This window comes from Vibrio sp. T11.5, from assembly GCF_027587155.1.
Classification (GTDB): domain Bacteria; phylum Pseudomonadota; class Gammaproteobacteria; order Enterobacterales; family Vibrionaceae; genus Vibrio; species Vibrio neptunius.
On the sequence record NZ_JAPPTP010000001.1, the window covers coordinates 346,029 to 576,714 of the forward strand.

Consider the following 230,686-nt stretch of genomic DNA (forward strand, 5'->3'; position numbering starts at 1 on the left):
CAGCACAGATGCACCACTTTCTCCTGCTTTATCAAATGGATAACTAAACGTCGACAAACTTGGAGAAACAACAAAACCAAGCTCATCATTACCTACTCCCAGTATTTTAACTTGCTCACCAACCACTATGTTTTCTTCCTGCAGTGCTTTAATTGCACCTATGGCAATTCGGTCAGTGGCACAAAAAACACCATCAATCTGAGGATATTCTTTGATAAGACGCCGCATATTGGCATAGCCAGATTCAATGCTGAACTCTCCGTGACAATGGAACAATAACTCTTGTTCACTATGCATCGTAAGCGCTTGCCTCAATCCATCAGAGCGCAATTTATCTACGGCGAGGTCTGAGTCCGCTACCCCAATAAATCCGATATTTTCGCATCCAGCATTGAGCAAGCGCTTTCCTGCTTCGTACCCTACACGCAAATCATCATGGACAATACTCGGGATATTAAACAGTGAACCATCCTGTCCAATCAGAACAATAGGAGCTCTTGACTGAGCAATGGCCTCAACCAACTGAGTGTCAATGTGTGTCGCATACAGAACAATACCCTCCACTCGCTTTTGATTGAATAAGCGAATGAACTCGATCTCTTTCGAATCGGATTGCTGAGTGCTGGCCAGCAAAACATGCTTTCCTGCCTTTTCGAATATGCGGCTTAGGCCATCAACACCTTGAGACGTGGCATTAGATGAGACTCGCGGCACAATAACACCCACCAAATTGGTTTTCTGTGATTTGAGATCTTTCGCCACTTGATTGACCACATAGCCCACTTCGTCGACAGCTTTCATGACTTTCAACTTGGTCGCTTCTTTTACACCATACTCGTTGTTGATCACACGAGAGACTGTAGATTTAGATACTCCGGCCAGTCTGGCGACATCGTGCAGGCTTGCCATGTCTATGCCTTCATTAAGTTATTGGGAATGTTTGCAAAAGTTACCAGAATCTGACGGAATTGCCACTTCGCCTAATCGGTTTAGCAAAAAAGTTTAGCCGATCTAACTCACATTACCTTTGATTACCCTTTGACTGACACTAACAGATCGAGAAAAATTTATTTTTGCAAACGTTCCCAATAAATTTACTGCCTTTTTGAACTATAAATTATTAGCAAAATAATAATCGGGGTTTGGAATGAATTATCCAAAAATTGCTAAACAGCTGCTGGAGTTGCTTGGGGGTAAAAGTAACCTTCAAGCGCTCGCCCACTGCGCGACGCGACTGCGCCTTGCACTGAAAGACGATTCAATCATTAATGAAGAAGCGATCAGCAACTTAGATGGCGTCAAAGGCCAATTCAAAGTTGCTGGACAATATCAAATCATTTTTGGTTCAGGCATCGTTAATCAAGTACACGCTGAAATGGCGAAGCTGACGGGCATGGCAGACATGTCGACCAACGATGTGGCCAGTGCAGGTGCACAGAAACAGAATATCATTCAGCGTGCAGTGAAAGGTTTATCCGACATTTTTGTACCTATCATCCCTGCAATTGTCGCTGGTGGTCTGTTGATGGGTCTGTTCAACGTGCTGACAGCGAAAGGCCTCTTCATTGACGGTCAATCTCTGATTGATGCCAATCCGGGGCTTGCTGATCTCGCTAGCATGATCAACACATTCGCTAACGCACCTTTTGTTTACCTTCCTGTTTTATTAGCGTTTTCTGCCAGTAAAAAATTTGGTGGAAACCCGTTCCTCGGGGCTGCTTTGGGTATGCTGATGGTGCACCCGGATCTGCTCAACGGCTGGGGATTCGGTGGAGCAAGCGTAGCTGGGACAATTCCGACCTGGAACATCTTTGGTTTCGAAATCCAAAAAGTCGGTTATCAAGGTTCAGTTCTACCTGTATTGGTTTCTGCCTTTATCCTTGCCAAGGTCGAAAATGGCCTACGCAAGGTGATTCCTTCTGTGCTGGATAACCTCCTAACGCCGATGCTAGCGATTTTTATCACGGGTTTCCTGACCTTTACATTGGTTGGCCCAATCACACGTGATATTGGTTTCCTGCTTGGCGATGGTCTCAACTGGCTATACGATTCTGCTGGTTTCATTGGCGGCGCACTGTTCGGCTTCATCTACGCACCGTTTGTGATTACCGGCATGCACCATAGCTTTATCGCAATTGAAACTCAGTTGCTCGCAGATATTGCAGTTACTGGTGGCACCTTTATTTTCCCAATTGCTGCCATGTCTAACATCGCACAAGGTGCTGCAGCATTAGCGGTTGGCTTTACCACTAAGGACAATAAACTGAAAGGAATTGCAATGCCTTCGGGTGTCACTGCCCTACTGGGTATTACCGAGCCAGCCATGTTTGGTGTCAATCTTAAATTGCGTTATCCGTTTATTGCGGCGATTATCGGAGCGGCATCGGCCAGTGCATTTATTACTCTGTTTAACGTCAAAGCTCAGGCATTAGGTGCTGCGGGTCTACCTGGCGTGATTTCCATTGTGCCTGATAAGCTAGGCTACTATGTCACAGGCATGGCTATTTCATTCGTTATAGCGTTTGCTCTAACACTAGTTCTTGGTGCTCGCTCCGGCCAACAGTCAGGCAATGCTGCAACAACATAGCTGAAAGCAGTCCCCCGTAGCTAAAACATGTTTTTAGCTCACTCCACCCCGCCTCAGGCGGGGTATTCTATCTTTCTGGAACCCTCTAGCCCCTCGGTAAAGTCTTAGATCACTCTGGTATCGCTATTGACACTGCCTTGATGATTATAGGCATCTTCTCTACTGCCATTACGTACACTTCAAGGCTTTATCGACTCGATTTTCAAGCTATTAACTGTTTCGCAGGCGTCTCCTGACTACACCTGTATAAGTAAACTCGCGAAGATGGTTCAGGTCAGATATCGCAATAAATTCAGAGGGACTAGACACCATATCGCCATCGATTCGACTGGACTCAAAGTATTTGGTAAAGAAGTGGTTGTCATCGGAGATAGCGAATACAAGAGTCCCAATATCATTGGGCAATGGTGGAATATCAGCGCCTAACACATACCTGTGGATTGGTGGAATTATGAGGAGATCCGCTAGCGCCCAACTCCCATCGAAAATACGAGTATTGTTGACTCGCATTTCTCAATGTTCAGTTACTTGATATTTCAATGCGAGAATGAAAAAAGCCCACCAAAAGGCGGGCTATGATTCCAAAAGTGGAGAATATAATTGGCAATAATACAACTATGTCCCGATTAACAGGTGACGACTTTAACCAGATCAATTAACTTATAATTAACTCTGGATTAATAGCCTAAAAACATTTAGATTCTCGGGGATCATATAAAAATTACACATTAGAATAGAATAAATCAAAGAAATTTATTTTAATGAATTACAAGCATGAATTAAATCACGTTTGGTTGGCAATTAAATGATAGATAAAATAATTAGGCTTATCACAGAGAGTAAGCATGACACCGGTGGTGTGAAGTTCCTCGCTCAAGAAATGGGCATTAAGTACAGCACGCTGTACAGTCTATATTCTGGCAAGAATAGTAACCCTACTATAGATACGGTTGGGAAGATCTGTGATTATTACAACATCACTTTCTCCGATCTTTCTGATGAAGCAGAAACACCTCATCATTTTGACTCGTTGCAACCTGAAATTATTAGGCTAGCTCAACATGAAGGTGTCGAAATATTCATTAAAAACAACCAACTTATTGATACTTTACCCAAAAGTAGCCAATTGATTTTTGAGAAGTTCACACCACCTTTGAAGAATAAAAATCACTACATTTGTCTCACAGAAACTGGTGAAATAGTCTTGAGAAAAGCCATTGAAGAAGATGATAATTTTTTATTTATCTCTTCCAATAGAATAATTCACAATAATGATTATCCAATAATGCAACTTAAGAATGTCAAAATATAACTTCTTCAAAATAAGAAAAAAACGATCTCAGCTCTATTCCATCGATGGACTGGTGGGTTTTATAGATAAAGAGATGTTTCGCCACGCTTATATTGATAAACACGACGTCGATCTTCACAACGGAAAGTATTCGATTTCCGACAAACGGATCCGTGCGATCAATGTAAAAGAAAAAACCATCGAAATGGAAATATCTGATATTCCAGTAACTGTGACGATGAAAAGCCTGCTTACCCCTTCAATCAGACAAGAGCTCAATATTAGTAATGAAAACTTTGTCGCTATCTATCGCCAAATGGAGCAATAATCAATGAACGTACTCGAAAGATCGACCATGCTTGCTACGCTCGGTCTGTTCTGTTTCCTAACCGCTTCAAACATGGCTGCAGCAAAAGCTGTTGAATTCTTCGGTATCCACCTAACTGCGGGATTCTTCACCTATCCGTTTGTTTACCTCTTCTCTTCCATCATCATGGCGACACGCTCTCCAGATGTGTACTTCAAGTCTATTACCTTTGCCTATTTCGGTTATCTGTCGTTTATCAGCCTGATGTACATTGCAGCGATTCTGCCCGGCGTCAACGCCGAGTCGACTTACAACAAGAGTTTTGACCTAATCTACAGTCTCAGTAACTACCGTATTTATTTATCCTCACTGTGCGCCTACTTTGTTTCGATGTTTCTGTTTGGTGTACTGTTTAATTCACTGAAAATTGAGAGTATCGCAATAAGAATTGCGTTAGCGACACTGATCGTCGCCCTCGCCGACGTAAACCTATTCCTAATCCTTGCATTCTGGGGAGTAAAAGAAAGCAGTTTACTAATGGACATAATGTTCTGGGCGAGTATTAAAAAACTCGTCGCTCAGCTGGTTCTATTGGGTCCCACTCTCTTAATTATCAATCTTATCAGGAACAAGCATGAATACTGTGTTTCAAATTAGCGATTGCCATTTGAGCGATGAGTCGAGCTTCAAAAACCTTGGGAAGGCGCTGGATGTAGCAAACTCTGATAGCAACTGCGGCACAATTCTACTCACAGGTGACATCTGTTGTGGCCCTAAATCAGGCGATTATACACAGCTACTAAGCTTTGTTTCTAAACACATTAGTAGCAAACATGTTTATGCCATTGCAGGTAACCACGACGATATAGTCTTAATGAAGAATGAGCTTAAAGGCTCACTGATCCAGGTGGTGGATCAATGTGAGATTGCAGGGCGTAATTTCATCTTCCTTGATTCAAGCCAGAAGCCAATTGATGCTCGCCACCCTCTCGGCTCAGGTAGAATAGACAATCGTGGTATAGCTCGCCTGAGAAAACAAATTCGCAGAAAAAAAGACCCTATTGTTGTCGTACATCACCCAATCATACGTGTGGGTTCAGAGTGGATGAAGGCCATCTGCCTTGAGAACGACAAACAGATATTCAATATCCTTAAGCAATCTGGCGTCAGAGAGGTTATTTGTGGTCATGGCCATGATCATATTACCTGCACCAAAGAAGGTGTTACGCAGTACATGGCGCCAGCAACCGCTTATGGATTTGATCACTCCATTGCCGAATACAATCGAAGTGAACGTATCGGAATGAACAAATTTACTATTTCAAAACAAACAATAACTGTAAATGAGGTTGTGCTATGAGATTAAGCTTGGTTCTCGATATTTCGAAAGCCGTTGTCGCTATGTATGTGGGGATCTTCTGTGTGCTGGTCAGCTATAACAATGTGATTGACTACAATACAAACTTCCAATTTGTACAACACGTATTAGCTATGGACCAAATGAAGGCATTTTTTACAGGCGACAACCTGTATGGGCGTGCGATCACTTCTCCAACTCTTCATACTGTGTTTTACAATCTGATCATCGCACTTGAATTCCTTGCAGGCGCTTTATGCGTTGTCGGCGCTATAATTATGTTCTTCAAACGTGAAGCGGTCGGATTCTCCAAAGGTCAGGCGTTCTATGTAGCTGGTGTTACCGTTGCTTTAGGTGTGTGGTATTTCGGTTTCGGCGTGGTTGGCGCTGAATGGTTTTCGATGTGGGCAAACTCATGGAATGGACAAATGAAGGCATACACCTTCGCTATGTTTATCATTCTGACGTTGATTTATATCCTGATGCCAAGACCAAATAACGATTAGTTCGTTGCTACACCAATAGCAATAAAAAAACCCTGCTAACTAAGCAGGGTTTTTACTATCTAATCAGAAGTGATTAGTCACGCAGTGACGCACCAAACTTCTCAGATACGTGAGCAACGATAGCGTCAACCGCACCAGCGATGTCTGCATCTTCAAGCGTGCGCTCGACAGATTGTAGTGTTAGCGCGATTGCTAGGCTCTTCTTACCTTCTTCAACGCCTTTACCAACGTAAACGTCGAACAGTTTCGCACCTTTTAGGAACTCACCACCTTGCTCTAGACATGCTGCAACGATGTCGCCAGAAGCGACTGCTTCATCAACAACTACCGCGATGTCACGGCGGTTTGATGGGAACTTAGAAAGCTGTACTGCTTCTGGAATCACTTTCGTGTTGATTGCAGACCATTCCACTTCGAATACGATAGTACGGCCGTTTAGACCAAACTTACGCTCTAGCTCTGGGTGAACGGTACCAATCACACCAACTTGCTTGCCATCAACGATGATTGCTGCAGATTGACCTGGGTGAAGCGCTGGGTTCGCTGCTTTGTCTTCAGCAGAAAGCGCTGCGAAAGAGTAAGCTACTTCGTTAGCTGTTAGCTCAAGAACCGCTTCTAGGTCACCTTTAAGGTCAAAGAAATCAACCGTGTTGGTTTCGATGTCCCAGTGCTCTTCGCTGCGAGTACCTGCGATAACACCTGCAAGCATAGGCTCTTGGCGCATACCGTTTTCAGCAGATTCACTTGGGATGAAACGTAGGCCGTATTCGAATAGACGAACGCGCGGCTGTTGACGTTTCTGGTTGTGAACCACAGTGTTTAGTAGACCTTGGATTAGGCCTAGGCGCATTGCTGACATATCCGCAGAGATTGGGAATGGCAGGATTAGCGGCTCAACACCTGGAACAACAAGTTTTTGCTGCTCTGGCTCAACGAAGCTGTAAGTGATTGCTTCTTGGTAACCACGGTCAACAAGTAGGTTACGAACGCGTTTTAGCGGAATGTTCGCTTCAACGTGGTCGTGCATCTTAAGTGCTGCCGCTGGGTTTTGGTTAGGAATGTTATCGTAACCGTAGATACGACCTACTTCTTCAATTAGGTCTTGCTCGATTGCGATATCAAAACGCCATGTCGGTGCTGTCGCTGTCCAACCTGCGTCTGTTGTCTCTACAGTTAGGCCAAGACGCTCTAGGATTTCAACCACATCGCTATCAGCAATGTGGTGACCTAGTAGGCTGTCTAGCTTAGTGCGACGTAGTGATACTGTGTTTGCTTTTGGTAGGTCAGCTTCTGACTCTACTGCAACAACAGGTGCTACTTCACCACCACAGATCTCAACAAGAAGTTCTGTTGCACGCTCCATTGCGCTTGTTTGTAGTGCGAAATCGACACCACGCTCAAAACGCATTGAAGAATCTGTATGTAGACCGTAGCTACGTGCGCGACCACGGATGTGGTCTGGTGCGAAGAACGCACACTCAAGTAGTACGTCTTTAGTTTCAGTGGTTACACCAGACTCTTCACCACCAAAGATACCTGCGATAGCAAGTGCTTTGTTGTGGTCTGCTACTACTAGAGTATCAGCGTTTAGCTCAGCTTCATTGCCGTCTAGAAGAGTTAGCTTCTCGCCCTGCTCTGCCATACGTACTACGATGCCACCTTCGATCTTAGCAAGATCAAATGCGTGCATTGGCTGGCCTTGCTCTAGAAGAATAAAGTTAGTGATGTCTACTACTGGATCGATAGAACGGATACCACAACGGCGCAGTTTTTCTTGCATCCAAAGTGGTGTTTCAGCTTTAACGTTTACGTTCTTAACCACACGGCCAAGGTAACGTGGACATGCAGCTGTCGCTTTCACTTCGATAGAAACCGTGTCATCAATCGCTGGAGCTACTGCGTTTACTGCAGGCTCAGTTACGTCAGCACGGTTTAGAACGCCAACTTCACGCGCCATACCACGGATGCTGAAACAGTCCGCGCGGTTAGCCGTTAGGTCTACATCTACTGTTACGTCGTCAAGACCTAGGAATTCGCGGAAATCAGTACCGATTGCTGCGTCTTCTGCTAGTTCCATGATGCCATCAGATTCAACGTCGATACCTAGTTCAGAGAATGAACACAGCATGCCGTGTGATGGTTGACCACGTAGTTTTGCTTTTTTGATTTTGAAATCGCCTGGCAGTACTGCACCAACAGTCGCCACAGCAACTTTGATACCTAGGCGACAGTTAGATGCGCCACAAACGATGTCTAGAAGTTCTTCAGCGCCAACATCTACTTTAGTTACACGTAGTTTGTCAGCGTCTGGGTGTTGACCACACTCAACCACTTTACCTACTTTAACGCCAGTGAAAGAACCAGCAACAGGTAGTACGTCGTCTACTTCTAGACCCGCCATTGTGATTTGGTGTGTAAGTTCGTCAGTCGATACCGCAGGGTTTACCCACTCACGAAGCCAAGATTCGCTAAATTTCATAGTGATGGTTCCCCTGGATTACTTGAACTGTTTTAGGAAACGAAGGTCGTTCTCGAAGAACGCACGAAGATCGTTTACGCCGTAACGAAGCATAGTTAGACGCTCAACGCCCATACCAAATGCAAAGCCAGAGTATTTCTCAGGGTCGATGCCTACACTGCGCAGTACGTTAGGGTGAACCATGCCACAACCTAGAACTTCAAGCCATTTGCCGTTCTTACCTTTCACGTCTACTTCTGCAGAAGGCTCAGTGAATGGGAAGTAAGAAGGACGGAAACGAACTTCCACTTCTTCTTCAAAGAAGTTACATAGGAAATCGTGCAGGATGCCTTTTAGCTGTGCGAAGTTTACGTTCTCGTCTACTAGCATGCCTTCCACTTGGTGGAACATTGGCGTGTGTGTTTGGTCGTAGTCGTTACGGTAAACACGGCCCGGTGCGATGAAGCGGAATGGTGGTTTACCATTTTCCATCGTACGGATCTGAACGCCAGACGTGTGAGTACGTAGCATCAGATCTGGGTTAAAGAAGAACGTATCGTGGTCAGTACGCGCTGGGTGGTCTTCTGCGATGTTTAGTGCATCAAAGTTATGGAATGCATCTTCAATCTCAGGACCAGACTCAGTGTTAAAGCCTAGCTCACCAAAGAACTGTTCAATACGCTCAACAGTACGAGTCACAGGGTGTAGACCACCGTTCTCGATACGACGACCCGGTAGAGTCACGTCGATAGTTTCTGCTGCAAGCTTCGCTTCTAGCTCTGCACGTTGCAGTGCATCTTTACGAGCTGCGATCGCTTGTTGAACAACGCCTTTCGCTTTGTTGATCTCTTGACCAGCTTCACGGCGCTCTTCTGGTGGTAGTTTACCTAGGCTTTGAAGTTGAGCCGTTAGCTCACCTTTTTTACCTAGATACTGAACACGCACTTCATCAAGTGCAACTAACGAATCTGCTGCTTCAATAGCGGCGTTCGCGTTAGCAATGATCTCTTCTAGATGTTGCATCGTTTCCTCATCTACCTTTAGGTAGTTTCCATAAGGGTTCCCGCGAGGGATTTTTGGTATTTTAAGATAGCTGTACATAGTAACGAAAGCGAGGTTTAAATCCAATCTGAAATCGGGATTCGACCTCTCTTTGGGTAAAAAAGCAGCTTAATGATTGTTCACTTTCATCACGCTCAGCCATTTAAGCCTAAAAATGAGTGTTTTAGGGACAAACGTGATACCTCACAGTACAGAGGAATACCGCAATGCTAAAGACTTAAATACAACAAAGGGAGCGAAGTCGCCCCCTAAGAATGGCCACAAAGACCCATTGAAAAATGTACTACTGAGTTGTCACTTAAAAATAATACTCTAGCGACACTTCAATGAAGTCATCCTTGCGCGCGAAGTACAATAAGTCGTCAGGTGTTTCATTCTCAAACCACCAGCCATCGACTCGCCATTTCAGGTGATTGGTCAATCGACTTGACGCTTCCAACTTAGCAATGAACACATCACTGTTATCCAGATCCTGAGTGAATCCGAGTAATATTTCGGTCCCATCCTCATCGTTCAACTCGAAACGTGAACCTATGAACACATCGTTTTGACCTGTACTTTGAGCATTGTTGCCTCGACTGTCATAGAGATACTCTGTGATAAGCCCGACATCCCAAACACTTTGCAATGCACCAACAATGGTGTATTCAAACCCTGAAACCAGCCCAATGTGGTGATCAAAACTGTCACGATAGATGCTCTCGAGCTTCCATAGCCAGTCGCCGACAATGCCTTGAACATCCACGCCGACTTGCTTCGCCTGCGCGTAGTAAGGCTTCAAGTCAGTTCCTTGAAGGCGGAAATACGGATCACGATTGGTCCCTTGAAAGTAGCTTAACCCTAGATCCCAATCTCCAAACATCTGGGTGTATCTCAGTGCATAATCAACGTGCTGCTCCTCACGCGAAGATTCATACACCGCATTCTCTGACACTGGCAATGTCGTCCTCAAACGCCCGTCTTGGCCTGCAAAGGTACGTTCACGGAAGTAAGGAAGAAGCATAGCGTCAAGAATTCCCCAATCTTTGACTGAAGTCAGGTGCAACATAGGTTGCCCTAGCTTGTCTTCGCCATCCACCGCTTCAATCGAATCGGTTTGATTCACTACATCGACCAGATGTGCCGACTCAGTAACGCCCCAGAAAACCTTTCCGATCCCGGCACGCAGCTCGTAGTCGTCCCAGTAGGTTAAATAAAGCGCTTCTCGAATGTCGCCGTGACTTCGCTCATCATCTTCGCTGTCTAAACGATAAAAAGGTGTGAAGGTAAAATCTGAATTGTCATCAACCTCCCAATAAAATTCAGGCCGCAAAACGATTGAACTTTGACCTTTACTTTGTCCCTGAAGTCCGTCGGAAAAGAACTGTCGATGCTCAAGATTGACCTGACCTGAAAGTTCGAATCCATGGCAATGTAAGGCAGCTAGCGTCAGTGATACACAGGCCGCAAGGCGACCTGTTTTATTCCATATTTTACTCATAGCGATCCTTATTTCACCCGTTTGAGGATATTCTTCTCAAAATCTCTTGCTCTCAAACCAGTCTGAAACTGGAGATCACTAGTAGTAAGCAACGTGCTCTTGCCTGTTTGATGATTCGTCATCGCCATAGTGTGGGCACGCCAGTATTTATCTAGATAAAGCTGATAATCATCGAATTTGAGCGTTTTAAGCAGTGCACCTTTTCGGTCATAGAATTCAACCTGCATTGGTCGGTAATGTTCTTTATCCAGCCAAACTTGCTGTTTGGTGTAACCCGAACTTTTGTCTGTTGGTATCTGCTCGACAACGAAAGTGTTACTTCCTCCGAACTCTTCATCACGGAGGTAAGTAAAGGTGTATTTCTCCAACTCAAACGAGCTCAAGTCTTCGTAAGCAAATTCACTGCCCATAAACGGGCCAGATTTGTTACGTGATGAAATCCGTTTAACTCGTTTGAGCGCTGGTAGATATAGCCATTGGTCATCAGCATCGACTGTGTGCGAGTGATTGAGAAATGCCGTTCCTTTGACGTCTCTTGGCTGGTCAAAAATCGTCAAACCTTTATCGCCATCATTAGCCACTTCAAATGACTTCATGCGCATTTCGCGAGTACTACTCTCTCCTTGTGCATTTTTCAGTACCATTTGCATGGTTGCGATTGAGTCACCCCAGCCTTCATCTCGTGCTTTGCGTTCAGTTGCAATTTCCAATCCTTTTTCAGCGTCAGCAAACGCCGTAGATTGAGCGCCGATTGTCAACAAAGCAGACAGCGCGACCGATGTGATCAATGAATAATTTGAATGTTTCATAGAGTATTCCTTTAACTTTGTGTCTGAGGAGCCGTTGTTGGCTGAATCGAATTGGTAGTTGATATCAGTGATTCGTTTTCCTGCGCGTAGTTTGCGGTATCAAAGCGCATCAACAGCGCTGGTAGGAAAACAAAATCAACAACAAGAGCAATAAAGATCACCATGGCGCTTAACTGGCCCATATCTGCATTAAGTCTGAACGTGGACATCGCCAGCACAGTGAACCCTGCAACCAATACAATGGTGGTAATCCAAAGAGCTCGGCCTACAGTGTGAAAGGCGTAGCGAACGGCTTGCTCCGCGTTTTGCCCTTGCTTACGTGCACGTTGATATTTCGAGAGAAAGTGGACCGCATCATCAACAACAATACCCAGTGTCAGAGTGACAACGACAGACAGGCCTAGGTTTATCTCACCAGAGAGCAAGGCCCATAAACCAAAGCCAATAATTGCCGGAGCCATGTTAGGTACAATGCTGATCACACCAAGTCGCATTGATCTCAGTGCAAAAATCATCAAAGCTGAAATCAAGATCAGAGTGATAGGTAGTGTCGACAGCATGCTAGCCATGTTGGTCTCACCAATGTGTGCAAACATCAGAGATGGGCTCGAAGCCAACACGTCGTACTGCGAACCGTTCGCCTTAAACCAGTCGTAAATTCGATTCTCTAAATCAACCAGTTCAACACTGCCCAAGTTGTCGATGGTCACCACCAGTTTGATCGACGATTTATCAACATTAATCTGGTTATTAAGATCAAGGCCATATGGCAGTGACATTTCATACAACAACAAATATTGGGCAGCGAGTTCTCTTTGCAGAGGCAGCTTGTAGTAACTGTCATCATCGCCATGCATGTTCTTGTTCAGGCGTTTATAGACATCGGAAAGCGTGGCGACGTGATCCGTTTCTGGCTGCATACGAAGCCAGTCAGTAAAATTACTAATCGTCTGGAGAAAAATAGGATCAGCAATCCCTTGGGACTCATGGGTTTTCACCGCAATACTGATGGTTGTCATGCCACTGATACGCTCTTCCATGAAATCCGCAGCGCGGCGAAACTCATTGCGCGAATCAAAATACTTCACCGATTCATCGTTCACCTTATTCAGCGGAATCATTGCTGCTGATACCGCAATCACAACGACAGAAATAGGCAGCAAGGCTTTGCGGTTATTCACTACCCAATCGCCAAGCTTATCCATCGAGTCGCTGGTTTTCCCATTATCGGTCTTTTTTCGCTTCACTTTAATTGGCAGCAATTTGAGTAGCGCTGGCAACAAGCTGACTGATAGAAAACACGCCAACATCACACCGAGCGCTGCCAAGTTTCCGAAATCTCTCAATACTGGCGAATCCGACATATTCATCATTAAAAAACCAATCGCTGTAGTCACTGAGGTGATGACGATCGGCATGAAGTTAATCGAAACGCTGTGGTCGATCGCATACTGCTTAGAATGGCCTTTTTGCATGCTCTGACGCATCGTTGCGATAACATGAACGCAGTCCGCGACAGCCAACGTCATCACTAAGGTGGGAATATTGACCGTAGCTGTACTTAGGAACATACCAGCCCAACCCGATAACCCCATAGTTGCGGCGACTGAGCCGATGATCACCACAAGCGTGGCTATCACACTCAGGAAGGAACGCAGCATAATGGTCAAAAACACCAGTATTACCAGCAACATGGCTGGCACTAATGTTGAGCTGTCATCCTGAGCGGCGACCATGAAAGCATGGTTCATTGCAATGATCCCCGCTTTATGGAATTCGACATGAGGGTACAACTCACCATACTTGCTTAACAGTTGATCGACTCCAGCAACCACCTCAAGTGCTTCCGTCGTTTCATCAATTTCAGGTAGCTGAACGGTGACATTCACTACTGTTACATCACCTTTTTCAGAGATCAGGGCATGCTTGACCACAGGTTCAGACAAAGCAATCGCCTTAACCTTCTCGATGCGTTCTGGCGTCAGAGGATACTCTTCCAATAGAAGATCCTCGACAATCAGGTCATCTTCAATAGCTTCGGTATGTTGATAATTGGCTATGGAGTCGACTCGGCTTGAATAAGGTACTAGCCAGGCATCTTGGGTAAGCTGTTGAATCAGTTCTAGAGTTTTTAGCTCAAAAACGTTACCGCTTTGGGGAGAAATGATGATTGCGATGTTGTCGGATTTGGCAAAAGTGGTTTGTATTTCCTCATAGGCGAGCAGTTGTTGGTTTTTTCCGTCAAAAAAGATGTTGTAGTCACCACGGAAATAGAGATTCTTTCCTCCAAAAGTGGCAGCGGTGACCAGTGCTAATGTCAGTAGGAGTACCCAACCGCTAAATCGGGTGGGTAAGGTTAACCACAGATGTGGTTGATTTGGACTAGAGTTGGCTGATTTCATCACACTCTCCGTTTGTGACGTTTCGTCAAAAGTTGTTATTTAAAAACCAGCTAACGCTGGCACTTAAGTAACAAAGCTCGTGTTTGAATGATTCAAACCTTATCGAGTGTCTTTTTTGACGATTCGTCATTTAGAGAGTCAAATAAAACCCATAACGGGCTTTATTTTAGGCTGAAGCAGATTAGCGTCCGACGGAGTTGAGATATTCGATCTCTTGACTAAATAGCTCCTGCTCTACTCGGCGCCAGGTTTTCTTGTAATCCCACTCACTAGAGAGAGGTTTCCAGTTCAAACCATCCAACAGCATATTCGCATTATGGAGCACAGAGAACGGGTCCTGTAGGCGATTGATACAATGGCTATTGGACGCATTTTGCGTAAGGGCATTTGACCCAAAAGCAATCGACCAATTGGCAAACACTATCGCATCTGAGCTGATACCTGGTGAGAACTTGAGGTCACCACTTTCAACGGCATGGTTCACCAGTTGATCGGCACCTTCTATCACTTGCTCTTCCAGCTCATTTAGCGCTTTAACACGTTCTGGCGACGCCTTCTCAAGTACAAAAGGATTTTTCGCCATTAGTGCACACATGGACAAAATCGGCTCCATGCGCGTGTAGATACGATAGCCTACATGCATCGCTATGATTTTTTCCCGTGTACAGCCTTCAAATTCTGCAGCGCGGGCGAATAACACAGCTTCGCTTTTCAGAGAATGAATACAAAGCGCAACAATCGCGTCTTCTTTACTACTAAAGTGATTATAAATCGTACCTTTCGAGTAAGGGCTTGCTGCCGTTAGCTTGTCCATGGTCAGGTTACTCCACCCTTCCTTTTGAACCAGCGCTTTCGCCAGTAGAATCAGCTCTATTTCTCTATCGGCAATGGCCTGTTGTTTTTTGGTTAACCCAAAACCACAACGGACGCCGTCTTTTTTATCACTCTTTTTACAGCTAAAGCCAAACATGATTATTTCGATCCGTACCCGTCTGTTACTCCTTAACTTTCTAATTGTAACACGAATCATAATATTGCGATAAACCACAATTATGACGATTCGTCATTTTTGACACTTCGTCATAATAGATCATATATTACTCAAATAAAAGATTTATTCGTAGATAGATACATAAAAACTATGAATTGTTATCGTGCTACACTTTATGCACTTATCTGAACTAGAGGGACATTGCCACGTGTTCAAATACTTAGCTTTGCCGCTTGTTACTTTTACATGCTGGACAAGTCCGGCATTGTCAGCGGACTACTCAACAGAAAAAATTGCTTCAGGTTTACAGGTTCCTTGGGGAATGACGTTCGCCGACGACAACACGTTACTGGTAACCGAACGCAAAGGCCATATTCTCTCGGTCGATATCGCTACAGGCAAAAGTACTCAGCTTATGGAAGACCCCGCAGGCCTTTATGCCAACGGTCAGGGAGGGTTGCTCGATATCGCGATGTCCCCTTTCGAACCGAACAAAGCGTATGTGACCTATAGTAAACGCACCGCTAGCGGTTCAGATACCACTCTTGCTACCTTCACATTTTCAGACGGTAAGGTCTCTGACTGGAGAAACATCCTTACGACAACATCCAATTCCTCGACCAATCGCCACTATGGTAGTCGGGTGACCTTCGATGATCAGTACCTCTACATGAGTGTTGGCGATCGCGGAGAACGAGATAATGGACAGGACTTAAGTACCCATGCGGGATCGATTCTGAGGTTGAACCCTGATGGTTCAGCAGCCGCAGACAACCCTTTCGCCGAGCAAAAAGGCGCGAAAAAGGAAATCTGGAGCTTTGGTCATCGTAATCCACAAGGCTTGTTTTACGATTCAGAAGCTAGCGCTTTGTGGTCGATAGAACATGGTCCTAGAGGCGGCGATGAAATCAATTTTATTCAGGCAGGCTCAAACTATGGCTGGCCAATCACTTCTCACGGTAAAGAATACTGGGGGCCGATTAATGTCGGGGAATCTAAAGAAAAAGAGGGGATCGAGTCACCAGTAAAGGTTTATGTTCCTTCCATCGCTCCCTCAAGTTTGCTTTTGTATCGAGGTAAAAACTACCCTGAATTGAACGGTAAGCTTCTCGCACCCGCTCTAAAACTGACCCATATTAATGTCGTCACGCTAGACAAAAACAATCAAGCGGTAGATGAAACTCGAATATTATCAGCACTTAACGAACGCATTCGCCATGTCATCGTCAGCCCTAAGGATGAACTCATCTTTAGTACTGATCAAGGTAATATATACCGCCTTGTTCCAACTCGCAGTTAAGAAAAAGGCCCGCAATAAAGGGCCTTGTTCTTATGCGGTGATATGCTCCAGCAGTTCATCCTTGAGCTCACCTAATACCCCAGGCTTTGGCTGAGTGTGAGATAAAGTTCGCATACCATAGATGCCCATCACCAAAAATTGAGCTAACTGAGCCGGCGATTTTTTTTGAGATGCATTTCCCTCTCGCTGAGCCAGAGCAAGCTTCTCTTCAATAGACTGATGCCAATCTTGAAGCATCATGCTGATAAGATGTTCCACCTCATCATCCTGCTGTGCCATCTCACTGAGTGATTTCTGCAGCAAACAGTCTTTGATTTCTTCCGTTTCACACTCTTCGACAACCCAACTTAGATATTTTTCAAAGCCATCCATCACTGTTGGTTGGGAGTCAAACAAAGCCTGAAACTCTTGCGATTTATCATCACGATACTGTTCCAACGCCGCAATCAATAAGCCGCGCTTGTTTTCAAAGGCACAATAGATTGAACCGGGGTGCAGTCCAGTTACCTTTTTTAGGTCTTGCATACTGGTCTTAGCGTACCCTTTAGCTACAAAAGCATCCATTGCAGAACGTAATACCTCTTCCCGGTCAAATTCAGCGCTGCGCATTGGTTCTCTTATCTCAATTATCAATATTGATTGATTCTACTTTATTTTGAACAAGCATTCAAAAAAGTAGTTGAATGCTTGTTCAAATTAGACTAACTTGAATGGGCATTCAAGAAAAACCACGAAGGGAACGTCATGAATAACCTATTTGAACCATTAGCGCTGAACGACACTATTACGTTGAACAATAGAATTGTTATGGCACCACTGACTCGTTGTATGGCTGATGACAGCCTAGTTCCAACTCAAGCGATGGTGGATTACTACGCTCGTCGAGCAGATACTGGTTTGATTATTAGTGAAGCGACCATCATTCGCCCAGATGGTCAGGGATATCCAAATACCCCCGGAATATTCAGTCAGGAGCAAATTGCAGGCTGGCGTAGGGTGACAGACGCGGTTCATGAGAAAGGCGGTAAGATTTTTGTGCAGTTGTGGCACACTGGCCGTGTTGCGCACCCTCACTTCTTCAATGGAGAATATGTACTGGCGCCTTCCGCAGTCAGCGTTGAAGGCAGCGTACCCCGCATGCGAGAACTGACCTACACCACGCCTAAGCCAGCGACCCGAGAAGAGATTGAAGAACTTGTTGACGATTATCGTCAGGCCGCTATTAACGCTCTAGAGGCAGGCTTTGACGGTGTTGAAATCCACGGGGCAAATGGCTATCTGATCGACCAATTCCTGCATTATTCAAGCAATACTCGAAACGATGAATTTGGTGGCTCAGCAGAAAATATGACGCGCTTCCCGTTGCAAGTCGTCGATGCAATCGTTGATGCCATCGGTAAAGATAGAACAGCACTACGACTCTCTCCTGGTGCTTACTTCAACATGGAACCAGACAATCGTGATCGTCAGGTTTCAGATTACTTGCTCAAAGCACTCGAAAGCCGTGATCTAAGCTACCTTCACGTGGGAATTTTTGACGATAGCATGTCATTTGGTTACCTAGATGGCACCGTTTCAGAGTATATGCGTTCAAACTACAGTAAGACGCTAATGGGTGTTGGTGGTTTTACGCCAGAAACCGGGAATGCGGCGTTGGAGTCCGGTAAATTTGATTTGCTGGCAATTGGTCGTCCATTAATCGCCAACCCTGACTATGTCGAAAAAGTAAAATCAGGATCAGTGTTGACCGAATATTCGGATGAAATGCTTGCCGAGCTTGTATAACCCATTCACGTTCGGTGAGTTAAAAATCAGCGGCTTTTGGCCGCTGATTTATTATGTAATGAAGATACAAAAAGCCCTGACCAAATGGACAGGGCTTCGTAATTTGGAGCGACACACGAGGTTCGAACTCGTGACCTCAACCTTGGCAAGGTTGCGCTCTACCAACTGAGCTAGTGTCGCATAATGCGTTGGTTAGATGGTGCCCCGGGCCGGACTTGAACCGGCACAGCGCGAACGCCGAGGGATTTTAAATCCCTTGTGTCTACCAATTCCACCACCAGGGCACACAAATCTAAATTTGTGATGGAGACACCATCTTTGACATCGACCCATCAGGAATCGGCATCATAAAATTTGGAGCGACACACGAGGTTCGAACTCGTGACCTCAACCTTGGCAAGGTTGCGCTCTACCAACTGAGCTAGTGTCGCAAATGGAGGCGCGTCCCGGAGTCGAACCGAGGTCCACGGATTTGCAATCCGCTGCATAGCCACTCTGCCAACACGCCTTCGTAACACCAATCGTCTCGCTTATTTCGCTGCGTTCCTCTTGGGTACGGGATGCATTCTACGGATTCGAACTAATGAGTCAACACTATTTTTAATTTTTTGAATCGTTTGTCTAATTAACAGTCAAAAGCGTCTAATTTGATTAATTTACTCTCAAAATTCTTTTGATTTTGACCAAGTTAACTTAAACAAAGTAGATGAGAGGCATAAAAAAACGGGCTATTGCCCGTTTTCTTTAATGATGCTCTTCACTGAGAAGGTCGTCTTTGGCTGCCATTAAATACTGTGCCATAGACCAATAGGTCAATACGGTCGCAACATAAAGCGCGGCGTAACCTAACCAAACCATCCAGTCGTCATAACGCCAGATAAGCACCCATAAAGCAAACATTTGGCTAAGCGTTTTTACTTTACCTACCCATGAAACTGCCACACTGGCACGTTTACCGATTTCTGCCATCCATTCACGCAATGCAGAAATAATGATTTCTCGAGCAATCATAGTCACAGCAGGAATTGTTACCCAAATGGAATGGTAGTGTTCAGTGACAAGAATCAGAGCGGTCGCGACAAGGACTTTATCAGCAACAGGATCGATAAAAGCACCAAAACGGGAGGTTTGCCCCAACTTTCGCGCTAACATTCCATCTAGCCAGTCCGTGAACCCTGCAACCCAGAACACCATTGCCGCTGCAAAAGGTGCCCAACTGTAAGGAAGATAAAAAACCACGACAAATACTGGAATAAGGAAAAGTCGTAACAAAGATAGAATGTTAGGGATATTTAAACGCATATTTATTGAGGCTCTTATCGTTTGCGTATTGCTCTGTTCACTGCTTAAAAACAGGGCTCTTATGGTGCGGGATTTTTCCTATTGTTTCAATGCTTGATAAATGTTTTCTGCCAAAGAAACACTAATCCCAGGAACTTTGGCGATTTCTTCAACGCTAGCACGTTGAAGTTCCTGTAATCCCCCCATGTATTTGAGCAATGCCTGACGACGTTTCGGCCCCACCCCTTCAATGCCTTCCAAGGCACTGGTTCTTCTTGTTTTTCCACGCTTAGCTCTATGCCCCGCAATGGCATGGTTATGGCTTTCATCACGGATATGTTGCATTAAATGTAGAGCTGGTGCATCACTAGGCAAGTTGAACTCTTCACCGTCTGTGGTAATCAAAGTTTCCAATCCTGGTTTACGCGTCACTCCTTTCGCAATACCAATCAAACGTGGCCGTTTAGGCCAATCTCCCCAATACTGTGAAATGATTTCAAATGCTCGGTTAAGCTGCCCTTTCCCCCCATCAATAAACACAATATCCGGGATTTTTTCTACATCTAGCTGCTTGGAGTAACGCCGCTCAAGCGCTTGTCCCATCGCGGCGTAATCATCACCACCGGTAATTCCAGTAATATTGTAGCGACGGTATTCCTGCTTAACTGGCCCTTCTTGATTAAACACAACACAGGAAGCAATCGTACTTTCTCCCATTGTATGCGATATATCGAAACATTCCATACGAGTGATGATATCCATACCTAAGACTTCCCGTAACTCTTTAAAGCGTTGGGATATTGTCATCTTGTGGTTGATTTTAGTAGTAATTGCAGTCAGTGCGTTGGTATTCGACAGCTTAAGGTAACGTCCACGAGTCCCCGTCGGGTTAACATGAAAATGGACTTTACGTCCGGCAATCTCGCCTAGAGCCTCTTGTAATGGCAGCGATTCTTCCATCAGGCCGGAGTTAAGGATGATTCGTGTCGGGATCGTTCGTGCTTCGTTGTGGCTCAGATAATACTGGCTCAAAAAGCTATAAAACACTTCTTCCTGAGTCGTATCATTGGGAATCTTAGGGAAATGGCTACGACTGCCTAAAATCTTACCTTGGCGAATCATCAGAATATGGATACAGGCAATGCCATTTTCTTGAGCAAAACCTAAGACGTCCATATCATCTTGAGAGTCTTCAGAAACAAATTGCTGCTCCTGAACACGGCGTATCGCTTGAATTTGGTCTCTAAACTTTGCCGCGTCTTCAAACTTAAGACTTTTACTGGCTAGCTCCATTTTTTCAACCAATGTTGTTAAAACCTGCTGATCTTTTCCTTGCAGGAACAAACGAACAAAACCCACCAGCTCGGTATAATCTTCATCGGAGATAATACTGCTCACACATGGCCCCGCACACCGGCCAATTTGGTACATCAGACAAGGTCGAGTTCGATTACTGTATACCGTATCTTCACATTGTCGAACTGGGAAAATTTTTTGAATTAAATGCAGAGTTTCCCGAACCGCTCCCGAGTCGGGGTAAGGTCCAAAGTATTCACCTTTGCGCTTTTTTGCACCGCGGTGCATCGATAGTCGCGGGTGCTTGTGGCTACTGACAAAAATGTAAGGGTATGACTTGTCATCACGCAGTAATACATTGTATTTAGGCAAATATTGCTTAATGTAATTGTGTTCAAGTATCAGTGCTTCTGTTTCGGTATGCGTCACCGTGACATCAATCTTGTCAATATTACTGACTAAAGCTCGTGTTTTTTCACTGTCTACTTTGCTGCGGAAATAACTAGAAAGGCGTTTTTTGAGGTCTTTAGCTTTGCCCACATAAATGACAACAGCCTCGGCGTTATACATTCTGTATACGCCGGGCTGATTAGTAACGGTTTTTAGAAAGGAAGCCGAGTCGAATGTGGCGGTCACTACAATGTCTCGGTGTCTAACATTCCATGGCGAATGGCTAGATGAGTCAACTCTACATCACCGCTAATATCCAGTTTATTGAACAAGCGGTAGCGGTAACTGTTGACCGTTTTCGGGCTCAAATTCAGCTGTTCTGATATATCAGTCACTTTCTGCCCTTTGGTGATCATCATCATGATTTGTAATTCACGCTCAGAAAGATCAGCAAAAGGGTTTTCCGATGCTGGAGAGAATTGGCTAAGCGCCATCTGCTGAGCAATTTCAGGAGAAATATAACGCTGGCCGCTATTGACCACACGAATTGCGTTGACCATTTCATCTGGCCCCGCACCTTTAGTCAGGTAACCTGCGGCACCTGCTTGCATCACTTTAGTTGGAAACGGATTTTCCGTATGAACAGTTAAAACGATGATTTTCACATCAGGATTGAAACGCAAGATTTTCTTGGTTGCCTCTAAGCCCCCAATACCTGGCATATTCATATCCATCAAAATGACATCGGCATGATTGCTACGACACCATTTCGCTGCGTCTTCACCGCTTTCAGCTTCCCCTGCTACGTTCATTCCACGGACGTCTTCAATAATACGTCGTATCCCTGTGCGAACCAGCTCGTGATCATCTACAAGGAAAACACTTATCAAACTTGTATCTCCACACTTCTTGATTGGCTCTGCACCCACTCTTTAATAGCGGATAACAGCATGGCAGCCTATTTTAACTCAAATTACATTTTTTACTTACTCTGAATATGTGCTCTAACGCAAACTTTAGCAAGTACTTATTTTCATATCTGCTGCTTAATACACTAGTAACATATCTATCAACAACTTAAGTCATACATTGGGCTTGAGATTCAAAAAGCCGCATGGGGACACATAACACAAGTCTTAATATTGAAAATGAAGCTAACTTCACTTAATAATACACGGCGCAATACATATTGTTGCACAAATAAAAAATACACTTTGAATGTAATCTTATAAGGATATGTTATGAAAAAGCTTCTAGCAGTGGCAGCCCTAGCAACAACTCTTCCTATGTCTAATCTGGCACTTGCAGACAATGATATTGGTTGTGGTTTGGGTACTATGGTATTCGATGGTAATTCAGGTAAGGTATCTAAAATCCTAGCCGCTACAACTAACGGTACTTCTGGCAACCAAACTTTTGGTATCACTTTTGGTACTCTAGGCTGTGACGGCACAGGTACGATTTCATCATCTCAAAAGCTAGCGATGTTCATTGATGGAAACATGGACAACCTAGCACGTGACATCGCTAAAGGCGAAGGCGAAACTCTCGCGACGCTTTCTGAGGTATGGGGTATTAATGAAGCTGACAAAGCAACATTCAACACACTAGCTCAGGAAAACTTTGCACAGGTTTTCAAATCTGAAAATGTCACCTCTCAAGAGGTGTTTGTAAACCTGAACAACGTTGTTGCTGAGAACACACAACTAGCGGGTTACGCTATTTAATCCATACCTTTCTAAAAGGTGCCTTTCTGGGCACCTTTTTAGCATCACCCTAAACCTCCCTTCGCTTTGCTGTACCCTAGCACTGAAAGTTGAAGATAAACCGAACTGTAAGACTGTGTATTAGATGAAGTCCTATGTGCTAAAAATTTCATTGTTGTGTGGCGTTAGCTTGTTGCTACCTTTTACCTCGACCGCTAACGAATTCGATGTAGAACAGCTTTCCAAGCACTCTTACTGGCATAAGCTGGGACACTATTTGCCTACGTTTATTAATGGATACGAGAGTACCGTCGATAAAAGCGAGTTTTTTCTTTCAGAGCAAGGAAAGTACTCTCCTAGAGCAGAGCTCGAGGCAACCATCAATCAACTCTATTCTGAAGATAAGCAACTGGCATTAGAAGCTCAGTGCCAATACCCCGCGCGCTATCATTGGCTTGAGCAACAACAAGGTCGTGAGGCGATATTGAATTGCCCAGAGTTGGACACTTGGAGCCAAGCCATCGATCCGGCGGGTCTTACGCTGGTTTTCCCAACCGCATTTATGAATAACCCTTCTTCGATGTTTGGTCACACTCTATTGCGTGTAGATGCTAAGGATCAAACCAGACATAAAGAATTGGTAGCCTTTGCTATTAATTTTGCTGCTGAACCTGAAACAGATGACAACCCCGCTCTGTTTGCCATCAAGGGGTTGATCGGCAGCTATCCCGGTCGTTACACCGTGATGCCATATTATCGAAAAGTTCGTGAATACAACGACATCGAATCCAGAGACATTTGGGAGTACAAACTTAAACTCACGGAAGACGAAGTCAATCGAGTTCTATTACACTTATGGGAGATGCAAAGAGCAGAGTTTGATTACTATTTCTTAGACGAAAATTGTTCTTATCAATTGCTGTCTCTGTTAGATGTCGCTCGGGAAGATTTGCGCTTAACCAAAAACTTCTCTGTACAAGCTATTCCATCAGATACGGTTTATGCCTTAGCGGAAAGCGGACTATTGGAAGAGCCTCAATATCGCGAAGCGTTTGGCACTAGATTACTACATCAAGCCAATGAAGCCGATGAGAAAATATTCGAGGCTGCGAAAAAAGCGACTCAAGGCGAGTACCCGAGTGAAAACGAATTCTCAGATAAAGAACGAGCAGCGATTCTAGAGCTCGCCTATGAGTGGTTAAACTTTCAATTGTATGACTCCGGTTTAGAGCGGGACCCAACAGCCAAACGATTGACTAAGTTGCTCTATCTACGCAGCAGAATCAAAGTTGAATCCCCTTTTACCCCAGTACTGCAACCTGATGTCCCACCAGAAAAAGGGCATGCTTCCGCTCGTATCGGATTGAGCTACCAGTACTGGGATGACTACAATAATCAAGCCACTATTGAATGGAGAGCAGCGTATCATGATTTGCTTGATTCACAGGATGGCTTCATACCCGGCGCACAGATTAATTTTTTAGATACTCAAGTGAGCTTTGATCAGCAAGGCACTGCTCGGCTGGATCGATTTTACTTTATCGACACAATGGCGCTGGCGCCAAGTAATAGAGTGTTCGACAGTTGGGCTTGGAATATTCGTACTGGTTTTGACCGCCAGCCTATGTCTAATAAGATGGCAGGCAGATGGTTCGGACAGGGTGGCTTTGGCAAGGCCTGGGGCTCACCAGACAAAGTCCACGTATACACTCTCTTGTCAGGTGCAGTCAGTGGCGGCAATCTGACCGAATATGACGCAACCCCTGGAGTCGGCTTGGAAACGGGTATAATTTTCCAAGCTGGCCGTAATCATAGAATAGGATTACAAGCTCAAACTATGGCGCTGGTAAGTTCTCCGGAAGAGAGCCATGTCGACATTGATGCGAGCTGGAACTGGAGCTTTGATCGCAACTTTGCTGTACGAACACAATTGAGTTATCAAAGTTGGCAGTCTGAGAACATTGGCGCCAAACTTACTGGCTTTATCTATTATTAAGAGTGAGCCTGCTTATGCTAAGCTAGTGAAACCAAGCTTCATCCGTTGCTTGGTTTTCATTTAGAGCAGTACAAATGTCCGTCCAACAAGGCTTCCTACTTACCCGTCACGCTAGAGATGTTTCTGGTCAAACTCAGATCGATTTATGGTTATCTACTGATAATGGGCCTGTACAGCTTGTTATACCGGCAGAGAAACCCGTCTTCTTTATTCCTCAAGACGATATCAAGCAATGCCAAACTCTAATTAAAGAGTTATCAATTCAGGCTGAGATAAAACCTTTGGCGCTGCATAGCTTTGATGATGTAGAACTTGCGGCTTGTTACTGCTTAACCGTTAAAGACGGGCAACGGCTAAGTCAAAAATTCAAACATCACGAAATTCTTGTACTCGAAGACGATATACGCCTCGCAGATCGATACTTAATGGAGCGCTTTGTTCAAGGAAGTGTCGAATTTACCGGTCACCCCCAACCTAGAAAGGGCTACACTCGCTTTTCAAGCGTCAAATGTCGTCAGGGGGACTATATCCCTCAGCTGAAGGTCGTCTCGCTCGATATTGAATGTTCAGAGAAAGGCGTTCTTTACTCTATCGGACTCGATAGCCCGATGGACAGTCGAGTGGTCATGATAGGTGAACCGCAAGAGGCGTGCACGAGTATCGAATGGGTCAAAGATGAAAAACAACTCCTGCTCACTTTAATCTCATGGTTTGAACGATTTGATCCTGACGTCATCATCGGGTGGAATGTAATCGATTTCGACTTTCGACTCCTGCATAAGCGGGCTGAGTGGAACAAAGTTCGGCTGGCTATAGGCCGTGACAACCAAGCGAGTTTTTTTCGCACCTCAAGTAACACTCAACAAGCATTCATATCAATCCCAGGTCGCGTGGTTTTAGATGGTATCGATACGCTAAAAACCGCCACTTATCACTTTCGAAGCTGGTCGCTTGAATCGGTTTCTCAGGAGTTACTCGGCGAGGGTAAGCAAATCCACAATGTTCATGATCGAATGGACGAAATCAATTACATGTTCAAAAAGGATAAGCCCTCACTTGCAAAGTACAACCTGCAAGATTGTGTTCTGGTCAACAAGATTTTTGCCCACACCCACTTGCTTGAGTTCGCCATTGAACGCTCTAAACTGACTGGTGTTGAGCTGGACCGTGTCGGCGGTTCGGTCGCTGCATTTACCAACCTTTACCTGCCACAAATCCATCGTGCTGGGTACATTGCCCCTAACCTACAATCTGAAAACTGGTTGGCTAGCCCAGGGGGCTATGTCATGGACTCCATTCCGAACCTATATGATTCGGTGTTAGTTTTGGATTTTAAGAGCCTGTACCCTTCCATTATTCGCTCTTTCCTAATAGACCCTATGGGTTTGATCGAAGGGTTGAAATTGGACGTGGGTAAACAAGAGAACCAGGCTGTTGAAGGATTTCGTGGCGGTCAATTTCATCGTAGTAAACACTTTTTGCCCGAGATGATCGAAAACCTGTGGGCGGCGCGCGATATCGCCAAGAAAAACAATGAAAAGGCGTTCTCACAAGCAATTAAGATCATCATGAACTCTTTCTATGGGGTACTGGGATCTTCTGGCTGTCGCTTCTTTGATACTCGCTTGGCGTCAAGTATCACTATGCGTGGTCACGAAATCATGAAGCAGACAAAAGTACTTATCGAGAATAAAGGCTATCAAGTAATTTATGGGGATACAGATTCGACGTTTGTATCGTTAAACGGGCAATTTTCTCAACAACAAGCCGATAAGATTGGCCACCAGCTCGTAGACCATATCAACGAGTGGTGGACGAATCACTTACGTAGTGAGTACAACCTCAACTCAATTTTGGAGTTAGAGTATGAAACACACTACAAAAAGTTCTTAATGCCAACAATTCGCGGGCAGGAAACAGGGTCAAAAAAACGTTATGCTGGACTCATTGGTGAAGGAGAAAATGAGCGGCTGATTTTTAAAGGATTAGAAAGTGCACGGACAGACTGGACCCCACTAGCACAAGAGTTCCAAAAAACACTGTACTCAATGGTATTTCATGGTGAGAATCCGAGTGAATATATTCGCGGATTTGTCGAGCAAACAAAAGCGGGAGATCTCGATGATAAGCTGATTTATCAAAAACGACTGAGAAGAAAGCTTCATGAGTACCAGAAAAACATTCCCCCACAGGTACGCGCAGCCAGAATGGCAGATGCAATAAACGGCCAACTCGGTCGTCCATTACAGTATCAAAACAAAGGTAGAATTGAATACGTCATCACTATTTCAGGACCTGAACCCAAAGAATACCAAAAAAGCGCCATCGACTATCAGCACTACATTGATAAACAACTCAAACCGGTTGCCGAAGCCATCTTGCCATTTATTGGCCTTGATTTCTCGACACTTAGTGAGCCACAACTAGGTTTGTTCTGACAATGAACAAACTATTTCGCGTCTTTCATTATCTCCTCATAACGGCCAGACGCAATCAGTTTCTCAAGGCCTAGGTTAAACTGCTCTACAAAGTACCTTTGATGAGGGCTGTTATTTGAGATAAGTACACTCCATTTTTGCGAATCGATGGGCTTTCTAGCATGAGTAATTCTCTTGGCTTCTTCAACAGAAAGGCTGTTACGAATTAGGGCATAACCAACACTTTCGGTCGCAATAACTAAGTCTACTCGGTTGGCTAGCAGCTTTTTAAAATTTCCGACCTCTTTTGCTATACGTTGAACATTAATCACGCCTTGCTGTTCAGCCTCTTGGAATTGTTGTGAATATTCATAACCAATAGTTCCACCAATCTCATATTCACTCAGATCGCTCAACGTATTCCAGTCGACGGTTTTATCATCCAGATGAAACAAAACACGACGTTCTTCTAATATAGGAAGGGTGTAGAGGAAGGCAGCTTGACGCTTTTTGTTTTCAGACCAAATCACTGTTCCGTCATATTGGCCTTCTTCAGCTAGAACGTAAGACCGTTGCCACGGGTACCAACCCCAAATCACCTCTATACCTTGGAGTTTGTATGTCTCAACAATAACTTGCGATGATGGCCCACCATTTGGTAAAGATTTCGACAAATAAGGAGGCCATTCACCGTTAGTTAATTTAATGACATCCGGACCTGCAAAAACATATGCAGAGACTAAATAAAGAGTCGTAAACATCAACCGAACATTCAAAGTAACTCCGACAAGGTAAAGAGTCCATCACTCTGGCAAGTATAGTCGAACCAACCGCCCTTTGTGATTTCAGCCTCCGCTTGCACTCATCGATGTACGCTCTCTATTGCTCGCACAGCGAGTGATGCACCGCCATTCATGCGTTAACCGCCAACAGTGTGAGACACTCGTTCAAAATCAACAACTTGATCATTTGACCTGTATCTTTACTGGTGATTTTTAACCCATTTTTAACCCTATTTGTACTATTAACGACATGCAACCACCATTTGAACATTCGGTGCAGCTTAAATCTATATTTTGGCCAAACCTAGCGAATCACACAAATCTTGACTATTCCCGTTATCAAATTCATTGGTGTCCAGATTGCCAACGTTCAGGTTTGTGTCCTCAAATAACAAGAGAGATAGTATGAAAAGACAATTCAACCTGCTTCTAATAGCTTTATCAGGCGTTTTGAGTACCAACATTTGGGCATCAGAATTTGACGAGCCTGCTGGAGCAGCCATTAATATTCTCAGTGCCTTACAAGATTCAAGTGCGGTGAATTACATCAATGCTGAAAATCTCGTCAACGGAAACAGCACACCACCGACATTATCCCAAGTAAAAACTCAGGTTTTAACGGAGAACAAACGCTATTTGATCGACTTTAGCAACATAGAACAAGAATCTGACAAAAAAATAGCTCAAGATAAGCTCCGTAGAAGCTTAGGGTTATTGACTCTCGGAGATATGCTAATCATTAGTGAACACAAAGGTAAACTCCTGTTTAGTCAGTTGGAGGGTTCTGATGACACCAACCTTAAACGTCTTGAATACAAACCAAATCCACGCCGAGTAAAGAAAAGCATCTCCCCTCTTGCAGAGGTAGACAACAGCATACCTAGGGTCGCTTTTTATATCGAGGCGAAACGCGCCATCAGTGATGCAGCATGTAACCCTACATGGAATACTTACCAAGGCCCCGTAAAAAGTACAGGCATGTGTGACAATGCCCATATTTCTCTGATTTATCAGGTGACACTGCAGCGTTCATTGCCATTTGGAACTCAAGGAAGCGCAACACCTGATGCCAAAATAGTGAGAATTGCAATTGACGATTCAACGACCGGAGCAGGTATTCAACTGAACCGAAACTTCGGCAACATTCTACTTCATACACGTGGTATACCTTGGCCCGAGGGCGGTGACGAGCATGAGATGGTGACCACAGCACTCGCGCAAAGTTATGACTTCAATTTCAATGCTTCAAATGGAAAAGCTCGTATCCTGCGCACTGTGCCTAAAAGCAATTTAAATAAGAATTACACAAACCGTGAGATTTCGACCTTTTCATTTGGTGTGGTCGCGGGAGGTGACGCAAGTAGTGACGGTGCAAAAGGCAAACTCGAAGCTTCAGCGAACTGGACAGAATCGAAATGGTTATCCTTTGAAACCAATGACTATCGAGTCGATCGCTATTCAAATGGCCCTCAGCATGTGGGTTTCGAGTGGGCAAGGGAGCAGTACCCAACCGCGGAGTCAGTGATGGTAACCACGATTCATGGCTATACGGCGGGAATCACACTACCTGTAGATGAAAGTCGTATCAACAAAATGGGGCACGCAAGCTTCCTACCAAAAATGGAAGTCATTTACTCTGCAGACCCTGATGCGACGGGAAACACCAAATTTGATATTGACTCCACTGTCGACATCACTGGTTTTAGGTATATGACGAACGTGACGCCATTCTTTGGAGTACGAACTTACTACGCTAAAGACGACGATCACCAAGTCAATAGCGTCAACAAGAACATTAATTTTGTAGTTGATTGGGACCACCCTGTGTTCACTGGCGGCAGGCCTGTTAATCTACAACTGGGCGGCTTCAAGAACCAATGTCTGGCTATCGATACGCAACAGCAGATCTCGGCTAAAGAGTGTGATGAATACGATAACCAACAAGCTTTCATCTACAATCGAGATGGCCAGTATATTAGCGCATACAATACAGAATATTGCTTAGACAGCGCTGACCTAAACCAAGCTCAGCCGTGCAACTTAAGCCTCACACAAAAGTGGAGTTGGGAAGAAGAAGCTAAGCAAGATAGTTTAAAGAGTGCCCACCTCGACCATTATCTGACACACGATAAGCAGACTGGTGAACTCAGCATGACTGTCGGTGCAGAGTCAAAGTCTAGCCTCAGCACAAAGATGTACACACGATATGTCAATGTTTTTGATCCTTCTACGGTAGAAACCAACTCGTATAAGTAATCAGCCACATACCTAAAAGCGGCAATAAAAGACAGTGAGGCTTTTATTGCCGCGTCATCAATATCTCAGCCTATTTTAAATTCGGTTTTTTTGTACTGCTTAGCCAACCACTCACCGAAACCATCAAGGATACCAATGACAGAGCGCTTTGCGATCACCCGTCCGGTGAGCAAAATTCCTAACCGTTCAATTTCGACTTGTTTATCTGGGTAATAGCGTAAAAAATTCTGGCCACACTCGATAGGATCATCAAACCAATTCTTGTCTTTGTACATCACCAAGGAATAACTCGCACGCAAAAGCTTCTTAGCAATCACTATCTGCGCTTTTGACTGTTCCTCTGGCGTTGCGGAGCGAGCAATGCGATTACGGTAAACGGCTACCCAATCTTCCACATCCATATTCCAATGTTTGGCAATTTCCCAACTTGGCTCATAATCACCAAAGCATTCAGAGAGGTCTTCGCCATAAATGCACACCGAGCAGTGGCGTAACTGGAAGCCCCAAGAGAATATGCTCTCCAAACTGGCCACTTCTTTTACGAGCGTGTTCTTCAAGGAGACATCTTTAATAAAGGGATAAGATTTCTGAAAACGCCATTTTATCGAATTGAATAGGGTCGTTCTAACATCACTAAAGCTCTCATTGGTCACCACTAAAACATCGAGATTTGAACGATTAGGCATCGCTCGCTTGCGAGCAACACTACCATAAAGGTAAACACTGTGTAGATTATCGCCCAGTCCCCCTTTAAGAAAAGCGATAAGATCGTTGATGGCAGGCTGATACCTTGCTTGAAAAGGTTGATTCGGATCGATAATGGAAAGATGCATTTAGTTGATAACAATAATTTTTAGATCTTCGATTTCTTAATGTTCGCCCACTCGCCTGCATGAATCAAGATATTCCTTCCCTTAAACACTATGTATATAATACGACGATTCCATTCCATATTAAGGAAACATTTTTATGCCAAGGGCAAGTGAACTTAAAAAAGGTTTTGCTATCGAATCTAGCGGCAAAACACTCTTGATCAAAGATATCGAAGTCACCACTCCGGGCGGTCGCGGCGGCGCAAAAATCTATAAACTGCGTTGTACTGATCTTGCAACAGGTGGACGCGTTGATGAGCGCTTTAAATCCGACGACGTAGTTGAAACGGTGGATATGTTCAAACGTGCTGTCGCTTTCTCCTACGTTGATGGTGACGAATACATCTTCATGGATAACGAAGATTACACTCAGTACACCTTCAAAAAAGAAGAAATTGAAGATGAGCTCCAGTTTGTCACTGAAGAAATTCAAGGTTTGCACGTTATTGTCGTTGATGGCAATGCAGTAGGACTGGAACTTCCAGCCTCTGTTGAGCTTGTCATCGAAGAAACTGACCCATCAATTAAAGGCGCTTCAGCTTCAGCGCGCACGAAACCCGCACGTTTCGCGACAGGTCTGACCGTTCAAGTTCCTGAGTACATAGCAACGGGCGACCGTATTGTGATCAATACTACCGAACGTAAATACATGAGCCGAGCGTAATTATGTCCGAACTGATCTCCTATGATGACACCATTGAAACGGCTTATGACATCTTTCTAGAAATGGCTCCGGATAATCTGGAAGCAGCAGACGTTATTATTTTCACTGCGCAATTTGATGATCGTGGCGCTGCCGAACTCGTTGAAACTGGCGATGACTGGTCTGGTCATGTTGGCTTTGAAGTTGATAAAGAAACGTACGCGGAAGTCCGCATAGGCTTAGTCAATGAAGTGAATGACGTCTTAGATGAAGTCTTCGCTCGTTTACTGGTGAGCCGAGATCCGGACCATAAGTTCTGCCACGTGCTGTGGAAGCGGGACTAAATGCTATAAAATACCCAAACTTTCAACATGGGTATTTTTAGAAATAACTAGAAGACGAACTATCGACTAATTCGTCTTCTAGAATTCTATCGGTTTCAACTGACAAACGGTGTGCTTGTTAGTCTTCTACCTTGGCATTTTCTACACGGGCTTTTAGTTTTTGCCCCGGGCGGAAGGTGACAACGCGACGAGCGCTGATTGGAATGTCTTCACCCGTCTTTGGGTTTCGACCTGGACGTTCGTTTTTTTCTCGAAGATCAAAGTTACCAAATCCAGACAGTTTTACCTGTTCGCCACTCTCTAGTGCCTTACGAATTTCTTCGAAAAACGCCTCAACCGTTTCCTTGGCATCCCGTTTACTGTATCCGAGCTTCTCAAACAGGTTTTCAGCCAAATCGGCCTTTGTGAGCGCCATAAAACTTTCCTCAAAGCTGTGTTAAACAATGCTGCCGAATTGACAGCGCCAAAGCATTTTGCCCAGCCAATCAACAACATATCGGCTTTACTTGGGAAAGTGTATGCCAACCTTCTGATTTTCGCCAACTTTTTTGTTGATTGAACGCACTTTAATCTTAAAAAACAAACAGATAAATCAATCCTCTCATCCTTAAAACGACACAAGAGGGTTATTAAGCTTTTGTTTTTTATGAAAAATCACCACTAAAATCAAATTAGTCAGTATTAAGCACTGAAATAGTTGGCAAAAAAATTCATTTTGACGTGAAAGTCAATTTCTATCGTCGCCTAAGTCCAGATGATCTACTTTTAAATTCATCGCAATACCAAGTGTCGTACTAAAAACATGCAACCTGACTTAGCCACATTCGCTCAGAATCCGCTCCGTAAATCGTCTGTTTAGAAAACTTTAACATAAATAATGAGACAGAGCTCAGACACAAATAAAAAACAGGTTGCATAATTTTTTTTGTCATGTACACAAGACTTCCAAGCGTTGAACCACTACACATATCGTCCGAGGGTAGCTTAAACTTTGTCACCTTCTCATTGGTTAATTACTAGGCTCCCAATGAACATTGACGATAACTACAAATAAAATTCGGGCCAACGTTCGTAACGTCAAAACTGGTGAAAGCAGAACATCATGTTCAGTTATTTATTGAGTCAACTTATGTATACCAAGGCGGTGGTTTTAATTTTAACCGCCCTATTGGTGCTGATTTGGGCTGTGTACTTTTGTACAGTACTTGCCAAACGTCATGGAGCACTGAGTTTGTGGCAGTATAGCTACTATATTTGCTACTCAATTGGCGTCTCAATATGGATTCTTAGCAATAGCTATTTTCATACTGGCTTACTTGTGCATTTTAGTGATGAAGTGGCAATCAACATGGCTATTCTTGCCAACTTAGCGACCTCGCTTGCCTTTGCTTGCGCATGTTGCTTTATCGCCAAGCTACACAAACACTACACGGGCCGATCTGCTCCGATGTGGCAAGGGGTATTGGTTGCGTTTATTTCTATATTTGGTGTTGTGGTCAATCTGATCCCTGGGTGGACAGTTAGCGGTATAGAGATAGTAGGTCCGAGTGAGTTTCAATTAGAGTTTGGCCCATTCACCAAATACTTCTTTCTTGGTTTTACCACCATCATTTTGCTGACGCTTGTTAATTTGCTGTCCCTAAAAAATTGCACAAGTCAAATCAGACGGAACCGTATCAACTACATGATATTAGGCATCGCTATTTTCATGTGTTCCACAGCTATCATTCAAGTTGGTGTCACTTTTTTCTTCGATGATTTCTCATTGACTTGGTTACCACCAACGCTCTCAATCAGCGAAATGCTTTTGATGGGTTATGCACTGCTGACTTCGAGGTTTTATAGTCCCAAATATATATGTTTTGTTGCTCTTAGTATCGGAATAACTGCCGTCATCTATGCGTACGCAATATTGCTGCCCTTCTCCGGTGACAGTGTAGAACTCTTCGAGATCCTATTTGTTGTTTTGATTGTTGGTATGACATGGCAAACACTTTATAAATGGGTTAGGAAGGGCGTGAGTCAAGTCTTGTACGGGGATGTGATGTGCCCCGTCGACAAGATTTCTCAACTAGAAGTAGACTTTAGGAGTTCACCTTCTAAAGCCATGGAACAACTAGCGATTTATCTCGGAGTTCCCAAAGATCAACTTCGCTTGCTTGATGATTCTCATGGTGCAGATCTCTACCGTTCGTATTTTGCAAACAACAGTAGTTCTCTCGTTATCGAAGAGGTTGAAGAGGCTTTGCTTCTATCATGTGATCAAACACTTAGGGCTATCCATCATAGAATGAATGAAACTAACTCTGCCCTTGTCTTACCGCTGTATGAACGTCAAAACAAACTATCTCATGTCCTAGTTTCAAGCTCAAAAAGTGGCGGCGTCTATTTCTCCAACGAAGAACTATCTGCGCTAGAGCGAGTGTTCAAAAAAGTTCAGGTGTACATAAACCACGAGCGGAAGGTGAAACAATCACAAGCACTCGCCAGCTCCATTGCAAATGAGATGCAAAGCCCTTTCGCACAACTGCAATTTGAATTCGAACATTTAAATCACGGTATCGAACTTAGTCGACCGCCAGAGCAGCTTGCTCAGCACTTAAGTAAGGGGAGAGACGCCATAAATAGAGGGCGTCAACTGATCGACATAATAGTTCGAGAAGTCAGTAAACCATCATTGGCTGAAGAACCTGTTATGCCTTCATCGATAGCTTCGGCCATTAATATTGCCGTTAGTCAGTACAGCTTCCACGATAAATCGCTTCGCCAGCGCGTAAAAGTGTCTGTCGAGCAGGATTTTTTGGCCAATATTAATCAAACTTTATTCAATTTCGTCTTGTTCAACTTGCTACGCAATGCCGTCTATTACTTTGATTCATATCCTGATAGCCAAATAATCATCCAGACAGAAAAAGGACGGTTCCAAAATCATGTCATTTTCACGGACACAGGCCCTGGGATACCTCAAATCTACTTAGCACGTATATTCGAAGATTTTTTCAGTCACAATAAAACTGGAGGGAGTGGTTTAGGGTTAGGTTACTGCAAACGAGTCATGAAGGCCTTTGGTGGAACGATTCAATGCGACTCGAAAGTCGATGAATATACAAGGTTCTATTTGAGTTTTCCTGTTACTTCAAACACAGAGGAGGAATTCCACCCCAAAGAAGCGATTGTAAGCTCTGACGATGTCAGAACTTTGCCCACATCTATCGCCAATTCAACAACCACTTCAGAGAAACCGCTTATCCTCGTCGTAGACGACAAACAAGTTCAGCTTTCGCTCGCTAAGCTTTATCTTGAGCAATTGGGTTATAACGTTCTACTGGCAAACAATGGAAAAGTCGCCATTGAGGTAATCGAGAACAATCCAATTAGCCTCGTCTTTATGGACATTCAAATGCCGATAATGGATGGATTTGAAGCAGCAACTATAATCAAGCGTTCTCACCCGTCTCTTCCCATCATTGCGCTGTCAGGCGAATCGGGAGAAAAGGAACTGAAAAGAATTAGTGAAGTTATGGATGGGCGTTTATCCAAACCCACATCAAAGCAGGCATTGGGTCAGATGCTGGCATCAGCGTTGTCTGCTTGTGTGCACTAGCACCATTGCAATTTCAAAACGACTCGCAAAATGCATGGCGCTGAGAGATGATGATCAAAAGCAATCTTTCTTGTATCAAATATTATTTGGCGTTTGAAATTTGACACCGAAATTGAACTCTCTAAGTGATTAATACAGTGAATAAAAGTTCATTATGGTGTAGCCCTATTCGATTGTGGCACTCATTATGCTTCTACGTTATCAACGAGGATAAAGTGGCAATGATTTGTCTCCGTCACTTTATCAGCCTGAGACTGTTACCGGGCAGACACAGATAAGAGAGGCTGTTTATGGAAATTCATCGACATACGTATTATCGCCTTATCCATCACGGAATCAAAAGCTTGTTAGTTGATCGCATAGGTCATTTCACTGAGCACGAGTACCATGACTATCTCAATTACATGACTGGCAAATCCAGCTGTTTCTCCATGACTAATGAAGAACTGGAGGTCGCTGTCGCTAACCTTAAAAACGAAGGCTATCTAGAAGACATCAAACCCTTGATACGACACTTTGAAATGCACTCCTAATGATACAACACCAAGGCCAGCAAGATATCGCTGGCTTTGGTATATCATCGTAACAGGGGCTTAAACCATTGTGAATTGTACAGATTTGGTTAGACTGAGGGCAATTTGGCAATTCACAGACTCTACAATGAAACAACTGATCGATTTTATTCCGCTCATTATCTTTTTTGTCCTGTATAAAATACACGACATCTACGTAGCTACAGGCGCTCTCATCATAGCGACAGCAATTCAAATAATCGTTACCTACGCCTTATACAAAAAAGTTGAAAAGATGCAGCTTGTCACCTTCTTGATGGTGGCTTTTTTTGGTGGCCTGACCATATTCCTACACGATGACAATTTCATTAAGTGGAAAGTCACCATTGTATACATGGTCTTCGCAATCGGCCTTGCCGTCAGCCATATCATTGGCAAATCCGCCATAAAGGGCATGCTTGGCAAAGAAATTAGCCTGCCCGATCCAGTATGGGCGAAGGTTACTTGGGCGTGGGTTGTGTTCTTTTCACTCTGTGCGGGACTCAACGTGTATGTTGCGTTTGAGCTACCACTTGATGTGTGGGTCAATTTCAAAGTCTTTGGTCTACTTGCAGCAACATTTGGTTTTACCTTGCTGACCGGTATCTATATCTACAAACATCTGCCAAAAGACAAGCCCGAAGCCGACTCTGGTGACTAACCACACGTTTTTGATATAATCCACACTAATTTTTCCCCATTGGGGTACTTCAGCGGCTGTATTGGCCGCTGTTTAATTTTATGGATGTCAAAATGAGTAAAGAAATCTCTTCCCCTCGGGGACAAATGCTTTTACGCACCCTTGCCATGCCAGCAGACACCAATGCAAATGGCGATATATTTGGTGGTTGGATCATGTCACAGCTCGATTTAGCAGGCGGCATTCTAGCAAAGGAAATATCTGGTGGACGAATTGTCACTGTGTCGGTTTCAGGGATAACTTTCAAAAAGCCAGTTAAGGTTGGCGATGTTGTATGCTGCTACGGTGAATGTACCAAGATTGGCCGTACATCGATGAGCATTGATCTGGAAGTGTGGGTAAAACCAGTCAAAGAACACGGCGTGGAAGATCGCTTCATGGTGTGTGATGCTACGTTCAACTATGTGGCTATCGACACAGAAGGCAAACCTCGCCCTATCAAACAAAACTAATCTCACACTTTGCTGTCAGAAGGTCTTTAAAAAGCTGTTACATTCTGTAGAGTTAGGCTAATCACACAATAAGCGGCTTCTCAGTAGCTTATTTATTATAAGGACATCTATACATGTGGTATGTAATTTTCTCTCAAGACGTTGAAAACTCGTTGGAAAAACGTTTAAGTGCTCGCCCTGCTCATCTAGAGCGCCTGCAAAAGTTACAAGATGAGGGCAGACTACTGACCGCTGGCCCGCTGCCAGCCATTGATTCGGACAATCCCGGCGAAGCTGGTTTTACAGGCTCTACGGTGATTGCGGAGTTCGAATCCCTTGTACAGGCTCAGAACTGGGCCGATGCGGATCCTTATATTGAAGCAGGTGTCTACGAAAAAGTGATCGTCAAACCTTTCAAGAAAGTATTTTAAGATGAAATTAAAGATTGCCTTAGCTGCGCTCTCTGCTGTTCTTCTGGCAGGCTGTACATCACCAGAGGGAGACAAGCAGCGACAGCTGGAGCTACTCGCTAGCAACCGTGCCAGTTTATTGGCTTCAGAGTTGCCGATGGAAGCCGGTCCACTTTCTATCATGAGAGCCAGTGCAAAAGGCCCGTTCATAGAAATCATGATGGTATACAACCAAGATGCCAAAGGCGCCAAACCCATCCAGCAAGTGCTTCGCCAAAGCATCAACACATACTGTACCAATCCTGATACCAAAAGTAATCTGGATGTCGGTTTAGGCTATCGCTTGAAAATGCGCAACAGCCGCGGACAGTTAATGGTGGACGAAATCGTAACTAAGCAGACTTGCCAAGCCAGGCCTTAGCCTGCTTTTCGCCCAGTAATTACCCCTAAGACCTCGCAATGCGGGGTCTTATTTATTGAAGCATTTGCTCACTTCCTCTTGCCTCTCCATTTAATAAAAACTCAGTTGCATACGAAGCATACGGGAAAAATGAAGTTTTTATGACAGTTAAATTACACTATAAAACAGACAAAAACCCCTAAGTGCTTATTGATTATCAAAATAATCAACCCCAATGAGTATACTTAATCGCCATAAATAAGAGATATAATCTTTAATCTTGTATTCTCACATTGACGCTTACCTAATCGCCTTCTAACTTTTCATATTAGTGTTACTACCAAGGAGGATTCCCCAATGAAGCGCGCAAGCAATTCCTATCGCCTGCAACTAATAAAAGAAGTCGCTACCCGGCAAGAGCGACTCAACTGCGGGGATCCCATGGCTAACTATATTCAAGAATTATTAGACTCCAAGTCTGATTCTGAACTACATACAGAAAAGCATTATCGCTTTAGCGGCAATCACTTCGACGAGCATGTTGGCGGCTGGGTTAGTGACAAGTGGGGATTAAAATAACCAGTGACATGAGGGGGTATAAACAAGAGGGTATACCTCTCACCTTGGCGTTTGTTTAAAATGTCTAAAGCAATCAGAAAAGGTCTTGCTGAGGACTTTGAGGACCCGGGTCTACTTGCTGTTCAGCTTTGGCACCGAGTATTTTCCGACGATAGCGCTGGCGACATAGTTTAATAATGTGCAATTGCTCGGCAGGGGTAAAGGTAAGCCAATTAAAGCGCTCTTCACGCTTGCGCATACAACCCTTACAGTAGCCTTTTTCATCCACTGTACATACGCCTACACAGGGGCTCGGGACGACAAAAAATTCTAGCTGCTCCATATGTGCCTCTTCAATCGTTTTCTCAGCTACCCTTTACGCATCTATAACCACTTTATTGCATCAACAATTGAATAAAGTTCAATCACTTCCATTGTGTGTCCACAAACAAACTATGACCTTAACCTGACAAGAGCAGTGGTTTATAACCTATACTTTGTGCCATTAAAGTCGGCAAAGTGTCGATTGATGTTTCTATATTTCGGAGTTCATTACTATGAAGTTTAGCCCAAAAATATTACTTGCTGCCGTCACTGTACCGTTTGTTATGACGGCTTGCGCAAGCAATGGAGGCGATGTGAAGCAAATAACTGTTCAGGACCTTCAACATCACAACTGGGAGCTGGTGAGTATTGATGGAAAAGAAATCAAACTAGAAGGCCACCAAAAACGACCTCGATTAGAGTTGGGCGAAAAAATGATGGCCAACGGCAACGCTGGTTGTAACAACTTCTTCGGTCAGGCTGAACTCAAAGATAATCAGTTCCGCATCGAAAAAATGGGCATGACTATGAAAATGTGTATGGGTGACGCGATGGATTTAGAGCGGTCATTCTCGACAACGCTCGCTGAATGGAGCGACATGTCCCTGACCAACGAAGGTATGGTACTAAAAAATGACCTTCATACTCTGACTTTCAAGCTAAGTGATTGGAAAAACTAATCACCCACAAGGATAAACGAAAGCAGTCGATTGATGGCTGCTTTTTTGTTGCCCGTAGCAAAAGAGAACAAATCTCATACAAGCCGTCTACCATTCCTGCAAATACATAAAAAAATTAAATTTTTTCAGTCATAATGAATGAAAAGCATGGATAGCACGGTCTATCACAAAACTTATAGATTCATTCAAAGGGTAAGGACAACCATGAAAAGGCTGATCACTTTCATCTCTGCTGCACTTCTGTCTGTCGGAGTCACAGCGCAAGACAATTGGCAACAAGTAACAGAGCAAGCAAAAGGACAAACCGTGTACTTCCATGCTTGGGGTGGCAGTCAAGAAATCAACAACTATCTGCGCTGGGCAGATAAACAATTGCAATCACAATATGGTGTGACGCTAAAACATGTCAAAGTCACGGATATCGCCGAAACCACAACTCGCTTAATTGCAGAGAAAGCAGCCGGAAAGAACACTGGCGGCAGTGTCGATATGGTTTGGATAAATGGTGAAAACTTCAAATCAATGAAGAACAACCAACTGCTTTTCGGCTCTTTTGTTGAACGTTTACCGAGTTGGCAAAAAGTCGATAAGTCGTTGCCCGTTGATAGTGATTTCTCAGAGCCTACTGAAGGATTAGAAGCACCTTGGGGGGTAGGCCAGTTGGTATTCATCCACGATAAGATGACGCTCAACAACCCTCCAGCGTCGTATGCTGAAATGCTCAGCTATGCCAAAGCATTTCCGAACAAATTGAGCTACCCTCGCCCACCCGCATTCCATGGCACCAGTTTTCTTAAAGCCGTATTAATCGAACTGACCGCTAATGATCCGTCTCTAGCCAAACCCGTTGAACAAGTCGATTTCAATGCTGTCACTGCGCCTTTGTGGAAGTACCTAGATGAATTTCACAAAGTCGCATGGCGCCAAGGCAAACAATTCCCGGCCAGCTCTGCTGAGACAGTTCAACTGCTAGACGATGGGCAGTTGGATTTAGCCATCACGTTTAATCCAAACTCAGTTTATTCCGCACAGGCGAATGGTAATCTGGCCGAAAGTACCACTGTGTATGCCATGGATGGAGGCGCTTTGTCGAACATACATTTCCTAGCGATTCCATGGAATGCGAATGCGACAGAAGGTGCATTAGTCGCGATTAATTTTCTCTTAAGCCCTGAAGCGCAATCACGCAAAGGCGATGTGTCTATCTGGGGCGATCCATCTGTACTTGAAAATCAATACCTGACAGGAAGTGCAAAGAAAACGACCTTATTTAAATCCGTTGCCGAACCACACCCTAGCTGGCAGGCTGCTCTGGAAGCAGAATGGCAAAAACGCTACGGTAATTAAGAACAATCGTTAAGTTACGAGAGCCAGATGTTAAGAGCTGCGTACATAGTATTAATTTTGCTTTGCATTGCACCAACAATCCCCGGATTAGTTGGTGTAATGCTCTCATCATTTGGCTACGTTCCTCCTGTTGGCCTGTTCAATTTCTCACTCAGCAGCTATCAGCAGTTTTTCGAATGGCCTGGGATCAAGCACTCTATTGGGCTGACTTTATTCAGTTCTGTAGTGAGTACTTATCTTTCTTGCTTAATCTGCTTTGCCATTCTTCAAAGCCTTTGGTTAGACCGCCATTGGCGTAAAGTTGAAGCACTGCTGTCACCTTTGCTAGCAATGCCTCACGTTGCTTTCGCGATTGGATTTGCTTTTCTATTCGCCCCAACCGGTATGGTTGCACGCTTGTTAGCACAAACCTTAGGTATTGACGTCGACACACATGAAGTAACTTGGTTAGTCCATGACCCGTATGCACTGGGCTTAGCCATGGCACTTTCATTTAAAGAAGTACCATTTTTGCTACTCATGAGCATTCCCGTTTTGCAGCAGATTAAAATCGACAAACTGTATCAAGTCAGCTCCTCTCTGGGGTACTCACCTGCACAAATGTGGTGGAAGTCGGTCTTCCCTCTTTGGTTAGTAAGAATGCGCTTCGCTTTGTTTGCCGTGATGGCTTATGGTGTTTCCGTGGTCGATTTAAGTTTGATCTTGGGCCCAACCAATCCACCTACTTTGGCCGTATTAGTCTGGCAGTGGTTTAACGATCCGGATTTATCACTAATACCTCGTGCGGCATCAGGTGCGGTTATGCTGTTTGTTTTAGCCAGTTTACTTTTAGTCTTAATCGTGCTGGTCGAAAAACTACTCGTCGGTCATTTTGGTCAATGGCAATACTCAGGTCGAAGAGGGTTTAATCTCCCCGGGAAAACGCTGTTTACCTTCTCGGCCATTTTAGCCGGCGTCATGTTTCCACTAATGTTGATCTGGAGTTTCGCTCATCGATGGCGCTTTCCGGACCTTCTCCCTACCCGATATAGTGACCGCTTTTGGAACAATGAGTGGCTCAATATATTACCGACGATTAACCAAAGTTTGATCATTGCTGCCGTCACCGCTTGTTTTGCTGTGATATTAGGCGTTGTGGCTCAGGAAAGTCGTATCCGTTTTCGCTTGCATTTGCCAGGTTATGTCATTGCTTTACCTATGCTTATCCCGCAGCTTTCTATCTTGTTTGGTATCCAGATAACCACTCTCTACTTGTCCGGTGACGCCTATTACGTTTGGGTTATATGGTCACACGTGTTCTTCGCGTTTCCATTTGTGTACTTAGCACTGGATGGCCCATGGCGAAGCTATGACAACAACTATACTCGAGCAGCATTAAGCCTTGGGAAAACACCTCTTTTTGTTTTTTTTCACATTAAGGTTAAGTTGTTGCTGCCTGCCATCTTGTACGCGTGGGCTGTCGGAGCCAGTGTGAGCTTGGCGCAATATCTACCCACTTTGATGCTCGGTGGAGGCAGGATTGCAACCGTGACCACGGAAGCTGTCGCTCTTTCGAGTGGCTTCGATCGACGCGTTACTGCCATCTATGCGATTTGGCAAGCCATCTTGCCATTTGTATTCTTTGTCTCTGCCATCCTCATTGGTAGATTCGCATTGAGACAACCTGATTATCAACAACAAACGAACAAGGATGCCCTTACACATGACGCTGTCCCTAGAAAGCCTCGCCATCCATAAAACCAACGGTGAAGCCCTATTCTCTGATTTGAATATATCCGTTTCAGCACAGGAAGTCGTTTGTCTAATGGGCCCCAGTGGATGTGGGAAATCAACCTTGTTGAGCTTAATTGCAGGGCATATGAGTAGCGAGTTTGTCCATTCCGGGCACGTGCTACTGAATGGCATTAACTTGGCTGAACTTGAACCTCATCAGCGACAAGTTGGAATTCTGTTTCAGGATGATTTGCTATTTCCACATTTAAACGTGTGGCAAAATCTCGCTTTTGCCCTTCCTAACTCAATCAAAGGCGATGAAAGACGCCATCAAGCTATAACTGCATTGAACAAGGTTGAGCTATCAAAACTCTCGGACTCTTTTCCTGACCAGATCTCCGGCGGCCAACGTGCGCGTGTCAGCTTACTCAGAATGTTGCTGGCCAAGCCTAAACTGGCGCTGTTGGATGAACCATTTAGCAAACTGGATAAAGAACTTAGAACACAGTTTCGTGACTGGGTCATCGCTCAACTGGTAGAAGCAAACATCCCTACTCTGATGGTGACACATGATAAAGATGATGTTCCTGAGAGTGGACGGATATTGAGTTGGCCGTGGGAGACTACTCATCATGCTTGATAGATTTAGTATCAAAATCATTCGCTCTCCTTTAGCCATTGTTGCCGCTGGATTGGATAAACTCGGTGTGACCGCAAACCAAACGACGCTAAGTGGTTTTCTTCTTGGGTGTCTGGCGTTTCCCGCTTTGTGCTTTGAGCAATACGAGCTGGCACTTGTGTTGATCGTTATTAACCGAGTGTTTGATGGTTTGGATGGCGCATTAGCTCGGCGTCAAGGCATCACAGATGCAGGTGGGTTTCTCGATATCAGCCTCGACTTCTTGTTTTATTCTCTGATCCCATTTGGCTTTGTGGTCGCCAATCCAGAGCAAAACGCGGTAGCGGGCGCCTTTCTCATTTTCTCATTCATTGGTACTGGCTGCAGCTTCCTTGCTTTTGCTGTCATGGCAGGGAAACGGGGAATAGAGAATCCTGTTTATAAAAACAAATCCCTTTATTATATGAGTGGTCTGACTGAAGGCACTGAAACCATAGCGTGTTTCATCGCGTTTTGTCTTTTCCCGCAGCACTTTGCCATCATTGCTTACCTATTTGGCACAGCTTGCTGGTTCACGACCTTTACTCGCATCTATTCAGGTTTCCACACTCTGAAATAGACATAAAAAAGGTCGCTCAATGCGACCTTTTTTAAAAGACAAAATTGATTATCACTGCAACCAACAATCCAGAGAAGAAACTCGGAACATGAAACTGACGTTTCGGCATAGATTGATATTCTAGTACTGGCCCTTCTTGATATGTTTTCTTTGATAATTGCTTGATGTAGTCACTCTGCAACTGCGTTCTCCCAACTGAAGTGAATCTGAATTCAGCATAGAAGCTCAAGTTAAGTTGAGGTCAAGATGGAACGACAAAGATTTCAGTGCATTTAGCGAAACAGCATCACTTTAAGCGCCGCTTCACTATCGACATCAGCAAATTCTGGCGGATTATCTAACCGTTGAACAAAGCTCAGCACGGGTGCTTCTTCCTTCATGCTTTCAATCAAGAAATCACTACTAACCTGAGGAGAGTTCACACATGCAAGCACTTCGCCCTTTTCGGTGAGTAACTCAGGCAAACGACGCAGAATTCTTTTGTAGTCTTTGGTTAGCGCAAAGCTGCCTTTTTGAAATGAAGGTGGATCGATGATGACTAGATCATAAGGTCCGGATCTTTTTATTTTTCCCCATGACTTGAATATATCGTACGCGAGAAATTTCACTTGATTAAGGTTGTGCTCATTCAATCTATGGTTATCTCTCCCTTTCGACAATGATGACCTTGCCATGTCGACATTCACTACTTGATCAGCGCCACCATCAATAGCCGCAACAGAGAATCCACAGGTATAAGCAAATAAATTGAGAACATTTTTATGTTTAGCATGCTGCTGAACCCACTCTCGACCTAGGCGCATATCGAGAAACAAACCAAAATTTTGGTTACGACCAATATCGAGTTGGTACTTCAACCCTGATTCAACCACAACAGGTTTAGTGTTCAGTTCACCGAGGATCACCTCCGATGGCGCACCTTCGCTGTATCTATGCTGGATAACCGCACATTTAACACCTTTCTCCTGCCATAGCGCAGTTTGAGATAACTCATGCAATCCCTGTTTGAGCTGTTCAAGAAACTTATCGTCAACACTCTTGAATATATTGATCAGCAACTGGCAATCGACCCAATCACAAGTGATCTGCTCTAAACCTTGGTAAACACGGCCTCGACCATGAAATAAACGCCTGACTTCGTTAGAAGCACTCGATAACTGCTCCGAAATGTGAGCAAAGAATGTAGGAAGTTGTTCAACCTGCATACTGGTTCCTGTTATTTTTTGATTTTCGGCCATGAAAGATCCCAAGGTTTTAACCAAGCATTAATGCCTTGGCTGACATTTTCCTGCTGCCATTTTTCTCCAAGCAGAGCACTTTCTCTAGGATCACAGACAAACTGGAATGTTTTTCCATGAAACTCAAATTCAAGCGCAAATGCATGGAGGTAACCTCGGTCTGATTTACTGGCGGGGGTATAAATCGCATCACCGACGATAGGTGAACCGACCGACTTTAGTGCTACCCTGATTTGATGCGTTTTACCTGTATGGGGCTTGCACAAGAACAAACGCTCTCCCGGTTCCGCGCTAGCTGAAAGAAACTGCGTGATCGCAGGATTTGAATGAGAGTTGGTCAGTTTCCATGCCGAGCGACGCGAACGCTCCATATCACCACTGACAAGCCCTTGTTTCTTTTTAGGCTTCTTACTACCAATCGCCAAATAGAATTTCTCCACACGACGTTGAGCAAATTGTGCCGATAACTCACTTGCCGCCGTAGCGTTGCGCGCAAGCAAAAGAAGCCCAGAAGTCATCTTATCCAATCGGTGCACAAGGTAAAGTTGCTCATCTCCAGTAAATAATGCCACTTCATGTAGCAACATGGTTTCGCCATCATCTTTATGAACTGAAACATTGGGGTGTTTGTTAATGACGACAAAGTCTGAGTGAGAAAAAACGATATCAAACATAGAGGGCTCCACTTTGGACGCATGAGTATACCTGTTATGCGATTGAATTCCATGAGTAGATAAGCAAATAAAAACGGGAAGCCATACTGGCTTCCCGATTATGCTGTTGTCTGGATTCAGCGTTACAGTTTCTTAGAGAAGAGACCAGCAAGCGCAATGATACCAATACCCAGTAACATGATTTCACCTTTGCCACTATCGAAGCCAGATTTAATGCCCATGAAAGCAACGATTGCGATAGCAACAGGAATAACGAATTTCACTAGGTTGTACCATAGACCAAATAGAGGGAAAGGTACTTTACCGTCGTTAGTGATTTCTTTCTCAAGCTCGGCACGACTTAGACGCCAGCCCGCAAAAATACATACCAACATACCGCCAACAGCTAGGAAGATCTTGTCAGTCAGTAAGTCGAAAATGTCGAATGCACCTGTACCAAACAGAGTTGGACCTACACCATTCAGAGATAGAGAAGCAAACACACACAGCGCCGCCATGACCGAGCTGGCTGCGATTACCGCTGTTGGTCGTTTCATACCTTTCTCATCGATTAGGTAAGAAACCACTACTTCAAGCAATGAAACTGACGATGTTAATGCTGCAACAGTGAGACCGATAAAAAACAGCAGCGCGAAGATAAGGCCAATAACACCACCCATTTCAGCGAACAGCTGAGGAACAACAACAAACACTAAACCAGGACCGGCAGCGGGCTCCATACCAAATGCGAACATCGCTGGGAACATGGCCACACCAGCTAGAATAGCAACACCCGTATCCATTGCTGTAACCATACCGGTAGTCTGTACTAGATTCTCTTTCTTCTTCAGGTAAGAACCGTATGTCATCATACAACCCATACCGAGACTTAGTGAGAAAAACGCCTGGCCTAGTGCAGCCAATACGACATTGCTATCCACTTTAGAGAAATCTGGCATAAATAGAAACTCTAAACCGGCCATTGCACCTGGCAGCATTAAGCCTTTTACCGATACAACGATCAGGATGAGGAATAGCAGAGGCATCAGAATCTTGCCCGCCTTTTCGATACCGCCAGAAATACCTTTAATTACGATAGCGATGTTAAACATCAGGTAAATACCCATCCACATCAATGGCTGGAAAGGGTCAGAGATAAAACCACCAAAACTATCGCCGATCGCTTCTGGAGTATTGAGTAGTCCACCACCAACTTTAAAGATGTACGCCAGTGCCCAACCACCTACTACTGGGTAGAAACCCATGATAAGCAAGCCACTGAAAACACCGATGACGCCAGCAAATGTCCAACGACGATCGGTAGACTTAAACGCACCGACTGCAGATAGACCTGTCTTACGGCCAATAGCGAACTCTGTCAACATAACGCTAAAGCCTATAAAAATAACAAAAATCAGATAGATAGCTACGAACGCACCGCCGCCACTCTCACCTGCTGTGTAAGGAAACTTCCATATATTGCCCAAACCCACAGCAGAACCTGCTGCGGCCATTACGAAGCCTAATTTAGACCCCCATGTATCACGGGGCTTTGCACTTGTACTGGTAGCCACGGTTACTCCATTAATAAATTCATTAGTTGTGTTTGCTAGGTTAGGCGTCGAAAAGTTGAGTGTGCAATTTTGTTTACACCTTTTAGAATTCTGAGTGACCCTAACATTGTGGCAAGTAAAGCAGTTTGGGAGTAAAATTGAAACCCCAAAAAGTATAAATTCCCACCACGACACGGTGTAGCATGCTTAAACGCTGCTTTTTTAATCAAAACCCTCCTCTTTTATCTACAATTTACATTCTCATAACATAATAATTCTATTCCTGATATTTATCTAACCACTTATGTCACATTACTCATAACAACATTTAGCAACGAAATTTTGTTGTCGGCGCTGTGAACTGGATTTAATATCTAAGCTAGCCATCCACTACGCACAACCAATTGATTTATTCAGGAAATTGAATGGAAAAGTTCTATCACTTCCTCACATTAGCAGGCATTGTCTTTTACTGGATTCTAGTTGCAGGAGTGACTTTGCGCGTCGTTCTGAAACGGAGAGCCGTTAGCGTCTCTCTCGCATGGCTAATGATCATCTACATCATTCCCATTGTTGGGGTCGGATGCTACTTCCTATTTGGTGAATTGAATCTCGGGCGGAAAAGAGCAGAACGTGCAAAAGAGATGTTTGCTCCTTTCGCTAAATGGTTTTCCAGTCTTAATGAATGCCATGCACACGATACTAAGACCTTTGGACGCCACATCTATCGCATTGATGAGTTGTGCAACAATCGCTTGGGCCTGCCAGCCTTGAGTGGCAATACACTGTCTCTTCAGAGCTCGCCTACTGAAATACTCCACTCCATCATTAATGATATTGAGAGTGCGCAGACAAGCGTACGAATGGTTTTTTACATCTGGCACCCGGGTGGGCTTGCTGATTCAGTCGCCTCCGCACTAATAAGGGCTGCAAAGCGTGGAGTGGACGTCAAACTGCTTCTCGACTCAGCAGGCAGCCCACGCTTCTTCCGCAGTCCGTGGCTCAAGATGATGCAAACCGCTGGTGTGGAAGTAGTGCAAGCATTGGAAGTAAGTCCTTGGCGTATTTTTCTGCGTCGCCTCGATCTCCGTCAACACCGCAAGATCATCGTTATAGATGACAATATTGGCTATACAGGCTCAATGAACCTCGTTGATCCAGCTTTCTTCAAACAAGAGTCAGGCGTCGGGCAATGGATCGATATGATGGTCCGTGTCACTGGCCCAACCGTAAATGTCCTTTCTGCTATCCACTGCTGGGATTGGGAAGTGGAAACTGGTTCTCGTTCACTCCCTCAGCTACCTGAATGCCGGCTGGATCCAAATGAACCTCAACATCCAGTGCAAGTTGTTCCTTCTGGGCCAGGGATGCCTGAGCATCTGATTTCACAGGTGCTGACACTCGCGATTAATCAGGCTAATCAATCCGTGAGGATAACCACTCCCTATTTCGTCCCCAGTGCAGATCTACTCGAAACCCTCAAAATGACGGCGCAAAGAGGCATTTCCGTCGAACTGATTATCCCGCACAAAAACGATTCACTGATGGTCCAATGGGCTTCGAGGGCGTTTTATGCTGAGTTAATGGAAGCTGGTGTAGAAATTTACGAGTTTTATGGTGGCCTATTGCATACCAAATCGGTTGTTATTGACCAACAGTTCTGTTTAGTAGGAACCGTTAATATGGACATGCGCAGCCTTTGGCTTAATTTTGAGCTCACATTGGCTATCGATGACGAAGCATTCACTAAAGAGATGTATTGGCTTCAAGAGAATTATATGCAAACCTCCCATCAAGTGAAGTTAGAGGAATGGAAAAAGCGCTCTCTATATTCACGTTTCTTAGAGCGTACTTACTACCTATTTAACCCACTTCTGTGATCTGTTATTTCTTACTCTTGCCCCTCTTGCTATTCATGCGTTGCCATGTTTTAAATAGAGCAACGCATTTTCAGGTAAGGACTTCCAATGTCAGAAGGCAAGCAAACAAAACTCATCACCGCAGGTCGTGATGAAAAATGGACCAATGGTGTCGTTAATCCCCCCGTTCAACGAGCTTCTACTGTCGTGTTTAATACGGTTGCTGAAAAACACCATGCAACCGTTAACCGCGCAAACAAAACACTCTTTTATGGTCGTCGCGGCACCAACACTCATTTTGCTTTCCAAGATGCAATGGTTGAAGTTGAAGGCGGCGCAGGTTGTGCTTTATACCCTTGTGGTACAGCGGCGATTTCAAACGCGATTCTCTCTTTTGTCGAGTCGGGTGATCATATTCTTATGGTTGATACCTGCTATGAACCAACCCGCGACTTCTGTGACAAGATCATGAAGAAGATGGGAGTAGAAACCACCTATTACGACCCTGTGATTGGAGAAGGTATTCGCGATTTGGTTCAGCCTAATACCAAAGTACTTTTTCTAGAATCACCTGGCTCTATCACTATGGAAGTGCAAGACGTTCCAACCTTAGCCAAGATCGCTCACGAACATGACATCATTGTGATGCTCGACAACACTTGGGCTGCTGGTGTGAATTTCTCGCCTTTTCAGCACGGTGTTGATATTTCTATTCAAGCGGCGACTAAGTATATTGTTGGTCACTCAGATGTAATGTTAGGCACTGCCATCGCCAACGAAAAGCATTGGGATCAACTGCGTGAGCAAAGCTACCTGATGGGTCAATGTGTGTCGCCGGATGATGCTTATTTAGGGCTTAGAGGTATCCGCACACTAGATGTCCGACTTCGCCAACATGCTGAAAATAGCCTTAAGGTTGCCAAGTGGTTACAAAGTCGACCTGAAGTCGATCACGTGCGACACCCAGCTTTAGAAAGCTGTCCCGGTCATGAGTTTTACCAGCGAGATTTCAATGGCGGTAATGGCCTGTTTTCATTTGTACTCAAAACCAGCTACCCACGGGCTACTACAGCACTACTTGATGGAATGAAGCATTTCAGCATGGGCTATTCTTGGGGAGGTTTTGAAAGCTTAATTCTGGCAAACGAACCGAAAAGCTTCAACAGCTTGAGAACCATTGCCAATCCAAACTTTGATGGCACGTTGATCCGCCTGCATATCGGTTTGGAGAATGTTGAGGATCTGATCGCTGACCTTGAGCGAGGTTTTGAACGCTACAACTCACTCATTTTAGAGCAGTCCGCGACGGCTTAACGCTAGCCAATTCAATCAAGCCCCTGACTCAGGGGCTTTTTTTTTAAATCAATGATATTATTGAATATTTTATCAATTAAAAATGTTATTAATATGTTAATTGATTGTGTTGTTTTGTATCTCCAATTCACAATTCTATTGCTTACTATCCATTCAAATTTCGTATAGATCAGTTTCTGCTCTACTGTTTAGTTACTCATCAGAGGTCAAACCAGAAGGAGCTAATTTTGAAACACAAACTGATACTTGCTGTGCTCTGTATTTTCAGTTTAGGGCTATCAGCAACAACCAGCGCATCCGGTGCGAGTGGTTACACTCAAACTCAACATCCCATCGTGCTAGTTCACGGGTTATTCGGCTTTGATACTTTGGCAGGCGTTGACTATTTCTACGGTATTCCTCACGCATTGACCAAAGATGGTGCCAAGGTGTACGTCGCCCAAGTTTCCGCGACCAATAGCTCGGAAGTTAGAGGAGAGCAGTTGCTTGAACAAGTGGAAACTTTACTTTCAGCAACAGGCGCAGCAAAAGTGAACCTAGTCGGACATAGCCACGGTGGTCCTACTGCGCGTTACGTGGCATCTGTCAGACCTGATCTTGTCGCTTCTGTCACCAGTATCGGCGGTGTCAACAAAGGCTCTAAAGTCGCTGATCTCGTTCGTGGTACCGTACCGGAAGGATCGGGGTTGGAGGCCTTGGCAGTCAAACTAGCCGAAGGACTAACGACATTGATTAATCTGTTGTCTGGTGGTGGCGACCTCGACCAAGATCCTCTTGCTTCATTGGATGCATTGACGACTGAAGGTTCACTTGCGTTCAACCAACACTACCCTGAAGGCATTCCTACTACTGAATGTGGCAACGGTGAATTACTCGCTGATAATGGAGTCTATTACTACTCTTGGACAGGTTCTTCTACCTTTACCAATATCTTCGACCCAACAGATGCCGCAATGACCATTCTAGGCTTAGCATTCAATGAACCTAATGATGGACTGGTTGGGGCTTGTAGCACTCACTTAGGTCAGGTTATTCGTGACGACTACAAAATGAATCATTTGGACGAGATCAACGGCTTGCTAGGTATCCACCATTTATTCGAAACCGATCCTGTTACCCTTTATCGCCAGCATGCCAATCGCCTGAAACTTCAAGGTTTATAGGAACGACAAGATGAAAAAGACCGCTCTAATAACAACAGTGATGATCGCCTCGATGAGTCTTGGAGCGGTCTATTTTGTCAATCAAGAAGACGGCGAAACTGTGATAAACCAATCACAATCTCAACGAGATACCCAGATCGACACCTCCTCAAGTCGAGACTTGTTTGATTACGCGCTAAGCAGCTTAGGTGAACAAGAGTTAGACCAAATTAAAGCTCAGATACAAAGCTTTCCTAAACACCAACAAGGTCTAGTCGTCGATGAAGCACTCTTCGAGACCTATTTACAATACAAAACCGAACTTGCAACTTTAGAGTCTTTTACCTCACTTAAAATCACCCTAGCCGATCTAGAACAATTGCATCGGCAGATTATGGCGCTACAAAGCCAGTATTTTACTGACGAACAGATACAGACATTGTTTGGTGAAGAAAATAGATTACGCCAGCTCGCGATCGATAAACTCGCGATAGCCAATCAAAACTTGGATGCGGAGTCACAAGCGCAATGGTTAGAAGAGACCTTAGCCGACCAACCTGACTACATTCAGCAAGCAGAACGCAACAATCAGCTCATTATCGGGCTTAACCAATCGGCTCAAATGGATGAACAAAACAAACATTTGACGCGCGTAGAGTTAGTAGGGGAAGAAGCTGCAGAGAGGCTTGATAAACTAGACGCCAAACGTGAAAAGTTTAATACTCAGCTCGACAGCTACTTGCAGCAAAGAAGCGTAATCCTATCTGACAACACCTTATCGGACGATGACAAGCAATCTCAAATCGCATATCTGAGAGAGCAAAATTTCGACTCTGTGCAATGGCGAAGAATCGAGGCATTAGAACGCATCCATGATCAAAATTTGTAGGTCATAGGTTGCGTCTAAGCCGTCAATACTTGGGTTTCTTAGGGCAACTCACCAGATGGTCATCGACCATGCCAACCGCCTGCATAAACGCGTAGCAAATGGTCTCGCCCACAAATTTGAAGCCTTTCTTTTTCAGGAATTTGCTCATGGCTTTTGACTGCTCTGTCGAGGCTGGCACTTGGCTCATCTCTTGCCACTGATTGACCCTAGGCTTGCCATCCACAAACTGCCATAAGGCGTGTGATAAGCTACCGTATTCTTCAATTAATTCTTTCGCGGCTCGCGCGTTACTGAACACGGACTTAATTTTGCCTCTGTGCTTAACCACATCATAATTTTCAACAATATGCTCAGCGTGCCCATCCTCATACGCTGCCAATATATCCAGATCATAACCTTCAAAGGCTTGTCGGTAGCCTTCGCGTTTTTTTAGAATGGTGATCCAACTCAATCCTGCTTGGGCTCCCTCTAAAGTAATAAACTCAAACAATACCTTATCGTCATAAACGGGAACGCCCCACTCTTTATCGTGGTATTCACGCTCAAGCTCATGATTCATCGCCCATGCACAAGTGGTATCCATTGCTTTCTCCTTAAATAAAACGCCCCCGACAAAGTCAGGGGCGTTTTCGATGTTAGTTGAATCAGTTTGGCACTTTTACTTTGTGAAAGATACGATACAACACTGGTACGACAATAAGTGTCAGTATTGTCGCAAATCCCAAACCAAACATGATGGTAACAGCCATTGGCTTAAAGAATATATCCGGTAGCAGCGGAATCATACCTAGGATCGTGGTAATAGCGGCCATACACACGGGACGTACGCGGCTCAAAGAAGCGTCCACGACGGCCAGATAGGGTTCTTTACCTGACTTCATTTCAATTTCTATTTGGTCGAGCAGTACAATACCGTTTTTGAGTAACATACCGGATAAGCTGAGGAAACCGAGTAATGCCATAAAACCAAACGGAGTGTTCAATGCCAACAGGCCAGTTGTCACGCCAATAATAGCAAGTGGAACGGTCAGCCACACAATCAGTGGTTCCTTCACGGTATTGAACAGGAACACTGTCACCAGAAACATAAACAAATAACCCATAGGCATGGTTGTGAACAATGAAGCTTGTGCATCACCAGATGACTCATACTCCCCCCCCCACTCCAACTTATAACCTGATGGAAGTTCAATCGCTTCAATCTGAGGCTGCAAGCGTTTCTGCAATGTCGCTGCCGTCTCTTCGCCAAGCAAGTCTGGGTCTGCCATCACTGTCAGCATGCGTTTTCGGTTCTTGCGTACTATGATGGGATCTTCCCAACGCATGTCGTAACCTAGGGTTACTTGCTGCAATGGGATGTATTCGCTTAATGCCGGGCTCCAAATTTTCATCCCTTCAATATTTCGAATATCCACACGCTCTTCTTCTGGTAACCGAGCCACAATAGGCATAAGCGTTGTACCATCACGATACACACCGACTGATTTTCCTGAGAATGACATAGCAAGAAATTCGTCCACATCTGACTTAGTGATACCATAACGTCGAGCCTGACCCTCGTTAAACTGTGGTTCCAATACTTTAGTACGCTCGCGCCAATCATGACGGATGTTGGTCGCACCCGGGTCAGCATGCATAATGTCTTCAACTTGCTTGGCAATAGTTCTTAATATAGTCGGATCAGAACCGATAAGACGAGCTTCTATCTTAGCGCCACCACCTGGCCCCAATTCAATTTGCTTGAGCTTGTAATTGATTTCTGGAAACGTTTTTTCGACGTGGGCTCGGAAATCAGACATCAACTTAGCCAATTGTTCATAGTTCTCGACCCGAGTCGTGATCTCGCCATAAGCCGCATAACTCTTCTCTGGCGCGTAAGTGAGCATGAAACGTTGCAAACCTTTACCCGCTGTGGTCGTAATATGCTCAACACCATCCTGTTCAGACAGCCAAGACTCCAATGCCTTAAGCTTTGTATTGGTTGCTCTAATGTCTGTCCCTTCCGGAAGCCAGATATCTGCTTGAAATATTGGCGTTGTTGATGATGGGAAGAATGACTGTTTTACGAACGTGAAACCGTAGATACTGACCACTAAGCCCACAATCATTACAGCAACCGTCAACCAAGCGCGCTTCATACAGAACTCAAGGAAGCCCTTATACAATACGAATATCATGCCGTTATACGGATCGCTATCTTCACCTCCACCTTTCGTCTTCTGTCCTTTGAAAAAGAGGTCTGCAAAAAACGGCGTCAGGGAAATCGCAGTAAACCAGCTGAGCATGAGAGAAATGAGGAGTACAGTAAATAGAGTGCCACAGTACTCACCCGTTGCATCCTCTGATAATCCAATAGGAGCAAATGCGGTTACAGCAATAACAGTCGCCCCCAGTAACGGCCACTTTGTTTGAGTGACAATATCGGTGGCCGCTTGTAACCTTGTTCTACCTTTTTGCGTCCCTATGAGTATCCCTTCGACCACTACGATGGCGTTATCCACCAGCATACCAAGTGCGATGACCAGGGCGCCGAGTGAAATACGTTGAAGATCGATGGCAAAATACTTCATAAAGATAAAAGTGCCCAACACAGTCAGCAGCAGAATCAAACCAATAAGCAGACCTGAACGCAGCCCCATAAAGAACAGTAGAACGATAATGACGATCGCAACAGCCTGTCCGAGGCTCACAACAAAACCACTCACTGATTTATCTACTTCTTTTGGCTGACTATAGATTTCAGAAATATCAACACCAACAGGTTGCTGGTACTTGAGCTCTGCGAGGCGACGATCGAAACGTTTCCCTACTTCAACCACGTTAACACCTTGAGCAAACGAGACACCTAGGTTCAACGCCAATGAGCCGTTGAAGGTAATAATATTGTCCGGAACGTCAATATATCCCCGCTTAATTTCGGCAACATCACGAAGATAAATCAATCCCTGAGCACCGCTCTCCGTGATGATCAAATCACCCAGTTGATCGACATTCTCAAACTCACCCGTCGGTTGAATACGTATATACTCACTACCAACCCGAATGGCGCCCGCATCAGAAACCACGTTTTGAGTCGACAGCAGATTAAACACGGTGTCAGGAGCTAAACCTAAACTGCTCAAACGCTTCATTGAAATTTCGATGAAGACTTGCTCTTGTTGCTGACCAGAAACAGAGACCTTACTTACACCATCAATCAGCTCCAATTCACGCCTTAAATAGTCGACGTAATCGAGTAGCTCCTTGTAACTGTACCCTTCTCCCGTTACAGCAAGCAAAATACCGTAAACATCACCAAAATCGTCAATCACCTGAGGGGGATTCACACCCGGTGGAAACTGGCCTTCTAGGTCATTAACCTTGCGGCGCAACTCATCCCAGATTTGCGGTAAATCGTCTGGGCCGTAGTTGTTCTTCATTGTCACCGTGATTTGAGATAACCCACGACTAGAAATCGAGTTTACCTCATCAACATACGTAAGCTGCTGAATCGCTTTTTCGATCGGATAGGTCACCTCTTCTTCGACTTGTTGGGGCGTCGCCCCAGGGTAAGAAGTCACGACCATGGCGTCTTTAATAGTAAAGGCAGGATCTTCCAAACGACCTAAGCCGAAGAACGCTGCTACCCCACCAATCAAAAAGATCAGTGAAATCATCCAACTGATGACACGATTGCGAATAAAATACGCGGCGATACCTGTTATCTCTTCGTCTTTTAGAGACGGTTGATTATTTTGCTCAGTCATTGCCTGCCTCCTGATGTACGATTTCAACCTTCATCCCTTCCCTTAAACGAGAAATGCCCGCCACTATTACCTGCTGTTGACTTTCAAGGCCATCAAGAATTTGCAAATCATTTTTGGTCACTTTACCAACCGTTACTGCTTGTTTAGAAACAGTGTTGCCATCGTCTAAAACCCAGACATATTTGTTCGAACGGCCAATATCGTCGCCATCAGCATTGAACACAGCTTCAATAGGTACCAATACACCAGCGTTCAAGCTGAGGCCTACGTCATCACCTTCAGACGTCACTTCAACCGCCATACCGTCCAAAATAAACTCTTCATCAGGCATAGGGAGTGACAGGGTCACGGTAAATGTACCAGTGGCAGGGTCTGGCTCGGTGGTGAATTCTTTTATAGAAGCTGAATATTCATTTCCACTTGGTACTTTCACCAAAGCTTGAATACGTGACAAGGTTTCGGGATCCGGTTGATTGACATACAATCGATCCGGTAACTGAATCAGAACTTCAACATTTTCGAGGCTATGAATATTAACAACCTGCTGCCCAACCTGAACATTTTCAAACTGATCAACACTGACGCGGGAGATAATGCCATCCACGGGAGCAAGCAACTCGGTGAAAGAGAGCCTTAGCTGGGCTAGCCTCAACTCTGCAAAGGCAATCTGTCGATTTGCAGCAATTTCATCGAATTGAGATTTCGCTAACAAGCCTTTATCGACTAAAGGTTTCGACCGCTTGTACTGGCTATCAACCACGCTGTACTTTGCCGATGCATTGTCAACAGCCAGTTTATAATCCGTAGGGTCTAGCTTGGCTAACACATCACCCTTTTTAACTTGGTCACCTTCTTTAACATTGAGCTCACTGATTTCTCCTGCAACACGGAAACTGAGATGTGAGCGTTCTGCGGCATTGGCCACTGCAGGGAAATACAAATTGTCGCCTTGTGTTCCACTGCCTACTTCCATGACTTTTACTTTAGGTAAACCAAAATCCACATACTGATTTTCAGCACCACAGCCAGCAAGAATTGCAGCTGTGGAAAGCATACTCAGGCTAATCCAGTGCTTCATATTACAACCCTCGCTCCTTGACCCACTCTCTCACTTTGATACCAGGCTCAATTCCGCTGACACCAGAGATAATGATACGGTCACCATCATTTAAGCCACTTTTCACCTGACGTTTGTCGTTTAAAACAATCGCGGCTTTCTCAACCACGCCTGTCTGACCGACACGCCACACGCAGGTTTTGCCGTTTTCTTCGAAGATAGCGGCACTAGGGATTCGAGTCGCTCCGGTTGCATCTACTTTGACATGCACCTCACCCGCCATACCAGGAAGAATACCGATGTCGGTTGGACGTTCCATTACCATTGTGACTTTGTATGAACCTGTTTTAGGATCGGCTTCAGTATCGACTTCTTGGAAAGTGAGTTCGTAACTATTCTCTGGGAAAGCATCAAACTTCATCGTAGCGGTAAGGTTGATACCACTCGCGAAACGATTAAGTAAATGATCTGGAAGCTGGAATTGCACCTTCATCAGCTGATTGGTCTGGATGTTCATCACGCCTTCTTTAGCCGCAATATATTCATAGTTCTCAGCTGGAATGATCGAGATAGTGCCATCATATGGCGCAACTAATTTGGTATAACGCAGATTGGCGCGCGCTTGTTCTAAAGTCGCCTTTGCCGAATTGTGGTTGGCTTTAGCTTGATCAAAGTCTTGCTCAGAAACGACCTTATCAACGCGAAGCTTTTTATAACGTTCATATTGAACGTCGGCCAGACGATATTGCGCCTCAGCTTGTTTGGCCAACAACGAATATTCGTCTGGGTTTAAAGAAGCTAGTACTTCACCTTTAGTTACAGGTTGACCTGAAAGCACATCGATAGATTGAAGTTGACCCGGGACTCGGAAAGCTAAAACGGCTTTGTCACCAGCTTCAGATGTGGCGGGAAAATTTCTTTCAAACTGAGCATTGCCAACTGAAACAGTAAAGAGTTTTGCAGGTCTGGAGTCGGGTTCAGGGACAGGAGGGAGCTCCTTACCACAGCCGCTTAGGGCTGCAGCCATGGCGAGAAGCACGAGATTCTTGTGCATAGTCAAACATCCATTTGTCACTTGTAGATACAAAGATAGATGAATGATTACCCGACTGCCAGATACATACCAGTAAATTATTATGAAAATTAGTAATTTGCTGAAAAAAGATAGTCGCACTTCTCACTATGAGCTATAAACTTTTAAACTCTCGGTCGACTTTAAATGTGTCAGATGTTACATACGCTTCTAGATCACGAATGTTGCCTTCGAGCCTATCAAAATCTCTCTCAAGCGTCTCTAGCAAAGCGCCTGGAGTCTGACCTTGTTGCCATGGCTTACTTTTCAGCTTATGCTCCTGCTCACTCTTCAGAGACTCAACATAATTGGCAGGCTGTTTCTCAATCATAAACGTCATCGCTACATACGCCAGCAGTACCAAGAAGCTACCGCCTAGAAGCGCAGCAGATATGACCAATATTCGAATCAACCAAACTTCAGTACCAAAGTAGTTTGCTAAGCCTGCACAAACCCCAGAAAGCTTACCATTGGTAGTATCACGATACAGTTCTCGTTTATTCATATCTACGTCTCCAATTGGGGGTTTCTTCATCAAGAATGCGCTCTAGCGTGTTCACTCGCTTTTGCATCTGATCGGCTTTTTCTGACAAGGTTTGTAGCCTTTGAAAATCGTCTTCCGATAAACCACCTGCTGTTTTCTTCTTACTGCGATAATGCAGTAGCAGCCACAATGGAGCGACAAAAATCAAGAAGACAATCAATGGTCCAGCAATAAGAAATGACGACATAAGCGACTCCTAAATAGGCAACAGTTTTACTGTCAGCAAATCCTCTGCTTAGCGTAAACTGTTATAAAATCAATTAAATAAAACTAAGTACTTCAATACTTTTTAATGAAACGATCCTTTAGGCTAAGTCAGGTGGTGCACCTGACCTATGCGCTCGGATGAAGAAGGATATTACTTCTTTTCGCTCATCTGTTTTTTCAGGTTTTGGAGCTCTTTCTCAATCTCATCTTGAGCTTGAAGTTCAGCAAACTCTTGATCTAAAGATTTCGAATTTCCTGACTTAGCGTACACATCAGCTTCAGCTTCTAACTCATCAATCTTGCGAGAGTATTGCTCAAATTTCGCCATTGCTTCAGACGTACGCGCAGTGTGCAAATGCTTTTGCACATCACGTCTATTTGATGCTGCCTGAGAACGAATAGTGAGAGCCTGCTGCTTAGCTCGAGTTTCGGTGATTTTACTCTCAAGTTTACTAATTTCACCAGTGAGTTTTGCAATCGTTTCTTCTACTAACGTTTGTTCAGTATGCAGACCTTTTAGTACATCTTGCAGCTTTTGCTTTTCAATTAGCGCTGCCCTTGCTAAGTCTTCACGCTGCTTAGTCAGAGCCAAAGTTGCCTTCTCTTGCCATTCAGTGATTTGTTCTTCAAGGGCTTCAACTTTACGTGACAACTCTTTTTTATCCGCAATAGCTTTAGCGGAGTTTGTTCTTACCTCAACCAAGGTATCTTCCATTTCTTGAATGATAAGACGAATCATTTTTTCAGGATCTTCAGCTTTATCCAATAGGGCGCTGATGTTTGAATTTACGATGTCGGCGAAACGAGAAAAAATACCCATAACTTAGCTCCTTATGCTGTAATCAATCACTACTGTCGCAAATTGATTGCATCTAATGTTCATAGTAGGTTTCACTTACTCATGAACTAACCAAGATACGTGCCAACTTATAATTTCCATATAAAACAATACATTAAGAAAAATTTCATTGTAATTTTATCTAATCTATGATGAATTTAACTAACAATAGGTAAATTTCACCATCGGAGTGGTTTCATGCAACAGAATCTCATTGGCGAGTCACCGGCTTTTCTTTCGGTCCTAGATAAGGTATCCAAACTGGCCGCTATAGAAAGGCCCATTCTGATCATCGGTGAGCGAGGAACGGGTAAAGAATTAATTGCACAGCGCCTACATTATCTTTCGAAACGGTGGGACCAGTCACTTATCTCTCTCAACTGCTCGACTTTAAGTGAAGGCTTGATTGATTCAGAACTGTTCGGTCATGAACAAGGCGCATTTACTGGTTCTAAGGGTCGTCACAAAGGGCGCTTCGAGCGTGCTGAAAACGGTACGCTATTCCTCGATGAACTCGCCACCGCTCCGTTGTTGGTCCAAGAGAAACTACTGAGAGTCATTGAGTACGGACAGTACGAACGTGTCGGTGGACACCAACTGCTTAATGCCAACGTGCGTTTGATTTGCGCAACCAATGCAGACCTTCCCATGATGGCTGAAAAGGGAGAGTTCAGAGCAGACTTGCTCGATAGACTCGCATTCGACGTCATCCATTTACCACCGCTTCGCCAACGCCAAGAAGACATCTTGCTGTTAGCAGAGTACTACGCCATAAAAATGTGTCGAGAGTTAAGCTTTGAGTACTTCGTTGGCTTTTCTCCCAATGCTGAGCGGTCACTACTTGATTACCAGTGGCCGGGAAATGTCCGTGAACTGAAAAACGTCATAGAAAGAGCCGTCTATCAGCATGGGCAACAAGACGTACCCATTGATAACTTGATATTCGATCCTTTTGCATCCCAGTGGCAAACGAAACCCAAACGCACTGAGATAGGATCAGGCGCAACGACAGAGCAAGCTACTTATCACTTTCCGATCGACTACAAAGTTTGGCAGGAAAGCCAAGATATCGAACTGTTAAAAGCAGCACTTGAAGAGAGTAAGTATAACCAACGGAAAGCTGCCGATATGCTGGGTCTGAGCTATCATCAGCTAAGGGGGATGATTAGAAAGTATAACCTCTCCAATCTCTCCTAAACACATGGCGTATTATTTTGAAAACCACAAACTAATAATGGTAAATTACTGAGTTCTTGAGGCATAATGGAAAGTTATATTATGCTTTGTCTCCGGCAATTGTTCTTTCTATGAAAGCAATCATTCAACTGACATTGAGTATCTTCGGTATCACGCTACTTTCTGGCTGTGGTGAAGAGCTTGATCACAATAAAATTCGTCAAAGTGGTTTCGTCTACTGTGGTCAAGGTGGGCCAACTAGCTTCAATCCGCAGTTAGTGGACAGTGGTATTACGTCTGAAACACTAAGTCCTCAAATTTTCGACACCTTACTAACGCTAGATTCGAGTAATTTCAAACCCATCGCCAATCTTGCCACGAGTTGGTCAGTTAACAAAGCGGGGACGGAGTATACGTTTAACCTGCGTGAGGACGTCAGTTTTCAAACGACCGCATGGTTTACCCCCAGTAGAACCATGAATGCAGACGATGTGGTGTTCAGTTTCCGTCGCATCATCGACAGCGCTCATCCCTATCATTACGTTGGTAGCGGTCTATACCCTTGGTTCAGTGGTATTGACTTTCAAGACCTATTGATTAATGTTCAAGCTGTTTCAAAACATCAGGTTCGTTTTACCCTAAGTCGTCCGGATAATACCTTTTTGTCTAACATTGCCACAAGCCACGCTGTCGTCCATTCAGCGGAGTATGCAAGTCAGCTTGAGTTAAGAGACGATAAAGCCATGCTAGACAGTCACCCTGTTGGAACCGGACCATTCTATCTAGATGATTATCAGGTCAACGACCTAGTCAGACTTAAACGCCACAACGGTTACTGGAAAGGCAGACCCAAGATGGCTCAAGTGGTATTCGATATTTCCCACCGCGGGACAGGTACTTTAGCTAAACTGCTTCGCAATGAGTGTGATGTATTGAACTCACCTCTGTCCAGCCAGATCCCTATTATTGAAAAGCAGAGCGATATTGAGCTGACGGCTAAACCAGCAATGAACATCTCGTTTATAGCGGTAAACACAACCCATCCCGCGCTCAATGATCCTAGGGTAAGAAAAGCACTCAACTACGCGATTAACCGCCAAAATATTCTGGAGTCTGTCTATTATGGAACCGGTAGTCAGGCATACTCTGTTTTACCACCAAGCTCATGGGCTTACCTCAAAGACAGTGTGCAAATTCGCTATGATCGCAATTACGCCATAGCTCTGATTAAAGATGCGGGATTCGACAAAGGACTTGAGCTAACAATGTCAGTACCTCTTGAGCCAAGGGCATATAACCCGAGCCCTCGTAAAACAGCAGAGCTTATTCAAGCTAATTTGGCAGATATTGGCATTACACTCAACCTGCTTACAGATGACCGCTATGATCGCACTGACATAGCAAACAATACCAATATTGATCTATATCTTACCGGATGGATTGCCAACACAGGTGACCCAGATAACTTCCTTCGACCGTTGCTTTCGTGTGACTCAAAACGGGTCGGTTTGAATGTCTCCAGTTGGTGTAACTCCGACTTTGATTTCCTGCTCGACCTCGCGTTAGAAGTCGATAAGCCTCGTTACCGTCTCAACTTATACAAACAAGCGCAAAACATTCTCAACGAAGAGTTTCCTGTGATACCACTGAGTCATGGCATGCAGTTCCAAGCGCATGATGCTTCATTGAAGGGCTTCAAGGTAAGCCCATTTAACGCACAGCCTTTTGATGCAGTAGAGAGGGCTAAATAATGTTTCTTTATACCTTTCGACGCATCAACCTTTTTATTATTACTTTACTGATACTGACCATGGTGGGCTTTAGTCTTCTTCGCCTTGACCCTAACTCTCATTGGTCTCTTCAAAGTTTTTGGCCTGGTTGGTTAACTTACATTGGCGAGCTCATGCATCTTAACTTTGGGGTGACAAAAAATGGCGTTCCAATCGCCGATGAACTCGCTTTGGTCTTTCCTGCCACACTTGAGTTGTGCTTGATTGCATTTACGCTTTCTCTCCTCATTGGTATTCCAATAGGAACGCTGGCGGGGATGAAACAAGGAAAATGGATTGATACAGCGATTTCCTTTACTTCTATGTCCGGTTATTCTGCGCCTATATTCTGGGTGGCACTGCTAATGATCATGGCATTTTCACTTCATTTTGAGATGTTGCCAGTCGCCGGACGTTATGATCTGCTCTATGAAATCGATCACGTCACTGGCTTTGCCATCGTAGATGCCTTCTTTACGCGTGGTGAATATCGCGCCCATGCCCTACAAAGTGTTCTCGAACACTTAATATTACCCTGTCTGGTGTTAGCGCTAGCCCCCACAACTCAAGTCATTGGCTTAATGCGAGCTTCGGTCGCTGAGGTCATGGGGCAAAACTACATTCGAGCCGCTCGCATTAAAGGTCTTTCAACACATGAGATTGTTACTCAACACGTATTGAGGAACGCGATACCACCTATTATTCCCAAGATAGGTGTTCAGCTTTCAAGTATGCTGACGCTGGCCATTATCACTGAATCGATCTTTAATTGGCCTGGTATTGGGCGCTGGCTTCTAGATGCGTTGTCCAATCAAGATTACGTTTCGATCCAGGCAGGCGTTATTGTGGTCGCGACTTTGGTTTTGACCGCTAATATTCTTTCAGATTTGATCGGTGCAATGGTCAATCCGTTAGTAAGGAAAGAGTGGTATGTTAACCGATAACGTATATCAGGAAGAACAGATCCCGACTCAGTTTGAGCGTTTTTGGCGCAGTTATCGTGCCAATGGACTGGCCATGTTCGGATTGTGGTGCCTTGTCTTAATAACACTGGTCACTATAACTTCTCCTTGGTTGACACCGCATGACCCTCATGCACAAGCCGGTGAGTTATTAGTCCCGCCTTCTTGGGATCCAGCAGGCACAGTCGAGTACTTCCTCGGTACCGATGATTTAGGTCGAGATATTCTCTCCCGTCTCATTGAAGGCTCACAATTAACCTTCGGTGCTGCGGTTATCATCACACTCATTGCAACATTTGTAGGTTGTCTAATGGGTATTTTAGCGGGAATGACAAAAGGGCTAGTATCGAGTACGCTTAACCATCTACTCGACACGGTTATGTCTATCCCCTCTTTACTACTGGCCATTATTTTTGTCGCATTTTTAGGCTTTGGTGAGTTTAACATCCTACTTGCGATATGCCTTGCATTGATCCCAAGGTTTGTCCGCTCGATTTACATAGCGGTCCACACTGAAGTGGAAAAAGACTACATCATGGCGGCACGTCTCGATGGCGCAAATGACTTTTATCTACTCTGGAATTCCATCTTACCGAATATTTTAGTGGTGGTTGCGTCCGAGGTAACTCTCGCTCTTTCCATTGCTATTTTGGACATTACTGCGCTGGGTTTCCTCGGTTTAGGCGCGCAAGCTCCAAGTACCGAATGGGGAGCCATTCTCGGTGATTCGGTAGAACTGATCTATTTAGCACCTTGGACGGTGACACTTCCCGGTCTTGCCATTATGTTTATTGTGATCGTCATAAACTTGGTGGGTGAAGGGGTTCGTCAAGCTCTCAATGCGGGGATTGAATAATGCCATTACTAGATATTCGCCACCTGACGATTGAAATTGAGACACCTCAAGGGCTGATGAAGGCGGTAGATCGAATGAGCCTGACCATGAATGAGGGTGAAATTCGTGGTTTAGTAGGCGAGTCCGGGTCAGGTAAAAGCTTAGTTGCCAAAGCCATTGTTGGTGTCTGTAAAGAAAACTGGAAAGTGACCGCCGACCGGATGCGTCTTGGCAATGTTGACTTACTCCAGTTAACACCGAAAGAGCGACGCAGGGTCATAGCGCGCGATATCGCAATGATTTTTCAAGAACCTTCCACTTGTCTCGACCCTTCGGATGAGGTCGGAAAACAGCTGATTGAGTCGATTCCAGCTCATTCTTTTAGCGGAAAATGGTGGAAACGTTTTCAGTGGCGAAAAAAACAAGCGGTTGCCCTGCTCCATAAGGTTGGAATCAAAAATCACGAACAAATCATGTCGAGTTACCCATATGAGTTAACAGATGGTGAATGTCAAAAGATAATGATTGCCATGGCTATTGCGGCCAAACCTAAGCTCCTGATCGCTGATGAACCGACCAATGACCTCGACCCAATCACACAATCTCAGATCCTGAGGCTGCTTAGTCGCATGAATCAGATCAACAACACTTCGATAATGTTAATCGGTCATGATCTTACCACCATCACTCAGTGGGCAACTAGAATTACCGTTATGTATTGTGGACAGTCGGTCGAGTCAGCAGATACGAAAAAGATTCTAGAGAAATCTAAGCACCCTTATACAGTGGCTTTACTCAAGGCGATGCCTGACTTTGGTGAGTGGATCCCCCACAAAGAAAAACTTCAGTCTCTACCCGGAAGTATTCCACCATTACAACATTTGCCTATCGGTTGCCGCCTCGGGCCACGTTGCCCGTATGCACAAAGGCAATGTGTTGAAATGCCAATGACAAAACAGGTTAAAAATCACAAGTTCGCCTGTCACTTCCCGCTCAATATGGAGAAGAAGAAAGTATGAGTGCGCTGCTAGAAGTCAATGGTCTGGGCAAAGAGTTCGTTACTCGATCCGGTTTGTTTCGAAAAAAAGTCCATCAAGCAGTTAAGCCTGTCAGCTTTACACTTGAAGCAGGCCAAACCCTTGGTTTCATTGGTCAAAATGGTTCTGGAAAATCGACACTAGCACGGATGTTAGCAGGTGTAGTAGAACCCACAGCCGGTGAAATTCGTGTCAATGGGGAGCGTTTAGAGCACAAAGATTATTCAACTCGCTGCAAGTTGATCCGGATGATATTTCAGGACCCCAATACCTCTCTCAATCCACGCATTCAAATTGGGCGAATTCTTGAAGGTCCTTTAAAACGTAACACCAATATGACGCCTGATGCACGTATGAAACGGGTCAAAGATGTCTTGCTTCGGGTTGGACTACTTCCAGAACATGCGTATTTTTACCCTCAAATGCTAGCCGCAGGCCAAAAACAGCGTATATGTCTCGCACGCGCTTTGATTCTTCAACCTTCGATTATTGTTGCAGATGAAGCACTCAATGGTCTTGATATGGCCATGCGTTCCCAGATTATTAATCTATTCTTAGAACTACAGGAAGAGATGGGCGTATCGTTTATCTACGTATCGCAGCATCTCGGGGTCGTTAAACACATCACGGATAAAGTGATGGTTATGCATAATGGTGAGGTGGTCGAGGCTGGAGAAACTCAGCAGATTTTGAGCTGCCCAGACCACATCATCACTCAACGTATGGTGGAAAGCCACTTCAACAAAGCGACCTGCTTTAAGTAATCGGTTTTAAGATTGACAGGAGTCCCACATGCTACGGATAGCGATTGGATTCATATTTGGTTTACTGCTACTCAGCCCTGCACTTGCGTACACCACAACCAAAACGTGGTTAGATCCCAGCTTTATCAACCAGGCATTTTTGGACGTCGCCCTAAAGAACGAATATTCAGCAGGCAATAAACCTTTGGTCAAGTGGAAGCAACCGATCAAAGTTTGGGTTGAGCACAAGGTAGCTGACCAAGATCTTCATGATGAACTCACCAATGCTCAACTGAGAGACCTCTCATCGATAACTCGCCACCCAATAGAACGAGTCGCCAGTAGAGAACAGGCCAATATTGTCTGGATCTATACCCGTGAGTCAGAATGGCGAAAAGACATCGAAAGAGAAATCGGTCCAAGTGCGCTGAAAAACATTCGTGGCGCACTTTGCAAGGCGGGGTATCGAATAAACCAAACCACGAGTGAGATTGATTCTGCGGCCGTCATTATCCCCGTCGACCAAGCAAGAGAACATGGAAAGCTATTGGCTTGTATCGTAGAAGAAATCACCCAGGTGATGGGCTTGCCCAATGATGCCGACTCAGCCTACCCCTCAATTTTCAATGATGAAACGCCCGAGGATCTTCTTTCTCCTTTGGACATCATTCTATTGAAAATGCTGTACGATCCAACGTTAATACCAGGAATGGAGAGAGCTCAAGTGAAAAAGCTCGCTAAGAAGATTTTAGACCAGTATCAACGTCAAGGGTTACTCAGCGAAGCCGTCGCTATCTCGAAGTCTGGAGAGTTGTTCCAGCTCGCTGGATATTAATCTGGGGAAATTAACGCTTATTTTCCTGCTTTTTTAGTTCAAACTCGAACTCATCCGGGTAGAGCACCAAACCTTCTTCATTTTGGTTTGGAAATACCACGATGGATAGTTCATCGTCTTCAAGACCGTAAGTCCAGCGGCTAAACCATTTTGCAGTTGAAATCGACTCTGCTTTACAGTGTTCCCAATCGCCTGTTGCCCATTGATTGGCAAACTCTTCGTGAGGCCAAACAGGCACACAATCTTCATCTTCAGTGTTGAGCATGACACAGCCGTGTTCATCAGTAAGAATCCATACTTTTCTATGCTTCGCGATTTCTTTGACTGTGTACTTCAGGCGCTCATCTTCACGCATTTTAAGCACTGATTCAATCTGCTGCGGTGAAAGTGGTTCTGACATTTCCTTACTCCTCAAATAAAACGCCCACGGAAGTCCGTGGGCGTCGAATTTTGTTATTGCACTGACGATTTAAGCCAGTTCAGTCTGAAGCCAAGGCCAACCTTGCTTCTTACGGCTTAGCGTGTTTTCCATCATCAGCATGCCATCTTTTTCATGCTGAGTCAGTTTCTCAGCCCACTCACCTTTGTATAGTAGACGAGTTTGAGCTGTAGTGATGTCAGTGAGCATGACTGCAGCAAAGGCTAGGCTTTCTTCAGCACAGCGGCGTTCTAGATCAGACTCCAGCGCGTCAATCATGCCGTCGACTTGCTCTAAAGTCGCAAGTTCAACCTGACCGACAACTACATCACGACCGTTAAATGGGTAACCTTTCAGATCTTTTTCTACAAGCTCAGCCGCAGAAAGACCTTCGATGTTTGTTTTTGCGATAAGAAGATCTTTGATGAAAGCGTCAACGTCACATACATCGGCAATTCTCGCTAGCTCTTCAACAGCATCTTTATCTTTCTGTGTACAAGTTGGAGAAGCAAAGCCGACGGTGTCAGACAGGATAGCCGACATCATTAGCTTAGCGATTTGTGGCGAGATCTCATGACCTTCGATTTTAAACATGTTGAAAAGTACTGTGTTCGTACAACCAACAGGCCAAATCCACGCTTCCATTGGGTTGACAGTCATAACATCACCTAGGCGGTGATGGTCAACAATACCTAAGATTTCTGCTTCAGCCACATCATCCGGTGCTTGTGCTAGATCTGAGTAGTCAACCAACCAAATTTTCTCACCAGCAACAGAGGTACGAAGTTCAGGAACTTCAGCACCTGCGACTTCAAGAATGTGCTGTGTTTCACGGTTGATTTCGCCTTGGCGAATCGGCATTGCTTCAACGCCACGGGCTTTTAGCAGTTCAGTGGCTACCAATGCACTACAGATACTATCACTATCAGGGTTCTTGTGACCTACAACTAGAATCATCTTATTTCCTACTACGACTTAAATAGGCCCGTATTGGGCAATTACTCACAAAGGCCGATACTTTACCTGAATTTTGAAATTTGTCATGAGTTAGCAAAAAGAAAAGTGCAAATCACAACTTTTAGTTGCAAATAATCATGATTACAATATATTGAGAATTATTCGTATTTGCATTTAAAGCCCAATGGACTCGATAAGACTTTCTCACTCATTGCCAGATTGGCTGTCTTTTTCCCAGTTTCGGCCTGCCTATAAGCGCCTTCTTCTGCCTGTAACTCTACTGGCACTGGTATTGAACGAAACCACACGTGAAGTGACTGTTTCCACTCTGTCTGATGCGTTCTGGGCAGTGTCTGCGTACGTCGCTTTTACTCTGGTCATCTATCACTACGTTTCCCTGTGGATGAACAAGGAGAGTAAGCTGATTAACCTATACCAGAGCTCACGTAGCTATCAGGTTTTTTTTGCTGCTTTGCTAGGTGCTCTGCCCGGATGTGGCGGCGCCATTATCGTCACCACTCAGTTTGTCAGCGGGCGAGTTGGGTTTGGCGCGATAGTGGCTGTATTGGCTTCGACTATGGGCGACGCCGCTTTCCTTCTGCTTGCCAGTAAACCGGACATCGGACTAGGTGTCGTCGGAATGGGTATTGTCGTAGGCAGCGTTTCTGGTTGGGTTGTTAACGCTGTCCATAAAGATGATTTCTTGCGTCCGACAGTAAAATCGGCGATCGCGGAAAAGTTCAACTGTCGTTGCAGTGACAATGAGCAGTCCCATTTCGAGAAGAAAGCTATCAACCTGCAAGGGGCCTTCTGGAAGTGGCTCATCATTCCTGCGACTGTGGTAGCGGTATTGGGTTCATTTCAAGTCGATATCAATCAACTGCTTTCTTTACCTGCTATGAGCATTGAGTGGCTTGGGGCTGGGCTGATCATTTTGAGTATGCTGCTTTGGTCGCTGACAAAAGAAATTAAGGACTACCAGTCAACCGTATCAGAAGATAAGAAAACCGTTTCTTCACATCCTTTACAGAAAGCAGCTCAGGATACCAACTTCGTTACAGCGTGGGTTATTTTAGCCTTTATGGCGTTCGAATTGATCGCTTTCTTTGGCCACATCGATTTAGCCACCACGTTTTCTGGTTGGGGAGTATGGATGCCAATGGTGGGCTTAGCGGTTGGGATGCTGCCTGGATGTGGACCGCAAATTCTGGTGACCAGTTTATATATATCTGGAGCAGTACCACTGTCTGCTCAATTAGCCAACGCGATTTCAAATGATGGTGATGCCCTATTCCCTGCCATTGCTCTGGCACCGAAAGCCGCTCTCGTCGCCAGCATTTATACTGCCGTACCAGCACTACTTGTAGGATACAGCTACTATTATCTTTTTGAAGTTTAATCAGTAGAAAGGCAAAGCTGACTTTGCCTTTCCGATTAACATTTTAGTTAATATAAAATCTTGGGTTGCTATTCCCCCAAATCGTATAAAGCTCAGGGAATATAAGCTCCGCATGATTTTCCATCTCACTAATTGAGATAGACTGCTTGTCTTGTGAGCCAAACAGTATGACTTCATCTCCGGGGAGAACCCCTTTAATATCGGACACATCAACCATCATGGTATTCATCGAGGTTACTCCGATCACCTTAGCCCGCTGACCATTGATCAGTACCTCTGACTTGTTGCCCATTTTTCGTGGATAGCCATCTGAGTAACCTACCGGAATATTCGCCAACACACTGTCTTTTTTTGTCACAAATGTGCTCTCGTAACCAACTGTACTGCCTTTCGGCAACGCATGCAGCGAAGCCACACGTGTCTTAAATGATACAATTGACGGATATTCAGGGTTTGTTGGCAGATCGCCATACAACACGCCCCCAGGGCGAACCATATCTAGCTGAGCTTCAGGTACATTCAGTGCCGTATATGAATTAGCCACATGGAGCAGAACATCTTTACGCTTCACATCACTGTTTTTTATCAGCCAAGATACGTGTTGCTCAAAAGTAACCAGCTTTGCGCGAATATCATCTGCATCATAACTCGGGAAGTGAGTCATGATACCTACGATTGATACCCCCTTTTGTTTAGTAATGCGTACAGCCGCTGTTTCACCACTTTTATTGCTCATGTCTAAGCCATTACGGCCCATACCACCATCATTGAGGGCAAGATGAACTTTGATATCACGGCCTTGCTTCAACGCCAACTCAGAGAGCGCTTTTGCTTGCTCTTCACTACCAATCATTTCTTCAATATCTAAATGCAAACCGCTCTCTACTTCAGACAGGCTGGCTGCACGAACTCGCATCAGTTGACCCGTAAATCCGCTATTTCGTACGGTTTCTGCTTCAATGTTACTGGCAATGGCAACACAGGGAATGTTTTGTGCCAGTATAGCTGGCATAAGGCCTTCAATGCCGTTGCCGTATGCGTCGGCTTTCATTACCGCACAAAACCGAGTTTTCTCGCTTAGGTGTGATTTGAATTGATCAATATTTTTATTGAACTGCGCGACGTTTACCTCCAACCATGCATTGGTTTTGGCCAACTGGCTTTCATTTGAGACAGGGTGAGTTAACGAACTGGGCGCAGCTAGCGTATTGACTGACGGGGTCAACACAGCCGTCGCCACAGCCATAGACAACAAAGATTTTTTTATTAGCATAGGTCCTCAAATGCACAAATTGAGACAATGATTGAATGAGCCCTGATAGTTCAGGGCTTTAGTGAATTGGCATTAATTCAGATTGAAACGAGTCATGACTTTTTGAAGGGAATGTGAAAGCTGTGTAAGCTCACGACATGCTTGAGAAGTTTGCTCTGCGCCTTGGGCAACCTCTTCTGATGACATGTGAATACTTTCAATATTTCGATTTAGCTCTTCAGCAACGGAATCTTGTTGATTACAGGCTGTCGCAATTTGAGTGCTCATATCAGAAATATCTGAGATGGTGGACTCTATTTCAGTCATGATCACTTCAGAATGAGTGCCTTGTTCGACGCATTTAGATATCGACGAAATCGAATCATTGGTGGTCGACTTGGCTTCTTTGGTTAGTGATTGTAATTGCTGAATGATCTCGGCGATTTCGCTGGTTGACTCTTGAGTTCTTCCTGCAAGTGTTCTCACCTCTGAGGCCACAACTGCAAAACCGCGTCCATGTTCACCCGCTCTCGCCGCCTCAATGGCCGCGTTGAGTGCAAGAAGATTGGTTTGTTCCGCAATATCACGAATTACATCAACGATCATAGTGATTTGATTCGATTGCTCTTCAAGCTCAGTCACTTTCTTGCCAGCTTCTTGCATAATGTCTGAAACGTTTTCAATCTCAGCCACCATGGTTTTGATGTTTTCAACACCCTGTCTAGAACGAAGATTAGCGGAATTAGCGCGCTCAGCAGAATCGTCAGTATTGCGTGCGACATCCGCAACTGCCGCTTTCATTTCTGTCATTGCAGTCGCAACTTGAGTCACTTGTAACTGCTGAGAAGTCATACCCGATGCAGATGTCTCCGAGACTTGTGTCATTTCTTCTGCCGCGCTGCCAAGTTGCGTTACCGCTGCAATCACACTGTGAATAACATCACGCAGATCGTCCTGCATTTTACTGGTTGCATCGGCAAGTGTACCCAGTTCATCATGACCAATGGCTTTGCGGTCGATAGAATGAGAAAGATCACCTTTCGCGATTGCGTTCGCTTGTTTCACGACTAAGTTCAATGGACCACAAATCAAACGAGTCAATACAATCGTCACTGCGATCATAATACAAAGGATCGTCAGGTTACTGATAATACTGGACACATTGAGGTCATTAACTGACTTAAGTATGTGAGTTTTATTGCTATCCATCGCTTGCTTTAAGATTTTAACAAGCTTGGAAAGTTCATTGTCTAAACTTATAAACTCTGGCAGAGAGTTGGCCAAGATTGGATGAGCGGCCGCTTTATCATTCGCTAACATAGCTTGGTTGTAGCGATCCATGATCTTCAGGTAATCACGCCACTCACGCATTAGCTTGTTAAAAGTCTGTTCTTCTTCACCAGGCCAAAGCGTTTTACTGTAAGCATCAAGCTTGCGCGCAATCTGTTCCCTTTCTTGAATATTACTGGCAATTTTCTCAGCCACTTTGCCACTATTCTCAAAGGTATAGGCAACAAACTGAGACCTGCGCCAACGAGATATATCATCACGAATGGCATCTACTCGCTCCATCGCTGGAAGAGTATCATCAGTGTAGTTAAGCAACTCTGACTTGATGTTTTTGAGCTCGACCGATAAGTAGATACCAAAGACGATGTTAATCAAAGCAATGATAGAAAAAGTGAACGATATCTTTTTCGGGATTGATAAATTCTTAATAAACATGGGTGATACACCTAAAATAATGCTGTTTTGGCAACCAAAATAACATCCATTAACCGTACAAAAATCACACTTTCCATTGCAAAATCCGGCAAAATGTATCACAAGCGAGAATCAATTAATATAAAAATCAATACATCGGATGAGTTGTCAATAGGCAGAAGAAATACAAATGAGCAAAATATCGTTGCATGTCTTTACGGCAGGGAACACAAAAAAGCCGTGACGACTTGTCACGGCTTCTTTGATTTGTAATAGGTAAAATGTCTGCTGCAGTAGAAAAGTAGTTAGCGATGACGCTCCTTGAGCTTATTGATCACGTCATTTATTGATAACCCTTGGTCTTGCAACAAGACCATTAAGTGATAAACCAAGTCGGCTGATTCACATACTAGCTCCGCCTTATCACCCGACGTCGCCGCAAGTGCGACTTCAACGCCTTCTTCGCCCACTTTCTGCGAAATACGCTTGGTGCCACGGGAATAAAGGTTGGCAGTATAAGAAGAATCAGGGTCGGCAATCTTGCGGGCAGCCAATAGTTGCTCAAGTTGATGAAGCCACACCATTTGCGACTCCTCTTGTGGGTCGACATCCCAGCAAGTGGAGTTGCCCAAGTGACACGTAGGACCAATGGGATTCACTTTCACTAGTAGCGTGTCGTTATCGCAATCTAGCTGCATGTTCACCAATTGCAATACGTTGCCTGAGGTTTCACCTTTAGTCCACAAACGCTGCTTAGTACGAGAGAAAAACGTCACTTGACCTGTTTCACCTGTTTTCGCTAGTGCGTCTTGATTCATGTAACCCATCATCAGCACTTGGCTCGACTGGAAATCTTGCACAATGGCAGGTACTAGGCCATCCACCTTGTCCCAGTTGATGCGCTCAGCTAAAGAACTTACTTCGGCGGTGTTTACACTCATAGTCGCACCTCAATACCTTGTTGTTTCAAATACTGCTTTAGTTCACCAATATTGATGACTTGTTTGTGAAACACCGATGCGGCAAGCGCCCCATCGACATTTGCTTTTTGGTAAGCTTCTGCAAAGTGCTCCATCGCCCCTGCTCCGCCAGATGCAATCAGCGGCACATTACACACTTCACGCACCATGTTCAGTTGTTCGATGTCGTAACCGTTACGCACGCCGTCTTGGTTCATCATGTTCAATACGATTTCACCTGCGCCACGTTTCTGAACTTCTTGTACCCAATCGCGCGTTTCCCATTGGGTCGCTTTGGTGCGTTCTTCATCGCCAGTAAACTGGTACACCTGATACTTGCCGGTCTCTTGGTCGTAGTATGAGTCGATGCCAACCACGATACATTGAACGCCAAATTTATCCGCAAGGTCAGTAATCAGCTGCGGGCGTGCCAATGCTGGTGAGTTGATAGACACCTTGTCTGCACCGAACTCAAGAATACGCGCTGCGTCTTCAGCTGACTTAATGCCACCAGCGACACAGAAAGGAATATCGATCACTTCTGCAACGCGAGCCACCCAGCTTTTATCAACCACACGGCCATCGCTTGAAGCGGTAATGTCGTAAAACACCAGCTCGTCTGCGCCTTCTTCAGCATAACGCTGAGCCAGAGGAACGATGTCGCCAATGATTTCGTGGTTGCGGAACTGAACGCCCTTCACCACTTGTCCATCACGTACATCTAGACATGGAATTATTCGCTTAGCCAACATGCAAATGCCTCCTCTGCTGTGAACTTGCCATCAAGTAGTGCGCGACCAACAATTACTCCAGCGACGCCAGAACCTTTCAGCGCTTCAATATCCGCTAATGAGCCAATGCCACCTGATGATTGGAATTGCACTTGTGGGTATTGTTTGCATAGGTCTATATATAGCTCAACGTTTGAGCCTTCTAGCGTACCGTCACGAGAAATATCAGTACAAAGCACATGCTGTAAGCCAACGGTTAGGTAATCATTAATCAGAGCTTCGATAGTCACGCCTGAGTCTTCTTGCCAACCAGAGATCGCTACCTTACGAGTACCGTCTTGAGCGATGTTGATATCTAGCGCGAGAACAATTTTTTCCGCGCCGTATTTTTCCATCCAACCTTTTACTAGTTCAGGTCGCTTTACCGCTGTCGAGCCAACAACAACGCGCTGAGCACCTGCTTCGAGTAGATCGACAACGTCTTGTTCTGTACGTACACCACCACCGATTTGGATATTCGCTGGAGTGCTCGCAAGTAGCTTGGCAATCAAATCAAGTTGGCGCGCTGTCGTGTCTTTCGCGCCCGTTAGATCGACTAAATGCAACCAATTAGCACCGGCTTGGTGATACAAGTTGAACTGTTCTGCTGGGTCGACTTTGTACTCGGTTACTTGGCCGTAATCACCTTGATAAAGGCGAACCACCTGTCCTTCAATTAAATCAAGAGCTGGAATAATCACACTAAATCCCTTTTATAATTCTAAGAAGTTTTGAATAAGCTTTGCGCCCGCTTTTGAAGAACGCTCAGGGTGGAATTGCACACCGTAGTAGTTACCGCTTTGCACTGCAGCCGTGAATGGTTTTTCGTATTCACATTCTGCAATCGTGTACTCGCCAACAGGCATGGCAAAGCTATGTACGAAATAGAAGTACTCGCCTTCTTCAATCCCTTTGAATAGTGGGTTGCCCGTTTTAGCTGAGACAGTGTTCCACCCCATGTGGGGCAGTGGTAAGTCACCGGTTTGAAGCAGCTTCACTTCACCATCACAAAGTCCAAGGCACTCAACTAGCTCATCCGCTTTTTGCCCTTTTTCTTGAGATACTTTGCCTAACAGTTGCATTCCTAAACAGATACCTAACAGCGGCTTTTCCACCTGTTTTACCAAGCTAATTAGACCTCGCTCTTCGAGATTCTTCATCGCTTCACTTGCTGTCCCTACACCCGGTAGGAATAGCTTGTCAGCCGATAATACAACTTGTGGCTCTTTTGAAATTGTTACTTCATAGCCTAGGCGTTCAATGGCAAACTTCACCGAAGAAACGTTGGCACAACCAGTATCGATAATAACAACTTTCTGTTCTGTCACTGCTTTTCTCCTTACTAGCGCTAGCCTTAAAGCACGCCTTTACTACTTGGTAGCTCAGTACCTTCTACTTTGATTGCTTGACGCAGAGTACGACCAAACGCTTTAAATAGACTCTCAATGATGTGGTGATCATTGTCGCCAGCAGAAGACAAGTGCAGTGTGCACGCTAGGGTGTCAGTTAGAGAACGGAAGAAGTGAACCACCATCTCGGTTGAAAGGTCACCCACTTGCTCACGGCTGAACTTCGCGTCGAACTTAAGGTAAGGACGCCCTGACAGGTCTAGAGCACATTGTGCCAAACACTCATCCATTGGCAGGCTAAAGCCAAATCGGCCAATACCACGTTTATCACCTAGCGCTTCTTTAAGCGCTTGGCCCAACGCAAGTGCGGTGTCTTCCACAGAGTGATGATCATCAATGTGTAGGTCGCCCTCCACTTTACACACCATCTTAAATCCACCGTGTGTTGCGATTTGATCAAGCATATGGTCAAAGAAGCCTAGGCCCGTAGAAATATCATTACCGCCTTGGTCATCAAGATTTACCGCGACTTTAATGTCAGTTTCTTTCGTCGTACGGACCACTTCAGCGACGCGAGCTTTCACCGTCAGATCTTTCAGGATCTGTTTCCAACCCATGGTTTCTGGGTTGTACTGAATGCCGCGAATCGCCATGTTTTCTGCAAGTTGAAGATCAGTTTGACGATCGCCAATCACAACAGAGTTTTGGAAGTCCACTTTGCCACCTTGAAGGTACTCTTTCACCATGCCTAATTTAGGCTTGCGGCATGAGCAGTTATCTTCTTCAAAGTGAGGGCAAATCAGGACGTCATCGAACGTCACACCTTGAGATTCGAAGATTTCCATCATCATATCGTGCGGTGCATCAAAGTCTGCTTGTGGGTAGCTCTCGGTACCCAAACCATCTTGGTTAGTGACCATCACTAGGCGGTATCCTGCGTCCTGCAACGACAACAGGCTTGGGATAACAAATGGCTCTAGCTTTAGCTTATCTAGGCGGTCTACTTGAAAATCAACCGGCGGCTCAACAATTAAGGTGCCATCACGGTCAATAAAAAGGATTTTTTGTTGTTTGCTCACTCGAACTTCCTTATTGCTAATCTTTGGCGCCCCCACTTGTCAGCGAAGGCAATTAATTTTGTCTCTACTTATGAGTAGTAGTTTCTAACAAATCCGAGTGTTTTTTCGCACTCGTCACGGTTACCGACACTGATACGCACGCAGTTCTCAATTGGCGTGTTACGCAAGATAATGCCTGTCTCCCAAGCGGCTTTGAAAAGATCATCGCCATCTGGGAATTTCACCAATAGGTAGTTTCCCCACCCTTCAAACACTTCCAAACCCGGAATCATTGAAAGACCAACTTGCAAGTAAGCACGGTTTGCATTCAGATCGAGAACTTGGAACTTCGTTCGCGCTAGGCCTGCTTCAGAAAGCGCTTGGGTAGCAATTTCCGCCACTGGAACCGGTACTGGGTATGGTGCGATCACTTTCAGAAGTACATTAATCAGCTCTTCGTTCGCAAGCGTAAATCCACACCGCAGACCAGCAAGCGCAAAAGCTTTCGACAGAGTGCGCAGAATCGCAAGATTCGGGTACTGCGCCAGTAGGTCTACCGTTGACGCTTCCGGACAAAAATCGATGTACGCTTCATCCATCACCACGATTGCACGGTCTTTTGTCATCTCAAGCAGAGACACAATATCTTCACGCTTAACCAAGTTACCTGTTGGGTTGTTTGGCGAACATACAAAAACCAGTTTCACGTTATCTAGATTGGCTTCGATACCTGCAAGATCTAGTTGCCAATCTGACGTTAGCGGCACAGTTTTACGCTCTACACCGATGGTTTCTGCACTGATGGCGTACATGCCGTAAGTCGGTGGGCAGTAAAGAATCTCATCTTCACCCGGCTCACAGAAAGCACGGATCAGTAGTTCAATACCTTCATCCGCACCGCGAGATGTTAGTGCTTGCTCTGGTTTGACACCTGCATAGGCTGCGTAAGCAGAAATCAGTTCTTTAGGCTGGCATTCGCTGTAACGATTAAGACGAGCAAAGTCTGTTTTGTATTCATTATTAAATGGCGACTCGTTGGCATTTAGCCACACATCACCTGTACCACCGATACGACGAGCCGATAAATAAGGGGTCAGCTTTTGAACCTGTTTGCGCGCTAGCTTTTCCATCTCAATATCCTCTTACTTAGCTGCCAATTTTTCTACACGGATAGTCACTGCTCGTTTGTGTGCATCCAAGCCTTCCGCTTCTGCCATGGTGACCACGGTTGGTGCTAAACCTTTGAGACCGTCAGCAGACAGCTCTTGAACCGTCATACGTTTCGAAAAGTCCGCTAAGCCTAAGCTTGAATACGTACGTGTGTAACCGTAAGTAGGAAGAACGTGGTTGGTGCCCGATGCGTAATCACCTGCTGATTCAGGCGACCAATCACCTAAGAAAATCGATCCCGCGTTATCTAGCAGCGGTAGAAGCTCGCGTGGATTCTTTGTCTGAACAATTAAGTGCTCAGGACCGTAATAATTCGAGATGGAAACCGATTGAGTAAGAGACTCGGCAATGATGATCAAGCTTGAAGCCAATGCTTGCTCGGCGATGTCCGCGCGAGATAGATCCTTAAGCTGACGTTGAACCGCATCCGTCACTTGATCTGCAATAACAGGCGAAGGAGTCACAAGTACCACTTGAGAATCAGGACCGTGCTCCGCTTGGCTTAGCAAATCAGCAGCGATAAAGTCAGGATCCGCAGTGTCATCGGCCAACACCAGCACTTCAGATGGGCCTGCTGGCATATCAATCGCCGCACCGCGGAAATCATTGCTTACCTGACGTTTTGCTTCCGTCACATAAGCGTTACCTGGGCCAAAGATCTTATCAACTTTGGATACCGTCTCTGTACCATAAGCCATCGCAGCAACTGCTTGACCACCACCGACGTTGTACACTTCATCAATACCACACAGTTGCGCGACATAAAGGATCTCGTCTGCGATTGGCGGTGGAGAACACAACACCACTTTACGACAGCCCGCAATTTTGGCAGGAACGCCGAGCATCAAAACCGTCGAAGGCAATGGCGCACTCCCGCCCGGAATGTACAAACCCACTTTTTGAATCGGGCGCGTTACTTGCTCACAAAGCACACCCGGTTGAGTCTCTACTTTGATTCGCTGTGGCTTCTGTGCTTTATGAAACTTCGAGATGTTTGCATAAGCTTGCTCAAGCGCATCTTTCATCTTTTCAGAAAGGCGAGCAGACGCTTCATCAATTTCTTGTGCTGAGACACGAATGGATTCCGGCTTCACACCGTCAAACTTCTCAGTCAGTTCCAATAATGCAGCATCACCCTCTTTACGAACATTTGCGATTACTTCAGAAACCGCAGCCGTGATGTTTGCGCCCTCTGCGATTGCCGGACGCTCTAGAATCGATTCTTGCTGCGTTTCACTCAGCGATTGCCATACGACGGTTCTCATTGCAATTACTCCATCATTTTCTCAATGGGTAGGACAAGAATTGAGCTCGCACCCAGTTCTTTTAGCTGTTCCATGGTTTCCCAGAACAGGTTTTCAGTACTAACCAAATGAACCGCAACTTTTTGCTTGTCAGCAGATAGAGGTAATACCGTTGGGTCTTCTGCGCCAGGAAGCAATGCTTTGATTTGGTCTAGCTTCTCAGCTGGTGCGTGTAGCATGATGTACTTCGACTCTTTTGCTTGCTGTACGCCTTGCATGCGAGTCAACAGTTTTTCGATTAGTGCTACTTTATCTGCATCGAATTCACCGGTGCGTTGAATCAGCGTCGCTTTTGACTTGAAGATAATCTCAGCTTCTTTTAAGCCATTCGCTTCTAGCGTCGCACCTGTAGAAACCAAATCTGCGATGGCGTCGGCAAGACCCGCGCGAGGGGCAACTTCTACAGAACCGGTCAGCATACAGGTAGAAAATGGAACACCTTGTTGATCCATGTAAGCTTTAAGCAATTGTGGGTAGGTAGTAGCAATTCGTTTGCCTGCTAAATCCTGAGGACCGTTGTATTCTTCATCTTTGTCGATAGCGATAGATAAACGGCAACCACCGAAATCGAGACGACGAAGTGGAACAAATTCACATGGCTCGCCAAGCGCCTTACGATCAAGACGAACTTCTTCAAGTTCATTTTCACCAATAAAGCCAAGGTCAACAACACCATCCATAATTAGACCAGGAATGTCGTCATCACGGACTAACAGCAGATCAATAGGCATGTTCAGCGAGTGAACGACCAGACGTTCCCCCATGATGTTGAATTTTACGCCGCACTTTTTAAGCAGTTCTTGGCATTCTTTGCTTAGGCGACCTTTTTTTTGGATTGCGATTCTTAGGCGTTGTGTTTGCATTGCTGTTATCCCTGTGCAAATTAATTTTTAAATCGTTAAAACTAAAAAACCCTCGGAAGAATTGGTCTCCCGAGGGTTCTGAATCTTGTAGTTTGCGATTTCTGCCTCCGGGAGTTTCCTATCTCCCGGGTATGCGTACATCTCCCGAAAGACTAGACTGGGTGATGATGGTGATGAATGTTCATTACAAAATTACGCATACTTATAAGCTCTTCAGTTCGCTTGCTTGGTAACCACACTAACTAAGGCAAATCCATTTTTCAACTAAAAATTGAAGATTTTTTCAATTTGTATAAGACAAATAAAAAGGGAGCAAAAGCTCCCTTCAAAATTCTTTTATCGTTCAGCTCATTAAACGTTTTGACAGCTTGCCATCTTCGCTTTTGAAAGAATCGATAGCAAAACACAAACGCCAACAAAAGCAACCGCCGAAACAGCGAAAGAAATGCCTACTGATGCGGTCATACCCAATGTGATGAAACCAATACAAGAGACAGCCGCGACTGATAATGCATAAGGCAGCTGAGTCGCTACGTGATCAATATGGTTACAACGTGCCCCCGTTGAAGAGAGAATTGTCGTATCTGAAATTGGTGAACAGTGATCTCCAAATACTGAGCCTGCCAACACAGCACTTAGCATAGGCAGCATCAAAGCAAGATCTGTGGCACCTGCCATATCACCAGCAATTGGCAGCATAATACCAAACGTACCCCATGATGTACCGGTAGAGAAAGCCATAAGACCAGATAGCAAGAACAGGATAACAGGTAGCCAATCAGGATTGATATTGCCTTGTGCTAATGTCGATAGGTATTTACCCGTGTTCATATCGCCGATAACAGAACCAATAGTCCAAGCAAAAATAAGGATCAAAATGGCACTAAACATCGATTTGGCACCAATCCAAAGAGTACGCGTTATTTCGCTAAATGCGATGCCCTGCTTAAGCACCGTAAACAGAGCTACAGCCAACCCGACAAGACCACCATAGATCAACGAAGTGCCTACATCTGTGTTCTCAAATGCACCGAGAACATTAAAGGCTTTGTCATCTGCGGCTAATGCCTGTCCGCCTGTATATAGCATTGAAGCAATAGTTGCGACAATCAGGAATACAATCGGTAGAACTAAGTCGGAAACTTTACCGCCTTCACTTTCCTGAATATCCAATTCTTCATTGATATCATGCGCTTCCTGAGAGTCGTCAGCTTGTTCTTTATCAAAGCCGTGTCCCTGAGATGCTGCAATTTCATGGTTGCGCATCTTACCAATATCAAGACCAAACCAAGCCACTGCAAATACCATTAGCAAAGCGAAAACAGCGTAAAAGTTCATTGGGATAAGACGTACATAAGCACCAAGTGCTGAATACTCAGTAATACCATGGGATACCAAAATACCAGCGATAATCGTCATGATGTAAGCCCCCCAACTAGAGGCTGGCATGATCACGCACATAGGTGCTGCTGTTGAGTCTAAGATGTAGGCCAACTTAGCGCGGGATACATAAAAACGGTCTGTAACAGGTCGAGAAATCGCGCCAACGGCTAGGCTGTTAAAATAGTCATCAACAAAAATGAATACGCCTAGAAAAGCGGCCAGTAACTTGGAGCCACGCTTACTTTTCACTCGTGATTGGGCCCACTCAGCAAAAGCGCGAGTCCCCCCTGACAAGGTTAACAACGCTGTCATCATGCCCAGTAAGAGTAAGAAACCAACAATACTCATGTTCCAAGTATTAATACCGCCATCTTCGATAAAGACGCTTGATACCGTTGAACCGACGTAGCTGAGCGTACTCCCCATAGAATAATCATTGAGAAGGATAGCGCCCAGCGTGATACCTACGCCCAGAGACACCAGCACACGACGGGTAATAATTGCTAGACTCAGAGCCACCAGTGGTGGTAACAAAGAGATAGGAGATGATGCAAAATCAATTAAATTCATGATCTTCAAAAACCAGTAATAAATGGTTAGAGATCTACTGCAGACAGATTGGAGGAAAAGTTTCCATACAATCAAGTTGAACCAAGCGAAAGGGAAGCGAAAGCTTCACCCAGCCCTACAGTAGCGCTCCATAGTTTTACAAAATTATAGACTATGGCAGTGTTACCCCTTTCGAGTGTAACCCCAGCAAGCATCTTTGATTTGATTACTCACTTCGGCAAAATAACCTTTCACATTTGTTCATTGGCATCACCCCAACAAGTGCTACTGATCTATCTCGCGCCTCTACCGCGATTGTTGGTGTTTAAAACTGTCATTAACAAAATCTTACAACAATTTAACCAACCTATCGCATTAGGTGGCGCCCATTGTACTCATCTAAAGCCCTATTTCAATACATCATGCCAAAAATTCCAGCCTCTATATTGTCATCTCAACATGCTGAAGGTTTCTTAGCTATTGCATAAAGTTCAACTAATATCATAGCCAAACTGTCACAAGTGGCACTCATTATTCATAATTTAACTTGCGAATACTGATTTATACGTCTAAATCTAGGTATTAAGCTCTAAAAACGAAAACTCTAGAGAAAAACTCGTGAATTGATGAAGATTTGTTACTATCTTGATAATTAGCTGACAAAAGGATAATTCAAATTATTTTGATACTGTAAAACAAAATACCTGTTTACGTATGAAACTTATTCGCTATAAGTATTGTCAAAATCACAAATCTCCCGATATTTTATGCAACAAGAATTGGTTGATTAATTAGAAAGGTCTCATTATTCAAATGACCTAACGATTAATTAATAATTTTTTATAACAATTTAACCAGAAAATATTGTATTGCGAATAATACGGGTTTAATATTTATTTTATCGGCTCCTTAAATAAGTGGGAATTTACATGTCGGAACTAACTAAAACTCTATTAAACATTCGTAGTCTACGCGCATTCGCACGTGACTTAACTCTGGAACAACTAGAGGAAGCTCTAGACAAATTATCAACCGTTGTCGGTGAACGCAAAGAAGCAGCAGAACGCGAAGCTCAAGCGGCACAAGAAGCCAAGTTGGCAGATATTGCAGAACAAATTAAACAACTTGGTCTAGATAAGGACATGGTTATTTCTGCGCTTGCCGGTGAAGCAGCAGGTAAAGCAAAACCTAAGCGTGCACCTCGCCCAGCAAAATACAAATATCTGGACAATACTGGTGCTGAAAAGACTTGGACAGGTCAAGGTCGAACTCCTTCAGTAATCCAAGAACAGCTAGACGCTGGTAAGTCACTAGACGACTTCCTAATCTAATCCGGCTGAATTTATAAAACGCTAGCTGCTAGCGTTTTAACGCTCAATAAAAAGCCTCGCTATAGCGAGGCTTTTATATAATTAATACCCTAACTAACGTTCCCAGTATGCCTCTTCTAGGCTGTCTTCTCGCTCAGGTAAACCTCGAGACAAGCGCGGGGAGTGCTGAACTAACACTTCATAGCTGGCACGATTTGAATATTTGCATACTTGGGAGAAAGAAGAATATGTCAGGTACGCATGAGCATGCTTACTCGAGTTAGGCACATTTTCTTTATGGTATTTATTCGCAGCCATATCGTGTAACAGCGCTGATAATGCAGCGTCACCAGCACCATTGGTATTTTTAATCTTTTCTGGCCCACCCATATAAGGAGATATATGTGAGTATACTTTAATTGGATTATCACAGGCCCATCTTGCAGCTGGACGACTAAACTCATATCGGTTGAATTCAGCAATGCTTCCAGGAAGTAACGGCAGAGAAGTTTGACGCTTAGCGGCTTCTTCCGTGTAACCCGCCATAAACAAACCTACAGGGCCCGCAGTACATAGCACTAGGTCGACCCATTCTAGCGTTTTATCTGACGCCGCTAATGGATCAGATTCGCCCGTTAACGCCTCTGCCTCGTCTTCATTCATAGCCACAACACTCACGTGGTCACGTAAAAAGTTTTGCCAAAATACCGGATCATCCTGAATAACGAATTTGGTTCCAAGTGTGAGCACGACAGGAACATTATACTTCTTCGCATATTCAATCGCTTTCATCGTAGCTTCTGGCATTGGGTCACCTTCTTTACAGCGGACCAAATAAGCCGTAAGCACTAAAGCAGAAGCATTTTCAAAAATCTTCTCTGGAATGCTATTCGGATGCAGCTGATTCATCTGACCTTCGCTAATGGCAAAAGTGCGCTCACCATCATCAGAAATCAGAGCAAAACAGCGACCAATAGCACCATCAACACCCTGTAAATAGTTCAGGTCCATTCGACTGGAAGTGTTACACAAATAGCGGAAACCATAGCTACCAATCTTAATATCTTGACTCATGACACCCAAAAGTGTTGAGCGGTCATCAGCAAGAACAGAATAGTTGTGAAGAGTATTACCAATAGTACCACCCGCATATTCATTGGTAATCAGTCCATTTTCCTTCAGCTCGTTGTACAGCGCTTCCGCGGTCACATCGTCAATAACGAGTGAGTGACCTTTACTCAACTGATATTTCTCAATGAGTTCCGTGCTGACTTTCGCTTCAATATCAACCAAAGTCTGGTCAATACCGATAATATGCGTGCTGGACATTTTCTTGCTCTCTTGAGATTGACTCACTAAAGGGTCGCGCGCATGGACAGGAAAATAGTGCTTGGACTTTCGTTGGCCTGGAAACTTCATAACAAAATATTCTGAGATAAGGGGTCAAAAGATGCCGGATTCTACCGCGCACTATCTAACGCGGCAATAACCGGAATTATAGCAAACGTTTGCGGGGGAAATTAAAATTCTATCTCTTGATAGGTAATAAACAGGAAGCACTTAATGTACAAATAATTTTAAATAGGAAACCACTAAGGTTTGACGAGCCACGCCGCGATTTAACAAGCCAACTGATGACCAGTTGGCATGGGGTTACCGCTTATTCACCTTCCATAAAACTGATATCTGGCAAACGGTCAAGGTGTTCTGAATAACGTTTGAGATTAAACTCACCTTCGTTTTTCATTACATCGAAGATCTCAATAGAGACAGCACATGCCATCATCGCGACAGCCTCGTCTCGCGGCGTTCCCGTCATCATCAAACGCATCAAAGTTTCTTTTACTTTTAGCGGCTCACCATCTTCCAGCTGATTCTCAACAATTTCAATCAGCTCTGCTTCCGCCATGAATTGACTATCATCACTCACGTTTTGTACCTTAGTTCACTTGAATTTTGCCAACTATGCCACATATAGCCTGTCTGTAGTGAAAATTCGCAGATTAAGATCGTGAACGAGTAAAATTGCGGCAAAATTGAAGTGTGAGTTCGATCTCGGAACTGTCACCTCGAAACGCTTTCTGTTAAAATCTGCCTCCAGTTAAATTTTGTGGTGTTTAGTAATGTCTGAGAACTGTACTGACAACAGTAAAAAGAAAGTTATCGTCGGCATGTCCGGTGGTGTGGATTCATCCGTTTCCGCGTATCTCCTAAAGCAGCAGGGCTATCAGGTTGAAGGCCTGTTCATGAAGAATTGGGAAGAAGACGATAACGAAGAATACTGTACAGCTGCAGAAGACTTAGCTGATGCTCAAGCTGTTTGCGATAAATTGGGTATACACCTCCACACCATCAACTTTGCCGCCGAATACTGGGACAATGTATTTGAATATTTTTTGGCGGAATACAAAGCTGGTCGCACACCGAATCCTGACATCCTTTGTAACAAAGAAATCAAGTTCAAAGCTTTCCTTGAATTTGCAGATGAAGTTCTCGATGCAGATTACATTGCGATGGGTCATTATGTTCGACGTACTTTCCCTGAGAATAGTGACAAGCCGCAAATGTTGCGTGGCCTAGACGGCAACAAAGATCAAAGCTATTTCTTGTATACATTGAGCAGTGAACAGATCGCTCGCAGCTTATTCCCTGTTGGAGAGCTGGAAAAACCTGAAGTGCGCCGAATCGCCGAAGAGCAAGATCTAATTACCGCGAAGAAAAAAGATTCGACGGGCATATGCTTCATTGGTGAACGTAAGTTTACTGACTTCCTATCTCGTTACTTGCCAGCACAACCGGGCAAGATTGAGACACCTGAAGGCAAAGTGATCGGTGAGCATCAAGGTTTGATGTATCACACATTAGGGCAACGTAAAGGTTTACATATAGGCGGTCAGAAAGGCGGCGGTGGTAATGAAGAGCCATGGTACGTCGCAGAGAAGGATCTTAAACGTAACGTACTCATTGCAGTGCAAGGTGCTGAGCATCCACTGTTAAAATCTCAAGGATTGATTGCTTCTCAGCTGCACTGGGTCGATCGCGAAATTATCAAATCTCCACTTCAATGCAGTGTGAAGACACGGTATCGCCAAACGGATATCCCTTGTACCATTATCCCAATTGATGATGAAAATATTAAAGTCATTTTCGACGACCCACAGGTAGCCGTAACCCCAGGTCAATCAGCAGTATTTTATAAGGATGATGTTTGCCTTGGTGGCGGCATCATTGAAAAACGTATTTAATTCAATGTCTTTTCAGGAGTAATACGACGTGACTAACGCTCTTTACGACCGTACCATCGCATTTGCAGGAATATGCCAAGCTGTCGCTCTGGTTCAACAGGTCGCGAAAAACGGTCACTGTGACTCTGATGCATTTGAAACTTCGCTCAAAGCGATCTTAAACACAAACCCAAATAACACCGTCAGTGTTTATGGTCGAGAGTCGGATTTAAAACTTGGCCTAGAATGTTTGGTGAAGGGCATCGATAGCACACCTTCTGGCAGTGAAGTGACTCGCTATATCATCAGCTTGATGGCGCTTGAACGTAAACTGAGTGGACGCAACGATGCGATGTCTCAATTAGCCGACCGAATTAAAATGATAGAGCGACAACTTGATCATTTTGAACTCTTAGATGACCAAATGATAAGCAACCTTGCCAGCGTCTATTTGGATGTCATCAGCCCGATTGGTCCGAGAATTCAGGTTACTGGAACCCCTTCTGTACTGCAACAGACAGGTAACCAACATAAAGTTCGAGCCTTGTTACTATCCGGTATTCGAAGTGCCGTGTTATGGCGCCAAGTAGGCGGTAAGCGTCGTCATCTCATTTTCGGACGCAAAAAAATGGTTGAACAAGCTCAAATCCTTTTAGCCAGAATGTAATCATTTAAACTTTCCAGCTCGTGCCTATCGCGAGCTGATTTTTTCTACCAAAACAAACTCAACGCAAACGATTGCGCAATATGCGTGACAATCCACGCAGTTATTGGTATAAAGCACACAAAATTTAGAAACTCAATTCAGGAGAACATCATGGAACTGTCAGCACTGACTGCTGTTTCACCAGTAGACGGCCGTTACGGAAGTAAGACAATCGCACTTCGTAGTATTTTTAGCGAATTTGGCCTTCTAAAGTACCGTTCTATCGTTGAAATTCGTTGGCTGCAAAAGCTTGCCGCAACTGATTCAATCAAAGAAGTACCAGCGTTCAGTGCAGAAGCCAACCAGTTTCTTGATGATCTTGCCGTTAACTTCAGTGAAGAGGATGCAGCTCGAATTAAAGAAATTGAGCGTACGACAAATCATGACGTCAAAGCTGTTGAATACTTCCTGAAAGAAAAAGTGGCTGACATCCCAGAGCTTCATGCTGTCAATGAATTCCTTCACTTTGCTTGTACTTCAGAAGACATCAACAACACGTCTCACGCGCTAATGCTTAAAGAAGCTCGTGATGAAGTGATCCTGCCAGAAATTCGCCGCCTAATTAACGCCATCAAAGGCTTAGCAGAAGAATATCGTGACATTCCTTTGCTATCTCGTACACACGGCCAGCCTGCTTCTCCTTCTACTATGGGCAAAGAGATGGCGAACGTGGCATACCGTATGGAGCGTCAATACAAGCAGATCGCTAACGTTGAAATCCTAGGTAAGATTAATGGTGCTGTAGGTAACTACAACGCTCACCTTTCTGCTTACCCAGAAGTAGATTGGCACCAGTTCTCTGAAGAGTTCATTACAGAATCTCTAGGCGTAACATGGAACCCTTACACAACTCAGATTGAGCCACATGATTACATCGCAGAACTGTTCGATGCGGTTGCACGTTTCAACACCATCTTGATCGACTTTGATCGTGATGTTTGGGGCTACATTGCACTCGGTCACTTCAAGCAAAAAACAGTAGCTGGTGAGATCGGTTCATCAACTATGCCTCACAAAGTTAACCCAATCGACTTTGAAAACTCAGAAGGCAATCTAGGCCTTGCGAACGCGGTATTCGGCCATTTAGCGCAAAAACTACCAATCTCTCGCTGGCAACGTGACCTGACAGACTCAACCGTTCTACGTAACTTAGGTGTAGGGGTTGGCTACGCGGTGATCGCTTATACTTCTACTCTAAAAGGCATCAGCAAACTTGAAGTGAACCGCGAAGCGCTTCTTGCTGAACTAGATAAGAATTGGGAAGTGCTCGCTGAACCAGTTCAGACCGTAATGCGTCGTTATGGTATCGAGAAACCGTACGAGAAGTTAAAAGAATTAACGCGTGGAAAACGTGTTGACGGTGAGGCAATGCGTCGCTTCATAGATGGCCTTGAACTGCCAGAGCACGAAAAGGCGCGTCTAAAAGAAATGACACCTGCCAACTACATTGGCCAAGCAATCGAGCTCACCGACAAACTGTAATACAATCTATGTAAACGTAGGGTTGACGTCAATTCGTCAACCCTTTTTTACATCGATTAGACACCACTATCGAATCGACTAACCGTCTACTTTTTGAAAGAACAGCGTAATTTTGCCTACCTCAATGCCGAACTTTCGTATGCTCGTGATATTGAATACATGCTTCTCGTCTTGCCTGAACAACCAATCATCAAACGCAACCGTTATTGTAGAACCGTCGACGACAAGCTCAAAATCATAGACCCAGTGCAATGCATTACCCTCTTCTTTGCCTCGTGCGACACCTAAGATGTCTCCAGCTTCTCCCGCGTAGGTATTATCGCTGAGTCTCTTGATCTTCCAAATCCTTTGGTCGAGCTCGCCATCATCGAACTCAAAGTCTTCGACAAGAGTTAGGGTATCACCATCGATACTGCCGACAATATCAACTTTAAAACGACGTTGCTGCTTGTTGGTATAATCCTGAACCATTCCCCAAGCTGTCACTTCTCCTGCAAAATACTCAAACAGATTGAAGGCAGGTGTACTGCCTTTGTATTCCGATATATCCGTAGAGCACCCGGTTAATAGCGTTAATAAGCCAACAACAATCAGCGTTGTAATCTTTCGCATTTTATCTCGCTCCAATGAGGTCTTGTCTTAACTTGGGGTACTGTGTTTGTGGGGATAACCATATCGCTAGAAATGCGTCGTTCAGAAGTGGATCATTGATGGAACCTATCAACTGGTTTTGGTCATTTTGTGACGAAAAAAAGAATCGCCCAGTGTCACCATCAGAGACATAAGTCAGCTGTTGACCGTCTTTAACGTCGGGGAATATCCTCTCGATCTGAGTCACCCAAGGGCCCGTATCAGAGTACCCTAACTTGTCCCATTGCTCTCTCGTGGCATCAACCAACTGTTTCTGGCTGATATCTCGTTGATATTTAATAGATAAAGCAAGTGGGTGTGGTGAGATATCTTTGCCGAGTATATACTCACCAGACGGGGTGAAGAGCTGAGATTGGTAAACGTCGAAAAAGAGAAAAGTGAGCTGTGCGCTCCCGACTTTACGCCATTCCTGCCATTTATCGTCACTAGCCATGGTGGCTTTTGCGCCTGTGCTGAACAACAAGACGCTAACGATCACCCCTATCAGCGTAGTCCATTTGATCCGATGCATTTCCATAAACCTTTATAATGGCTGCCACAATGAGCAGCCACTCCACCATTAATACAATCAACGTGGTTGACGTTGGTAAAGGGAAATAGACCGCGCCAAGTTTTTCTCCCGCCAAGTAGCTCAACGCCCCACCAACGCCTCCTACTATAGATACGAGTATTGTGGGAAATCGGCTCACTATCGGAGCGAGAAAATAGGCGTACCAAACAAATATAAACCAAAGTGCCATCAGCCAAATTGGGAAATCACTATCGGTGAAACGAAATACACCCAGCGTCATGTTGGCATAATCGACCATGACACCCAATACCGCCACTAAAAACACTCGTTCAAGCTTTATTGGTGCAACCAACTGGCTGTATACATAGGTACCGACGACCAGACCGACAGCTACCCACTGCAACTTCTCTTGGCCTAGTACAGCAACTACCCAAACAACTTGGAACCAGAGGGAATAACAAATCAGCTTTTTTGTCGTCATCATCACGCCTTTTGAAAGGTCATATGAACAGTGCTTATGCTTTTGGCACGAAATCCACCTTCACAGTAACAGAAATAATATTTCCACATACGCATAAAGGTGTCATCAAAACCTAGCTTCCTGACATTGCTTTCTGATGACACAAATCGTGTGTGCCACTCTTTCAATGTCTGCGCATAGTCCAAACCAATATCATATAGGTTGCGCAAAACTAAATTGCTATGCGCTGTTGTTGCTTGGGTCAAAGCCGTAATCGAAGGTAGGAAACCACCTGGAAAAATATACTTTTGTATGAAATCGACATTGTTGCTGTAATAGTCGTATCTCTGATCGGCGATAGTAATTGCTTGTATGGCCATCAACCCTTTTGGCCTTAGAAGAGACTGACACTTTTTAATATACGAGCCTAAGTATTCTTTACCAACCGCTTCGATCATTTCAATGGACACCAACTTGTCATAGTGCCCTTTTAATTTTCTGTAATCCTGCTTTAGCAAGGTTATTTTGTGCTCAAGTCCCTTATCGATTATCTTCTGCTTAGCGTACTGATACTGCTGTTCTGAGATCGTCGTGGTGGTTACGTGGCACCCATACTTTTCCGCCATATATATAGCCATGCCACCCCAACCTGTCCCTATCTCAATCACTTGGTCGTCAGAGGACAATTCAAGCTGCTGGCACAATCTTTCCATTTTGTTGAGCTGAGCCTGCTCCAAACTGTCTGATTCCGTATTAAAGATTGCAGCGGAGTACAACATCTCTTTATCAAGAAAAGTTTCGTAGAGTTCATTGCTCAAGTCATAGTGGGCACTAATATTCTTAGCAGCATTCTTCTCAGTGTTGCGGTTGAACCAGTGCCCAATCTGGTATGATATTCGAGAGAGAATACTACTTTGGCCTTCAATAGAATCGAGGGTTGCTAAGTTCACGGCCATCAGTTCCATCAGCGCCGTCAGATCTGGGCTGTCCCACCAGCCATCCATGTAGGCTTCGCCTGCTGCAATACTCCCGCCTTTAAGCAGCCTAGCGTAAAAGTCTGGATTTTTGACCTCGATTGCCGCCTGTAAGCGTGATGCTCCTGCGTCACCAAACGTCACCCTATTTTCTGAAACGGAGAAAGATTCAATGACCGTTAGTGAACCTGATTTGATTTTCTTGAGGAGTGACATTGCTACGCTACGCGCTGTTTTTTGTGTCGTGCTTAGTGACGTTGAGTAATCTATCGTTTGGGAGTTAATCATTACTTATGCTCCTTGCCCTGCTCTCTCGATTTATAGTTTTTAGAAGGTATTTCTGGTTGTTTTTTATTATTAGGATGGGAGTAAAATGGAGCACCCTTACACCATAGCTTAAAAGCCTGCCAGTAAATGCCAATCAACATTTTTACTGCCAATAGCGGCGTTTTAATCAAGTGTTTGAGAAGCACTCTCGACGTCAAAGCCTGCTTACCCATGCTAAGCGTGGCATCAAATTCCTTTTGATCCCGATGGCACTCTAGGTGAATCGAAAGCTTTCTCCCTAATGGCTTCAATCGCCAAACATAGTCTTGATCTATAGGGTTAAACGGTGACACATGAAACGCTTTGCCGTGTCGCCACAATGTTTGGTCAAAAGCAGGAATCGCATAGTAGTGTCTTTGATTCCAAGGGGTATTACTCACTTCAGCCAACAAGTAACGCCATTCTCCTTCCTTGTTATAAACATAGTAGAAGTTTACAGGACTGAAATAGATACCAAGATAACGGAGATGAATGACGGCTTTGACGCTCCCCTCGACAGTCTCTCCCGTTAGCTCTTTGATCTTGTCAAATACCGCGTGTTTTAAATCTCCTTCCCCTAAATAATCAGAGCGTTTAAACCTCGCCCAATGCCACCACTTTCGTCCAAAGCCCCAAACAGATTTCTCCACAGCATGGATCTTATCCAAGTCGATACATGGCATAAAGATAGGGTAGCTTAACTGATGCTCTACTGGGCTAAAGCGCCGATGTCTTACATCACCCACAAATAAAGAGCCGCCATGCTCTGCGCTCATTATGCTGCTCCTCGTTGGCGATCAACGTTTTTGAGCAGTTTCAACTCACTGACGATATCTAGAGCGCTTCGAACTCCGTCTTCATGGAAACCGTTGTACCAGTAGGCACCGCAGAACCACACCTTGTCGTGCCCATTGATTTCCTTACGTCTCTGCTGGGCCTGCATAGATTGCTCGCTAAACACAGGATGGTGATACGTGAATGTTTTGAGCACTTTACTTGAATCAATAAGATGACCACTATTTAAAGAAACACAGAATGTCACAGGCGCTTGTATATGTTGTAGAATATTCATGTTGTAAGTCAGGGTTGGTGGGCGTTCACTTTCACCATGCTTGCCATCTAACCAATAATTCCAAGACGCCCAAGCCGAATTTCTTTTAGGCAGTAAACTCTCATCAGTATGCAGTGTCACTTCATTCGCTTGATATTCCAGCTGGCCTAGAATTTCACTCTCAAGATCACTGGCATCACTAAGCAGGGCAAGCGCTTGGTCGCTATGACAAGCAAAAATCACTTGGTCAAAGCGCTCAGTCCGATCGCCAAGATCAATTCGCACGCCCATTTGCTCCCTGCAAACCGATTTTACAGGTGTAGAAAGGTGAATGCGGTCAGCATACTCCTTAGTGAGTGGCTCGACATAGGCATTTGAACCGCCTTTTATCACGTACCACTGAGGCCTGTTCAACACATCGAGTAGTCCATGATTCAGAAAGAAACGTGCAAAGAATTGCAGCGGAAAAGCGCGCATATCGGCAAGTGTGGAAGACCAGATTGCAGCACCCATGGGTAAGATATAGTTGTTGCAAAAATAGTCGCTGAATTTCTCTTCCGATAAAAAGTCGCCGAGCGTTTTCTCACACTCACTGGATTGTTCGACTAAACCTTTAACCTGTTTATTGAAACGCAGTATCTCGAAAATAAAGGCATAAAACTTGGGATTGAACCAATTTCTTCTTTGTGCGAAAAGCGTCGACACTGTGTGTCCATTGTACTCCAATCCACACCCATCGTTTCTTACACTGAAACTCATCTGTGTAGGCAAGCCCTCCACACCCACCTCATCCATCATGGCAATAAAGTTGGGATACGTTCTGTCGTTGTACACAATAAAACCGGTGTCGACCGCATAATTCTCGCCTTCAACTTCAACATTGACCGTCGCAGTGTGCCCACCGATGTAATCATTGGCTTCGAATAGAGTGACATCATGTTGTTTATTCAGATGATAGGCACATGTCAACCCAGAGATACCTGTCCCGATTATGGCTATTTTCATTTTGGAATCCTCTTACTCTGAGATCAATTTCGCGGTTAAATACTTTTGCCAGCGGTAAGGCAAGGCGCCAATCAGGCGCAGTAGCGTTGTGAACCTTCGCGGGAAATATATATACGGTTTACGTTCAGCAAGCCCTTTACGTATCGCTTGTGACGCCTGTTGTGTCGTCACAAGCATTGGCATTGGAAACGTGTTTTTATCGGTCAAAGGCGTTTTGACGAAGCCAGGGTATATCACTGACACACAAATATCTTTTTTATCTAAATCAAGCTGGAGCGTTCTACCTAAATAGCTGACAGCGGCTTTAGATGCGCCATAAGCTTCAGCCCTTGGTAAGGCCAATTCGCTCGCAATAGAACCGACCAGAGCCACAATATGTCCGGGCTGAAAATGGTGCTGGCTTGCTTCTATCGCGCTAGCAAGCCCAACCACATTGATGTCAAATACACGCTTTATCAATTGTGCGTCAATGACACCATCATCTATATACTCACAATCGCCAGCATTGAAAATCCAAACATCAGGGGTAACGACCAACTTCTCTAACGCCTTTTTGGTGGCCGATAAATCAGTGAGATCAAATTGAAGCGAGGTGATCTTGGTAGAGATGGAGGCAAGCGCTTCTAACGCTTGTGGGTTCCTCCCGCAAGCAACGACTTCATGTCCAGCATTTGCATAATCTTCCGCTAGTTGCCTACCGATACCGGACGTGGCGCCGGTGATTAACACACAAGTCATTGCCCTAGCCTCTGTTTGATGGTCTTGATCACTGAACCTAACAGAGGAAGGTTTTCATAAAGCATTTCACCGAGGTCGAAGTAATCTCTGTGATAGATAACCCTACCATCTTTGAATTTGAGGTGGCTGACACCGTTGACGACCACGGTTTTACCTTTTTGCAGTTTCGGATGCTCCAGCGACATAGACCACGTTAGAAATCCACTGTCACCAGACTGCTGTTGCTCTTTTATGTCAAAGTCGCAGCGCCTGACGTTAGTGTAAAGACTGTCAAAATAGCTTTGTAACGCTTGCCAGCCTTGGAGACGATGCGCAGAATCTTCGAAGACAACATCTTGATGGTAAACACCGTTTAATAAGTGCAAATTGTCTTTGCTAAGTTGCTGATATATTTGACCAACTGACTCGACGTTCATATCCTCTCCAGATAATTATACAAAATAAAATAATGTACAATCCTAATGCAAGCTTAGGGTAATTTGTTGGCGTTGTACAAACATTAATTTTGTAAAAGTTTAGTTTGCAGCTTTGTACGGCGGTTAAATAATAAGGGATCAAAAAAGGCTTGATATAAAATCAAGCCTTTTATTTAAATCATAAACTTATGAGTTTCGCAGCGCTGCGATGCGCTTATCTAATGGAGGATGACTCATCAATAATTCTGTTACTGAACGCTTACCATTGATACCAAATGCCATCATTGAACCTTCTAGCTGAGATTCATGACTCACTTTTAAACGCTCCAAAGCAGCAATCATTTTGTGCTTACCGACCAACTGCGCAGCACCTGCATCAGCATGAAACTCACGATGTCGGCTATACCACATAGTAAGGAAGCTCGCTAGGAAGCCAAACACGAGTTCAAGAACAATGGATACACCAAAGTAAACCATCATGTTGCTGCCACCTTCTTCATCATCGTTAGATGAAACAATATTTGCAATAAAGCGTGATAGGAAAATCACAAAGGTATTCACCACACCTTGCATTAGCGTCATGGTGACCATGTCACCATTGGCAATATGACTCACTTCGTGAGCAAGTACAGCTTCAGCTTCATCACGAGTCATATTTTGTAAAAGACCAGTTGAAACTGCCACCAAAGAATCATTACGCTTAGCTCCTGTTGCAAACGCGTTGATATCAGCGGAATCATAGATGGCGACGGTTGGCATACCGATGCCCACTTGCTCAGACTGTCGGCGAACCGTTTCAAGTAACCAATGCTCTGTTTCATTACGCGGGCTTTCAATCACCATCCCCCCGACAGAGCGCAGCGCCATACCTTTTGACATCATCAATGAGATGAATGAACCACCAAAACCAAATACAGCGGCCATAATAAGTAGCCCAGACAAGCTACCAGGTTGCATACCTGTGACCGCATATACAATATTTAAAACAACACTCAGAACCAGAATAACGGCCAAGTTAGTGGCCAAAAATAACATCACTCGCTTCATTACTTTTCTCCGAAACAGGAAGCTTAATTATCTGCCGTTGCAATACGAATATCACACTGAGGCTTTATGTCTAACTTATAGATATAGTCTATTCCTTTTAAACACAAGGGATAGACGTAAATTGAAACATTTATTGTCTCAACGGAAAAAATTGTTAAAACACTCGACAAGTATTCACATAAAAAATGATTCAATTTCAATATATTAATCAATAGCAGCAGTATTAGACTTTAGTCTTATTGTACCTAGACGACAGCGTGCTAGATTGTACTCAGAATACAATACCCATGTGTGAAAAGGACAAAATCATGGTTGAAACTAACAACTATCAAATGGCTATTGACCTACTATGCTGCCACCTTGGTATTTCAGAGGAAGAAGCAAAGCAGCAACTTGGTATATCTTCAGAGCAACAAGCGCAACAACGCATCTCGGATACCCAGCAAGCACTGATGGGCTTGCACCAAGACAAGTAATCGTCAAAATTTAGATAAAGTAAAGGCTGCCATTGGCAGCCTTTCTATTTTGGTAAGGTCAACACTACTCTTCGCCAACAAGAGTAGAAACATCAATATATCTGGCTAAGTCTTTTTGTTTGACACTTGGCACGTAAGGGATTTCCCCCAATTTGGGCGCGCCAATCTTCTGTTCCAACATTTGTATAATGTCAGCATAGTGTTCAGTACCAGGGTTAATTCGATTCGCAACCCAGCCTACCAAGAATAAACCGTCTGCTTTAATCGCATCCACTGTTAGCATCGCATGGCTAAGACATCCTAACTTGATGCCTACCACTAGTATGACAGGCAAACTTTCTTGCTGCACCCAGCTTGAAAGACAATCAGATTCTGACACTGGTACGCGCCATCCTCCTGCTCCTTCAACCAAAACCACATCCGCTTTCTGTTTATGACCTGCTAATTTTTCACTCAACACTGAATATTGGATGTCAATGCCGTCATGCTGAGCAGCAATATGCGGTGAAGCGGGCAACGCCAAAGCGTATGGATTGACCTCATCATAAGCGACGTCAACGGTCGATGCTTTTTGCAAATACAAAGCATCCGAGTTGCGATAACCTTGTTGCGTTTTTTCGCAACCGGCCGCAACAGGCTTATAGCCAATCGTTTTTAAGTCCTTTTGCGCTAAAGCGTTAAGAATTGCCTTTGAAGCGACTGTTTTACCAACATCGGTATCCGTACCAGCAATAAAAAATGCATCAATCATAGATGTATAACCCCTAAACAAACCTGATAAGTGGCAGGCAGAAGACCTTGATGGTTTTTGAACTGTCGATACGCTCGCTCGACTTTAAGTAGCGCACTACGGTGGGTTAGACCATCAGAACGACCATTAACATGGTTAGCGCCAATCCCCTTTAAGTCACGCATTAAGGCGAACGCAGTATCATACCAAACTATCATGGTAGGTAAGTCTAGATGATTGCGGTGATTGCCAGATTGCGCTAACGCAATTTTTACCTGATTGCTGCTGATAAAATCGTTGACGTGTTGATAGGCATCCACTTCACCCCAAGCACTCTTTAGCTCTTTCAGCGATCCGTCCAATAGGGTGGAAAAGTACGCTTTGCCGTGAGGCTTTAATACCCTGCGTATTTCGCGTAAAGGGCGTGACAAATCATCACACCACTGCAATGCCAAGCTAGAAAACACATAATCGATTGAGCAGTCACCGAATGGTAAGAACTCAGCATCACCTTGGCGGTATGCCATTCTCTCAAAGCCACACCGTTGTTGCGCTTTGTCCAACATTGACGGTGACAAATCACAACAAATGACCATAGCTCCCCGTTCGCGGAGTTTCTCTGAAAAATACCCAGTGCCACAACCCAGATCGAGCACGGTTTTACCCCCCAGATCTTGGGGGAGTTTTGTTAATAAACGTTCTCCAACTTCTCTTTGAAAAGCAGCATGATTATCGTAGGTGCTTGCCGCCCTACCAAACGCTTCAGCGATGGCGGATTTGTCTTGCTGCCAACTATCATGCATCAAGGTCGCTTGTTCCATTAACATTCCTTTTCTATCGCACTCTCTAGGATGTTCGCCAATTTTCGCACGTGTTGCACAGAGTGATTTACAGAGAGCGTCACTCTTAGCCTTGCTGAGTTTTTGGCGACCGTTGGTGGCCTGATCGCAGTCAGCCAACACCCCGATTGCCTTACTGATTCGGCAACGTTGAGCGCAGACTGACTGTCACCGATTAGTAGGGGTTTTATTGGTGTGGGTGTCTCTACGTAACCTTTAAACGAAGAAAAACACCGCTGGTACTCTTGTTGCAGTTCTTGAAGCTTCTCTCGTCTCCAATCTTGCTTTCGTGTCATATCGATCGCGTGTATTAATGCAAACGCTTGGGAAGGAGGCATTGCCGTCGAATAAACATGGTGACGAGCAAACTGGGTTAAATAGTCCCCGATTTCTTTGCTGCACATAATCGCGGCCCCTGAAACTCCTAGCGCCTTACCAAAAGTCACAACAAGCAGATCTGAGCGGATTCCCGCCATTTCACAGCTGCCTCTGCCTTGATCGCCCAACACACCGATACCATGAGCGTCATCAACCACTAACCATGACAAGCCTCGTGTCACTTTGTGTATGTCCTTTAGAGGCGCCAGATCACCATCCATACTGAATACGCCTTCGGTAACGACTAAAGCACTTCGCTGCATAAGCTCTTGCAGATGCGCAGAATCGTTGTGACGAAAACGTTTCATTGTCGCACAAGAGAGCATACCGGCTTCCATCAGCGAGGCATGATTCAGCTTGTCTTGAATCAGAAGGTCATCTTTGTCTAGCAGGCTAAAGAGCAATGCCTGGTTCGCTGAGAACCCTGAACTGAACAATATTGCACGTTCATAACCTAACCAGTCACAGAGAGAAGCTTCTAATTCTAGATGGGCTTTTGAGTATCCTGTAACAAGTGGAGAAGCACCGCTTCCACTGCCATACAAATCCAAACCACGCTGCCAAGCTGCCACTAGACTTTTCTCGGCAGCTAAGCCCAAGTAGTCGTTATTGGAAAAGTTCACATAGGGTTTGCCTTCAAACAGTAACTCAGCACTATTACCTGATTCAACAATACGAAGGCGGCGTTCCAATCCCTGCTGCTTCCTGAGACTCAGGGATTGGCGAATACGGTCGTTAAACACTGGCATCGTAGAAAAGATCATCCTTCTCTGGACGAGCAGCGATACGCTCAACGACACGATCAAGCAGATCATTTTCTTCAATCTCATCTGGCCGCTGAGAGACTTCTTGGCTGTTGATACCCAGCTTGGTAAATAACTGCATATCTTTGTCTTCCGAAGGGTTGGGCGTTGTCAACAGTTTACATCCATAGAACACCGAGTTGGCTCCAGCCATAAAGCACAGAGCCTGCATCTGTTCATTCATATTTTCGCGCCCCGCTGACAAGCGCACTGCTGATTTTGGCATCAAAATACGCGCAACAGCGATAAGACGAATAAAATCAAATGGCTCAACATCTTCAACCTCTTCAAGTGGCGTTCCTTTAACTTTGACCAACATGTTGATAGGGACGCTTTCAGGGTGAGTAGGTAAGTTGGCTAACTCCACCAACAGTCCAGCACGATCGTTGGCACTTTCTCCCATACCTATGATCCCACCAGAGCAGATTTTCATACCGGCGTCACGCACGTGAGACAAGGTATCTAAACGATCTTGGTAGGTACGTGTCGTGATAATACTGCCGTAAAACTCAGGAGAGGTATCAAGATTATGGTTGTAATAATCCAAACCCGCATCTGCTAATTCCGTCGCTTGTTCCGGCGTGAGCATACCGAGAGTCATACAGGTCTCAAGACCCATACCTTTTACCCCCTGGATCATTTCGGTCAAATGCGGCATATCACGAGCCTTAGGGTTTTTCCAAGCCGCCCCCATACAAAAACGAGTCGAACCCGCATTTTTGGCTTTTTGTGCAGCATCTAGCACTCGCTCCACTTCCATCAAGCGCTCTTTTTCGATATCGGTTTGATAGCGGGCACTCTGCGGACAGTACTTACAATCTTCAGGACATGCACCTGTTTTAATGGAAAGTAACGTACTGACCTGTACGTAGTTGTGTTGTTGATGCTGGCGATGGACTAGCTGCGCTTCAAAAAGAAGATCCATAAACGGCTTTGCCATTAGCTCGCGTACTTCAGACACGGTCCAGTTATGACGTACTTCCACTTGTATTCCTTACTATTATTGTTAGTTTCTAGACTTGGCTAGTCTACCGACGCGAGGTAAACTGTCAACACAATTAAAATTCAAACGTTTACATGTGATTAATAATGAATCAACTCAATGTTAAACAAACATCGATGGATCTCGAGTTTGACCGTCGCCATATATGGCACCCCTATACTTCGACACTAACACCTCTGACCTGCTACCCCGTGACTTCAGCCAGTGGGGTCTATTTACAGCTCGAAGATGGTAGAGCACTCGTTGACGGTATGTCTTCTTGGTGGTCAGCCATTCACGGTTACAACCACCCTGCTCTCAACGAAGCGGCTCACCAACAAATAGGAAAAGTGTCACACGTGATGTTTGGCGGCATCACTCACGAGCCTGCGATTAACCTGTGCAAAAAACTCCTATCACTGACTCCCAATAATCTTGAACATGTATTTTTAGCAGACTCGGGATCCGTGGCCGTCGAAGTGAGCCTCAAAATGGCCCTTCAGTATTGGCATGCAAAAGGAAAAACACGTCCTAAGTTTTTGACCCTCAGAGACGGCTATCATGGTGATACCTTCGCCGCAATGTCAGTGACAGACCCAGATAACTCAATGCATTCGATTTATAAGGGCTTCCTTCCGGAGCATATCTTTGCTGACTCTCCGCGAACTGGGTTTCATCAGGAGTGGAATGAATCCGATCTGGATGATTTCACCGCTAAACTGAAAGCTCATCACAACGAAATCGCCGCCGTGATCCTTGAGCCCATTGTTCAAGGCGCCGGTGGGATGCGCATTTACCATCCCAACTTTCTAAAAGGCGTGCGCCAGTTATGCGACAAGTATGGTGTGCTATTAATACTTGATGAGATCGCTACAGGATTTGGGCGAACAGGTAAAATGTTCGCCTGTGAACATTCGCAAATCGAGCCCGATATTCTGTGTGTTGGCAAAGCGCTGACAGGAGGGTACATGACATTGTCAGCCACTCTCACCTCAAAACACGTCGCCGACACTGTGTGTGGCGGTGAAGCAGGCTGCTTTATGCATGGACCAACTTTTATGGGCAACCCACTTGCGTGTGCCGTGGCGACATCAAGCCTAGAATTACTTGAAATGGGTCATTGGCAGCATCAAATACGGCAAATCGAATCGGCCTTTAGTGAGTTGCTGCCGAGATTAAAACAATATGACTTGGTCGCTGATGTGAGATGGCTAGGCGCTATTGGCGTCGTTGAGGCAACACGGCCTGTTAATATGGAAAAAATCCAACAACAATTTGTTGATCAGGGGGTGTGGATCCGCCCCTTTGGTAAGCTTATCTATATTATGCCACCATTTATTAGCCAGCCTAAACACATCGAAAAACTCGTGAATGCGATTGAAAGTGCGTTACTAGAGCCTGACTGCTTTGATTGAATACTGAGTATTAAAAAGGCTTCCAAATGGAAGCCTTTTTAATTCAAATTAGTCTTGCTCGATCATCCAGCGCTTGAAATTCTTGCGATCTTCATCACTTGCGCGCAGATACCAGAGTTTTAGTTGTAAGGTATTTTCTGACTCAGTAACACCTGCAATCGTGGTAGTTTTTCTTTCGCCTGAAGCAAGAGGTTGGCTTTGCTCTAATTTGGCTAACTCTTCTTTTAGCTCAACGACTTTTCCAGAATCGAATACCAGTCCACGCTCTTTATTGTACGTATCCACTAAAGCCGGAATATTTGAGTATGGGAAGGTGCCTTGAGCAGGAGGCAACATTTCTTGGGTATCAGCGATGGTTTTACCATCAATTGTGAACTTAAAAATTGGTTGGCGCTTATTAACCTTTCTTTCAATGGCACTGTACTTATTTGACACCAACTCTACTTTCAACATGTTTGCATTCTCCAAGTCCAAAGTCACAATATATGGACGTGAAGAATAATACTCTCGTTTGTGGCCGTCTTTCAGTTTGCCATTAAATTCAAAGACAAACTGGTTGTCACCTTTGACCAATTCGTAGTTTTCGTCTTTGACTGTTTTGCCATTCAATACATCTGCTGAAATACCACTGCCTAAATCTAAATCAAGCGCCATGGAAGGTAGAGAAATAGCAGTCGCCAGTACAGCCAGAAACAGAGGTTTTATTTTTTTCACGTGGTATTTCCTTTTCAAATAACAAAAAGCCAACGCTTACGCGTTGGCTTTAACCTATTCTAAATGACTAGCAATTAGAATGTGTAGTATGTACCAAGTACAAACGTATCTGCGTCTAGACCTTTAGCACCGTTAGCACCGTCGAAGTCGTTAGAAGTTTCCGCAGTTTGGAATTCACCAAAGATAGCTACGTTGTCTTGAAGAGCGTATTCAACACCAATAACTAGGTTAGTAGTATCACCTTCAGCATTAGCACCAGATACAGTGTACTCGTCTAGGTCCATTACATCGTAAGTTGCGTATAGGCGAGTTTTGTCGATAGTGTACTGTGCTGCAACACCGTACGCGTTACCATTCATGTATGCGTAGTCGTTATCAACAGTAGACTTAGCACCAGTTGTTGCGTCTGTGAAAGTTGTAGTAGTCTTGTCACCAAATAGACCGAACGAGTTTACACCTTCAAACTGTGCAAATGTTGCAGCAAAGTAGAAACCGCCAACTGTTGCAGAACCAGAAAGGCCAACTACTTGGTAGTCAGTGTTTTGAGCTTGCTCACCGTTGATAGCAGAAGCACCAACAGAGAACATGTCGTTGATAGTCCAATCTAGAGACGCACCGTAAGTGTTGTCAACGTCTTTGCTAGACTCAGTGTTAGCATCAGCTACGAATACTAGGCCTTCAGTGATTTCAGCTTTGAATACGATGCCGTTGCCGTTTGACTCAGCACGGTGACCGCCAGCTGAACCGAAGAATTGACCTTCGTTAGTGATATCACCTTTTTCGATTGCGTCTAGAGACTCAGCTAGGTCACCAACTTCACCGATTGCAACACCCCAAGTGTCAGTCTTAACACCGATGTACATGTCGTCGAACTTAGCATTGTTATCTGACGCAGATGAATCGAAACCAGTGCTAGATTCAATCTCGAAAGAAGCGAAGCTAGTTAGAGTGTCGCTAACTTTGTGCTCAGCGTCTAGTTGAACTTTACCCCAAACTGTAACAAATGGGTCTGTCTCAGTGCGTTCTACACCTGAAGTACCTTGTTTTTCGATATCTGTAGTTGCAACGTATGCATCTACTTCACCCTTTAGAGATACTTTAGAAGCATCTGTAGAGTAAATTTCAGCTGCATTTACGTTTGCTGCTGCCGCTAGAACTGAAAGAGCTACTAGAGTCTTTTTCATAATAATCCACTGCCTTTTCTATAGAAATAGGGAAATCCTTATCCGGTTCCCTTTATGTTTTTTGATGACAACTCTGAACTCTTACTGGTCAGATGTTGTCGCCACTAAAATTCGGGGTCTAGATTGCAAAAGAATCTCTTCACTGTCAAATGGTATAAATAAAACAAATAAAAAAACATAAAAACCAACAATTACAATAACTTAACCATATGCAAAACAGATTTTAGAACAAGTTGTAATCAAACTAACTAAATTATCATTAAAAAGAAAAAAACACTTTAGCGATACAATAAGCTGAAAATAGTTAATCAAGCGTTAACAGGCAGAGTTTTTATCTATACAAAAAACACTTATGAAGAGATATATTTTTAGATCAAAAAATATGAGCTAAGTTTATGAAGGTTCAGTTTTTTTTTGTGAACGAGATCTAGATTTTATATGAAAAGCTATCATTTCGTGAACTACTTACCGTTTTAAAAAATGTGATAACATCGCTTTCCCCAACTGAAGGCATCCGTATGACAACCAGTAAAATCCAGCAAATCATCCGTACCAGTTATCAAAATTTACAATCTCAGCTGGATAATTTCGTACCTCGTCGAGCTCAGAACTATCTCGTTGCAGAAATTACTAAAACTTTATGTGGTGAATATCACAAATCTACGCGCATGATTGTCGCAGAAGCTGGAACAGGCATAGGAAAGTCACTCTCTTATCTTATGGCAGCGATCCCGGTAGCGTTACTCAACAATCGTAAGGTAGTCATTTCAACTGCCACGGTGGCGTTACAAGAACAATTGATCAACAAAGACCTCCCTCTATATAGAAGATTGGTTGAGCGAGAGTTTTCTTTCATACTGGCTAAAGGAAGGCAACGTTATTGTTGCGCGGAGAAGCTCGCCTCGGCTTGTGGCGCGGATGGCGGGCAAATGGCGATGTTCGACAGCAAACCAAAGCGCAAAGACATCGAGCAACTCGAGCTGATGTACAACAGGCTGGCACAGAATAAATGGGATGGTGATCGAGACTCTTGGCCTAAACCCATCCCAGATGACATTTGGCAGTCAATCGTCAGTGACAAACATAGCTGCAACAACAGTATGCCTGCTCATCGCGATTGTCCGTTCCAAAAAGCACGTTCAGAGTTAGACAAAACCGATGTCATTATTGCCAACCATAGCATAGTGATGGCTGACGCCGACCTCGGCGGCGGCGTTATTCTTCCAGAACCCGAAAATACGATTTACGTGTTTGATGAAGCCCATCACCTACCCCATGTGGCGCGAGATCACTCCTCGGCAGCCGCGAGTTTGAAAGGTGCCGCCAGTTGGCTTGAGCGTTTAAATCAATCTGTAACCAAGTTTGCCAACCTTGCAGATGAAAAGCGCGTCGGCCGCTTTCGCAACGATCTGCAAGATGCCGTTCAGCAGTTGATTCCCTCACTGACTCAACTTGCCAGCCGCTTTGATGCGGATCAGTTCGAAGATGGCTGTTATCGATTCGAAAATGGCGATTTGCCGACTTGGCTCGAGGAAGAGTCCAAACAACTGAAAATCGTCACACAAAAAAGCGCACAAGCCGTCGCCAAAATTGCCGACCTGATCGCAGAGCGAGTAAAAGAAGGCGAACTGGCCAATCGACTAGCGGAACCAGCTCTGGCAGAACTCGGCTTCTACATACAAAGAATGGATAACCTGGCTCAGGTCTGGAACCTCATGGCAGAACCAGCGCGAGAAAAAGGTGCCCCCCTCGCAAGATGGTTAGAAGTGGCTCCGGAGCGTGAAGGAGACTTCGTTGTCAATGTCTCCCCATTAGAAGTGGGTTGGCAATTGGATCAACAGCTATGGAGTCGATGCATTGGTGCTGTCCTTGTGTCAGCCACCATGAGAGCACTAAACTCCTTTAGTTTTTTCTGTCGACAAGCCGGTATCAGTGAAAAGCCCGAAGATGGTGTGAAATTCCTCGCACTGGCTTCCCCGTTTGACTACCAGAATCAAGCTGAGCTTCGTGTGCCTAAAATGAGTTACGAACCTCAAGCTCCTCAGTTCACGGAACACTTGGTCGATCGTTTACCAGAACTCATCGTTGAGAACAAAGCTAACCTAGTCTTATTTTCATCGTACTGGCAAATGAATCAGGTCACGGATGCCTTATCGTCATATTTTATAAAAAAAGGTTGGGAACTACAGGTACAAGGTAAGGAGTCTCGCTCCGAGATCCTAAAAAAACATAAAACCTTGGTTCAATGTCAGAAAACCAGCATTCTATTCGGCACGGGTAGCTTTTCCGAAGGGCTTGACCTCCCCGGAGAGTTGTTAGAAAACCTGATCATCACCAAAATACCTTTTGCGGTGCCGACGTCTCCAGTTGAGCAAGCCCATGCAGAATACATTGAAAGTAAAGGTGGCAATCCTTTTATGCAGATTACCGTACCTGAAGCGAGCAAAAAAATGATTCAATCCGTCGGGCGACTGCTGCGTAAAGAGCGCGATTCTGGTACAGTCATCATCCTTGACCGCCGTATTGTCACGAAGCGATATGGAAAGGCACTACTCGACTCATTACCGCCATTTAAACGTATCATCGAATAACTAGAATTAAGACACTGTATGGAATTTTTTGAACCGACAATGTTGGTGGTGTTAGCCTTGGTTGCCTTTGTTGCAGGCTTTATCGACGCTGTCGCCGGTGGAGGTGGTATGCTCACCGTGCCCGCTCTACTCTCATTGGGCTTACCCCCTCATATCGCCTTGGGGACCAACAAGCTCGCCGCCACTTTTGCTTCTTCAACAGCCGCGGTGACCTATTACAAAAAACGCCTATTCAAACCTCACTGTTGGGGACGGGCCTTTATCGCAACATTAGTCGGGGCCACGCTCGGTACACTGGTGGTTGATCTTATTAGTACCGAGTGGCTGGAAAAAATTCTGCCCATCATCATACTACTGGCGGCGATTTATACCATCTGGCATAAAACACCACACTCAAATAGCAACGAAATGCCACAACCTTGCCCTAAATTCAATAAGAAGCAATACATCCAAGGCTTCAGCATAGGTTTTTATGATGGGGTAGCAGGACCAGGGACAGGCGCATTTTGGACCGTCAGTTCGATGGCCTTATATCGACTCAATATCTTGTTAGCCTCTGGCTTATCGAAGGCGATGAACTTTACCAGTAATTTTACGTCGCTGGTCACCTTCGCCATCTTAGGTCACATTGATTGGGTGCTAGGGCTCACCATGGGTATATGCCTCATGGCTGGTGCCTTTGTTGGGGCCCATTCCGCCATTCGATTTGGCGCTAAATTTATTCGCCCTGTATTTGTTACGGTAGTCAGTATATTGGCCGTTAAACTTGCCTATGAAGCTTGGTTTGTCAACTTATGAATCCATTTAGCCAGCTATCGCCACTTTTAGAACAGTTAGAGCAAGACGCCGCGCAACTCGACGTCAATGGAGGTGAACACCATGACGATCGATTTGATAAAAAGCTATTTCGCTGCCAGTCCAAGCTATTGACCCCATGTGTGCATGAAGCACATGAGACGCTCGACAAGATCCTTTACGAACAGTCAACCGGAACATTAACGCCACAACAGGCCGAATTTCTCACTGATCGCCTGCTGTGCCAAGTCAGTGCTATTAAACGAGAGCTCGCGACTCAATCTCTGAGAGCAAGCGAACCGATCAGAAAATCGTTCAGCCAACAGAGCCTCAACGCTCTGTATCAAAGCCTTGCTCAACACCAGGAGTGGGAACAGCGTCTGCAAGCACTGGTTCAAGAGAAAGAATCGCAACACAAATGCGCCCACCCCAAAGACAAGTCCTTCGCAGCCCAGACATTGCAATCGGCTCGTCGGCGTTTACAGAGATGCCAGCAGGCTAAAATCAAAATCGAAAAACAGATCACCTATAAAGAACGGAATCAGTAATATGTCATCGAACTCAACCGGTCTGGAGAGTGCTCCAGATGAAATTAAACTCGCCGTTGATCTGATTTATCTGATCGAAAGTAACGAGATCGATCCTCACGTAGCTCTCGCAGCAATAAAAATAGTCGAGTCTGATTTGAAGCAAAAAGTGGAGTCTAACTCGTGAGCTACTCATTGCGTTTCGACATGGCTGAGTTTCTGGCTCAATACTGGCACAAAAAACCCACGGTCATTAAAGCTGGGTTTAGTGATTTTGTTGACCCAATTTCTCCAGACGAGTTAGCCGGGCTTGCGATGGAAGAAGAGGTCGATTCACGCTACATTGCTAACGCCGACGGTCAGTGGTCAGCGCAACACGGCCCTTTTGACGATTCTCTGTTTGAAAACCTGCCAGAATCCCACTGGCAATTGGTCGTTCAAGCCTGCAACCATTGGCACCTTGGCGCCGCACAACTCATAGAGCCTTTTAAACAACTACCGAATTGGCTATTTGATGATCTCATGGTGTGCTTTTCAGCACCTCAAGGCGGCGTCGGCCCCCACATCGACCAATATGATGTATTCATCATTCAAGGCAGCGGGCAACGTCGCTGGCGCGTTGGCGCTCTCGATAAAGGCCAATATAAAGAATCGATTCAGGCTGGTGCTTTACGTCAGATTGAAGGGTTTGATGCGATCATAGATCAAGTCCTAGAACCCGGCGACATTCTCTATATTCCACCAGGGTTCCCTCATGAAGGGGATACGCTAGAGCCAAGCATGAGTTACTCGATGGGCTTTCGTTCACCAAAAGAACAAGAGCTGCTGAGCAACTTCGCTGACTATATACTCGCCAACGAAAAAGGCGATGTGCACCTGCACAACCCAGAGATGAAACCTCAGCATCAGTACGGTGAGATCCTCAGCACAGACTTAGACAAACTAACGTCGATGCTAAGATCGGCTCTGCAATCAGAGTCCGACATCCGTGAATTCATGGGGAGCATGCTCAGCCAATCGCGCCACCAGCTCGATATCGTTGAACCTGAAGCACCGCTCAACACCCAGGAAATCTATAACCACCTCAAATCGCTAGGCAGTGTGCGTAAAGTCTCGGGCCTACGTGCTCTGTACCATCAAAATCAACCTGCTCACGTGTACATAAACGGCGAAGCCTATTCCGTTGAGTCACCGCATCTTGCCGATCTGTTATGCAATCAAGAGTCAATCGAGTTGCAGCACATCGACGGCCAGTTATCTGACCCACAACTGCAGCTTCTAACGACACTGGTTAATCTCGGATACTGGTATCTAGATTAGTCAGCAAAAGGGCCTCATTAAGAGGCCCTTTACGTTACACTTTAAATTGACTGACCAGTTGTTGCTGCCTTTGTGAAAGCGTACCGATTTGCGTGCTGACCGTTTCAGACTCTTCTGCTTGCGATAAGATTTGAGCACTCAGATCACGGATGTTACTGACACTCTGGTTGACTTCTCCTGAGACCGATTGCTGTTCTTCCGCGGCCTTCACTATTTGTGAATTCATATCATTAATAGAGGCAATCGCATCAAAGACCTGGTTCAGTTGTGAGACCGCTCTTTCCACTTGCTGCGCAGAATCGTTAGCTAGGTTATTACCATCCTGAATAGCATTCACCACATCTTGCGTGCCTTGCTGAACATTCTCAATCACCTGACGAATCTCACCAACCGAAGACTGAGTGCGACTGGCTAGACCGCGAACCTCATCGGCTACGACAGCGAAACCACGCCCTTGTTCACCCGCTCGCGCCGCTTCAATCGCTGCGTTTAACGCCAGTAGATTCGTTTGTTCTGAAATGCCTTCAATGACCGTCAGGATCTCAGTGATATTGGCGTTGTTTCTCGCCAATTCTTCCACCACAGGGACCGCCGCCGTCATTCTCTGAACCAAACGAACCATCTCGGTTTGAGATTGCTCAATCACCTTCTTACCTGAGTCTGCCGCATGGTTAGCTTTTTCCGCTTCACTTACAGCAATTTCTGCATTTTGAACCACAAGGCCTGCCGTTTGTGTCATCTCTTCAGAGGCCGTGGCAACCAAATCCACCTCTTTGAACTGAGAGTCACTGCTTGAACGGGTTTGCTGCGCGGCAACGTGGGATTGCTCAGTCGTGGTGCCAATTTGCAACGTCGTTTCGACGACATCACTAATAATGGATTGCAGCTTATCTAAAAACTGGTTGAACCCGATAGCAAGCTGACCAATCTCATCTTGAGATTTAACATCCAAACGCTGCGTTAAATCCCCCTCACCAGAAGCAATGTCATCCAATCTTGCCACCACTTCACGGATTGGCTTGACCAAACGAGATGCCAGCAAAGCAATTGTCGCTAGCCCTAGAATGACCAATACCACACCGGCAAACAATTCTGTTTTTACACTAGACTCCACTTGATGACTGATCGTCTGATCAAGCATTTCAGCATCGGCTAACACACTGCTTCTTGGCATATCAAACAGGACACCCCAAGTCTGATTGGCCACCATAATAGGCGCAAATACGCTCAACCACTGCCCATCACTGCTCCACTGGGTTTGAACCTCTTGGCCGAAAAGAAGATCCGTCAGCTGATCACCCGACAAGGTACTGCTACTGAACGACTGCCCAATGGCAGCAGAAGGCTCATCACTGGCGATCAACGAGCCATCTAAACTGATAATATTGACGTGGCCGTTGCCATTAAAGAGCTGATTGTCCGACTCGGCGACAATATTAGCCATCGCATCCAAGCGTAGATCAATACCAAAAAAACCAATCACAGTATCATCGATCATGACAGGAACCGATATCGACGTTGCGAGCACTTGCCCACCATCTTGATTGATCAAACGGGGTGTACTCACACAAGAGCCACCGCTCGAGAGTGGACAGAAAAAACGCTCGCTATTTTGAGTCGCGTCTAGGTCAGCTTGGCTCAATACATTAGACACCACGTTCTCGCCATTTTGAGCAGTAACCCAATAAGGGGCAAACTGCCCTCTTTCGTTTGAGCCAACATACTCCGCATCGACATAGTTGCTGTCTTCGCCATCTAACATGTTTGGTCTAAACACAAGATAAGCGCCATGAATCGAATCAAAACTCAGTACTGACCTGCGTACCATCTCATCTAAAGCGGTACGTAACTCCTCACTGTCACCAAAATTTTCTTCCGTATTGGTTTTCAGAAACAGCGCATTAGAGGCCAACATTTCTGCTCGATACAAGGCCTCATTGAGATACTCAGCGACCTCAGTAGCATTGAGCTGAGCTCGTGTTTCAAGCAGTTGCTCAGATTTATTGATCACAGACTCAGCACTTTGTGCCTTAATCTGTTGTTGGTTAGTCACTGCGTTGTAGACAGAAAATCCGATCAGGGATAAAGAAGTGATAAGCAGGCAACAACCTGCAAGAAGGGTTATTTTCCATTGAACGGAAAGGGTTCGCATAGTACATCCTTATGAGCAAACTCATTCATATCGCATCAAAAACGAAGGCTAAATTCTACATTTCGAGACCAATTACAACATATTGCAATCATTTATCAATCGAAAGTTTACAAATATGTTAATGCCAATACACCAAGTGTTAACTTTAGGTAGTGACTCAAGAAAGTGGTAATATCTGGGGAAATTTCAATTGGTTGAATTATTTCAATAACAAGGAATAAAAATGAAAGTGATCAGCTTTAACATCAATGGTCTTCGCGCACGCTTGCATCAATTGCAAGCGGTCATCGACAAACACCAACCTGATGTGATCGGCCTTCAAGAAATCAAAGTGCACGATGAAGCCTTCCCGGTCGAAGACGTTGAAGCCATGGGCTACAAAGTCTACTTCCATGGGCAAAAAGCACACTACGGTGTCGCCATGCTATGTAAGAAAGCACCGCTTTCTGTTCAGAAAGGCTTTCCAACCGACAACGAAGATCATCAAAAACGTATGATCATGGCGACGTTTGAAGACGACAACGGCGAGAAAGTCACCGTGCTTAACGGCTACTTTCCTCAGGGCGACAACATCAGCCACGAGACCAAGTACCCATACAAGCGCCAGTTCTACCAAGACTTGATGACTTACCTAAATGATCATCATAACAATGACGAGCAGCTGATCGTGATGGGCGATATCAACATCAGCCCAATAGATGCTGATATCGGTATCGGCGAACCCAACCGCAAACGCTGGTTAAAAACAGGCAAATGTTCTTTCCAACCAGAAGAGCGCCAATGGTTGAAAACATTAATCGACTGGGGATTTGTCGATACCTTCCGCCAGCTTCATCCACAGGTTGAGGATCGTTTCTCGTGGTTTGACTATCGCTCACGCGGTTTTGATGACAACCGTGGGCTACGTATCGACGTAGTACTGGCGACACCAAAGCTTGCTGAAAAATGTATCGAATCAGACATCGACTACGAACTGCGCGGTATCGAAAAGCCGTCGGACCACGCCCCGATTTGGGCGACGTTTAAATAACCAAAACACAACAAGCTCAAGGGGTGACGTCTTGTGTCGCCCCTTTGACTATGCCCAAACCTAACCTATTAGATAGATACACTTTCAGTGGTTTTTAGTCTTGCTCGGATTGCGTATCGACTAAATTCCAAAAGTCACTCCACGACGTGTCTTTAATGGCGCGGTGTTTGATTTGATTGGCTCCCAACGTATACATGACGCGTCCTGTATTTTGCCCTTCAAGCCTATTTTTATGGATTGAAAGTGGCGACCCACTATCATGTCTCTCAAACAATTGCTCAAGGATGCCAGTCAACCATGCCTGCGTTTGTTGAGTGAATTGAGGCTGGTGTTTCAGCTTTCGGCGTACCAATAATTCTGCCGCCTCAATATAGGCCCTTTTGGCTTCCTTATCTTCCACCTTGTCCCAGAACTTGGTCTCATCTACCCCAGCACTGACAAAGATTCGATTGAGTAACCTTTTTACCGCCTGATCATCGGATATCTCTATGTCATCGATATAATAATACTTGTTGCAAAACACAACGTAAGGCTCTGACTTATCCAACTTCTTCTTTGGGATATGAGGCACCTCTGACTCCCAAGCATAGCGCCCTAAAACGTCATCCCATACCGTTTCAAGAGAAATATGATTGTCTTTGTGCATATCCAATTTGAGCTGGATTGCCGCTAGCACACCGTCAGAAGTCAGAAATTCACAGTTACGCAAACTGTAAAAATTGCCAAAAGCGCTGTATGCCCCGCCCATGCCCAGTTCGTTTTGATACTCAGGATCCAGCTGAGATCGTGCTTCAACCCGACTAATACCAATTTGCCCAAGGTGGAGATACTCACTTAAGCTGAGCACATTAGTTCTGGGCAGGATGTTCGCGTCTTCATTAACGCCAGATTGATGACCAAAATAGAGGGTACTTTTGTAGTTATCCGCTAACGCAACATGTACGCACCTTTGCTGAGTGCGATTCAAACCATAAGGCGCATCCATCACATCGGTCAGATCAATCAAATTGGTTCCCATATTATTGCAATATTCCCGCCATTCAGTGACCTCATCTGGCGTTAATTTGCTGCCCACGAAACCAATATCATGCATAGGTAACTGCTTTTTTGCATTCATTGCATTGATGATTTCGATAATGTCTTTAAAGGCTTGCATGTAAGTGCTGTGCCTTTCATTTCTCGGATCCCAAACCTCGCTTTTGGCTCGCCGATTAATGTTAAATAGCACCAGGCACTTTTCTCTGTTTCTAACCGGCCCAATGTGTTTCGAGGCGAGATATTGTCCGACACTCGGATCATTGGCGATTTTGTCTTGATAGAATAGCAACGCTTGTCGGCGGATATCGCGGTCATAAGTGTTGTTGTCATACTCTTGGTAATGATGGACTTTATCAGCGTGCTTTTTTACTTCGTTGACATCCTTGGTGGTCAACCAAACATAGTCCCGCCCCTCTTTGAGTAAACCAAGATCTCTGATGTGCTGATTGATTGCCGGGATATTTCGATTGAATTCTTCCTGCTCAGACCCTTCTCGAGGAGAATCAAAATATTCAAATACCGTAATCGGTCGCGCCATTTCCTCTTTAAAGGCAACGTATTTATAGGCATTCATATCGCCTCTGGCACTGGGTGGATAATGTACAAAAGGCCTTTTCGAATTCAAAAGTCTTAAGACCAGATTGTTTTTGTACTGCGCTATATCTGGCTGTGAAACGATGTCAGTTAAGTATTTATTGCTCATTGATTTCTCACTTAGAAAATGAATATGATAAAAATCAAAACGCACCACCTAAAGATATCGACTTGATAAAGTAATATACGTCAAGCCATTAGCTCTACACCTGATGTAAATGATTCGCTAATCCTCAAAATTAGGTCGTCCTACCAACGTTATATACAGGCCATCTTAATGACTTGGAAGACTCGATAATTGGGCTGTTGGGTGAGAAATTAGGAGTAAGCGACGGGATTGCAGCCTATCTCTAACAGGGTACTGATAGTCGCCCCCTGAAACGCAGCCTGCTTATGCGTAAAATAGGCGCATTGAACTAAAGGAACAACAAATGAAAAACAGAGGGTTAGCTTTGGGGTGTATGCTGCCACTACTGGCAGCGTGCAATACCAATAGTTCCGTTATCCATGTAACCAGTGACACCGTTTCCCAGCAACAGTTGGATACAATCGTTAAGAACATTGAGCAACACTACCCCGATGCAACCAACGTGCAACGACAAAGAGCGGCGGACGTAGTGGTGCGCGCTATCGAAACACTGATATTTGTTGAGGGGGGCAGTTTTGACATGGGCGACTTTGGTGCCCCCTGCCTAGTACCCAGTGGTACTGTCAAGCGAATGGATTGGGCACCGGGTGTTGAGTGCTTAAGTTCCCCCTCCAGTACAGAAACAGGCGCTCATCAGCTGCATAAGGTGACATTGGATTCCTACTCAATCTCAAAATTTGAAACTCGCTTTATTGATATGGAATGGATGCGTTTGATCAATAGTTTGCCAGTCGCTCGTGATTGGTCTAATGATGGGCGTCATATCGAGAGAAACTCTGAGCGCTACCAGATACTCACGACGAAACGTAAAGATAACCCAGCCTCCACAAAAGAATGGCAGGAAGCGAAAGACTATTGCCAGTGGCTTGGCTCTATGAGTGGGTTGCCGTTCGATTTACCAACAGAAGCCCAGTGGGAATATGCCGCCAGAAGCCGCGGACAAAAAACTTATTTCGCCACCAATAATGGCTATCGACAAGTTTCTGAAGATGTCTATATCGACCCTACGACAAACTCCTACGTCGAGTATAACCAGTCTCAGGCGAATGCCTCGACAGGCATAGAAGATGTAGATACATTCCCACCTAACCCTCTCGGTGTCTATGGCATGTCTAATCAGGTCAGTGAGTGGGTCAATGATTGGTACTCGCCCGATTATTACATTAACTCACCCGAACATAATCCACAGGGTCCAGAGACTGGCACTGAAAAAGTTCTCCGAGATGGAAGAGGAATCACAATGACCTTTTCTCGACTTCATGATGCCCCTGAAAAAGAAGACTACTTCCCATCAGTCAGCTTTCGCTGCGCTTTACAAAGTACAACGCCGCTCCACTGAGGGTGGCCCAATAGGGCCAAGGTTTTAGCCATAAAGGTAAGCGTAAAGCTTGATTCCGAAATTCCTGCGTTATCACTGGGCTTATGGTGTTTTTGCAACTGTTTTCTCAGCATGTTTGTGCGTAAAATAGGCGCATTGAACTAAAGGAACAACAAATGAAAAACAGAGGGTTAGCTTTGGGGTGTATGCTGCCACTACTGGCAGCGTGCAATACCAATAGTTCCGTTATCCATGTAACCAGTGACACCGTTTCCCAGCAACAGTTGGATACAATCGTTAAGAACATTGAGCAACACTACCCCGATGCAACCAACGTGCAACGACAAAGAGCGGCGGACGTAGTGGTGCGCGCTATCGAAACACTGATATTTGTTGAGGGGGGCAGTTTTGACATGGGCGACTTTGGTGCCCCCTGCCTAGTACCCAGTGGTACTGTCCAGCGAATGGATTGGGCACCGGGTGTTGAGTGTTTAAGCTCCCCCTCCAGTACAGAAACAGGCGCTTATCAGCTGCATAAGGTAACATTGGATTCCTACTCAATCTCAAAATTTGAAACCAGCTTTATTGATATGGAATGGATGCGTCAACTTCATAGTATGCATGTTGCCAGCAGCTTTGGCCCAAAAAATCTTGATTACGTGGTACTTCGTGACAGCGAGTGGTACAGAACATTGACGACCAAGCTGAAAAATACTCCGGCTCCAACCAAAACATGGCAAGAGGCGAAAGACTATTGCCAGTGGCTTGGCTCTATGAGTGGGTTGCCGTTCGATTTACCAACAGAAGCCCAGTGGGAATATGCCGCCAGAAACCGCGGACAAAAAACTTATTTCGCTACCAATAATGGTTATCTACAAATTCGCGAAGATGTCTATATCGACCCTACGACAAACTCCTACGTCGAGTATAACCAGTCTCAGGCGAATGCCTCGACAGGCATAGAAGATGTAGATAGATTCCCACCTAACCCTCTCGGTGTCTATGGCATGTCTAATCAGGTCAGTGAGTGGGTCAATGATTGGTATTCGCCCGATTATTACATTAACTCACCCGAGCATAATCCACAGGGGCCAGAGACTGGCACAGAGAAAGTGTTAAGAGACGCTGCTGGCGTTACCATGACTTTTGACCGTATCCATCATATACCTGCTCAAAAAGAATACTATGTCTCGGTCAGCTTTCGCTGCGCTTTACAACAACCATCTCCAGCTCAATAGAAACGATGCAGTCAAAATAGGCCCTAGCGGGCCTATTTGTGATTATCGGTAAGGTAAATACTCATCACTACGAGCCATTATCTGGGCGCGTTTTCGTGACAATTGCTCACCAGAAACGGGAAGATAAGGGTCTGCGTTATCAGTCAGCCTGTTTTTGTGCGCCAATTGAGTCACCCAGCGGTTAAACATTCGTTGCTGGGCTTCATCCAAAATAGCATTAATGCGGTCAAGGTTATCAAACATCACTTTATCACCCGTCTGTTTTTGCCCAGCACTGTTCATTCGCTGCAAAATCTCTTCAAACTTATGCCAGCTATAGGTGCTCTCTTTAAGCAGTTTACAGATCGCCTGCTCCTGCAGCTCATTAAAGCTCAGCAAAAACTCCTCCACTAGAGTGTCTAACATTACCCCTATCGCCTCTGGCAAAATCGAGTCAAATGACATACCTGACATAGTACTGCTATCTAAAATATGTTTGGCCAGCGCATTGGCCTTTTTCTTTCGATCACTAATATTGTCAAGCTTCAGCTTCCATTTCATAACCTGTTTCTCACCCGCTTGGACAACACTTTCCAATGTTTGAGCAGGAGAATCAATCAACTCTCTGGTGAACGCCACCAGTGTACAGTCCAAAAGGTAGTCGTAGGCTAATTTATTTAGGTTAGCGAGTACTCGATAGTCAACATATTGAAGCCCTCGGAAAATAACTTTGGCCAACTCCCACAACTGCACCATGTCGATAAGGGCACCGAAACCGCCCCCGCCGCCAGCCCCCCAAACCAACTGACCTGAACATTTTAAATAAAATTTTCCACCCGCGAGTGAGAGCTGAAAATCTGCACCGAATCCAGCCCCGGCTGCGATATTGCCCGAGGCACTCAGCTTTAAGAGCACTTTAAAAGTGGTAGGTTTGTCTTCTTCAGGTGCTTTCCATTCCATCGACCCTGCCAACTGCCCGCTCGCTTGAAGGCCAGCAAAGCCTTGTGCACGTAGGCCAATTTCCCCCTTCGGTCCTTTGGAAAGATCGACATGTGGTGTAAACATTACCCCAACACTGCTGCCATTTTCCTCTTCTGCCTGACCCACTTGAGCGCTGGCACCGACGGCTACCCCAGCAAAACACCCCACAGAAACGGTTCCTTTGAATCGAAAGCTACCGAACGAGTAAGTGGCATCTTTGCCCTTGGCGTCGCGGTAAGTCAGCTTAATCGGATAACCCGCTTCACAAGGTAAGAACAGATGGGCTTCCGCTTTGGCTTCGGCTAATGACACGCTGGCGTCTGCCCCGACGCCCAAATCAATTTTACCTTTGCTCGGCTCGAACGTGGTAGCCACACTTGCTTGGGCTCCCCAGCGAAACAGCTGCGCCTCTGCGCTGACTGCGAACACCGTTTCCCCCTCATCATTGAGGTATGGCTGAGTCGCTTTCCATTCAACGAATTTTCCTCCCTCTGCTGTCCATCCAGCCAATTTATTCTGAATCTTGAGTGACTTGTTATCCTCAAGGATGTCTTTAGCGATGGCTTTGCCGAAACCTTTAAAATCTCTTTGCTCTAGAGCTTTCATCGCGGAGGTGTGATGATAATTACGCTGCCAGCGCCTTTCCTCCCGCTCGAAAAATTTTGAGCGCATGTAAACAAATTTACTGTGCTTAACCGAATAGGATTCCACCACATGCCTACTGATCCGACGTGTGGTCAATCGTTTTCCATCGCTGTTCAAGTTTTTTAACGGCACGCCCAGTTTAGTGGTGAGCACGGGAGGTTTGGCCTGTGCGGATTTGGTTTCCAATGCCGTGTAAGACTGAATATCACTTTCAATTTCCGCTAAGACTTGCTGTCGCAGCACCTCCATAGAACTTTCAGCAAACCAACGATTACGATAATTTTCTACAAACCGCTGCCGATCCCTCAGTAATTTGAGTTCACTGTTCACTCTGGCTTGATTTGAATTGGCCAACGGTTTAGCGGCGGCGACTTGTGCAACACGCTTGGTCGCACGGCTTTGAGTCGTGCCCGCAGTGGCAAACATACCGGCATACTGAGCATCTTTAAGCCATGCTTCCTTCTCGCGAGCATGTAACTCCAAGGCTTCAGGCGTCGCTGTGTCACCCTGAGGTACTTTAGCCAGAAGGGTTTTATAGTTGTTGAGCAGCAGGTCGGTCTGCTGGCTTTCTTTCTCTAGTTCTAACGCCGCTTTTTCATCAAGTAACCAGTATTCTAATGGGCCATCTCCGGTGAGGAAAATGACGTCATGTACATCAATCGGTTGACACAAAGGAGGTGAAATCAGCGGCTGGTTGTCCTGCAGTTCTCGAACTTCTGAGACAGGCTCTACGGGATAGCTAGGCTCAATCGGCTCGGCCTCTTTGTCTTTTGGTAACACCAGTGTATCGCCGATGTGAATGAGGTCTGGATTGGACTGATAACGAGGATTTAGATCCAGCAAGGTGGCAAAATCGACATTCTTTTCTACTGCGACTTTTAACAGTGTATCACCGGCTTGGACGGTATAGCTGAGGCTCATCAGACGGATACTCCCTGCCATTGGTTGGCAATCATAGTCATGGTTTGAACTTGGTTTTCTTCTACTACCCAGTTAGTGAGTGGGCTTTGAGCGTCTCCAGCTGGCCATTGCGCCGAAAGCCATTGCTTGTCATACCAATCGATTCGGTTTAGTCGAGGGAAAAACTGTTGACGTTGCTCAGTCGAGAGAGCGCCCAAGAACATTACCAACTTCCGAGGTTCGTAAAAACGCAACACCGTAGCCGCTTGATTGTAGGTGACGGTTACGCGGCTTCTTAATGATTCGGCGAGAGCGTGAAGGCCAACATGATCAGGAGTCATCATTAAACAACCAGCAGGCGCTGATTCAAAATGACGCTGTAGCGCTTCAACCTTTTTGAGCTCTTGACCCAAATGAACCAGTTGAGGACCATTAGTCACCGATGCAAAACGGGTTCTATCAAATAAGGCCTCCGACTCGTTATCCGCCAGCACTGATTGAAAATCGGGCCACAGCAAAGGCTCAATAAGGGCATATATCCGTTGTTCTGATACGGTCGACACTGGAGAGACACTATTGATATTCCACTCTGGCGCTAGCTGTGTAATTGACATGTTTTACCACTCCCACATTGACATAGTTCCATCATTAAATTGCCTTCTTCCACCAATCCTGCATAAGAGGCGGGAGACATTTCGGGCCGCGGCTTCTTGGCAAGAGACGGCTTTTTCGGTCTGCGCGTTGTCACACCGACTTGACTGCCTACGGCAGCACTGTCGTTAATATTGACCTTGCCCCCCATGGCCTTAACATCGCTCGCCCCATCAATGGTGATCGCCGTTCCGTTAAGGTGGATCGCTCCGCTGCTTTTGAGCACTAAGCTTGATGCGCCCACTTGTACTTTGATTTCATCCGCCGCAACGATGGCGGTGCTGCCCTCAGAGCGAACCGAGGTATTGCCGTTGACTTCAACACTGAGGTGGTTGCCAACCGTTAATGAGTCATCGCCACCAATGTCCTGAGCACGCGAATCCAAGATGACACTGGATTGGTCTTCCCCTACCTCTAGGGTGTCATTTTTGCCTATCTGAGTGCGGCGATTATCATCAACATACCAATCACGATTGTGCGCGAGTGAGACCGCTTCGTTGGCGTTGTAGGTCACCGTAACATCTTGTTCGACTCGCTCCATGAAGGTCTGCTTGGTCACCGAGGTTTTGTGACCATCAATCTCCTCTTTGCGATCACCGTGAACCACGTTTTCTTGCAGGTTGCCAACCACTAACTCTTCATCGTTACCAATATCTCGATAGCGATTGTTGAGTACCTTGGTTCTCATGTCCTTCTGAGCACGCAGATACACCCTTTCTTGGTTATTTTCGTCTTCGAAATAGAGCTCGTTATGGCCTTCTGCTTTGTGGCTTTGAGTGCGAAAAACGGTGCGCGTTTTGTGTTCTGGCAAGGAATAAGGCGGTAAGTGCAAGCCGTTGTAGACGGCGCCTGTCACCAGCGGCCTATCGGGGTCACCTTCTAAGAAGGTCACCACTACTTCGTGACCAATTCGCGGCAGGTATACTGCCCCCCAGCTTGGGGCAGCCATCGATTGACTGACGCGCAGCCAACATGAACTGCGTTCATCATTTTTTCCGTAACGGTCCCAGTGAAATTGGACTTTAATTCGCCCCAGTTCGTCGGTATAAATTTCTTCGCCCGCAGGGCCAACCACCACCGCGGTATGCGGCCCTTCAACCACCGGCGGAGCGATTTTCTTCACCCGATAAGTCACATCACGCGGCAAGCAGACGAATTGATTGCGGTATTGGGTAGGCGCGTCCGACCCTTCTTCTTCGTGGACGCGAGGGTTTTCTCCAAAGTGCATCACAGAGAGCATCAAATAATCACGATTGACCGCCGCACGAGGGTACTCACCTATCTCAAAGCCAGTCCCTGATGCTAAGCGCATAATATTGCTGGAGGCGTAAACTTGGTGGCTCTCTACGATGTATTGTGACATCCACTCGTTGCTGCGCAGAGCGCCAATCTCGGGCGCCGTGTAGCGTCCTGGGTAGTCGTAGAGTTGTAAGTCGCTGTTGGCAACGTCCCCCGACTCTTGGCCTTGAGGAACCTTTGGGGTCAGGTAGTTGTAGTCGTTGTAGCTCACATGCCCTGTCAAAGCACGGTGAACTTGCGCTAAATCGAAAATGTGTTCTCGGTCGGCAACACCGCCGCCTTGAGCGTGAAACATCAAAGGCCCAAGGTAAGAGCCGTTCTGATGCGTGCTCACCAGTTCTGGAATGGCATCATTGCTGTCTACAATCACCATGGTATGCGCGCTATCGCTGTGCTCAAAGTAGAACCACAAGCCATGTTCTGCCAGCAGGCGCTCGACAAACTTATGATCACTTTCACGGTATTGCAACACGTAGTCTTTTGCTTGGTACTGCCCCGTCAGTTCAAAGCGATAATCGCTCATTCCGGCGTCATCAAAGACATGGCGAATGATATCTGGCGCCGTTTGGTGTTGAAAAATTCGGCAGTCTTGGCGATAGGTCAAAAACCACAGCTGCGGGACTAGGGTTATCTGATAGCGAGAGTAACGCCGACCCGTGCCCAAATAGCTCAGCGCTGAAATGCAGCCGTTAAACTGCCGAGCTGTCGCGAGACCTTGACCAAACAAACTCAGCACGCCGTTTTTCCTGCTCAGCGTTTCAAAGGTAATGTCATTGCTCTCTGATAACACCGTGAGGCTGATTTCAAACGCGGTGGACAGGGCTTCCTTGACACAAAAACTTTCAACTTTGAACCTGGTTAACACACCAGAAACTTCAAAGGTAAACTCAACATCATTAGCCATACAGTTTCACTCTTGTGACCATAAGCGATTGCGGACAATAAACTTATATGCATATCAAACAGCAGAACGGTAACAAATAGTGAGTGAGGTATCACTGGGCGAAAGTAAGGTGTTAGCGCGAAGAAAAACCGACAAATTCACCAAATTATCAGTGTTTTGGTCTAAAAGGGTAACTAAGGAGAGCGTATTAGTAGTGAAAAGCACGGTTTGCCGTACGCAGATAACTGTGATTTTTCGAACGAGTTCACACTATCGGATTAGGCGGACCTTTGACAAGGGGATAGAGGCTGTATGCACCTTGCCGCTATTGCTACACAAACTTAACACCGAGTGCGTTTAAGTGAAGAAGAGCAATAATGGAGCACTTTTTTATGCTAAATAATTATATTATTTAGTACAAGTTCAAGACTAAAGAATGTTGACAAGGGTCATGCTTTTGCGAGTTTGGCGCAACCCATGATGACTACCCATAGCCACACATCGCGGCGCAAAAAAAATCCGGAGCCAAGGCTCCGGATTACGTGACTCACTGAGTGCCATCAATTAGATAGCAATAAAGTCTGCTTTGTAGTCTGGGTTAACGTCCGCGTCATAATCGACACCTTCAGCACCAAAACCAAACAGCTTCAAGAACTCTTCTTTGTACTCAACATAGTCTGTCAGTTCTTTCAGGTTCTCAGATGTAATTTGTGGCCATAGCTCACGACAGTACTGCTGGATATCATCACGCAGTTCCCAGTCGTCTAGGCGTAGGCGATTTTTGTCATCCACTTCAGGTGCAGTGCCATCTTCTTTATACAAGCGCTGGCTGAACATGCGGAAGATTTGTTCCATACACCCTTCGTGTACACCTTGTTCGCGCATTTTCTTAAATACCATCGCGATGTAAAGCGGCATAACAGGAATCGCTGAACTGGCTTGAGTCACAACAGACTTCAATACCGCAACGTTTGCTGTTCCGCCCGTTGCCGATAGCTTCTCGTTTAGCGCTGCTGCCGCACGGTCTAGGTCCATCTTAGCTTTACCTAGCGCACCATCCCAATAGATTGGCCATGTCAGCTCAGTACCGATGTAGCTGTAGGCCACTGTCTTACAGCCTTCAGCTAGAACGCCAGCTTCTGAAAGCGCGTTGATCCATAGTTCCCAATCTTCACCGCCCATTACCGTGACAGTGTCTTTGATCTCTTCTTCAGTAGCAGGCTCAACGCTAGCTTCGATAATCACATCTTTATTGGTGTCTACCGCTGTCGAAGTGTAAGTCTCACCAATTGGCTTAAGCGAAGAGCGAATCACTTCACCTGTTTCCGGCATTTTACGTACTGGAGAAGCCAGTGAGTAAACCACCATATCGATTTGACCCAAGTCTTGTTTAATTAGGTCGATGGTTTTTTGCTTCGCTTCGTTAGAGAAAGCATCGCCATTAAGGCTCTTTGCATAAAGGCCTTCTTCACGAGCAAGCTTTTCAAAGGCAACGGAGTTATAGAAACCTGCAGTGCCTGGCTTTTTCTCTGTGCCTTCTTTTTCGAAGAACACACCGATAGTTGAAGCGCCGCCACCAAATGCCGCAGCGATACGAGAAGATAGACCGTAGCCACTTGAAGCACCAACCACAAGAACACGCTTAGGCGCATTTTTAATTGGGCCTTGTGCTTTTGTGTAAGCAATTTGTTCTTTTACGTTAGCTTCACAACCCACAGGGTGCGTTGTCGTACAGATAAATCCACGAATTCTAGGTTTGATGATCATATTCAACTTCCTTTACAAAACCCCGCTAGGATAAAAGGTTCAAGGCCAGTTCGCATCTAATTTCTGTAAAAATGTCGGCAAAATGCAAGTGGTTGGAGCTGTTTCATACCAGTTTTAGATTTCGAGCAAAAAGAAAGGCACCGTGAAGGTGCCTTTACTAAATACAGATTATTCCAACTTAAGCCACGCTATCGAGCTTCGGCTTTGAGCGATCGGTACCAGTTCTTACTTCGCTGAAATCATGGCTAAAGTCATCAACTTGAATCGCTTTGTAACGCAGCGCGTCTGCAGCTAGGATTTGGTCGACTTCATCCTGCGTTAGTACATCCGCTTCCAGCGCTTGAGCCAGACGATCTTTGAGCAGGCCTTTACGAGCCACTTTACCGTCTTTCGCCGCTCGCATCAGTTTACGTTCTAAACTCTGTACGCCATACATCGCAAGGAAAGCATTTTCCATCAGGCCAACGCTGTCGTCTTCGGCTTTACCGATGTAGCAAAGGTGCGTTAAACGATCTCGATGAGCGCCCGGTGTCATTAGGCTTTCGGCCAACTTCACAGTGAGCGTGTCGCTTGGTTTAGCGAAATGATTCCCCAATGGGAAGATCAACACTTTCAGCAGGCCACCCACCGCTTTTTGCGGGTAGTTAGAAAACGCTTCTTGAAGCGCCTTGGCCGCGTTATGCAGACAGTGCTGAACCGAGTAGTGAACGAAATCAAGATCTTGCTGCTGACGTCCTTCGTCTTCGTATTTCTTCAGTGCCGCTGATCCCATGTAAAGGTAAGCCAACACATCACCTAGGCGCGCAGAGATCATTTCTTTTCGTTTCAGATCGCCACCGAGTGTTGCCATCGCGATATCTGCACTCACGGCTAACGCGCGGCTTAGACGAGTCAGATCTTTGTAGTAGTGCTGAGTTGGACCACTCATGTCTGCTTTGATAAAACGTGACCCTGTCAAAGCAGCACCGAACGCACCCAAGGTGTTTTTAGTCGCATGGCCAATATGCTTAAACAACAAGTCATCAAACTCTTTGGCACCTTGATTTTGATCTGGGTTAGCGGCGGCTTCCATCTCCTTAAGTACATAAGGGTGACAGCGAGTCGCACCTTGACCGAAGATCATCAGGTTACGGGTCAGAATGTTGGCCCCTTCCACTGTAATCGCAACAGGAATCCCTAAGTAAGGCGACGCCAAATAGTTCATTGGGCCATCTTGAATCGCACGACCCGAATGGATGTCCATTGAATCATTAAGGATAGTACGCGCCATTTCAGTCATATGATACTTGGCAATGGCTGTGACTATGCCCGGCTTCTCTTTCAGATCGAGTGATGTTGTCGTGAGCGTGCGGGTCGCTTCCAGTAAGTAAGTTAGACCACCGATCCGGCCCATGGCTTCTGCCACCCCTTCAAACTTACCAATCGACATGCCAAATTGTTTACGAACATAGGCATAAGCCCCCGTGGTGCGTGACGTTAGGTGGCCGATTGCCGTGCCTAATGCCGGTAGAGAAATACCCCGACCTGCAGACAGACATTCCACCAGCATACGCCAACCTTTACCAGCGTACTCTTGACCACCGATCAGCCATTCCATTGGGATGAACACATCTTTACCACGTGTTGGACCGTTCATAAACGCAAGACCTAGTGGGTCATGACGCTCACCAATCTCAACACCTTCATGATCAGCAGGGATAAGCGCACAAGTAATGCCTAACTCTTTCTTATCACCGATCAAACCCTCTGGGTCGTACATCTTAAAGGCAAGGCCAAGTACCGTAGCTACTGGCGCCAGCGTGATATAACGCTTGTTCCAGTTAAGGCGAATACCTAGTACTTCTTTGCCTTCGTGCTCGCCATAACAAACCACACCATCATCTGGAATGCCGCCTGCATCAGAACCCGCTTCAGGGCCCGTCAAGGCAAAACACGGAATGTCTGTACCGTTCGCCAAGCGCGGCAACCAATAATCTTTTTGCTCCTGAGTACCATAGTGAGACAGCAGTTCACCTGGGCCCAAAGAGTTAGGCACCATAACAGAAACCGCCGCACTGATACTGCGAGTCGCAATACGAGTCACAATGGTAGAGTTAGCTAGCGCCGAAAATTCTCGACCACCGTACTCTTTGGAAATGATCAATGAGAAGAAGCGCTCTTTACGCAAGTATTGCCAAACTTCAGCTGGCAAGTCGCGGTCTTGTTTGACGATTTTTTGGTCGTCTAACATGCTAAGTAGCGTCTCCAACTCGTTGTCTACGAAGGACTGCTCTTCCGCGCTCAACGTAGGGGTTGGATATTTGTGCAGCTTAGTGAAGTCTGGGCGACCTGAAAACAGCTCCCCATCCCACCAAACACTGCCAGCTTCCATTGCTTCCTTCTCAGTGCTGGAAAGTGGTGGCAGTACTTTTTTAAACATTTTGAAAGCTGGGTCACTGACCCATTTTCTGCGTAGAGAGCCCATAATCAGATCCTTTTGTTCACTGTTGGTGGTCCAATTTATATTTGTTTTATATTTCGTTTGTTCTATTACTCAGCCGCAACACCTGCGGCTAAATATGGGATAAGCTGATCGACAATAGACTTAGCGTCGACCGGCTGCCCGAATGAATTTTCTGCAATGTCCATCAGAGCTTGACTCGAGGCCATGGTGAATACACACGTACCTAACGTAAAATGAAGTCGCCAAAACAACTCTTCCTGAGTCAACTTAGGGTTGGCTTTGGTCACGGATTGGGTAAACAAAGTCAACGTCTCTTGATAACGAGTGGTAATAAACCAGCGCAAATGGCCTTGAACATCGGTGTATCCGCGGCCAATCAGCAACATAAAGCGACTGGTCCCATTTGGTCTGACATCATTCAGTGCGCGCAGCGGCCCTCTTAGCGATTCAAACACATCCGCCATTTTGTAACTTTCGTTGAGGTTGAGAGTGATCAAGGCATCTTGAACCGCTGGCATAAAGGCTTCGAGATAGCGGTTCAATACAGCACGTACCAGTGTTTTCTTATCACCAAAGTGATAGTTCACCGACGCGAGGTTAACGCCCGCTTTACTGGTAATCGTACGCAGTGAGGTGTCGTTGAAACCATGTTCTGCAAACAGAGCTTCCGCAACATCTAGGATTTTCTCTTTGGTCGTATTTCTCATCGACATTTCAATCGCTCGTATTAAACATCTGTTTGAAATATACATCCGAAACAAATAACCAACAAGTTTTTAACATCACATTTTTGAAGATTGGTCCGACCAGATTGCAAATTGTGCGAGATAAGCCTTTGAAGAAAAAATTAAAAAAATTTTGCCAACTATGGAACTGATTTGAATTCGGTGGGTCTCAATAAGTGTAGTTAGCAGAGCCTTCTTAAGTTTACAGGCCGTAACACTTGTTTTCTTGACTGACGCTACTAATTTACGCTGCTTTTTCTTCATTAACTCCTATGTTTTGTATCAGCCCAGAGCGCGATTGCTCTGGGCTTTTTTTATTCGTCACTGAGACTCTGTGCGTGGAAGAGATTGTTGACCAAACACCCAGCAATGACAGAACGCAAAGTTACTCACCATGCCAGCCAACACACCAAGGGCTAAAGCCAGCATCGCCAACATGCCGTCACTGCCACAATAATACTTCGTCAGTTTGAATACTCCGACATTAGGCACAGCGGACAACGTCGCGCATCCGACGAATTTAAGCCATTGCGAGAACTTCCTAGTGGTTTGTTGATGTGTAAAGGTAAAGACTCGGTTGCCAAACCAAGTGACTGTGGCCGCGAAGAAAAAAGACACCACACGCGCCCCCAGTATCGGCCACCCGATGCCATAGAAGAATAAAGCAAACAGAGAGGCGTCGACGGCAAAGCCAACACCTCCAACAACCGCAAAGCGCCACAATTTGCTCATCATCAATGTCGCGCACAGCGATACAAAGCTCGTTTGCTTTGTGCCACAAAATCTATCGAGCAACTGAGCTTATTTGCCTTGACCAGCGGCTCTACTTGGCTTTTCTCGCCGATCAACTGCACTTTGTTTAAACCATCCAACAGCGAACTGTCTGTGAGCTTTTTCGCCTTGCCCTGACTATAGAACTGGCCCGAAAATGGCCGATTGCCAACGTAATACGTGGTGATCTGAGGGTCGGCATTGCGAAAAATGACCTTGTCACTTTTGCGCTCCCCCACTCCCAACTGGATATAAATTACAGCGGCAATCAACAAACAGGGCAAAATACCCGCCGTTACTTTGAACCACTTCGTGTCCTCTCGCGCATCCGAGAGCACGATCGCCATTAGCATGCCGATCGCAGGTACACCCGGTAACACATACGCAGGGAGTATGTTGCCTGAAAAAGTAAACAACAACAGAGGTGACAGCATCCAGAACACAAGAAAACTGATGATGCCCTGTTTGAGTTCGATGTCTCGCCCCAGCGCTTTGCGTTTTAAGAACAGAGCAACAGGCAATACCAACGACCATGGCGCGGCCGAATAGAGCCAGAACAGCCAGATGGTACCTCTCGGTTCATCGTGTGCCGTGCCATAGAGATCTCCCTGCCAGCCGCTGACAAGAAAACGGTGAAAATGTTCACCAACAATAAAGTAATCGAGAAAACCTGGCGTGGCCGCTTCAGCCGCGACATACCATGGCAATGCGAGAGCCAACATTACAACCGTGCCGCCCAAGAGTGGAAAACGTTGCCAAAGCACAGCCAATGCCCCTCGTGCACCATGCTGCAATAACAACCATGGCACAACGGCCAAACCCATCAAAACAAGCACTAGCGGCCCTTTAGCCAGTAACCCGATCGCCAAGCCCACAAAACCGACATACCCCCACACTCTGGCCCCTTGCCAACAGAAGTAAAAGCCGATCATCGCCAGCGACAGCCCTAATGTCAGCGCCATATCCGTCATAACCGCGCCCGCCGCAACAGAAAAAATACCGCAGGTCGCTAACACCACCGCCGTGATCAAACCACTAAGCCCTTGCCGATTAGCAAAATACGCCATCAAGGCAATCACCATCACTCCAGCTAACCAGTGTGGCGCGCGCACCGCAAATTCATTGATACCAAACAATTCGATACCGCCAGCACTTAGCCAAGTAAATAGCGGCGGCTTGCCCCAAAAAGGCACCCCATAATCAAACTGTGGCGTGATCCAGTTATTGGTTTCAATCATCAGACGCGCCATTTCGCCGTAGCGCGCTTCTGTTGTATCCATCAACGGATACGCGCCTAAACTCAGCAAGCGAATCAGTAACGCAACGCCTAGCAGTGCCCATAAGTGGACTCGGTTGATACTCACGCGCGTTTCTCCAAGGCTGGCTGTTGAGTGGTAGCTGGCTTCTCATTGACGGATTGAACCAAATACAGTGGCCGCCCTTTGGATTCAATAAAAATGCGGCCGATGTATTCGCCGAGCACACCAAGACACAACAACTGGATCCCGCCTAGTGCAAGCTGAACCACCATCATTGACGGGTAGCCGGTGACCACTTCACCAAATACCAAGGTTTTAAACATAATAAAGGCCCCATAGCCGAACGCACTTGCCGCAATAAAAGCACCAAACAAGGTGGCCAAGCGCAATGGTTTGATCGAGAAAGAAGTGATGCCGTCCACTGCAAGACCAAGCAGTTTGAGGTAATTCCATTTGCTTTCACCGCAGCGGCGTGCTTCTCGTTGAAAAGGCAGTGTCGCTTGTTTAAAACCCGGCCAAACAAAGAGCCCCTTCATGTAGCGATTGCGCTCTGGCAGTTGATTAATGTGATCCACCACCTCTCTGCTCAACAGCCTAAAGTCACCGACATTTTCAGGAATGTCCGACTTGACCAATGTATTCAGCAAACGGTAAAACGCCGCGGCAGAAGTCCGCTTTAACCAGCTTTCCCCTCGCCTTTCGGTACGCTGCATGTTGACCACATCGTAGCCTTCTCGCCACTTAACCAGCATCTGAGGGATCAACTCCGGCGGATCTTGCAGATCGGCGTCAATCAGTATCATCGCCAGTCCTCGGCTATGCTCAAGACCTGCGCTCATAGCCGCCTCTTTGCCGAAGTTACGACTTAGCCCAATGCTGCGGATGGTGGTGCTTTGCGCACTAAACGATTCAACCAACGACAAACTGTGGTCGCTGCTACCATCGTCCACATAGATAATTTCACAGCTCTCAGACAGCGAGTTCAACACCTGAGTTAACCTTTGGTGTAGCTCAGGTAATACCTCCGCTTCGTTGTAGTAAGGAACAATAACCGATACTGTCACCGCTGTTAGTTTATTTGGTACCGAAGTGACTAGCCCCATAGAAAGACTCACTCTAGTTGCATACGTACCATGAGATGCTTCACTATACGTATTGTTTATTTAAACAAGGCTGAGACGATGATTTCACTCATCTTGACGCTCAGCCTTTGCGACGTTTTGCTAGGTTACCAATCGCAACGTGAAAACAATGTTGTTCACGTTTTTTCCACGTCGGTTTTGCTGTCATAGGGCGATAGAAATAGAGAGCCATTGCATGAACAAAATTTTATTGGTTGAAGACAACCGGGAAGTCGCCGGTATTCTGTTTGATTACTTCGAAAGTATCGGCATGGAGCTTGACTACGCAGACAATGGTGAGCTGGGTTTGCAACTGGCCCTCAGTGGCAATTTTGACCTAATTTTATTGGACTTGATGCTACCCAGAATGGATGGCCTGACCGTGTGCAACAGACTCCGTGAGGCGGGTAACAACACCCCAGTATTGATGCTCACCGCCCTAGACAATCGCGAGGACATGCTGAAAGGGTTTGAACACGGTGCCGATGATTACCTCACCAAACCGTTTGATTTGGACATTCTGGAAGCCCGCATGCACGCCCTAGTCAAGCGCTACCGTGGCCAAGTCGCCAACACAGTCCTGAGCTTTGGCAGCCTGAAGGTCGATCAAAAAACGCGTCAGGCCTTTCGTGAAGGCAAGTTACTCGCCCTCAACCCAACCACCTATACCATTCTTGAGGCACTGTGCCTCAAAGCACCTGAGATCCTCACTAGACAGGAGATCTCTGAAAAGCTCTGGCAAGAAAAAGAGCCGAACCATGACGTGTTGCGCAGCCACATCTATCAGCTACGTAATCAACTCGACAAACCATTCGCTCAGCCGATGTTGACCACCTTGCCCAAGATTGGCTTTCGTTTAGAGGACATCTAACTTGAACCGATTCCTCTCCAGTACCAAGACGCTAACCGGTCGATTGGCGCTGTTTTTCACCAGCCTCTCCTGCATTATTGGCGTGGTCATTTTTCTCATTTTTACCTTATCGCTCCAATGGTCGGAAGACAGAGTCGGTGAACGCAGGATCTTGATTGATAGAGACGAAGCCGTAGCGCGCTTTATTGCGGGTGAAGACGGCGAAATACAGATTGATGCCCTAACCCGAGCGTATAACGACTTATCGTTAGTCCCGGATTTTTATCGTCAGGTTACCGATGCGTATGACACTTACCTAGGCGAAGTTGGCTCCACCTTGTCCCCCAACGGCCATATGGTTTACAAGGGCTACTACACCGATCAGGGTGAAAAGAAAGTCGTGGTGCTATTGTCTCTCATTGATCAAGTTGAATTCGCCACCGATGAATTCATCTACTCCGGCGTGATCGTGATTTCTTTTGTCTCAGTTTTAATGTTCCTGTTCGGTACTTTGCTCTATCGGTTATCAACCCGGCTCATCGAGCCCGTCAACGAGATTGCCAAACAGTTGGAAAGCCACTCCGGGAGCGCCACACAAGCCTTCACCATACGTGAAGGGGCCGCCGACGAATTTCAGACCCTGACACAACAGCTCAATCAATACCGACAAGACCTCAACCTTGCTCTCAAACGCGAACAAGCCTTTGCCCGTTATGCCAGCCATGAACTGCGCACGCCACTCACGGTAGTCAAAGGGGCCAACAAACTGCTGACTCGTTCCGAACCGTGCGAATTTCAGCAAAGACAAATCAGCCGCATTGACGATGCGACGAATCAAATGACCACTATGGTCGATGCCCTGCTCTCCATCGTTCGCTACGAAAGAAATGTCGATGACGCGCCGCTAAGAGTAATCGAAAAAAATGAGCTTGAATCGATTGTCGAGGCCAATTCGGTTCAGGCGACCGAGAAAAATGTCACCATTCAGCTCATGACTTCTGGCTTGCCTAGTGTCAGGGCAACCCCTGCGGTCATGAACATGATTGTGGGTAACTTGATCCGCAATGCGATCGCTGCCACCACAGAAGGGACGATCACTATCGACGTCTCCGAGCAGGAGTTAGTAATTATTGACGATGGGCCGGGGTTGAGCGACACCCCCAATGCTGACGGACACGGACTTGGGCTGTTGATTGTCGATGATCTGAGCCAGCGCTATGGCTGGTCATTTGAACTGGAAAACCACCCTAGCCGAGGCTGCGTCGCTCGCATCCGGTTTTGATCCATATTCAGGCTTTTGCGGCGAAATCAGGTAAGATAGGCCCCCATTTTACTGGCCAACGATTCAGATGAAATTTTGCGACACACCAATCACCCAGCACCAATTTAACGGCACCACGTTTTACCTCAAACGGGACGACCAGCTCCATAGCCATTTCAGTGGCAATAAAGCTCGCAAGTTCATGACGCTGTTAGAGAGAAGCTACCCAGAGGTGACCACTTTGATTAGCTATGGCAGTGCGCAAGCCAACTCACTTTACTCATTGGCCGCTCTATGCGCCATCAAAGGCTGGACCCTTGAATATTACGTTGACCGTATTCCGCCGTGGTTAGTCGACAGACCGATTGGTAACTATCGAGGCGCGCTCGAACTGGGCGCGCGTGTCATCCCCGTAAATGAATCCAACCTTCACCCAGCACAATTCATTGATACTATTCGCCAGCCAGATGCACGCTGCCTCATCATTGAAGAAGGCGGCCGCTCCACCGACGCTAGATTGGGCATTGAGCAGCTTGGCCGTGAAATCCTATCTTGGAGTCGCTTCGAAACAGGCAAAGAATTTGTTGTGGCGCTGCCATCCGGCACGGGCACCACAGCACTGTATTTGCACCGTTTTCTCCATGTGCACGGTATCCAAGTCCTGACCTGCCCTTGCGTGGGCGGCAAAGACTACTTAATCGAGCAATTTAAGCAGCTCGGTGAACGCGATTTTCCGCACATACTCGAACTGGAAAGCAAACATCATTTTGGCAAACTTTATCGTCAAGATTATGAAATCTGGCGTAAACTTCTCGAACAAACCAATGTGGAGTTTGATCTGCTTTACGACCCTATGATGTGGCAGTGTTTACAATCTTGGTCTGAGCAACACCGAGACAAAACCATTATCTATGTGCATCAGGGAGGCGTGTTGGGCAACGAAAGTATGTTGCCTCGATATCAGCGCAAATATGGCGATTAAAGAGGCATCGCCACCCGCGAATGTTTTTCTCGCGAGTCATTTAATCTTCACTCACTATCGGTCGCCCATAATTAATGGGTTAATCTAAGGAGAGTTTATGCGCATCCATCTATTCACTTTGCTACTACTGGCATCGGCATCCACTTGTGCCAACGTGATCACCACACCCGGCAATGCCGTGATTGCCATCGATGGCAGCGAAGCCGCCAAGCGAGTCTGCTACTACCAAGATCAGGGCTACTCTCTCGGCGCCGTTATTCAGGTTGGTGACCACTATATGACGTGCACCCAAGCCAACGACTTTGAAACCAATGGTGCGTTAAAATGGGCGCCTCTCGACAGCCAAACTCAAGCTGAACCAAAAGAGAGCCAACCCAATGTCAAACGTTACTCCGTTAAGTAACTCACTGGCCGAGGGAGTGCAAAAACGCCGCCCCTCGCACGCCAGATGAATCACCATGGACACTTTTGACAATGCGCGTTTGGGCAGATTTATTAAAGGTGTAGAGGTTAAGTTTGGCGTTCACCAACGGGTAAATAGCGTCAACATTGGACATACCGCCGCCAAGGACGATCACTTCAGGATCGACAAAGTTAACGATTGACGCACACACACGTGCCAGCTGATCACAGTAGAGATCAAAGTGCTGCTGTGCGGCTGTATCGCCCTCGGCGCAAAGCGCCATGATTTGTTTGGCATCCGCAGGGCCGTGTTTTTCTGCAAACGAGCGGCTAAAACCCGTTCCTGATACAAAGGATTCTGTGCAGTTTAATGACCCGCAGTAACATTGTACTGGCGCGCCATCTTTGTCTTTATCGAAACCCGGTAAAGGGTTATGCCCCAGCTCTCCCCCCAGCTTGTTTAACCCCGTCACTAAGCCGTTGTTGATCACCACACCAGAGCCGCACCCAGTGCCAATAATGATAGCAACACACGAATGCTGGGCGTGTTTCGCCGCCCCATCTTTAAATTCAGACAGAGCGAGACAGTCTGCATCATTGGCTAAGGCAACTGGCACATCGATATAACGCGTTAAGTCACCAATAAAATCCTGACCGTTGAGAACCGTAACGTTCGCCCCTTGCATCAAACCATCATTGCCGACCGAACCACAGCACCCAATGCCAATAGACTCGATCTCACCGTGTTGCGCCACCTCTTTTATGACCGCTAATACCGAATCAAGAAACCCCTGATAGCTGTGTGTATTGGTCGGCTCACGATGTTTGACTAAGGTTGCATAGCTCTCCTTATCAAGACCAACACCTTCTATTTTTGTCCCACCAATATCTAGCCCAACAAGCATTGTTTTTCTCTCCATTCACCACTAAACGTTTCACCACATCATGACACAGTCACACTCTTATCTCTTTTATCTTGCTCATGGTATTGGCAAGTTTGTAAACTAGGTGTGTTTAGGCCTGTTTGGGCTTTTTGCTAGCTGTATTTTTTTAAGGTATAAGAATGTCTAACCCTGCTCCATTTTTCCTGCTGGAAAATGTTATTCAACCCTACCCTTGGGGTAGCCGAGATTCGATCAACACTTTGTTTGGCATTGCCAACCCTGAGCAACAGCCTCAAGCTGAAATCTGGATGGGTGCCCACCCTAACGGATGCTCAAAAATTCAAATCGCGAATGAGACGGTTTTGCTGTCTGATTTTATCAACCACAACCCAGAGCAAACCCTTGGTGCCGAGACCCAACAGCGCTTTGGTGAACTGCCCTTCCTTTTTAAAGTACTGGCCGCCGCTCAGGCGCTTTCCATTCAGGTTCACCCATCCAAAGCCCAAGCTGAAGAAGGGTTTGCCAGAGAAGACGCCGCTGGCATTGCGCGCAACGCGGCTAACCGCAACTACAAAGATCCAAACCACAAGCCCGAGCTGGTTTACGCGCTGACGCCTTACATGGCGATGAACGGTTTCCGTGACTTTGAAGAAACCATTGCCCTGTTTGATGCGTTGAATGCCCCCGCGCTAAAGCAAGATGTTGACGGTTTTCGTCATAACCTGACCTCACAAGGTTTACAGGCCTTCTTTAAAGCCATGTTAGAACTGGATGGCGATAAAAAGTCTCAGGCCCTAGACGCACTGCTTAGCTGGGCCAATAACAACCCAGATCCGTTGGCAGTGCTGGTGGTGGAGCTAAATAGCCAATACCCGAACGACGTTGGCCTGCTGGCCCCGCTGATGCTTAACGTACTTGAGCTTCAGCCCGGAGAAGCCATGTTCTTGGATGCGGGCACCCCGCACGCCTACATCAAGGGCACAGGCCTTGAGATCATGGCCAATTCGGATAACGTATTGCGCGCGGGTCTAACGCCAAAATACATGGACGTTGAAGAGTTGGTCAGCAGCTGTAAATTTGCCGCGCTGGATAAAGATAAAATCCTCACGCAACCAGTCGAAAGCGACGGTGAGTTCAACTTCCCAGTGCCTGTGGAAGATTTTAAGTTTTCTGTGCTGAAGCAGCCAAAAAACAAGCCGCTGACGCTGAACCGCGCTGAGATCTTATTTGCGGTGGATAGCGATGTTACACTGCAAGCTGGTGATGAGACACTTGTCTTGACCAAGGGGCAATCTGCTTTTGTACCACTATCGACTAAGACGCTCACCGTCAGCTCACAAGGCACAGTAGCAAGAGCGCATTAAGCCGCTGCTTGGCAGACAGACCCAACATTTGAAAGGAGCAAACCATTTGCTCCTTTTTTACACACCACATAGATACCGGAACCGACTATGATTCAGCCCATCGCCGTTCGACTCACCAAAGGCCAGGACTTAAAAAAGCAAATTCAGTCTCTGGTAACAGAGCATAAGATTCAAGCCGGCACTATCGCCTCGTGTGTCGGGTGTTTAGAGCAAGTTAGCCTTCGCCTTGCGGGCGCTGAGCAATCCATCACGCTGACGCAACCTTTTGAAATAGTGTCGGTGATGGGAACACTGACGCCAAACCACCAGCACATTCACATCTCTGTTGCTGACAGTAACGGCAAAGTCATTGGCGGCCACCTTCTCGACAACAGCCTTATCGATACCACTGCCGAACTGATCCTTCACACATACCCAAGCCTAAGCTTTTCTAGAGAGCAAGATGACACTACAGGGTATAGCGAGTTAGTGGTTGGGGAGTGTTGAGATAACGGTGATGGTTATGGCTCAATCAAGAGTCCCGTTCAGTAAAGGCCGAACGTTAGCTCATTCGGCCTTCTTGACCTGCAACCTATTCAAACTCCATTCCTTTACGGTAGTCACTCAGCTTAAAGAATTGAAAAGCTTAAATATTAAACGTGGCGAGTGCGTTAACTATATTTTGATTGAACAATAAAGCGCCGCCTGTTACAACCGCTAGCTATATCATTAGCCTATATGCTTCAGGGATTGCATCTCACACACTGTCGTCAAGTTGGTATTGTAAAACAGTGTTATAGATATTTGTCGCCCAATCTATATTCACTCAGTTGAAAAAACCTAAAAGCATCAGGGTCTATGTAGCGACGAATCTGCGTCACTAGATTTTCATGAAGGAGTAAACCACCGCCAGCGACTTTGCTTGGGCGTACAATCAGACGATTTTCCAATGGAATCGCATCTAACACGTCACTCTTTAATTGGTATCGGATGATTTCATGCCTACTGTCTTCTGGCGAATAATCAAGTATTTCACTGCGATCAAAGTCAATACAGTCGAGGTTGTCATAAGCATTAAAGAAGAAAAAATCTTCATGCCACTTCTCATCATCACCAATCAACACCGCTGGAAACAACTGAAAACCATTAATGGAGTAAGGCATTATTATTTCGGCAATTTTCTTAGAGACTACAGGGAAAAAACCATGGAGCAAAAAATCACTAACAATGAATGGCATCTCGCCTTTATCTGCATTGGTAAAGAATATGGGCCCATCGCCAACATCTAATTGAGTGAAGCTATAACGACGGCGCCCCGTATCCTGTGATGCCTTTAAATGCAGGTAAGTTTTCCGGCATGGGGCTTCAAACACTTTGTAGTATTGTTGTTCGTAGTTTTTCATATTGTTACCTCAGGAGCTCAATCACCTTGACGTTTGTCGTTTCACCCTGTGTCTATAACGCCCCCCGCCCAGAGGCTCCCGTTAACCCATGCGATATTCCATGCCCAGCCTGTATTCACTGAGTTTGAAAAACTGGAAAGCTTCAACGTCGAAGCGGGCTAATGCATCGACTATTTTTTGGTGGAAAATCAAGGCGCCACCTTGGACACGAGCCAGTTTGATCATCAGGCGGTTTTCTTCTGGTATACCATCCAGCACATCGCTCCGCAGTTTGTAACTTATCACCTCATTGTATCTAGCATTGGGCTTATATCCACGGACATCACTATTTTCAAAATCAACACAGTCTAAAGGAGAGTAAAAGTTAAAAAAGAAAAACCCCTTATGCCACTTGCCATCATCACCAATAATCACCGCTGGAAAGAGCTGGAAACCATCAATATTGTAATATCGAATAGCAGACACGACTTTCAAGGACACCACTGGGTAGATTCCATCAAATTGACCGTCTGTCAGATTGAAAGGGACTAAACCTTTAAAGCCATTTTCAAAAAAAACCGGACCGTCACCAAAATCAAGCTTTTTATAAGTATGATTGCGTACTCCTGTATTTTTTGTTGCTTGGAGTTCTAGAAAGTTTTCTTGAAAAGCAACCGTTTTAGAAATGTAGTAAATATCTTCGTAGTTATTCATATGCCTCTCTCAAGCGTCCAAGCATTGTCGAAATCAATAGGCCCATCTAGTTAGTATGTCTTGCTCAAGCAGGATTGATGGTTATATTGGCTCATTGTTTTACCTTGGATAATTTAACCTTTCAGAAAAAAGAATGCAGCACTGCTATTTTAGAACTCATCACCGACATGATACTCACTCGCTTTAAAGAACCGAATACCTTTAACGTCATATTTTTTAAAAATATCAACGACTTTTTGATGAACAAAGATTTCTCCGGTTGTTGTATTTCCCAATTGAAAAATTAAGCGTTCATCTTCTGGAATGGCATCGAATACATCTTCTCGAAATCGGTAATTACTCATATGAGGGCTAATTGCAAAGCCATCAATTTCTGTCGTCCCATCACCTGGCATATAAAATTGACTTCTTTTTAGATCAACACAGTCTAAGTCATCAAAAGTATTCAGAGCCCAGAGGCCTTCAACCGAATTATTGTTCTCATCTTGAATAATTGCTGGAAAAAACTGACTGCCGTAAAGGCCATCTTCAAGCAGTTCTTTAAGTTTGGTTGTGACGACAAAGTTCTTTACGTTAAACGCTAGAGCGTAATCTTGCTGCAAAAAGTCCAAATTTTCATTATCGGCAACAAAGGTAAGTGGCTTTATACCAAAGTTAAGCTTTTCAAACTTCCAATGAGTATTGGCGGTATATTGAGTCGGTGTGAGGTCATTATCATATTCTTCAAAATCATCATCGGGGAATATAATATAATAAGACTCATCGTAAATATTCAACGCACTCAAAGCTATTTTCCTCGTTCTAGGTTATAGGTTATAGGTTATAGGGTATCTCATTGAAAGAACTGAATTTATCATGTTTTCTTCCATTGCATGTACACTCTTTTGGGCTAACCTTTAACTTTAAAATTAGCTCTGGCACTGTTGTGGCGCCCAAACACCCCACCCCGCCACGCTTAAAGGCATTGGCAACATTGGTTAAGGGCAGTTCAAAGCTACGAATTTTACGTAATATCAGCAAACTGTGGTAATCCATATGGCGCTGAATACCAGGGTTATCCTGCTTTTCACAACGTTTACTTATGGTCTTATAAGCCTCTTTTACTAACTCGGTTACTTCTATGTGGTAACTCTTAGGGTGTTCCTTATCATTATCATTGGTATCAATAACAGCAAAAGTTCACGAAAATATTGGCCGAGGTAATGAGCAATCCTTTATAAGTAACCAAGCTTAGGCTTTTCAAGAGAGCAAGATGACACTACAGGGTATAGCGAGTTAGTGGTTGGGGAGTGTGGGTAGCGCTTGACTGTTCTGAGCACTACAACATTGATTGGTTTTGGCCAAGATAGAAAAATGGCGAGGTAGATACCTCGCCATATGTTAGAACTTGTAGGTGGCTGCAACGTACCAAGCACCAACAGACTGCTCATACGTTTTGGAGAAAAACACATCTCGAGTCTCAATCTCGTAGTGGTCGACTTCATAGGCAGAACGTAGTGATAAGCCTTGAAGCTGTGGCGGAGTATATTCTAGACCCAGGCCTAAACGGACTAAACCGCCATCATCAGAAAAACTGCCCTCCGTATAATCCATCGACCCAAGCCCGATAATCGCAAATGGTCAAACACCGCTATCAAACGTGTAGCCTAAGTTGGCTGCCACCGTATAGCTTTTATGTTCGATTTTGCCACTGATAGTATCGTATGGCGTGTGTACCTTAACGTTCGTATCCCCATAGCGGGTGAATTGGGTTTCTAAGCTAACAACACGGTTGAACTGGTAACCCGCGATGATTTTGTATGAATGTTCAGAATCCGTTGAAATAGGCAGAGTGGTGTCACTAAAGTATCCATCATCATCAAAGTCTGTAGTGCCGACACCAGCACCTAGGTAAAAACCGCTGTGGACGTTTGCAGACGCAACACTAGAGAAAAGAGCAGTAACTAAAAGGAGTTTTTTCATTGTTTAGAGTCTCGATATCAATGAGGTTGTTTTCGCTGCAGACTCTATAAAAATGAGATTTTTAGGCTAAACAAAATTCAAATAAAAAACTCACATTATAAAATTGTGCCATTTATATTTTTATATATTTTCTCAAGCCATTGTTTTAAATGGAATTTATTAAAAACAAAACCTTATTTACAATCTTGATTTATAAAAACAGCACAGTAGAATGTGCCGCTCAATAAATGATTTACCACTATGATATAGGTTTTAGCACACACGCTTTGACGGGTGGTTACGGCTAAATGGCAAGGTGTAGCGATTCAATGAAAACCATTCTGTTCTCTTCACTAAAACTAGAATGTGCAACTCGAACCTTGTCGAACGACAGCGGCGATAAGCTGGTACTCAGGCCATTACCGTTTGATGTTTTGGTGTATTTATTACTCAAAAACGCCCCGGCATCGAGAGAAGAATTATTCGAAAATTGCTGGGGAGGGACGATTGTCACAGACCAAGCGTTAACCAACGTGATCTCTGGACTACGTCGCCATTTTGTTGCACTAAAAGCCGAAGGCATCAACATTCAGACCATCAGTAAAGTGGGTTATTTTCTTGATGTGGAAGCCAAAGTAGTTGAGCAACCAGCGCCTGATCACACAACAAATGAGGCGGCGGATGCCCAACCACCTCCTACGACGCCGCCACAAAGGCAGGTTGTTGGTTTGCCAAAGCCTAGGTCAAACGGCAAAGCAAGCTACTTTTTGGCCGCGGCTTTGATGGTAATGATTGCCGCGATTTATATTTTTCAACCTTTTAAGCCTCGTTCACCGTTTACTGACCCCTCTCAATATGTGCAACTCAAACAGGGAGAGCCAGCGTTTTATCTAATGGATGCAACCAACGCTAGTATCGACACAGCATTATTGAGAGAGCAACTGAGCAAGACACCATTCACTGACTGCCCTGTTGACGCCTTTATACGGATTTTCCCTTCTATTTATGAGCCTGATGTGATTGCCATGACCGTTAGGCTGGCCTCTAAAGTCAGCTCTGATTCACATGTATTCCAGCATTTTAATGTCACGAATCTAACACTGGCAGAGTCGATTATGATGGCCTTTGATAATCCGGAGGTAACATGCGATTTACCCTAGCAGGATTGGTACTCATCCTTATCTCAAGCGTGATTTATCAGTGGAAGTTTGCGAGTTATGATTTTACAGGCACACGCTGGCTGTGCTCTGAATCCAAGTCTGGCTTCACCTCTGAGACCTACCGTCAGTTTAAAAAAGTGACTGAAATCACGAGTGTCTATTTCAATTCAAAAGAGAAAGTGACCTACTTTCAGACTGGCGTTTTGGTTCATCCAGATGGTATGGAAGATCCCTATGAATTGATTTTAACCGCGGACAACGAAACCAGTGGTAATCGGCTTAAGCAGACGTTTACCCGCATTGATTGGAATCTAAAGCCAACACACGCTCCGTTCTATATCCGAGATAAAGACAGCTTAGTCGGCTATAAATCCGATTTAAGGTATGAAGTGGATGGCAAGCGGCTGTACTTTTTCAACCAAGCTGGCAGTGAAGACGTCAACATCGCTTGTCATCAGTCATAAAGAAATGGGCACATCAGTGCCCTGTTAGCGTTAGATATTTCTAGAAGACGGCCGTATACATTGGTGAACTGGCCTTTCGTGAGGGTTCAAGGCCTGAGTTTTGTGAGAGCTGGGTGTTGGGCTTGGGCTTGGGCTTGGGCTTGGGGCAACGATTGAATGTAGAGAGAAAAATGACAAGCTCTTTCTTCACCCAAAACAAGTTAAGTATTTTTATGAATCACACAACTCAATTTAAGGCTTCAGTACTTGCCTGCTAGCCCTGGCCGAAATGTTGTCGGTTTGCATCAGAAAACGATCTCACTATCCTACGAAGATCACCACCTCGATGAAAATCTTCTATCACTTCGCACATAATATCCAACTGCATTTGAATAACACTATTGCTTCTATATCCATTGGATTCCATATGAGCACAACATTCTCTCATCCTTTTCATCGTTGATGCATTCTTTTTTAACAATGAGGCGAATGTAGGCTGATCTGCACATTGGAGATCTTGGTAAAAGCGTTCTATGTGTTCATTTAGGCTAGATTTAAACTGAGAAAGTAGCGTTCTAGTTGCTTGCTGATACGAGTCCACTTTTTTCTTTTGAGGATCTCGTTTGTGTAGTGTCTTTTTACATAGGGTAAAAGCAGCATCAAGCTCGATTTTGTATCTCTGTTCACATTCCCACCCCCTTGACAACTTGGGAAAATATTTTTTCCCAAAATCAAAGTAAGCATTGCTAACAGCTGTATTGAATGCCTGATCCAAATCATCGGCCTTATCACTAAATCCATACTCCCTTGCCTTACGTGCAATGCGATCTTTTTTTATTCTAAGCATCGATAAATCTTCTGGTATATCAGAAAAACCAACAATAAGTTTTTCGATAAATGCCTCTCTTTCGTTTATGTGATTATCGAGTGATTTTTGCCTACTAACCTGTTTAGCTCGGTCCAATTCTGAGCATTTTATCCTGAGGTCTTGTAACTGTTTTTCCAGCTTAGCAAGAGATCTATTGATGTACGAAATCAAGTTTGGAGATTGATATTGCTGCACGGCATCCGCTAAATTTGTTATTTGCTTGTATCGTTCTCGAAGAAGAGAGTCTGATTGAAGGCATTCTATATCAAGTAAATGCCTCCTGATTGCGCTGCGAATAAAACGAATCTCTTTAGCCGCTTGCCTGCGCGTTTTGCTTGCCATAAATTTCGCATAAACGTTGGCAAGATTTCTAATAGCCATTCGTTCATAGTCAACTAAGCGTTTGGTGCAACGTAAACTGCCTTTATAATCAGGCATACTACGAACTAGCTGCATATTAATGTGATAATCACCTTCACTAGTAAGAATCGGTTCTGCGAGGGCCCATTGTCTTATTTGTCTTATTTTTGCAGTAAGATCACGACGGTCACTAAACCGTTTTTGAGCTATTGCATCTTTAAAGCTCTTCGAAGTTTTGACAGCAAAAGGGAGCCGGTATTGAGGTTCTAGATTGAGCTCTTCCAGAACAGTCCACTGGCAACGCTTATCAATATCGATTTTTTGTGAGGCTGGATTATAAGTCGGAACTGGATATACAACCTCGAATGTCAGGTTACGATCTACCCTCATTTTACTTATTGCTTCATCAGACAGCACAAAAGCGTTACATTCAACCTTCGATAACACATCAACAGATGCTTCTTCTCTAGATGCAGCTGAGCCATAAAGAATCATATTTAATGTTACAGGATTGGCTTCTTCACAATTAGGACTGAATAACCAAATCAGGTTATACCCTTCCGTTCTGAAGAATTTTTCCCGTTCGTAAACAACTTCAGGACTCATCCACCAGCGTGTTAATTCAATAACAAACCGATTCCCATCTATATCCACAAAACTGATATCAGGTTTGCGTCGTTTATCTGTTTCAGGATCTTTAGAAAAAATAAACTTCTCGATACAAACGTCTTTGTACCCAATAGCTTTTAAGTGTTCAGCTAGAAAATGTTTTGTCTCGAAATGCCACTTCCCTTCACCCTTGTATATTTTTCCTTTACCAAAAAAGGCCTCGGAGTTTGAATAAAAAGAACATCGATGCATTTTTTCTATAGACGGAGCCCTGTTGGGAATGTGTCGGAAATAGGCACCTATGGCTGCATTAGGAGCAATAAAATGCACAGGGCATTTGCAATTGCTACACTTTACATAAACTCCACTTTCAGCAAGTCTTTTAGCAATAAAACTCTTCAAAATAGATTGAGAAATATCTGCATCGGATGTATCTGAACTCATAAATTCTATGAGCTCGCTCGCAAGTACTACTCGATCAAAGTTTTCTACTTCCAACTCCCAAAGGTCATGTTTTTCTCTGGTATCCATCTGAATTTACCCACTGACTAAAGCATATTAAGGCATTGAAATTTCTAATTTTCGCAAATATTCAACTACTATAATGCTTTCAAGTTGTCCACTCCAATCAAAATGACACTAAACGCACAACATATCGCTACAAATAAAAAAGGTTGGTCCGCCACATGCAAATACGTGCATTATCGATGGGTAACCGTAAACAAAACAATAGCTTAACTAGCCTCATAATTTCGAGATTCAAAATTGTTCTTTGAACTCAGAAAATTTTCCACTGCAAGATCCAGTCGACTTAATTACTAATCAAAGCAATACTAAAATGTATGATAGATCAAACCATGCGCTTTTCTTTGAGGTAGCTTAATACTTCAGCGTTAGGCTTTAAGTGCTGATGCTTGGGCTGCATACTATGGCATTCGACACATAATGCTCTAAGGTTCGCAGGATGATTATTAGATTTAACGCCATCAATATGATGAGTATGAAGCAACTCTTTTCGTTGTTTTAATTCTACGCCGCATTCCTCACAACTGTAATTCTTACTTAGCTTGTATACCTCGCTCACACTCTTCCAATCACTTGTGTAGGAAAAGTTGCTAAATTCGGCATGTCGAAGAGGTAAACTTTCCTCTGGGAAGTTGTGTTGTTTTTTCAGGAACTCACGCAAATTAAAGTCCAACTGAACACGCTTTTTATCATCATTATCCCCAGCGTCTAAATATGGGGGGTATTTCAGCTTACGAAGACATCGACCACATACAACGAGCTTTGCATCCTCGGTAATGCCTTTATCGTCACAGATAGGAATACCTCCTTCCGTATAACGGAGAGCCACTAAACGACCAAAACGTTTGTCTTTCTTTTCATCTTGAATAGTTTTACAGTCGGTCATATGATATCGCTTTGCTTCGTTATATGGGTCAGCTACAGCTTTAGATAAGTCAGAGTGCTCTTTGATATATACAATGACACCGTGACCATCATAACTAAGCAATTGCCCATTTATAGAGATATCTAAGTCAAAATCTGTAACCAAATGAGGGGCTTTACTCAGTTCATCCATTCTGTCAAAGTTGGGAGAGTCTAAACTAACTGAAAACTGACTCAGGCGCTCTGATACATTTTCATCAACTAATTTGTTAAATTCACTTAAATCAACGTTTAGCTTCATTGGGCCTCTAAAATATCTTTCATGATAATGTCTGAGTCTGTAATTACTCGAAATGAAATCCGGCGAGAACGTTCTTTATCTTCAACCTTATTTTCAGTAAAAATAAGCTTTGATGGACCATAACCGATCGCAGATAGTTTTCCTCTTAGCCAGTAAAGATGTACGTTAAGTGGTTCTTCATCTTCCATTAAATAATCAAAAAGTTTTTTCGACCGTTTTTGAGATAAGTCCATATTCCTTTTATAAGCGTAGAACAATGGATCATTCTGGTTCCACCCAGAAGACGTATGACCTTCAATTTGTATAGCTTTAATGTCTTTTCTGTAGGCCTCCAGTACATTCAGATACCGAGGAAAAAACTCATCTAATACAACAATTAGCTCAACCGGTAATTTAGATTTTCCTTTTTCGAACTTGTAACGTTCTGCATTAAAGTCGATACTCAATGGCCTTTGCTCATTGAAGTCAACCTCCCAGCGTTTAAAGTCCTCTCTAAATTCCTCAGCCAATGCCCTATGAATTTCTAATTGTTTTTCGCTTATTTTTATGGCAATACGCTCAATAGCCCTTTTTTCAATATCTGTTCTGTTCATCAACGCCACACTGATCAACAAAAAAACCACCATCAGGCCAGCCATCAAGTCGGTCACAGAAAGCCAATGCCCCTCACCTGAAGATGCAGTCCTTGATTGAAAAAGCCCGCTGTGCATGATCAGCTTACCTCTTCTAATACTTCAATAGACTCAATTCGGTGTAACTCTTTGCTCAATCGTTGTGCTGCTTTTGAGTACTCTGCCGTGATATCGAGTAAGCCTTTCCCCATATCACTCAATATACGTTGCAGCTCAAGTTGAATGTTTTGCTGAAATACATCTGAGCTTCTAATCAAATTGCTCTTGATCGTCTCTTGCACTTGAAGCGAGCCCATCATTTGCTGATTCATGGTCTCTTCAATTCGCTTGTCTATTGAGTCATGTGCTTTTGTTAACAGTTGTTCGTTTTTATCTAATTGCTCTCGATGCTTATCTATTAAACTGTCATTCACGTTTGACAGTGTTTTTGAAATATTGACAACATCGTCTCTAAGGCCGTTCACCAAACTGTTCAACCTACTGTCTAGCTGACCAATTGAATCGTCAAGTGTTTGTTTGATCTTATCGGAAGACGTAGCTAAGTGGCTGGTCATCGACTCTATTTGCCCAGAAGCATCACTTAAATCACCGCCTATTCCATCTGTCGCTTCAACCAGTTTTTCACTCAATGCCAACGCTTTGTCCTGAAGCTCTGACGAAGCTTTAAATACACCTTCTTCCAGATTTTGACACGTATTCAATATAGATTGATCAACTTGTTGACATAGTTCATCCAGTTGCCTCTGAATCTCTGGCATTGCTTGAACTGCTTTATCGCGCATAGTGCTGAAAGCGTCTAAACGCTGATCTAGATCTGTGATTTGTTTGTTCCATATATCAGTGGTATCCGATAGCTGGTACATTGCATCAGGAATTGCTTTAGTATGAGAGCTTATAACGCCCAAGCTTTGTTCAGTAGCCACAACACTTTCTACTGCATATTCAAATGCGTTGGTCAGCTGCTCTATCTGAACCTTGTATTGCTGCTGCCATTTCAACATTTTCAAAACGGACTCATCTAATCGTTGGAAATTGGCACCAAATTGCCCCATCAAACCTTGATTAAAGCCTTCAATAGAGCTTTGTAATGACTCGGCAATTTGCTGTGAAGCTTGTGAGGACACAGATGCAGCAAATTGATTTATTTCGTTAGTTAACTGATTGAAACTCTCTTGGCTTTGAGCGTGCTCTTGCGATGAATAAGCTCTCAACTGTTGCATTTCACTAACGAGTTCAGAGAGTAACTTTTGGCTACTCTGGTGATGTGCTTTGGATTCAGATAACTGAGAACAGAGGACATTCTGCATATCGTCAGCTGTTAGTTGCGATTGCCGACTGTAGTACTTAGGGAGATAACGTATCTTAAAAAGCATGGAAAAGCCCATACCTGCAATACTTGACCAGAAAGCGAGTGTTAAACCACTCAACAACGTAGATATACTGCTATTGAGATTATCTGGATCAAAATCGTACAGACCAAGGGCAATACCAAAGAACGTAAAAAATACACCTCCTGAAGTAAGTAAACCCGGCACTGTAACCACGACATTTGAAGAGGATTCTTTATTGACTAAAAAAACACCCCAAATAAACCCTATAAATAGAACTGCTAATGAAATGCATAGCATTACATAATTAAGATCATCTATCACAAAGCATCCTTGTTAAATAAATAGCTTAAAGTTACAAATCGTATTTTCGTTGCTTAAAATCACGTTGTTAGATTGGTCTATCCTGCATTCGCCCTAGCACTTCTTTCATAGACTCTTGGAAATCAGTCATCGACTTCATATCGGTAATTTGAGCCAAGTCTACCTGGCCTTCGTCTGCGAGCTCATTGAGTTTTTCACGAGTCGTGGGTTCAACAAAATATGCTTCCAATTAGCCTTTTGAAGAATGAGGGAAATTGTCATTATTCGAACAAACTTCAAATCGATCACTCAACTCGGTTTGCTACTTGCAACTGCAATTAATCATGATGCTTTAAGAACTCGAAATTACTTTTATCCACGCAAAGTTCCTTTCACCAGATCCAACAGGCTTTAAATGCAACTAGATTAGCATTCTACTATGTTTAAGACTGTAAGTTAATTCAGAGATTTAGCTAACCAACATCAACCTAGCTGACATCATAGATAACGCTATAGCCTAACTAATCTTGCTCTTGAGAGTACTTTTCTACATGCAGATTAAGGAAGTGCATACCTGCTGAGCTCAAAATGTAATGCTTATCACCACATTGATAGAGAAAGTTTCTGTCAGCAAGGTAGTTTAAGGCCTTGTCCCATGTCTCTATTCCGAGTGCTTGACGGATATCATCATAAATCGTTTGTTCAGCAATCTCTTCTAGTGCCGTGCGCCCTAACCCAATGACTGGCGTCATTAAATCATCGAGGTCAAAACCTTTGTCTACCCAATAGCGGGCGATAATCAACAACATTGCCTGGATTTTGGTGGCATTTGTGTCGGCGTCCTCTTCAGCTTCGCTACGGCTAATATAGAAAAACTCGCCCTCGACATTGAAGTTAAGCGTGTAGCCTATATGAAGGTAGAGACTGGTAAAGTGCTCTAAATTGTTGTAAAGCTCGGTATAGAGTGGGCTCTCTAGAAAACTCTGCTGATAAAGGTCATAAACCTGCTTGGTTATCACCTTACCATTTACGAAGGTGGCGTATATCTGCTGGCTTTTCGCCATGTTGATTTGAGAAAAGGGGCTCATTACTAAATTACTCGCTGTGTTCGGATTTTGCGGTATAAATAAATATTGTCGCCTTGGACGAGACGCTGACGAAAGTTGGTCATTTTTAGTGTATATCCATCAAGCGTTGCCTCACTTCGCAATATGAAGTTGAGACCCTCCAATAGATCAACAAAGTGATAGTCAGAGAAATAATCTTTAAGGCGACGATGAAGTGAGAGTGTGAGATCTTGATACTCTGCCATTTTCATATCCTTAACTAACTCAAAAATCTGCTCTGCGCGCGCGAGCCTCTGCTCAGTGGAGTCATCTTTTACGCTAACTAGATCCACATAACGGCTCTGCTCTAGCAGACTCCTATCCACAACTCGTGCTTCAATATCACTCACTACATTATTTAAGTAGGCTTCTGAACTACTGATACGCAGCACTTTGGGTCTAGCTTGCTGCATTAATCCCATGAAACTTCCGTTATCACGAGCAAATTGCCCTTCAATTTGGCTACGCTTGAGATTTTGTTTTGTGGCATCCAATGCATTCACTAACTCATTAAACGCACCTTCAATTGCATTAAACTGTTGCAGGCGTTTTTTGGAACGAGCCAAAAACTGGTCCACCGATTGAGAAACTTTGCTTATCTGTTTATGAAAGCTGTTAAAACTCACCTCATACCTTAGCATCGCATTAGCCCGCTGATGGTCTCGATGGTGATCGAACTGACTGCGTAAGCTTTGCAAACATTCAAATAAGTTCGGGCCATCTTTCAAACGGCTTTTTTCATCCAAAAACTGCCTAGTTGGCAATATGTGACGCGAAAGCAGTAAAGATATTTTTTCTATCGACTCTTGCTGAAGAGCAGAAAACACTCTTTGGTTATGAGACTTCGCAGCAAGTTCACTCGCATCGCTGAGCTCTTGGTTGATGGTCTGCATTTTAACCAAGTTCAAACGGATGCTGTTAAGCAGCTCACTCAATTGATGAAATAGCTCATCAATTAACTCCTTGAAATCTAGGTCACTATCGCTATATAGCATAGAACTCGATTGGAGCTTTTCTAGGAGTAACCGTATACCCCCGAGCTGGATCTTAAGTGCCACATCGGTAAGGTCTTGAAATAAGCTGCGGTCAAACAGACGGAATACCCCTATAACCGCACGATCAAAAATCAAGCGACTCTCGCCCCCGAACTCATCTTTATCCACCAAAATATGGGAAGCTAATAAGTTGTCGGTAGAAAAGGCAGTACGTAATTGTTTCTGCTTCTCTTTACTTTGCCCTTGTATGTAACGGTGCAATCTAGAGATAAAGGAGGCTTCTCTCACATAAGGCTCACCGCTTTCATCCATTGTGCGAATCACATCTCTCATGATGGTGTGATGCTCAAGCATTATGGAAAATGTAGGGATGGTTAGCAGTCGTTGATCACTCATATGCCTCTCCAAACATATCAAGCTGCTCTCTATCCAACATACTTCCTTTTGTCACAAAACTTTCTGGCATGCCAGTAAATGCAATGGTTCTTGCTTTACTATAAGGTGTTGCTGTACGCATGGCATCTAATCGAAAATGCTGCCCAAACTTGAAGATGATCTCACTGGATGCAGAGTTAGTCGATGCGCTTAATACTCTAAATCCTGCTTGTTTCATATTGGGCAACAGCCAGTCAAATTGAGAGCTATCAACCGAAGCACCTTCGTCAATAACCAATGGAAACTGAGTAGAACAAGCGCTGTTTCTCAATCTACCAAGTAAAATTTCTACCAGTTTGATATTGATAAGCATAATGGTCGAAGTAGATTGCGATTTACTCTCCCAACCTTCTTGTCCCTGTTTTTTCACTCGGTATGAAATTCCAGATACTATCTGCTCCATCGTTAACAATGCAGCTTTGCCCTCTGGGAAGAACTTTTTACTAAAGGCCTTGAGACGTTCAATAAATTGTTCGGAGGCTTTTTGATCAGAATGCGTATCAAAAAATTCTATTTCATTCACCAAGTCATCAAATCGAGCTTCCACTTTGATTTTGGCCGCTACCTCCGACAAGTCATTAATCACTAATCCCTCAAACGCGCGATTAATACTTTGCTCAAATTGGCGAACCATTTCTCGATTGTTTTTTAGCTCATTGATAATGGCGTGAACAGAGTGCTTATGTTCAATAAAGTGTTTACGCAGAATATCAAACTCCTCATCTAAGCCTTGATAACGCGTTTGAAGCTGTTGAAATGCATGTTCTAGAAGTTCATCATCTAGGTGAGACAGCATCAACTTATCGTCATTTTCCAGCACTTGCTCTCTAACGAAATCTTGAAGCTTCTCTGTAATATCAGTCTTTGCTTGACGCTTACTGTTTAGGCTCTCAATTCGCTTGTGCAATGTTTCTTCCGACAAGTCCACTGTTTGGTCGGGTAAAACTGAAAAATCACTTACTGGCAGATGATTCGCCTGAAGTTCCGCTTTGACCCTAACGCTGTATCTGGTTAATTTTTCTAGCTGTTCTTTTTTCTCGGTTAGTTTGTCAGTTTGCGCCTCTAATAATTGCTTCTCTTGTGTCCACAAAGCATTTTGTACATCCAACTGTTTTTCTAACAAGTCACCAGCTTGGTCAGCTACAGCGAGTTCTCTATTAGTCTCATGAAGCTGATGTACATTGTTTGTGTATGCTTGTAGTAAGTTGATTTCATTTTTAGTACGCTTAATTTCAGTTTTCAGCGCCGTAATTTCTTTGATTTGCTCAATGCGAGATTGACTACCCATCGCACTGAGCTCTGCGACTCGCTTGCGTTTTTGGTCTAAGGTCTCTTGTACTTTAGATAAACGGATTGGATCTGATTCTCGATTGTCAGTTTGAATTAGATCGAGTTTTACCCCCCAAAGCGTATAACACTGGTTGCTCGCTGCTAATAAATCAGTAAAAGATTCAATAACCTGTTGTTCACAGGATGTTAAAGGGCGCGCTGGATTAGACTCCGCTATATCAATATTAACAGCGGCTAATTTCATCCAAACAGCTTCGGGTAACTGATTAAGCAGCTTAAACTCCTGAGCCTCAATGGAAGCTTGATAACGCGTTGCCAGCTCTTCAAGTTCTTTAACGTCTTTCTTGAGATCATCCAGCTCTTCTTGTCGTTTCTCCGCATCTTGCTTTAATTCTAAAGCTTGCTCTTTTTCCTCAAGGTGTTTACGGTGGCCCGAGATAATTTCATCAATCGTCTCACTTTCATCGTATTGGTTGATGATAAGCTTCGTTTTTTGCACAGCTTCATCGAACTTTTTCTGTTGAGCTGACCAAGTGTTGATTTCACCTTGTAGCGTCTTTTGCTTATCAAGAGTGCCATCACGCGCTTTCTTGGCAGAGCTCACTTTTCCGTTCTGTAAAGCAAGCTGCGTCTCTTCTTGCTCAAAAATCTGGTTTTCTTGATTTATTCGGCTGCCTAGCATCATCGCGTACTGCATCAACGCATCTTCAGCATCTTTATTACTCACTAATTGTTGATGACTGAGAGCTAGCTTTTCGAATTCAGGTCTTAAGCTTTCTATCTTTTTGAGTATCAGCTCACGACGTGACAACATTTCGTTATGATTAATAAAGGCATCAATATCAAAATTAAGCTCGTCTTTTCGCTCCTTCTTTCTGGATTCAATGATGTTGGCGACCGCTAAACGAACCGTGTCCGAACCGGTCTTCATATCGAATAACAAACGAACGAGTGCGCGAAAGGCATCGACATCAGCATCTTTAGTTGAACTAAGAGGAAACAAGCAGAAACGCATCGCATCAATATCGAGTAGTTGATTAGCGTATATAACCTCTTTAATCGCAGATGAGCGCACCAATGACTTAAAATACTTGTCCTCACGCTTGAGAAAAGCCTGTACTTTGCTAAGCGTTAGATCATCTACTCGACCACCAATACCATCGTCTCCGGCGTTGTCATCCCAAAAAAGGTGGCGTATTTGCTCATACTTTAACGAGGTAAACATGCGGCGATAGTCGAGCTTTTCTGAACTTCCACGATAAAGTATCTGGCAGTGAGGTATAGGTCCGCCTAAATAGTTATCGCACTCTAAAATTAAAAAGCTGGTACTGCTCGGAAAGTAGTGTTCAAAACACTCATCATTAGAGTAAAAGTTGCCTTCTTTATCTGAAAAGCCGAACTTGTTTTTTGAATCTTTGAAGTTTTCTTCAGGCAATAAAAATAATCGGATCGCATTGAGGATCGACGTTTTACCAATATTCCCGCCACCAATTAAGATACCGCCCTCTCTGAGGTCGATCTCTGCGATGGCCACTCCCGCCGAATCAATAGCAATTAAACGCGAAATACTAATAAGTAAATTGTCTATGGCATTCTTTAGCATAAATTAATCCTGTTTAAGCACTGGAAGGAAGGCTTCCTGCTCCATGAAATGACGAGTTTGGTTCATTAGATCGGCCTCAGTATTAAGATCTAACTCTCTGGCAAGCTTAATAGCTTTAGCTAGATGGTTACTATTTTTAGGTTTTAACTTGAAGCTACTTCTGAAAGCTTCCCAATTAGCAGGTGCTAACCATTGACACTGTGGCAATGTGTTTTTTAGGGACTTGAATGTAGTAAGCCCGCCAAGCTCAACATCTTGAGCGCAATAAATATCTTCATAACTTGATAGAAACGAAATATTTAGGTGATGACATATTTGATTCCCAGAACCAAAAATAACATCACTATCTTCTACCAATCCGGAGTGACCAAGAGCCTCTAGAAACTCCTGATATCTGTAAAAATTTTCAATATTCTCAATCAGGACTGCTCGCTTGCCTACAAGCTCTCCTTTTGTTTTGTAACCATTGACATCAGATACAACCACAAAAGGAACTTGTGACTTGGTAGTTCCGTTTAAAACTAAAACATGCGCGAAATTGCTTGGAAAATCATGAGAGCAACCAGAGTGAGCCCCTGCAACTCTATCATTTGGCATTGGTTCAAAAAGCGCAAGATGTCGTTTTTCATCAAGTATCGTCAACTGATGTCCAGATTGAACACGAGTCGCACTATAGACTTTCCGCCACTCGTTCATATCCGAATATGGCAAGCACTCTATAAAGCGATCTAGGTTGATCGAGCTTCCCTGCGAAATCTTGCTGAGATATTGGTTAAGTTTCATTTTGAGTCAGTCCAAATTAATCAAGATAGATAACACTAAATGTTTCATAAAACCTTCAATTCAGTTACGGAAGAGCTACTTGTATCAGAGTATTTTTCACTCAAACCTTCATCCGTTGACTAGAGTGTTTCGTTAAAATAATATGACGCCATCAACGACAGGTAAATACTGATTACATACACACGTCGCATAAATAGACAGGAGTTACATGATGAGCAAGTGGCCAATACGCTGGGATCTGCTGTTCCGCTACAGAATGATAGAAATCATTGCTCTGTGGGAAGGGCGACTTACGACTAACCATTTAATTCAAAGTTTTGGTATTGGCAGACAGCAAGCATCAAAAGACATCAACACTTACCTCACCGATATCGCGCCAGGTAACCTTGTCTATGATAAGCAGTTAAAAGGCTACAAGCCCAGTGACAGCTTTATCCCACAAGTAACAAAGGGTCATGCGGATGAATATTTGCACATTCTTTCAAGAAGTGAAGATATGACCATCACATTTAATGAACTTGATATGGGGTTTGAGAATACGGCTATGGTTCGCCCTGTTGCTCGCAATATATTGCCACAAGTATTACGTCCTTTGGCTCAGGCTATTCGCGAAAAAAAACGTGTCGACATAAGCTACACATCAGTCAAAGATGGTGTTGAAGTTGAGCGAATTATTTCTCCCCACACTCTTGTTTGTACCCCACTTCGTTGGCACATTCGTGCCTATTGTGAGCATGGAAATGGCTATCGCGACTTTGTACTTAGCCGCATACACGGCGTGCCAATTCTTGAGGCGAAACAAGTCAAAGGGAAAAAGCATGATGAGTTATGGAATACTCCCCTAACCATTGATTTAATGCCTGATCCACGGCTGACAGAAGCTCAAGCTAAGGTCGTTGCTCATGATTATGGAATGGATAAAGGCATCCTCAAAATACCGACCAATGCGGCATTAGTTCGCTATGTGCTTGACGCTTATAACATCGACATTAATGTATTGGATTCGAATCCTAAAGGTCAGCAGATTATTGTGGGTAATTTTGAGGAGCTAAAACCGTACTTAAACTTTTAGGCAGAACAAGCACAATAGTTAAGGCGGGTTATGCCCGCCTCTACGTCGATCTTCCTCGCCCTCTAGAACGTAGCCTGTAGCTTTTCAACGGCCGGTATATCGGCCGCAGCCCAATCCACATCCCAAAGTTTCTCTTTAGACAGCCAGCGAGAATCGATGTGTTCAGTGAGAACCAAATCTCTTGTGGGCACCTCGACAACAAAGCAATGCATGGTGATATCAAAGTCTGGGTAGCAATGTTCAATCGTTAACAAAAGCTGAGGTTCGGTAACGGCAACTCTGATTTCTTCATCTAACTCTCTAATAATCGCGGCAACCAGCGTTTCACCTGCTTCTACCTTACCCCCTGGAAACTCCCATTTTTTGCTAACATAATCTAACTCCGATGGCCCTCTTTGTACGGCTAGGAATTCGCCCTTGTTTCTCAACACAGCAGCGACAACTTCAATGTGCTTCTTAATCATTGATTATGCTCTTCCAATAATTTTTGGCTGCGGATTTTTAGTGCCTCAACATCCTTTTTATCATCGACGATGTGCATTTTCTTGTGGCAGTTAGGACACAATGCGATGGTATTTTCACTCGTGTCATCGCCCTCTCTGGAGAGCCAAATAATATGATGTGTCTCCAGATACGGCTCACCTTTATTGTTTTTAAACGGCGCTGGCTGTAAACAGAGTTGGCATTGGCCTTTTGCTAGGCGTTTAGCCAATTCAGCTACCCATACGTTTCGTTCATAGCTGGTTGACTGTTGTAGATAACGAGTGGCTTTTTTGCCAGACTTGACCGCCAATGTCTTGAGCTGCCCAAGAGTTAACTTTTTCGCCTTGCGAGTACGGATGGTCTCTACATTATCTCGATCTTGCTTTTTAACCTGACGCACTCCCGAGACGAGTTTCAAAGGAAACACGTAAACCTTTCTTGGGTTGCCTTGTTGATCATCTTGCACTTCCGAATAAGGTTCGCCTTCAAGTTCGACCTGACCGATATAGGTATATTCTTTATCTTTAAACACCTCGAATAAGTGAACGGCGACACCGTTGGAACCCGACTCAGCCAAGGTTTTGTTTTGCTGAAACGTTAGGCTTTGGTCGCCCTTAGTTCCCATGCCGGTGTAATGCAGAACGCCACCAGACCAACGGTCATCATAGATTGATTCGACATGATTAGAGACAATAACCAAAGTATTGGTTTTGTGGGCGCGGCGCATACCGCCTTGTGGGCTACAGCCAAATGTTTCGCGTAAATCGTTATTATTAAGTTTTGTGCCTGGGGCAGGTAGTGAAAAATCAACCATTATATCTATCTGTTTTACTTCGTTGTTGGGGTACTGCGGGTATTACCATTCCGAAACCAGCAAGCGGGCCTTCAGGCCTTTCACTTGCAATCCCATCGCTTCAAACACTTGTTCAAAGTCATCGCATTGCGCTGTTACGTTAGGTAAAGAAAGAGCGGCTTGATTAAAAAAGCGTTGTTGCTGTAAGGGGTCGCTGCCCCACGCCATCTGCCACCACTGCAAGATGCGTTCACGGGATTCGGATAAACGCTGAGCCTTAGGCACACGATCACTTTTGCTTCGATTCTGTTTTGAGGTGGTCGGCAGGAGGTTCCACTTATCGTTATTAGGCCAATAGGTAAAAGGAAGGCAGTGGTCCACATCGTATTGGCTCGTTAGCTTGGTGTTACTCCAAACATTCGGCACCGCTTCGCCTTGGGCGCGTAACTCATCGACACGTTTACGGACTTCACGCGTATCACGTGATGAATCAAGCCACACTAAGCATTCATGGTAAGTTTGCAGAGTAATGTTGCGCGCTCGATTCAGCTCAAAACGCTGCATTTCTGTTATCCATTGGTTCACCACCAATGGCTCTATCCAAGCACAATACAGCCGCAAGCAATCCCACAGCTTTTCATCCAAAACAAACTGACCAAAACTGGCAAAAAACTCGCCGTCTAATACAATCGCTTGTGAACGTTTTCCGCGCCTTGATGCAGATTCTATTTGGAACAGCTTGTTATGCTTATCACCCTGATAGATATAGGTGACTGGGCCTTCCTTTATGGTCTTTAACGTCTGAGTAAACAGTGCCTGAATAGCCACCGCCTCTTCGCCGACAAAGAGTGAACCGATGGCAAGGTCATCAGCCGCAAGGTGCTTGAGCTTATTCCAGCCATCATCTTTGACAAACCCCAGCCCCTTACGTGTGTTGGAGTTTTGTTGAATACCAGTGCCTTCAATATCAATGTCGATAAGACGCTTGAATTGCCTCACCCAATACAAGGCCACAAGGCCAGCAGAAATACTGACTTTGCCATCCGTCCTATCTAAAACGGCGCCGGGATGGGCGTCCGCAATACGGATCAACGTTCTTAGCAATGCCAACTTATAGGTTGCCGACTTGTGGTCATGAACAATGATGCGTCGAACCTTATTTAGGCTGCCGGCTCCATCATCAGACAAACTAAACACCACCGTCTGCCAAGAGACATCCGTCCTATTTAGGTTATCCTCACTATCGGAAACCAGTATCGTGTTGAGCGCATAGTCTTTTGAAAACTGTTCCAGTTCTGCCACCGAAACCGGATGGCCTACTCGACCGTCGGTAAACGAGCCATGCCGTAAACTGATCACTAATTTTCCATTCGGAGACAATAAACCAGATAGTTTTCGAAAAGCTCTTTCACGCACTGAAGGCGCTAGATGCATCCAAACGGCGCTGATAAGAATAAGGTCAAAGCGCATTCCAAGGCTTTGGACGCTTTTTAAAGCGGGCAAGGAATCATTGAGCCAAGTCACTTGTGGTGCAGTGCCTGCTTGCCCTATTTGACGCAGTGCATCGCTGGGCTCAACGGCAATCACCTCACAACCCTGTTCGCTCATCCATTGGGCATCTCGCCCAGAGCCTGCACCGATATCTAAAACGGCATCGCCAGATTTAGGCCAATAAGCAGACCAAGACTGATGGACAGATTCAAAGTCTAGGGCGTTGTATTGCTTGGCAAGCTGAAGGGCGTTGTTATCGTAAAAAGAACTCGTTGCGGACATACATCAAACCACATATCACAATGCACACATGATATATCTCTCAGTGATATAAGGCGATAAAGTATTAGAAAAGAATGATTTATTGTGATGGTAGTCGTATCAGAGCCGAGACAGTTGGGAAGAGAAACATCGATCACAAATTGAGCATATACTCTACCCCTAATCACCCTACAATTAATAAGTGCGTGGTAGCATAAAAAGAAAAGCCATAGGTTCAATCATGATAGTCAAAGAAAAAGCCCTTTCTCCCACAAGTGACTACAAGCAAAAACTGGGTAATAAGGTAGAGAATAACGTCGCTTTCTATTTAAAAAGACAGTTTTCAGAACAGAGCAACGTCCTCATTTTTCACGACTTACGATTCGAACATAAAGGAGAAGCGGCCCAGATAGATCACTTAGTGGTGTACAAGAAAGGCTTTATTGTGATTGAGTCAAAGTCTATCAAAGGTACGGTCACAGTGAATGAGCAATTGGAATGGCAAAGAACGGTCCGAGGACAATGGATCGGTATGCCCTCACCCATTACTCAGGCATCTATTCAGGCAGAGCTACTCAAAAACTTGTTGAATGATCATGCCGATACCTTGTTGGTGAAAATACTCGGCCTACAAGGCTACTTTGGCGGGCGCTGCTGGGATACGCTTTGCGCGGCATCGAATGATGCCATCATTGACCGAGCTCATATCCCCTCTAAGCTCTCACAACAGATAGTCAAAGCAGAGGGTATTGCTTTGCGCGTCAAAGAGATCATTGCTCAACACAGCAATGTGTTAAAACCCAACCCCTCTTTTAATAGCAATGAATTAAATAACATTAAGTACTTTTTGCTTGCTGAGCATAAGCCACTCAACAATCTCGATAGCGAACCAGAACCGCTCGATAGCCCAGAACCGACGGCTGTTACTCCGCTCACCGAAGAAATAAGCACCGCTCATTCAACCCACTTTGGTGTGGTCTGCAAGCAGTGCTCTAGCAGTAACACTGTGCCTAAATACGGTAAGTTCGGCTACTACGTTAATTGCACTGAATGCAACACCAACACGTCGATGAAACTGCCTTGCCGAGAGTGTGGCAACAAGAAAACGCGGGTGTCTAAACGCAAACAGGTTTACACCTTAAGCTGCTCGTGTGGTCATGAAACCCAATTTGAATACCGCGGCTAACAGACAACCACAATCAACCATTCTGGATACTAATCCTCATCATCAGCCTCTGCCTAAAATCGGGCGGCGGCTGGTGGTGGTGATTTTTCTCGCAAACTAAGCTTCAACTCTAGAAGTGATTTAGGAACAGGCACCAATGCCTTACAGATAAACCACTGAGTACTCTATAACTTACTGCCAAAAGTGTTCAATCCTCGCAAATTTGGCTCGGCTAGTTGTCGTAAAATAGCTTTGTCGGCACAGTCAGCTTGAAACGGTTGCGAGGATTTAACATGAAGATCATTCACCATGGCGGCAAACAAACGATTACTGGCTCTTGCCATGAGCTCAGATCAGAGGCCCAAGCCATTCTTATCGACTGCGGGCTATTTCAAGGCGCTGATGCTCGGCCGTTGGATATTGAATTTGAAACCTCTCACTTGACCGCGATTGTCATTACCCACGCCCATATTGACCACATAGGTCGATTGCCGTGGTTACTCGCAACTGGCTATAACCAACCTATTTACTGCACTACCGCAACAGCCGAACTGATCCCGTTAATGCTCGAAGATAGCCTAAAGCTGCAACTCGGTTTAGACCGCAAACAAACCGAGCGAGTGTTAAGCAAGATACGTCGTCTGATTGAGCCATTGGACTACAATTGTTGGCATTGCCTAGACGAGATTCACTCAATAAGTTCGATGACGATACGTTTTCAACCCGCGGGGCATATACTTGGTTCCGCCTATGTGGAAGTGCGCTTGGCGAATCAAGAAGTGGTGGTCTTTTCTGGCGATCTCGGTCCAAGTAACACCCCACTCCTACCTGATCCTAAATCTCCACAGCGTGCCGATTACCTACTGATTGAAACAACCTATGGCGACAAGCAGCATGAAGACATTGCAACACGCGGTGAGCGGTTAAAAGCCATCATAGATCGCTCTCTTGAAGATGGAGGAGCGATCTTGATTCCTGCGTTTAGTGTTGGACGTACTCAAGAATTGTTGTTCGATATTGAGCAGCTCATCCACCACCATCAAATTGATGTTTCTATCCCTATTATTCTCGATTCACCCATGGCCCAACGTGTCACTCGCTCCTATCGCCATTTCAAACAGTTATGGGGCAAGGAAGCGAAACAGCGTCTAGAGAGGCATCGCCACCCACTCGCGTTTGAGCAATGTATTACGGTCGAAGATCATCGTACCCATCAGCGCTTGGTTAATCGCCTCCAATCAACCCAAGAACCTGCGATAGTCGTCGCGGCCTCTGGAATGTGCCAAGGTGGTCGTATCATGGACTATCTGAAAGCGCTACTGCCTTTGGAAACAACCGATGTTCTTCTAGCAGGTTATCAAGCACAAGGGACTTTGGGCCGAGATATTCAAACTGGCGCGATGGATGTAGAAATTGACGGTGAAAAGGTCGAAGTCAAAGCGCAGGTTCACACAATGTCAGGTTACTCTGCCCATGCAGATAAACACGATCTACTGCGCTTTATTAATGGCATTGCTGACAAACCGAAGCAAATTCACTTGATTCATGGCGAACCCGACACGCAAGCGCAGTTTGCATCTGAACTTAAAGCACTCGGGTTCGAAGTGAAAAACTACTCCGACTAACCAAAGCGAACAGCCTTAAGCTGTTCGCTATATACCCTTAATATTGGCTAAATGGCTGTTACCAGCTCGCCTCCTCAGCCTCTGCCTAAAATCGGGCGTTGTCTGGTGGCGGTGATTTGTCTCGCAAACTAAGCGAAAACTCTACTATGAGTTCTAACAACACAAGATTATGAAATTTAATTAATAATAAATATCGATCGATTAAATCAAACACATCACCCATTCATATCCAATAAATTACCTATTAATTACTCAAATCCACCCTGCGTTTCGTTTTGAATATTTAAATTAAACACAGGGAAAACTAAACAATGGACAAGCAATTTAACGTTAAGGATTTTTTGCTCCTCATGGTCTTGACCATAGTAGTGCTACTCCTTCTTGGCTGTGGAGGTTCAGACGAAGGGGATAGCCCCTCTTCATCAAACCCACCGTCTTCAGGTTCTACTAGACCAGCACCGGATCAAGGTGCGACCGCGCAATTGGAGCGGCTCACTCTTACCGCCTACCCAATTAAAACTAAGGGAACGAGTGAGCTCACACTGCTCACGGGCGGCGAGCAATCATTTCTCGCTGTGGGTGAATACTCGAATGGCCAATCTAAAGTGCTAACCGAGGAATTAACGGTTGAGGATTGGCTATCCAGTGACACAGAGTTAGGCGAATTTATTCAATCGGGAGTATTGAAAGGGAAGGCGTCGGGCGTAGTAACGGTATCTTTTAGCAAAGGTAACCTTACTAGTAACTCACTAGAGGTGACGGTTACCGACGCTACCATTACTGATATTACCATTACACCCTCAGCAGTGAGAGTAGCCAAAGGGTATCACCAGCCTCTCACCGCCACCGCGACATACAACAACGGCCTGTCGATGAATATCAGTGACTCGGTCACTTGGGTATCGGACGACCCCTCTAAAACCACCATCACACCACAAACCGATCACGGTTTACTCAACGGTGTTGGTGTCGGCTCTACCACCGTCACTGCAATAAAAGAAGGCATAACCAGCCAATCAGTAGGTGTCGAGGTTTCTGATGCCGTGATCACCGCCATCAACGTCACGCCCGCTGTTGTTAGTATCGCAAAAGGGCAACACCAAACGCTCACCGCCAACGCCGTTTACAGTGATAACACTTCATCAGATATCAGTGATTCCGTTACTTGGCGCCCCGTCGATAATAGTACCGCGATGGTCACCTCGAGCGGGGTTTTGTCTGGCAGCAAGGTCGGTAAGACGACCCTCACTGCAGTAAAAGACAATATCACTAGTAACACGATCGGCGTGGTGGTCAGTGATGCCGTGATCACCGGCATTAGCGTAACACCTTCTGCCGTCACCGTCGCCAGAGGGCAAACCCAATCGTTAACCGCCAACGCTATCTTCAGTGATAACACCTCATTGGATATCAGTGATTCCGTTAGTTGGCGCCCTGTCGATAACCACACCGCCACGGTCACTTCTGATGGTGTTCTGTCAGGCGGCAATGTCGGCATCACGACTCTTACCGCTGTCAAAGATGGGGTTGCCAGCAATACTGTTGACGTCGAGGTGAGTGACGCCGTGATCACCAGCATTAGCGTCACGCCACCTATAGTGACGCTCGCCAAAGGGCAAAACCAAGCGCTAAAGGCCACCGCCACATACAGTGATAACACTTCATCGGATATCAGTGATTCTGTTAGTTGGCGCCCAGTCGATAACAGTACTGCCACTGTCACTTCTAATGGTGTTCTGTCAGGAGGCAATGTCGGTACCACGACCCTTACCGCTCTCAAAGATGGGGTTGACAGCAACACCGTTGACGTCGAAGTCACCAACGCGGAAATCACAGGGATTAGTGTCACGCCCCCTCAAGTGAATATCGCCAAGGGGCAAAACCAAGCGTTGACCGCCACCGCCACTTATAGTGATAACACCTCATCGGATATCAGTGACTTCGTCACTTGGAGCCTCATCGATAACAGCACCGCTACGGTCACTTCTGATGGAGTTCTGTCGGGCGGCAAGGTCGGCACCACCACCCTCACCGCAGTGAAAGGTGGCGTCACCAGTAACCCGGTGGGTGTGGTGGTGACGGACGCGGTGATCACCGGCATTAGCGTGACGCCGCCAAATGTTACGGTCGCCAAAGGCAATAATCAGCCATTAACCGCCACCGCCATTTACAGTGACCTTACGTCTTCCGATGTCAGTCGTTTCGTCACGTGGACGCCCTTAGATACCTCCACGGCCATCGTGACACTCGGAGGTTTATTAACTGGCGCGAATGTCGGCACTACCAGCGTCACCGCGAGTAAAGACGGTGTCACCAGTAACACCGTGAGCGTAGATGTTTCTAACGCGGTGATCACCGGTCTTACCGTGACCCCTTCAATAATTAATGTCGCTAAAGGGCAACATCAACCTTTGACCGCCACCGCGACCTACAGTGATAACACCTCATCCGATGTCAGTGGCTCAGTCACGTGGACGTCTTCTAGGTCCAAAGTATCAGCCTCTCCATTATCAATAGGTTTTACTGCTCCGGCTTATTTTCTAGCCCATGTGACGCCTCAGGGTTTGTTGACTGGCTCAATTGTCGGTACCACCAGCGTCACTGCGTCTAAAGACGGCATTACCAGCAACACTGTAGACGTCAATGTCACCAATGCCGTTGTCACGGATATCAGTGTGACACCAACAATGGTTAGTGTCGCCAAAGGCCAGAAGGAGCCATTGAAGGCCAGAGCCACCTACAGTGATGGTACCTCGTCCGATGTGAGTGGTTTCGTCACCTGGATACCTGTCGATAGCAGCACGGCAGCCATCACCCCGAACGGTTTGTTGACCGGAGGCAAGGTCGGTACCACCACCCTCACCGCGGTGAAAGATGGCGTCACCAGCAACACCGTCGATGTTGACGTCACCAATGCCGTGATCACGAGTATCAACGTGACACCGGCAACGATCAGTGTTGCCAAGGGCTACACCCAACCGTTAACCGCCAAAGCTACTTACAGTGATAGCACCTCGTCTGATGTGAGTGATTCCGTAAGCTGGGTACCTGTCGATAACCACACTGCCACCGTTACCTCGCACGGATTGTTAAGCGGAGGCCAGGTCGGCACCACTACCCTCACCGCGGCTAAAGATGGGGTCACCAGTAATATCGTCGATGTTGACGTCACCAATGCGGTGATGACGGGGCTGACTGTAAGTCCCCCTGCAATTGGTGTGATCAAAGGTCAAACCCAGCCGTTAACCGCCACTGCACACTACAGTGATGGCACTTCCACCGATGTTAGCAACTCTGTTATGTGGTTGATACCTGTGGATACAGACAAGATCTCTATGACTTCTGATGGCATAGTCTCAGGGCTCAATTCAGGCAGTACGACCATAACAGCATCTCATAATGCTTTTACCGCTGATGTTGATGTCAATGTGTGCAATGGGGATAGTAGCGGTTTGACGGGAAAATGCATTGACCTATTTAATACGGGCAATGGGAAGTTATTTACCAATCCACCCTCCGTTGCTTATCTTAACAGTCTTGGCCTAGGAGGAAGCACTCATACGGAGGGCACTGATAACGGAGGTATGTTTTACAAATTCACTTGGACAAAAGCGAATGCGCTGTGCCCTAAATACAATACAATCAAACTGGCAGGACGCTCAAATTGGCGTTTACCGACAGTTGACGAGTTAAGTGATGAGCTCTATGCCTATTGCGGGGTTAGTCCTTCTATACGCGGAAAGTTGTCTACCGAACGCGGTTGGACACTTGAAACCCATTACTGGGCCTCGACAGCTGGAAATAGTAGCAACACGTACTGGAGCGTATACATGTACAACAACTGGAAGAGCGATTACGTCAACTCTTTTAGATTCTATGCTTCATGCGTTTCTGAACCTTAGACCTCAATTTCTTAAATGGTTAAGTTGAGCGCAGCCAAAACGAAAAAAGACGTCTTCGGACGTCTTTTTTATTTGTTAGGGCGAGAGCCATAGCCACTAATCTTAGTATTCACTATGTTGCGTTCTTGTCGACGCCTGTTATCTACTGCCTCACTAGCTTATAGCACTCCACTATTGGAGCAATATGCTTTGGGAAGTTCCTTCTTTAACGTTAAGGTTAGAATACGTGCTTTCTCGGCAGTTATTTTGCTAGGATCAAAATATTCCGTTTTGAATAGTTTTTGGTAAAGCGGAATAAGTCTTTCAGATTGCAATATATAAGCCATCGACCAGTCGCCAAATTCTCTGTGTTCGATACTTGAGACCTCAATAAGTCGAACATCTGTATGTCTTTTATCTTTTGCTATGGATTGGAATAGTTGTTCAATATCATTGAGCTCTCCTTCAAGGTATTGAAAGAAAAACTTATTTGAGTAGTAAAGTATGCCAGTTATGTTTTTTATCGTATTCCGACTGCGCGACTGAACGAGAATGTTTTCAATCTCTTTCAAATCACAGCTATGCGACATGGCGCTAGTATAAATTAGTTTTGAGAGTGCCATAACACCCTCCCTATGCATTGAGTTGCTTAAAATATTGTAGACCACTATTGATACAATACAAATTTAATTTCTTAGTGAAAATGATTTAGGCACAGGCACCATAAGCTTAAATGTTAAAAGGACAAGCGATGCTCCCTCCTTTTTTGCGTGTTATCGGCATAAAGGGGGTAAACATAACATTGTGTGACGGCCCTTATAGTTTTCTTCTTATAAGCACTTAGTCCCATATTAATTACTACGCTCAATAGGAACGTGCACCACAGTGTGCTTTGGCTAGTAAACAAAAAGGACTTCCTATGAGCCTTCCAAAATTATGCTCTTTGCAAAACGCCGATAATAAGAAATATCGTTGCAACCATGCCACTAAGCTGGCATCTGATTATAAACCCCCACAATGTCTGTTTGAGCTGTTGCCGTATGGCAACGAAACCTATGCGATTAAGAATGTGGACAATGGGGAATTCTACCAAAATCATATTCGTTCATTGGCCAGCAGTGTTAAGGGAGACGGTCAGCTTTGGACGATTGTGCCCGATGCTGAGGCTGAAGGAACGTTTACAATTCAAAATGTCGAAAATGGCGAGTACATGACGAGTCATGCAGGTCAGTTACATAAGGGCAAGCCGGGGGCGAATGAGCGTTGGATAATTGAAGCACGTGAGGAGGCAAAGCCGGATCTTAAGGCGTCTTTCTATGGCTTCTTGAAGAACCAAAGTAATAATGAGTATCGATGCAATCACGCCGCGCAGTTGAAGGATAAGCCAGTTGTGCCCAACTGTTTGACCAAGTTTATCCCGTACGATGACGGTACAGTAGCGATTCAAAACCAAGACAATTACGAGTTTTTCCAAAGCTCGATTGTTACGATGGCTGACCGCGTAACGTCGAATGCGCAAAAGTGGCGTTTAATTGAGGTGGACTCTGAAGAAGGCAATACATTTTATGTGAAAAATGTCCAAAATGAAAAGTACATGACCCGTAAAGCGAGTCAGCTTCACGCCGGTAAACCCGGTAAAGATGAAGTATGGGTGATTGAACCATTTGACTGCGCACAAACCTCGTCTTGGATGAGCAGTAATGCGACGCTTCTTGGCAATAAGCCGCTCAGTGAAATTTGTTTGCCAGCGTCTCATGATTCAGGGACATACAAGTGCACCTACCACACTCGGTATGGTACTCAAGCAGTGACAAAAACTCAGATCTTTGATATCCAAATGCAACTGATGCAAGGGGCCCGTAAGCTCGATTTGCGCCCAGCACTTTGGAATGGTGATTTTTATACTGCTCATTACACGGACATTAGCAAAGATAGCGGTTTAGCAGCAACATTTAAGGTTGGCTTTCAAGGTGCTGCTGGAGTTGCGTTATCAGAGGCCTTAAAGCAGGTGGCGGCGTTTATTGACAACAATCAAGGTGAACTGGTGATTTTGAAGTTCAGTCACTTTATTGATTGGGCGAAGCGTGATGATCGTAAAGATAACGGTTTGTCTGCAGAGCAATCGAGGTTGTTTATCTCGATGGTTCGTGATGTTCTTGGCGCGCACCTTATCACAGGGGATCCGGCGAACCTGTCGAGTTTGACGGTCAATGAGCTACTCAGTAAAGGCAATGTTATTGCGCTGATGCCGAATGATTTTGAGGGCATTGATTCAAAAGCAGGGATTTGGGCCAGCGATCAGTTACCTGGGGAGGGAAGCTATTCAAATACCAATGTGCTTGAGAAAATGGTGGCCAATCAAAAGGAGAAGTTGACTTCTCATTCCCATGATAACCAGTCTTTTATGATGAACATCTCTTGGCAATTAACGTTGGATACTAGCAACTCTATTTCTGGCGCGACTTTGGGAACGCCGACGATTTTGAGTTACGCCCAAAAGGCAAATGCGGCTTTGAGCCCGACGCTTTCTGAGTGGCTTGTCCATGGCGTGATTAATGGTACGTATTATCCGAATACGTTGCAGACGGATATCTGCTATGAGGAGCAGACTCAAGCAGTCGCCCTTTCTTTGGCGGTTACCCGTCAGGTAGAGAGGTTACTCCATGAGCGTCAGGAGACGCTGCCAGCCTAGCCTTTCTAGTGTGTGATAAACCAACCGATAGGTGAAGGCCTATCGGTTTTTTGTGTTTCAGGAAAATGATTTAGGGACAAGCACCAATGGCTTCCCCGCCCTCTTGCCAAGGACCAGTGCCTGACGCCGTGCACTGTCAGCAATAGTTTCACTCAGAGACAAGACACAACCGAGTGTCATTCCATTTTGAGACATGCAGTCAATAACCATTAATTTGGTTAATTTAAAGGTCAAATAATGCATTATCACTGCTCTTTTAGTTAGATTATTGTGCACACAATTTAATATCATTACTCCTCTCTCTTTCAATGACTTAAGGTGCATCATGGCTGTAACAGTTAACGCAAATGGACTTAGCGTAGTTCATAAGGGGTCAGGCGGTGAAGCCAATGCCACATTGCCTGACGTTTGTCTAACCACTGTCGGTAATGCCGTTGTCCCTATCCCCTATGGTAACAATGCGAAATCTGCTGATCTGGTCGATGGAACGACCACCGTCACTATGGATGGTGGCAACAGCATCGCGATTAAGGGCAGTAAATTCTCTGCAAGTACCGGAGATGCAGGCGGCGATAAAAAAGGGATTGCTTCAGGCACCATCGAAGCCGCAGCCAAATTTATCTCTGCCTCCCCCACGGTTTCAATAGAAGGCAAAGGTGTGTGTCGTTTGTCTGACCAAATGACCATGAACAACGCCAACACCATGTGCCTTGGTGGTGTACAAAACCCTTCTGTGACCATCACCGAAGATGACGAAGGGACGTATACTGTTGACCTAGAATATCGTTATCCTGATGGGGATCCCGTATATAAAGCCGATTTTAAAATTCTCGACGGAAAGGGCCAAGAGCATGTAGGTAGTTTAGATGATAAAGGTAAAGCTACAGTCAGAGGGCTTCCAGCTGGTTCTATTGACCTGTTTTTAGGTGAAGACAAAAGAGAAATCGAACCTACAAAGCAACCGCAAAAGAATAGGGATTATCTTGAAGTACCGGGACCTTTGGATCTCATTGATTTCGCACGGCAAGGGCTAGTCACGTTTTGGGATGCTATTGAAATGCCGAGTGACTATGGTACATGGTCTTGGGGAGCCATAATGGGAGATTTTAACCAAGACCGAACAGCTGGACAGATTGCTTTTGATGCAGCCATTACCGCTATACCAGTTATTGATCAGGTGGGCGATGCCCGTGATATTAGCGCCAACCTCTATGCCTTTTACAATCAAGATGATATTCGAGAAGATGGCGAAAAGTATACAGACTTAGTGATAACTTTAGTCGGATTTATTCCAACTGCGGGGAGCTTACTCAAAGGCCTTTACAAGGAATTGAGAATATTAGGTAAAGCTGCCGATTTAGATATGGTTGCTGCTTTTCTTAGAGCCGGCGCAAAAGGCGATGTGGTGAAGTGGCTGCAAAGCCTTGACGTTTCGGTTATTAAGAAAGACATCTATGGGCAATTAGATAACATCACTCAATACGTTGGTAAATTGATGGATGCTCTTGAAAAAGAAAGCCGTATGCGGGGGTATCACGTGGTCGCAGATGCTTATAAAGCGTGCAAAGGCCAATTAGACGAGTTTTTCAAAAAAGCAGATGGCCCAATTTCACGTGTTTTAAGTGATTTTGACGACACGTTGCAAATGATCTTGCCAGAAGCGCCTTTAGTTACCTCAGGAAGCTCTTTCAGCATATCAAGTGGAACTGCTCAAGCGGGTAGTCGTTCAGAAGTCATTCACACTCGCAAAAAAACGAACAAGAAAACGGACTGTTGTCCATTATGTAACCAAAAGATTGGCAAGGGGAAGAAAGAGTGTGAAGGGGCTAAAGTCGGCAGCATGAGAAAAGCGGTCATGGATGATGGTGATTCGAATAAGCTATGGAAGCAATTGGAAACACGTAATGGTTGGAAAGACAAACAGGAACACCCTTGGTGGCACGGTTCTAACGCGGTACAAGCTCATCACCTTATTCCCAAAAATGCATTTAAACTTAAAAAAACAACAAACGCTCAAATTCGAGAAAAGATGATGTTCCTGCGGCGAATAGCCCAAATGTGTGCATACAATATTGATTTCTGGAAAAATGGCGTCGGACTACCTAATAAAAAAGAAACGGCATGTTTTTTAAACAAGCCAAGGCATTCAGGTGGCCACGATCGAAATGAATTCAACTATACCAATGAATGTGTAAAGCTGGCTCATAAAAAATTAAGTACAGACATTAAAAAAAGAGAAGTTAACGGTAGCTGCTCAAAAACGACCAACTCCTCGTTAATTACTAAATTCAATGAGTCTAGCAAATACATCTTCGAAAAAATTGCAAACTTTCGTTGGTTTATTACTAGTGATGGACAAAATTATGACCCTAAAATCCAGCCATATGTGGGATGTCGCGCAAACTGTAACAAAGGACATAAGATTCTACATCTAAAAACGAAGCAGCAAATCGAAAACTATGACCTACAAATTGGACAATAATAATGTCAGATATTAACGAAGAATATTACGTGCTTGTATGTGGCTCTGGTGAAGTTCCTTCCCCTTACGTTTCTTGTAGTAAGAGCCACTACCTAATTTATCAAAAACCTATTTCACTCAAGGTTCCTATACAGATTGAATCCGCTGCAGAAGCGCAAAAAAGTGTGCCACTTATCGAAGCAATGGCCGCCCCAAGTGACCCTGTACTGTCGGAGAGAATAACAAAAGTACTAGAATATTATGATCTTTATAAGGTTCAACTACTTCCTGCTGTGTACACCCATAATGATGATAATGAGTACCCGTATTCAGTACTAGTCGTCGATAATGATATCGATGCTTACGATTTTGATAACGGTCAATACTCTAAACGTTCAGATGACGGTGACGTTAGAAACCCTAGAAACTGTCGATTAGACCCCACTAAGCTCGCTTCCATTCCTCTGGATAAGCGTCGTATTTTTTTAATACCGGGCATGATGAGTTACTTGGTCCATAGCAGCATCGCAGAGCCATTAATTGCCTTGAATGCAAGTGGGCTTCACCTGGTGCCATTATTGCAATGGGATGATCGCTTCGGCATGACAATTTAAAAGGAAAATAGTGATGAATGAGTATCAGGTTTTTCATCGTAGTGTTCACTATCAAAAAAATAATCGCCTTATACAGGCTAACAAAGTAAGAATGATGGAAATCCAACCGGATTTAGTGGTGGATTTTTGTCAATGCCCGCGGCTATTTTTTGCGGAAAAGTACGCGGATATTCTGTCCGCGATGGAGCCAGCAGGCGTCGAACGCCTGAAAAACCCTTATCGCCCAGCTTTAGATAGAGAAGCTCAAATTGATATCGGAACCGTGCAAGAGTTGGAAACGATTGATGATATCGACTATGTCTTTTTCCATGTCTTTAATCGCTATGATGTACTGGACAAAGACGCAACACAATGGCACTGCGATACGCCTTCCATCGGTGCCGTGACTGTCCCTGTTTTGGACGACAACAAACTCAATGCCATCCCCCTACAACAACGCCTGTTGTTTAAGCTTGATCAAGACCCATCATTTCTGTTCGTACATGATAGTGTCGTAGATGCGATGTTGAACGCCAAAATGCAAGATATCTGGGTGCGTTGGGCTGATTAATTTGTAAGACACATATCGGCGATAAAGGGCAGTTGTAAAGCCAAATCGAGCTCATATTGTGATGTAGTGGTCAAATGAACTTGGCTACTACATTTTTTACATCCCAGAAGACACAAAATTGGAGTAAAAATCGTTAAATATTAAAGACATACCTTTATGGATGATTTAAGGGCAGGCACCATAAGATCTAGAAATCAGCGTTCAACCTATTTTAGTTTCCTTTTCTAGCGAACCCAATCTTCAAGCTCTAGCCCTTCGACACGCTGAAACTCTCTCATATTATTCGTGACAAGCACACAGCCAGTCGACATGGCGTGACCTGCAATAGCAGTGTCGTTGTTGCCAATGGGTGTACCTTTCGACATTAGATCGCGTTTAACTTCTGTAGTTGAATCAACAGCCGCTTTATCCCAAGGTAAAATCTCATCAACTCGCTTTAAAAATTCTTCAACAAGCACAGCATGTTTAGGTGAAGCTTTTTTCCCCAATAACCCGTACTGCATTGCTTGATAGGTAATGGCTGAAATAACGATTCGATGCTGTTCACCAACCACTGTTTGAAGCTTTTGAAGCACCGCAATTGGTTGCTCTCTCATAATGAACGCGCAAGTACATGTATCGAGCATATAGTTGATTTTTCTACTCAAAATTGAATCGTCCTTCGTCCGTCATCACATCTTCACGGTTTACCATGAAATCACTATCAGCCTTTTCTTGCTCACCAAATGAAAGCCAATCTGGACGAACTGGGCGCAAGGTGATGACATCACCCTCTTTGTGGATTTCAAGCTCATTGACGCCGTCAAACTCAAAATCTTTTGGCAAGCGCACTGCTTGATTCTTGCCATTTTTAAAAATAGATACTGTTCTCATCACACCCTCTTTTTGAGCATATGCCAAACCTATGCTAAGTGTAAAATATACGCTATCTCTGTCAAGCATAGGCATGCGTTTTACAGCGCAATTTCTGCGGCTTATGAATTCATTAAGAAGTCATTTAGGGATAGGCACCAATGACCTAAGCCTCGCCCTCTTGCCACTAAACTGTCGCTCTAAGTGCAGTTGAAAACGAAAACATAGTGCAACCTAGGTATTAATTTGTCGGGTTAAACCTGTATATTGAACAAGCCGCAAGTCACACTGGGCAATGTATTGCTGATGGTATTGAAACGTGTATAAGTAAAAACATTTTTAATGGCTTCAGTATGAGATCGACTTTCTAGGGGAACAGATGTCAGACATAAAACCACTATTAGGATTGCTATTTTTCGTGTGGGGAGGGGTCTATTTTTATCATCTTGTCGTTTACTCTTTGGGTGATAAAAAGCATATCAATCAATTGGTCGACAACTTGGCTAAAGAGCCTCAACGTTTTAAGAGCATCAATTACATTGCTATGAATAGCGTTGGCGCTGGGGGGCTATTCTCCTATTTCTGCCTGATTTATCCTTTTATCAGGCATCGAAGAAGAGAAAAGAAACGTTCTTTTGACGTTTTTATGGGCTTAAATTGGGTATTTTTTATGACCATTGTTTACGTCTCTGTTTTTGTCTAGAAATAGCGAGCGCGGTTCCTCTAAATGAAACCGCCCTATCACCTCTATCTTTGGTCCAGCTCCATCGTTCGGCAAGCTTTAATACAACAATGTCTCTGAGAGTCAGCGAGTCGATCGCGTATAGTATTGAGGGGAAAACCTCAGACTATCCAACCAATTAGATTTAGCACCTTCTATCAACTCATAGAGCTAGCCACGTATTACCAGTCTCATAAATTTTTGTTATCCTAATGATAGAAAACTCTAATTTAGATAATGCTAAATCTTATGTTATGTTGCGCGAAATTTGTACAACATAGTTATGAGACTAGTTAAATGAGCGTTAAAAATATTTCTGTTGGAAACAAAATTAGATTTAGTTTTCTTGTAGTATTTGTAGCATTTGCTGCAACTTTTGCTCTACTGCTCAAAGGATTGACTTCAATTGAGAATGGTACTTATGCTTTTATTAATAAAGCGGTGCCCTCAGTGGAAATTTTGAAAGGGATACAAGTAGATATTACTAAAGTTAGAAAAGATGAGTTTTCATTACTTCCCAACGTTGGTCACCCTAAGATCAACGATTGGTTGTTAGATCTTGACCAATGGCGAAGTGATGTAGCGAGCGGGATTGAGTCTTACGAGAACCTTGAACTTACAAAGGATGAGCGCAAATCGTTTGAGTTATTTAAGGAGCTTTGGCGTCAATACATCGATAGTACGAAGTCATATAACTATCTTCTTTCAAAAGGGGATAGCGAAGCCGCTAACAAAATAGTTCTAGATAGCTTCTCGATATACTCTAAGGCTTTGTCTTCTCTTGAGAGCACCTTACAGCTAAACAAACAGACGGTTGTTGATCTTGGCGATAGAGCTAATTATGAGTCAAGCAAGACTTATTCGATAGCGTGGTTTAGTTTGACTGCGATTATGATAATAATTTTGATATCAAGCACCGTGCTTACTCGAACAATTTGTAGGCCTATTTTCGTGGCGTTGAATTTTGCTGCCGAAGTAGCAAGTGGTAAGCTAAACATGAATATTGATCACAAATGGTTGTCAAATGACGAGTTGGGTAAGCTATTGAACGAGCTGTTGTCAATGCAGAGTAGCTTGAATTCTTTAGTTTCTGAAGTGAGTGAATCAACTATTCAACTAGCCAACGCAGTAGATAGAGTCAATATTATATCCTCCAAAACAGCGGAAGGAATGGAAAAGCAACAAATAGAACTAACATCAGTAGCATCTGCTATGACTGAAATGCAAGCAGCGGTTAGTGAAGTTTCACAAAACACTGAAGTGGGTGCTGAATCTGCATTTTCTGCTTCAGAATTGGCGAAAAACGGAAGTGCAACTCTATTTGAAACTATAGAAAATATCGAAAGAGTATCTACGAAGATTGAGGAGTCAGACCGTTTGGCTATTGAGCTGGAGTCAAGCTCTAAAGATATCAACGTTGTTGTTGATGTAATTAGAGATATAGCTGAACAAACCAATTTGCTCGCACTAAATGCAGCAATTGAGGCAGCAAGAGCAGGAGAGCAAGGTCGAGGGTTTGCGGTTGTAGCCGACGAAGTGAGATCTCTAGCTCAAAGAACTCAGGACTCTACTACTCAAATCATTGAGATTGTAGGCGTACTGCAGGCACACTCGCTAAAAATGATTGAAGCTAGTAAGGACTGCCAAGATGGTATGGCTATTTCGGTACGGCAAGTTAACGAGGCGGGCGGACAAATACGAAATATTGAAGTCTCGGTAGATAATATTGCCCAGATGAGTACGCAAATAGCTGCCGCATGTAGTGAACAAAGTTCTGTTTCGGAGGAACTAAATCGAAGTGTTGAATTGATCAATGAATCTTCTAAAGATATTTTAGAAGGGGCTTCAACAACATTTGAAGTATGTCAAGATATTAGTTCGCTGACACACCGATTAAAAAATCGCGTTGATACGTTTGAGTTATCTAACGTCTAGTATCGGGCTAATACTTTTTATTAACGCATATCGAATTTTTCGTAAAGGGGCTTTATCGCCCCTTTATCTTTGAGTCCTAAGTATTGCCATCTAGAAACAGTCACCAAAAGCGCTAATACTTACAAAGCCACGATTTGAGAAGCAAAGGGTTAGTATAAAATTGGCGATATTCAGTATTCATTGACTGCCAATTTTTAGAAAAATGCCAGTCAGCAGATACTGACTGGCATAATGATTTAAGGTTATAGGAGAGAAGTCATTTAGGGACAGGCACCAATGACCTAAGCGAATGACCTAAGCCTCGCCCTCTTATCGCTAAATGGCAGATGTGAATGCAGCCAAAACGAAAAAAGACGTCTTCGGACGTCTTTTTGGTGTGTGTCCCGAATCTCTCACGCAGAAAGTAAAGGAACTTCGATTGATTAGAGCTTTGCTGTACTGTTTCCAGTTGTTTGTTTTTTAACGAGGTTTCGGCATAAGACTACGGTGATTAACTTACGTAGCCGATCAGATCATAAGTTTCTGATTTAGTTCCATCGAATTACGCAACAAAGCCAGTTGTCTTACGGCGCTTGGCTTGATGCCAAATCAAGCCAAGCATTTGAATTAAAAACTATAATTCACACCCGCTGAAAGCAGGTATTCAGACTCATTGTAGAAATCAATGTTTGATGAACTGTTTCCATAACCAGCGAATGAGATAAAAGAGATGTCTTCCCAGCCCATAAATTGGTCATACTCATAGGCAGCGAACAGGCTTATTTCATTATCGCTGCGAGTCTTGTTAAACATAGGGTTTGAACCATCGTAGCTGCGGGTTTCGTAGCCAGCCGTTAGTGCAAACTGATGACGATCTAAAACTTTAAAGTAGGTAATGTCTGTTCCATAGGCTTTGTAGGCCATCGCTTTGCCATCTGCAGAGCGTACTTTGTAGCTTAAAGATGGAATCAGACCTGATGTCTGATTGAGCATATATTTATACTCACCTTTAACAAACATAACGCTGCCATCACGCTGAAGTTTAGCTTGCTCTGATGTACTCAAATCGGAGCCAGATGCTTCATCTTTCACATCAATGTTGGCGTAGGCCATATCCAGCGTGAAGTCACTACCCGCTATCGATTCCAGCTTTAATCGATAGGCATTGCCTGTTTCATCTGTTACTTTGCGTGCAGAGTTAATTGCGTATGGGTCGCTCCATGTTTCTCCTGATATCACAGTTGGAAGAAATGAAACGTCGATCACCATGCCAGACGCGAGTTCTTGTTTATAACCAATCTCAAAAGCGAAATCACCAACGGCGATATCCTCACGCGAAGTACCTATGTATAGCTGTTTATCTAACTTATGTCCGAACGTGTGATTGATTTGTCCTAGTGGCGCGACAAGCATTTTCCCATTGGATTTGCCTTTAGAATTGAGACCCGATATTGGATCTTTAACATCTGTATTGAAGTTAGACGATTGAGACATATAGCCAGTATTGAGAGAGATTTCACCACCAAATCCAGCCTTTGGCGCTAGCTCAGCAATTGAAGAAAAGCTCACAAAACAGCTTAGAATGGAAAATGAAAGGGTCGTTTTATTCATGATTAACATCTCTTTTTGATTGAAACTCAACTTTAAAAAGTGGGATGTCGAATAAATGTCTATTTCAGAGGAGAAGGTGATTTTTTATTTGTTAGAAGGGGAATCGACCTTAGTGAATACGTGTGCCGAGCTTTGAAATTACCCAGAACATTTCAGGGTCTTTCAGGACTCACAATGACCACCATGAGTTTTAACTATCTGTTGTTCTATTTAAACTTGCAGTGCACCCTTTGCTATTCATGTTGTCTTTCAACTTGAAGGACCAACCATATACATTACATAAGCGCCTTACGATCAAAAGCCCTAAGCCATGCTCGGTTTCATTTTTATCAGACAACCCAGTGCCTGTGTCTTGAACGGAAATTTGCTCACTAGCCACGTGGATAATAATCGAGCCTTTTTCTGTAAATCGAATTGAATTATTGACGATGTTTTTCAGAATCATTTTAAGAACAGGCAATGGAAAATTGAGCGTGGTATCTGGTGCAATACTTAGCGTTATTTCCACACCGAGTTTTGCCTTTTTACTGAGATCTGAAACAGGAATGTCTTGCTCGCTGACTGCCCAAACTTGATCGCTAGATGCTGCGTTCTCTTGCCTGACTATGTTGAGTAAAATATCAACGGTCGATTGCATATTGTCAGCCGCATTAATAATTCTATGGCGCTGCTTAGCCTGAAATTCTGCATCTTCTTTCATGGCTTGTAAGTTTGCCGCACCTGAAATAATCGCAATTGGTGTTTTCAGTTCATGGCTCGCGTATTTGGCGAACATCATTTCTTGTTTCACCACTCTTTCTTTCATTCGCGAATAGCGATTGAGATGGTTAGTCAGTTGCTTTATTTCATCAATCGTATTTTCCGACACAGAAAACTGCGATCTTTCTTCGTCTCTTAACTGTTGGCTCAACTCGACAACTGGTGACATGATTTCATCAAACATTCTCTTGGTCGATACGCTTAATACCCCAACAAGAAACAGCATTAATAACGTGGATATGCTCAATAAGATATCCCAATTATCATCGCCAAACTCGATCGATATAGTGTCTATTGTGAGATACAGCGGTATCTCGTTTCCATTCGACAAAAAGGTAGAGTGGTAAACCATGAAGCCATCTTCGGCGTATTGGCGAACTTTTGTGACTTCATCCTTGGAGAATGGCATCTCTAATTTGATGTTTTCTGGTAAAACATCGGAGTCGTAATACGCAGTAATAGCAGGGCTAACGGCGATACTACTTTTGGGCGCTCGTTGATAATATTGCTGAGCAAAACTCTCAAAGGAGCTTAAATAGCGTGCAATCTGGGTATCTTCTTCCCTCACTAGTTTTAATGAGAAGGTCAAAAACACAACAAAAGACGTTGAGAAAGCGATGGTTGCAAAGCGATAGATCAAGCGATTCTTTACGCTCTCAATACTGTTTTCTGTTGTTTTCCGCTTGGTAAAAAACATTACTTCTCCAAACGAAATCCTAATTTGGGTACTGTTTTCAGCATCGCCGTTTTAAACGGTTTATCAAGTATGTTACGTAGTAAGTAGATATGACTACGAAGTACATCTTTATCAGGGACATCATCCCCCCATATCTTGTGGATTAAAGCCTTTCGAGAGACAAGTCCACCTTGTGCTTTTACCAGTTCAACCAGTATTTGGTACATAACTGGAGTGGTCGCTAATTTATTCTCTTCCCGTTGGATAATCTTGGTTTTTTCATCAATTTTTAATGAGCCAAATGATAAGATAGAAGGCGCAACCAGACCTCGAAACCTTTTAATCAATGCAGACAAACGAACTTCTAGTTCGGAGAACTGGAAGGGTTTACTAATAAAATCATCAATACCATTACCAAAGCCCTTCACTAGGTCTTCTTGACCATTTAATGCCGTCAGCATAAGGATGGGGTTCGTACATCCATTTTCTCTCAGTTCCTTCGCGACTTGCATACCATCTTTTTTAGGCATCATGACATCGAGAATGATGGCATCAAACTCATTTTCTAAGGCCAGTTTTAATCCAAGTTCTCCGTTGCCAGCAAAATCAACCTCTGCACCTTTTACGTCTAAGAAGTCGGCTAAGATACCTTGCAGCTCTTCATTATCTTCAACGACTAGGATTCGACTGTTCTCAAGCATGGTGAGTTCTCTGAGTGTCCGATTATATGATTTCCATCATATTCATTTTATGTCGAATTTATGTGAAAACGCGTTAGTTTGAATGGTTAAGTCAAACCCACTTTGACGAAAACTCGACATCCATGGCTTTAAGCTGCGCCTATTACAAATTGGGAGGCCATGATGAACAAACAATTATTACCCTGCTTGATGAGTGCAATGGTGTTTGCACCCCATAGCAATGCTGTTGACCTTATAGGTAAAACAACAAGTACAGCCCCTTTAAACGTCGTATCTGAAGTCAGTGGCGTCATAGAACACGTTAATTGGCAAACCGGGGATATGGTTACTCAAGGCCAAAAGCTAACCACAATTAAAAATCAAGATTTTAAACTTGAAGTGCGTAAGCAAAAAGCCAACCTTGCTTTAGTCAAAGCCGACTTGGATATTAAGCAGTCGGTTTTTGCTCGTTATCAAGAACTGCGCTCAAAAAACAGCCTGTCTCAGAACGAACTTGATATAGCGAAAGCAGATTTTTCTGCCGCAAAAGCGAATTTGTCATTGGCTCAAATAGAGCTGGAAAAAGCGCAGCTAGATCTTTTCAATACCCAAGTGTATGCCGCAATAAATGGCTATGTAGTCGAGCGTTTGGTCGATGATGGGACTTGGGTCAACCAAGGGGATTTACTGTACAAACTCACCAATATTGATCGACTGAACGTTCGCTTACTCGCAAGCGAGTTTGATCTTCAAGAGCTATCTGTGGGTCAACCAATCCAAGTTTGGTCCGAGGCTCAGCCTGCTCAGCGTATTCACGCAAAAATTAACCGTATTGGTGTCGAACTTGACCCTGCAACGTTGGCCTATCTTGTTGATGTCGAAATCGACAATGAGCAACACCTTTTCAAGCCGGGTATGTCCATTCACGCGACGACAGATAATTAGGGCATGCACCATGAATAACATTCTTGCTTATTTCGCAGAGCGTAGCTTTTTGGCTCGTATTATCACCATCATGGTACTGCTGATTGGTGTTGGTTCGATGGGTATTTTAAAACTTCAAGAATTGCCTGATATTGCCTTTGCTGAAGTCGAAATTACAACCAAGTACCCAGGCGCATCTGCGCAGGATATTGAGTGGAACATTACCAATCGAATTGAAAAAGAACTGAAGTCAGTGCAAGGGCTAACAAAGTACAACTCTCAATCATTCGATGGTCAGTCATACATCAGTATTGAACTGGACGAAGGGTATGATATTCAGCAAACCGTCCGTGACATTCAACAGGCCGTCGATAGAGTACAAGGGTTACCTAAAGACATATCGAACCCACCGCTTGTGGCGCAAAAAAGCACTTCTTCATTCGAAGTGATGACGTTTGGCGTTACAACAGCGCTTGATAATTCAGAGCTGCAAAATTACGTTCGTGATTTAGAGAAGAAAGTACGCAGCGTTGCTGGTGTTGGCACGGTTTCAATGTCTGGTTTTACCGAGCGAGAATTTTGGATTGAAGTTGATCCGTCCAAAATATCTCGCTACCAACTGGCTTTGGCCGATGTCACATCAGCGATCAACACTCGTAACCTTTCATTGTCTGGCGGCGTTGTTGAATCTTGGAATAGCGAACAGCGCATCGTTACGCTCACTCAAATTCAATCTATTGAGGAGTTATCGAACACCATTATTAAGGTACTGCCTACTGGGGAAACCGTTCGTTTAGGAGATGTGGCGAACGTTTCTGACTCGTTTGAAAAAGCGACAGAATTAGGCATGGTGAATGGCGACAGGGCGGTTGTGTTTACCGTAGCGAAGAGTGCTGACGCCGATATCATCTCCACCATCGATAGAGTAAAAGCGCTGCTTGAAAGCGAAAACCAGCGCCTTAACGGCCAATTCGCTTTTCCTATCTCTTTGAACCTTGCAGACGATATGAGTGATAAGTTTTCTATCGTCACTACCAACGGTGGTGTCGGTCTGATTCTCGTTCTGATCGTATTAAGCATGATTTTAAAGCGTGCGGTCGCTTTTTGGGTTGCGGTTTCCATCCCATTTTGTGTACTAGGCGTCATGGCGGTGCTGCCAGCACTTGGTATGAATCTAGACAGCGTTACACTTGCGGCAATGCTACTGGTGATCGGCATTATTGTTGATGATTCGGTCATCGTTGCCGAGAGTATTTATCAAGAGCGTGAAATTGGCAAAGAACCTATAGACGCAGCAAAGTCAGGTGTGCAAAACGTGATTCGCCCTATCATTGCTAGCTTAACCACCACCGCGCTTGTGTTCATACCTATGTTCTTTATCCCCGGAACTATGGGAAAGGCGATCATGGTGATCCCAATTACCGTTATCGCGGCGCTTCTGTTCTCGTTGATTGAGTGTACATTTACGTTACCTGCTCACCTTGCGAATTCATTAAAGAAAGAAGAGAAGGAAAAGCAAAAAGAACCGCGTTTCAACCGTGTGGTTAACCAATACCAGTCTCTTTTAGCTCTTTGTTTAGAGTGGAAAAAGTCTGTACTACTGGTCGCTGTGCTCACGCTTACTGGGAGTGTTGCTTTATTGACGACACTTAAGCTGGATATCTTCCCAAGCGAAACGGCTAAATACATAGAAATATACACAGAGGTGGAGCCGGGAGCATCGCTAAAACAGGTGCGTAAAGCGCATTCAGTGTTTGAAGAAACGATAGCGCAGCTTGGTGACAATGAGCTGGTTTCTTATCGCATGACTTATGGCAGCCCAGCAAGCAATGGCTTATTGACGCTGACCAACTTTGAGCAACGTGATAGAACCGCCAATCAGATAGCCGACAGTTTAAACGAGAAATTGAAAGACGCTCCCGCGATTAATTTTGTGAAATTTACGGTCGACGCCGGTGGGCCCCCTCCGGGCGAGCCAATTGAAATTCGTGTGATCAGTAATAATGAAACAGAGCGCAATCATGCGGTTGGCCTCGTCATGGCTTGGATGAAAGAGCAACCAAGCTTAGATAAGGTGACGAATAACGAACAGCTTACTGATCCACAACTGCAAATATTGCCACAATATGAATGGTTAGCTCGTTACAACCTGACGGTTCAAGATCTCGCGACCACGCTGCGGATTGCTTTCGACGGTGAGAGTGTCACGTCAACTTGGATTGGCGATCAAGAAGTGAACTTACGTGTTTTATTAGATGAGGAATATCGCAATCTTGAACGTCTGAAAACGACCAAGATTACCACTCCAAGTGGGGTTAAAGTGCCTCTGAACCGCCTTGCCAAAGTGCAAGAGGTGCGGGCTCCGCGTGAACTTTTACACTACAACGGCGACCGTCAAGTACTGGTAAGTGCACAAATTGTTGATGAAGCGATAGGTTCAGGTGAGTTAAGCCAACAACTTTCAGATGCATTGGCGCAGCAAGTAGGAAAAAGTGTGCACTTAGACATTGGCGGTGAAGCTGAGAATACCAGTGACACTATGTCTGGCTTTTTTGTCGCTTTCCCTGCGGCTATGGTCGGGATCTATTTTGTACTCGCGATTATGTTTAGCTCTTTATTACAGCCACTGTTGATCATGGCGGTGATTCCGTTTGCGGTAGTTGCAGCGCTGATGGCACTGTTTGTTCACATGCAGCCATTATCTTTGTTCGCCCTGATCGGTGTGCTAGGTATGACAGGTGTGGTGGTTAACAATTCGTTGGTATTGATAAATCGCATTAATGAACTCAAAGCGGAAGGTTTACAAGTGATGGATGCAGTAATTAAAGCAGCCGCCAGCCGACTAAGACCAATACTGTTAACGTCCATTACCACTGTGGTTGGACTATTGCCACTCGCTTATGGCATTGGCGGTACTGACGTGTACATGGGTCCAATGTCTCTAACCTTAGGCTACGGACTCTTATTCTCACTGCCAGTCGTGTTAATTGTCATTCCATGCTTGTATACGCTTTGCTTTGGCCACAAAACTAAAACGTGAGGGTGGTAGTTTGGCGGGAGGTTGGAGTTAGGTAAACGGTTCTTCTCCGATTATATGAGCTTGATGTCATTTAGGGACAGGCACCAATGGCTTATGTCTTCCCCCCCCTATCGCTAAAAAGCAGATGTAAGCGCAGTCAAAACGAAAAAAGGCGTCTTCGGACGTCTTTTTTATTTGTTAGGGCGAGAGCCCAAATGCTCTCGTGACTGCTGGCAATTACCTTCAGGTCAACAAATTCCGTACCCTCACTTAAGTCGATTTTCGACCATCACTGGCATCAGAGCTTAAACCGTTAGCGTTTTGTCGTTGAACATTTCATCTATGGTGGAGGGTTTATCACCTAATTTGGTGTCTAGGCTCATTCAATTAATCCACAAATCGTTTAGCAGAAATAACAGGGAGGTGATGAATTCTACCTATACCCTCTGCGCCCGAATCGAGTTAAGTGCATTTCTGGCGGAATAGAAAATCCACCATATACTTTATGTGTCTTAATGCACATAGGTATCAATAAGCCTTTGTTGTGTTGGACACCAATTATAAAAGTATAGAAAGCAAAGGAAGCAATTATGGATTTTCAACGTTTGGCCGGGTTACAGTTAGAACGTAACGCGCAGTTAACGAACAGAGACATTAGCCATTTGTTGGCCGATGTAAACGCCGTGCGTTGCCTGACTCAGGCGGCGATCAATGTCGAGCTGTTCACTATACCGCTATACATGACCACTATGTATTCAATACATGGTATGCACTCAATCACAGGAGAGGGTAATGCGCTCTATCTCGGTCGCCGTTGGCCGGGTATTTCGCCCACGCCTAATCCACAAACCGCCAATGAGCAAGCATGCAACTTGATCTTCAGTGTTTTTATTCAAGAGATGCTGCACTTGCAAATGGCCGCTAATATTCACAATGCTTTAAGCAACACTGTAGCAGGTAGCGAAGCAAAGCCAGCAGATTTTAACTCGCCATTGTTGATGAATGCTGACTACAGCTGGATTTGTTACGGTGATGATAAAACCACCATTCCGCATGTTTTAGACCTTACCGATTTGTCCGAAGCGCCGTACAACAGGGTGAAGGTGGCGCTGGAAGAGTTAAATGATAACAGCATTGATCTGTTTCTTTTGATTGAGGAGCCATCGGATGTTCTCGCCAGTCGTATCTGCCCCAAAAAACGGGATAAGTACATTGCAACCAACGGTCAGGGCGTTGATGGTAGTGTGCCTTTTGCTGGTTGGAGTGCAAGCTCAACCGAAGCAGAGCTGCCGCTATTTGGTACGATTGCAACAATGTATGAATGTCTAGCTGCGTATCTAAACATCACTTATAGCGATGGTAATAGCCTATTTAGTAAACTTTTCGATCCGAACTCTATTCAACAGGACTTATTCAATACCGAAGAGGCTGGCCATCCACTCGCCGAGTTCCCACGCATGAAAACCGTGGTAGATTCAAAAGATCTCAACCAAGCGAAAAGGCAAATCTTTCAATTGATGAACGCGATCACGGATCAGGGTGAAGGAGCGACCATGAAAACGGAGCCAGCTCACGACTTGCCCGCCGGTTTGGTTGGCGCTCCGGTCGAGCCGAACTACCAGCCTAACTTCCATGCGTTGCAAACCGATTATAAGCAGTATGATGAACACGGTGACGAACTGCCGATGTCTGGTGCTGCCCATGCTCGATTTTTTGGTGGTGTCGTCGATCACTATGATCGTTTTCAGCAGGTGAAAGGCTTGTTGGAATCGGGCGAAATCACCACTTGGGTAGACTGGCACGGGAAAGATGCCAATCAATGGCAGGCTGACGATTTGCAGACAGCAGAGTATAAAGATAACCAATATGCTGCGGCGTTGCCCTCTGCTGAAGCGGTCTCAACAGCGCTCAATAACCTTAAAGCCGGAGGCGATGATCAATGGGAAGAAATGAGTCATGTCGCAATTGGAGCAATAGCTGGCATTACTACGGTACTTAACAAGTATTGGACAAACAAAAACGTCGACTTCCCTTTCCCATCCATGTCTGGCTCGGGTGATCGTGTCTCAATTTGCTGGGCGGTGTTTGGTCGAGCTCCCGATTTGTCGCTAACCAAAGATGATGCAGACTACCAACGTATTCCGGAACACGAGCGCGATTATCTTTATCATGCGTGTCAAGGTATGGCACTACAACCCGGCCCAGATGAACCGAAGAATGGCTGCGCATCGAAACAGATATTTCACACCTGTCGCGGCTCGAATAGCTGTAAAGCGGAAGGCGGTTGTGGATTCGTGCAGAAAACCTCCGGAGGTGGCGCTGGTTGTCGAAGCCTCAGCGCTACGCCGAGCAATAAGAACGCAGTCCAAGCAGGCTGTGGTGCGCCAGAGTTATATTCACCTCCGGCCGACAATGCCTGTGGTGGTCTAGGCGGTTGTGCGGTACCGATTTCTGCATCACAACTCTATCCCGACAGTGGATTAATGCCGATCTATCAACTTCGAGCCGGAAACGCTCCAGAGCAGATCCCCAACGATGGGGTACAGTTTGCCAAAGGCGATGCCGTGTATGACGTTGCTTGGCAAGCATACAGTAAAGCGTTAGCCGTGGATGGAAAAACCGCCGTTGAAAAACCAGAGCCTTCTGATTTACGTTTGGCGTTTCCACCCTCTACCTAATGGCGAATCCCAATTTGCAGATTGATTAAGCGTTTGGCCCTACCTACCTTGTGGGAGGTAGGGCCATGATGACCATAGATTCAGTTGGAAGGATGCCAATGCGCGACATCTCAGATACCTCCAGTTCTTCAACCGCAACGATCTCTAAATCTCATCAAGAACTAAGTACTTCAATGGGATTTGGTGTCGGCCTCCGCTCATGCCATTTTGCTTGGCTTGAGCAACACCTATTACCAGAGCAAAGTGGTGTTGATTGGTTTGAAGCCATCAGTGAGAACTATCTCGATCACCACGGTTATGCTCGTCACCTACTCTTTAAGCTTCGAGAACACTACCCGATAGCCCTTCATGGTGTCTCGATGTCAATTGGTTCGAGCGAACCTTTGAATGAACACTACCTCAGTAAACTGCGACAATTATGCCAAGACCTTGAGCCAACATTGGTTTCCGACCACCTCTGTTGGACAGGAATTCAGGGTATTAATAGTCACGAGTTGCTGCCGATCCCATTTACCCAAGAGAGTCTTAACCATGTGTGTGCAAGAGTGCAACAGGTTCAAGACTATCTGCAAAGGCCACTTGTTATAGAAAACCCCAGCACCTATTTTGCTTTTCAAGAAAATGATCTCCAAGAGTGGGAGTTTCTTGCTCAGTTGGTACAGCGTAGCGGTTGCCGCTTGTTATTGGATGTCAATAATGTATATGTGAGCGCGAAGAACCTGGGCTTTTCAGTGAACGACTACATGTCTGGTATTCCTATGGATGCAGTGGTGCAATGTCATTTAGCGGGTCCGACCGATTGTGGTACTCATTTGATTGACACTCATGACAAACCAGTACCGACAGCAGTGTGGCAGCTCTATCAACAAATGCTTGAACAAGCAGGCAGGCCAATATCAACATTGCTTGAATGGGATGCCAATATTCCTGAATTTCCAAAGTTGGTCGACGAGTTGAACATTGCCAAATCTGTATTACAAGGGCACATCCCACAACGCGAACCAATGAAAGTAAACCAAGATACGGTGCTATCGACCCCCATTTCCGATGCGCTTGGCCGGAAACAGTTTCATTCTGTGCAGGAGGTCGAATGAGCTCAACCAGTGAGTTAGCAGCACGCCAGCAGTGGTTGTTAGAGTCGATTCTACAAGGCCCCAAGGCCAATCAAATGGCAAGTCACTACATCATGGGAACAGCAGAGTTATCGTCGTCGGCACGTTTGGCTATTTACCAAGATGGTTATCGTTTACGTTTGTTAGAGTGCATGGAGGCAGAGTTTCCGGCATTGCAGCACTACCTAGGCGAGGCGTTGTTCCGCCTGTTTAGTTTAGGGTATCTGCAACAGCGTCCGTCACGTCACTATAGTTTGTATCAATTGGGCGAAGACTTCGCCAACTTTCTTGACGCAACACGCCCTCGTCAACATAGTGGTCAACCCTATGCAGTAGAACTTAAGATCCCGGAGCAATTGGCAAGGCTGGAGAGGGCGCAGGCAAACGCGATCCGCGCTCCTGGAGTTCAATATGACCAAGCGCCGGACTTGGGTGGCTTGCTTCAGCTCCCCGCGCTAGCATTGCCTGACAGCAGTGAATTAGTAGAGCACGATTTTGCCTTGCGTGACTATATACTGGCCGCAGATCGCCATACGACCGCACTTGAACAAGGTTTGTGGGCTGAAAAGCCGACTATGCCCACGCTTGGGGCCGAGTCTGTGCTCGTTTATCGTCATCACTTTCAGGTAAAGATGGCTCAGCTTGAGCCTTGGCAGGCTGATGTTGTACGGTCCCTCGGTCTGTTTGGTCAGAAGGAAACAAACCGCTCGCCCACCCCCGTTGCTTGGCAGACATTGGTTGAACACAATCAGTTGCCGGAGAGCGAATTGCTGATGAAACTCAGCTTATGGTTGCCTCAAGCCCTGAAAGAGAATCAGCTTATGTTGGTTAACTCACTCTAGGAAGCAACTGCCTCAAGACCATGTTTTAGGGACATGACTGTTTTAGTGTTTTAGGGAAAGGCACCATAAGTTGACGTCGTTGGAGTGGATGACATCCAACGCCCACCTCAGTGAGCGCTGGATGTTATCAAAGCGTCAAACACTGAGTTGAGGCTTAATCCTGATTCTCCTCTTTTTCCCGCATAAAGAAGTCATACGCTTCACTGGCGGTCAGCGTTGCACTGGTCTGAATCTCTTCCAAATGGCGGAGTATCACAGGGGTAAAGGGGTTTTCGTCAAAATACCAGTCCGTATCAAACGCCTCAAACTGACGCAGATAAAAGGCATAGGCCAGCTCACCCTCAAGCCCGGCTTGTGTAATAAGTCTCACCATTTCAGCTGCTCTTTTAGGCTCGTTTTCCGTGCCATCTGGGAACTTGTTATCCAAAATATCAAAGAAATCATCAATGTTATCCAGGTTATCGCTGGCAAATAAAAACGCCAATAACTTTTGCCATCGGGCGTCAGAGGCGCATAGCAGGGTTGCACAAATATTCCTTGTGCAATCCCAGGGTTTGCCTCGGCTGAGCCTGGTCAACACTGTGGGTGTTATGTCGGCCAGGGAGAGTTCGCCGATCAGGTAGCCCATCAATGCATGGACAAGCGCCTCACATTCAGCTTCATCCGCGTCTGTGTTATCAGAAAAAAATGCGGCCAATTCAGGGACAAGCTCAGCAGTGACGAGCACATTATACGCGGCTTCATCAAACCCCGGATACGCAAAACCGAGAAAACGCTGCCTGTGTTTGTCGTCTAAAAGGTCAACCGCTGCACTTATCGCCTCTGAGATCTTTCGCTCTTTTCTAGCCAGCATCTCTGGCTCGTTCGGGTCCTGCTCGTCTTTTTTTCTATAGCGATTGAGCAGGCGCAAATAGGCATCCCTCAGGCCGTTATCATTGTTAAACCCATCGACATGTTTGCGCACTTGGGCTTTTTGAATCATCACAATGCGCAGTAAAAATGCGTATTTCTCATTGATTCCCAGATCGGTAATAAAATCGCAAAACGCTTCAATTTCATCGTTCGTGGTTTGATAGGTGTAAACACCGCTTTCGGAGAACTCATAAAAGCTCACCAACAGGGTTTTGGCGGGAAACAGCTCCAGCATCAAGCCATACAGCGCTAATAGCTGTTTTTTCAACGGTGCAGGCGCCACTTTGGCGGCATAAAGCATAGAAGCCAATATCATGCCCACATCATCAGATACAACAAAAACATCGCTGTGCAGTGTACCTGTCTCCTCATCTGGGCTGGCTAACAGCTCGCGGATACAGGCCAGCGCCTCATCTTTAGACACCGCTTGCGCCGCAGGCTCCTGCTTCATCAGCTTGGCAAACAGGCTATTGCCCCCGGATGCCTGAGATTCAACATAGGCTTTGATTTTCTCGGACAGAGCCTGAGCTTTTTCATCACAGTCTAATTCGTGATGCTGCGCCATCTCCCGATAGAAGCTCTTAAATACGTGCTCGCTGTAAAACCCGGCCAGCGCACCCAGATGTTCGCTGGGGGTAAAGGAGTTCGCTTCCTGACACAAAATATACGCCACGCTCAGCAATTGAGTGCCTCTGGCGTAGTCAATCTGATTGAGACCAGGGGTCACTGCCAAAATATCTGGGTCGGTATCCTGATAGGCACGCAGAATTACCTCATCCAGCATCTCGCCAAACAGGGCTTCATCGCGCTTAAAAAAGTCGTGTAACTCCTCGAGCCTAGCGCGACCAAAGGTGTTTATGGTGTCTTCATTTATCAGGCCATACACCCTGTCTTTTATCTCATCTTTACTCAGCGCTTTCAGGGTATAGCGCTTCACCGCGTCTTTTTTCGAGCACAACTCAAATTCATCGACCACCTCTTTGAGTTCACTGCCGCTGAGTTCTTTTTGACCCAGCAAACGCACCAATACGTCTAAGGTTCGCAAGCACTTTTGGTCTTGCTCGGCTTCGCCATCGTCTACGATGCCAAAGAGCTCCGGGTTGAGATAGGCAACAAAAAAGCGCTCCAGAATATCTGACAGCTCTACGTCATGGTCAAGTTCTTCGGACGGCTCAAAACCACCCGAGCCAAAGTATTCAAAGCGTTTGAAGATGTACAACTTCTTGTCACGCGCCAGCTTGCGGATATTGGTGGGCACAAGCTCGTCCAATACCTCGGGGCACTGATTGTGTTCGATATAGGCAAGAATCTTCTCTCCGTTATCGAATCCCTCTAAAAAGAAGGCCTTGTTCGTCTCGTATTCGCTGTCTTCGTTGTACTCCTGATAGAAGGGATCATCACGAGTGTCACCTAAGGTTACCCCTTCATACACAGGTTCACTGTAGTAATACACCTCAGCCAATGGCACATCTTTGACCAGCTCGAACAGCGTCTCATCCAGCGCCTCAAGTACCTCAGACATAGGCCTGCCGTGAAAGTCCAGTTCACCAAACTCTTGATCGTCTTCGTCCCACTCCTCGTTTTGGTTCGCGGCATCATCCCTCATTTCATCAAAACAAGATTCCAACTCTTCGCTTAACCATAAGCTTTGCGTGTCCACAGGCCTGCGAGTGAGCGAGGCTTTCAGCGCCTGTACAAAATACTGATACTTTTGTTCATCGGCTAAAAAGCACTTGAGCAAATTGGGCCTAAACCTGCTCCAGTCAGAAAAACCTTCTGCCATCGCGCTCATGAGATTCGGACAACGGGTACTGGCAAGAATATCCAGCATCATGGGATCATAACCATACTTGTCAAATAGATAGGTGATATCCCCGGTACAGTGATAGCCCAGTTGGTGATAATCGCCGTTTGGCGGAACAAACTCCCCTATCAGGTAAGCGTATTCCGGATATTTTTCCGCCAGTAACACCAATAGATACGTGCCGAAGATGGAGCTGGAAGAGAAAAACAGCTCGTTAGAAGAGTTGACTCGAATACTGAACTCAACCAGCTCCTGACAAATACGCAGCACCAGAGGTTTAAACGCTTCATCTGCCAGAGCGTGTTGAAACACAGTGACATGCGAGAACTTTAAATACACATCCGAGCGGTTGAGCTGCTCTAATTCCAGCTCAGATAAGCGTTCCATTTGCTCAAAGCCGGGATCATTAATACTGCCAAATCTGGCCATACCCTGAATTTGCTCCGGGTCCTGCAGATCTGAGGTTTGAAACAGCCTGTTGTCATGTGAAACAAACCCTCCCACCTGATTAATTAGCTGGCCGGTCTTGTACACCGCCTGAAGGTGAGATTGAAAGGTTTCCAAAGCTTGTTGCAGTGAGGCTTTATCCTGAAGATTGACGGGAATTATTTGCGGTTTCATTTGCGCTCTCAATTGTGGTGACAAATCGTAATAAAGAATGATTTCACCACAAGTAAAGCGTCAAGAGTAACTAAATAATTCAATAAATTGAATCATTTATATTTAATTGACCCAGTAATACATGGAGGATAAAGAACTGCAACAAGTGATTTAAGGGAAGTGATTTAAGGACAGTGATTTAAGGACAGGCACCCGAAGTGATTTAAGGACAGGCACCAATCCTTCCCCCCGCCCTCTTGCCACTAAACTGCCGCGGTAAGTGCCGTTGAAAACGAAAACATAGTGCAACCTAGGTATTAATTTGTCGGATTAAACCTGTATATTGAACAAGCCGCAAGTCACACTGGGCAATGTATTGCTGATGGTATTGAAACGTGTATAAGTAAAAACATTTTTAATGGCTTCAGTATGAGCTCGACTTTCTAGAGGAACAGATGTCAGACATAAAACCACTATTAGGGTTGCTATTCTTCGTATGGGGAGGGGTCTATTTTTATCATCTTGTCGTTTACTCTTTGGGCGATAAAAAGCATATCAATCAATTGGTCGACAACTTGGCTAAAGAACCTCAACGTTTTAAGAGCATCAATGACATTGCTATGAATAGCGTAGGCGCTGGGGGGCTATTCTCCTATTTCTGCCTGATTTATCCTTTTATCAGGCATCGAAGAAGAGAAAAGAAACGTTCTTTTGACGTTTTTATGGGCTTAAATTGGGTATTTTTTATGACTATCCTTTATGTATCTGTTTTTGTCTAAAAATAGCGAGCGGGGTAAGAAATGACAAAAGACGTCCTAAGACGTCTTTATGGAAGAATGAAGCGGAGAGTGAAGGACTCGAACCTTCAACACGTCACGCGACGCTTTAAAAGCGATTACTCGATGGCGCAAATCACTTCTTGACCATGAGAGTCGATCTCTTCCTGGGTCACTAACATCACGTACGAACCGCAAGGCACTCTAACGGCATTGGGATCATCAAAGCCGGCATAGGTCGAGTAGGTGTGAGTCACTTCGTAGTAAAGGGTGCCTCCCCAAATCGTTACACTTAATGCTAGGAACCCAAGCACACTGGATTTGTTACACCACTTTGCTGGCATCCAGTCCCACAGCTGCTCATTGTGAAACGTTTTTCGATACAGGTCGTAGTTAGCCCACTGAGCGCATAGCGCAGAAGAGGGTCCCCAATACACCACATTGGGAATGACAACCCCGGTGAAAAATTCAATCATCGCTAGGGCTGCTACCCATAACAACGTAAAACAAAGGATCACTGCGCCTTTCAGGTGCATACGTTTATAGAAGTAGTACATGAAACCAAAAATAAACGCCGCGATGTTGAACATAATCGAATAAGACCATCGTTCTTTAAACGATAACTGGCGAAAAGCGTCGCTTTTTAACATCATTGCGTGGCTAAGTTCATCGGCACCAAATTGTCTTAGTAAATGAAAACGACGCTTCCACTTATCACTCATGTCTAATTCATCGATATCACACGTATTGTTTTCCAAATTACTCCCCTTGTGGATGTTTGTTTATACCGTCACCATTCACCACACGAACCATCTAAAATGAATAACAATGACAAATGCGGTTACAATCCGAGCCAGCCAATGGCTTGGGTAATAACGTTAGGAAAACTCTCGTTGAAGTGCGGAGACAATATCGAAGTAGCCAGTCACAAGTGCAACAAACACGTCGACCTCGACCAACTCGACGTTCTTTTATCGCTTTGTCATTGCGTGATGACTCAAACCCGGTGTCGGTGAGTCGAATCTTTATTGGCGTCGAGACTAACGAACTTTACTTAAATGATCAATACACAATGAATTTTATCTAAACCATTGAGTTAAAGAGAAAACCTTAACAAGAAATAGCTATTCTTCTTGCCGTTAAACTGCCGCGGTAAGAGCAGTCAAAAACGAAAAAAGACGTCATTTAAATTTGCTAGTCAGTACGAGAACCGCTTCTCGACGGCATATTGAATCATTTGAGGATTTGGTGATGTCGATGATTTTGGGTCATTAACCCTTTATACAAAAATTAGGACAGAGAGCACTGTCATAAAAAACAACCAATTTAAACACATAAAAATGTCAGAAGAATACTTCTTTTCTCTTCTTCGATGCCTTACCAGAGGATAAACTAAACAGAAGTATGAGAATAGACCACCCGCCCCGATACTATTCATAGCAATGTAGTTTTTATCCTTAAAGCTTTCTGGCTCTTTCGCTAAGTTGTCTATTAATTGATTAATATGCTTTTTGTCGCCTAAAGAATAAACGACAAGATGATAAAAATAGACACACATCCACACCAGAGAAAACATTGCTGCGCTAGAAGCTATTGTATCTGTCATACTTAAAAACCTTTGATTAACTGCTCTACAGATAAATTATTGAATCTTGCATTCAATATGAACTCACTCACCCTATCTTATACTTATTCAGTCAATTAGAAACAGGCACCAAAAGCGCTAATACTTACAAAGCCACGATTAGAGAAGCAAAGGTTTAGCGTAAAATTGGCGATATTCAGTATTCATTGACTGCCAATTTTTAGAAAAATGCCAGTCAGCAGAATACTGACTGGCATAATGATTTAAGGTTATGGGGGCAATGAGTTGCACCGCTGCCACCAGCGACTGGTTGGCCGTTAGTCACTCACCCTCAGGAATCAATGTGCCAAGCCACTGTCGGTTAGGCTATATAGCAGCTTGTTGACGGTACCTTTAGTATCACTAACTTTGTTTGTGCTCGCACGTTGGCTGATCAGTGTTGATACTTGAGCTGGTGACAGAGTGTTGTTTTCTTGCAGATACAGGGCCGCGACACCTGCTACGTGAGGTGTTGCCATCGATGTACCACTAATGGTGCGGTAACCACCATCGTACCAAGCCGATTTGATATTCGCACCGGGCGCAAACACGTCAACACAGCGTCCCCAATTAGAGGAACTTGCACGTCTATCGCTGCTGGTTGTTGAACCAACAGTCACACCGCTCGCTTCGCGAGCTGGTGAGGTGTTACAAGCGTCAGCGTTGGAGTTACCAGCTGCAAGCATAAAGCTGATACCTGACTGAACCGCGCTTGCTACTGCTTGATCTAACGCGGTTGAAACGCCCCCACCTAAACTCATGTTGGCCACCGATGGGCCAGAGGCGTTGGCCGCTACCCAATTCACACCGCCAATGACACCTGAAACGGTACCAGAGCCACGACAGCTTAGTACACGTACACCGACAATATTGACGTTTTTCGCCACACCGTATTGAGCACCACCAATGGTTCCCGCTACATGAGTACCGTGACCGTTACAGTCAGTCGCGTCACTATCGTTGTCGACGAAGTCATAGCCTGATCTTGCACGGCCACCGAATTCAACGTGAGTGTTTGTCACACCAGTATCGATAACATATGCTGTCACACCTGAACCATCGTAGTTGTAGGTGTAGCTGTTGCTGAGTGGTAAATCACGCTGATCGATGCGGTCTAATCCCCAAACAGGATTGCTTTGATTAGCGTTCGCCGAGATAAAAGGATCGAGCGAGATGATTTGGTCTTGTTCAATAAAGTCGACTTGTTGATCAGCACGCAGGGCTTTCAATTGTTCATCCGAAAGGGTAGCGACAAAACCACTTAACGAGCGGTCATAAACTTTATCGATTTTAACGGCGTGTTGGCTAGCAAGACCAGACACCGTTTGCTGGGTAAACTGCTGGAGGGCTTGTTGATCGTTACTCATCGTCAGTGGTTGTTTTAGTACAACGATGTATTGATTCTTAATCGCAGATTTTGCCGACGCTGTCATTAAAGGCGCAAGCATTGGGTCCTCAGATGCAATGGCTCCTCCTTCGTTTTGTTGCGCAAGCCCCGAGGTTGAGACGACTGAAAGAGTCGAGGCAATACAACAAGTTAATAATTTCTTAAACATACTGTCTTCCTTTGAATAGTAAAAGAGATTGTTGAACATGGCCTACTACAAACATCAAGCATGTCTAGTGGACTCTCTCGTTGTGCCAAAGAGAACCTGATAACAAAATCCACACTATGCACTTATTCACAATGTTGCATATTGTTGTTTTAGTTAATCTATGAATATGCGCGCGGTTTATAAAATTATTGAAATTGAGTTTTTACTATTTCTCAATTGGTGGGATAAGAATCAAAAATGAGAGCTTTTGCTCTATAAAGTGAAATCTAAGTGCTATGGCAATAGTGATTTATTTTGCATGAGTCAATGATTTAAGAAATAATTTAAATAATTTAGGGACAGGCACCAAAAACTCACACGATAAACGTTGCTAGGACTTGGTCTAACTCGCCTATATCCTATTCCGTGCTAGGGCGCTAAATGCATAAACTTGCTCAATACAGAGCCGAGCTAGCAATACTGAAGCAAGCTCATTTCTGGCCTAACATTTGAGAAAATCTTGTCTATGTACTGCTGCATTCAGCGCCTTTCTGCAAGTTTTAAACAATATGTTTGGTAACTCCATATGGAGGCACTGTTCAAGACTGTTTTAACTAGCTGATTCACGGTAAATAAAAAATAGATGAAGAAATGTATATCTATTTTTTATTTACCGTGTATAGTAAAAACAAGCTCAAACAGTGAGCTATTGATAACTTATTTAGTTCAAGCTTTTCTCAGTTCTCTATCGATTTGATTCATCATCTCTATCCTGCCCTGTGATCCCTTTTTCTTCATTTCTTATTTAGTAGCTTTATTTTTTTAATCAATCTATCGAGATATACATGTCAAATAAAACGACTGGCTCAGTAAAATGGTTTAATGAAACAAAAGGCTTCGGCTTTATCACTCCAGATAACGGCAATGCTGACGTATTTGTTCATTTCAGATCAATTGCTAGTGATGGCTTCAAAACATTAACAGAAGGCCAAAAAGTTACCTTTAACGTAGAGCAAGGTGGCAAAGGCCCCCAAGCGGCTGACGTTACTGTAATGTAAGATTTTCGAGAGATCTTGCTGACTTCCTAGTTACGGGGAGATCTCTCTGCTTTAGCACTTAAGAAGGAGTGAAGCGATCCGAAGAACGAATCAGAAAAAATACCTTAGGAAAAAAAGCTAATTGTACCAAATTAAATATTATCTTTATCGCAATAATACCTCTTGGTCTTCGACCATAAATCAGTTAAATAGTGATAATTTAAAACGTCACATCCTTCCCAGAACAAATACGGCTTGCTTAAACTTTTCGTTTTTTGAGTCCGAAGGTACTGGAAAAATAATGAATTCACAAAATGTAGTCATAGGACATTTTGCTATTTTTTAGGCCTAGGAGGCTATATTTTGAAAAAAACATCGAAACGTGATTTGAAAGCAAAAATTGTCGAAAGTAATGAAAACGGTGAGCGTAAAGAAACCGTTCACGAGATTAGAAAGAAGATCGAGAATATTCTATTAGAGCGTGAGCAGAAAAAACTATGGGATCTATGAAATGAAAATGAAACCAGCGGCTAAGAAATCAATTAAGAAAATTAAATAGAGCAACTTTGAAGAGAAATTTTCTCTTATGGTAGCTGAATACAATAAAGCTAAAGACACTCTTGATGCTATGGTGGAAGGCACTCCCGAGTACACCAAACAGAAAAAAACTGCGATAGGTTGTTTGCAAGCGCTCAACAGTTCATAAATGCCAATTAACCCCTACTCTTTCTATAAACACATCCATATTGCGGTATCTTCCGACATAATCGAGCTATCTCTTTTACCAAGCTTAGTGAGTACTCATTCGCATTAGCTCATAGCTCCAACTGTAAGAAGCATCACTCATTCCTTATCAAAGCTATCAACAACAATCGCTCCCATGGACGCTGGCATAGAGATAATAATGACTCGTTTGAGTGCAACTAGCGGCTCTGAGATAAGAGGAAGTTTATTGATGCAAAACAGAACCAGCATAACCACTAAAGTTGTGATGAGATAGGCAACAACGATACGCAGTACGAAAACAAATTTACGATTGACGATATTACGCTGAAATACACTTTCAAAGGTGTATAAAGCAAGAAAAACCATTGACAACAAGAGCAGCATAAATAGGTTTTGTAACGGCAATGTTTCTCCCATACGCCAAGCTTCTTCTGAAAAAGAAATTGGGACCGCGAGCGCAAATGCCCCAACAAATATCTGACTCGCGTCTTCGAAATTAAAACTGTACTTCACAATAGTCTCTCGGTTTTTTCCGTACTTGAGGACGACAGGTCATGGACGCAGGCCTTTTTAGTAAGTATGAGGTTAAGTTTAGCCTCAATACTAAATGAAAGCTCATTCAGGAACAAAGAGCGGCACTTTAAAGTTAGAAAGACCGCAGATTAGCTCAAACGTTTCATTCGCATTGAACGCAGTGAAAAGAGGGACTGGTTAGCGATCAAACAGCGACACTGCGTACTAGAGTTTGCTGGTCAAAAAACACCTCATGCAACGCGCAAATAGAAGGTTGATACTCATCGTCATCCACAACAAACTGAACATTCACATTTCTTACGGAAGAATGCACGGCGATGGGCGTGATGTTTTTTTCCATAAGCGCCAATACACCTTTTGCAAGCGCTTGGTTGGTATCAAACTGCGACCCTATCGCGGAGAGCAGTGCAACCATTCGACCTTTAATATTGGCGCTGGGAAACCTTTTCTCCGTTTTGTACAGTACCTGATTTAATGCTTCACTGCTGCCAGTGAGATAGTAGGTCATGGAGTTCGCATTCATCTCCTTGCCGACCAGTTTTACTCGCGTATCGGTGATGATTTGCATAAGTTCGTAACTGAGTTTGTCAACGCAACCGACCATGGTTTGGTCGAACAGATGTAGAGCAAACACTTTCTCTTTGCCTGCAATGATTTCTACTCTATCCATGGTTGGACGAAAAGATCCAGAGATCAGTGTCCCCGGATGTTGAGGTTCGAAAGTGTTCTTAATCTGAAGTTCAATACCGCTTTCACGTAGGCCGGCCGCTGCATTAGGGTGAATCGCTTCCATACCTAGATTGGCCAGCTGATCGGCAACGTCATAGTTTGTTTCACCCAGCGGTTTCACTCTGGCAGACCCAACAACACGCGGATCGGCGGAGCTTAAGTGGTACTCTTTATGAATGATGGCCAAGTCCGCTTTGGTGATTGAAGCAATCCGGCTAAACGTCATTTCGCTATAGCCACGGTCATAAGTCGACATAAGCCCTTCTTCACAGGAGGCATAACCCGTAACGATAGGTAACTCTTTACTTAAATCTATGCTGGAAAATGCGTCAACAATGCAATCATCCAGGCTCTTTGGTATCTGTGTATCCCAACCAGACAGATCAACAAGCCTTGCATTGATACCACAGTTTTTGAGCTTCAACGCCGTATTATAAGCACTGTGCACTTCACCAATAGAAGCAAGAAACTCTCTGACCTGTGGAAGGTAGTGGCGAAGTGAGAACTGCCCATATTGGCAAGTTTCCAGTATGTTTGAGATACATACTTTCGCTTCGGAAATTCGTGAGCGGATAAATTTATCTGCACGAAGACGATTCATTGGATCGGCAAAGATATTCTCGTTAACCAGAAGCATTCTGTGCTCTAAATAATCCAGCGCTTGCTTCCAACCTTCTTCTCGTTGAGCCACCAATTGATATACACCTGGCTTACCTGTTTTTTTACACTCTAATAAGGCATCGGTGATCCCACCGTAAGCGGATACCACAAATACCCGGTTGTACGTCTGATCATCGTTATCTTTAATCAAAATATTATCTAGAACAGCATCGAATGCTGTCATAGAAGTACCGCCGATTTTCTCTACGGTATAAGTCATGATAGGTCCTTTTGCTGATAGTATTAAGAGAGTGTTACTAGGCCGTCTCTAGGCCCAGCTTGTGCGAGTTGCTAATCAATCAGTGGGTAAACACCATTCTCGTCATGAGTCTCTTTTCCCGTGATTGGAGGATTAAACACGCACGCCATTACCATTTCTTTACCTTGGTAAGCGCGAAGGTAATGCTCATCATGCTTATCTAAAATGTATAGCGTCCCTGGTTTAATTGGATAGGTCTTGCCCCCTACCACTTCGATTTCACCTTCACCACTCATACAGTAGACCGATTCCAAATGGTTCTGATAATGGATGTGTGTCTCTGTATTTTCAAAAATAGTTGTGATGTGAAATGAAAAGCCCATGTTGTCTTCTTTAAGCAACATGCGGACACTTTCCCAAGTTTCTGACGCGACTCTACGTTGGCTGTCACGGCATTCTTCTAATGTACGAACAATCATTGATTTCCCTAATTACGATGCTTTTTTAAATTGCTGTTGGCGGACGATTTCAACCGCATTTTGGAAGATATCTAAGCCTTGTTTTAACTCAGATTTTGTAATAGTTAGTGGCGCAAAAAATTTGATAACTTCATTATTCGGCCCGGCCGTTTCAATCACTAAGCCATTATCAAAGCATGTTTTTGCTACTTCACTTGCTAAATGCCCATTGCAACACTCTATGCCGATCATCATTCCACGCCCCTTTTGTTTTACGAACAAATCAGGATGGCGAACTAGAGTTGAGGAGATTTGCTCAGCAACTAAGGCAGAGCAATTTGCGATGTGCTGTTCGAATGGTTGGCTATCAGCCCAGTACATTTCGAGTGCTTGAGTGGCCGTCACAAAAGCGTGATTATTACCACGGAAGGTGCCGTTATGTTCACCGGGGCTCCAAATATCTAATTCTGGCTTCATCAGAACAATGGCCATTGGTAGACCATAGCCAGCAATAGATTTTGATAAGGTCACCATATCAGGCTTTATCCCTGAAGGTTCAAAGCTGAAAAAGGTGCCCGTTCGTCCGCATCCTGCTTGGATGTCATCCACAATCAGCAATATGTCATTTTGTTTGCACAGTTTGCTAAGGCGTTGCAACCACGCATCTGAGGCGACATTAAGCCCACCTTCACCTTGTACCGTTTCAACAAGCACAGCAGCAGGTTTGTCCAAGCCAGAAGAGTGGTCGCTGAGCATCGTTTCAAACAATGTGAGGCCATCAATATCAGCATAACCTTCAAAAGGCAGCCGCGTGATGTTGTTTAAGCTAACCCCTGCGCCCTGGCGATGATGCTGATTACCCGTGGCTGCCAATGCTCCAGATGTACAACCATGAAAACCATTGGTAAACGCAACGACTGAACTGCGTCTTTTCACCTTTCTGGCTAACTTTAATGCTGCTTCAACTGCGTTAGTTCCAGTTGGGCCAGTGAACTGAACTTTGTAGTCTAGCCCTCTTGGACTAAGAACATAACTTTGTAAGGCTTTAAGGAACTCCCCTTTTGCACCAGAGTGCATATCGAGCCCGTGGGTAATACCATCAGACTCAATGTATTCGAGCAATGCTTGCTTAAATATTGGGTTGTTATGACCATAATTGAGTGCTCCAGCCCCAGCAAGAAAGTCTAGGTACTTTTTTCCTGACTCGGTTTCGAGCCAGCAACCTTTTGCTTTGGTAAACACAACAGGGAAGCTATTACAGTAAGATCGTACTTGTGATTCTTTCTTGTTAAAAATATCCATGATTAGACCGTTTATCTATCTTCTTGGTTGATTGTATTTAGTGGGATTCGATACAAATACTCTGTATCGTGTTTGCCCTTGAAATGCGTCTTTTGATCGAGAAACGTCGAAACGCTGCCTTGATTACCATTCTTAGCATCAATCTTTTTGAACAGTGCCCAGGATGCCCCGTTATCACGAGTGATCGTCGTTTCAATAGCCTTCACCTCCTGCAAAGCTTCTCTTGAGAGAAGCGCTCTTAGCATCTGGTACGCAAGCCCCTTACCACGATGTTTTGGAGAAACTGCGACTTGCCATACGAAGAGAGTATTTGGTTGTTCCGGTTTGAGATAACCAGAAACAAAACCTGACACTTCATTCTCATGGCGAGCGATCAGGCACGTTTTCCGAAAGTGGGTTGATTGCAGGAAGTTACAATACGAAGAGTTAGTATCAAGTGGTGGACATTTGGCAATGAGGTTAAAGATGTCGTCACCGTCATCCGCGCTAGGCTCACTAAACGAACCAAAATTGTCGGTCCCTTTTCCGATCTCAGGAAACACTACCCAAGGTGCTGAAATGATCATAGGAATGTGCATTTACTTTGTACTCTAAACAAATTCACGTTCATTATCACGCTAGCCATGGTCCAAATGGCAAGAATTGGCGTCATTAAGCCTAATTATTTGTGATGAAAATCACAAAATGTAGCCTATGTGATAATTTGAACACTAATTATTAGAGTTTAAATCAAATTCTCATTGGTAATGATATCACTCAAGATTCCCAGCCTACCTAGGGTTGAATGTTCAAAAGTCATGACACTCAATAAATTCAACTTTTTCATAAACTTAAATCAACCCTGAGTGGCGACTGCGGTAAGTGTTATTATGGAATGGTTAATTATTAGCACTGCATTGACACCAACTTTTAGTTAGAGATCTAATTATATTTAGCTGTGTGAGTCGATACTCAAGTTTTGCTGGCAATCAATTACACTGGATTGGGAAAAGAACCGTGTGATTTAGGGACATGCACCAATGGCTCAATTCCAGCATTTTTCGCTGATTTCCCAACCAATCCAGAGCGCCCTAGTATACTTTCCATAATGGACTCCTTTCATCGAGGTTTTGTGTCATGAGAAAGGTATTTTTACACGTGATTGTTCTCCTTTTTTCTTTCCAAGTGATGGCTTCAGCGACATCATGGAAAGAGTTAATTTGGATAACCGAAGAATACCCACCCTGGACCTATTCTGACAATGGCGTAGCCAGTGGTATATACGTTGAGCTCCTAGAGGCGATTTGGGAAAAAAAGAACGTCGAACGGACTCGACATGAGATACAAGTACTGCCTTGGGCGCGAGGGTTCAAACACTTACAGACGGTTCCTGGTACCGTGCTGTTCTCAATGTCCAGAACACCGGCAAGAGAGCAGTTGGGATTCTTATGGGTTGGCCCTGTGTTGAGTGAAAACCGCATTGCATTAATCGCGAAGAAGGGGCGTTTCGATAGCTTAACCACGATGGAAGCCATTAACGCAACGTTTGATTCTGATACCATTGGCGTCGTCAATAAAGACAGTGGTGAGAACTTTTTCTTAGAAAACGGCGGAGCAGATGTGTTACTGCACAAGGTTCATTCGGGGGAGCAATTAGTCAGAATGCTTCAATATGACCGAGTTGACGCGATTAGTTATGCGATGTTTTCAACTCACCATTACTTAGAAAAACTGGGCGAGTCCTTTTCTGATTACGAAGTTCTGTTATACCTAAGCCCAGTTGGGAATGGAGGCTACTTTGCTTTGCACAAAGATACTGACCCAAGACTGGCTGCAAGCTTTCAGGAAGCGTTTGATCAACTTCAACAAGAAGGATTCATTAAAGATCTGGCAGAAAAGTATGCGCCCAAATAGTTTCCCTCCCCGTTCATTTCGCGTCGTATGATTTAGCACAGGCAGCAAAAGCTTTTGCGATACTGGTAGCTATTCAAGCAACGCTTGTAACCATTCTATGAACTTAAAGTTGTGTCGAGAAAGGCGCTTTTCTTTATTCGCTATGTAGTAACAAAGCTGAGAACGGATAGCTAGGGTGTTCATTTCAGCTAACACACCAGCCTTTAAATAACCTTGAATGAGCGTTCTTGAACAGAATACATAAGCGTTTTCTAGTAAAGCTTGCTGTATACCAAATAACTCTTGATCGAAATATCTCACGTGAATTTGCTTATTCACCAAGCCGTTAAGTTCCAACCATGATTGCAATGGCACGTTGGGTAAGCTGCTGTTTTTCCAATCAGTGGTGTAAATCGTTATTTTCTCTTTTTGGTCAAATTTAGCATCAGTGTTGGTATTGCCAAATAGATTAAACTCTTCGAGTTTGATGATATCCATGCTTGATTGTTGAGCAGTTTCACCTAACCGGATAGGTAAGGTGAAGTTATTAGCATCAATGTTCTCACCACTTGTAATATTTACGTCAATCTCGGGGTATAACGCATAGAACTCTTGAAGAGCGGGGATCAAAACCAAAGCAGCAAATGACGACGTAGTGGTTACATTAATTTTTTTATCTTTTGTGGTAATTTTTTCGATTGCCGTTTCAATAGATTGAAATCCATGACTGGTAGCAACGGCGAGTTCTTTGCCGAGCTCCGTAAGCATCACTTTTCTTGCTTTTCGTATGAATAAGGTAACGTTTAGGCGCTGCTCTAGTTTATTTATATGATGTGACACCGCAGTTGGGGATATGGATAATTCAGCCGCAGCGGCCTTAAAGCTGCCTAGCCTAGCAGCCGACTCAAATGCCTTAAGTGCGGGTAAAGAAACTTGCATGATGGTGACTCATTAAACAATAAAAAGGAAATTTAGATGAATTTTACTCACCTGTAAACGCATTTTACTCGTTTGTGTTTGCCTTCATGAAGTAGAAAAATGGCAGACAGGTTAAACAAGAAAAGGCACCTAAGATGAGTGTTATTCTACATATAGATTCGAGTGTTAGAGCAATTACGAATGTAAACCCACAGCACGACTCCATTTCAAAAAAGATAGCTAAAAGGTTTATAACACAGTTTAAACAGCAAGCTGCGATAGATGAATACATCTACCGTGATGTTGGAATCAATCCTCCTCAGTTTATTACTCAAGATTGGATAGGTGCGGCATTCACACCCGAGCGGAAAAGAGACCATCTACAGCAACAGATCTTGAAACAGTCAGATGAATTTATTGCAGAGGTCGAAAAAGCGAATATCCTCGTCATTTCTTCGCCAATGTACAATTACGGAATGCCCGCGCAGTTAAAGGCTTGGTTTGATCAAATCATACGTATCAACAAAACCTTTGACTTTGATTTGGCGCGCGGCGATCAACCTTTGTTGCCTCTCTTGTCTGATAAGATTTTAGTCATCGTTACGTCAAGTGGTGAGTTTGGCTTTGAAAAAGGGGGAATAAATGAAACATCCAGCCATTTGGTACCGCATTTACGCACTTTGAGTAAATATTTAGGTGTGGCTGAGATTTACGAAATAACATCTGAGTATCAGGAGTTTTCTGATAATAGGCATGAAAAATCTTTGCAAATGGCAGAGTTAAAAGCCGATAAAATCGCGTCTAAGTTAGCTGGAAACGAGATACTGAGTCTTTAAACATGCTAGACAGTCCATTTCACTCGTTCAGCAATAAGTCGAAAAAGGTGGGCTACCTATTTCATCAATAAAATTGATTTAAGGACAGGCACCAAAAGACCCTAAGCTGACTGCTCTTTTGTCGTTAAGCGGCAAATGTGAATGCGGCTAGAAACGCAAAAAGACGTCCAACGACGTCTTTTTGGTGTGTGTCCCGAATATCTCTACTCTTGCTTTTTGTTATCTTTAGATTTACATACCTTACTAGTCTGGGCTGTATCCGTTTTGGGCTGCCCTATTTTTAGGTTGCTAATTGCGAGCTGACTTGCTTCTAGGTCACTTCTCAGCAAACGAATGTCTGACTTGATCTGGTTGTCCACCTTGGTCAGTAATTCAATCGCCTCACCATCAGGGTTCACATCTGTTGATGGCTGCCTTTTGACCTGTTGTATAGAGAAACTTATCTGGGAGTAATTGATAGATTTCACTTTGCCTATAAGTTCTCCACCAGTGTCCATACAATGAATGGCGTCACGAATGTCGTTATCTGACAACTCACCTTTCATGATCTGCAACTGACGACGATGATAGAAAGGAGTGATGTAGGTTGAGCCTGAATTTGCGCTTCTCATGAATAGTATGTCGCCACTCTGAAGATAAATTGACTTGGCGTTATCTGCATACAAGCCGCATGGCGTAAAGGTCATTTTGAACGAGGTCACGATATCATCTTTGAACATAGAGTTAACGGTCATATTACCAATATCATTGACGAGTTCTGTTACTTCTGGATTTTGAAGCGAAGTGCCAGAAAGTTTCACGAGCGACCTTGATAGAGTACTCAACTTTTTAAATGCTTCTTGTCCATTTTTTTTGTCAAACTCATGTACTTTCACTTCAAAAACAATGCTTTCGTTGCCATCGTTTTTACCTGTATAAACGGGTAAATTAATGAAGTTGGCTGGCTCACCTTTTTTTCTGCCATACGTTGTGTATACCAGATAATCTTGAATCGATGGTGTGTTCTTTCCACCGCTGACCGAAATGAAATAACCAAGCTCATTGTCGGACGTTTTTTTCGTCTCACCTTCGCTAAAGTTTTCCTTTGGACCATCTGCCCCACCCCAGAATACAGCGGAGTTTAGGATGATTTTAAACTCCTCATTTTCTTCAATACAACGGGACGGGTCAGGGTGGTGGTAATCTGGGCTATACGCTAGTTGATTTGAAGCTTTTGAAAAATAATACGTGGTTCCCACATACCTATCGTCCAGCGGGTTACTGCTACAACCCACTAATGTAGCGAGTATTGAACTAACAAAAACCACCTTCGCTCTTAAATTGACCATGCAATCATCCTTAATTGTTATGACGAATAACTTACTATGCACGAATACATAAAGCGTATGTGTATAAAAAGTGAAAATTGAGGCAATAGGCAAGTTAATCGGATACTTCACCTAGTCGTAAATGGCTAAGGCTCTAAAGGCACTTTTCTTAGCAACCCCTCCCCCCATAGGTCTTCTTCGACTTTCCCTCCTTGTCTAAATCGTCATCATCGGGGAAGAAGACAATGTCAATAACCCTAGGTATACGTTCACAATGTGATCGTTAGCTTCTGGTTGAGTTGATTCGCTTTCTTCAATACAGCCCCCACTAGCTCCGCCCGACTTTGGACTTAAAGAAGTTAAAAGATCTAATATATTTTTGCATTACCAATATTTACAAATTAATAAATAAAGTGTTATTTATTAATAAATGGCAAACCTAACCCTTATATTCTTTAATATTTATTCCACTATAATAATAAATTGATATATTTATTTATCACTAAGCATTACCTTTTGAACTGCGTCAACTTGTTCGTGAATTATTAACTATTTAAAATTATCTAACATGATAACATTTGATAATTATATAAAGTTATTAAAGGCAAGATTAGAATGCATAATAAATATATGCAATTGGCGTTACAGCAGGCTAGAAAAGGCTGCATGTCGACAACCCCGAACCCAAGAGTCGGTTGCGTGGTGGTTAAGAATGAGCAAGTCATCGCGACCGGATTCCATCAAGTCGCAGGAAGTGCGCATGCAGAAGTCAATGCGCTAACAGGCGACCTTGCTCAATACGAGGGCACCACTATTTATGTCACTCTAGAGCCTTGCTCTCACTTTGGGCGCACACCTCCTTGCTGTAACCTTCTCATTAGCGCTAAACCGAGCAAGGTTGTTGTCGCAATGCTAGACCCCAACCCTAAAGTGGCGGGCAGAGGTGTAAAAGCGATACAAGAAGCCGGAATTGCAGTAGAAGTAGGATGTTGTGAAGAAGAAGCGCTCCAACTCAATGAAGGCTATATACGCAGAATGCAAGGCTTACCGCCGCGGGTTGTAGCCAAGGTGGCCGCAAGCCTAGATGGTAAAGTGGGATTAAAAAATGGCCACAGACTTGGGCTTATCAATGATAAGTGTCGCCACGATGCGATGCGGTTACGTGCAGAAAGTTGTGCTGTTATTACCGACATCGATACCATGCTTGCCGACGACCCATTGCTGATTGCACGGTTCGAAACAGAGCATATCAAGCAACCTGACATTATTATTCTCGATTCCAAACTGAGTCTTCCAATAGACTCACGGGTCATTACACAACACTGCGACAGAAAAGTGATGGTTCTAACCACATCCCTCTCTGCACAACCAGAGAAAGAAAAGCGGCTGTCTGACCTCGGCGTTACAGTGATCAAGGTTGAGCATTATGAAGACAAGGTCTGTTTAAGCGACGTTAAACAGTGGTTAGCAAACACTGACTATCACAACATTTTGGTCGAGTCAGGGCCGACGCTAATATCAGAGTTTATTCAATCGAAGATGTTAAATGAAATAGTCATCTACCAAGCACCTATATTACTCGGTCACGATGCGATAGATTTATTTACATGTAAAATAACGGCACTTTCTGCCGCACCAATTCTACAGCTTGATAAAATAGAAAATATAGAAAGTGATATTAAATTAACTTATAAATTTAATATCGACTGATCATTTGAGACGAGGATGGTGCTTCATATAAAAATAGTAATGGAGCACCATAGTGGGAGTTTTTATTTATTTTCAGTTGAGCTTAATACTCTACCGATCATTTTTCTCAACCAAATATGAGCCGGATCCGTCGCCTTTCTACGGTGCCAAATCATATCGAAGTCAAAGGTGTCGATGTGGAAAGGTGGCCGAAAAACCGTCAGCTGTTGATTACTATCGACCGATTCCAATGCTCTGGCTGCGACCGTTAGGATAAGATCCGTGCCGACCACTAACTCACCGGCTGTTCTCCAGTGTGGCAGGATCATACTGATGTTTCGTTTGTGGCCTATTTTGTTGAGTGACTGTTCAATTTCGTTATCAGTCCCTTCTCTCAACGCCACCAGCAGATGAGATCGCGCCAACCAAGCGGCTAAATCTAAGTAACCACACTCGGGTATCGTTGAACTATCGGCGACACAGACAAACTCTTCATTGAATAGCGTTTCGACTTGCAGCTCTTGACCTATTTCAGGAAATACGCCAAACGCAAGATCGGTTTCCCCATCAATAACACTAGCGATCATTGCATCTCTGCTGCCTTGTGTCACAACCAGCTTAATATTGGGGGCTATGGCTCTAATTTGTCGAGACAGTTCAGGCAGGATCACTTTCGCACCGTAGTCCGACATCGCAACGCGAAAAGTACGACTGGCCAGATTAGGGTCAAACTCCGGCGGTTCAAAGAGTGTCGTCAACTGATTGAGCGCTTCGTCTAACGGTTTCAAAAGCTCCTCTGCTTTAGGCGTGAGCTCAAGTTTGCCAGACTTCCTAATCAGTAAAGGATCATCAAATGTTTTTCTTAGATAGGCCAACGAGTGACTCACTGCAGGCTGGCTTTTATTCAGCCTTACCGCTGCCCGTGAAATGTGTTTTTCAGACAACAATGCCTGTAAGGTAACCAAGTGATTAAGATCGACTCGTCTTAGGTAGTTCATATTATGCATTTGGATGACAACGATAACTTAACTCATTGTACAGAATATAAATTTCTAGACAAACCTATATTCGGTAAAGTCTTCTAGGTGAGTTTATGAGCTAGAACCGGCAGCCCTAGCTCGTATGGAGTTTATTCAAACACAAGCTGTCGTTGCAGATCAGAAATGAACTCTTTATCGTCTGGCTGGTTTTCTATCGTACCAAATGGCATTTGGGCGATAAGCTTCCAGCTCTCAGGTAACTGCCACTCATTGGCTACTGCGGTGTCAATCAGTGGGTTATAGTGCTGCAGTGTCGCACCAAGGTTCTCTTCAGCAAGTGCCGTCCAAACCGTTAACTGCGCCATTCCATTCGCCTGTTCAGACCATTTTTCAAAGTTGTCTGCATACAGAGGATAAGCTTGCTCAAGCTCTTTAATCACATCGGTATCTTCAAAAAACAATACCGTACCAAAACCAGAAGCAAAACAAGCATCAATTTTCGACGCACTGCTATCGAGTTCACTTGCCGTCAGTAATTTTCCTAACTCGTGTTTCACTAACGCCCAATGTCTTAAATGGTGATCGCCAAATAACACCACCACACGCGTACTTTGAGAGTGAAACGCAGAGGGTGTAAGCTTGACGGCATGGTTGATAAGCTCTGAAATGTAATCCTTAGCCAGAGTAACGTTGTTTCCTAAGCTATAAATAGAACGTCTTTTCTCTAAAATTGATAAAAATTGATTGTTCATCGTTATCCCTACTTGTTTTATTCCGCAATTGATATTTCTTGTGTCTTATGTTCAACCTTGGCTGAGAGTGTTGGCTTTTCTACCGTAAAATACTGCACCAGTGCCATTCCTAATATAATGAGTAAAACGCCCATTATTCGGCCTAAGTTCATTTCTTTTGCTGGTAAGCCCATTAAGCCAAAATGATCAATAAATAGTGAAATAATGACTTGCCCAGTAATGACACAAACAATAAAGGTTGTCGCACCTAGCTTTGGTGTTAGGACTAACGCTGCTGTGATGTAGATAACACCAGCGACCCCACCAAACCAAGCCCACCAAGGTAAGCTGCCTATAGTGTCAACCTTCATAGCTGGCACTTTCAATGCGATTAAAATCGGCAATACCACAGACAAACTGATAACAAGCGACACCACTGTCGCCCATAAAGGATGCCCTAGTTCTTTACCAAGAAATGCGTTACTCCCAGCCTGAAAAGGCACTAATGCACCAGCAATAACAGCAATCAGTGAAAAAAGCACCAGAGTCATTGAAAAGTTATACGACATATTGCTCCCCTTGATAACTTTATTTGATTTTATTGTTACATGATTAGTTTCATTTATGAAATTCTAATAAAATATCTTTATTATTCGTTATACGAATAATTTCAATTAAATAATATGACTCTAATCAAGGGAGAAAGGCTGCCAGAGGCAGCCTGATAGTGATTAGATAACGTAAGCTTGTCCATCATAAGAACTCGCAACAAATGATTGTTTGTCATTGCAATAAATCAAGCTCGAAATACCGCTGGTTGTTGGTTTAGTTAAAGGCGCCCATTTGCGTTCAACCGTATCAAATACCGCTACGCTACCCCCATAGCTGCCTGTAGCGAGATATCTTTCATCTTCACTGCTGGCGATACACTTTATTGAGTTCATATGCGGGCTGCTATAGCGCTGTGGTTCTCCGTCAATCCAAAGCGTTAACTTGAGATCCCGTCCGACACTCGCATACTGTTTGCCAAACGCCACACAAGCGTTGGAGATTTTCTCATGCGCTTCTGACAGATAACTGGAAAGCTCAAAAGATTCAATGTCGTGGTATGCCGCAGCACCCGTAGCACATACGCTAAAGATCGTCTCTCCGTTGGCTGCCAACCCTTTTATCGCATTGTCGTGCATGGACAGCGTCCCGTAGTAAGCAATCGCGCCACTGTTATCGAGATTAAATAGCAACCCCTCTCCGGTGTAGGTACCTATCACCGCGAACTCAACACCTTGACGTGAAAATGTTGCACAGCAGTTTAGAGGCGAGTGATGCTGGTGGATGAGTTTGCCTGTTTTTGCGTCAAAAACTTTACCCATTTGCCCACCTGACAGTAGGTATTCACCAAATGGTTGTAGGAAGTTACACAAGCTACCCATCTCTTGAACTGGATTGCCGTCTATGGACAGTTTCCCTGCATCTCCAATCGCGTAGAGGCGACCTTCAATACTTGATACGGCATTCAAGCTGGTTGAGTCATCGATATGCTCCGTCAACCACTCATCGTCTGCGTAATTCCATATCGCATAAGTTGAACCAAACGTGACAAAAACTACGCGATCAGATCCTAGGAATGCGCAGCTACGAGGCCAGACAATACTTGGTAAGTCTGTTTGCGACTGCTGTACTAATTGCCCATCCACCAGTTGCCAAATAATCGCACTTCGGTCATAACTCAAACTGATGAGCTTGCGACTTGATTCGTCCCATACCACACGCTTTACACCGGCTTTATGTGCATTAATGTGTGTTTTTTGTTCGCCATCGATGACCGTTAGTCGGCCTTCGTCATCACCAGCAAAAATCTTTCCGTCACGGCTTAACGCAATGGTATCGGTCTCGACGCCACCCAAATCGATACAAGCAAGTTGTTGTCCGGAGTCCACATCCCAAGTACGAATGGTTCCGTCATCGCTACTTGAAATCAAAGACGACCCACAGGCTGACCAACTTACAGAAATAACATCAGCTTCATGTCCACGCATAACCTGACGCGTCTCGCCATTGAGATCAAAAACCCGAATGGTATGGTCACGAGAACACGTCGCCACTAAACGGCTATCTGGCGAAAACTGCGACATTTCTACGTCATCAGTGTGACCATAAAGCACTGTTTTCAACCTTAAGTCAGGCAGTTGCCAGATGCGAGCACTATAGTCACTGCTCGAACTCACCAGGTATTGTCCATCTCCACTAAAGCTGCACTGATTGGCAAGATGATCATGGTTCACTTGATTAATCGGTGTATTGTCTAGTGCATTCCACAAAATCACACGGTTGTCATAACCCGCCGTTGCGATAAATTTATCCTTAAAGCTCGCGATCCCGCTGATTGAAGAAGTATGTTTCATTGTCATTGTCCTTATGTTTACAGCGCGATGGAGTGATTTTTTTTATCGGCTTTTGATTTTAGATATTTGTGATTGTGTTCTGTTAGATAGATACCTGAAGGGATAACCTCAATCACGTCGATCCCTAACGCTTTGAGTGTTGCCACCTTTTCAGGGTTATTAGTGATCACTCGACACTGAGAAACATTGAGCGCTTCCAGCATTCTTACTGCATCGGAAAAATCACGATCGTCTTCAGGCAATTGGAGGTGAGTATTTGCCTCAAATGTGTCCAAACCCATATCTTGAAGGCGGTAAGCATCAAACTTTGAGTAAAGCCCAATACCTCGCCCTTCTTGACGAAGATAAAGTAATACACCGCCCTCTTGGCTGATTTTTTCTACCGCTTCATTAAGTTGGGGTCCACAATCACAACGTTGTGACGCAAAAACATCACCAGTCAAACATTCAGAGTGAATCCGAATGACAGGCACTGTGTCTGCGGCTAGCTCACCAAATACCACCGCAAAGTGTTCTTCATTCCACTTTTCGCCTGAGAACGAATGAAAAAGACCTTTTTTGTTTTCACTTCCCATAGGGATAAGCACTGACGTTTTTACTTCAAGTTTATTCGTATTCATTGTTATGCATCCTCTGCCAATCTAAATCCCATCACGTAGATATCCCTTGGAAAGGCTCCGTGGCGGCGGGTATTTCTAGTTAAGTCTCTAAAGCGTGAAAAACTGCCACCACGCGCAATTCGGTGGCAACCTAATTTGGTAACGAGATCGTCTTCAATAAAGTCAGCGCCCGGATATGGGGCATAGTCATCAGCAACAAACTCTTCGACATTGCCTGCCATGTCCATACAACCAAACGGCGAAGCAGCGTGACTAAACAAGCCGACAGGCGTTGTGGTCAGCACCCCAAATTCTGCCGTGTTACAGTGGTCAGCTAGGAACTCATTGCCCCAGGGATACTGATAATTGTTTGGGCCTGCAGCTGCATATTCCCATTCAAATTCCGTCGGTAAGCGAAACTCACGGCCTGTTTTTCGATTGAGCCATTGAATATAACTTTCCGCATCTTCAACACTAATTCCCGTCACCGGGTGATTAGCACACTCCTGCGGATAACGGCCTAAAAACCAATGCTTAGGGATTCGTTGCTCTTCTGTGTCGCAAAGAAACGCTTTGTACTCTTGGTTAGTAATTGGGTATTTTCCGATGCGAAAATCACGCAGAGAAATTGAATGGCGAGGGGTTTCTTTCTCTATCCATATTCTCTCAAGTTTGAGATGCTCACAGCACACCATTACCTGATCAACTTGCTGCTCATCAAGCCCGACAGAAACCTGACCACCGGCGACGTCACACATTTCAGGATTGAACGTATCCAGTCGTGAGTCACCCTGGTAACAAAGTTGTTGACCAGCAAAATATCGAACATCAATGGCAGCATCTTTGCTTTCTAGGATTTCCGCCAGTTGCTGAGATGTTTTATCCTTTAATAGTGAACGAATTTCCTCGTTAAAAACGAACTCACGCAATGGGGTGAAATGTTCTGGATAACCGAGGAGTTCTCTATCGGTCATTTCAGGACAAGCCGTTGCACTCAGTGTTGGGGTGTAATAATCTTCGTTGTACTTCATAACTCTATTTCCAAATTATAAAATACAAACTAAGCCAGTCTGCAGGCAGTTACTTTGGAAGGTATCCCAAAAGCCTTCAGGACGATTAGCAACATCTTGCTCTTGAAGTAATGGCTTCTGCCAGTAAAAGTCGCTAAATCCCGCTTCTTTGATCGCCTGCTCATAATCGGACTGGCTCCAGCGGAAGAATGTAAATGGGCTCGGTGGTGTCGTGACGAACTCAGCCGTGTGTTTATGACCTTGCTGCCAAACCTCCTCTGTTTTGACATTGACCCCGTAGCGCTCAAAGTTACCTTCACCAAGAGAAAAATTAGGATCCACTGTATACGCAACAAGTTTACAACCCGGCTTTAAGTTCTTGGCTACGTTTTTGAACATCGCTTTAAGCTGTTCAAGAGAGTTCGCATAGTTAAAAAGCCACGCCGCATTGACCAAGTCGAATTCACCTAACTTTTCCATTTCTGCCGCATTGCGTACATGATAGGTAATATCGCGTTGATTGGTATCTGCATACCCTTGAGCCAACTCAATCATGGTTTCAGAAATATCGATACCGACTACTTTTCTCGCCCCCATCTGATAAAACCTATTCGCAAAGAAGCCATAACCACATGCCGCATCTAATACGTCCAGTCCATCAACATTTCCCACCATCGACATTATTGTTCGAACTTCAATCTCGCGCTGCGCTGCTGATTTAGTAAATTCGCCAAATAGCTTTCCTATTGAGTCATAATCCGCAGTTGTTGACATTTATCTTTCTCCTCATTATTGGTATTTTTAATACTTATAATTTCCTTGGAAATCATTCTATGTATGAATATCGGATATTATTATCAATGATCTTTTTTTATTAATTCCAATTCTTTTGACACATAAAAACTATTCGTAATACGAATAAACCGATAAGAAATTCAGGCCGTTTCATTAATTTTTCAGTCCAAAGATAGGTCTGCGCTGTTGGTTCTCCACTATCGTTGAGTGGAATTTTGATTCACTTATTCGACATCTTCGATGACTGCGCACCTCCTTGATGGGCCTTGGTATATATAGCATTGCTCGATTATTTTATTGTGTTCATCTCATTTAGCTTGGTTAGTGATTAAGCGAATCCACTACATAACTATTCCTGACACCAATGAAATAAATTCAACAAAATAAATAAATGAATTGCATGGTATGAATATCATGAATATCACCATGTTGATTAGTTGATGATAACGTGTCGGATTGTGACATAGTGCAAATCTATGAGCAGAACATTTCAAATATCGAAACGACTCTTCAGTGTGTATTCTTTGGTCTAATAACCACGTTGTTTTTACGCTATTTAATACATGGTTGGGGATGTGGGTAACAAGCAGCCAAGGTTCTTTTGCCCTCTGTTGAACACTTTCCTGATGAGTGCTTGTTGCACATACGACTATGTCGATGTGTGTTGCTTCCTTGCTGTTAATGTAAGCTCTGAGCCATCAATTAGCGTTTTATTTCCAAGCGTCTGAAATGTGATTGTTTTTTAAGAGTGTTGGGACATTAATTATCAAGAGTTTGCTGTAGGGTTTGGATATCGCGCTAAAATGCCGGTCACAGACTGATGGGCGATAAGTTATTGCGTCATTGAGGCTCAAATTGATGTGTTCAACAGCGCTAGTTGTCATAGTGAAGAACGAAACAAGCCGATTACTTTATTGTGTTTGATTGTCTAATTTTAACAGTAATAAACACCGTTATAATAATGGATACAATGTATCCAATGATGGATATTGCTAGTGTCCTCGTGACAATGTCAGTTAAGTAATTATCAGGGTCACACTCGATAGAGATGTTGTATTTCAAATAAAACAGTATTTCGGTAAATGACAAAAACATTGCGATGGGGAATACAATCACAACTAATAAAATAGCAATCCACTTAGTCATACTTTAAACATCTTAATTATTAATAGATATACCAATTAATTGTATTGATGTACCTTACGAAGGTGTTAAACACAGTCACTTATGGACAGGCACCAAAAGCTTATACGTTGCTCGCACTCTTGTCGCTAAACTGTCGCTGTGAGTGCGTCTAGAAACGAAAAAGACATCATCGGACGTCTTTTTGTTTTGATCGCGATACTGACAACCACCTGCTGTGATTTTCCCACCCTAGCTAAATGGTTTTTAGCTTATCCATGGCTGCCGACAGCTCAGACGCGACTTGTGCCATTTTAGCCAGCTTATCTTCTCCTAGTTCATCCACAAGCTGTTGCGCATAAGCGCTATGAAACGGTGTCAGCTTAGCTAACGCGTTATGTCCTTCTTGTGTCGGCTGTAGGAGCATGGCTTTTCGATGCAACGGGTTGGCCAATGTTTCGAGTAACCCTTCGTCAATAAGCTGCTTGCTGGTTCTTTGCACACTTTGGCGCGTTATACCCATTTGCCGCGCAATCTCGGCTTGTGTCAACGCAGAGTCGCCAACGGCCCCCAATACCTGCCAGCGAGTAGCGGTAAGCCCAGCCTGAGTGGCAATACTTTCAGCAATTGATAAAAAGTGGCCATGTAAAGAAAATACTGACAGAGCGAGTGTACTAAGGTGCTGTTTGGCTTCGCTCATTGGGCGTTGGACTCCATTAATTCATAAAAGCCAGCCAGATCTTTTTCCCCAAACAGCTTTATCCAAGCATTCAGCATGTCGTCTGAATAGATTTCAAGCTTGCGGAATATTTCTACGGCAAAAGCCACTGGCTCAATACCACTGGCAGTAATGATGTATTCGCTTGAAACGGCCGGGGCTTCAACATAGTGATGGCTTCCAGCATAACCTGTCATGGCTAGAAACTCTTTAGCATTACTGGTATGTGCCACATCGTCTAACAAGCCATTTTTGGCTAAGGCCGCCGTCGCCCCACAGATAGCAGCAACACAGATGCCATGCTCGACAAAGCTTTTTGCCTTGTGGACGAAGTCATCGATTCCTCCAGTGGCAGCACTCTCGGATCCCGCCAAGATCAGCATTGCACTTTGGTCATAGTTCAGCTCATTAAGCACCATATCAGGCAATAGGGTGATGCCGCCTTTGGTTTTGATCGGTTCTACGGTTCGGCCTACGGTTTTGATTTCGTAAGTCTGGGGATGTTTTTGAAACTCAGGAGAGTTGAGATGTGCCACAACATAACCGTATTCCCAGTCAGAAATACCATCATAAACCGCTAAATGAACAACTTTTTTCATGTTAACCTCGACAATAATGACAACAGGCTTACATGATGTAAGCCTGTTGTCATTGTGTCAAGTTATTCGTTGTCACAGCCAACGGTGGAAGATTTCTGAGTTTAACCTGGTAACCCTTCTATCATCGGAACCTTGTCTAAGTCTTGGTCCCACTCTGCCTTGCTAGCAACAAATATGTGAGCGTTTGGTTTGTTGGAGACTTTTGTGTCCATACTCCCCGCAGGTACCGCGATAAACGCCCCCTCCATTTGCACCGTTGGTAGCGCAGAGCCACAATTCGAACAAAAGCTCTTCACATGTCTTGTTGATGGCAAACTGTAGGTCTTGATGTGTTTTTCGCCTGATATCCACGTTAGGACGGCGCTAGACGAAAACAAGTTAGAAGCATGTGCTGAACCCGTATCTTTACGGCAGTATTGACAGTGGCACATGAAAAAACTTTCAAATTCACCGTCAACTTCAAACCTGACTTCACCGCAAAGGCATGACCCTTTATGTATTACACTCATTAAATACCACCAATCTAGAACATTGAAACCAACATACGATGAAACTCTTTTTAGACTGAGAGCTCGACCCACAAAGCACACCAAATTCTATAACGAAATGACGGGGTACTTTGATGTCGTTATTCTGTCTTCAATTGAAGTTCCATAATAAACTTGCTCTGCTCCAAGCAAACCACATGAAAACCATGTGATTCATACAGCTTTACGTTGCGCTCCTCGCAGCGTAAATGCAAAGTAGACACCTTCAACTCAAGCGCTTTAGATTTAGCAAACTCAATCAGCTGTGTTGAGATACCTTTTCCTCTATGTTTAACTGGAACGTATATGCCATCCAGCCAATAATGGAAGTCAGGGTACTCGGGCAACTCTCGATATTTGATTTCTCCAGCGCCTGCTAGCTCAGGTCCAACATGGACAACAAAAGCCATGGGAATTTCACTTCTATTGGCCCCCAAGGCTACTTTTTGAGTCACACTGTCTAGTGTTGCTGCTGGATCATTATGAGCCCATTCTCGTAGATACCAATCAGCAACATTCGCTGCTTCATTGGGGCAATCCGCTAATAGTGAAATTTTCATAGTTCCTCTATGACCCTTAATCTTTTCACTGTGCCGTAAACCATCATGCCCAATTACTCCGTCGATGCCAAGCGTACGTATCACACTAAAGTTCTGGTTAGGGTTTAAAGGGGTATTGTTGAATTTTTTGCAGTCCCTTGCCCATCACAACTATCACGACGGTACCAACCAAAACAGGTGTCACTAAAAATGACCAGCCATGACCTGCCAACATAATTAAAAGTGGGTTGGCTCCTGCTGGCGGATGGGTCGTTTTAGAGACTAACATGCAAGTGATACCGAGCCCTGTTGCCATCGCTAAACTGACAGGAGAACTCCCCATATACTGAAAGAACAGGATACCAATACTTGCAGTGATCAAATGACCAAAAATGACATTTTTCGGTTGAGCAAGCGGACTCTGTGGTAATCCAAACACAAGGACAGCTGTCGCTCCAAATGGCGCCATCACCAACACTGTACTCTCCATATTCGTTTGCGCCATCAAAAGCAGACCAAGAGTAACCGCTGCTCCAACACCAGCAATTAATGCCGATACATACTGATTCATAAATACCTCACAAAAGTAGACCAACTTGTCTACTTTTTTATGGTAGACAGATCGGTCTACCCCTGTCAATATACATCGGTTAGATTTTGAGGCGTCTTTATGAGCGAGAAGCGAGACTTACTATTAAGCACAGCGTTAGAGCTGTTTTACCAACACGGCATTCATTCGATTGGGGTCAATGAAGTTATTAAGGTTTCTGGTGTGGCGAAAAAGACGTTATACAGCCACTTCAGCAGCAAAGAAGAGTTAATACTTAAGGCATTGGAGAAAAGGCACCGAACCTTTATGCAATGGCTAGAGTCGAAGCTTGAAAATACGGCCAACAACCGCGAATTAATCGACACCCTGTTTGCGTCTTTAGAAAGCTGGTTTAACAGTGCAGAGCCAGAATTAAGCAAATTCAATGGGTGTTTCTTTATTAATACTTCAGCTGAGTTCCATGACGCGAACAGCGAGATATCGCGCTATTGTCGTTTCCACAAAGCGGAAGTGCGCCGGTTGATACAAAGTAAGTTAAGTGAGGGTTCAGAAGAGTTGCTCAATGCCATCTGTTTACTAAAAGAAGGCGCCATTACCACCACTTATATGACAGGCGAAAGCGCTGAAACTATAAGGAACAGTGTCAAGATTTTACATCAGCTTGAGTGCTAAACACCGCGTTGAATGGTGAGTCACGCGGTGATTAGGTAACCGCTTCAAACATTCACGCTTAACGGTTGAGTAGCCAAGACACCTCTATGATTCGTTTAGGTTTTCTTTCGAATCGCGCGCTTGTATTTAGCTTGATATTCTCTACGTTGTTTCGTCACCTCGTACAGTACAATACCTGTCGTCGTAGCCAGATTGAGACTCTCGATCATGCCAAACATTGGGATTGATATACAGGCTTCGCTTCTCTCTACCACGAGATCACTAACACCACGGGATTCATTGCCAAACCAGACAGCCAATCTCGTCTGTGTGTAATCGGCTTCATGTAAAACAAAGTTGTTTTTTCCTTTCACATGCGGAGAGGTAACCAGCGAGGTGAATCTATTTTTTTCAAGGTGCTCTAAGCACGCTTCTGTGCTATCAAAACGTTTTACAAACGTCCATTTAGAGGCGGAGACCGATATCTTAGAAAGGGATTTGCGTTCTCTGATTTCTTGCCAATCATCAGGTAATGATCGGCGACTGTCTACTACATAGATTTTTTCAACCCCCAAGGCATTGGCATTGCGTATTACCGAGCCAATATTTTTCACGTCCATCGGGTTTTCTAATACTGCAATAAGATTTTTGCACTGATACTGTTTAATTTCGTCCGCTCTTTGGCGGACTGAGTTGTTTGCACTTTCCATTTTCTTTATTTGCCTTCATAGACTAAACACCGCGTTAAATGGTGAGTCACGCGGTTAACTCATCGGTGCCATTGTGCCGCAGGCACTACACTCAAAGCAAACCGAACACACAGAGCATCATAAACGTGGTTGACGCTATCGTTGAGCTGAGGCTTATAGCCACTGAAGGACGAGACAAACGACCAAGGCCGGTAGACCAGCGATAAACAACACCAAACCGGTTTGATAGCTGGCACGATAATGCTCACGTTGATCTTTCTCGAAATCATGCCCTTGAACCATTTTGTAGACTTTATCGGTTTTGGCATCATCTAGCCGCGTCGTCTTGCTGTGGATCCCCCCTTCCCACATCAGTTTGGCTAAGATCCATATTACGATGACAACAAAGAACAGAAAATCGACCAACTGAGTGGTCGCAAAAAAAGGAACAAACTGGGCTAGTACTACCACAGCAAGCGCCGCAGTGAGATTAATCAAAACCACTTTCTTGAGCAAATCGAACAACCTTATCTCCTTGAATAAAAAGGTATTAAGGTGCAGAGTATCACGCCCCTTGATGGTATGTCATCGCACTGTGCTAGCTAGATTTACTCCAGCCATGCTTGAATCTGTTTGATAACGCTTGATGTCTCACTTTCTCCTCGCTGGTTTTTAAAGGCGTGATCCAAACCAGCGAGTAGCATAAACGACACGTTCGAACGTGACTGCATCAGCTGCTCTGCTTGTCGTATTGACTGCTCAGGTGAAACGTTAATGTCTCGCTCTGATTGCAAAATCAGCGTGTCGGCACTAACGCGTTCCAGTATCGACCTTTGGTCTAACGTCAGCATCTCTTTCCACCAAACAAACCCATGGGAGCTCATATTGATGTCCATCGTTTCAGCGCTCACCACGGCCTGCTGAAAACCCAAGAAACCATTCTTTGCTTCCAGCAAGGCTTCCGGTGGCATGGTTTGCTCCATATTGTAGAGAACATCATCGACGAAGAAGCGTCCACCAGCGTTCAGAGACACTAAGGTATCAACCGATGGAACTTGTGACGCTACCATGGCGGCAACCACGGCCCCTTCACTCCCGCCAAGCACAATAATGTGCTCATAATTACTCTCGAGCTTTTCGAGCACTTGTCGGTAGTCTGCCGCACGCTGTGTCGGTGAGTCCTTTTGAATGTAGGCTGTCGGGCAATCGGGGCTATCCCCATTGGGATTCCATCTGATCGCTCGGTTTAGCCCATATTTCTCTACCGTGAGTAAATCAGCCTCTGGCAGCGTTTGGGAAAACAGATCGTTAATCGTCGTGCTATGGGAGACGCTATTGCAGTCAGAACCCTGCATGATGACCAACAGGGTATCACTCGGATTTTGCGCCGTTCTGGCGAGGTAGTAAGTTAATGAAGAGCCATCTGGTCGCTCGATAATATGGCTGGTGGAAGATGCTTTGGCGGCGCCAACAATAAATAGCGGTATTAATAGAATTATCCGAATAAGGCTCATCTCAATCCCTTGAAATTAATATAAAAAGTGACAATCCGTACCTTTTGAACACCACGAATCATTTAAGTTCATTTTGCCTTTAAGATTCTGAAAAGAGGGGTAAATTAAAGCTTCACCAGCTCCTTTGAGCCAAGCAACCCTGATGGGTAGGTCATTAGTGACCTATCCAATCATTGCCTTTCTATCTCGGATAAAAAGCCATCCAGTATTTTACGGCTTTCTGCAAGCTGCGCTGCCTTTTGGTCTGCTATCCGAATTTGTTGATGCAAAAGATTTCTCAGCTCATCACAAGGCTCAAAAACAGGCTCTTCACCTCTTACACATGGCAAAAACAGCAAGATGGTGTCCAATGTCATGCCTGCAGAGCTGAGTAGTTTGATTCGCTCTAATGTGCGCACTTCTTTGTGATCGAAATCCCGATAACCCGCCTCCGTCCGCTTAGGCTTGAGCAAGCCTTGCTCTTCGTAGTAACGCAGCATGCGTATACTCACCCCCGTTTTTTTAGACAACTCACCTATTTTCACTTTTACCTCTTGACCCTCACAGCACTGTGAGGGTTTATGCTAATCGCCCAACTTAGTTCATTCAATCAGGATCTTAACCTATGACGACAAAAATCCTCACCGATCAAACTTTCTTAAATGGGCAAGCGATACCAAGTTCTGAGATAACACACTTAGCCTTTTCTGGTTTTGCTCACTTCACCGCACTGCAGGTGCGAAACAAAATGATTAAGGGATTGGATTTGCATTTAGACAGATTGCGTCGCGCTTCTCTTGAGCTTTATGATAAAGCGTTAGCCGATGAAGTGGTTCAGTCTTACATTCACTCAGCAGTAGCAAGTGGCCCTATCGATCACTCACTCTCGGTGACCATGTATTCACCCCGAGGTGAGTTTACTACCGATAGCATGCACGTCGAACCCAGAGTACTGATCCGAATGGCTCCAGCAGAGAACGGGCCCGCAGGCCCACTTCGTTTAGCGGTAATCGACCATGACAGACCACTTGCTGAAATCAAACATGTTGGTGAAATAGGCAAGACCTATTACTTACATCAAGCTGTCCGACAGGGCTTTGATGACGCTGTCTTTCTCAATACTGAGGGTTATCTGAGCGAAGGCACGATATGGAATCTGGCTTTTTGGGATGGCGAAAGCATCATCTGGCCACAAGCACGCATGCTCCAAGGCACAATGATGGCCATGGTTCAACGACAGTTGAGTCAACTTAAGGTTCCACAACGTAGCGAGCCAATCACCCTTAGTCGACTTTCACAACTAAAGGGGGCTGCTGTGATGAACTCATGGTCGCCAGGTATTCGTGTTTGTCAAATTGCATCCACTCTCTTCTCTGACTCTGACCAACTTATTTCACGCCTTCATCGTGCTTATAATAGTGAGCCCGCAAAGAGAGTGAGGTAGTGCACTAGGTCTATGTATGATCCACCATTCAGCGCCGCGTATCTGCTAGCGCTGAATCGGCATCGCTTTGCGATTTTCGAGCATCAAGTCATGCTTTGTTTAATTACTGACGTGTATAGGTTGCGGTTAATGTCGCTTTACCCAGTGCGACATTGTTTAAGGTAAACCCGACGACAGCAGCAGGCGTTTGTGGATCGAGGTCTAAACTGGCAGCAGGCAGCGCCCAAACTGTAAACTGGTAGCGATGCATACCATCACCCACTGGCGGGCATGCACCGCCATACCCTGCCGTACCAAAGTCGATGCGTGATTCCTTACCACCTAACTTGTCAATGTCGACTCCGCGAGGCAGTGCTTTAACGGAAGCAGGAATATCAAACGCTAACCAATGCCAAAAACCACTGCCTGTCGGCGCATCGGGATCGTATACTGAAATCGCATAGCTCTTGGTCCCTGCGGGTGCACTTTGCCACGTCAGTTGCGGAGACAGGTTATCGCCATCACACCCCCAGCCCTTATATTCAAAGGTTTTCTGCATCGGGTGACCTTCGATAATGTCTTCGCTCATGAGTTCAAATGCCTGAACAGTGCCCGCCGTTAAGATACCTACTGCTAGTAATGTTTTGGTTGTCTTTTTCATTGTTGTCCTTTCCTGTTTTATTTAAAAGTCGCCTTATTGACGTCTTGTGGCGCTAGCCATACTCGGGGTAATCGGTATACCCACGTTCATCACCACCGAACAGTGTCGCGCCATCCAGCTCCTGCAGAGGCTGTTGATGCTTTAGACGTGAAACCAAATCTGGATTGGAGACGAACGGACGCCCGAACGCGACTAAATCGGCATAGCCTTTTTCGAGTACCGTCTCGGCACGTTGCCGGGTATAACTGCCCGCGACAATGATGGTGTTGGTGAAGTAGCTGCGCAGCTGTTGTCTAAAACTTTCGGGGATCACTGGCGCGTCATCCCAATCGGCTTCCGACAGGTGTAAGTAGGCAATATCGCGAGCTTGAAGCTGCTGCGACGCCCGTAGAATCGTTGCGACAATTTCTGGGCAGTCCATGTCCTTAAATGTAATGAAAGGTGCCAGTCGCACTCCAACTTTGTCGCTACCAATCGCGTCGCTCACGGCATCGACCACCTCTAATAGAAAGCGCATGCGGTTTGCCTGAGTGCCACCGTATTGATCAGTTCTGTGATTAGAGTTTGTGCGCAGGAACTGATCAATCAAGTAACCGTTACCACCGTGGATTTCAACGCCATCAAAACCCGCTTCAATCGCACGCTTTGCCGCGTAAGCAAAATCGTTCACCACTCGGTCAATATCCGCCTGAGACATGGCTCTTGGCTCAACACAATCCACCATATTACCGTTGCCATTCTCGTCAGCGATCCACACTTGAGTGTCTAGGGGTTTGAGGGCCGATGGCGCGATAGGTTGCTCGCCGTTTTGAAAACTTGGGTGCGAGACTCGACCCACATGCCATAGCTGACAAAACATGACTGTACCCTGTTGTTTAGCCGTTTGAGTGACAGTTTTCCAACCCGTCACTTGTTCATCAGTGTAAACGCCCGGAGTGAAAGAGTAGCCTTGCGAATCGTCAGAAATCTGTGTCGCTTCAGAGATAATTAAGCCCGCGGTCGCACGTTGCTGGTAATAGGTTGCCATCATTGAGTTAGGAATATTGCCCGGTTGGCTGGTGCGCGCTCGGGTCATGGGTGCCATCACAACACGGTTTTTCAGATCCAGTTGTTTCAGTTGCGTCGCATCAAACAGTTTGCTCATCATTGGTTCCTCAGTTAAGTCGTGGTCACTGGGGGTGATTGCTCACAAACGCCAGCCGACCTGATTATCATGGAGCCAGTATATTGATTAGATTAAGTTTGATAATGGAGTTAAATTTGAATTGACTATTCAGCTCAGCCAAATAATAAAGTCTCAGGGTGAACGGGAGGCTATCCGCACTCATCTGAGGCATCATGATGAGGTTCAGGATCTATAGGGGGGCGAAGACGAGGTGGTTTAGCCAAGTGATGAAACGTAACACACTAGCGGGCTCACGCTGAGGCTAAGGTTAATAGTCATGACTAGTGAATCATGGCAATCGGCAACGATCCCTTCAAACCGATAATGGATCGTCGCCAAAGCATGCCGAGCGTCGACTTAAGTCAATATTCGCCGTTTGCCGACCAAAATACGGATGGTAGGCGATGGCAGAACAAGGTCACCTTATTCTTCAACTGGCCGTCATGCATTACTGTTTTTTGCCGGCAATTTGAACGTAATCAATACCGATAATGCGATTGATAATACCCAATACAGAGTCTGTATCTGAGTTTGTCGCTTGAATAGTCTCAACCGTCGCGCCTTCTGGCACTAATTCCATAGCACGGTCTTGAGTGTTACCCGGAATTTGTAGACCAACAATGTTAAAGCTTTCAGCATGGGCGGTATACACTTCCTCATTGTGAGTGATCCCTGAACAACCTGCCAAAGACATCACACCTAAAATACACAACAACTTTTTCATATAAAGTACCTTTGAATGAGTGGAGTTCAGCCCGTAAGATTTCGTATCTCTTCGGCCGTTGCTGAATATTATTCCAGAGCGCTTTTGTTGTTACTGTATCGGTTTGTCAGTCATATCATGACATTGTAAACCAGAGCTAGCCTTCCAGACATGGGGATCGACAAAGCGATAACGTGTTTGTCAGCAAGTCGGGTATGGAATGTTCGGTTTGGACGAAAAGTGTTTTTAGGTTGGCTGCCCTTCTCTTTACCATCATCGTTCACGTATTGTGATACATACGTTTTCCCTTCAGGCATAAGGTAGTCACATGCGTATAAAGGCCATCGATCACTTTACCATCAGAACCGCTCATCTGGATATGACCATACGGTTCTTTGAACAATCTATTGGACTGCAGCGCGGCCCTCGCCCGCAGTTTGCCTTCCCGGGCGCTTGGATGTACGACGATGATGGACACCCTATTTTGCATTTGGTGTCTCTCCCCGAGGGGCATATCCCCGAAGCATTGGTGGATTATTTAGGGGGCAAAGACGGTCAATCAGGTTCAGGGGCTATCGATCATATTTCCTTCAAAGGGCTCCACCTCACATCAACCCAACAGCACTTGACGCATCTGAAAATTCCTTTTCGTGAACGCGTGATCCCGCAAATCAATGAGCATCAGATCTTTCTCGACGATCCGAACGGTATAACGATTGAAATTATTTTCCCTTTTTCGCCCGACCACGAAATAGTAGGCATCCCATTACCCGTAGTTGAAGTCACTTAACAATCTAGGTCGTTTGATTATTAGACTATCGTGGGTCTGACAATAATGCGTCTGATGCCAAGCCCTTTTTGCCCTTAATGTATTGGCTTGTCAGTCACATCATGACATTGTCAAAAGCGGGCGCGAAAAAGAGAATAATGGCCCGCTAGCCATCCGTGACATTTACTCCAGCATCAAAAGCATACTCGTCAAGGGAAACGATGGATTGTGGCACCACCACATTGACCAACTGATTGCAGACAAAGGCCCCATTACCGATATGAGTGACCGACTCGGACATCACAACCGATTCTAGCGCATTATCTGCAAAGGCCCCTTCATCAATAAACGTCACTGAATTTGGCAGAGTAAGGGTCTTTAATCGGTTGCCTTCAAATGCAAAATCGCCAACATGCCCCACTGAGTTCGGGATCTCTAATTGTGTCAGATCGTTCATTGCAAATGCCGCACCATAGATTTTTGTCAGCCCTTGTGGGAGGGAAATACTCGTCAGCCCGTTGTTTGAAAAGGCAAACTCTCCAATCGAAGAAACCGACTCAGGGAAAGTTACCGTGGTGAGGTGGTTAAATGAGAACGCGCTCTCTCCTATGGTAGTCAGGGTCTCTGGCATGACCAAATGGGTTATTTTTTTCGAACAAAAGGCTTTACTCCCTATTGCATTCACTGGCGATTCGCCCAAACGTTCAGGGATAATAATGTTCTTGTAGCCAGAGGTGTAAGTAATGATTTCGCCACTTTGGCTATCAAATTCAACATCACTCAATGTGAGTGTACGCGCCTTGTTGGTCATATTAGAAAATCCACAATGCACTGTCGATCTTAAGGTATTTATCATTTTTAAAAACATAGCAACTCACCTATGAGAACATCCGCGATTACCACACTAACCACTTAAAATAACAAAGAATAATAAACGCGGTCGTCAATCCGACCCAGCCAATGGTTTTGGTGACAACTTCAGGAGAATGCTGATTGAAATGTGGAAACAATATGGCACCAAAAGATAACGCCGGAAGTAAACCGTATAGTTGGCCGATATACTTAGACGTCATAGCAGGAAATGGCTCTATCAGCAGATAGACAATCAGGTAGAGCCCATAGAATGCCATCGCAATAAGCGCTTCCTTTAAGGGTGTCTCACTGCCCTCGACAAAGAAATAAACTGCCCCTAGAACAACGAACACGATTACTTCGAGCATGTCGACGCCCCTATGATGGGTGGCGTGAAAACTCGCGCTGACAACGTCGGTGACGGCTTCTGCATTTGACTCGACACAATCATACTACCTTTGGGTAATCAACATGAGCTGGGAGTTTACTAAGTGCATGAGTTTAAAGCAAAGTCAGAGGAAAAATTGCCTGAAGGAATATCACAATAGGCTCGACTCACCTCGGAATTTTGGCTTGATGTATTGTCTTTAGATATAAAAAAGACGCCCTAGGACGTCTTTCTTCAAGAATGTGGCGGTGAATCAGGGCTCTTCACCATTTTTCTTCAAAACAGTAACCACTTAAAAATAACGCCTGCGCTGCGTGACACCAAACTGGCGGCGAAACGCGTTCTCACTCATTGGATTATCGGCATATTTTCCAAGGCCGGTTGTCCATAACTCCTCGTCTTTTCCGTCCATTGTCGTTCCGTGTAAACAATGGAGTGAATGAATCAGCTCATGAGCGAGGACGATATAGGGATCCGCTTTTTCACCTTTGCGAGTCATGACTTGAACATTACTAAAATGCATAAAGCAAACAGAACCATGACTATTAGTGGCAGCTTTGGGGTCAACCGCTACATTATGGCTGCCACCAGCCATCCAGAACGGACAACCTTTAGGTGCAAACTTGGCCTGTTGAGAGGGCGACATACCAGTAACGTGTTCTTTGTAATTCATATCGTAGTGAACCAATCGTTTAAAGCCGCTTTGAGTAAAATTTATATGTGTTGGAACACACATAACATTGATTGTGGGAGGAAACGACCCTCTCACTAAAGGGCGTGCCGCCTGTATTTCACTCAATAGCGCTCTGCCCGCTGCCACCGATTTTAGTTTGCGTAGGTTCTCCTCCATGATCTCGCGGAAGTAGGGATGTTCGTTCGCGTCAAATTTCGCGGCAAAACAAGGAAAGCCTCTTAATCGACAAGTTCTGATTATTTTGGGAGGAGTTTCCGGTGTTTTGGGTCGACTTTTTTTTGATAGATGTTTTTTGAATTTATCAAAAAGGCCACTCATAACAATCCTTATTCACAAACTTATCACCAATGATTTATCAAAGCATGGCGCAAAGATACATAATTGCCAAATAAATAATTTATGTACAACCAATAGACATAAGAGACGCTGCGAGATTAGCCCTCGCCTATCCTCAATGAGCCATCATTCGATGCCTCATTGAGAGATAGAACCAAGAGCTCAGATACGAAAAGCCCCAGCATTTCTGCTGGGGCTTAGAATGTGGCGGTGAGTGAGAGATTCGAACTCTCGATACGTTGCCGTATACACACTTTCCAGGCGTGCTCCTTCAGCCACTCGGACAACTCACCGAATCAAATTGTGGTTGGTATTGTGAACCAACGAGGCGCTAATTTAATGATTCTATTGGGTTAGGTCAAGTCCATTGAGAAAAAAAAACCTCACGCATTGGTCGTTTGATTACTTAATGGCTAATTCGGCCAGATTTCCCGCAATATCACGCTTGTTGGCAGTATCCCGGCACCTTAAACCACTTGCGGCACATATCAAGAAAATACCCGTAAAGAACGCCCATCCCACACGAAATCACAGCGTTTGATGCAACAGCCGTGACGATTTGATTAGACGAGGCGCCAACAACAAGCAAAATGGCCGCGTATACGGGTGATTGGAATAGCACATAGGCTAGTAAATCCGCGATGTTCTTTGTTAAACCGCTTGATGAAATGCGTTCGCCTTGTCGCAGCATAACGTCTCTAAACATCCCATATGGCCATGCAATGGCAATGTTTACAGGGATAGAAAGGGTTCGTGAAGCCAGCGATTGCTCGAATGTCATTCCGGAAATAAACACTTCAATGATCATGCCTGAAATGAAACAGAAGACTACCATTGCAAAAGTATCTGCAGCGGCATTGCGAATACAAAACGGCCCACGCGACTTCATCTATAACTCCAGTATAAAAATTCAAATAAAAAACAAAAAGCCAGTCATATAAACTGGCTTTAAAGCTAACAACCAAAATATAAGTCTATTATTTCATTAAATTTGTAGTTTTAGATTTCAAATTTCAATTAACTGGGTAAATTAGTAACCATTTTCAGTAAAAAAACTAGATTAATTCACTAAAAATACCCGGCAGGTTCAAAATTCATCCATCCGAGTGTAATTTACTTACAAAAGTCCTTTAGTAACACCGTTAACACATCCACATCAGCTTGAGACGGCGCCTCACCTGACGAAAGCTTGAGTTGAATGGCATTGAAGTTTTCTCTTAAGTGGTTGTCTTCAATATCGGCAGTGATACTTTTCAAAGCTTGAAAATACTCTTGAGCTTCTTCTAACTTGCTATTCTCTACCGCCATATTAAACGTCAATAGCAATGACTCAATTTCTTCTGTTTCTTCTCTCCTCAAACTTTTCAATAACGCGGGTTTGTATTGATAAAGACGCTCAGAATATCGGTAAAGCGCATCATCCAACTCGTTCTCATCTATGGGTTTTGAGACGATGTAATCTACGCCAACACCCAGCATGCGCTCGCGTGTTTCTCTAAAGACATCAGCAGTACAGCCTAAGATCAAAATTCTCGACTTCGAACTAGGCATAGAGCGAATGGCGGTTGTCGCCTCCACACCATCCATGACTGGCATATGGTTGTCCATCAAGACTAAATCGTATTCCTCGTTGGCGATCGCATGAATAGACAGCTCGCCGTTTTCAACCACATTGCATTCAAATCCCTTGTTGGTCATAAAAGTATTGATAATGATGGCGTTGGTTCTGTTGTCTTCAACAATTAGAGCTTTTAAGCCGCTGTAGTTGAGCTTGATGTGCTCTTGAATATCTTGGCTATGAGGCTCACATCGATCCATTGCAACCAATACATCGAAACTGGTGCCGATGCCTAATTCACTGGTTAAGGTCACGCTCCCCTGCATTAGACCACATAATTGCTTAACGATGGCTAACCCTAAGCCTGTACCTCCAAAACGTCGCGTAGTCGAAGACTCGGCCTGTTCAAAAGGTTTGAAGATTTTCTGCTGCGCTTCTTTGGCGATACCAATACCTGTATCACGCACTTTGATCTCTAGGTAGTTTTGGCCTCGTTTTTCTATCTCTTTTAGGTAAACCTCAACGTAGCCACGTGAGGTAAATTTGACTGCATTGTTGAGTAAGTTGAACAGTATCTGGCGCAGGCGCGCCTTGTCCGACATATACCAACGATCCGCTGGCACTTCCGAGTAAACTTTGAATTGCAGCCCTTTTTCTGAACAGAGAGTAAAGTAAACACTATTGATACTGCCAATAATGGCTTCGAGTGGGAATGGGTTGTTCTCTAGCTCCAGATGGCCTTGCTCAATTTTTGAGAAGTCGAGGATTTCGTTCAGCAGTGTCATCATATGGTCACCCGATTCGTACAAGGTTTTCATATGCTTTTTCTGCTCTTCCGTCATGTCGGTTTTCAGGAGGATCTGCGCAGTACCGAGTACCCCATTCATTGGTGTTCGAATCTCATGGGACAAGGTAGCAAGAAACGCACTTTTGGCCTTTGTTGAAGCCTGTGCTTTCTGCTTTTCAGCTTCAAGGTAGACGGTTTTTTGGTTGAAGGTATCAATGAGGTGTTTAATTTCGTCTTGGCTCCGATAACGCATATCGATAATGCCACCTTCGATCGAAGCATCCACTTTCTGAGCAATAATGATGATCGGTGAGATCAGGAAACGGTTGATGAGAAAGTAACCCAGCATCACACACGCTAGCATGATAGGGATAATCCCTGCTTCAACTTTCGACACTAAGTCATAGACCTGCTCCGTTACCAAACGGTTAGCATTGACGACATCGATATACCATTTGAAGTCACCAAATTCAGCGCTGCTACTGTAGATGTCTTCAACCACTTGAAAATTGTGCTCAGTGATCACTTCACCGTAAGAATCTCTCAGTACCACGCCCAGTTCATACTCTTCTGCATGTTTGCGAACAAACGCCACCAGGCTTTCTAGAGAGACATCGACGGTGGCGACACCAGCGAACGTATCATCCACGTAGTAAGGGGAAGAAGCGGTGATCATCTGAACATGGGTAAAAGGATCGATATACACCTGTGACCAAGAAACGGTGCCTAATGGCGTGCCGACCACTGAGGTATACCATGATTCCTGGTCGTAGCCACCTGACTCTGGGTTATCCCAAGAGAAGACTTGGTCTACTTGTCCATCACTGGCTCGATTGAAAAACAAGCTTTTATACGCTTTACCTTGTTCAATTGAATAAGGGATTGGCCACAACCCGCCACTTACTGCAACCCCATCCACGACCGAAAACAACTCAAATAGCATCTCAGCTTGATGGTTCTGAGGCTCATGAGTATTACCAATGCTGACGACACTCTGCAAAATACCCTGCGAGCTGTTCAGAGGCTCTCTGATTTCAGCAGCAATGATCTGTGTTCTCAGATCAAGGTTCTTTTCTAGCTGATCTCGCACAGGAGGCTCGACCACCAGATAGCTCACCGTACCTATCACTGCGATGACAAATGCCATGTATACAGCAAGCGCCATAAAGCTCTTTCTTTTGAGGGAGGAACGAATTTCCATAAGCCTTTGAATTTTGTCCGTTTAAACTCAATTATAGCGAATATCCACATGCTGCCACCTTTTTATGTCTCGTTTTGGCTGTTAGTATTAGCTCAATTTCCATTACCCCGCTTTGGTATTCACTTTGACACTACAAGAAATCCTTTCTCAGCCAGAACTTGAAAACCGACTTATCAACGAGCCTAAGACTCAAGGATTCGTTACTGCAATGGCGGCCGCGCCAAACGTATTACCACCAGAAGAATGGCTTCCATTTCTATGGGGAGGCGAAGAAGTGGCGCCATTCTCAGATGGCGAGCAGTTAGAGACTTACATCGAATTGATCATTGCGATGTGGAATGAATACCGTCCTGCTCTTTTGGACAACCAGTGGGCATGGCCTAGCGAGTGCGCGCTAGACGAAGCCGATATCGTTAATCAGGAGACTCGTGATTTCTGTGAAGGTGTGCTTCAAGGTTGGCAGCTCGCCAGAGATGATTGGGAAACCATCATGCCGGAATCGAGCGAAGACAGCGCGTTGCTCGGCGGTGT

211 protein-coding genes, 5 tRNA genes, 2 pseudogenes, 1 riboswitch and 1 other annotated feature (2 of these 220 only partly in view) are annotated in these 230,686 nt (G+C 44.7%); of the genes and pseudogenes, 87 read left to right on the forward strand and 131 right to left on the reverse strand.

The window, feature by feature from the left end:
- Window positions 1-909, reverse strand: partial view of a LacI family DNA-binding transcriptional regulator gene (locus OH455_RS01610; RefSeq protein WP_045974253.1) — the 5' portion only. It extends 81 nt beyond the left edge of the window; the window shows 909 of its 990 coding nt (coding positions 1-909); the start codon lies at window positions 907-909; the stop codon falls past the left edge of the window.
- A gap of 238 nt (window positions 910-1,147) precedes the next feature.
- On the opposite strand from OH455_RS01610, the gene OH455_RS01615 reads away from it, so the two are divergent.
- The 7 genes and pseudogenes from OH455_RS01615 (at window position 1,148) to OH455_RS01645 (ending at window position 6,048) form a co-directional block, all read left to right on the forward strand.
- Window positions 1,148-2,587, forward strand: coding sequence for a sucrose-specific PTS transporter subunit IIBC (locus OH455_RS01615; RefSeq protein ID WP_269980100.1), 1,440 nt, complete (start codon window positions 1,148-1,150; stop codon window positions 2,585-2,587).
- A gap of 113 nt (window positions 2,588-2,700) precedes the next feature.
- Window positions 2,701-2,938: pseudogene (locus OH455_RS01620) on the forward strand (transposase); the annotation flags it as partial.
- Window positions 2,939-3,392: 454 nt separating this feature from the next.
- The gene (locus OH455_RS01625; RefSeq protein WP_269980101.1) at window positions 3,393-3,899 is read left to right on the forward strand and encodes a helix-turn-helix domain-containing protein; all 507 of its coding nucleotides are present in this window, start codon (window positions 3,393-3,395) and stop codon (window positions 3,897-3,899) included.
- Entirely contained in the window at window positions 3,886-4,206 is a 321-nt protein-coding gene (locus OH455_RS01630; protein WP_269980102.1) for a hypothetical protein, read from the forward strand. The genes OH455_RS01625 and OH455_RS01630 overlap by 14 nt, the downstream gene beginning before the upstream one ends.
- Before the next feature lie 3 nt (window positions 4,207-4,209).
- The gene (locus tag OH455_RS01635) at window positions 4,210-4,842 is read left to right on the forward strand and encodes a queuosine precursor transporter (protein WP_045974258.1); all 633 of its coding nucleotides are present in this window, start codon (window positions 4,210-4,212) and stop codon (window positions 4,840-4,842) included.
- On the forward strand, window positions 4,820-5,545 hold the full coding sequence (locus tag OH455_RS01640) for a metallophosphoesterase family protein (protein WP_045974259.1): 726 nt from the start codon (window positions 4,820-4,822) through the stop codon (window positions 5,543-5,545). The genes OH455_RS01635 and OH455_RS01640 overlap by 23 nt, the downstream gene beginning before the upstream one ends.
- A complete protein-coding gene (locus OH455_RS01645; protein WP_269980103.1) occupies window positions 5,542-6,048 on the forward strand; it encodes a DUF2165 family protein in 507 nt (168 codons plus the stop codon). The genes OH455_RS01640 and OH455_RS01645 overlap by 4 nt, the downstream gene beginning before the upstream one ends.
- Before the next feature lie 73 nt (window positions 6,049-6,121).
- On the opposite strand, the gene pheT is transcribed toward OH455_RS01645, so the two are convergent.
- The 6 genes from pheT to OH455_RS01675 all read right to left on the reverse strand — a co-directional run bounded on the left by pheT (window position 6,122) and on the right by OH455_RS01675 (window position 15,229).
- Entirely contained in the window at window positions 6,122-8,527 is a 2,406-nt protein-coding gene (gene pheT, locus OH455_RS01650; RefSeq protein WP_269980104.1) for a phenylalanine--tRNA ligase subunit beta, read from the reverse strand.
- Window positions 8,528-8,545: 18 nt separating this feature from the next.
- Window positions 8,546-9,529 carry a phenylalanine--tRNA ligase subunit alpha gene (pheS, locus tag OH455_RS01655; RefSeq protein WP_004413586.1) on the reverse strand — a complete coding sequence of 328 codons (984 nt, stop codon included), beginning with the start codon at window positions 9,527-9,529 and terminating at the stop codon, window positions 8,546-8,548.
- A 337-nt stretch (window positions 9,530-9,866) separates the two neighbouring features.
- Window positions 9,867-11,048 carry a hypothetical protein gene (locus OH455_RS01660; protein WP_269980105.1) on the reverse strand — a complete coding sequence of 394 codons (1,182 nt, stop codon included), beginning with the start codon at window positions 11,046-11,048 and terminating at the stop codon, window positions 9,867-9,869.
- 8 nt (window positions 11,049-11,056) lie between these two features.
- Window positions 11,057-11,857, reverse strand: coding sequence for an outer membrane lipoprotein-sorting protein (locus OH455_RS01665; RefSeq protein ID WP_269980106.1), 801 nt, complete (start codon window positions 11,855-11,857; stop codon window positions 11,057-11,059).
- Window positions 11,858-11,868: 11 nt separating this feature from the next.
- Window positions 11,869-14,259, reverse strand: a complete 2,391-nt coding sequence (locus OH455_RS01670) for an efflux RND transporter permease subunit (protein WP_269980107.1) — start codon at window positions 14,257-14,259, stop codon at window positions 11,869-11,871.
- 181 nt (window positions 14,260-14,440) lie between these two features.
- Window positions 14,441-15,229 (reverse strand): TetR/AcrR family transcriptional regulator, encoded by a 789-nt coding sequence (locus tag OH455_RS01675; protein WP_269980108.1) that lies wholly within the window; start codon window positions 15,227-15,229, stop codon window positions 14,441-14,443.
- Window positions 15,230-15,425: 196 nt separating this feature from the next.
- On the opposite strand from OH455_RS01675, the gene OH455_RS01680 reads away from it, so the two are divergent.
- Window positions 15,426-16,550, forward strand: a complete 1,125-nt coding sequence (locus tag OH455_RS01680) for a PQQ-dependent sugar dehydrogenase (RefSeq protein WP_443088574.1) — start codon at window positions 15,426-15,428, stop codon at window positions 16,548-16,550.
- 30 nt (window positions 16,551-16,580) lie between these two features.
- Here OH455_RS01680 and OH455_RS01685 read toward each other — a convergent pair whose 3' ends face one another.
- Window positions 16,581-17,159 carry a TetR/AcrR family transcriptional regulator gene (locus tag OH455_RS01685; protein WP_269980110.1) on the reverse strand — a complete coding sequence of 193 codons (579 nt, stop codon included), beginning with the start codon at window positions 17,157-17,159 and terminating at the stop codon, window positions 16,581-16,583.
- 135 nt (window positions 17,160-17,294) lie between these two features.
- Between OH455_RS01685 and OH455_RS01690 the strand changes: the two genes are divergently transcribed.
- On the forward strand, window positions 17,295-18,335 hold the full coding sequence (locus tag OH455_RS01690) for an alkene reductase (RefSeq protein ID WP_269980111.1): 1,041 nt from the start codon (window positions 17,295-17,297) through the stop codon (window positions 18,333-18,335).
- Window positions 18,336-18,439: 104 nt separating this feature from the next.
- On the opposite strand, the gene OH455_RS01695 is transcribed toward OH455_RS01690, so the two are convergent.
- From OH455_RS01695 to uvrY, 7 genes are all read right to left on the reverse strand, one after another.
- A tRNA-Gly gene (locus OH455_RS01695) sits at window positions 18,440-18,515 on the reverse strand.
- 17 nt (window positions 18,516-18,532) lie between these two features.
- Window positions 18,533-18,619, reverse strand: a tRNA-Leu gene (locus tag OH455_RS01700).
- Window positions 18,620-18,690: 71 nt separating this feature from the next.
- Window positions 18,691-18,766, reverse strand: a tRNA-Gly gene (locus OH455_RS01705).
- Window positions 18,767-18,769: 3 nt separating this feature from the next.
- Window positions 18,770-18,843, reverse strand: a tRNA-Cys gene (locus OH455_RS01710).
- Window positions 18,844-19,079: 236 nt separating this feature from the next.
- Window positions 19,080-19,637: a CDP-diacylglycerol--glycerol-3-phosphate 3-phosphatidyltransferase gene (gene pgsA, locus OH455_RS01715; RefSeq protein ID WP_045974358.1), complete on the reverse strand. Its 558-nt coding sequence runs from the start codon at window positions 19,635-19,637 to the stop codon at window positions 19,080-19,082.
- A 78-nt stretch (window positions 19,638-19,715) separates the two neighbouring features.
- Complete coding sequence (gene uvrC, locus OH455_RS01720) at window positions 19,716-21,548, reverse strand: excinuclease ABC subunit UvrC (RefSeq protein WP_269980112.1); 1,833 nt, start codon at window positions 21,546-21,548, stop codon at window positions 19,716-19,718.
- Entirely contained in the window at window positions 21,548-22,192 is a 645-nt protein-coding gene (gene uvrY, locus OH455_RS01725; protein ID WP_006962720.1) for a UvrY/SirA/GacA family response regulator transcription factor, read from the reverse strand. Before uvrY ends, uvrC begins: the two co-directional genes overlap by 1 nt.
- 351 nt (window positions 22,193-22,543) lie before the next feature.
- Between uvrY and OH455_RS01730 the strand changes: the two genes are divergently transcribed.
- The 3 genes from OH455_RS01730 (at window position 22,544) to OH455_RS01740 (ending at window position 27,442) form a co-directional block, all read left to right on the forward strand.
- Window positions 22,544-23,029 (forward strand): DUF3015 domain-containing protein, encoded by a 486-nt coding sequence (locus OH455_RS01730; protein WP_269980113.1) that lies wholly within the window; start codon window positions 22,544-22,546, stop codon window positions 23,027-23,029.
- Window positions 23,030-23,165: 136 nt separating this feature from the next.
- Window positions 23,166-25,004, forward strand: a complete 1,839-nt coding sequence (locus OH455_RS01735) for an Lnb N-terminal periplasmic domain-containing protein (protein ID WP_269980114.1) — start codon at window positions 23,166-23,168, stop codon at window positions 25,002-25,004.
- A 74-nt stretch (window positions 25,005-25,078) separates the two neighbouring features.
- On the forward strand, window positions 25,079-27,442 hold the full coding sequence (locus OH455_RS01740; RefSeq protein ID WP_269980115.1) for a DNA polymerase II: 2,364 nt from the start codon (window positions 25,079-25,081) through the stop codon (window positions 27,440-27,442).
- 11 nt (window positions 27,443-27,453) lie between these two features.
- Here OH455_RS01740 and OH455_RS01745 read toward each other — a convergent pair whose 3' ends face one another.
- Window positions 27,454-28,182: a substrate-binding periplasmic protein gene (locus tag OH455_RS01745; RefSeq protein ID WP_269980116.1), complete on the reverse strand. Its 729-nt coding sequence runs from the start codon at window positions 28,180-28,182 to the stop codon at window positions 27,454-27,456.
- Between the two features lie 426 nt (window positions 28,183-28,608).
- Here OH455_RS01745 and OH455_RS01750 point away from each other — a divergent pair, with 426 nt between their 5' ends.
- The gene (locus OH455_RS01750; protein WP_269980117.1) at window positions 28,609-30,459 is read left to right on the forward strand and encodes a leukocidin family pore-forming toxin; all 1,851 of its coding nucleotides are present in this window, start codon (window positions 28,609-28,611) and stop codon (window positions 30,457-30,459) included.
- Between the two features lie 65 nt (window positions 30,460-30,524).
- Here OH455_RS01750 and OH455_RS01755 read toward each other — a convergent pair whose 3' ends face one another.
- Complete coding sequence (locus OH455_RS01755) at window positions 30,525-31,292, reverse strand: nucleotidyltransferase domain-containing protein (protein ID WP_269980118.1); 768 nt, start codon at window positions 31,290-31,292, stop codon at window positions 30,525-30,527.
- Window positions 31,293-31,428: 136 nt separating this feature from the next.
- On the opposite strand from OH455_RS01755, the gene yeiP reads away from it, so the two are divergent.
- The gene (gene yeiP, locus OH455_RS01760) at window positions 31,429-31,995 is read left to right on the forward strand and encodes an elongation factor P-like protein YeiP (RefSeq protein ID WP_006962727.1); all 567 of its coding nucleotides are present in this window, start codon (window positions 31,429-31,431) and stop codon (window positions 31,993-31,995) included.
- Window positions 31,996-31,997: 2 nt separating this feature from the next.
- Window positions 31,998-32,318 carry an HI1450 family dsDNA-mimic protein gene (locus OH455_RS01765; protein ID WP_045974366.1) on the forward strand — a complete coding sequence of 107 codons (321 nt, stop codon included), beginning with the start codon at window positions 31,998-32,000 and terminating at the stop codon, window positions 32,316-32,318.
- A 118-nt stretch (window positions 32,319-32,436) separates the two neighbouring features.
- On the opposite strand, the gene ihfA is transcribed toward OH455_RS01765, so the two are convergent.
- Entirely contained in the window at window positions 32,437-32,733 is a 297-nt protein-coding gene (gene ihfA, locus OH455_RS01770) for an integration host factor subunit alpha (RefSeq protein ID WP_045974367.1), read from the reverse strand.
- A gap of 714 nt (window positions 32,734-33,447) precedes the next feature.
- Between ihfA and OH455_RS01775 the strand changes: the two genes are divergently transcribed.
- The 7 genes from OH455_RS01775 to OH455_RS01805 all read left to right on the forward strand — a co-directional run bounded on the left by OH455_RS01775 (window position 33,448) and on the right by OH455_RS01805 (window position 38,993).
- Window positions 33,448-35,922: a hybrid sensor histidine kinase/response regulator gene (locus tag OH455_RS01775; protein ID WP_333482718.1), complete on the forward strand. Its 2,475-nt coding sequence runs from the start codon at window positions 33,448-33,450 to the stop codon at window positions 35,920-35,922.
- A 290-nt stretch (window positions 35,923-36,212) separates the two neighbouring features.
- Window positions 36,213-36,455, forward strand: coding sequence for a hypothetical protein (locus OH455_RS01780; RefSeq protein WP_045974369.1), 243 nt, complete (start codon window positions 36,213-36,215; stop codon window positions 36,453-36,455).
- 127 nt (window positions 36,456-36,582) lie between these two features.
- On the forward strand, window positions 36,583-37,134 hold the full coding sequence (locus OH455_RS01785; protein ID WP_206369659.1) for a septation protein A: 552 nt from the start codon (window positions 36,583-36,585) through the stop codon (window positions 37,132-37,134).
- A gap of 92 nt (window positions 37,135-37,226) precedes the next feature.
- The gene (gene yciA, locus OH455_RS01790) at window positions 37,227-37,625 is read left to right on the forward strand and encodes an acyl-CoA thioester hydrolase YciA (RefSeq protein ID WP_045974371.1); all 399 of its coding nucleotides are present in this window, start codon (window positions 37,227-37,229) and stop codon (window positions 37,623-37,625) included.
- Between the two features lie 113 nt (window positions 37,626-37,738).
- A complete protein-coding gene (locus OH455_RS01795) occupies window positions 37,739-38,035 on the forward strand; it encodes a YciI family protein (RefSeq protein WP_269980120.1) in 297 nt (98 codons plus the stop codon).
- Between the two features lies 1 nt (window position 38,036).
- Window positions 38,037-38,435, forward strand: coding sequence for a GspS/AspS pilotin family protein (locus OH455_RS01800; RefSeq protein WP_269980121.1), 399 nt, complete (start codon window positions 38,037-38,039; stop codon window positions 38,433-38,435).
- A 336-nt stretch (window positions 38,436-38,771) separates the two neighbouring features.
- Window positions 38,772-38,993: a hypothetical protein gene (locus OH455_RS01805; RefSeq protein WP_045974374.1), complete on the forward strand. Its 222-nt coding sequence runs from the start codon at window positions 38,772-38,774 to the stop codon at window positions 38,991-38,993.
- Between the two features lie 73 nt (window positions 38,994-39,066).
- Here OH455_RS01805 and OH455_RS01810 read toward each other — a convergent pair whose 3' ends face one another.
- On the reverse strand, window positions 39,067-39,315 hold the full coding sequence (locus OH455_RS01810) for a DUF1289 domain-containing protein (RefSeq protein WP_269980122.1): 249 nt from the start codon (window positions 39,313-39,315) through the stop codon (window positions 39,067-39,069).
- Between the two features lie 214 nt (window positions 39,316-39,529).
- Here OH455_RS01810 and OH455_RS01815 point away from each other — a divergent pair, with 214 nt between their 5' ends.
- From OH455_RS01815 to OH455_RS01835, 5 genes are all read left to right on the forward strand, one after another.
- A complete protein-coding gene (locus tag OH455_RS01815) occupies window positions 39,530-39,976 on the forward strand; it encodes an META domain-containing protein (protein ID WP_269980123.1) in 447 nt (148 codons plus the stop codon).
- 204 nt (window positions 39,977-40,180) lie between these two features.
- Window positions 40,181-41,323 carry an ABC transporter substrate-binding protein gene (locus tag OH455_RS01820; protein ID WP_269980124.1) on the forward strand — a complete coding sequence of 381 codons (1,143 nt, stop codon included), beginning with the start codon at window positions 40,181-40,183 and terminating at the stop codon, window positions 41,321-41,323.
- Window positions 41,324-41,350: 27 nt separating this feature from the next.
- Window positions 41,351-43,060 carry an ABC transporter permease gene (locus tag OH455_RS01825; RefSeq protein WP_269980125.1) on the forward strand — a complete coding sequence of 570 codons (1,710 nt, stop codon included), beginning with the start codon at window positions 41,351-41,353 and terminating at the stop codon, window positions 43,058-43,060.
- Window positions 43,026-43,676 (forward strand): ATP-binding cassette domain-containing protein, encoded by a 651-nt coding sequence (locus OH455_RS01830; RefSeq protein WP_269980126.1) that lies wholly within the window; start codon window positions 43,026-43,028, stop codon window positions 43,674-43,676. The genes OH455_RS01825 and OH455_RS01830 overlap by 35 nt, the downstream gene beginning before the upstream one ends.
- On the forward strand, window positions 43,669-44,274 hold the full coding sequence (locus OH455_RS01835; RefSeq protein WP_269980127.1) for a CDP-alcohol phosphatidyltransferase family protein: 606 nt from the start codon (window positions 43,669-43,671) through the stop codon (window positions 44,272-44,274). The genes OH455_RS01830 and OH455_RS01835 overlap by 8 nt, the downstream gene beginning before the upstream one ends.
- A gap of 272 nt (window positions 44,275-44,546) precedes the next feature.
- Here OH455_RS01835 and OH455_RS01840 read toward each other — a convergent pair whose 3' ends face one another.
- From OH455_RS01840 to OH455_RS01850, 3 genes are all read right to left on the reverse strand, one after another.
- On the reverse strand, window positions 44,547-45,479 hold the full coding sequence (locus tag OH455_RS01840; protein ID WP_269980334.1) for a class I SAM-dependent methyltransferase: 933 nt from the start codon (window positions 45,477-45,479) through the stop codon (window positions 44,547-44,549).
- An 11-nt stretch (window positions 45,480-45,490) separates the two neighbouring features.
- Complete coding sequence (locus OH455_RS01845) at window positions 45,491-46,186, reverse strand: TIGR01621 family pseudouridine synthase (protein WP_269980128.1); 696 nt, start codon at window positions 46,184-46,186, stop codon at window positions 45,491-45,493.
- Between the two features lie 122 nt (window positions 46,187-46,308).
- Window positions 46,309-47,739 (reverse strand): sodium-dependent transporter, encoded by a 1,431-nt coding sequence (locus tag OH455_RS01850; RefSeq protein WP_269980129.1) that lies wholly within the window; start codon window positions 47,737-47,739, stop codon window positions 46,309-46,311.
- 404 nt (window positions 47,740-48,143) lie between these two features.
- Here OH455_RS01850 and cls point away from each other — a divergent pair, with 404 nt between their 5' ends.
- The 4 genes from cls to OH455_RS01870 all read left to right on the forward strand — a co-directional run bounded on the left by cls (window position 48,144) and on the right by OH455_RS01870 (window position 52,922).
- Complete coding sequence (gene cls, locus OH455_RS01855) at window positions 48,144-49,598, forward strand: cardiolipin synthase (RefSeq protein WP_045974383.1); 1,455 nt, start codon at window positions 48,144-48,146, stop codon at window positions 49,596-49,598.
- An 87-nt stretch (window positions 49,599-49,685) separates the two neighbouring features.
- Window positions 49,686-50,891: a cystathionine beta-lyase gene (locus tag OH455_RS01860; protein WP_269980130.1), complete on the forward strand. Its 1,206-nt coding sequence runs from the start codon at window positions 49,686-49,688 to the stop codon at window positions 50,889-50,891.
- A 239-nt stretch (window positions 50,892-51,130) separates the two neighbouring features.
- Window positions 51,131-52,054, forward strand: a complete 924-nt coding sequence (locus tag OH455_RS01865) for an esterase/lipase family protein (protein ID WP_157634002.1) — start codon at window positions 51,131-51,133, stop codon at window positions 52,052-52,054.
- Window positions 52,055-52,064: 10 nt separating this feature from the next.
- The gene (locus OH455_RS01870) at window positions 52,065-52,922 is read left to right on the forward strand and encodes a lipase secretion chaperone (protein WP_269980131.1); all 858 of its coding nucleotides are present in this window, start codon (window positions 52,065-52,067) and stop codon (window positions 52,920-52,922) included.
- 22 nt (window positions 52,923-52,944) lie between these two features.
- Here OH455_RS01870 and OH455_RS01875 read toward each other — a convergent pair whose 3' ends face one another.
- From OH455_RS01875 to pspA, 7 genes are all read right to left on the reverse strand, one after another.
- Complete coding sequence (locus OH455_RS01875) at window positions 52,945-53,505, reverse strand: DNA-3-methyladenine glycosylase I (RefSeq protein WP_269980132.1); 561 nt, start codon at window positions 53,503-53,505, stop codon at window positions 52,945-52,947.
- 61 nt (window positions 53,506-53,566) lie between these two features.
- Window positions 53,567-56,668, reverse strand: coding sequence for an efflux RND transporter permease subunit (locus OH455_RS01880; RefSeq protein WP_269980133.1), 3,102 nt, complete (start codon window positions 56,666-56,668; stop codon window positions 53,567-53,569).
- Window positions 56,661-57,746, reverse strand: a complete 1,086-nt coding sequence (locus OH455_RS01885; RefSeq protein WP_206372578.1) for an efflux RND transporter periplasmic adaptor subunit — start codon at window positions 57,744-57,746, stop codon at window positions 56,661-56,663. Before OH455_RS01885 ends, OH455_RS01880 begins: the two co-directional genes overlap by 8 nt.
- A 1-nt stretch (window position 57,747) precedes the next feature.
- Window positions 57,748-58,779 carry an efflux RND transporter periplasmic adaptor subunit gene (locus tag OH455_RS01890; RefSeq protein WP_269980134.1) on the reverse strand — a complete coding sequence of 344 codons (1,032 nt, stop codon included), beginning with the start codon at window positions 58,777-58,779 and terminating at the stop codon, window positions 57,748-57,750.
- Window positions 58,780-58,912: 133 nt separating this feature from the next.
- Entirely contained in the window at window positions 58,913-59,302 is a 390-nt protein-coding gene (pspC, locus tag OH455_RS01895) for an envelope stress response membrane protein PspC (protein WP_269980135.1), read from the reverse strand.
- The gene (pspB, locus tag OH455_RS01900; RefSeq protein WP_045974392.1) at window positions 59,295-59,528 is read right to left on the reverse strand and encodes an envelope stress response membrane protein PspB; all 234 of its coding nucleotides are present in this window, start codon (window positions 59,526-59,528) and stop codon (window positions 59,295-59,297) included. The genes pspC and pspB overlap by 8 nt, the downstream gene beginning before the upstream one ends.
- A gap of 171 nt (window positions 59,529-59,699) precedes the next feature.
- The gene (gene pspA / locus OH455_RS01905) at window positions 59,700-60,368 is read right to left on the reverse strand and encodes a phage shock protein PspA (RefSeq protein ID WP_269980136.1); all 669 of its coding nucleotides are present in this window, start codon (window positions 60,366-60,368) and stop codon (window positions 59,700-59,702) included.
- Window positions 60,369-60,584: 216 nt separating this feature from the next.
- Here pspA and pspF point away from each other — a divergent pair, with 216 nt between their 5' ends.
- From pspF to OH455_RS01940, 7 genes are all read left to right on the forward strand, one after another.
- Window positions 60,585-61,583, forward strand: coding sequence for a phage shock protein operon transcriptional activator (gene pspF, locus OH455_RS01910; RefSeq protein ID WP_269980137.1), 999 nt, complete (start codon window positions 60,585-60,587; stop codon window positions 61,581-61,583).
- A 110-nt stretch (window positions 61,584-61,693) separates the two neighbouring features.
- Entirely contained in the window at window positions 61,694-63,313 is a 1,620-nt protein-coding gene (sapA, locus tag OH455_RS01915; protein ID WP_269980138.1) for an ABC transporter substrate-binding protein SapA, read from the forward strand.
- Window positions 63,313-64,275, forward strand: coding sequence for an ABC transporter permease (locus OH455_RS01920; RefSeq protein WP_045974396.1), 963 nt, complete (start codon window positions 63,313-63,315; stop codon window positions 64,273-64,275). Before sapA ends, OH455_RS01920 begins: the two co-directional genes overlap by 1 nt.
- On the forward strand, window positions 64,262-65,149 hold the full coding sequence (locus tag OH455_RS01925) for an ABC transporter permease subunit (protein WP_269980139.1): 888 nt from the start codon (window positions 64,262-64,264) through the stop codon (window positions 65,147-65,149). The genes OH455_RS01920 and OH455_RS01925 overlap by 14 nt, the downstream gene beginning before the upstream one ends.
- Window positions 65,149-66,147, forward strand: a complete 999-nt coding sequence (locus OH455_RS01930; RefSeq protein WP_045974398.1) for a peptide ABC transporter ATP-binding protein — start codon at window positions 65,149-65,151, stop codon at window positions 66,145-66,147. Before OH455_RS01925 ends, OH455_RS01930 begins: the two co-directional genes overlap by 1 nt.
- Window positions 66,144-66,929 carry a peptide ABC transporter ATP-binding protein gene (locus OH455_RS01935; protein ID WP_045974399.1) on the forward strand — a complete coding sequence of 262 codons (786 nt, stop codon included), beginning with the start codon at window positions 66,144-66,146 and terminating at the stop codon, window positions 66,927-66,929. Before OH455_RS01930 ends, OH455_RS01935 begins: the two co-directional genes overlap by 4 nt.
- Before the next feature lie 28 nt (window positions 66,930-66,957).
- Window positions 66,958-67,743, forward strand: coding sequence for a DUF2927 domain-containing protein (locus tag OH455_RS01940; RefSeq protein ID WP_269980140.1), 786 nt, complete (start codon window positions 66,958-66,960; stop codon window positions 67,741-67,743).
- Between the two features lie 10 nt (window positions 67,744-67,753).
- Here the strand turns inward: OH455_RS01940 and OH455_RS01945 are convergent, their stop codons facing one another.
- The gene (locus tag OH455_RS01945; RefSeq protein ID WP_045974401.1) at window positions 67,754-68,143 is read right to left on the reverse strand and encodes a DUF2750 domain-containing protein; all 390 of its coding nucleotides are present in this window, start codon (window positions 68,141-68,143) and stop codon (window positions 67,754-67,756) included.
- A gap of 69 nt (window positions 68,144-68,212) precedes the next feature.
- The gene (locus OH455_RS01950) at window positions 68,213-69,118 is read right to left on the reverse strand and encodes a manganese-dependent inorganic pyrophosphatase (protein WP_045974402.1); all 906 of its coding nucleotides are present in this window, start codon (window positions 69,116-69,118) and stop codon (window positions 68,213-68,215) included.
- Window positions 69,119-69,302: 184 nt separating this feature from the next.
- Here OH455_RS01950 and OH455_RS01955 point away from each other — a divergent pair, with 184 nt between their 5' ends.
- On the forward strand, window positions 69,303-70,517 hold the full coding sequence (locus tag OH455_RS01955; protein ID WP_269980141.1) for a putative manganese transporter: 1,215 nt from the start codon (window positions 69,303-69,305) through the stop codon (window positions 70,515-70,517).
- Between the two features lie 43 nt (window positions 70,518-70,560).
- Here the strand turns inward: OH455_RS01955 and alr are convergent, their stop codons facing one another.
- The 11 genes from alr to OH455_RS02010 form a co-directional block, all read right to left on the reverse strand.
- A complete protein-coding gene (gene alr / locus OH455_RS01960; RefSeq protein WP_269980142.1) occupies window positions 70,561-71,790 on the reverse strand; it encodes an alanine racemase in 1,230 nt (409 codons plus the stop codon).
- Window positions 71,791-71,862: 72 nt separating this feature from the next.
- Complete coding sequence (locus OH455_RS01965; protein WP_269980143.1) at window positions 71,863-73,494, reverse strand: methyl-accepting chemotaxis protein; 1,632 nt, start codon at window positions 73,492-73,494, stop codon at window positions 71,863-71,865.
- A gap of 284 nt (window positions 73,495-73,778) precedes the next feature.
- Window positions 73,779-74,414, reverse strand: a complete 636-nt coding sequence (hisIE, locus tag OH455_RS01970; RefSeq protein WP_269980144.1) for a bifunctional phosphoribosyl-AMP cyclohydrolase/phosphoribosyl-ATP diphosphatase HisIE — start codon at window positions 74,412-74,414, stop codon at window positions 73,779-73,781.
- On the reverse strand, window positions 74,411-75,184 hold the full coding sequence (gene hisF / locus OH455_RS01975; protein ID WP_269980145.1) for an imidazole glycerol phosphate synthase subunit HisF: 774 nt from the start codon (window positions 75,182-75,184) through the stop codon (window positions 74,411-74,413). The genes hisIE and hisF overlap by 4 nt, the downstream gene beginning before the upstream one ends.
- Window positions 75,166-75,903, reverse strand: a complete 738-nt coding sequence (gene hisA, locus OH455_RS01980) for a 1-(5-phosphoribosyl)-5-[(5-phosphoribosylamino)methylideneamino]imidazole-4-carboxamide isomerase (protein WP_269980146.1) — start codon at window positions 75,901-75,903, stop codon at window positions 75,166-75,168. Before hisA ends, hisF begins: the two co-directional genes overlap by 19 nt.
- Before the next feature lie 12 nt (window positions 75,904-75,915).
- The gene (gene hisH, locus OH455_RS01985) at window positions 75,916-76,530 is read right to left on the reverse strand and encodes an imidazole glycerol phosphate synthase subunit HisH (RefSeq protein ID WP_269980147.1); all 615 of its coding nucleotides are present in this window, start codon (window positions 76,528-76,530) and stop codon (window positions 75,916-75,918) included.
- Between the two features lie 26 nt (window positions 76,531-76,556).
- Window positions 76,557-77,630, reverse strand: coding sequence for a bifunctional histidinol-phosphatase/imidazoleglycerol-phosphate dehydratase HisB (gene hisB, locus OH455_RS01990; protein ID WP_269980148.1), 1,074 nt, complete (start codon window positions 77,628-77,630; stop codon window positions 76,557-76,559).
- 68 nt (window positions 77,631-77,698) lie between these two features.
- Window positions 77,699-78,739, reverse strand: a complete 1,041-nt coding sequence (gene hisC / locus OH455_RS01995) for a histidinol-phosphate transaminase (RefSeq protein WP_269980149.1) — start codon at window positions 78,737-78,739, stop codon at window positions 77,699-77,701.
- A 12-nt stretch (window positions 78,740-78,751) separates the two neighbouring features.
- A complete protein-coding gene (gene hisD / locus OH455_RS02000) occupies window positions 78,752-80,044 on the reverse strand; it encodes a histidinol dehydrogenase (protein ID WP_269980150.1) in 1,293 nt (430 codons plus the stop codon).
- A gap of 5 nt (window positions 80,045-80,049) precedes the next feature.
- Window positions 80,050-80,946 (reverse strand): ATP phosphoribosyltransferase, encoded by an 897-nt coding sequence (gene hisG, locus OH455_RS02005; RefSeq protein WP_206369633.1) that lies wholly within the window; start codon window positions 80,944-80,946, stop codon window positions 80,050-80,052.
- Window positions 80,947-80,986: 40 nt separating this feature from the next.
- Window positions 80,987-81,123: a sequence feature (His leader region), on the reverse strand.
- Window positions 81,124-81,297: 174 nt separating this feature from the next.
- Window positions 81,298-82,899, reverse strand: coding sequence for a Na+/H+ antiporter NhaC family protein (locus OH455_RS02010; RefSeq protein ID WP_206369632.1), 1,602 nt, complete (start codon window positions 82,897-82,899; stop codon window positions 81,298-81,300).
- Window positions 82,900-83,012: 113 nt separating this feature from the next.
- A riboswitch (Lysine riboswitch) is annotated at window positions 83,013-83,195 on the reverse strand.
- 612 nt (window positions 83,196-83,807) lie between these two features.
- Between OH455_RS02010 and OH455_RS02015 the strand changes: the two genes are divergently transcribed.
- Complete coding sequence (locus tag OH455_RS02015; protein WP_269980151.1) at window positions 83,808-84,209, forward strand: H-NS family histone-like protein; 402 nt, start codon at window positions 83,808-83,810, stop codon at window positions 84,207-84,209.
- A gap of 93 nt (window positions 84,210-84,302) precedes the next feature.
- Here the strand turns inward: OH455_RS02015 and OH455_RS02020 are convergent, their stop codons facing one another.
- On the reverse strand, window positions 84,303-85,607 hold the full coding sequence (locus tag OH455_RS02020; protein WP_045974415.1) for an inosine/guanosine kinase: 1,305 nt from the start codon (window positions 85,605-85,607) through the stop codon (window positions 84,303-84,305).
- A 241-nt stretch (window positions 85,608-85,848) separates the two neighbouring features.
- On the reverse strand, window positions 85,849-86,097 hold the full coding sequence (locus OH455_RS02025; protein ID WP_240457217.1) for a hypothetical protein: 249 nt from the start codon (window positions 86,095-86,097) through the stop codon (window positions 85,849-85,851).
- A 214-nt stretch (window positions 86,098-86,311) separates the two neighbouring features.
- On the opposite strand from OH455_RS02025, the gene mnmA reads away from it, so the two are divergent.
- From mnmA to purB, 3 genes are all read left to right on the forward strand, one after another.
- Window positions 86,312-87,433, forward strand: coding sequence for a tRNA 2-thiouridine(34) synthase MnmA (mnmA, locus tag OH455_RS02030; RefSeq protein WP_045974416.1), 1,122 nt, complete (start codon window positions 86,312-86,314; stop codon window positions 87,431-87,433).
- A 28-nt stretch (window positions 87,434-87,461) separates the two neighbouring features.
- On the forward strand, window positions 87,462-88,079 hold the full coding sequence (hflD, locus tag OH455_RS02035; protein WP_045974417.1) for a high frequency lysogenization protein HflD: 618 nt from the start codon (window positions 87,462-87,464) through the stop codon (window positions 88,077-88,079).
- 150 nt (window positions 88,080-88,229) lie between these two features.
- The gene (purB, locus tag OH455_RS02040) at window positions 88,230-89,600 is read left to right on the forward strand and encodes an adenylosuccinate lyase (protein WP_045974418.1); all 1,371 of its coding nucleotides are present in this window, start codon (window positions 88,230-88,232) and stop codon (window positions 89,598-89,600) included.
- Between the two features lie 78 nt (window positions 89,601-89,678).
- Here purB and OH455_RS02045 read toward each other — a convergent pair whose 3' ends face one another.
- From OH455_RS02045 to htpX, 9 genes are all read right to left on the reverse strand, one after another.
- Window positions 89,679-90,212 (reverse strand): DUF3833 domain-containing protein, encoded by a 534-nt coding sequence (locus tag OH455_RS02045; protein ID WP_269980152.1) that lies wholly within the window; start codon window positions 90,210-90,212, stop codon window positions 89,679-89,681.
- A 1-nt stretch (window position 90,213) separates the two neighbouring features.
- Window positions 90,214-90,762, reverse strand: a complete 549-nt coding sequence (locus OH455_RS02050) for a chalcone isomerase family protein (RefSeq protein WP_269980153.1) — start codon at window positions 90,760-90,762, stop codon at window positions 90,214-90,216.
- Window positions 90,719-91,243 (reverse strand): DUF2878 domain-containing protein, encoded by a 525-nt coding sequence (locus tag OH455_RS02055; RefSeq protein ID WP_269980154.1) that lies wholly within the window; start codon window positions 91,241-91,243, stop codon window positions 90,719-90,721. Before OH455_RS02055 ends, OH455_RS02050 begins: the two co-directional genes overlap by 44 nt.
- Before the next feature lie 2 nt (window positions 91,244-91,245).
- Window positions 91,246-92,484 carry an SAM-dependent methyltransferase gene (locus OH455_RS02060; protein ID WP_269980155.1) on the reverse strand — a complete coding sequence of 413 codons (1,239 nt, stop codon included), beginning with the start codon at window positions 92,482-92,484 and terminating at the stop codon, window positions 91,246-91,248.
- The gene (locus tag OH455_RS02065) at window positions 92,484-93,278 is read right to left on the reverse strand and encodes a DUF1365 domain-containing protein (RefSeq protein WP_269980156.1); all 795 of its coding nucleotides are present in this window, start codon (window positions 93,276-93,278) and stop codon (window positions 92,484-92,486) included. Before OH455_RS02065 ends, OH455_RS02060 begins: the two co-directional genes overlap by 1 nt.
- Window positions 93,278-94,558: an NAD(P)/FAD-dependent oxidoreductase gene (locus tag OH455_RS02070; RefSeq protein WP_269980157.1), complete on the reverse strand. Its 1,281-nt coding sequence runs from the start codon at window positions 94,556-94,558 to the stop codon at window positions 93,278-93,280. Before OH455_RS02070 ends, OH455_RS02065 begins: the two co-directional genes overlap by 1 nt.
- Before the next feature lie 12 nt (window positions 94,559-94,570).
- Entirely contained in the window at window positions 94,571-95,296 is a 726-nt protein-coding gene (locus OH455_RS02075) for an SDR family NAD(P)-dependent oxidoreductase (RefSeq protein ID WP_269980158.1), read from the reverse strand.
- Window positions 95,293-95,712: a nuclear transport factor 2 family protein gene (locus OH455_RS02080; protein ID WP_269980159.1), complete on the reverse strand. Its 420-nt coding sequence runs from the start codon at window positions 95,710-95,712 to the stop codon at window positions 95,293-95,295. The genes OH455_RS02075 and OH455_RS02080 overlap by 4 nt, the downstream gene beginning before the upstream one ends.
- Before the next feature lie 186 nt (window positions 95,713-95,898).
- Window positions 95,899-96,759: a protease HtpX gene (htpX, locus tag OH455_RS02085; protein WP_269980160.1), complete on the reverse strand. Its 861-nt coding sequence runs from the start codon at window positions 96,757-96,759 to the stop codon at window positions 95,899-95,901.
- Between the two features lie 308 nt (window positions 96,760-97,067).
- Between htpX and OH455_RS02090 the strand changes: the two genes are divergently transcribed.
- Window positions 97,068-97,235 carry a hypothetical protein gene (locus OH455_RS02090; RefSeq protein WP_167336328.1) on the forward strand — a complete coding sequence of 56 codons (168 nt, stop codon included), beginning with the start codon at window positions 97,068-97,070 and terminating at the stop codon, window positions 97,233-97,235.
- Between the two features lie 64 nt (window positions 97,236-97,299).
- Here the strand turns inward: OH455_RS02090 and bioD are convergent, their stop codons facing one another.
- Genes bioD through bioB form a run of 4 tightly spaced genes read right to left on the reverse strand, consistent with a single transcriptional unit; the run spans window position 97,300 to window position 100,970 of the window.
- A complete protein-coding gene (bioD, locus tag OH455_RS02095; protein ID WP_269980161.1) occupies window positions 97,300-97,986 on the reverse strand; it encodes a dethiobiotin synthase in 687 nt (228 codons plus the stop codon).
- Window positions 97,983-98,786: a malonyl-ACP O-methyltransferase BioC gene (gene bioC / locus OH455_RS02100; protein ID WP_269980162.1), complete on the reverse strand. Its 804-nt coding sequence runs from the start codon at window positions 98,784-98,786 to the stop codon at window positions 97,983-97,985. Before bioC ends, bioD begins: the two co-directional genes overlap by 4 nt.
- Window positions 98,786-99,946 carry an 8-amino-7-oxononanoate synthase gene (gene bioF / locus OH455_RS02105; RefSeq protein WP_269980163.1) on the reverse strand — a complete coding sequence of 387 codons (1,161 nt, stop codon included), beginning with the start codon at window positions 99,944-99,946 and terminating at the stop codon, window positions 98,786-98,788. The genes bioC and bioF overlap by 1 nt, the downstream gene beginning before the upstream one ends.
- Window positions 99,918-100,970, reverse strand: a complete 1,053-nt coding sequence (bioB, locus tag OH455_RS02110; protein WP_269980164.1) for a biotin synthase BioB — start codon at window positions 100,968-100,970, stop codon at window positions 99,918-99,920. Before bioB ends, bioF begins: the two co-directional genes overlap by 29 nt.
- Before the next feature lie 134 nt (window positions 100,971-101,104).
- On the opposite strand from bioB, the gene bioA reads away from it, so the two are divergent.
- Window positions 101,105-102,382, forward strand: coding sequence for an adenosylmethionine--8-amino-7-oxononanoate transaminase (bioA, locus tag OH455_RS02115; RefSeq protein WP_269980335.1), 1,278 nt, complete (start codon window positions 101,105-101,107; stop codon window positions 102,380-102,382).
- A gap of 48 nt (window positions 102,383-102,430) precedes the next feature.
- On the opposite strand, the gene OH455_RS02120 is transcribed toward bioA, so the two are convergent.
- Window positions 102,431-103,096 (reverse strand): DUF2057 family protein, encoded by a 666-nt coding sequence (locus tag OH455_RS02120; protein WP_269980165.1) that lies wholly within the window; start codon window positions 103,094-103,096, stop codon window positions 102,431-102,433.
- A gap of 74 nt (window positions 103,097-103,170) precedes the next feature.
- The gene (locus OH455_RS02125) at window positions 103,171-104,280 is read right to left on the reverse strand and encodes a porin (protein ID WP_269980166.1); all 1,110 of its coding nucleotides are present in this window, start codon (window positions 104,278-104,280) and stop codon (window positions 103,171-103,173) included.
- Window positions 104,281-104,798: 518 nt separating this feature from the next.
- Here OH455_RS02125 and dinG point away from each other — a divergent pair.
- Genes dinG through OH455_RS02150 form a run of 5 tightly spaced genes read left to right on the forward strand, consistent with a single transcriptional unit; the run spans window position 104,799 to window position 109,513 of the window.
- Entirely contained in the window at window positions 104,799-106,871 is a 2,073-nt protein-coding gene (dinG, locus tag OH455_RS02130; protein WP_269980167.1) for an ATP-dependent DNA helicase DinG, read from the forward strand.
- An 18-nt stretch (window positions 106,872-106,889) separates the two neighbouring features.
- A complete protein-coding gene (locus tag OH455_RS02135) occupies window positions 106,890-107,669 on the forward strand; it encodes a sulfite exporter TauE/SafE family protein (protein ID WP_206369616.1) in 780 nt (259 codons plus the stop codon).
- The gene (locus tag OH455_RS02140) at window positions 107,666-108,214 is read left to right on the forward strand and encodes a primosomal replication protein (RefSeq protein WP_269980168.1); all 549 of its coding nucleotides are present in this window, start codon (window positions 107,666-107,668) and stop codon (window positions 108,212-108,214) included. Before OH455_RS02135 ends, OH455_RS02140 begins: the two co-directional genes overlap by 4 nt.
- Window position 108,215: 1 nt before the next feature.
- Window positions 108,216-108,380, forward strand: coding sequence for a pleiotropic regulatory protein RsmS (gene rsmS / locus OH455_RS02145; protein WP_045975556.1), 165 nt, complete (start codon window positions 108,216-108,218; stop codon window positions 108,378-108,380).
- 20 nt (window positions 108,381-108,400) lie between these two features.
- A complete protein-coding gene (locus tag OH455_RS02150) occupies window positions 108,401-109,513 on the forward strand; it encodes a ribosomal protein uL16 3-hydroxylase (protein WP_269980336.1) in 1,113 nt (370 codons plus the stop codon).
- Between the two features lie 34 nt (window positions 109,514-109,547).
- Here OH455_RS02150 and OH455_RS02155 read toward each other — a convergent pair whose 3' ends face one another.
- Window positions 109,548-111,665, reverse strand: a complete 2,118-nt coding sequence (locus OH455_RS02155) for a methyl-accepting chemotaxis protein (protein ID WP_269980169.1) — start codon at window positions 111,663-111,665, stop codon at window positions 109,548-109,550.
- A 223-nt stretch (window positions 111,666-111,888) separates the two neighbouring features.
- Between OH455_RS02155 and xthA the strand changes: the two genes are divergently transcribed.
- Window positions 111,889-112,695, forward strand: a complete 807-nt coding sequence (xthA, locus tag OH455_RS02160) for an exodeoxyribonuclease III (protein WP_206372539.1) — start codon at window positions 111,889-111,891, stop codon at window positions 112,693-112,695.
- 94 nt (window positions 112,696-112,789) lie between these two features.
- Here the strand turns inward: xthA and OH455_RS02165 are convergent, their stop codons facing one another.
- The gene (locus OH455_RS02165; protein ID WP_269980170.1) at window positions 112,790-114,307 is read right to left on the reverse strand and encodes a hypothetical protein; all 1,518 of its coding nucleotides are present in this window, start codon (window positions 114,305-114,307) and stop codon (window positions 112,790-112,792) included.
- A 451-nt stretch (window positions 114,308-114,758) separates the two neighbouring features.
- Here OH455_RS02165 and OH455_RS02170 point away from each other — a divergent pair, with 451 nt between their 5' ends.
- Both OH455_RS02170 and OH455_RS02175 read left to right on the forward strand, forming a co-directional pair.
- Window positions 114,759-115,814 (forward strand): formylglycine-generating enzyme family protein, encoded by a 1,056-nt coding sequence (locus tag OH455_RS02170; protein WP_269980171.1) that lies wholly within the window; start codon window positions 114,759-114,761, stop codon window positions 115,812-115,814.
- Between the two features lie 155 nt (window positions 115,815-115,969).
- On the forward strand, window positions 115,970-117,031 hold the full coding sequence (locus OH455_RS02175; RefSeq protein ID WP_269980172.1) for a formylglycine-generating enzyme family protein: 1,062 nt from the start codon (window positions 115,970-115,972) through the stop codon (window positions 117,029-117,031).
- Window positions 117,032-117,073: 42 nt separating this feature from the next.
- Here OH455_RS02175 and OH455_RS02180 read toward each other — a convergent pair whose 3' ends face one another.
- The 9 genes from OH455_RS02180 to OH455_RS02220 form a co-directional block, all read right to left on the reverse strand.
- Window positions 117,074-119,557 (reverse strand): LysM peptidoglycan-binding domain-containing protein, encoded by a 2,484-nt coding sequence (locus tag OH455_RS02180; RefSeq protein WP_269980173.1) that lies wholly within the window; start codon window positions 119,555-119,557, stop codon window positions 117,074-117,076.
- Window positions 119,557-120,150, reverse strand: coding sequence for a DUF4123 domain-containing protein (locus tag OH455_RS02185; RefSeq protein WP_269980174.1), 594 nt, complete (start codon window positions 120,148-120,150; stop codon window positions 119,557-119,559). The genes OH455_RS02180 and OH455_RS02185 overlap by 1 nt, the downstream gene beginning before the upstream one ends.
- A complete protein-coding gene (gene tssI, locus OH455_RS02190; protein ID WP_269980175.1) occupies window positions 120,132-122,390 on the reverse strand; it encodes a type VI secretion system tip protein TssI/VgrG in 2,259 nt (752 codons plus the stop codon). Before tssI ends, OH455_RS02185 begins: the two co-directional genes overlap by 19 nt.
- Window positions 122,391-122,933: 543 nt before the next feature.
- Window positions 122,934-124,136 carry an enoyl-ACP reductase FabV gene (gene fabV / locus OH455_RS02195; protein ID WP_269980176.1) on the reverse strand — a complete coding sequence of 401 codons (1,203 nt, stop codon included), beginning with the start codon at window positions 124,134-124,136 and terminating at the stop codon, window positions 122,934-122,936.
- Between the two features lie 178 nt (window positions 124,137-124,314).
- Window positions 124,315-126,600, reverse strand: a complete 2,286-nt coding sequence (locus OH455_RS02200; protein WP_269980177.1) for an acyl-CoA dehydrogenase — start codon at window positions 126,598-126,600, stop codon at window positions 124,315-124,317.
- 65 nt (window positions 126,601-126,665) lie between these two features.
- Window positions 126,666-127,292: a TetR/AcrR family transcriptional regulator gene (locus OH455_RS02205; protein ID WP_206369033.1), complete on the reverse strand. Its 627-nt coding sequence runs from the start codon at window positions 127,290-127,292 to the stop codon at window positions 126,666-126,668.
- Between the two features lie 333 nt (window positions 127,293-127,625).
- Window positions 127,626-128,039, reverse strand: coding sequence for a GtrA family protein (locus OH455_RS02210; RefSeq protein WP_269980178.1), 414 nt, complete (start codon window positions 128,037-128,039; stop codon window positions 127,626-127,628).
- A complete protein-coding gene (locus OH455_RS02215; protein WP_269980179.1) occupies window positions 128,039-129,439 on the reverse strand; it encodes an ArnT family glycosyltransferase in 1,401 nt (466 codons plus the stop codon). Before OH455_RS02215 ends, OH455_RS02210 begins: the two co-directional genes overlap by 1 nt.
- On the reverse strand, window positions 129,436-130,437 hold the full coding sequence (locus OH455_RS02220) for a glycosyltransferase family 2 protein (protein ID WP_269980180.1): 1,002 nt from the start codon (window positions 130,435-130,437) through the stop codon (window positions 129,436-129,438). The genes OH455_RS02215 and OH455_RS02220 overlap by 4 nt, the downstream gene beginning before the upstream one ends.
- A gap of 214 nt (window positions 130,438-130,651) precedes the next feature.
- Between OH455_RS02220 and OH455_RS02225 the strand changes: the two genes are divergently transcribed.
- The 4 genes from OH455_RS02225 to OH455_RS02240 all read left to right on the forward strand — a co-directional run bounded on the left by OH455_RS02225 (window position 130,652) and on the right by OH455_RS02240 (window position 133,951).
- Window positions 130,652-131,326, forward strand: a complete 675-nt coding sequence (locus tag OH455_RS02225) for a response regulator transcription factor (RefSeq protein ID WP_269980181.1) — start codon at window positions 130,652-130,654, stop codon at window positions 131,324-131,326.
- A gap of 1 nt (window position 131,327) precedes the next feature.
- Window positions 131,328-132,587, forward strand: coding sequence for a sensor histidine kinase (locus tag OH455_RS02230; RefSeq protein ID WP_269980182.1), 1,260 nt, complete (start codon window positions 131,328-131,330; stop codon window positions 132,585-132,587).
- Window positions 132,588-132,654: 67 nt separating this feature from the next.
- Window positions 132,655-133,548 (forward strand): pyridoxal-phosphate dependent enzyme, encoded by an 894-nt coding sequence (locus OH455_RS02235; protein ID WP_269980183.1) that lies wholly within the window; start codon window positions 132,655-132,657, stop codon window positions 133,546-133,548.
- A gap of 97 nt (window positions 133,549-133,645) precedes the next feature.
- Window positions 133,646-133,951 (forward strand): DUF1496 domain-containing protein, encoded by a 306-nt coding sequence (locus OH455_RS02240; RefSeq protein WP_045975542.1) that lies wholly within the window; start codon window positions 133,646-133,648, stop codon window positions 133,949-133,951.
- Between the two features lies 1 nt (window position 133,952).
- Here the strand turns inward: OH455_RS02240 and OH455_RS02245 are convergent, their stop codons facing one another.
- Window positions 133,953-134,855 carry an ROK family protein gene (locus tag OH455_RS02245; protein WP_206369031.1) on the reverse strand — a complete coding sequence of 301 codons (903 nt, stop codon included), beginning with the start codon at window positions 134,853-134,855 and terminating at the stop codon, window positions 133,953-133,955.
- A 158-nt stretch (window positions 134,856-135,013) separates the two neighbouring features.
- Between OH455_RS02245 and manA the strand changes: the two genes are divergently transcribed.
- Window positions 135,014-136,198 (forward strand): mannose-6-phosphate isomerase, class I, encoded by a 1,185-nt coding sequence (manA, locus tag OH455_RS02250; RefSeq protein WP_269980184.1) that lies wholly within the window; start codon window positions 135,014-135,016, stop codon window positions 136,196-136,198.
- An 87-nt stretch (window positions 136,199-136,285) separates the two neighbouring features.
- A complete protein-coding gene (locus OH455_RS02255) occupies window positions 136,286-136,684 on the forward strand; it encodes a PPC domain-containing DNA-binding protein (RefSeq protein ID WP_206369029.1) in 399 nt (132 codons plus the stop codon).
- Window positions 136,685-136,971: 287 nt separating this feature from the next.
- Here the strand turns inward: OH455_RS02255 and OH455_RS02260 are convergent, their stop codons facing one another.
- The 5 genes from OH455_RS02260 to OH455_RS23385 all read right to left on the reverse strand — a co-directional run bounded on the left by OH455_RS02260 (window position 136,972) and on the right by OH455_RS23385 (window position 140,235).
- Window positions 136,972-137,580, reverse strand: coding sequence for an imm11 family protein (locus OH455_RS02260; protein WP_269980185.1), 609 nt, complete (start codon window positions 137,578-137,580; stop codon window positions 136,972-136,974).
- An 81-nt stretch (window positions 137,581-137,661) separates the two neighbouring features.
- Window positions 137,662-138,273: an imm11 family protein gene (locus OH455_RS02265; RefSeq protein WP_269980186.1), complete on the reverse strand. Its 612-nt coding sequence runs from the start codon at window positions 138,271-138,273 to the stop codon at window positions 137,662-137,664.
- Between the two features lie 149 nt (window positions 138,274-138,422).
- On the reverse strand, window positions 138,423-139,058 hold the full coding sequence (locus OH455_RS02270; RefSeq protein WP_269980187.1) for an imm11 family protein: 636 nt from the start codon (window positions 139,056-139,058) through the stop codon (window positions 138,423-138,425).
- 595 nt (window positions 139,059-139,653) lie between these two features.
- Window positions 139,654-139,866, reverse strand: coding sequence for a hypothetical protein (locus OH455_RS23380; protein WP_443088575.1), 213 nt, complete (start codon window positions 139,864-139,866; stop codon window positions 139,654-139,656).
- A 27-nt stretch (window positions 139,867-139,893) separates the two neighbouring features.
- Window positions 139,894-140,235, reverse strand: a complete 342-nt coding sequence (locus OH455_RS23385) for an outer membrane beta-barrel protein (protein WP_443088576.1) — start codon at window positions 140,233-140,235, stop codon at window positions 139,894-139,896.
- 308 nt (window positions 140,236-140,543) lie between these two features.
- Here OH455_RS23385 and OH455_RS02280 point away from each other — a divergent pair, with 308 nt between their 5' ends.
- Together OH455_RS02280 and OH455_RS02285 are read left to right on the forward strand one after the other, a co-directional pair.
- On the forward strand, window positions 140,544-141,374 hold the full coding sequence (locus tag OH455_RS02280) for a winged helix-turn-helix domain-containing protein (RefSeq protein WP_269980188.1): 831 nt from the start codon (window positions 140,544-140,546) through the stop codon (window positions 141,372-141,374).
- Window positions 141,359-141,838 carry a hypothetical protein gene (locus OH455_RS02285; RefSeq protein ID WP_269980189.1) on the forward strand — a complete coding sequence of 160 codons (480 nt, stop codon included), beginning with the start codon at window positions 141,359-141,361 and terminating at the stop codon, window positions 141,836-141,838. Before OH455_RS02280 ends, OH455_RS02285 begins: the two co-directional genes overlap by 16 nt.
- Window positions 141,839-142,091: 253 nt before the next feature.
- Here OH455_RS02285 and OH455_RS02290 read toward each other — a convergent pair whose 3' ends face one another.
- From OH455_RS02290 to OH455_RS02330, 9 genes are all read right to left on the reverse strand, one after another.
- The gene (locus OH455_RS02290; protein ID WP_269980190.1) at window positions 142,092-144,185 is read right to left on the reverse strand and encodes a competence protein CoiA family protein; all 2,094 of its coding nucleotides are present in this window, start codon (window positions 144,183-144,185) and stop codon (window positions 142,092-142,094) included.
- A 319-nt stretch (window positions 144,186-144,504) separates the two neighbouring features.
- A complete protein-coding gene (locus tag OH455_RS02295) occupies window positions 144,505-145,344 on the reverse strand; it encodes an HNH endonuclease (RefSeq protein ID WP_269980191.1) in 840 nt (279 codons plus the stop codon).
- The gene (locus OH455_RS02300) at window positions 145,341-146,054 is read right to left on the reverse strand and encodes an OmpA family protein (RefSeq protein ID WP_269980192.1); all 714 of its coding nucleotides are present in this window, start codon (window positions 146,052-146,054) and stop codon (window positions 145,341-145,343) included. Before OH455_RS02300 ends, OH455_RS02295 begins: the two co-directional genes overlap by 4 nt.
- Before the next feature lie 2 nt (window positions 146,055-146,056).
- Window positions 146,057-147,628 carry a hypothetical protein gene (locus OH455_RS02305; protein ID WP_269980193.1) on the reverse strand — a complete coding sequence of 524 codons (1,572 nt, stop codon included), beginning with the start codon at window positions 147,626-147,628 and terminating at the stop codon, window positions 146,057-146,059.
- A 67-nt stretch (window positions 147,629-147,695) separates the two neighbouring features.
- The gene (locus tag OH455_RS02310) at window positions 147,696-147,857 is read right to left on the reverse strand and encodes a hypothetical protein (RefSeq protein WP_269980194.1); all 162 of its coding nucleotides are present in this window, start codon (window positions 147,855-147,857) and stop codon (window positions 147,696-147,698) included.
- A 271-nt stretch (window positions 147,858-148,128) separates the two neighbouring features.
- Window positions 148,129-148,695, reverse strand: a complete 567-nt coding sequence (locus OH455_RS02315; RefSeq protein ID WP_269980195.1) for a condensin complex protein MksE — start codon at window positions 148,693-148,695, stop codon at window positions 148,129-148,131.
- A gap of 2 nt (window positions 148,696-148,697) precedes the next feature.
- Window positions 148,698-150,104, reverse strand: a complete 1,407-nt coding sequence (locus OH455_RS02320) for a hypothetical protein (protein WP_269980196.1) — start codon at window positions 150,102-150,104, stop codon at window positions 148,698-148,700.
- The gene (locus OH455_RS02325; protein WP_269980197.1) at window positions 150,097-153,036 is read right to left on the reverse strand and encodes a hypothetical protein; all 2,940 of its coding nucleotides are present in this window, start codon (window positions 153,034-153,036) and stop codon (window positions 150,097-150,099) included. The genes OH455_RS02320 and OH455_RS02325 overlap by 8 nt, the downstream gene beginning before the upstream one ends.
- Window positions 153,037-153,039: 3 nt before the next feature.
- Window positions 153,040-153,819: a hypothetical protein gene (locus OH455_RS02330; protein ID WP_269980198.1), complete on the reverse strand. Its 780-nt coding sequence runs from the start codon at window positions 153,817-153,819 to the stop codon at window positions 153,040-153,042.
- 211 nt (window positions 153,820-154,030) lie between these two features.
- Here OH455_RS02330 and OH455_RS02335 point away from each other — a divergent pair, with 211 nt between their 5' ends.
- Window positions 154,031-154,891, forward strand: coding sequence for a helix-turn-helix transcriptional regulator (locus tag OH455_RS02335; protein ID WP_269980199.1), 861 nt, complete (start codon window positions 154,031-154,033; stop codon window positions 154,889-154,891).
- A 62-nt stretch (window positions 154,892-154,953) separates the two neighbouring features.
- On the opposite strand, the gene OH455_RS02340 is transcribed toward OH455_RS02335, so the two are convergent.
- The 3 genes from OH455_RS02340 to OH455_RS02350 are packed head-to-tail and all read right to left on the reverse strand — an operon-like array spanning window position 154,954 to window position 157,940.
- Window positions 154,954-155,355 (reverse strand): (deoxy)nucleoside triphosphate pyrophosphohydrolase, encoded by a 402-nt coding sequence (locus OH455_RS02340; RefSeq protein ID WP_269980200.1) that lies wholly within the window; start codon window positions 155,353-155,355, stop codon window positions 154,954-154,956.
- Entirely contained in the window at window positions 155,352-156,188 is an 837-nt protein-coding gene (locus tag OH455_RS02345) for an HNH endonuclease (protein WP_269980201.1), read from the reverse strand. The genes OH455_RS02340 and OH455_RS02345 overlap by 4 nt, the downstream gene beginning before the upstream one ends.
- 42 nt (window positions 156,189-156,230) lie before the next feature.
- Window positions 156,231-157,940: a class I SAM-dependent methyltransferase gene (locus OH455_RS02350; RefSeq protein ID WP_269980202.1), complete on the reverse strand. Its 1,710-nt coding sequence runs from the start codon at window positions 157,938-157,940 to the stop codon at window positions 156,231-156,233.
- Between the two features lie 220 nt (window positions 157,941-158,160).
- Here OH455_RS02350 and OH455_RS02355 point away from each other — a divergent pair, with 220 nt between their 5' ends.
- The 3 genes from OH455_RS02355 to OH455_RS02365 all read left to right on the forward strand — a co-directional run bounded on the left by OH455_RS02355 (window position 158,161) and on the right by OH455_RS02365 (window position 164,611).
- Window positions 158,161-159,105, forward strand: coding sequence for a nuclease-related domain-containing protein (locus OH455_RS02355; protein ID WP_333482719.1), 945 nt, complete (start codon window positions 158,161-158,163; stop codon window positions 159,103-159,105).
- A 272-nt stretch (window positions 159,106-159,377) separates the two neighbouring features.
- Window positions 159,378-160,709: an MBL fold metallo-hydrolase RNA specificity domain-containing protein gene (locus tag OH455_RS02360; RefSeq protein WP_269980203.1), complete on the forward strand. Its 1,332-nt coding sequence runs from the start codon at window positions 159,378-159,380 to the stop codon at window positions 160,707-160,709.
- 311 nt (window positions 160,710-161,020) lie between these two features.
- On the forward strand, window positions 161,021-164,611 hold the full coding sequence (locus tag OH455_RS02365) for an Ig-like domain-containing protein (protein WP_269980204.1): 3,591 nt from the start codon (window positions 161,021-161,023) through the stop codon (window positions 164,609-164,611).
- A gap of 158 nt (window positions 164,612-164,769) precedes the next feature.
- On the opposite strand, the gene OH455_RS02370 is transcribed toward OH455_RS02365, so the two are convergent.
- Window positions 164,770-165,213 carry a BLUF domain-containing protein gene (locus OH455_RS02370; RefSeq protein WP_269980205.1) on the reverse strand — a complete coding sequence of 148 codons (444 nt, stop codon included), beginning with the start codon at window positions 165,211-165,213 and terminating at the stop codon, window positions 164,770-164,772.
- 296 nt (window positions 165,214-165,509) lie between these two features.
- Between OH455_RS02370 and OH455_RS02375 the strand changes: the two genes are divergently transcribed.
- From OH455_RS02375 to OH455_RS02390, 4 genes are all read left to right on the forward strand, one after another.
- Complete coding sequence (locus OH455_RS02375) at window positions 165,510-167,282, forward strand: hypothetical protein (RefSeq protein WP_269980206.1); 1,773 nt, start codon at window positions 165,510-165,512, stop codon at window positions 167,280-167,282.
- Window positions 167,283-167,607: 325 nt separating this feature from the next.
- Window positions 167,608-169,764, forward strand: coding sequence for a PAAR-like domain-containing protein (locus OH455_RS02380; protein ID WP_269980207.1), 2,157 nt, complete (start codon window positions 167,608-167,610; stop codon window positions 169,762-169,764).
- Window positions 169,765-169,766: 2 nt separating this feature from the next.
- Window positions 169,767-170,357, forward strand: coding sequence for a hypothetical protein (locus OH455_RS02385; RefSeq protein WP_269980208.1), 591 nt, complete (start codon window positions 169,767-169,769; stop codon window positions 170,355-170,357).
- 13 nt (window positions 170,358-170,370) lie between these two features.
- Window positions 170,371-170,907 carry a hypothetical protein gene (locus tag OH455_RS02390; protein WP_206369001.1) on the forward strand — a complete coding sequence of 179 codons (537 nt, stop codon included), beginning with the start codon at window positions 170,371-170,373 and terminating at the stop codon, window positions 170,905-170,907.
- A 224-nt stretch (window positions 170,908-171,131) separates the two neighbouring features.
- On the opposite strand, the gene OH455_RS02395 is transcribed toward OH455_RS02390, so the two are convergent.
- Both OH455_RS02395 and vapB read right to left on the reverse strand, forming a co-directional pair.
- A complete protein-coding gene (locus tag OH455_RS02395) occupies window positions 171,132-171,554 on the reverse strand; it encodes a type II toxin-antitoxin system VapC family toxin (protein ID WP_269980209.1) in 423 nt (140 codons plus the stop codon).
- Window positions 171,547-171,780, reverse strand: a complete 234-nt coding sequence (vapB, locus tag OH455_RS02400) for a type II toxin-antitoxin system VapB family antitoxin (protein ID WP_269980210.1) — start codon at window positions 171,778-171,780, stop codon at window positions 171,547-171,549. The genes OH455_RS02395 and vapB overlap by 8 nt, the downstream gene beginning before the upstream one ends.
- Before the next feature lie 358 nt (window positions 171,781-172,138).
- Here vapB and OH455_RS02405 point away from each other — a divergent pair, with 358 nt between their 5' ends.
- Window positions 172,139-172,462 (forward strand): hypothetical protein, encoded by a 324-nt coding sequence (locus tag OH455_RS02405; RefSeq protein WP_269980211.1) that lies wholly within the window; start codon window positions 172,139-172,141, stop codon window positions 172,460-172,462.
- 315 nt (window positions 172,463-172,777) lie between these two features.
- Window positions 172,778-174,415, forward strand: coding sequence for a HAMP domain-containing methyl-accepting chemotaxis protein (locus tag OH455_RS02410; protein WP_269980212.1), 1,638 nt, complete (start codon window positions 172,778-172,780; stop codon window positions 174,413-174,415).
- Between the two features lie 606 nt (window positions 174,416-175,021).
- Here the strand turns inward: OH455_RS02410 and OH455_RS02415 are convergent.
- The 3 genes from OH455_RS02415 to OH455_RS02425 form a co-directional block, all read right to left on the reverse strand.
- The gene (locus OH455_RS02415; protein ID WP_269980213.1) at window positions 175,022-176,005 is read right to left on the reverse strand and encodes a DUF2860 domain-containing protein; all 984 of its coding nucleotides are present in this window, start codon (window positions 176,003-176,005) and stop codon (window positions 175,022-175,024) included.
- A 190-nt stretch (window positions 176,006-176,195) separates the two neighbouring features.
- A complete protein-coding gene (locus OH455_RS02420) occupies window positions 176,196-177,461 on the reverse strand; it encodes an ATP-binding protein (RefSeq protein WP_269980214.1) in 1,266 nt (421 codons plus the stop codon).
- The gene (locus OH455_RS02425) at window positions 177,461-178,141 is read right to left on the reverse strand and encodes a response regulator transcription factor (protein ID WP_269980215.1); all 681 of its coding nucleotides are present in this window, start codon (window positions 178,139-178,141) and stop codon (window positions 177,461-177,463) included. The genes OH455_RS02420 and OH455_RS02425 overlap by 1 nt, the downstream gene beginning before the upstream one ends.
- Window positions 178,142-178,303: 162 nt before the next feature.
- Here OH455_RS02425 and OH455_RS02430 point away from each other — a divergent pair, with 162 nt between their 5' ends.
- From OH455_RS02430 to OH455_RS02450, 5 genes are all read left to right on the forward strand, one after another.
- A complete protein-coding gene (locus OH455_RS02430) occupies window positions 178,304-179,065 on the forward strand; it encodes an efflux RND transporter periplasmic adaptor subunit (protein WP_269980216.1) in 762 nt (253 codons plus the stop codon).
- A gap of 10 nt (window positions 179,066-179,075) precedes the next feature.
- The gene (locus OH455_RS02435; protein WP_269980217.1) at window positions 179,076-182,084 is read left to right on the forward strand and encodes an efflux RND transporter permease subunit; all 3,009 of its coding nucleotides are present in this window, start codon (window positions 179,076-179,078) and stop codon (window positions 182,082-182,084) included.
- 569 nt (window positions 182,085-182,653) lie between these two features.
- Complete coding sequence (locus OH455_RS02440) at window positions 182,654-184,741, forward strand: ferritin-like domain-containing protein (protein ID WP_269980218.1); 2,088 nt, start codon at window positions 182,654-182,656, stop codon at window positions 184,739-184,741.
- Between the two features lie 65 nt (window positions 184,742-184,806).
- Complete coding sequence (gene bufB, locus OH455_RS02445; protein ID WP_269980219.1) at window positions 184,807-185,835, forward strand: MNIO family bufferin maturase; 1,029 nt, start codon at window positions 184,807-184,809, stop codon at window positions 185,833-185,835.
- Complete coding sequence (locus tag OH455_RS02450) at window positions 185,832-186,695, forward strand: HvfC/BufC N-terminal domain-containing protein (RefSeq protein ID WP_269980220.1); 864 nt, start codon at window positions 185,832-185,834, stop codon at window positions 186,693-186,695. Before bufB ends, OH455_RS02450 begins: the two co-directional genes overlap by 4 nt.
- A gap of 154 nt (window positions 186,696-186,849) precedes the next feature.
- Here OH455_RS02450 and OH455_RS02455 read toward each other — a convergent pair whose 3' ends face one another.
- Window positions 186,850-190,032: a hypothetical protein gene (locus OH455_RS02455; protein ID WP_269980221.1), complete on the reverse strand. Its 3,183-nt coding sequence runs from the start codon at window positions 190,030-190,032 to the stop codon at window positions 186,850-186,852.
- A gap of 434 nt (window positions 190,033-190,466) precedes the next feature.
- On the opposite strand from OH455_RS02455, the gene OH455_RS02460 reads away from it, so the two are divergent.
- Complete coding sequence (locus tag OH455_RS02460; protein ID WP_269980222.1) at window positions 190,467-190,790, forward strand: hypothetical protein; 324 nt, start codon at window positions 190,467-190,469, stop codon at window positions 190,788-190,790.
- Window positions 190,791-190,906: 116 nt separating this feature from the next.
- On the opposite strand, the gene OH455_RS02465 is transcribed toward OH455_RS02460, so the two are convergent.
- Window positions 190,907-191,545, reverse strand: a complete 639-nt coding sequence (locus tag OH455_RS02465; protein ID WP_269980223.1) for a DUF2628 domain-containing protein — start codon at window positions 191,543-191,545, stop codon at window positions 190,907-190,909.
- A 77-nt stretch (window positions 191,546-191,622) separates the two neighbouring features.
- Here OH455_RS02465 and OH455_RS02470 point away from each other — a divergent pair, with 77 nt between their 5' ends.
- Entirely contained in the window at window positions 191,623-191,874 is a 252-nt protein-coding gene (locus tag OH455_RS02470) for a hypothetical protein (protein ID WP_269980224.1), read from the forward strand.
- Between the two features lie 192 nt (window positions 191,875-192,066).
- On the opposite strand, the gene OH455_RS02475 is transcribed toward OH455_RS02470, so the two are convergent.
- Together OH455_RS02475 and OH455_RS02480 are read right to left on the reverse strand one after the other, a co-directional pair.
- Window positions 192,067-192,393 carry a hypothetical protein gene (locus OH455_RS02475; protein ID WP_269980225.1) on the reverse strand — a complete coding sequence of 109 codons (327 nt, stop codon included), beginning with the start codon at window positions 192,391-192,393 and terminating at the stop codon, window positions 192,067-192,069.
- Between the two features lie 332 nt (window positions 192,394-192,725).
- Window positions 192,726-193,967, reverse strand: a pseudogene (locus OH455_RS02480) (S8 family peptidase); the annotation flags it as partial.
- A gap of 824 nt (window positions 193,968-194,791) precedes the next feature.
- Here OH455_RS02480 and cspE point away from each other — a divergent pair.
- Together cspE and OH455_RS02490 are read left to right on the forward strand one after the other, a co-directional pair.
- On the forward strand, window positions 194,792-195,004 hold the full coding sequence (cspE, locus tag OH455_RS02485; protein WP_206368988.1) for a transcription antiterminator/RNA stability regulator CspE: 213 nt from the start codon (window positions 194,792-194,794) through the stop codon (window positions 195,002-195,004).
- A 342-nt stretch (window positions 195,005-195,346) separates the two neighbouring features.
- Window positions 195,347-195,493 (forward strand): hypothetical protein, encoded by a 147-nt coding sequence (locus tag OH455_RS02490; protein WP_206369045.1) that lies wholly within the window; start codon window positions 195,347-195,349, stop codon window positions 195,491-195,493.
- A 333-nt stretch (window positions 195,494-195,826) separates the two neighbouring features.
- Here the strand turns inward: OH455_RS02490 and OH455_RS02500 are convergent, their stop codons facing one another.
- The 5 genes from OH455_RS02500 to ectA all read right to left on the reverse strand — a co-directional run bounded on the left by OH455_RS02500 (window position 195,827) and on the right by ectA (window position 200,157).
- Window positions 195,827-196,222: a DUF2391 family protein gene (locus OH455_RS02500; protein WP_045977333.1), complete on the reverse strand. Its 396-nt coding sequence runs from the start codon at window positions 196,220-196,222 to the stop codon at window positions 195,827-195,829.
- A 205-nt stretch (window positions 196,223-196,427) separates the two neighbouring features.
- Window positions 196,428-197,852, reverse strand: a complete 1,425-nt coding sequence (locus OH455_RS02505) for an aspartate kinase (RefSeq protein ID WP_269980226.1) — start codon at window positions 197,850-197,852, stop codon at window positions 196,428-196,430.
- A 71-nt stretch (window positions 197,853-197,923) separates the two neighbouring features.
- Window positions 197,924-198,310 carry an ectoine synthase gene (locus OH455_RS02510; RefSeq protein WP_269980227.1) on the reverse strand — a complete coding sequence of 129 codons (387 nt, stop codon included), beginning with the start codon at window positions 198,308-198,310 and terminating at the stop codon, window positions 197,924-197,926.
- Between the two features lie 12 nt (window positions 198,311-198,322).
- Entirely contained in the window at window positions 198,323-199,591 is a 1,269-nt protein-coding gene (gene ectB, locus OH455_RS02515) for a diaminobutyrate--2-oxoglutarate transaminase (RefSeq protein ID WP_269980228.1), read from the reverse strand.
- An 11-nt stretch (window positions 199,592-199,602) separates the two neighbouring features.
- On the reverse strand, window positions 199,603-200,157 hold the full coding sequence (gene ectA, locus OH455_RS02520) for a diaminobutyrate acetyltransferase (RefSeq protein ID WP_269980229.1): 555 nt from the start codon (window positions 200,155-200,157) through the stop codon (window positions 199,603-199,605).
- Window positions 200,158-200,707: 550 nt separating this feature from the next.
- Here ectA and OH455_RS02525 point away from each other — a divergent pair.
- Window positions 200,708-201,484, forward strand: coding sequence for a substrate-binding periplasmic protein (locus tag OH455_RS02525; protein WP_269980230.1), 777 nt, complete (start codon window positions 200,708-200,710; stop codon window positions 201,482-201,484).
- Between the two features lie 69 nt (window positions 201,485-201,553).
- Here the strand turns inward: OH455_RS02525 and OH455_RS02530 are convergent, their stop codons facing one another.
- Window positions 201,554-202,402, reverse strand: a complete 849-nt coding sequence (locus OH455_RS02530) for a LysR family transcriptional regulator (protein ID WP_269980231.1) — start codon at window positions 202,400-202,402, stop codon at window positions 201,554-201,556.
- Between the two features lie 134 nt (window positions 202,403-202,536).
- Between OH455_RS02530 and OH455_RS02535 the strand changes: the two genes are divergently transcribed.
- On the forward strand, window positions 202,537-203,217 hold the full coding sequence (locus OH455_RS02535; protein ID WP_269980232.1) for an FMN-dependent NADH-azoreductase: 681 nt from the start codon (window positions 202,537-202,539) through the stop codon (window positions 203,215-203,217).
- Window positions 203,218-203,420: 203 nt separating this feature from the next.
- Here the strand turns inward: OH455_RS02535 and OH455_RS02540 are convergent, their stop codons facing one another.
- On the reverse strand, window positions 203,421-204,545 hold the full coding sequence (locus OH455_RS02540; RefSeq protein ID WP_269980233.1) for a hypothetical protein: 1,125 nt from the start codon (window positions 204,543-204,545) through the stop codon (window positions 203,421-203,423).
- A 594-nt stretch (window positions 204,546-205,139) separates the two neighbouring features.
- Between OH455_RS02540 and ribD the strand changes: the two genes are divergently transcribed.
- Complete coding sequence (gene ribD, locus OH455_RS02545) at window positions 205,140-206,234, forward strand: bifunctional diaminohydroxyphosphoribosylaminopyrimidine deaminase/5-amino-6-(5-phosphoribosylamino)uracil reductase RibD (protein ID WP_269980234.1); 1,095 nt, start codon at window positions 205,140-205,142, stop codon at window positions 206,232-206,234.
- 62 nt (window positions 206,235-206,296) lie between these two features.
- Here ribD and OH455_RS02550 read toward each other — a convergent pair whose 3' ends face one another.
- The 12 genes from OH455_RS02550 to OH455_RS02605 form a co-directional block, all read right to left on the reverse strand.
- A complete protein-coding gene (locus tag OH455_RS02550; protein WP_206368981.1) occupies window positions 206,297-207,211 on the reverse strand; it encodes a LysR family transcriptional regulator in 915 nt (304 codons plus the stop codon).
- Window positions 207,212-207,342: 131 nt separating this feature from the next.
- Complete coding sequence (locus OH455_RS02555) at window positions 207,343-207,945, reverse strand: nitroreductase family protein (RefSeq protein ID WP_206368980.1); 603 nt, start codon at window positions 207,943-207,945, stop codon at window positions 207,343-207,345.
- A gap of 17 nt (window positions 207,946-207,962) precedes the next feature.
- The gene (locus OH455_RS02560; RefSeq protein ID WP_269980235.1) at window positions 207,963-208,493 is read right to left on the reverse strand and encodes a DMT family transporter; all 531 of its coding nucleotides are present in this window, start codon (window positions 208,491-208,493) and stop codon (window positions 207,963-207,965) included.
- A 162-nt stretch (window positions 208,494-208,655) separates the two neighbouring features.
- Window positions 208,656-210,326 (reverse strand): WD40 repeat domain-containing protein, encoded by a 1,671-nt coding sequence (locus tag OH455_RS02565; protein WP_269980236.1) that lies wholly within the window; start codon window positions 210,324-210,326, stop codon window positions 208,656-208,658.
- A gap of 17 nt (window positions 210,327-210,343) precedes the next feature.
- On the reverse strand, window positions 210,344-210,946 hold the full coding sequence (locus tag OH455_RS02570) for a GTP cyclohydrolase II (RefSeq protein WP_240458069.1): 603 nt from the start codon (window positions 210,944-210,946) through the stop codon (window positions 210,344-210,346).
- Window positions 210,947-210,948: 2 nt separating this feature from the next.
- Complete coding sequence (locus OH455_RS02575; protein WP_269980237.1) at window positions 210,949-211,956, reverse strand: formylglycine-generating enzyme family protein; 1,008 nt, start codon at window positions 211,954-211,956, stop codon at window positions 210,949-210,951.
- 15 nt (window positions 211,957-211,971) lie between these two features.
- Window positions 211,972-212,709, reverse strand: a complete 738-nt coding sequence (locus OH455_RS02580; protein WP_269980238.1) for a class I SAM-dependent methyltransferase — start codon at window positions 212,707-212,709, stop codon at window positions 211,972-211,974.
- Between the two features lie 1,399 nt (window positions 212,710-214,108).
- Window positions 214,109-214,552, reverse strand: a complete 444-nt coding sequence (locus OH455_RS02585; RefSeq protein WP_206368975.1) for a MarR family winged helix-turn-helix transcriptional regulator — start codon at window positions 214,550-214,552, stop codon at window positions 214,109-214,111.
- Entirely contained in the window at window positions 214,549-215,169 is a 621-nt protein-coding gene (locus tag OH455_RS02590) for a DJ-1/PfpI family protein (protein ID WP_269980239.1), read from the reverse strand. Before OH455_RS02590 ends, OH455_RS02585 begins: the two co-directional genes overlap by 4 nt.
- A 101-nt stretch (window positions 215,170-215,270) precedes the next feature.
- Window positions 215,271-215,678 (reverse strand): GFA family protein, encoded by a 408-nt coding sequence (locus OH455_RS02595; protein ID WP_269980240.1) that lies wholly within the window; start codon window positions 215,676-215,678, stop codon window positions 215,271-215,273.
- Window positions 215,679-215,797: 119 nt separating this feature from the next.
- A complete protein-coding gene (locus OH455_RS02600; protein ID WP_269980241.1) occupies window positions 215,798-216,256 on the reverse strand; it encodes a GNAT family N-acetyltransferase in 459 nt (152 codons plus the stop codon).
- A 97-nt stretch (window positions 216,257-216,353) separates the two neighbouring features.
- Complete coding sequence (locus OH455_RS02605) at window positions 216,354-216,806, reverse strand: HPP family protein (protein ID WP_269980242.1); 453 nt, start codon at window positions 216,804-216,806, stop codon at window positions 216,354-216,356.
- A 99-nt stretch (window positions 216,807-216,905) separates the two neighbouring features.
- On the opposite strand from OH455_RS02605, the gene OH455_RS02610 reads away from it, so the two are divergent.
- Window positions 216,906-217,457, forward strand: coding sequence for a TetR/AcrR family transcriptional regulator (locus tag OH455_RS02610; protein WP_269980243.1), 552 nt, complete (start codon window positions 216,906-216,908; stop codon window positions 217,455-217,457).
- Between the two features lie 95 nt (window positions 217,458-217,552).
- Here OH455_RS02610 and OH455_RS02615 read toward each other — a convergent pair whose 3' ends face one another.
- The 4 genes from OH455_RS02615 to OH455_RS02630 all read right to left on the reverse strand — a co-directional run bounded on the left by OH455_RS02615 (window position 217,553) and on the right by OH455_RS02630 (window position 220,163).
- Window positions 217,553-218,146 carry a TrmH family RNA methyltransferase gene (locus OH455_RS02615; protein WP_206368970.1) on the reverse strand — a complete coding sequence of 198 codons (594 nt, stop codon included), beginning with the start codon at window positions 218,144-218,146 and terminating at the stop codon, window positions 217,553-217,555.
- 153 nt (window positions 218,147-218,299) lie between these two features.
- Window positions 218,300-218,650 carry a hypothetical protein gene (locus OH455_RS02620; protein WP_269980244.1) on the reverse strand — a complete coding sequence of 117 codons (351 nt, stop codon included), beginning with the start codon at window positions 218,648-218,650 and terminating at the stop codon, window positions 218,300-218,302.
- 83 nt (window positions 218,651-218,733) lie between these two features.
- Complete coding sequence (locus OH455_RS02625) at window positions 218,734-219,639, reverse strand: alpha/beta hydrolase (RefSeq protein WP_269980245.1); 906 nt, start codon at window positions 219,637-219,639, stop codon at window positions 218,734-218,736.
- 170 nt (window positions 219,640-219,809) lie between these two features.
- On the reverse strand, window positions 219,810-220,163 hold the full coding sequence (locus OH455_RS02630; RefSeq protein ID WP_269980246.1) for a MerR family transcriptional regulator: 354 nt from the start codon (window positions 220,161-220,163) through the stop codon (window positions 219,810-219,812).
- Between the two features lie 80 nt (window positions 220,164-220,243).
- Here OH455_RS02630 and OH455_RS02635 point away from each other — a divergent pair, with 80 nt between their 5' ends.
- A complete protein-coding gene (locus OH455_RS02635) occupies window positions 220,244-221,062 on the forward strand; it encodes an aminotransferase class IV family protein (RefSeq protein ID WP_269980247.1) in 819 nt (272 codons plus the stop codon).
- Window positions 221,063-221,165: 103 nt separating this feature from the next.
- Here OH455_RS02635 and OH455_RS02640 read toward each other — a convergent pair whose 3' ends face one another.
- The 4 genes from OH455_RS02640 to OH455_RS02655 form a co-directional block, all read right to left on the reverse strand.
- Window positions 221,166-221,702: a YbhB/YbcL family Raf kinase inhibitor-like protein gene (locus OH455_RS02640; RefSeq protein WP_269980248.1), complete on the reverse strand. Its 537-nt coding sequence runs from the start codon at window positions 221,700-221,702 to the stop codon at window positions 221,166-221,168.
- A gap of 52 nt (window positions 221,703-221,754) precedes the next feature.
- The gene (locus OH455_RS02645) at window positions 221,755-222,846 is read right to left on the reverse strand and encodes an alkene reductase (protein ID WP_269980249.1); all 1,092 of its coding nucleotides are present in this window, start codon (window positions 222,844-222,846) and stop codon (window positions 221,755-221,757) included.
- A gap of 469 nt (window positions 222,847-223,315) precedes the next feature.
- Window positions 223,316-223,591, reverse strand: a complete 276-nt coding sequence (locus tag OH455_RS02650; protein ID WP_045976810.1) for a hypothetical protein — start codon at window positions 223,589-223,591, stop codon at window positions 223,316-223,318.
- A gap of 110 nt (window positions 223,592-223,701) precedes the next feature.
- Window positions 223,702-223,887, reverse strand: coding sequence for a hypothetical protein (locus OH455_RS02655; protein WP_269980250.1), 186 nt, complete (start codon window positions 223,885-223,887; stop codon window positions 223,702-223,704).
- An 11-nt stretch (window positions 223,888-223,898) separates the two neighbouring features.
- On the opposite strand from OH455_RS02655, the gene OH455_RS02660 reads away from it, so the two are divergent.
- On the forward strand, window positions 223,899-224,360 hold the full coding sequence (locus OH455_RS02660; RefSeq protein ID WP_269980251.1) for a VOC family protein: 462 nt from the start codon (window positions 223,899-223,901) through the stop codon (window positions 224,358-224,360).
- A 145-nt stretch (window positions 224,361-224,505) separates the two neighbouring features.
- Here the strand turns inward: OH455_RS02660 and OH455_RS02665 are convergent, their stop codons facing one another.
- From OH455_RS02665 to OH455_RS02690, 6 genes are all read right to left on the reverse strand, one after another.
- Window positions 224,506-225,150, reverse strand: a complete 645-nt coding sequence (locus OH455_RS02665) for a leucine-rich repeat domain-containing protein (protein WP_269980252.1) — start codon at window positions 225,148-225,150, stop codon at window positions 224,506-224,508.
- Window positions 225,151-225,235: 85 nt separating this feature from the next.
- Window positions 225,236-225,559 carry a hypothetical protein gene (locus OH455_RS02670; protein WP_269980253.1) on the reverse strand — a complete coding sequence of 108 codons (324 nt, stop codon included), beginning with the start codon at window positions 225,557-225,559 and terminating at the stop codon, window positions 225,236-225,238.
- A gap of 312 nt (window positions 225,560-225,871) precedes the next feature.
- Window positions 225,872-226,591, reverse strand: coding sequence for a M91 family zinc metallopeptidase (locus tag OH455_RS02675; protein ID WP_269980254.1), 720 nt, complete (start codon window positions 226,589-226,591; stop codon window positions 225,872-225,874).
- A 223-nt stretch (window positions 226,592-226,814) separates the two neighbouring features.
- Window positions 226,815-226,902: transfer RNA gene (locus OH455_RS02680), tRNA-Ser, on the reverse strand.
- Window positions 226,903-227,048: 146 nt separating this feature from the next.
- Window positions 227,049-227,498 (reverse strand): L-alanine exporter AlaE, encoded by a 450-nt coding sequence (locus OH455_RS02685; protein WP_269980255.1) that lies wholly within the window; start codon window positions 227,496-227,498, stop codon window positions 227,049-227,051.
- Between the two features lie 224 nt (window positions 227,499-227,722).
- Window positions 227,723-230,155, reverse strand: a complete 2,433-nt coding sequence (locus OH455_RS02690; protein ID WP_443088577.1) for an ATP-binding protein — start codon at window positions 230,153-230,155, stop codon at window positions 227,723-227,725.
- Between the two features lie 124 nt (window positions 230,156-230,279).
- Here OH455_RS02690 and OH455_RS02695 point away from each other — a divergent pair, with 124 nt between their 5' ends.
- Window positions 230,280-230,686, forward strand: partial view of a UPF0149 family protein gene (locus tag OH455_RS02695; protein WP_269980257.1) — the 5' portion only. It continues 163 nt past the right edge of the window; the window shows 407 of its 570 coding nt (coding positions 1-407); the start codon lies at window positions 230,280-230,282; its stop codon lies beyond the right edge, outside the window.

Bases quoted from the DNA above. Each gene is read 5' to 3' on its own strand.
- OH455_RS02505 (WP_269980226.1), bottom strand. From the start codon at position 197,852: ATGACTTATACCGTAGAGAAAATCGGCGGTACTTCTATGACAGCATTC.
- bioA (WP_269980335.1), top strand. From the start codon at position 101,105: ATGGATCTCGAGTTTGACCGTCGCCATATATGGCACCCCTATACTTCG.
- OH455_RS01885 (WP_206372578.1), bottom strand. From the start codon at position 57,746: ATGAAGCACTGGATTAGCCTGAGTATGCTTTCCACAGCTGCAATTCTT.
- yciA (WP_045974371.1), top strand. From the start codon at position 37,227: ATGAGTAAAGAAATCTCTTCCCCTCGGGGACAAATGCTTTTACGCACC.
- OH455_RS02370 (WP_269980205.1), bottom strand. From the start codon at position 165,213: ATGGCACTCTCAAAACTAATTTATACTAGCGCCATGTCGCATAGCTGT.
- OH455_RS02610 (WP_269980243.1), top strand. From the start codon at position 216,906: ATGAGCGAGAAGCGAGACTTACTATTAAGCACAGCGTTAGAGCTGTTT.
- OH455_RS01690 (WP_269980111.1), top strand. From the start codon at position 17,295: ATGAATAACCTATTTGAACCATTAGCGCTGAACGACACTATTACGTTG.
- OH455_RS02200 (WP_269980177.1), bottom strand. From the start codon at position 126,600: ATGGGCTCTCTACGCAGAAAATGGGTCAGTGACCCAGCTTTCAAAATG.
- OH455_RS02220 (WP_269980180.1), bottom strand. From the start codon at position 130,437: ATGGGGCTAGTCACTTCGGTACCAAATAAACTAACAGCGGTGACAGTA.
- OH455_RS02165 (WP_269980170.1), bottom strand. From the start codon at position 114,307: ATGAATGCCTATAAATACGTTGCCTTTAAAGAGGAAATGGCGCGACCG.
- OH455_RS02055 (WP_269980154.1), bottom strand. From the start codon at position 91,243: ATGACGACAAAAAAGCTGATTTGTTATTCCCTCTGGTTCCAAGTTGTT.
- OH455_RS01920 (WP_045974396.1), top strand. From the start codon at position 63,313: ATGTTTCTTTATACCTTTCGACGCATCAACCTTTTTATTATTACTTTA.
- OH455_RS01660 (WP_269980105.1), bottom strand. From the start codon at position 11,048: ATGAGTAAAATATGGAATAAAACAGGTCGCCTTGCGGCCTGTGTATCA.
- OH455_RS01785 (WP_206369659.1), top strand. From the start codon at position 36,583: ATGAAACAACTGATCGATTTTATTCCGCTCATTATCTTTTTTGTCCTG.
- OH455_RS02010 (WP_206369632.1), bottom strand. From the start codon at position 82,899: ATGAATTTAATTGATTTTGCATCATCTCCTATCTCTTTGTTACCACCA.
- OH455_RS01765 (WP_045974366.1), top strand. From the start codon at position 31,998: ATGTCCGAACTGATCTCCTATGATGACACCATTGAAACGGCTTATGAC.
- pspF (WP_269980137.1), top strand. From the start codon at position 60,585: ATGCAACAGAATCTCATTGGCGAGTCACCGGCTTTTCTTTCGGTCCTA.
- ihfA (WP_045974367.1), bottom strand. From the start codon at position 32,733: ATGGCGCTCACAAAGGCCGATTTGGCTGAAAACCTGTTTGAGAAGCTC.
- OH455_RS02315 (WP_269980195.1), bottom strand. From the start codon at position 148,695: ATGAGCCCCTTTTCTCAAATCAACATGGCGAAAAGCCAGCAGATATAC.
- OH455_RS01800 (WP_269980121.1), top strand. From the start codon at position 38,037: ATGAAATTAAAGATTGCCTTAGCTGCGCTCTCTGCTGTTCTTCTGGCA.
- OH455_RS01665 (WP_269980106.1), bottom strand. From the start codon at position 11,857: ATGAAACATTCAAATTATTCATTGATCACATCGGTCGCGCTGTCTGCT.
- OH455_RS02390 (WP_206369001.1), top strand. From the start codon at position 170,371: ATGAATGAGTATCAGGTTTTTCATCGTAGTGTTCACTATCAAAAAAAT.
- OH455_RS02280 (WP_269980188.1), top strand. From the start codon at position 140,544: ATGAAAACCATTCTGTTCTCTTCACTAAAACTAGAATGTGCAACTCGA.
- OH455_RS02205 (WP_206369033.1), bottom strand. From the start codon at position 127,292: ATGTCGATGAGAAATACGACCAAAGAGAAAATCCTAGATGTTGCGGAA.
- cspE (WP_206368988.1), top strand. From the start codon at position 194,792: ATGTCAAATAAAACGACTGGCTCAGTAAAATGGTTTAATGAAACAAAA.
- OH455_RS01810 (WP_269980122.1), bottom strand. From the start codon at position 39,315: ATGGAGCAGCTAGAATTTTTTGTCGTCCCGAGCCCCTGTGTAGGCGTA.
- hisIE (WP_269980144.1), bottom strand. From the start codon at position 74,414: ATGAGTGTAAACACCGCCGAAGTAAGTTCTTTAGCTGAGCGCATCAAC.
- bioD (WP_269980161.1), bottom strand. From the start codon at position 97,986: ATGATTGATGCATTTTTTATTGCTGGTACGGATACCGATGTTGGTAAA.
- OH455_RS01815 (WP_269980123.1), top strand. From the start codon at position 39,530: ATGAAGTTTAGCCCAAAAATATTACTTGCTGCCGTCACTGTACCGTTT.
- OH455_RS01860 (WP_269980130.1), top strand. From the start codon at position 49,686: ATGTCAGAAGGCAAGCAAACAAAACTCATCACCGCAGGTCGTGATGAA.
- OH455_RS02345 (WP_269980201.1), bottom strand. From the start codon at position 156,188: ATGGTTGATTTTTCACTACCTGCCCCAGGCACAAAACTTAATAATAAC.
- OH455_RS01845 (WP_269980128.1), bottom strand. From the start codon at position 46,186: ATGTTTGATATCGTTTTTTCTCACTCAGACTTTGTCGTCATTAACAAA.
- fabV (WP_269980176.1), bottom strand. From the start codon at position 124,136: ATGATCATCAAACCTAGAATTCGTGGATTTATCTGTACGACAACGCAC.
- OH455_RS02455 (WP_269980221.1), bottom strand. From the start codon at position 190,032: ATGAAACCGCAAATAATTCCCGTCAATCTTCAGGATAAAGCCTCACTG.
- ribD (WP_269980234.1), top strand. From the start codon at position 205,140: ATGCATAATAAATATATGCAATTGGCGTTACAGCAGGCTAGAAAAGGC.
- OH455_RS02575 (WP_269980237.1), bottom strand. From the start codon at position 211,956: ATGAAGTACAACGAAGATTATTACACCCCAACACTGAGTGCAACGGCT.
- OH455_RS02175 (WP_269980172.1), top strand. From the start codon at position 115,970: ATGAAAAACAGAGGGTTAGCTTTGGGGTGTATGCTGCCACTACTGGCA.
- OH455_RS01880 (WP_269980133.1), bottom strand. From the start codon at position 56,668: ATGACTGAGCAAAATAATCAACCGTCTCTAAAAGACGAAGAGATAACA.
- OH455_RS02510 (WP_269980227.1), bottom strand. From the start codon at position 198,310: ATGATTGTTCGTACATTAGAAGAATGCCGTGACAGCCAACGTAGAGTC.
- OH455_RS02155 (WP_269980169.1), bottom strand. From the start codon at position 111,665: ATGCGAACCCTTTCCGTTCAATGGAAAATAACCCTTCTTGCAGGTTGT.
- OH455_RS01935 (WP_045974399.1), top strand. From the start codon at position 66,144: ATGAGTGCGCTGCTAGAAGTCAATGGTCTGGGCAAAGAGTTCGTTACT.
- OH455_RS02015 (WP_269980151.1), top strand. From the start codon at position 83,808: ATGTCGGAACTAACTAAAACTCTATTAAACATTCGTAGTCTACGCGCA.
- hisD (WP_269980150.1), bottom strand. From the start codon at position 80,044: ATGAGAACCGTCGTATGGCAATCGCTGAGTGAAACGCAGCAAGAATCG.
- OH455_RS01875 (WP_269980132.1), bottom strand. From the start codon at position 53,505: ATGGATACCACTTGTGCATGGGCGATGAATCATGAGCTTGAGCGTGAA.
- OH455_RS01945 (WP_045974401.1), bottom strand. From the start codon at position 68,143: ATGTCAGAACCACTTTCACCGCAGCAGATTGAATCAGTGCTTAAAATG.
- OH455_RS02210 (WP_269980178.1), bottom strand. From the start codon at position 128,039: ATGATGAGCAAATTGTGGCGCTTTGCGGTTGTTGGAGGTGTTGGCTTT.
- OH455_RS02075 (WP_269980158.1), bottom strand. From the start codon at position 95,296: ATGACTTGTGTGTTAATCACCGGCGCCACGTCCGGTATCGGTAGGCAA.
- OH455_RS02335 (WP_269980199.1), top strand. From the start codon at position 154,031: ATGAGCAAGTGGCCAATACGCTGGGATCTGCTGTTCCGCTACAGAATG.
- OH455_RS01795 (WP_269980120.1), top strand. From the start codon at position 37,739: ATGTGGTATGTAATTTTCTCTCAAGACGTTGAAAACTCGTTGGAAAAA.
- OH455_RS02665 (WP_269980252.1), bottom strand. From the start codon at position 225,150: ATGACCAACAAGGCGCGTACACTCACATTGAGTGATGTTGAATTTGAT.
- bioC (WP_269980162.1), bottom strand. From the start codon at position 98,786: ATGGAACAAGCGACCTTGATGCATGATAGTTGGCAGCAAGACAAATCC.
- OH455_RS01750 (WP_269980117.1), top strand. From the start codon at position 28,609: ATGAAAAGACAATTCAACCTGCTTCTAATAGCTTTATCAGGCGTTTTG.
- OH455_RS01925 (WP_269980139.1), top strand. From the start codon at position 64,262: ATGTTAACCGATAACGTATATCAGGAAGAACAGATCCCGACTCAGTTT.
- pgsA (WP_045974358.1), bottom strand. From the start codon at position 19,637: ATGCGTTTAAATATCCCTAACATTCTATCTTTGTTACGACTTTTCCTT.
- mnmA (WP_045974416.1), top strand. From the start codon at position 86,312: ATGTCTGAGAACTGTACTGACAACAGTAAAAAGAAAGTTATCGTCGGC.
- OH455_RS02555 (WP_206368980.1), bottom strand. From the start codon at position 207,945: ATGAACAATCAATTTTTATCAATTTTAGAGAAAAGACGTTCTATTTAT.
- OH455_RS02355 (WP_333482719.1), top strand. From the start codon at position 158,161: ATGATAGTCAAAGAAAAAGCCCTTTCTCCCACAAGTGACTACAAGCAA.
- OH455_RS02365 (WP_269980204.1), top strand. From the start codon at position 161,021: ATGGACAAGCAATTTAACGTTAAGGATTTTTTGCTCCTCATGGTCTTG.
- OH455_RS02135 (WP_206369616.1), top strand. From the start codon at position 106,890: ATGGAATTTTTTGAACCGACAATGTTGGTGGTGTTAGCCTTGGTTGCC.
- dinG (WP_269980167.1), top strand. From the start codon at position 104,799: ATGACAACCAGTAAAATCCAGCAAATCATCCGTACCAGTTATCAAAAT.
- OH455_RS02340 (WP_269980200.1), bottom strand. From the start codon at position 155,355: ATGATTAAGAAGCACATTGAAGTTGTCGCTGCTGTGTTGAGAAACAAG.
- pspB (WP_045974392.1), bottom strand. From the start codon at position 59,528: ATGTCGTCATTTCTTATTGCTGGACCATTGATTGTCTTCTTGATTTTT.
- OH455_RS02615 (WP_206368970.1), bottom strand. From the start codon at position 218,146: ATGGAAAGTGCAAACAACTCAGTCCGCCAAAGAGCGGACGAAATTAAA.
- OH455_RS01625 (WP_269980101.1), top strand. From the start codon at position 3,393: ATGATAGATAAAATAATTAGGCTTATCACAGAGAGTAAGCATGACACC.
- OH455_RS02265 (WP_269980186.1), bottom strand. From the start codon at position 138,273: ATGAATAACTACGAAGATATTTACTACATTTCTAAAACGGTTGCTTTT.
- OH455_RS02655 (WP_269980250.1), bottom strand. From the start codon at position 223,887: ATGCCTGAAGGGAAAACGTATGTATCACAATACGTGAACGATGATGGT.
- OH455_RS02600 (WP_269980241.1), bottom strand. From the start codon at position 216,256: ATGAAAATTTCACTATTAGCGGATTGCCCCAATGAAGCAGCGAATGTT.
- OH455_RS02430 (WP_269980216.1), top strand. From the start codon at position 178,304: ATGAACAAACAATTATTACCCTGCTTGATGAGTGCAATGGTGTTTGCA.
- OH455_RS02225 (WP_269980181.1), top strand. From the start codon at position 130,652: ATGAACAAAATTTTATTGGTTGAAGACAACCGGGAAGTCGCCGGTATT.
- OH455_RS02350 (WP_269980202.1), bottom strand. From the start codon at position 157,940: ATGTCCGCAACGAGTTCTTTTTACGATAACAACGCCCTTCAGCTTGCC.
- OH455_RS02530 (WP_269980231.1), bottom strand. From the start codon at position 202,402: ATGCAAGTTTCTTTACCCGCACTTAAGGCATTTGAGTCGGCTGCTAGG.
- OH455_RS02020 (WP_045974415.1), bottom strand. From the start codon at position 85,607: ATGAAGTTTCCAGGCCAACGAAAGTCCAAGCACTATTTTCCTGTCCAT.
- OH455_RS01615 (WP_269980100.1), top strand. From the start codon at position 1,148: ATGAATTATCCAAAAATTGCTAAACAGCTGCTGGAGTTGCTTGGGGGT.
- OH455_RS01825 (WP_269980125.1), top strand. From the start codon at position 41,351: ATGTTAAGAGCTGCGTACATAGTATTAATTTTGCTTTGCATTGCACCA.
- OH455_RS01940 (WP_269980140.1), top strand. From the start codon at position 66,958: ATGCTACGGATAGCGATTGGATTCATATTTGGTTTACTGCTACTCAGC.
- OH455_RS01630 (WP_269980102.1), top strand. From the start codon at position 3,886: ATGTCAAAATATAACTTCTTCAAAATAAGAAAAAAACGATCTCAGCTC.
- OH455_RS02235 (WP_269980183.1), top strand. From the start codon at position 132,655: ATGAAATTTTGCGACACACCAATCACCCAGCACCAATTTAACGGCACC.
- OH455_RS23385 (WP_443088576.1), bottom strand. From the start codon at position 140,235: ATGAAAAAACTCCTTTTAGTTACTGCTCTTTTCTCTAGTGTTGCGTCT.
- OH455_RS01965 (WP_269980143.1), bottom strand. From the start codon at position 73,494: ATGTTTATTAAGAATTTATCAATCCCGAAAAAGATATCGTTCACTTTT.
- OH455_RS02470 (WP_269980224.1), top strand. From the start codon at position 191,623: ATGCGGTTACAATCCGAGCCAGCCAATGGCTTGGGTAATAACGTTAGG.
- OH455_RS01685 (WP_269980110.1), bottom strand. From the start codon at position 17,159: ATGCGCAGCGCTGAATTTGACCGGGAAGAGGTATTACGTTCTGCAATG.
- OH455_RS01835 (WP_269980127.1), top strand. From the start codon at position 43,669: ATGCTTGATAGATTTAGTATCAAAATCATTCGCTCTCCTTTAGCCATT.
- OH455_RS02170 (WP_269980171.1), top strand. From the start codon at position 114,759: ATGAAAAACAGAGGGTTAGCTTTGGGGTGTATGCTGCCACTACTGGCA.
- rsmS (WP_045975556.1), top strand. From the start codon at position 108,216: ATGTCATCGAACTCAACCGGTCTGGAGAGTGCTCCAGATGAAATTAAA.
- OH455_RS02410 (WP_269980212.1), top strand. From the start codon at position 172,778: ATGAGCGTTAAAAATATTTCTGTTGGAAACAAAATTAGATTTAGTTTT.
- hisF (WP_269980145.1), bottom strand. From the start codon at position 75,184: ATGTTGGCTAAGCGAATAATTCCATGTCTAGATGTACGTGATGGACAA.
- OH455_RS02580 (WP_269980238.1), bottom strand. From the start codon at position 212,709: ATGTCAACAACTGCGGATTATGACTCAATAGGAAAGCTATTTGGCGAA.
- hisC (WP_269980149.1), bottom strand. From the start codon at position 78,739: ATGGAAAAGCTAGCGCGCAAACAGGTTCAAAAGCTGACCCCTTATTTA.
- vapB (WP_269980210.1), bottom strand. From the start codon at position 171,780: ATGAGAACAGTATCTATTTTTAAAAATGGCAAGAATCAAGCAGTGCGC.
- OH455_RS02640 (WP_269980248.1), bottom strand. From the start codon at position 221,702: ATGAAAAAGACAACCAAAACATTACTAGCAGTAGGTATCTTAACGGCG.
- OH455_RS02625 (WP_269980245.1), bottom strand. From the start codon at position 219,639: ATGAGCCTTATTCGGATAATTCTATTAATACCGCTATTTATTGTTGGC.
- OH455_RS02150 (WP_269980336.1), top strand. From the start codon at position 108,401: ATGGCTGAGTTTCTGGCTCAATACTGGCACAAAAAACCCACGGTCATT.
- OH455_RS01930 (WP_045974398.1), top strand. From the start codon at position 65,149: ATGCCATTACTAGATATTCGCCACCTGACGATTGAAATTGAGACACCT.
- purB (WP_045974418.1), top strand. From the start codon at position 88,230: ATGGAACTGTCAGCACTGACTGCTGTTTCACCAGTAGACGGCCGTTAC.
- OH455_RS02245 (WP_206369031.1), bottom strand. From the start codon at position 134,855: ATGCTTGTTGGGCTAGATATTGGTGGGACAAAAATAGAAGGTGTTGGT.
- manA (WP_269980184.1), top strand. From the start codon at position 135,014: ATGTCTAACCCTGCTCCATTTTTCCTGCTGGAAAATGTTATTCAACCC.
- yeiP (WP_006962727.1), top strand. From the start codon at position 31,429: ATGCCAAGGGCAAGTGAACTTAAAAAAGGTTTTGCTATCGAATCTAGC.
- OH455_RS01830 (WP_269980126.1), top strand. From the start codon at position 43,026: ATGACGCTGTCCCTAGAAAGCCTCGCCATCCATAAAACCAACGGTGAA.
- OH455_RS02290 (WP_269980190.1), bottom strand. From the start codon at position 144,185: ATGGATACCAGAGAAAAACATGACCTTTGGGAGTTGGAAGTAGAAAAC.
- OH455_RS02450 (WP_269980220.1), top strand. From the start codon at position 185,832: ATGAGCTCAACCAGTGAGTTAGCAGCACGCCAGCAGTGGTTGTTAGAG.
- OH455_RS02645 (WP_269980249.1), bottom strand. From the start codon at position 222,846: ATGAGCAAACTGTTTGATGCGACGCAACTGAAACAACTGGATCTGAAA.
- OH455_RS02435 (WP_269980217.1), top strand. From the start codon at position 179,076: ATGAATAACATTCTTGCTTATTTCGCAGAGCGTAGCTTTTTGGCTCGT.
- OH455_RS02565 (WP_269980236.1), bottom strand. From the start codon at position 210,326: ATGAAACATACTTCTTCAATCAGCGGGATCGCGAGCTTTAAGGATAAA.
- OH455_RS01745 (WP_269980116.1), bottom strand. From the start codon at position 28,182: ATGTTTACGACTCTTTATTTAGTCTCTGCATATGTTTTTGCAGGTCCG.
- xthA (WP_206372539.1), top strand. From the start codon at position 111,889: ATGAAAGTGATCAGCTTTAACATCAATGGTCTTCGCGCACGCTTGCAT.
- OH455_RS02675 (WP_269980254.1), bottom strand. From the start codon at position 226,591: ATGAGTGGCCTTTTTGATAAATTCAAAAAACATCTATCAAAAAAAAGT.
- OH455_RS02025 (WP_240457217.1), bottom strand. From the start codon at position 86,097: ATGGCGGAAGCAGAGCTGATTGAAATTGTTGAGAATCAGCTGGAAGAT.
- OH455_RS01840 (WP_269980334.1), bottom strand. From the start codon at position 45,479: ATGCAGGTTGAACAACTTCCTACATTCTTTGCTCACATTTCGGAGCAG.
- OH455_RS02360 (WP_269980203.1), top strand. From the start codon at position 159,378: ATGAAGATCATTCACCATGGCGGCAAACAAACGATTACTGGCTCTTGC.
- OH455_RS02185 (WP_269980174.1), bottom strand. From the start codon at position 120,150: ATGTCAATTACACAGCTAGCGCCAGAGTGGAATATCAATAGTGTCTCT.
- OH455_RS02595 (WP_269980240.1), bottom strand. From the start codon at position 215,678: ATGAGTGTAATACATAAAGGGTCATGCCTTTGCGGTGAAGTCAGGTTT.
- OH455_RS02285 (WP_269980189.1), top strand. From the start codon at position 141,359: ATGCGATTTACCCTAGCAGGATTGGTACTCATCCTTATCTCAAGCGTG.
- OH455_RS02550 (WP_206368981.1), bottom strand. From the start codon at position 207,211: ATGAACTACCTAAGACGAGTCGATCTTAATCACTTGGTTACCTTACAG.
- OH455_RS02425 (WP_269980215.1), bottom strand. From the start codon at position 178,141: ATGCTTGAGAACAGTCGAATCCTAGTCGTTGAAGATAATGAAGAGCTG.
- OH455_RS01890 (WP_269980134.1), bottom strand. From the start codon at position 58,779: ATGCACAAGAATCTCGTGCTTCTCGCCATGGCTGCAGCCCTAAGCGGC.
- pspC (WP_269980135.1), bottom strand. From the start codon at position 59,302: ATGAATAAACGAGAACTGTATCGTGATACTACCAATGGTAAGCTTTCT.
- cls (WP_045974383.1), top strand. From the start codon at position 48,144: ATGGAAAAGTTCTATCACTTCCTCACATTAGCAGGCATTGTCTTTTAC.
- OH455_RS02060 (WP_269980155.1), bottom strand. From the start codon at position 92,484: ATGATTAACTCCCAAACGATAGATTACTCAACGTCACTAAGCACGACA.
- OH455_RS02260 (WP_269980185.1), bottom strand. From the start codon at position 137,580: ATGAAAAACTACGAACAACAATACTACAAAGTGTTTGAAGCCCCATGC.
- OH455_RS02300 (WP_269980192.1), bottom strand. From the start codon at position 146,054: ATGCACAGCGGGCTTTTTCAATCAAGGACTGCATCTTCAGGTGAGGGG.
- sapA (WP_269980138.1), top strand. From the start codon at position 61,694: ATGAAAGCAATCATTCAACTGACATTGAGTATCTTCGGTATCACGCTA.
- OH455_RS02685 (WP_269980255.1), bottom strand. From the start codon at position 227,498: ATGAAGTCGCGTGGGCCGTTTTGTATTCGCAATGCCGCTGCAGATACT.
- OH455_RS01640 (WP_045974259.1), top strand. From the start codon at position 4,820: ATGAATACTGTGTTTCAAATTAGCGATTGCCATTTGAGCGATGAGTCG.
- OH455_RS01635 (WP_045974258.1), top strand. From the start codon at position 4,210: ATGAACGTACTCGAAAGATCGACCATGCTTGCTACGCTCGGTCTGTTC.
- OH455_RS02440 (WP_269980218.1), top strand. From the start codon at position 182,654: ATGGATTTTCAACGTTTGGCCGGGTTACAGTTAGAACGTAACGCGCAG.
- ectA (WP_269980229.1), bottom strand. From the start codon at position 200,157: ATGATCATTTCAGCACCTTGGGTAGTGTTTCCTGAGATCGGAAAAGGG.
- OH455_RS02385 (WP_269980208.1), top strand. From the start codon at position 169,767: ATGTCAGATATTAACGAAGAATATTACGTGCTTGTATGTGGCTCTGGT.
- OH455_RS02660 (WP_269980251.1), top strand. From the start codon at position 223,899: ATGCGTATAAAGGCCATCGATCACTTTACCATCAGAACCGCTCATCTG.
- OH455_RS02125 (WP_269980166.1), bottom strand. From the start codon at position 104,280: ATGAAAAAGACTCTAGTAGCTCTTTCAGTTCTAGCGGCAGCAGCAAAC.
- OH455_RS23380 (WP_443088575.1), bottom strand. From the start codon at position 139,866: ATGGATTATACGGAGGGCAGTTTTTCTGATGATGGCGGTTTAGTCCGT.
- OH455_RS02070 (WP_269980157.1), bottom strand. From the start codon at position 94,558: ATGAAAATAGCCATAATCGGGACAGGTATCTCTGGGTTGACATGTGCC.
- OH455_RS02475 (WP_269980225.1), bottom strand. From the start codon at position 192,393: ATGACAGATACAATAGCTTCTAGCGCAGCAATGTTTTCTCTGGTGTGG.
- OH455_RS02325 (WP_269980197.1), bottom strand. From the start codon at position 153,036: ATGCTAAAGAATGCCATAGACAATTTACTTATTAGTATTTCGCGTTTA.
- OH455_RS02560 (WP_269980235.1), bottom strand. From the start codon at position 208,493: ATGTCGTATAACTTTTCAATGACTCTGGTGCTTTTTTCACTGATTGCT.
- OH455_RS02690 (WP_443088577.1), bottom strand. From the start codon at position 230,155: ATGGAAATTCGTTCCTCCCTCAAAAGAAAGAGCTTTATGGCGCTTGCT.
- OH455_RS01670 (WP_269980107.1), bottom strand. From the start codon at position 14,259: ATGAAATCAGCCAACTCTAGTCCAAATCAACCACATCTGTGGTTAACC.
- OH455_RS01680 (WP_443088574.1), top strand. From the start codon at position 15,426: ATGCACTTATCTGAACTAGAGGGACATTGCCACGTGTTCAAATACTTA.
- OH455_RS01870 (WP_269980131.1), top strand. From the start codon at position 52,065: ATGAAAAAGACCGCTCTAATAACAACAGTGATGATCGCCTCGATGAGT.
- OH455_RS02590 (WP_269980239.1), bottom strand. From the start codon at position 215,169: ATGAAAAAAGTTGTTCATTTAGCGGTTTATGATGGTATTTCTGACTGG.
- OH455_RS02605 (WP_269980242.1), bottom strand. From the start codon at position 216,806: ATGAATCAGTATGTATCGGCATTAATTGCTGGTGTTGGAGCAGCGGTT.
- OH455_RS02140 (WP_269980168.1), top strand. From the start codon at position 107,666: ATGAATCCATTTAGCCAGCTATCGCCACTTTTAGAACAGTTAGAGCAA.
- OH455_RS01675 (WP_269980108.1), bottom strand. From the start codon at position 15,229: ATGTTTGGCTTTAGCTGTAAAAAGAGTGATAAAAAAGACGGCGTCCGT.
- OH455_RS02460 (WP_269980222.1), top strand. From the start codon at position 190,467: ATGTCAGACATAAAACCACTATTAGGGTTGCTATTCTTCGTATGGGGA.
- alr (WP_269980142.1), bottom strand. From the start codon at position 71,790: ATGCTAATAAAAAAATCTTTGTTGTCTATGGCTGTGGCGACGGCTGTG.
- OH455_RS01730 (WP_269980113.1), top strand. From the start codon at position 22,544: ATGAAAAAGCTTCTAGCAGTGGCAGCCCTAGCAACAACTCTTCCTATG.
- ectB (WP_269980228.1), bottom strand. From the start codon at position 199,591: ATGGATATTTTTAACAAGAAAGAATCACAAGTACGATCTTACTGTAAT.
- OH455_RS02090 (WP_167336328.1), top strand. From the start codon at position 97,068: ATGGTTGAAACTAACAACTATCAAATGGCTATTGACCTACTATGCTGC.
- OH455_RS01950 (WP_045974402.1), bottom strand. From the start codon at position 69,118: ATGATTCTAGTTGTAGGTCACAAGAACCCTGATAGTGATAGTATCTGT.
- OH455_RS02295 (WP_269980191.1), bottom strand. From the start codon at position 145,344: ATGAAGCTAAACGTTGATTTAAGTGAATTTAACAAATTAGTTGATGAA.
- OH455_RS02320 (WP_269980196.1), bottom strand. From the start codon at position 150,104: ATGAGTGATCAACGACTGCTAACCATCCCTACATTTTCCATAATGCTT.
- htpX (WP_269980160.1), bottom strand. From the start codon at position 96,759: ATGAAGCGAGTGATGTTATTTTTGGCCACTAACTTGGCCGTTATTCTG.
- OH455_RS02415 (WP_269980213.1), bottom strand. From the start codon at position 176,005: ATGAATAAAACGACCCTTTCATTTTCCATTCTAAGCTGTTTTGTGAGC.
- OH455_RS01775 (WP_333482718.1), top strand. From the start codon at position 33,448: ATGTATACCAAGGCGGTGGTTTTAATTTTAACCGCCCTATTGGTGCTG.
- OH455_RS02585 (WP_206368975.1), bottom strand. From the start codon at position 214,552: ATGAGCGAAGCCAAACAGCACCTTAGTACACTCGCTCTGTCAGTATTT.
- OH455_RS02240 (WP_045975542.1), top strand. From the start codon at position 133,646: ATGCGCATCCATCTATTCACTTTGCTACTACTGGCATCGGCATCCACT.
- OH455_RS01805 (WP_045974374.1), top strand. From the start codon at position 38,772: ATGAAGCGCGCAAGCAATTCCTATCGCCTGCAACTAATAAAAGAAGTC.
- OH455_RS02420 (WP_269980214.1), bottom strand. From the start codon at position 177,461: ATGTTTTTTACCAAGCGGAAAACAACAGAAAACAGTATTGAGAGCGTA.
- OH455_RS01740 (WP_269980115.1), top strand. From the start codon at position 25,079: ATGTCCGTCCAACAAGGCTTCCTACTTACCCGTCACGCTAGAGATGTT.
- OH455_RS02525 (WP_269980230.1), top strand. From the start codon at position 200,708: ATGAGAAAGGTATTTTTACACGTGATTGTTCTCCTTTTTTCTTTCCAA.
- OH455_RS02180 (WP_269980173.1), bottom strand. From the start codon at position 119,557: ATGAGCCTCAGCTATACCGTCCAAGCCGGTGATACACTGTTAAAAGTC.
- OH455_RS02065 (WP_269980156.1), bottom strand. From the start codon at position 93,278: ATGAGCGCAGAGCATGGCGGCTCTTTATTTGTGGGTGATGTAAGACAT.
- OH455_RS02375 (WP_269980206.1), top strand. From the start codon at position 165,510: ATGAGCCTTCCAAAATTATGCTCTTTGCAAAACGCCGATAATAAGAAA.
- OH455_RS02050 (WP_269980153.1), bottom strand. From the start codon at position 90,762: ATGCATCGGATCAAATGGACTACGCTGATAGGGGTGATCGTTAGCGTC.
- pheS (WP_004413586.1), bottom strand. From the start codon at position 9,529: ATGCAACATCTAGAAGAGATCATTGCTAACGCGAACGCCGCTATTGAA.
- bufB (WP_269980219.1), top strand. From the start codon at position 184,807: ATGATGACCATAGATTCAGTTGGAAGGATGCCAATGCGCGACATCTCA.
- pspA (WP_269980136.1), bottom strand. From the start codon at position 60,368: ATGGGTATTTTTTCTCGTTTCGCCGACATCGTAAATTCAAACATCAGC.
- OH455_RS02535 (WP_269980232.1), top strand. From the start codon at position 202,537: ATGAGTGTTATTCTACATATAGATTCGAGTGTTAGAGCAATTACGAAT.
- OH455_RS01755 (WP_269980118.1), bottom strand. From the start codon at position 31,292: ATGCATCTTTCCATTATCGATCCGAATCAACCTTTTCAAGCAAGGTAT.
- OH455_RS02540 (WP_269980233.1), bottom strand. From the start codon at position 204,545: ATGGTCAATTTAAGAGCGAAGGTGGTTTTTGTTAGTTCAATACTCGCT.
- OH455_RS02405 (WP_269980211.1), top strand. From the start codon at position 172,139: ATGTCAGACATAAAACCACTATTAGGATTGCTATTTTTCGTGTGGGGA.
- OH455_RS02080 (WP_269980159.1), bottom strand. From the start codon at position 95,712: ATGAACGTCGAGTCAGTTGGTCAAATATATCAGCAACTTAGCAAAGAC.
- OH455_RS02670 (WP_269980253.1), bottom strand. From the start codon at position 225,559: ATGCTCGAAGTAATCGTGTTCGTTGTTCTAGGGGCAGTTTATTTCTTT.
- OH455_RS01645 (WP_269980103.1), top strand. From the start codon at position 5,542: ATGAGATTAAGCTTGGTTCTCGATATTTCGAAAGCCGTTGTCGCTATG.
- bioF (WP_269980163.1), bottom strand. From the start codon at position 99,946: ATGATCTTTTCTACGATGCCAGTGTTTAACGACCGTATTCGCCAATCC.
- OH455_RS02635 (WP_269980247.1), top strand. From the start codon at position 220,244: ATGACGACAAAAATCCTCACCGATCAAACTTTCTTAAATGGGCAAGCG.
- OH455_RS01820 (WP_269980124.1), top strand. From the start codon at position 40,181: ATGAAAAGGCTGATCACTTTCATCTCTGCTGCACTTCTGTCTGTCGGA.
- OH455_RS02330 (WP_269980198.1), bottom strand. From the start codon at position 153,819: ATGAAACTTAACCAATATCTCAGCAAGATTTCGCAGGGAAGCTCGATC.
- OH455_RS02650 (WP_045976810.1), bottom strand. From the start codon at position 223,591: ATGAAAAAGTTGTTGTGTATTTTAGGTGTGATGTCTTTGGCAGGTTGT.
- pheT (WP_269980104.1), bottom strand. From the start codon at position 8,527: ATGAAATTTAGCGAATCTTGGCTTCGTGAGTGGGTAAACCCTGCGGTA.
- OH455_RS02570 (WP_240458069.1), bottom strand. From the start codon at position 210,946: ATGAATACGAATAAACTTGAAGTAAAAACGTCAGTGCTTATCCCTATG.
- OH455_RS02045 (WP_269980152.1), bottom strand. From the start codon at position 90,212: ATGCGAAAGATTACAACGCTGATTGTTGTTGGCTTATTAACGCTATTA.
- hisG (WP_206369633.1), bottom strand. From the start codon at position 80,946: ATGCAAACACAACGCCTAAGAATCGCAATCCAAAAAAAAGGTCGCCTA.
- OH455_RS02255 (WP_206369029.1), top strand. From the start codon at position 136,286: ATGATTCAGCCCATCGCCGTTCGACTCACCAAAGGCCAGGACTTAAAA.
- OH455_RS01780 (WP_045974369.1), top strand. From the start codon at position 36,213: ATGGAAATTCATCGACATACGTATTATCGCCTTATCCATCACGGAATC.
- tssI (WP_269980175.1), bottom strand. From the start codon at position 122,390: ATGGCTAATGATGTTGAGTTTACCTTTGAAGTTTCTGGTGTGTTAACC.
- OH455_RS02380 (WP_269980207.1), top strand. From the start codon at position 167,608: ATGGCTGTAACAGTTAACGCAAATGGACTTAGCGTAGTTCATAAGGGG.
- OH455_RS01955 (WP_269980141.1), top strand. From the start codon at position 69,303: ATGGACTCGATAAGACTTTCTCACTCATTGCCAGATTGGCTGTCTTTT.